Below are 224,148 nucleotides of genomic sequence, written 5' to 3'. Positions count from 1 at the left end.
GTCGATCACCCATTGGCGAATGCGGGCACCGGCCTCGGCGAGGGCCGTGACGTCATCGACGTCCAGGCGCGCCAGCGCGGTGTTGATACGCTCGTTGAGCCCCTCGTGCGCGAGAAATTCACGATAGGCAAACGCCGTGGTCGCGAACCCGCCCGGCACCGTGACACCGGCGTCCGCCAGGTTGGAAATCATTTCGCCAAGCGAGGCGTTCTTGCCGCCCACCCGCTCGACGTCGCCCATGCCAAGCTGATCGAACCAAACGATATACTCTTCCAAGAGAACCCCCTAGAGTCGGGACGGTCGCGATGACGACGTCGTCACAGCCAATACCGCGCGAGACAGATCGGGGCGCGGCGGATGAACGTACCCTACCAACGAGGCCACACATTCGCCATTGGTCTAATAGCGAACGCATTGGAGTATTTTTACAACAGCCAGGTGTTTTAGGCGATTCTTGTAGTCACCGCATCCGCCGCGCGACGAACGCCCATTTGCGCCGACGGGCAAGCCCCCGGACAATGGAGGCCTCCTTTTCACCACGTTCGGACGCCTTCCATGTCACGCACCGCGTTCTTCATCTCCGACGGCACCGGCATCACCGCCGAGACGCTCGGCCGCAGCCTGCTCGCCCAGTTCGAGGGCGTCGACCTCACCCTGGTGGTCAAGCCGTATATCGATACGCTGGAAAAGGCCCATGACCTGGCGGCCATCATCGCGCAGACCGCCGACCGTGACGGTGAACGCCCCATCGTCATCGATACCATCGTCGACCAGTCGATCCGCGACATCATCGCCGCCGCGCCGGGTTTCAAGGTGGATATCTTCTCGACGTTCCTGGCGCCGCTCGAGGAGGAACTGGCCACGCATTCGACCTACACGGTGGGACGCACGCATGCCATCGGACGCGACGATGTCTACATGCACCGTATCGACGCCGTGCATTTCGCCCTGGACAACGATGACGGCGCACGCACGCATCAATACGACCAGGCCGATGTCATTCTGGTTGGCGTATCGCGTTGCGGCAAAACGCCCACGTCGCTCTATCTGGCGCTGCAATTCGGCATTCGTGCCGCCAACTACCCGCTGACCGAGGACGATCTGGACGAGGACGGCGTCTTGAACATGCCCAAGGCGCTGGCACCCTATCGCCACAAACTGTTCGCGTTGACCATCGACCCGCGACGCCTGGCAGCGATTCGCAGCGAACGCCGCCCCAACAGCCGCTATTGCTCGATGGATCAATGCATGCAGGAACTGCAGCAGGCCGAGGCGCTGTTCCGCCGCTATCACATCCCCTATATCGACACCACACGCTTCTCCATCGAGGAGATATCCACCCGCATGATCGCCGAGACGCATTTGACGCGACGTTTCAGTCCGCGTTGAACGGGCTCAAAGATCCGCCAGTGGATGCGTGTCGGCGTCCCAGAGCGGCATGAAGAAACCGTCGATGTAGCTGGGCGGTACGCTGGCGACATCCGGATACGCCCAACGGGGCGCTTTGTCCTTGTCGATCAGCAGCGCCCGGATGCCCTCGGCCAGCTCCGTGTGTCGGCAGCACTGCACCGACAGTGCCAGCTCGTCGCGGAACGTCTCGGCCAATCCGCCATGTCGGTGCCGACACAGCATGCGCCACACCAGATGCGCCGTGGCAGGACACCCCGCCGCAAGGCGCTCGCGATTGGCGGCGAGCCAGGCATCCTCGCGGGTGTCGTCGAGGATGCGCTGTACCACCGTGGCGATATCCGCGCCGTCGCTCAATGCCTGCAGGTGATCGAGCCGCGGCATGACTTGCGCCTCGGGGGCTCGCGCGCGCGCTTCGAACGCTTCCAGTACCTGTCTGACGGCGTGATGGGGCGAGCGATGATCGGCCCGGGTCAAGGCATCCAGCACGTCCTCGCGCGCCGCATGTGGTATGAAGCGGTCCGCCAGCCCCAGGTCGAGGGCATCCCGCGCATTGAGGTGCGCGCCGGTCACGCCGACGTAAAGCCCCACGCCACCGGGCATGCGCGACAGGAACCAGCTGGCGCCGACATCCGGATAGAGCCCGATGGAGATTTCCGGCATCGCCAGGCGGCTGGTGTCCGTCACCACGCGGTGGCCGGCTCCCTGCAACAGTCCCAGACCACCTCCCATCACGACGCCGTCGCCCCAGGCGATGAGCGGCTTGGGATAATGATGCAGAAAGTGGTCGAGACGATATTCGGCACTGAAATACGCCGTGGCCACGTCGGCGCCACCTTCGTGGGCACCACGCATGGCATGGTAGAGCGCCACGACGTCGCCTCCCGCGCAGAACGCCTTGCCCCCGGCGCCCTGGAGCCACACGGCATGGACCGAAGGCGCCTGGGCCCAGGCCTCGAGCCTGGCGTGGAGGGCATGGATCATGGTCAGGGACAGGGCATTGAGACTGTCCGGTGCGTTCAGCGTCGCCACACCGATGCAACCGCCATCGCGTGTAGGCTTTTCCTCGAATGTCACCATCGGTTCCGTCATTCGACCCCCTGCCACGTCATGTCATGACCGTGAAGCGAGGCGCGATCGTGCCTTAGATCACATGCCCCGCGGCGCGAAGATGCCCGGCGCGTTGCGCCAGTAGCCTTTGTAGTCCATACCGAAACCGAACACGTAGCGGTCGACGACTTCCAGGCTGCAGTAGTCCGCCTGCAACCCCGGCACGGCCTTTCGATCGTGACGTTTGTCGACCAGCACCGCCGTCGAGATACTCGCCGCCCCGGCCTGTCGGCAGTAGTCGAGAATCGCCGCCAGCGTGGCGCCCTCGTCGAGAATATCATCGACGATCACCACATGCCGTCCGGCCATGGGAATTTCCGGCGAGACGCGCCAGAACAGCTCTCCGCCGCGCACGCCGCCACGGTAGCGCGTCGCATGCAGGTAATCGACCTCGAGCGGGAAGCCCAGCCGCGTCAGGAGATGTCCCGTGGTGATCAATCCCCCATTCATGACGCAGTAGAATACCGGCAGCTTATCGCCCAGATCCCGAGTGATGTCATCCGCCATGCGATCAAGGGCACGCTCGACCTCCTGCTGCGAGATGAGGCAGTCGGCATGCGCCATGACATCGCGCATGGAAGCCAGGGACGTCTGGCAAACGGAAGTAGATTGGTTAGGCATCGGATTCCTGATCTTGATCCTGAGAAGCGTCTTTCGCCTCGCCCTGTCGCGCATCGCGCGAACGCTGACGAGACGAGGTATAGGGTACCTCGCGGGAGGACGCCGCCCGCGAGTGCGTGGTGCCGGATGCATCGTCGGTCTCGGCGGTCTCGCCGTCATCCTCGCTGGCGACCGTCACCGGCCCCGCGACATGCAGCTCCGAGGCCGGCAGCGCCAGGCATGCATCGTGTTCGCGCACGATGTCGTAGATGCGCAGCAATACGTCCTGCTTCATCGACTGGAATTCGGACCAGTCGGTGGTTCTGGCGAAGGCATAGACCATGATTTCCAGCGCATGCTCGCCGTAGGTCTGGAAATACACCAGGAGCTGCTCGTCGGTATCGACATCGTCATGCGACTCGAGCATCGAGCGAATCGACTTGACGATCTCCGCCACGCGTTCGATGTCCGTATAGCGCAACCGGATGGTCTCGAACAGACGGCGATTGAACATGCGCGAGGGATTCTCGAGCACCAGATTGCTGAAGGCGGAATTGGGTATGTACAGCGGACGTGACGCGAAGGTGCGGATGCGTGTCAGCCGCCAGCCGATGTCTTCCACCACCCCTTCTATCTCGCGCTCCGGCGACTTGACCCAATCCCCGACACGAAACGGCTTGTCCAGGTGGATGACCAGCCCGCCGAAGAAATTGGACAGCATGTCCCGCGCTGCGAAGCCGATCATCAAGCCGCCGAAGCCACCGAACGCGACCACCCCCGAGAGCGACACGCCCAGGCTGGAAAGCATCAGCAGGCCGGCGAGCACCACCACCACGGCGCCCAGGATCTTGGACACCGCCGAGGCCGTGTCTGCATCCATCGGCTTGGCGCGATGTCCCGCCGGCGGGAATATCAGACGCTTTTCGAGCAGTTTCACGGCGCGCAGTCCGGCCCATGCCAGCAGGAACAGCGAGACGACCGCCCGCGCCTGGCTCAGGTGTCCCGCGATCCAGTCGATCTCCCAGTGCAGACGGATGATCGTCAGGCATAGCAGCCCGCCCATCAGCCAGATCCAGATGCGCAGCGGACGGCGCAGCGACTGGATCAGGATGTCGTCCCAGCGATTGCTGGTTTTTTCCAGCAGCGGTCCCAGACGCCAGAAGACCACCCAGCTCACCAGATCGATGAGCAGCGTCATGACGATGACCAGGCCGATCGCCGCCACCCACAGGGGCACGCCGAGCGTGGCCTGAAACCAATCCATCACGGGAGTGAAAAATTCGAACACGAGGATCCTTCCTTCTAGTGCGAGTCCAGTACCGGGTAGCCCCTCAACGTTGGGACGACATCAACTCGCCGGTGTTTCCGAGAGCGCTTCCAGGCGTGCGTGGGCACGGCGCCAGCGTGCCAGCGCTGGCAGCGTCTCAAGTTCCGGACGGGCGCGGCCGTAGCGCAGCTTGCCCAGGCGCTTCGAGGTCCGGCCGGCCGCGGCGTCCACGATCTCGAGCGCCGCCGCGCGGTCGTTGCACACCAGCACCATGTCGCACCCCGCCGACCAAGCAGCCTCGGCACGCACCGCGGGGGTGCCCGCCACATGCGCCCCCGCCATGCTCAGATCATCGGAAAACACCACGCCCTTGAAGGCCATTTCCTCGCGCAGCATGCCCAGCCAGGAGGGTGAGAAGCCCGCGGGACGTGTATCGAACGCGGTATAGACGACATGCGCCGGCATCATGGCATCCAGCTTGCCGGAAAGCGCCTTGAACGGCACCAGGTCATGCTCGCGCAGAACCGACAGCGGCCGACTGTCCTCGGGCAGCGCATGGTGCGAGTCGAGGGTGACGCCGCCGTGGCCGGGGAAGTGCTTGCCCACGGCCACCATGCCGGCCTCGTGCAGCCCGTCGATGAAGGCATCGCCGAGAGCCGCCACGACTGCCGGATCGGCGGAAAAGCTGCGATCCCCGATCGCCGGCGAACGCTGATCGTCCACGTCGAGCACCGGCGCGAAAGTGACATCGAAGCCGCAGGCAGCCATCTCCATGCCCAGCAGCCACCCCGCCTCGTGTACCCGCAAGCGCACCTCATCGGGCGCATCGGCATAACCGGCGGCCAGCGCGGCCATGCTCGGCAGGCGCGTCACTCCCTCGCGCAAGCGTTGCACTCGACCACCTTCCTGGTCGATCGCCAGCAGCATGTCGGGGCGCAGTTCGCGAATCTCGCGCGTCAGGCGGCGTACCTGCTCGGCATCACGCGTATTGCGTGCAAACAGGATCACGCCACCCACCTCGGGGCGTTCCAGCAGACGACGTTCCTCATCGCCGAGCTGCGTTCCTTCGATGTCCAGCATGACCGTGCCGAGGGGTTGGGTCATCGTCGCGCTCCTGGAAAATGGAGGAAGGATTCTAGGCGGTGAGCGACATGGCGTCGAGCCGCTCAGTCATGCAACCATACCGGCGTACCGGGCGGTGCCGCGGCAAACACCGACAGCAGTGCCGCATCGCGCAGCCGAATGCAGCCATGCGAGGCCGGTACCCCCATCGGCTGATCATCGGGCGTACCGTGCAGGTAAATATAGCGGCGCTGGCTGTCGACATCGCCTCCGCGGTTGACGCCACGCTCGAGACCACATAGCCACAGGATACGTGTCAGAATCCAGTCCCGCTCCGGATACTGGCGCGCCAGGTCGGGGGAAAACACCTCACCGGTGGGACGACGTCCGCGAAACACGCTGCCGCGGGGCAAGCCATCGCCTATCGCCGCACGCACGTAATGCCATCCCACCGGCGTCTGACCGCTGCCATCCTGCTGGCCGATGCCGCGAGCCCCCGAGGAAATGGCGAATGTCTCGCGGCGCTCATCGGCCTCCCAGACCGTCAGCGACTGAGCGCCCAGATCGATCTCCAGCCAGGTCCCCTGCCGGGGCGGCAAGTCGGCCAAGCGAGGCGTGATGGTCATCCCGCCACCTTGAGAGCATCGTCGGGCAGCGGCGCCTGCATGCCGGCCACCACCACCGGACGCAACCGCCGGATCAAGTCGCGCACGCTGACGTGCTCGTGATAATCCTTGTCGGCGATGTCACGCAAGGCATCGAGTCCCGACAACGTGAAGATCACCGTGCCCAGCATGAAATGCAGCCGCCAGAAACGCTCGGCTTCGGGCAGCTCCGGCGTCGCGCGCCGCACGAGACCGCTGAAGCGCGAGAACACATCGCCGTAATGGGTCTGGATGTAGCGGCGCAGATGGCCTTGCGCCTGGGTATACGCCAATCCCAGCAAGCGCATGAACACCTTGAGACTGTTGCGCTCGGCAGGCACTTCGAGCACGGTGCGGGCCAGGGTTTCCAGCAGCACGTCGAGGGGAATCGGGGCATTCGCGTATTCCGCTTCGAGAGCGTCCAGCGCCTGATGAAAACGCTCGGAGAAAGGGTCCAGGTAGCGCGCGAAGACCGCCTGGATGAGCGCCTTCTTGGAGCCGAAGTGATAATTGACCGCCGCCAGATTGACCTTGGCCTTGCTGGTGATCGTGCGTAGCGACGTCTCGGCGAAGCCCCGCTCGGCGAACAGCACCTCGGCGGTGTCGAGAATACGCGTCACTGTGTCGGTTTGAGCCATCGGGGTGCTCCGCGCAGAATAAACGAATGTTTAAAACGAATTCGATTCTAAGCCCTGTCGGCGGTGACCACAAATTCCCGCGCTTACAGCGCAGCGCATTGCGTCTGGACGGTTGCACCACGCCAAAGACTGGATACAATCACATACTGTATACTTGAACACGTCAGTGCCCGCCGGAGGCCCCATGTCTCGCTCGCTAACCTCGCGCCAACAACACGTCTTCGATTTCATCGTCAAGACCATGAACGAGCTCGGCTATCCGCCGACCCGCGCCGAGATCGCCCGCGCACTGGGCTTTCGTTCGCCCAACGCCGCCGAGGAGCATCTCCGAGCGCTCGATCGCAAGGGCGTGATCCGCATGATCCCCGGCACCTCGCGCGGCATCCGGCTGACCGGCGAGGAGGACGCCGCACCGACGAGCACCGACGGCCTGCCCGTGGTCGGCGAAGTGGCTGCGGGCAGTCCGATTCTCGCGGCGGCGCACATCGATCGCCACTGCCCGCTCGCACCGGATTATTTCACGCCGCGTGCCGATTACCTGCTGCGGGTGCGCGGGCTGTCGATGAAGGATGCCGGCATTCTCGACGGCGATTTGCTGGCCGTGCATCGCACGCAGCAGATTCGCGACGGGCAGATCGTCGTGGCCCGCCTCGACGACGAGGTGACCGTCAAGCGCTTCAAGCGCCAGGGACATCACGTCTGGCTAGTGGCCGAGAACGCCGACTTTGCCCCCATCGAAGTCGACCTGCGTCACCAGGACCTGGAAATCGAAGGACTGGGCGTGGGGGTGATTCGCGGCGGCGGCGGCAACGGCCTGCACTGAGGCCCCACTGGCCCACGCCATGCGCAAGATCCTCCACGCCGACTGCGACTGCTTCTACGCCGCCGTGGAAATGCGCGACGACCCGGCGCTGCGCGACGTCCCGCTGGCGATCGGCGGCAGCCCCGAGCAACGCGGTGTCGTCGCCACCTGCAATTATCCGGCGCGGGCCTTCGGCATCCATTCGGCGATGCCCATGGCCCGAGCCATGCGCCTGTGCCCTCACCTCACCCGCCTGGCGCCCGATTTTCCCAAGTACCGGGAGGTGTCGGCGCGCATTCAAGCGCTGTTTCACGAACTGACCCCGCTGGTGGAACCGCTGTCGCTGGACGAGGCCTATCTCGATGTCAGCGAGGTGACGCAATGCCAGGGAAGCGCGACCTGGATGGCTCGCTGGTTGAAGCAGGAAGCGCTGACACGCACGGGTATCGTGATTTCGGTGGGCGCGGCGCCCAGCAAGTTTCTCGCCAAGCTGGCGAGCGACTGGGACAAGCCCGACGGCCTCTACGTGATCGCGCCGGAGGAAGTCGAACCCTTCCTGCTCGAACTGCCGGTCAAGCGCCTGCATGGGGTGGGACCGGCGACGGCGGCCAAGCTCGAAGGCCTGGGCATCGTGACCTGCCGCGACTTGCGTGACTGGCCCCTCGACACCCTGCTCGAGCGCTTCGGAAAGTTCGGACGACGCCTCTTCGAACTGGCCCGCGGGATCGACGAGCGCCCGGTGCAGATCGAGCGCGAGAGGAAATCGGTCAGCGTGGAAACCACCTACCACCGTGACCTGCCGAACCTCGCCGCCTGCCACGACGCCCTGTCGCCGCTGATCGAGCGGTTGCGAGAGCGGCTGGCCCGACATGGCACGCCGGCCATTCACAAATTGTTCGTCAAGGTACGCTTCGACGATTTCAGCAGCACGACGCTGGAGGCATCGGGCCGCGAAGCGCAGACGACGCGCTTTCAGGCGTTGCTGGAGGGCGCCTGGGCGCGGGGCGAGAGACCGGTGCGGCTGCTCGGTGTCGGCGTGCGGCTGGCTCCCGAGGCCCAGCGTCGCCAGATGACGCTCTTCGACTGAGCGGCGTGCCTAGCCCGTCAACCAGCCGGTTTCGATGCACAGCGTCCATAGCCCGATGGCGATGAACAACAGGCTTGCGACACCATGAATCGTCTTGAGGGGAAGATCGCGGCAGAAACGGTGACCGACCCACAGCACCGGGGCATTGGCGGCTACCATGCCCAGCGTCGTCCCGAGCGTGACCGCCAGTACGTCATCGAACCGCGCTCCCAGCAAGACCGTGGCGACCTGTGTCTTGTCGCCGATTTCGGCGACGAAGAACAGCACAAACGCCGTCATGAACACGCCGTAGCGCACATTGTCGGCATCGAGAGCTTCGTCGTCATCGGGCTTGAGCAGCCAGATGCCGATGGCCAGGAAGGCGAAGCCCACCGTGATCGTCAGCGTCTGCGGATCGAGCATGTCCGCCAGTGCCGTGCCCAACCAGGCGGAAACCCCATGGTTGATCAGCGTGGCGACGAGAATTCCCCAGAGAATCGACCATGGCGCAAGAAAACGCGCCACCAGCAGCAAGGCGAGCAGCTGCGTCTTGTCGCCGATCTCGGCGAGCCCCACGGCGGCGACACTGGTCAGCAGAGCATCCAACGACGTCTCCTCACGGCGCCGGCGAGTCACGATCAGAACACCTCGCTGCCGGCACCGGAAGCGGGTGTTCTGAGTCTCGTCAGGCCCGGAGGCTGTTTGCGCCATGGCCGAGATGGCCAAAGGTGTTGACGCAAACCTTTCATTGCATGCGCGAAGAGGCGCGAAACGCCCCGTCGGCGGGAAAGAGACTACTCCCTCAAAACGGGGCGCATCATACCGGCTGCCACGCGCCATGCCAAGCCGCCGGCACACCGCATACACCGCATACACCGCTCAGGCGAAGACGACCGTCTTGTTGCCGTGGATCAACACTCGATCCTGCAGGTGCCAGCGCAGGCCACGCGCCAGCACCGCCTTCTCGACGTCGCGCCCCAGACGCACCAGGTCATCGGCGGTATGGCAGTGCGTCACGCGCTGGATGTCCTGCTCGATGATCGGACCGGCATCGAGTTCCTCGGTGACATAGTGACAGGTGGCGCCGATCAGCTTGACGCCGCGCTCGTAGGCCTGGTGATACGGCTTGGCACCAGCGAAGGAAGGCAGAAAGCTATGGTGGATATTGATCACACGCCCCGCGTAACGCTGGCACAGGTTGGGCGGCAGGATCTGCATGTAGCGCGCCAGCACCACGGCATCCGCGCGAGCTTCTTCGACCAGTGCTTCGACACGCGCGAACGCTGCCGCCTTGTCGTGCGGCTCGACCGGGACATGATAGAAAGGAATGCCGTGCCACTCGACCAAGGGGCGCAGCGATTCATGATTGGAAATCACGCAGGGAATGTCGCAATCGAGTTCACCGGCATTCCAGCGATACAACAGGTCGACCAGGCAATGCGAGGCACGCGATGCCATCAGCACGACCCGCTTGCGCCGCGCGGTATCGCTCAATGCCCACTCCATCGAGAACTCGTCGGCAATGGCGGCGAAATCATCGCGCAGCGCCTCGATATCCAGCGCCAGCGATTCGGCCTTGATTTCGTAACGCATGAAAAACCGTCCGGTAACCAGATCCGAATGCTGATTGGCCTCGGTGATCCAGCCGCCATGGCCGGCGATGTAACTGGACACGCGAGAGACGATGCCCACGCGGTCGGGGCACGAGACGATAAGACGATACGAATGGGACATGCGAGCTACCATCAATCCTGAAATAAGGTGGCGATACGCGCTAGGACATATCGCCGAAGGGCGCCTATTGTAGCGGATTCATCACCGACAAGAAGCCTCGATTGTGGGCACGCCGACGCATCACGTATAGTAACGGGTCATGCCCACGATTAAGGATGACGATGTCCCAGCCACGCATCCAGGTTCGCGCCCGTCGAAAGCCTCCCCTGCATATGCTGCCGCTCGGTGGTTGCGGTGAAATCGGCATGAATTTCACGCTTTACGGCCACCAGGATCATTGGATCGTCGTCGATTGCGGCATGATGATTCGCCAGGATCTCCCGCAGGCACCGCTTCAGGTTCCCAACGTGGACATGCTGGCGTCGCAGAACATCGTTCCCCGGGCCATCGTCGTGACGCACGGGCATGAAGATCATATCGGCGCGATCGCCTGGCTCTGGCCCCGCTGGCAATGCCCCGTGCATGCCACGCCCCTCGCCGCCGGCTTGCTGCGCCTGCGTTTTGCCGAGCAGCAATTGCCCACCAGCGCCATCCAGGTCATCACGCCCGGTGACGCCATGGAAAGCGGACCGTTCGACATTCGCTTCCTGCCGCTGCCGCACTCGATTCCCGAAAGCTGCGCGCTGCTGCTGACGACGCCCCAGCACCGGATATTGCACACCGGCGACTGGAAGCTCGACCCCGAACCTCTGATCGGCAAGCCGGCATCCCCTCAACGCTTCCAGGCGCTTGCCCCGGTCGATCTGGTGGTCGGCGACTCCACCAATGCCCCCGTTCCCGGTCACTCGCGCAGCGAGGGTGAGGTCGCGCGCGCCCTGGAGACCACGATAGGCGCATGCCCGGGACGCGTGATCGTCAGCTGCTTTGCCAGCAACCTGGCGCGAATCCTGGCGCTGGGGCGCGCCGCGCATGCCTGCGGACGGCGCGTGAGCCTGATGGGACGCTCGATGGAACGCATGGTGGGCGTCGCACGCGGGCTCGGCTACCTGGAGGACTTTCCGCCGCTGGTGCCGGTACGCGATCTCGGCTACCTGCCGCCCGAGGAAGTGCTGGTCATCGCCACCGGCAGTCAGGGAGAACCCCGTGCCGCGCTTTCGCGGCTCGCGCAGGGGCGGCATGCCGATTTCGAATTGCACCCCGGCGACAGCGTGATCTTTTCGGCCAAGGCAATCCCGGGCAACGAACTGCTCATCGAACGCCTGCAGGCCGGCCTGAAGCGTGCCAAGGTCACGATTTTCGACGAACGCAGCCACCCCGAACTGCATGCCTCGGGACACCCCGCACAAGCGGAATTGCGCCGTTTTTACGAATGGGTCAAGCCTCGACGCCTGCTGCCCGTGCATGGCGAGCAGCAACATCAACAGGCCCATCGTGCGCTGGCGGAATCGCTGGGCATCGAGGTGCCCTGGATTCCCCGCAACGGCGATATGCTACGTCTCGACGCCGAGGGCCTCCACTGCGAGTCACGTCACTCGCTGGCGCCGCACATCGTCACGCAGAACCGCATTCACCCCCTGGAAGGACTGCGTGCCCCCGAGGCCTCGAGCATGCATCGACGCAGCGGGATTCTGAGCCTGACCCTGCCGGTCGTTCGCCAATCCACTGGATGGGTACGGATCGGACGACTGCTCTGGGATACCAGCCACGACCTGCCTCTGGACGACGTGGCCCTCGCCGACTGGGTCGACGAGCAGCTCGCAGGCCACGACGCGGATACCATCGTCACCTTGCGCCAGCGATTGCATGGCCCCTTGATGCACTGGCTGGGCGACCATCTGCGCCATCTTCCCGACGTGCACCTGCACATCATGGCCGCGGAAGGCGATACCGTTTACGAGACCTGACGCCTCATGAAAAAACGGACCCGAAGGTCCGTTTGCTCATGCAAGACGCCGGTTACTGCTGGCGCTCTTTATCCTTCTTCGGCGGACGACCGCGACGCTTGCGAGGCTGTTCGGACATCAGATCATCCAGAGAAAGTCCCGCATCGTTCATCGCTTCACGGATTTCCGCAAGCTTGCGTTCTTTCGCCGCCTCTTCGGCCTGACGTTTCTGATCTTCCTGCTGCTTCTGTTCGATCACTTCACCGATGACTTCCGACAGCTTGTGGAGCTGTTCCATGCTGAGCTGTCGCGCAGCGGCGCGAGCCACGTTTTTATTTCGCGCAATGCGCTCCAGGGTTTCAGTGGACATTCGCCTCCTCCATTTAAAATAACCAACCTGAAGCATAACGCTTCGGGTTTTTGAAAAGTATATGACGCGAACTTGGTTTAGCAAGAAAATAATGCAGTCGACGCAAGCCGAGTCTTATACTTTTATCGTCAGGAGGCGTAATACGCTACCGCGAATAATCGCATCACGCAAAACATTACCCACCCGTCATATTCATGAACCGCACAATATCGACATCGCCATCGGTACGGAAATGGTGGCGTTCCGGTTTGAGCGGCATCGCCTCGACGATACGCTGCTTGAGACGCGCCATATCGCCGGGATAACGACGCATGACCTCACGCAGATCGACCGAATGCTCATTGCCGAGACACAACAACAAGCGCCCTTCGACGGTGACGCGAACCCGGTTGCAGGTATCGCAGAAATTGTGACTATGCGGCGAGATGAAGCCAACACGCGAGTCGCTGTCCGGCATCCGGAAGTATCGGGATGGACCCAGAGTATTCTCGGTGGTCGGCATCAGAGGATAACGCTGCTCGACGGTGGATTTCACATCGTCGCTGGAATAAAAGGTTTCGCCACGCGAGTGGTCGGATACATCGCCAAGCGGCATCTCTTCGATGAAGCTGATATCCACGCCTTCTCGACGCGCGAAATCGACCAGATCCAGCACCTCATCGTCGTTACGGCCCTTGAGCATGACCGCATTGAGCTTGATCCGCTCGAACCCCGCATCGCGTGCCGCGCGGATACCTGCGACGACATGCTCCAGGTTGCCCGTGCGCGTCAGCTGACGGAAGCGCTCGGGATCGAGCGAGTCGATGCTGATGTTGAGGCGCTGGAGCCCCCCTTCGCGCAATGCCTTGGCGTGCTTCACCAGGCCCGCGCCATTGGTGGTCATGGCGAAGTCCTTGAGTCCCGGCAACGCACCGATACGCCCCACCAGATCATCGATGCCGCGCCGTACCAGAGGCTCGCCGCCGGTGAGGCGAATCTTTTCCACCCCCAGCTCGACGAATGCACGCGCGACCTGCTCGATTTCCTCGAGCGTCAATACCTGGGCACGCGGTAGAAACGTCATGTCCTCGCTCATGCAGTACACACAGCGAAAATCGCAACGGTCCGTCACCGAAATGCGCACATAGCGAATACGGCGCTGGAAGTTGTCGATCAGCTCGGTCATGTAGCCTCCCAACGGGCTGCGTCCTGCGCATCGCTATCACGTGCCGACACCCAGTACGTCCCGCTTGCGGTATGTTCTTTCTTCCAGAATGGCGCACGTGTCTTGAGGTAGTCCATGAGAAAATCACAGGCCTCGAACGCCGCGCGTCGATGCGCGCTGGCCACCATGGCCAGCACGATCGGGTCGCCAGGCGACAAGCGCCCGATGCGATGCACGATGCGTATGCCGTCAAGGGGCCAGCGCGCCGTTGCCTGTCGAGCGATATCGTGCAGGGCAGCTTCGGTCATGCCGGGGTAATGTTCCAGTGACAAGGCTTCGACATCCGGGCGTTCGTTGAAGTCCCGTACCAGGCCGGTAAAGGTCACCACGGCGCCGATATCGTGCCGCCCTGCCAGCAAGCGCTGCTGCTCTTCGCCGACGTCGAACACCGCCGACTGTACGCGTACCTCGATCATACCGTTCTCCTCAACCACCGGTGACCGGCGGAAAGAACGCCACCTCGTCCCCTTCGGAAAGCAGCGATGTATCATGCGCCATGGCCTGATTGACGGCGCAGAGAATGCGCGCTTCCGACAACGCCGCGAAGCGTGAGTCCTGCGCCTGAAGCGCAGCCTTGAGGCTGGCGACATCGCGCTTATCCAGCGTCTCGACAGGCACCTCGATATCAGCGACATCCAGCCGCTCGCGCAATTCGGCGAGAAACTTCACGCGGATCGAAGCCGGTTCGCTCGCGGCCGACGGCAAGGTCACGGGGGCTTCCGGCGGCAATGGTGCCACGTCGCTGTCGCGATGCCATTCGCCGGACTTTCCACCGATCTTGTGTTCCAGCCTGACCGCTTCGATGGTCATGTCCTTGTCCACCGCCTTGCACATGTCGTAAAGCGTCAGGCACGCCACCGACACTGCCGTCAATGCTTCCATTTCCACGCCGGTACGACCGGCCAGACGACAACGCGATTCGACATGGACGCACGAGGCCGCTTCATCGAGGCGAAAGTCGACACTGACCTTGGACAGCATCAGCACATGGCACAAGGGAATCAGCTCATGCGTACGCTTGGCGGCCTGGATGCCCGCAATACGCGCGGTGGCCAGCACATCCCCTTTCGGCAGGCCACCCTCGGCCAGCATGGCAAGCGTTTCCGGGCGCATGACGATACGCCCCGATGCCACGGCTTCACGCTGGGTTTCGGCCTTGTCGCCGACATCCACCATATGGGCTTCGCCCCGAGCATTGAGATGGGTCAGACTCATGTCAAATCACCAAACGGTTGAATCGTTACCGGGGCGCCGACATCCACGGTGGCGCACTCGGCGGAAATTTCGATCAGACAGTTGGCGGCCACCATCGAGCTGAGAATGCCCGACCCCTGGCGGCCGGTGGTGTTCACCCATAACCGTCCCGCCTCGTCACTGGCATAGATGCCGCGATGGAAATCGACACGACCCTCGCGGCTTTTCAGAGATTCGCCCGCCAACGCCGTGAGCCGAGCAGGCTGCCAGGCGTGCTCGCCCTGCATGCGTCGCAACATGGGCTGCACGAATTGCAGGAATGTCACCATCACCGCCACGGGGTTGCCGGGCAAGCCGAAAAACGGCACCGGCGCTCCCGCCTCGCGCCGGATCCGGCCGAACGCCAGCGGCCGCCCCGGGCGCATGGCGATGCGCCACAATCCCAGCTCACCGATGGCCTCCAGTGCCGGCTTGACCCAATCGGCCTGCCCGACCGACACGCCACCGCTGGTCATCACCATGTCCGCATCCCGGGCCGCCGTGGCGAGCGCCCACCGCATGGTCTCGAGATCGTCGCGGAGAATGCCGAGGTCGATGACCTCGCACCCCAGCCGCTCCAGCAACCCGCGCAGCGAGAAGCGATTGGTATCGTAGATGCCCGCGGCCGGCAATGCCTCTCCCGGCGCGGTCACCTCGTCGCCGGTGGAAAACACCGCCACACGCAACGGCCGGAACAACGAGACATCGGCCAGGCCCAGCGAGGCCAGCAGCCCCAGATGCTGCGGTCGCAGCCGCGTGCCTGCCGCCAGCGCCAGCTGACCGCGGGCGAGATCCTCTCCGGCCCGGCGCACGTTCTGCGCCCGCCGCACCCGCTCGGGATGCTCGATACGCACCCGTGACGCGGCGCTCGTCGCGAGCTGCTCGTTCATGATGACGGTATCCGCCCCGTCGGGAAGCGGCGCACCGGTGGTGATACGCACCGCCTGTCCGGCTGCCAGCCGAGCCTCGAAGCGGGTGCCGGCCAGCACCTCGCCCACCACCGTCACCTCGGTCGGTGGCGCCTCGGGCCATGCCAGCGCAATGCCGTCCATGGCCGCGTTGGTGTTCTGCGGGACATCGATCGGTGACACGACATCCGCCGCCAGTACACCGCCCAGCGCCGACGACAGCGGTACGCGGTGGCATGCCACGGCGGGCGGCGTCATCGCCGCCAGTGCGCCGAGCGTCTCGTCGACGTCGAGCATGCGCTCACCCAGTTCGAAACAGGACAGGGTCATGTCGCCTCCCGGGGGCCTCGGCGCATCGCCGGCCAGCGCTCCCGCCATGCCTGCAGCCACGCGACGAGCGCCGCGTGATCGTCCAGGGGCAGGCGTTCGACACCCGTCGGCAGCGCCACGTCGTCCGGGGTCGCCACCGCACGAACCCAGACATCATCCGGCGCCATGAGCGGCTTCCCCAATGCGCGCCGATGCAGCTCCAGCTTGGGCAGTGGCCATGCCTTGAAGCCTTCCACCAGAATCAGGTCCGGCGACAAGGGCAAGACATGGGAAACCAGCGTGGCCAGGTCCGCCTCTTCCTGCTCGGGCGTTTCCATCATCAAGGCAAAACGCTTGCCCGAGGCGACGAGCATCGGTGCCGCCCCGGCCTGGCGCAGTCGATGACTGTCCTTGCCGGGCTGGTCGACGTCGAAGGCATGGTGGGCATGCTTGATCACCGCGACGTGCATGCCGGCGGCGGACAGCCTGGGCAACAACGCTTCCAGCAGGGTCGTCTTTCCCGTACCGCTCCAGGCGGCAATTCCCAATAGCGGCGTCTCCAGCGTCTCGAGCGATAGCGTCATCGCGTCTCGTCATCCTCGTGTCGGTGCATTGCGGCAGGCGTGGCAACCGCGGTTCGGTGGGCGTCTCCGCCAGCGTCGGCAACAGAACATGGGCAGCAGAAAGCACAGGCAACAAACGTGCCGACACGAGGTCGGCGATACGCGCCTGACGCGCGACATGACATGAAAAATTCCGCCATCTTGCATGCCTCGGGTCAAAATGACCCACCCGAACGCCATTGCCGCTCCATATCGTCACGGTCTCCCGGCGAATTGAGATTGGCAAATGCCTGAGGTTGATCGGAAAAATCGACGTGACACCATGGATGACGCGCGTACCAGCGGTCTATCTTGCGCTCGCCCGCCTGCAGGGCATCCGCGAGGTCATCGCGCAGCGAGGTGTCGATCAGGGCCACCACCGGGTGCGCTCGCTGACCGTCGTGCGCGACCGCGATGCGCCGCGATCCCAGATGCGCGTACAGACGCGTCACCAGATCGACAGGCAGTACCGGCGAATCGCAGGGCACCACCAATGTCCAGGGCGTCTCCACGGCACAGAGCGCGCTCCAGATCCCCATCAGCGGCCCATGATACCCCGCCTCGCGGTCGGTCACGAGCGGGTATCCCAGGGTGCGGTAACGCGCCAGGCTGCGGTTGGCGTTGATCGCGATACGCTCGACCTGGGGAGCCAGGCGCGCCAGGACATGCTCGATCAGCGGTCGCCCGGCGACCGGTTCCCATCCCTTGTCGCGTCCGCCCATGCGCCGCCCTTCACCGCCCGCCAGGATCACGGCCGTCACTTCATCGTCGCGCATGTCATTACTCCTGCTGGATTCGATCTCCCACCATCATACTCGGCTTTACCCCGGACACCGAATCAGCGCACCCGACATGCCTTCGCCTCTGCTCGCTCAAGCCGGCAACGGCGCCTCACGGGTCGCCACGCCCAGACGCTGATGGGCAATATACCAGTGTTCGTCGCAGCGCTCGGTCAACTCGCTGGGCTGATGCGCACTGAGGACGACGGCGCAACCGGACGCATGCAGCGCGCCGACGAGAGCCGCAACATCGCGAACGGCCTGGCGATCGAGACTGGCGGTGGGCTCGTCGAGAAGCAGCACGCGCGGCGACAGCAACCAGGCGCGAGCCAGGGCCAGACGCATGCGCTCACCGCCGGACAAGGAGCGTGCCCGCTGCCTGGCATGCTCGGCCAGGCCACAGCGCTCGAGCATCTCGTCGATCCGCCGGTGCATCGCCTCGCCACGCCAGCCGTTCCAACGGGCGATGTAATGCAGATTGCCGGCCACCGTGGTATCGAAGAGATAGGGCTGCTGATGAAGGTAGAGCAGGCGCCCGGGACAGGGCGGAGGCTGTGCGGGCGCATCGTCGAGCGACCAGCGCACCGTTCCCTGACGCGGCACCTCCAGCCCCGCCAGCAAGCGCATCAAGGTCGTCTTGCCACTGCCGTTGTCTCCCTGCAGATGCACGAGCGATTCTCCGCGCCACCTCAAGTGGGGGATTTCCCACAACGCCGGCTGTCGCCCGAACCCATGGGCGAGATGGCATACCTCGAGCATCGACTCTCCTTTCGTCTTCTTCGACGCCTTGCGTTCGGCGGCATCCTGCATGCACCGCCCCGTCTGCGCGGACAGCTCAGACACTCACGGTCTGCTGCCCTCGCCCTCGCATGACGCCCAGCAGCACATTGAGCAACAACGCCAGCAACAGAAGCACCAGCCCCAGGGCCAGCCCCTGGGCAAACTCGCCCTTGAGCGTTTCCAGTGCGATGGCGGTCGTGATGGTTCGGGTGAAGTGCTCGATGTTGCCGCCGATCATCACGGCGCTGCCCACCTCGGCGATGATCCGCCCGAAGGCCGCCAGCAAGGCGGCAATGACGCCGAAGCGTGCCTCCCGAATCAGCATCCACAAGGCCTGGAACCAGCTCGCCCCCAAAAGGCGGGCCGTCTCCCAGGCACGCTGATCGAGACTCTGGAACGTGCTGTGCAGCATGGCCGTCAGGATCGGCATGGCCAGCAGGATCTGACCGACGATCATGGCTCTTTGCGTGAACAGCAGCCGCAGCTCTCCCAGCGGCCCACTGCGTGACAACAGCATGAACAGGACCAATCCCACCACCACGGTGGGAACGGCCATCAAGGTGTTGACCACCGAGATCGCCAGCCAGCGCCCCGGAAACGAGACGCGTGCCAGCAGCAGCGCCAGCAGCAGCGAGGGAGGCAACGACACCAGGATCGCCGTCAGCGATACCCGGAACGAGACGCCGATGATTTCCCACAGCGCGGGGTCGAACGAGACCAGGAGCCGCAACGCCTCTCCGGCCGTTACCATGAGTTCATCCATCGACGCCTCCGGGTGGCCTGGTTATTCCTGGTCAGCGACGCTTTCCGGATCGACGTCCTCTCCGGCGCTGGCATGGAACAGCACCTTGCCGTTGAGTCGGAAATCATCGATCAGTGACTGACCTTCATCGGACACCAACCATTCGGCAAGCGCCCGCGCGCCCTGGGTATTGAGACCATCATAGCGTTCGGGATTGACCAGGATGACCTGGTAGGGATTGAACAGCTGCGTATCGCCCTCGACCATGATCTCGAGGTCGAGCTTGTCCTGCATCGCCAGCCAGGTGCCACGATCGGTCAGCGTGTAGCCCTGCAGTTCGCTGGCCATCTTCAGCACTTCCCCCATGCCTTGTCCGGCGGCACGGAAGCCATCGAAGTCGGGCGTCACGCCGGCTTGCTCCCACAGGATCTTCTCTTTCTTGTCGGTGCCAGAGTCGTCACCGCGCGAGACGAAAAGCGCCTCGTCCTCGGCAAGCGTGGCAAATGCCTGAGTGGCATCATCGCCCCCGGCGATCCCGGCAGGGTCATCGGAAGGCCCCACGATCACGAAGTCGTTGTACATCACTCCGTGCGGTTCGACGCCATAGCCGGCATCGACGAAGGCTTTTTCCGCAGCGGGAGCGTGCGTCAACACCAGGTCGACGTCCCCATCGCGCCCCAGGCGCAGCGCCTTGCCGGTGCCCACCGGAATGACCTGGATCTGGTAGGGATGATCGGCTTCGAACTTGGGCAGCAGATAGTCGAGCAGGCCGGAATTGTAGGTACTGGTCGTGGTTGCCAGCCGCACGGTGTCGGCTGCCTGGGCCACTGACACCAGCAGACAGGAGAGCGCCAGGGCAGCGATCAGCGAGAGTCGACGTTTCAGCATGGGAACTCCTCGGTCATGTGCTTTCAGGAACTGCCCGAGTCTTCTTGCAAGTGGCATGCCTGACGTGACCCATCGCGATAAAACGGCGACAATTGCCGGATTGCATCGCGCCTTTTACCATGAAAATAATCTTGCCGCGCGCCAAGTGTAACAAATTGACCCAATGACGAGACATACTGTCCCGTCGCGCAGGGAAACGTCACCCATGACCGCATCCACCGAATTGCCTACCGCCTCCGTGTTGATCGTCGATGACGAGCCCGGCATGCGCAGCTATCTGAGCAAGGCGCTGGCATCACGATTCGCGCTGATCGAAACCGCCGATTCGCTCACTGCGGCGGAAGCCCTGCGTCAGCGGCTGCACTTCGATCTGCTGCTGGTCGACATCCGGCTCCCCGACCGCTCCGGCATCGAGTGGCACGAGGCACTCGGCCCCGAGCGGCGCAGCGACATCATTTTCATGACGGCCTACGCCGATCTCGACATTGCGGTGAAGGCATTACGCGCCGGCGCCAGCGACTTCATCATCAAGCCGTTCCGGCTGGAACAGCTGCAAAGCGCCGTCGATCGCTGCCTGGCCCAGCGCCGACTGGCACGCGAGAACTTCGTTCTCAAGCGCGAGGCGCAACGTCTGCACAGTCCCGACGAGAGCATGATCGGCGACAGTCAGGCCATGGCACGGGTCAGGACGATCATCGAGCGCGTGGCGCCTACTCCCTCGGCGGTCTTGATCTATGGCGAGTCGGGCACCGGCAAGGAGCTCGTGGCCCGCGATCTGCATCGCCTGTCGGGACGTTTCGGCGCCTTCGTACCGCTAAACTGCGGCGCCATCGCCGGCGACTTGCTGGAATCGGAGCTGTTCGGACACACCAGGGGCGCGTTCACCGGCGCGGTGAAGACCCGTGAAGGGCTGTTCACCTATGCCGACGGTGGCACTCTCTTCCTCGACGAAATCGCCGAAATGCCGCTGGCCATGCAGGCCAAGCTGTTGCGAGTGCTCGAAAGCAAGCGCATCCGTCCGGTGGGCAGCGAGCAGGAACAGCCGGTGGATGTTCGCATCGTCGCGGCCACGCATCGCAACCTGCAGCATGAAGTCAACGAGGGCCGCTTTCGCGAGGACCTGTATTTTCGCCTCAACGTGCTGACACTACCGTTGCCGGCGTTGCGCGAACGTCCCGAAGACATACCCGCTCTGGCACATCATTTCTCGCGACAGTTGTCCCGCGACCTGGGACTCGACGCCCTGCCGTGGCAGCATGCCGACCTCGAGCGCCTGACGCATTATTCCTGGCCGGGCAACATCCGCGAGCTCAAGAACTTCATCGAACGCTGCATCCTGCTCGGCCAATTGCCGAGCGACATGTTCGACGATGCCGTCGTTGCCGAAACCGACCTCAACGCCGACGGCTACCCCACGGACTGGACTCTGGACGCCGTCGAACGGGCGCATATCCTCAACGTGCTGGACGCGCACGCCAACAACAAGTCCAGTGCCGCTCGCGCGCTCGGCGTGTCGCGCAAGACGCTCGATCGCAAGCTCACCGCCTGGCAAGACCTCGACGCATGAACAGCCTGCGCCGCTGGTTGCGCGCCTCGATCCGTCGCCGCCTGCTATGGCTGGCCTTCGCGCCGCTGGTCCTGCTAGCATTGGCGCTCGCCGGGCTCACCGCCTACTGGACCTCCACGTACAACGACCGCCAGCTGTACATGAAGGTCCGTGCCGACCTGGCCGTCGCCTCACGCGTGCTAGACAGCTTGAGTCAGCAACAGCAGGCACGCCTGGAAGAACTCGCGCGCAGTCATGCCCTGGCCTCGTCACTGCAAGGGGATGGCACGCAATCGCTCGATGCCCTGCTCGATGAAACCCAGCGTGCGATGCAACTGGACTGGCTCCGCGTGGTTTCCCCCGACATGCTCGATGGCGACCCGCAGTTGCAACGCCGCCTGCAACCGCCCGATGACGGCAGCGGCATTTCCGGTCTGGACGTGCTCAGTGCCTCACGGCTCGAGGCACTGGCACCGGGTCTGGCCGAGCGCGCACGCCTGCCGCTGCGCGAGACCCCGCAGGCAGCCCCGAGCGAACGACGGCATGAAACGCGCGGCATGGTGCTGCGCACGCTGACGCCCTTGCGTGACGCCCAGGGCCATCTGCGCCTGCTGCTGGACGGTGGCCGCCTGCTCAATGGCGACGCCGGGCCGGTCGACGAGATTCGCGACCTGGTCTACGGACCCGGCACGCTGCCCGAGGGCACCACGGGCAGCGTGACCCTGTTTCTCGACGATGTGCGCATCGCTACCAACGTGCGCCTGGCCAACGGCGAGCGCGCCCTGGGCACTCGCGTCTCGCAGCCCGTCAGCGAGCAGGTGCTGGCGCGCGGCGAACGCTTCATCGACAACGCCTTCGTGGTCAGCGGGTGGTACGTGGCGGCCTATGCGCCCCTTGCCTCGCTGACCGGTCAACGCATCGGCATGATCTACGCCGGCTTCCCCCTGACGCCGTACCAGCGTCTGTACCGCGAAACGCTGCTCCAGATCGGCGGCGTCCTGGCCGTGATCATGCTGATCTCCGGCTTGATGGTGATTCGCGGCGTGGATACCCTCGCCAGCCCCGTGCGCCGGATGCACCGCGTGATTCACGGCATCCGTGAAGGCCGTCAGTTGCGTATCGGGCATCTCGACAGCCAGGACGAACTGGCCGAGCTGGCGCAGGAATTCGATGCCATGCTCGACCGGCTGGACGAACACCAGCATGCCCTGGAACGCGCCGCCCAGACACTCGAGCGTCGCGTTCAGAGCCGCACGCACTCGCTGACCGAAAAAACCCGCGCGCTCGAGGAGCACGTGGCCTTGCTCAAGCAGGCACGGGCCAGCCTCATGACCCAGGAAAAGCTCGCGGCCCTGGGCGAATTGACCGCCGGCATCGCGCACGAGATCAACAATCCCGCGGCGGTGATACTCGGGCACGTGGAACTCATTGCCGATACGCTGGGGCCCGACGTGGCCCCGGTACGCGACGAGGTGGACACCATCATCGCGCAGGTCGAACGCATCCGCGCGCTGATCGACAATCTGCTGCAATACTCGCGCGCCGGCGGCGGTCAGGAACCGGCGTTCCGCGCCGAGGACATCAATGCCATCGCCGCGGACACCGAAGTCCTCGTCCGCCACGCGCTCGACAAGCATGGTCACCGGCTGGTGAGCGCCCTGCATGCCACGCGGCCGGTCGAATGTCATCGTGGTCAGTTGCAGCAAGTGTTGATCAACCTGCTGCTCAACGCCGCCCAGGCCAGCACCGCGCCGGTGACCATTCACCTCGTCACGCGCGACAGCGTGCGCGAGGTGCCGGGACGCGGCGACCTCGACGGCGTGGAAATCCGCGTCGCCGATCCGGGACCGGGCATGTCCGAGGCAGTCCGCCAGCGCATCTTCGACCCGTTCTTCACCACCCGCGAGGCCGGCTCCGGCCTGGGCCTGGCGATCAGTGCCGGCATCGTGCGTCGCAGCGGGGGGGACATAGGTGTCGCCTCGAGGCCTGGCCGCGGCACGATCTTCCATGTCTGGCTGCCATGCCGGGCAGCACCCAGCGGCGCAGAGGAGGCCACGACCCGCAAGTTGCTCGACTCTCTCAGCGATGCCACCGCGCCATCGTCACGCGGCAGTTAAGCTTCGCGCGCCGCCCCGCTATCATGGCCCGCAACGTCTCACAGCATGCCAAGGAACCTTCATGAGTGGATTCGACGTCGGTGCACGTCTCAAGCAGTTGCGCAAGTTGCGTGACCTTTCGCAACGCGAGTTGGCCAAACGCGCCGGCGTGACCAACAGCACCATCTCTCTCATCGAACAGAACAACGTCAGCCCCTCGGTCAGTTCGCTGAAGAAGATTCTCGATGCCATGCCGGTCTCGATCAGCGAGTTTTTTGCCGGCGAAGAGACCAGCCCGCAAGAAAAATTCTTCTATCGTGCCGAGGAGCTCACCGAGATCGGCGACGGCAATCTTTCCTGGCGCCTGGTGGCGGCGCGTCATCCCAGTCGAGGCATGTCGATCATCCACGAACATTACCCGCCCGGCGCCGATACCGGCGAGGAAATGCTCGAGCACGAAGGGGAAGAAGGCGGCGTCGTCATCGCTGGCAGCATCGAGCTCACCGTGAACGGCGATACGCAATGCCTGCATGCGGGCGATGCCTACTATTTCGACTCCCGCCTGCCCCACCGCTTCCGCAACCCCGGCGATGGCGACTGCGTCATCGTCAGTGCCAACACGCCGCCGGGATTCTCGGAGGGCGGCGCCAGCACGCACCATCGCCGTTGACCGTGCCTGACGGCCGCGTTCGCCTTACTCGTGGGTGGCGGCGGGCGGCAGTACCCAGTTGAGGACGATGCCGACCAGGGCGGCCAGGCTCACGCCCTGCAGGGCGTATTCGCCACTGCCGAGCTGCATGCCACCGATACCGAACACCAGGATCAACGACACCACGACCAGGTTGCGCGGCGCCGTCAATGACTGCCCGCCGCGTACCAGGGAATTCATCCCCACCACGGCGATGGAGCCGAACAGCAACGTCATGATGCCTCCCATCACCGGCGTGGGAATGGTCTGCAGCAACATGCCCAGCTTGGAGACGAAGGCCAGCACGATGGCCGTGCAAGCCGCGACGATCATGATCACGGGATTGAAGTTGCGGGTCAGCGTCACCGCCCCGGTCACTTCCGAGTACGTGGTGTTGGGCGGCCCCCCGAACAATGCCGCCACCGCAGTGGCCAGACCGTCGCCCAGCAAGGTCCGCTGCAGACCGGGCTTCTCCAGATAATTGCGACGCGTCACCGAACCGATCGCGACCATGTCGCCGATGTGCTCGATCACCGGCGCGATGGCCACCGGAATCATGAACAGGATCGCCGCGAGATTGAAGGTCGGGGCCACGAAATCCGGCAACGCCAGCCAGGCGGCGTCGTGCACCGGCGAGAGATCGATCACGCCCATCGCCAGACCCAGTGCATAGCCGACCACGATCCCGCCCATGATCGGAATCAGACGGATCAGGCCGCGCCCGAATACCGCCAGCACCAGGGTGACCAGCAGACTGACCATCGACAGCGTGATGGCCTGGCCATAGCCCATGTCGCTGTTCTGTCCGGTGGCCATGTCCACCGCGACCGGCGCCAGGGCCAGACCGATCACCATGATCACCGGCCCCACCACGACCGAGGGCAACAGGCGATGCAGCCAGGCCGTCCCCTTCAAGCGCACGATCTGCGAGATTGCCACGTACACCAGCCCGGCCACGAACAGGCCACCCAATGTGGCAGGAATGCCGTAGCTGGCCACCGACCCTTGAATGGGCGCGATGAAGGCGAACGACGATGCCAGGAACACCGGAATGCTGCGCTGGGTGACGAACTGAAAGAGCAGCGTGCCGATGCCCGCCGTGAACAAGGCCACGCTGGGATCCAATCCCGTCAGCAAGGGCACCAGCACCAGCGCACCGAAGGCCACGAACAGCATCTGCGCCCCCGTGATCAAGGTGCGTAGCGGGGTGTCGGTCGGCATTGTTGCCGTATCGTCGGTGGTCATCGGGAGACTCCTGGCATTGGGGGGAGAAGCGCACGCGCGGCATTCTAGCAACCCTGGTCGTTGAATCGCAGCCTGGTCAGCCAGGTGTGACGCAACCAGCGGCGAACCACCGTTTTCCATGCCGTCGTGGCCGTCCCACGAACGACTGGACGCGTGGCACGCATACCGAAGAGCTGACCGGGCCCTGCCATTACGGCGCCATCCGGATGAATACGCTCCCCTTCCAAGCAAAGGGCCCCGCTCGATACACATCGAGCGGGGCCTCAGCCTCGTTCAGACAACCGTCGGCACGAACTTGAGCAACCCCGGCAATAGCCGGGGCGACGGCGGGCGGATCAGTTGATCCGCCCCGTCATCATTCGCGAGAACCGGCGGCCATCCACGCCTCCATCATTTCGTCATAGGGAACCGTCTTGCCCTGCGGCATCTCGTCGTCGAGCTTCGGTTTCGGCGAACCCGGCTGATCGAGCCAGTACTGCGGATCACGCTCCTCGTTCAGGTTGGGCGCATAGGTATCGAAGACCTTGGCCCGCGCCAGGCGCGCCATGATGTTGTCGAGATCCCTCGCCAGGTTGTCGAGCGCCTCCTTGGGCGAGATATCGCCACTGACCGCCGGCGACAGGTTCTGCCACCACAGCGGCGCCATGCGCGGGTAGTCCGGCACGTTGGTGGAGGACGGCGTCCAGTTGGATTCGTTCGGGCTACGATAGAATTCCACCAGACCGCCCAGCTTGGGAGCCATCTCGGTCATCTGTTCGGAGAAGATGTCCGATTCGCGGATCGGCGTCAGTCCCGCCATCAGCTTTTCCAGCGACACTGTCTTGGAGACGGTGAACTGGGCGAACAGCCAGGCAGCCGTGCGACGATCCTCGGGCGTCGAGTCGAAGAAGGTCCAGGCCCCCACGTCTTGATAACCGACCTTCATGCCCTCTTCCCAGTAAGGTCCCGTCGGGGACGGCGCCATGCGCCACTTGGGGTTGCCCTCTTCATCGGTGACCGGCAGTCCAGGGTCGGTCATGTCGGCCGTGAAAGCGGTGTACCAGAAGATCTGCTGCGCGACATTGCCCTGGGCCGGCACGGGGCCAGCTTCGCCAAAGGTCATGCCGCTGGCTTCGGGTGGGGCATACTTGTCGAGCCAATCGACCATCTTGGTGACGGCGAACACCGAGGCCGGCGAATTGGTGGCCCCGCCACGCGACACGCTGGCCCCGACCGGCTGGCTCTGCTCGTTGACGCGAATCCCCCAGTCGTCCACCGGGTTGCCGAACGGCACGCCGGGGCTGCCCATGCCCGCCATGGAGAGCCAGGAGTCGTGGAAACGCCAGCCCAGCGAGGGATCGCGACGACCGTAGTCCATGTGGCCATAGACCTTCTCGCCATCGATCTCGCCAACATGCTCGGTGAAGAACTCGGCGATGTCTTCGTAGGCGGTCCAGTTGGTCGGCACGCCCAGGTCGTAGCCATAGAGCTCACGGAACTGCTTCTGCAGATCCTCGCGCTGGAACCAGTCGTAGCGGAACCAGTAGAGGTTGGCGAACTGCTGGGTCGGCAATTGATAGACGCTGCCATCCGGGCCGGTGCCATACTGCAGGCCGATGAAGTCATCGAGATCCAGGGTCGGCAACGTATAGTCGGCCCACTCGTTTTTCATGGCGTCGGAAAGGTTGATGGTGGTGCCGTAGCGAATGTGCGTACCGATGGAGTCGGTATCGTTGACGTAGCCGTCATAGATATTGCGACCCGACTGCATCTGGGTCTGCATGTTGTTGACGACGTCCCCCTCGCCGATGATGTTGTGCGTCACCTCGATACCCGTCAGCTCGGTGAACGCTTCGGCCAGCACGTCACGCTCGTAGATATGCGTGGTCAAGCCTTCCGCCACCGTGTTGATCTCCATGCCTCTAAAAGGCTCGGCCGCCTTGGCGAACCACATCAATTCCTCGATTTGCTCTTCGCGCGTCAGCGTCGACTCCTGGAAGTGCTCATCGACCAGCCGCTCGGCGATGGCGCGAGTATCTTGATCATCGGCGTGCAGTCCCCCGCTTGCCAGCATCACGCCAGCAGCGAGTAGAGAGAGTCGCATTGTTTTATATTTCATATTGACCTCGTGGTTTTGTTGTCGTCCCGTCCTGGACATTTCACTCCATGCATTACCTTTATCCCCAGCGCATCAGTATCAACAACCACAGCACCGACACGCCAAGAGCCAGCCAAATACTGAACGGTGTAAACCCGATCACTATCAAGTGAATATAGGCAGCCGACAGCAGCGCGATGAAAAGGCGGTCACCACGCGTCGTCGAGATTGGCAAGAAGCCCTTGCGCTCGATGGTCGGCGAAACGACTTCCCATGCCGTCATACCGGCGAGCAGGGCCGCGATCACGGCAAAGAAGATTGTGGTGGGCGTGGTCCAGACCATCCAGTCCATGTCACCGTCCTCCTCAGGTACGGCCCAGGGCAAAGCCCTTGGCAATGTGATTGCGTACGAAGTAGACCACTATGATGCCGGGCAGAATGGTCAAGGCACCGGCGGCAGCCAATGTCCCCCAATCGATCCCCGAGGCTCCCTTGGTCTGGGTCATCACCGACGCGATGGGCTGGGCGCCTGTGGAAGTAAGCGTGCTCGCCAGAAGCAGTTCCACCCAGGAGAACATGAACAGGAAAAACAAGGTGACCCCGATTCCCGAACTGATCATGGGGATGAATATCTTTATGAAAAAACGTGGAAAGCTGTAGCCATCGATAAAGGCTGTCTCGTCAATCTCCTTGGGCACCCCGCTCATGAATCCCTCCAGAATCCATACGGCCAGCGGGATGTTAAACAAGCAATGTGCCAACGCGACCGCCACGTGCGTATCGAACAACCCGACGGTGTAGTAAAGCTGGAAGTACGGCAGTAAGAACACGGCCGGCGGCGCCATCAGGTTGGTCAACAGCCAGAAGAACAAATGCTTGTCGCCTATGAACTGATAGCGACTGAAGGCATAAGCAGCCGGCAACGCCACCGCGATGCTGATCACCATGTTCATCAACACATAGATAATCGAGTTCACGTACCCCATGTACCAACTGGATTCGGTCAGAATCTTGGCATAGTGCTCGACAGTGAAGTTCTCGGGCCACAAGGTCAGTCCACCGAGAATCTCGGCGTTGGACTGAAAGGACATGTTCAGCAGCCAATAGATCGGCAGCAGCACGAATACGAGATAGGCTGTCATCAGCCCCCGGCGACGCCACTGCCGAGAAGCCGGACGGGCCCTGCGACGCCGTCGATTGTCGGCTTCCGCCGCGCGCTGGCGCACGGCATCAGGCGTTGTGGGTGATGTGTGGCTCATGTCATGCCCCCTTGTTGTCATCTTTTTGCATGTTCATGATCGCGGTGTAGAACACCCAGGTGACCAGCAGAATGATCAGGAAATAGATCAGCGAGAAGGCGGCGGAGGGACCGAGATCCTGCTGACCGATGGCCATGGTGGTCAGCGACTGGCTAAGGAAGGTGGTTGAGCTGCCAGGGCCGCCACCAGTGAGCACGAAGGGCTCGGCATAGATCATGAAGGAATGCATGAAGCGCAACAGCACGCCGATCACCAGGACATTGGTCAGCTTGGGCAGTTGAATGTAGCGAAAGACGGACCATTTCGATGCACGGTCGATGCGCGCTGCTTGATAGTAGGCGTCGGGGATCGAGCGCAACCCGCTGTAACAGAGCAATGCGATCAGCGGCGTCCAGTGCCAGACATCCATCAGGATGATCGTTGCCCAGGCATCCACTGGGCTCGCCGTGATGTTATAGCCATACCCAAGCTCTCGCAGGCTCCATCCCATCAAGCCGATATCGCCTCGGGTGAACAGCTGCCAGATGCTTCCCACCACATTCCAGGGAATCAAGAGCGGCATGGTGACCAGAATGAGAACCACCGACGCCTGCCATCCCCGCTTGGGCATGAGCAGGGCAATGCCGATCCCCAGTGGTACCTCGATAGCCAGGATGGTCAGCGAAAACGCAAACTGGCGAAGCAGTGCCCCCTGCAGCATGGGATCGTTGAGCATTTTCACGAACCACTCGGTGCCCGTGAAAAAACGCGTGTGGGCGTCGAAAACGTCTTGCACCGAATAATTCACCACCGTCATCAGCGGGATGATCGCCGAGAAGGCCACCAGCAGGAGCATCGGCAGGATCAACCACCAGGCGCGGTTGTTGTAGACTTTATTCATGAGGAAGCTCCACCCGGTAGTCATCGACATATAACCCGATCTTCTCGCTCGGGAAGCGTAGCCAGGCTTTATCGACCGGCGTTATCTGATCCTCCTCGACACGCGCCTTCAGCGAGATCCCACCGAGTGAGGCATACACGATCGAATAGGTCCCCAGATCCTGGGCATGCTCCACCTTCACTTCCATGCCGTCCTCGACCGGTTCCTGGTGCACCTCGATGAACTCCGGGCGAATTCCCAGCTTGACGTTGTCAGAGGTGGCACGCGCGATGCCGTCGTGAACTCTATTGTCGACTAAAAGCTGCGCCTCCCCGGAAAATACCTTGCCATCACGTACCGTGACGTCTAGAAAATTCATTCCCGGGCTACCGATGAAGTAGCCGACAAAGGTGTGGTTTGGCGTCTCGAACAACTCTCGGGGGGTGCCGAACTGCACGACCTGCCCTTCGTACATCACGGCTATCATGTCAGCGAACGTCGACGCCTCTAGCTGGTCGTGAGTCACATAGACCATCGTGATGCGGAAGCGATGGTGAATTTCCTTGAGCTTGCGCCGCAACTTCCACTTGAGCTGGGGGTCGATGACCGTCAGCGGCTCATCAAACAGGATCGCCGACACATCATCGCGTACCAGGCCTCGCCCCATGGAAACTTTCTGCTTCTCATCGGCACTCAAATTCTTGGCCTTGCGCTTGAGCTGGGACGTCAACTCCAGTACATCGGCCACTTCCATGACGCGTTCATGAACACGAGCTTCCGGCGTTTTCATGTTACGCAGTGGAAATGCCAGGTTGTCGTATACCGTCATGGTGTCGTAAATGACAGGAAACTGAAAAACCTGGGCAATATTGCGTTCTTCTGGCGGCAACGAGTTGACAACCTTGCCATCGAAGAGCACCTCGCCGTTCGATGGCTCAAGTAGCCCCGAAATGATATTGAGCATGGTCGACTTGCCACACCCCGAAGGGCCAAGCAGCGCATAGGCACCGCCCTGATGCCAGACATGATTCATCTCGCGTATGGCATAATCCTGTGGTTCTGCGGGATTCTTCGAGTAACTATGCGCCAGGGACTTGAGCGTGATCTCGGCCATGTCAGACTCCTCCCAGGTGCGCCGGGATATGTGCCACTCCGCCATCGCGGTCGAAGACATACAATTTATGTACCGAGAAATAGAGCGTGACTGGCGCATCAACGTCAAACTCGTGCACGCCTTCGAGGTGTACCGTCATGTAAAAATGCTCGTTATGCACATGCAGAAAAGTCTCCGAACCACTGATTTCAGCCAGATCGACTGTCATGGCAACTTCGATGTCGTTCGGGGTCCGGGGAGCCAGGGAAATATGCGAGGCACGAATGCCAAACCGATATTCCCCCTGTTTTAAATGTCGCAGGTCGTCTCCGATGGAAAAGTGGAGGCTGTCCCCGAAGCTGATTTTCGTACTCGAGATAAAACCCTTGACGACATTGATGGGGGGTTCCGAGAACATCTCGGCGGCTTTGATGTCACGCGGACGATGATAGACCTCGTCGGTGCGTCCATATTGCAGAAGCCTGCCTTCATGCAGCACTGCCGTATTGCCGCCCAGAGCAAGGGCTTCGGCAGGCTCGGTAGTGGCATAGACGGCTATGCATTTGCGTTCACTGAATACGGCGCGCAGTTCCTCGCGAAATTCCTCACGAAGCTTGTAGTCCAGATTGACCAGCGGCTCGTCGAACAGCACCACATCGGCATCCTTGACCAGAGCGCGCCCCATGGCCGTGCGCTGCTGCTGACCACCGGAAAGCTCCAGAGGCAAACGATCGAGAAAGGGCTCCATGTGCAGCATTTCGGCGATGCTTCGCACTCGCCGATCCAGCTCGGCACGCCCGACCCTGGCAAGACGCAGGGGGGAGGCAATGTTCTCGTACACCGTCAGGCCTGGGTAGTTGATGAACTGCTGATAGACCATGGAGACATTACGATGACGCACGGAGCGCCCCGTGACGTCCTCTCCATTCATCAGAACCCGCCCCCGGGTCGGCATGTCCAGCCCCGCCATCAAGCGCATCAGCGTGGTTTTACCTGCCAGCGTCCGGCCCAGCAGGACATTGAAGGATCCCGGCTCGAGCGTCAGGTTCATGTCGGCAATATATGTCTCGCCGCCGACAACCCGATCGATGTTTTCTAGGGTCAATGACATACGGATCTCGGCTGTTATTCGTTATGAGACCACGCGGCGTAGGCGTGTGAAATCACGTTAGTCGAGATTCGAATTCAGACACAAATGTTATTTATCGAAAATGACGCCCGGCGCCATCGACGACACGTCCCGATACCAGCAATCTCTTGTTTTTACTAAAAAAAGGATCTGAGTAGAACTTTTGTCTACTTCATGGAGAAAAACGGCATTCGGCGCTTTCCGAGGGAGGAGAAATCATCTTTTCGCTTTCGAACATCAAAGGACTGCATCGACAGCCCTGCTTCCTGGGGGGAACGTGAAGATGAGGGGAAGGAATCCACGCCCGCCTCGGCGCTGCCGATTCGGGCGTGTCGACACATGTCAGCGCGTGCCGAAGATCTTGTCGCCAGCATCCCCGAGCCCAGGGACGATATAACCGTTCTCGTCGAGGCGTTCATCGATGGACGCGGTATAGATTTCGACGTCCGGGTAAGCCTCCTGCACCCGAGCAATCCCCTCCGGCGCGGCCACCAGCACGATGACTTTCACCAGCGGGCATCCCCGTGCCTTGAGCATGTCCAGAGTCGCCACCATCGAGCCTCCGGTGGCCAGCATGGGGTCGATGACGATCGCCAGACGCTCGTCGAGGTCGCCGACGAACTTTTCGAAATACGGCACCGGCTCCAGCGTCTCTTCGTTGCGATACAACCCGACGACACTGACACGCGCACTGGGAATCAGATCGGTCACGCCGTCGAGCATGCCCAGACCGGCGCGCAGGATGGGCACTACCGTCACCTTCTTGCCCTTGAGCAACTCGACCTCGAGCATCTCGCCGCTCCACCCCGGAATCTCGGTCTTCTGGGTCTCGAGATCCTGTGTCGCTTCGTAGGTCAGCAGCTTGGCGACTTCGCTGGCAAGTTCACGAAAGCTCTTGGTGCTGATGCCGGCTTCGCGCATCAGGCCCAGCTTGTGCTTGACCAGGGGGTGTTGAATGGCATGAATGCTCATGTCGGGGGGTATCCTTTCGGCGATGACGAGCCGGACCTCACTCGCCCCGGCTGGGGAATGGCAGCGGCAGAGACGTGGGACGATCCGGATTTGCGCGTATTCTAGCGCGCCAGGGAGCGCGGGTTAAGGGCAGCACGGGTCCTGCTTGCGTCATCCCTCGGGCTGCATCGGCAATTGCCAGTCGATGCCTTGCCGGCCGCGAGCGCTCAAGAAGGCATTGGCCTGGGAAAAATGCCGCTGACCGAAGAAACCGCGATGCGCCGACAGCGGCGAGGGATGCGGTGCATGCAGCACCAGATGTTTCTGACGGTCGACGAACGCGGCTTTCTTCTGGGCATAGCTGCCCCACAGCAGAAAGACCACGCCTTCGCATTGTTCGTTGACCACCTGGATCGCACGGTCAGTGAAGGTCTCCCACCCCTGGCCGCGATGAGCGCCGGCATTGCCCTGTTCCACGGTGAGTACGCTGTTGAGCAGCAACACGCCCTGTCGCGCCCAGGTTTCGAGAAAACCGTGCGGCACCGGCGTCACATCCACGTCCTGGGCCAACTCCTTGTAGATGTTCTGCAGCGAGGGCGGCGCAGGAATGCCCGGGCGTACCGAAAAGCACAACCCGTGCGCCTGGTGAGGCCCGTGGTACGGATCCTGGCCCAGAATCACCACGCGCACCTGATCCAGCGGGGTCAATTCGAAGGCGCGGAACCAGTGTGCGGAATGCGGGTAGATGACCTTGCGCGCGGCTTTTTCACGCGCCAGGAAATCACGTAACGCCTGCATGTAAGGCGCATCGAACTCGGGGCCAAGATGATGCTGCCAACTGTCCGGCAAGACCTGTGACATCGCGGAACTTCCTTGCCTCTGACGGTGGATGATCACGAATCGCGCGAACGCACCTGATCGACCAGCGGCTCGACATAGGCGACGCCCATGTCCCACGGGAACTGGATCCAGCAGTCCTGCGCCACTTCGGTCAGATACTGATCGACCAGAGGACGTCCCTCGGGTTTGGCATAAACGGTCACGAAATGCGCCTCGGGCAGCATCTCGCGCACCGCGCGTGCGGTGTTGCCGGTATCCACGAGATCATCGACCAGCAACCAGCCCGCGCCGTCGTGATCGATCCCCTTCATGACCTGCAGACCACCTTGATCCTGGTGCTCATAGCTCTTGATGCACACGGTATCGACCAGGCGCACGTTGAGCTCGCGGGCGATGAGGGCGGCGGGGATCAATCCGCCGCGGGTGATCGCGACGATGCCCTGAAAGTCGCGTTCGACGAGCTGGTGACACAAGGCACGCACATCGCGATGCAGCTGGTCCCAGGAAACGGTGAATTGCTGATGGTAACGGTCGATACTCATGGGTAGGCCACACGGAAGCGTAAGGAAACCGGCGGGACGCGATGCGCCCCGCGTGCGTCATTCGTTTTCGGTAAAGGTGCACACCGCGAATACACCGTGGCCGGCATCGCGAATCTTCTGCGCGCCACCCAGTTCGGGCAGGTCGATGATGGTCGCGGTCTCGACGACCTGGCCGCCGCTGCGCTGGATCAGCGAGGCCGCGGCCAGCATGGTACCGCCGGTGGCGATCAAATCGTCCATCACCAGGATCCGGTCGCCTTCGCGGAAGGCATCGGAATGCAGCTCGACGGTGGAAGCGCCGTATTCCAGCGTATAGGTTTCACTGATGGTCTTGAACGGCAGCTTGCCTTTCTTGCGCACCGGCACGAAGCTGCAGCCCAGCTCATAGGCGACCGGCGCGCCGATGATGAAACCGCGCGCATCGATCGCGGCGATCGCATCCAGGTTCAGTTCCTGATAGCGGTGCACGAAACTGTCGATGAGCTTGCGGAAAGCGGCGCTGTTCTGCAGCACCGGCGTGATGTCACGGAAATTGACGCCCGGCTGGGGCCAATCGGGAACGGTACGAATGACCGATTTGATGTAATCGCCATAAATGCTCATCTGAGGCTCCATCAGCAATGCTCGCGACTCGCGCCGCGACGGGCAGCGGACAAAGCCGCAAATGGTACCCAATGCCAGGCCAGGAATCGAGAGCGCATGACCGCGCGTTCGTTCATTCGCTGCGACGCGATGCCAGCACCCGCTCCACCGTCTCGACGATCGCCTGGGTCTGCGGGTCGATCTCGACGTTCACCCGCTCGCCCAGCACGCGCTCGCCCAGAGTCGTGCGCGACAGGGTCTCGGGAATCAAGTCGACGCAGAAGCGTGCGCCATCGACGGCACCGATGGTCAAACTGATGCCATCGACGCCAATATAGCCTTTCTCGAACAGAAAGCGCGCGTGCACCTCCGGCACCGCGAACCACAGACGGCGGTTGTTGGGCGCCTCGTCCAGTTCATCCAGTACCGCCTGGCAGAGGATGTGCCCCGACATGGCATGGCCGCCGACTTCATCGCCGACGCGGGCCGCGCGTTCGAGATTGACGCGATCACCCACTTCCAGGGCGCCCAGATTGGTCAGCCGCAGGGTTTCGCGCATCAGGTCGAACGCCACCCGGTTGCCGTCGATATGGGTCACGGACAGGCAGCAGCCGTTGTGCGCCACCGAGGCACCGGTCTGCAACCCCTGAACCATTTCCTCCGGAAACGCCACCACGTGGCGGCGGAACTGCGTCGCCTCCTCCACGGCCACCAACGTTCCCACTCCCTGCACGATACCGGTAAACATCTCGACTCCTATCCCAATACGCCACCTGCCGGTGGCCACGACGACCGTCACTATATCATGGGCCGACCACCCCACACCGAGCAGAGAAATATGCTCTACATCGGCCTCCAGGCAGGTCATCTCGCCAGGCAATTGCCATGGCATGAAAACCTGGCCCAGGCACGTTGACAACGAGAGCCGCCCCGCCTAATATTCGCCGATTCTTGAGCGCCGATTTGTACCCAGATTGCGGGCGCTCCCGGGTCCGTCCCGGGAAAATACCGCTAAAAGGGTGTGTCCAGCGTTGATGGCCACCCGCCTGGGTGGCCTTTTTTTATGGGCCCGCCGACAAATCCCGCCACACCGGCAACCCGACGCCCTATAATGACGGGTTTGCCACACGCGACGTCACGCCGGGCTCGCCCTGCCCCACAAGGGCTCGCTGGCTTGCCGACGGCCAAGACGTCCAACGCATCGACCCGAACGAAGACGATGATCAAACTCGAAGGTGTCTCCAAAACCTATGGCGCCGGCCCCACGGCGGTCCACGCCCTCAAAAACATCGACCTTGACGTCCCGCAGGGCGCCATTCACGGCGTCATCGGCCTTTCGGGGGCCGGCAAGTCGACGCTGATACGTTGCGTCAATCTGCTCGAGCGTCCCACGTCGGGCCGCGTCATCGTCGACGGCCAGGACCTGACCCGACAGGATGCCGAGGCATTGCGTCAATCGCGTCATCAACTGGGCATGATCTTCCAGCACTTCAATCTGCTGGCCTCGCGCACCGTTTTCGATAACGTGGCCCTGCCTCTGGAGCTGATGGGCGTATCGAAGAGCGACATTCGCGAGCGCGTCGAGCCACTGCTCGACCTGACCGGGCTGACCGACAAGGCGCGACAGTATCCGGCCCAGCTCTCCGGCGGCCAGAAACAGCGCGTGGCCATCGCGCGGGCTCTCGCCAGCCGCCCCAAGGTATTGCTGTGCGACGAGGCGACCTCCGCGCTCGACCCCCAGACCACGGCTTCGATTCTCGAGTTGCTGCAGGACATCAACCGCAAGCTGGGCCTGACCATTCTGCTGATCACCCACGAAATGGAAGTGGTCAAGAGCATCTGCCATCGCGTCGGTCTGATCTCGGACGGCGAGCTGGTGGAAGAAGCCGATGTCGGCGATTTCTTCACTGCGCCCGCCACGCGACTGGGACGCGACTTTCTCAATGCCTTCCTCGAGCTCGAGCCGCCCCAGGCCCTGGTCGAGCGCCTCGAGGAGACAGCCGGCCCTCACACCCACCCTGTCGTGCGACTGGCATTCTCCGGCGCCACGGTCGCGACACCGCTCATTTCGCGCCTGGCCCGCGACAGCGGCGTCGACGTCAGCATCCTGCAGGCCAAGGTGGAGTCGATCCAGGGACGCACGCTCGGCCTGATGATCGCCGAGCTCATCGGCTCGCCCGACACGACGTCGCGGGCACTCACACAACTCGAAGCACACGATATCAACGTGGAGGTACTCGGCCATGTCCAGCGCGATGCTTGAACTGATCCTCGAGGCAACGCTCGATACGCTTTATATGGTCGCGCTGTCGGGGGCGGTGTCAGCATTGATCGGCATCCCGCTGGGGGTGCTGCTGTACGTCACTCGCCCCGGCCAGATCCTGGCGCAGCCATTCGCCCAGCGCGTGCTCGCCATCGTGACCAACATCGGCCGCTCGATTCCCTTCATCATTCTGATGGTGGCGATCATTCCCTTCACGCGCCTGATCGTGGGCAGCTCCATCGGCACCAATGCCGCCGTGGTCCCGCTCATCATCGCCGCCATTCCCTTCGTGGCGCGCCTGGTGGAAGGCGCGTTGAACGAGATTCCTCCCGGGCTGATCGAGGCCGCGCAGGCGATGGGGGCGACGCCCTACCAGATCATCACCAAGGTCCTGCTGCCGGAAGCCAAGGGCGGCATTCTCAACGGCCTGACGATCACCGTCGTCACACTGGTCAGCTACTCGGCCATGGCCGGCGCCGTCGGCGGCGGCGGGCTGGGCGACCTGGGCATACGCTACGGCTACAACCGCTTCGACCCCCTGATCATGCTCATCACCGTGGCGATCCTGGTGATCATGGTGCAAGGCTTCCAGAGCCTCGGCGATCACCTGGTACGCAAGGCCGACCACAAATGAACACGTGGTCAGTCAGAAAACGCAAAGCTATAATAGGCGCGTCTTTTATACTCAAAAAAGCATAAATGCTTTCGGGAGCCGGCCCTCCCCGCCGGCGAGACCACCTCGTTCAAGGAGAAACATACGATGAACACCCCTCTGGCTCACGTTCTACGCCCCGCGCGTCTGCTCGGCGCCGCGGCACTGCTGGGTGCCGGCCTGATCGCCGGCTGCGGCGGTGACGATGCCGAGACGCAGTCGATCAAGGTAGGCACCGTGGCCGGCCCGGAAACGGACGTCATGCAAGTCGCCAAGCAGATCGCCAAGGACGAATACGGCCTCGACGTCGAGATCGTCGAGTTCACCGACTACGTCTCGCCCAACGCCGCACTGGCCGATGGCAGCCTGGACGCCAACGCGTTTCAGCATGAGCCCTATCTGAACAGCATGGTCGAGGATCGCGGCTACGACTTCGCCATCGCCGGCAAGACCTTCGTCTACCCGATCGGCGCCTACTCCGAGCGCTACGACGACATCGCCGACCTCCCGGATGGTGCGAGCATCGCGCTGCCCAACGACCCGTCCAACGAGGGGCGTTCGCTGATCCTGATGCACAACGAGGGCCTCATCGAGCTCAACGACCCCGAGAATCTCGAAGCCACGCCGATCGACATCAGCAACAACCCGCATGACTATGAGTTCCGCGAGATCGAAGCCGCGCAATTGCCGCGCGTGCTGCCCGATGTCGACCTGGCATTCATCAACAACACCTTCGCGCAGCCGGCGGGCCTCAGCCTCGATGACGCGCTGATCAAGGAAGGTCCCGAATCGCCTTACGTCAACCTGATCGTGACGCGCGAAGGCAAGCAGGATGACGAGGCGATCCAGAACCTGGTCAAGGCCTACCAGTCGCAAGCAGTCATCGACAAGGCCGACGAACTGTTCAAGGGCGCCGCGGTTCCCGGCTGGAAGTAACCTCCGCTCTGTCCTCGCAACTCACAGGCCGGCCTCGCGAGGCCGGCCTGTTTCGTTACCCCTCGCAAACCTCGCTCCGGAGACACCATGAGTGACTACGCCCTGCTCGCCCGCCAGCTCGAAACGCTGCTGGACACTCGCGACTGGCTGACCAACACGGCGCAAACCTGTGCCTTCTTGATGCACGAAATTCCCGACCTCAACTGGGCCGGCTTTTACCTGCAACGCCAGCCCGGCACCCTGATCCTCGGCCCCTTCCAGGGCTTGCCGGCCTGCAACCCCATCCCGTTCGACAAGGGCGTGTGTGGCGCCGCCGCGACGTCCCGCCGCACGCAGCGCGTCGCGGACGTCCACGCGTTTCCGGGACATATCGCCTGCGATGCCGCTTCGCGTTCGGAACTGGTGGTTCCCATCGAGTGCGGCGCCGAGCTCTGGGGCGTGCTGGATCTGGATAGCCCGCAGCCGGCGCGCTTCAGCGACGCGGACCAGGCCGGCATCGAGCGCCTGGTCGACGTGTTCGTTGCCGCCAGTGATCTGCCGACCCCGGGGGCATAACGCAAAAACCCCCGATGCCAGGCATCGGGGGTTTTCGCTAAAGCTGGTAGGACCGAGCGGATTTGAACCGCTGACCTCCACGATGTCAACGTGGCGCTCTAACCAACTGAGCTACGGTCCTGCAAATCGGATTGTCGGGCAGTCGAAAGCAAGCGTGGAGCAATCTTTCATCTTGCAACGCTTGGTAGGACCGAGCGGATTTGAACCGCTGACCTCCACGATGTCAACGTGGCGCTCTAACCAACTGAGCTACGGTCCTATCTTTCGCACGATGTCCGTCTTTCATTCGACTTTCATCGTCCTTGCCTCGCAACTCGTTCATTTTCATCGAGTCGCGCTTGCCGCTGGCGACGCTCGCCTTGGCAACGGATGCGCATTCTACGCAGATCACCGGAAAATGCAAGCGTCGAAGACAAAAAATCGCCGACGCTCAAACGCTTGACCGTTGTCCGCCATCGATCGTCACCACGGCCATGCCGGCCGCCACGATCAGGCCGGCGCCGCGATGTCGTTTCATGCTCGGCCACGTGTCTCGGCGGAGCACTTGACCCGCTCGATGGCGTCCAGCCAGCCACGATAGAGACGCTCGCGCTCGGCCTCCTCCATGCTGGGCTCGAAGGTGCGCTCGCAGCGCCATAGCCCGGCGATCTCATCGAGATCGGCATACCATCCCAGTTGCAGCCCGGCGAGATAGGCGGCGCCCAGCGCCGTCGTCTCGAGCACCGTCGGCCGATCGACCGGCACGCCCAGCATGTCGGCGAGAAACTGCATCACCCAGTTGTTGCTGACCATGCCACCGTCGACGCGCAACCGACCGGCGCTGGCGTCGATATCGTCATCCATGCAGGCCTGCAGGTCCCGCGTCTGATAGCACACGGCCTGAAGCCCTGCCGCGACGATCTCGGCGATCCCCGTGTCACGCGTCAACCCGAAGATCGCACCGCGTGCCCCCGGGTCCCAATGCGGCGCCCCCAGCCCGGTGAAGGCGGGTACCAGGTAGACGCCGTGCCCTGCCCGCGTCTGACGTGCCAAGGCTTCGGTCTCCGAGGCATCAGCGAACAACTTGAGTCCGTCACGCAACCACTGCACGGTAGCACCGGCCACGAAGATACTGCCCTCCATGGCATAGGTCGTCTTGCCGTTCAGCCGATATGCCACGGTCGTCAGCAGGCGATTATGCGACACCTCCGCCTTCTCGCCGGTATTGATGATCATGAAGCACCCCGTGCCATAGGTGCTCTTGGCCATGCCCGGTGCAAAGCAGGTCTGCCCCACCAGTGCCGCCTGCTGGTCGCCGGCGATCCCGGCGATGGGCAAGGGACCGCCCAGCCAGTGCGGCTCGGCGCGCCCGAAGTCGGCGCTCGAGTCCTTGACCTCCGGCAGCAACGAGGCCGGAATCTCGAACAGCGACAACAATGCCTCGTCCCATTGCTGGGTATGAATGTTGAACAGACAGGTACGCGAGGCATTGGTGGCATCGGTGGCATGCTCGCGGCCACCCGTCAGTCGCCACAGCAGGAAGGTATCGACGGTACCGAACGCCAGCTCGCCACGTTCGGCCCGTTCGCGTGCGCCGGGCACGTTCTCCAGCAACCAGCGCAGCTTCGTCGCCGAAAAGTAGGGGTCGATCAACAGCCCCGTGCGGGATTGGATGAAAGCCTCATGGCCGGCGTCGATCAGCGACTGGCAGTAGGCGCCGGTGCGTCGATCCTGCCAGACGATCGCACGATGCAGGGGCTCCCCGGTACGCCGATCCCACAGCAAGGTGGTTTCGCGCTGGTTGGTCATGCCGATGCCGGCGATTTCCTCGATCGACGCCCCGGTACTCTCCATCACCTGCCGGCAGGTGCGCAGTACCGACTGCCAGATATCCTCGGCGTCGTGCTCGACCCAGCCGCTGGCGGGAAAATGCTGGGCGAATTCTTCCTGCGCCACGCCCGCGACCCGCCCCTGGCGGTCGAAGAGAATCGCCCGTGAACTGGTGGTGCCTTGATCGATCGAAAGCAGATAGGAGTGCATGTCCATTCCTGTTCATCGAAGTTCGTTTTTGTCGGAAAAACCTATGCCTATTTTCGCTTTACAACAATCTATAATGGCTTTTTCCCTACTAGACCATGGTTTAACATGACTCATCCGACCCCATTGCAGCACCATTGCGACGCTCTCGACTCATGCTTCGACGCGCTTCGCACATCCGCTGCTTTCTGCCCTTTGTGACGGGAGTCCGCATGACACAACAAGACCGCCATGATGCCATCGTCACCCTCGTCAAACGCCAGGGATACGCGTCCATCGAGCAATTGACACGGCATTTTTCCGTCACCCCGCAGACGATTCGCCGCGACCTCAATCAACTGGCGGACGAAGGCGCCATCAAGCGCGTGCACGGCGGCGCAGGGCTGGAATCGAGCACCGTCAACACCGCCTACCATACACGCAAGACCCTCAACGCCGATGCCAAGCAACGCATTGCCGAATGTGTCGCTGCCCAGATTCCCGACCGCGCCTCGTTGTTCATCAACATCGGCACCAGCAACGAGATGGTCGCCGAAGCCCTGCGCGGCCACCAGGGGCTGGAGGTCATCACCAACAACCTCAACGTCGCGGCCATCCTGCAGCACAAGGAAGACTTCAACGTCATCATTGCCGGGGGACAGGTGCGCTCGCGAGATGGCGGCATCATCGGCGAGGCCACGATCGACTTCATCAACCAGTTCAAGGTCGATTACGGCATCATCGGCATCAGCGGCATCGACGACGATGGCTCACTGCTCGAGTTCGACTATCAGGAGGTGCGTGTCGCTCAAGCCATCATCCGCAACTCGCGCCAGGTGTTCCTGACCGCCGATCACTCCAAGTTCCACCGCAACGCCGTGGTCCGCCAGGGCAACATTGCGCAAATCGATGCGCTATTCACGGACCGCCACCCCCCGGAAGGCATCCAGCGCCTGCTGCGCGAGCATGACGTAACCCTCCACCTGGCCGATACCCCTTCCTGATACTCCCTGCCTGATACGGCTTTCCGAACATGGCGCTCTTCGTGGCGTCATGTTCGCATTGCCCCTTGATGTTCGTTTTCGACTACGCTATTTTCACAATCGAATACTGCAGTCGTCATCGACGATCACCGACCTGCGACATCAACCTTGCGGAGCCTGCCATGAACGCCTGCCCCCGACAGGACATACTCGATCTCTTCGTCATCGGCGGTGGCATCAATGGCACCGGTATCGCCAACGATGCTGCCGGTCGCGGCCTGCGTGTCGCCCTGAGCGAGCAGCGTGACCTGGCCAGCGCCACCTCGTCGGCGAGCAGCAAGCTGATCCACGGCGGACTTCGCTATCTCGAACACCGCGAGTTTCGCCTGGTCAGGGAGGCGCTGCACGAACGCGAAGTCCTGTTGCGCAAGGCGCCGCACATCGTCTGGCCGCTGCGTTTCATCCTGCCGCATCAGCCGCACCTGCGGCCGGCATGGATGATTCGTGCGGGCCTGTTTCTCTACGATCACCTCAGCCAGCGCGACAACCTGCCCGCATCACGCAGTCTTCGTTTCGGCGCCGACAGCCCGTTGCAACCGAGCATCAAGCGCGGTTTCGAATATTCGGACTGCTGGGTCGACGACGCACGACTGGTGATCCTCAATGCCATGCAGGCACGCGAAAAAGGCGCCGACATTCAAGTCGGCAGCCGCTGTATCGGCGCAAAGGCAGAAGATGGCATCTGGCATATCACGCTGGAAGACGTCACCACCGGCAAACGCCAGACACGCCACGCCAGGGCTCTGGTCAACGCCGCCGGCCCCTGGGTGGAGAATGTGGTGCGCGAAGGCGTGCAACGCGATTCACGTTACGGCGTGCGCATGATTCAGGGCAGCCATATCGTGGTTCCGCGCCTCAATGGCGACGAGCGCGCCTACATCCTCCAGAACCGTGACCGGCGCATCGTCTTCGTTCTGCCCTATCAGCAAGACTACAGTTTGATCGGCACCACCGACGTGCGCTATCAGGGCGACCCCGCCCAGGTCAGCGCCAGTCGACAGGAGATCGACTATCTCCTCGAGGTGGTCAACCAGCACTTCACGCATCCCCTTACCCACCAGGATGTCATCGCCACCTTTTCCGGTGTGCGTCCATTGTGCGATGACGAGTCCGCCGACCCGTCGGCGATGACGCGTGATTACACGCTCGATCTCGACGCACGCGACGCCCCACTGCTTTCCGTCTTCGGCGGCAAGATCACGACCTATCGCAAACTGGCCGAAGCCGCGCTGGAGCAACTGTCACCGTACTTCCAGGATATCGGCGAGGCCTGGACCGCCGGCGCCGTCCTGCCGGGGGGCGACATCGATTCGCGTGAAGCCTTTGCCATGCGACTCGTGCGTGATTACCCATTCCTTGGCGAAGCACGCGCACGACGATTCGCTTCGAGCTATGGCTCGCTCTGCCTGCGCTTTCTGCACGGCATGACCCACGAAGCTCAATTGGGCGATACCTTCGGCGCCGGGCTGACGCAGGCCGAGGTCGATTATCTGGTCCGCGACGAATGGGCCCGCTCGACAGACGACATCCTCTGGCGGCGCACCAAACTCGGTCTACGCCTCGACGCTGCGCAGCAGGAGCGGCTGACCACTTATCTCGAGCGTCACCGCCGGGAACACGCCGCCTGAGGCGCGACGCAGCAAGAATCTTGGCCCAACGGCCGCCTGGCCTGATACGCTCAAGACTCACGCTACCAGGGACGGTAACGCACCGCTCGCTGTCGGGAGCCGGTGCCGTCGAGAACGAGGCCATGACCATTACAACGATCATCGAGACGACGCTGGCACTGCTGGCACTACTGCTCTTCGCGGCGACGGCGATTCCGTGGCTGAACCTGCGCTACTGGTGGGTACGCGGTTTCGACTTTCCCCGCATGCAACTGGCGATTCTCGCCGCCGTGACGCTCCTCGCCCTGCTGACCACCCTGCCATGGGGCGTCTGGGGATGGGTCGGTGCAGTCGCCGCGCTCATCGTCATAGGAGTACAAGGCGGCAGCATTTATCACTGGACACCGCTCGCCAGGTGTCATGTGGTCGATGCCGACGGCGAAGATGCCTCGCGGCAATTCTCGCTGCTGGTCGCCAATGTTCTCACCAGCAACCGCCAGTCGGCATCCCTCATGCGCCAGATCCGCGAGGCCGACCCGGATATCGTGCTGACTCTGGAATCGGATGCCTGGTGGCAGGAGCGCCTCGACGAGACGCTCGACGAGAGTCATCCGTATGCCACCCGGATTCCGCTCGACAATCTTTACGGCATGCACCTGTATTCTCGCCTGCCGGTACACAACCCTCAGATCGAGTGGCTGATCCAGGATGACATCCCCTCGATCCACGGCTGGTTCGAACTTCCCAGCGGCGACCGTGTGCGGTTTCACGCCGTCCACCCAAGGCCGCCTGCGCCCGGCGAAAGCGATGAATCCTTGTGGCGGGATGCCGAACTCTTGCTGGTCGGTCAGACGATTCGCGACTCGGGGCTCCCCACTCTGGTGGCCGGCGATCTCAACGATGTGGCATGGTCGAAGACGACCCGTCTGTTCTGCCGCATCAGCGGGATGCTCGATCCACGCCGGGGTCGCGGTCTCTACAGCACCTTTCATGCCGAGTATCGATGGCTGCGCTGGCCCTTGGATCATGTCTTCGTCAGCGAACATTTCACCCTGGTGGCCCTGCAGCGCCTCTCGGCCTTCGGCTCCGATCATTTCCCGATCCTCGCCACCTTTCGCTACCACCCGGCACGCGCCGACGAAAACGACAGTCCCGAGGCCGATCGCGAAGAACGCCAGGATGCCGAGGAAACCATCGAGGAAGCCCACGAACGACGCGGCGAAGCGCCCGTCAAGCACGACGACTGACGTCCACACGACATGGGCGCCCCGGGGGCGCCCATGTCGATGCCGATGCTTCTCGCCACGCGCCTGCCGACGACAGGCACCAGGGCGGCTGTCTCCTGCCTTATCCGGGGATCCCGCCATGCGTCAGTTGCGCGGGGTCGAGCAGGCGTTCGAGTTCCTCGCGCGACAGGTCGGTTTCCTCCTCGGCCACGTCGATGATCGGCCGCCCTGCCTGATAGGCTTTCTTGGCAACCTGCGCCGCCGCGTTGTAGCCGATCACCGAGTTGAGTGCCGTGACCAGGATGGGGTTGCGCGACAGCGGTGCCTCGATGTTGTCGCGACGCACGTTGAACGTGGCAATGGCACGATCGGCGAGCAGCGTGCTGGCCCGTGACATCAAGCGCACCGAGGTCAACAGGTTGCTGGCGATCAACGGCAGCATGACGTTGAGCTGAAAGTTGCCACTCTGGCCTGCGACCGTGACCGCGCTATCCAGCCCGATCACCTGGGCCGCCGTCTGCGCGGCCGCCTCGGGAATCACGGGATTGACCTTGCCCGGCATGATCGAGCTGCCCGGCTGCAACGCTTCGAGCTCGATCTCGCCCAGCCCGGCCAAGGGACCGGAGTTCATCCAGCGCAGGTCGTTGCTGATCTTCATCACCGCGCAGGCGTAGGTCCGCAATTGCCCGGAGAGTTCGACGGCGGCATCCTGCGAGCCCAGGCTGGCGAAGAAGCTGTCGTTGGGGCTCAGACGCAGTCCCGCCTGCTCGCTGAGCGCCTTGGCGACGCGCTCGGCGAATTCGGGGTGGGCATTGATCCCCGTGCCCACGGCCGTGCCCCCGAGCGCCAGACGCGCCAGACGCGACTGCGTGCCTTCCAGCCGCTCGATGGCCTGGGCAATCTGATTGGACCACCCGCCCAGTTCCTGGCTCATGCGGACGGGCATGGCATCCATCAGGTGGGTGCGCCCGGTCTTGACGACATCGTCGACGTCGCGCGCCTTGGCATCGATGGCCGACTGCAGATGGCGCAATGCAGGCAGCAGGTCGTGCTCGACCGCCAGCGCCGCCGACAAGTGCAGCGCCGTGGGAATCACGTCGTTGCTCGACTGCCCCATGTTGACGTGATCGTTGGGTCCCACCTCGGTGCCCGCCCGAGCCGCCAGGTGCGCAATCACCTCGTTGACGTTCATGTTGGTCGAGGTGCCCGACCCGGTCTGGAACACATCGATCGGAAACTGGTCGGCATGCTCGCCATCGACGAGACGCTGGGCAGCGGCGGCGATCGCCTCGGCACGCTCGTCATCGAGCAGGCCGAGATCGCGATTGACCTGCGCTGCCGCCAGCTTGATCCGCGCCACGGCCTGGATGAACTCAGCCGGCATCGCCTGGCCGCTGATGGGAAAATTGTTGATGGCACGTTGCGTCTGTGCGCCATACAGCGCGTCGGCGGGAACCTCGAGCTCCCCCATGCTATCGCGTTCGATGCGCGTCTCGCTCATGACAGCCTCCTCTCGGTTGAGGTCACCAGTGTGCGGGCCGCATCATGGCGATGCCAATCGATGTCGGCGATCATGACGATAGACACGCCGAGGCACGCACGCCCGGTGACTGTCGATATAGGATTGTGCTGCCCAGGGCGCCTTTCAAGGCGCCGACCACCACGCATCGGGAGGAATGAACATGTGGTACCGCACCACGCTGACCCTGCGTCCCCGTCGGCAAGGCTTTCACCTCGTCACCGACGAGATCCTCGAGCAACTGCCGGTGCTCGCCGACGTGCGTCTCGGCCTGCTCCACCTGCAGTTGCTGCATACCTCCGCCTCGCTGACCCTCAACGAAAACGCCGATCCCGACGTGCGTCACGACATGGCACTCTACGCCGAACGGCTCGCTCCCCAGGGCATCGACGGCATGCAGCACACGCTGGAAGGGCCGGACGACATGCCGGCACATGTGCTGGCCAGTCTCTTCGGCACGCAAGTCACGCTCGCCGTCGACAATGGCCGATTGGCCACGGGCACCTGGCAGGGCATCTGGCTGGGCGAGCACCGTCGGCAGGGTGGCGCACGCCGGCTCCTTGCCACGCTCAACGGCGACGACGCATGAACCGTCGCGCTACCAGCCCAGCGCCTGCTTGACGAAGGGAATGGTCAACTTGCGCTGGGCGGAGAGAGAGGCACGATCGAGCCGCGCCAGGGCATCGAACAACGCCGGCAACTGGCGCGGCCCACGATGCAGGATGTAGCGCGCCACTTCGTCGGGCAGCTGCATGCCACGCACTCGCGCGCGCAGCTGCAGGGCCTCGAACCGCCCCGCATCGTCCAGCGGGGCGACGTGAAAGGTCACGCCCCAGGTCAGGCGCGAGGCGAGATCGGGCAGTACGGTGGAGAGCTGGCGTGGCGCGGCATCGGCAGCGATCACCAGACGCTTGTCGGCATCGCGCATGCGATTGAAGAAGTGAAAAAGCCCTTCTTCCCAGCGCTTGCGGCCCAGCACCGCACTCAGATCGTCGATCGCCACCAGGTCGAGGCGCTCGAGATCTTCCAGCATGTGGGGCGGGAAATGACCGAGGTCGTGCAGAGGCAGGTACAGCGCGCGGTCGCCGCGATCGCCGGCTTCGTGACACGCCGCCTGCAGCAGATGGCTGCGTCCGCTGCCCGGCGCGCCCCACAAGAAGAGAAACGGCTCGCCGTCCACGTCGAGCTGACCGCGCAAGCGTTCGAGCAATGGCGCATTGCCACGCGAGTGAAAATTGGCAAACGTTGCGTCGTCACTCAGCCCCACTCCCAGTGGCAGCTGCGCGGGCCCGGTCATGACGTTTCCTCATCGCCTCCGTTCGAGGCGCCAGCGTGGCGGGAATTATCGTATAAGCGACTGTTTTTATAGCGCTCATGAAGGTAGCGCAATACTACCATGACGATGGCGGCGACCGGCAATGCCAACAGGATGCCGGTGAATCCGAACAGCTGCCCGCCCGCCAGGACCGCGAAGATGACCGCAATCGGATGCAGACCGATCTTGTCTCCCAGCAGGACCGGCTGAAGCAATGTGCTTTCGACGACCTGACCGACGCCGAACACGAGGGCGACGCCCAGCAGCGGCAGCCATTCACCGAACTGGAAGAATGCCACCAGCGCGGCGATGCTGATCCCCACGATCACGCCGAGATACGGCACGATGCTGGCCAGCCCCGCCACCAATCCGATCAACAACCCGAAACGCAGGCCGAGCAGGCTCAAGCCCACGGCGTAGATCACCGCCAGACTGAGCATCACCAGCAGCTGTCCGCGCAGGAAGGCCGACAGCACCTCGTCGCACTCACGCCCCAGGCGCGTGATCGTCGGCTCGACATGACGCGGCATCAGATCACGCAGACGCGCCTTGAGCCGATCCCAGTCGAGCAGGAAATAAAAGGTCGTGACGGGAATCAACGCCAGGTTGCCCAGCCAGACCGCCACTGCCATGCCCGACTTGGATGCCTGTGCCAGAACGGCCGCCGCCACGGTACCGGTTTCCCGCCAGTTGTCCATCAAGGTGCTGCGCAGCTGATCGAAGTCGGCGCTGAGATCGACGCCGGTCAGCGACTGGACTTCCGGCAGCACCGTGGTCTGCACCCAATTGAAGATGGCCGGGAACGATTCGGCCAACTGCGCCAACTGGCGCCCCAGCAAAGGAATCAAGACCAGGCACGCCAGGACGATACTCAACGCCAGGACCAGAAACACCACGCTCACCGACAGACGCCGGGAAAGACCGCGCGCCTCCAGCCAGTCGGTCACCGGATCGCCCAGGTAGGCCAGTATCATGCCCACGAAAAACGGCATCAAAATCGGCTCCAGCAGGACGAGCAGCCAAACCAGCCCCGCCGCGCCCAGCAGTCCCCACCATTGTATGCGTGTCATTACGATGCCATCTCCGATTTCATTGATACCGATTCTACACGCCCCGGTGGGCGATGCGCCTCCCGTGGGGCAATGCTACAATGCGGGCTTCCCTTATTCCGCTCTGGCCTCGGGCGCCAGGCGGCGCCATCGGCTTCGCTCGGTCGCCTCCGCGACCGGCTCACTGTTGACAGGAATGCCCATGACTCGCAGTTCGGACACGCCCTCCTCTTCCCGCGCATCGCTCAGCTACAAGGATGCTGGCGTGGACATCGACGCCGGCAACGCGCTCGTCGAACGCATCAAGGGCGTCGCCAAGCGTACCTCCCGCCCCGAAGTGATGGGCGGTCTGGGAGGCTTCGGCGCGCTGTGCCAATTGCCCACCGGTTATCGCGAGCCGGTGCTGGTCTCCGGCACCGACGGCGTCGGCACCAAGCTTCGTCTGGCCATGGACCTCGCACGCCATGACACCATCGGCATCGATCTGGTGGCCATGTGCGTCAACGACCTGGTCGTCGCCGGCGCCGAACCCTTGTTCTTCCTCGACTACTATGCCACCGGCAAGCTGGATGTCGATATCGCCGCCGACGTCGTCACCGGCATCGGCGAAGGTTGCGCCCAGGCCGGATGCGCGCTGATCGGCGGCGAGACCGCGGAAATGCCCGGCATGTACGCGGGCAGCGATTACGATCTGGCCGGCTTCTGCGTCGGCGTGGTCGAGAAGTCCGAGATTCTCGATGGCAGCCGCGTCGCCGAGGGCGACGTGCTGTTGGGCCTGGCGTCTTCCGGCCCGCATTCCAACGGCTACTCGCTGATCCGCAAGATCATCGAGCGGGGCCAGGCCGACCTCGAGCAGGAGATCGACGGCGTTCCCCTGCGCGACGCCCTGCTCGCGCCGACCCGCATTTACGTGAAGTCGCTGCTGTCGCTGATCAAGGACAGCGACGTGACCGTCCACGCGCTCTCCCACATCACCGGCGGGGGCCTGCTCGAGAACGTGCCCCGCGTGCTGCCCGATACGCTCGCGGCACGCATCGATGCGGCCAGCTGGACGCGTCCCGCGGTCTTCGACTGGCTGCAGCGCGAAGGCAACGTCGACGAACACGAAATGCATCGCGTGCTCAATTGCGGTATCGGCATGGTCGTCGTCGTCCCCGCCGCTCAGGCCGAGCGCGCCCAGGCCGCGCTCGAAGCGGCCGGCGAAACGGTGCATCGTCTCGGCGAGATCGTCCCGCGCCAGGATGAGGAAGAACAAGTGCGATTGGAGAACGTCCGCTGATGAACGACATGCCTCACGCCGATAACGCCGAAGCCGACACCAACGGCTTCACCCCCGAACCGGTGGACAAGCGTCGCGTCGTGGTGCTGATTTCAGGCAACGGCAGCAACCTTCAGGCCCTGATCGATGCGCAACGACACGACGAGCTGGGCGGCGAGATCGTTGCCGTGATCTCCAATCGCGGCGACGCCTACGGCCTGGTGCGCGCCAAGGAAGCCGGCATCGACGCCGTGGTGTTGCCCCATCAGGAATACGACGACCGCGAGGCCTATGACCGAGCGCTGATCAAGGTCATCGATCGCCATGCGCCCGACTTGATCGTCCTGGCCGGCTTCATGCGCATTCTCACCCCGATGTTCGTCCACCGCTATGCCGGTCGCGTGCTCAACATCCACCCCTCGCTGCTGCCCGCGTATCAGGGGCTGCACACGCATCAGCGAGCGCTTGACGATGGCGTCGCCGAACATGGCGCCAGCGTGCATTTCGTCACCGAGGAACTCGACGGCGGCCCGGTCGTGATGCAGGCCGTGGTCAAGGTCGGGGAGAACCAGTCCCTGGAGACGTTGGTCGAGAAGGTCCAGGCCCGCGAGCACCTGATCTATCCCATCGCCGCGCGCTGGTTCCTCGAAGGCCGCCTGCGGCTCGGCGCCGAGGGCGCCCTGTTCGACAACATGCCGCTGCCGCCCACCGGACTGCGGATGTCGCACGAGGATGCCGCGGAAGAGCTCGACGAGGATATCGACGCGTAAACGCTTGCGGAGATCACTGCAAAACGCCCCACGGCCGCTGGCCGTGGGGCGTTTTGCTTCCCGCGTCAGAGGCCTGGACAGCCCCGACGGATACGCTTCCGATCAAGTACGTGGCAGGGTCACGCCACGCTGGCCCATGTATTTGCCGCCGCGATCCTTGTAGGAAACGTCGCAGACTTCATCGGATTCCAGGAACAGCATCTGTGCCACGCCTTCGTTGGCATAGATGCGTGCGGGCAGGTTGGTGGTGTTGGAGAATTCCAGGGTCACATGCCCTTCCCACTCCGGCTCCAGCGGAGTGACGTTGACGATGATGCCGCAACGCGCATAGGTGGACTTGCCCAGGCAGATCGTCAGGACGCTGCGCGGAATACGGAAATACTCCACGGTGCGCGCCAGGGCGAACGAGTTGGGCGGAATCACGCAGACATCGCCCTTGACGTCGACGAAGCTCTTCTCGTCGAAGCCCTTGGGGTCGACCACCGCCGAGTGAATGTTGGTGAACACCTTGAATTCATCGGCACAGCGCACGTCGTAGCCATAGCTGGACGTCCCGTAGGAGATCACCCGCCGCTCGTTCACGTAGCGGACCTGATCCTCTTCGAACGGCTCGATCATGCCCTCACGCTCGGCCATGCGCCGAATCCATTTATCGGATTTGATGCTCATTGAAATTTCCTGCTCGGTGCGTGCGCTGACGCGGTGGAGTCGGCGCGTAACCGCCAACACGAAGGGCCGTTATGATAACGGCCCTGTCGCATCACGCCAACGCGGCGCTCATCACATCATTCGCCGAAGCTGATCGTCGGCGACTCATCGGCCTGGGCGTCGATGCCTTCGGCGACGGCACGCGCCACCTGGCGAAACGTCTGCGCCACGCTGCCCTCGGGGTCGGCGATGACGCTGGGCTTCCCGCCGTCGACCTGTTCGCGGATCGTGCCATCCAGGGGGAGCTGGCCCAGCAGTTTCGTCTGATAGCGCTCGGCGATTCGTTCGCCGCCGCCACTGCCGAAGATCGGCTCCTGGTGGCCGCACTGCGAGCAGACGTGCAGGCTCATGTTCTCGACCACGCCCAGCACCGGCACATTGACCTTGCGAAACATCTCGATGCCCTTCTTGGCATCCAGCAGCGCGATGTCCTGCGGCGTGGTCACGATCACCGCCCCGCTGACCGGCACCTTCTGCGCCAGCGTCAATTGCACATCCCCCGTGCCGGGCGGCATGTCGATGAAGAGGTAGTCGAGGTCCTTCCAGTCGGTCTGATTGAGCAGTTGCTGGAAAGCGCCGGCCACCATCGGGCCACGCCAGACCATGGGCTCGTCGATATCCACCATGAACGCCATGGACATGGCCTGCAGACCGTGCGCCTCGAGCGGCGCGAAGGCATTTTCACCCGCCGGCTGCGGACGCACCCCCGGGGCGATGCCCAGCATCTGGGCCTGGCTGGGGCCGTAGATATCGGCATCGAGCAACCCCACCCGGTACCCCTCGGCCGCCATCGCCAGGGCCAGGTTGACGGTCACGGTGGACTTGCCGACGCCCCCCTTGCCCGATGCCACGGCGACGATATGCTTCACGCCCTCGATCACAGCAACTCTCCTTTCAACGGTATGCCTTGTCTGCCTGGCGCCGGAACGCGACGCCATCTGCCGCCCAGTATAACGTCCGGCGAGGGCACTTACCCAAGCGTTTCAGTCAACTTTTTGAGCGACGCATCAACCGTCGGGCATCACCTCGAGCTTGGTGCGAATGAAATCGCCGTGACTGACGTAAAGCAGATCCGCAAGGCGCCGGATGCGGTGCTCCTCCAGGGCATCGAGCTCGCCGTCGGCGAAGGCCAGTTGCCACATTTGCGCGACCAGGGCCACGCGATCCTCGTAGTCGTAATGCTCGCGAATCAACCTGACGAACTCGTAATGGTCGACGGCCTGCTCGACCTCCGCCTCGGCCAGCGCCATCAACTCCTCGACTTCCTCGGCGCTGACGCGCAAGCGCGCGGTCAGAAGCTCGCGCAATAGCGCCTTCTCGCGTGGATCATGTTCGAAGTCGGCACGCATGATTTCACACAACAGCGCCGCCACCGCCAGCTCCAGCGTGACCTGACGTCGGGACGACTGCGGCGCGTCCAGCATGCGTTGAAAGAATTGCTGAATACCTTCGAGACTCAAGGCTCGCTCCTGTGACTTGGGGATGACATGACATGTGACAGGCCAGACGCACGAGGGTTGCACCCTTGAATCGAGGCAGAGACCGCGGGGCGAATGCAGCGGCCCTCAGCCGGTCGTCGCGGAGTGCGCCTTGAGGCTCATGAACTGCTCGACGAAGGCATCCATGACCGGCGGGTCGTACTCGCGCAATCCGCTGACCACCAGCTTCTTGGAGCCATGGCCGATGACGGTGTCGCCATCGGTCATCTGGAATTGCAGCAAGGCATCGCCACGCTTGCCGGTGACATCCAGCGTCGCCCCCGTGAAGGCAACGCCCGCCTCGGCGACATCCAGGCGCGACAACGAGAAGCCCATGCTGTCGTATATCACCAGGGGGCGCTGGGGGTTGAACATCACGCCCTGCTCTTCCATCAGCGGCTTGAGATAATGCGGGAAGTTGCGCCCCGAAAAGGCCACATAGCGACGCGTGAAGGCTTCGATGACACCTGCGTCACGGGTAATGTCGCCTCCGCGCTCGACCTCCAGGTACACCTTGCCGTGGTGATCGGTCACGCTGACCGTATCGCCGTGCTGTGCGAAGCACAACGGCACGCTGTCGCCGACCATGCCCTTGAAATGGAAGGTCATTCGCTGCGCCAGACCGAAGCGCGCCATCACCAGCGCGAACAGCAAATCGCCCGGCACGCAGAACCGGCGCGCGTCCGGGTCGTGAATGGGATTGTAATCGCCAGCGATACACTTGGCGAAGCGGCTCGCCTGCTCGGCGGTGATGCATAGCCGGTCATCGGTCACGGTGTAAAAATCGTCGAGAAACATGCGCTTATCCCTGCCCATAAAGAAGCGCCCACCACGGCGCGGATCACGAACGTGTCGATGGTATCAAATTCATGTGCGCTCGGGCGTGGCGACAGCACACATTTCTCAACATAGCGCCACCGGTCGGTAACATCGAGCATGATCGTCACGGCCCCCCTGCGCCTCCGGGGACAACTGGCGAGCCCTCCGGCACCTTGCTACCATGGCGCGCCCATCGTCAGTCGACATGAATCACATGCGGTATCGCGTCAAGCTGTTCCCCGAGATCACCATCAAGTCACGGCCCGTGCGCAAGGAGATGGTCCGCTGCCTGCGCACCAACCTGCGCAACAGCCTTGCGCCCCTGGTGCCCGATGTACGCATCGCCGACTGCTGGGATGCGCTGGAGGTACGCATTCGCCGCCCCATCGACGAGACGACCCGCGAACGGGTGGAAGGCGTCTTGTCCCGCACCTCCGGCATTCACGAGACGCTGGTGATCGAGGCCTATACGTTCACCTCTTTCGGTGACACCGCCGCACACCTGGCGGCGTTATGGCAGGAGGCACTGGCAGGCCAGCGCTTTCGGGTCAGCGTCAAGCGCCGAGGACAACATGACTTCACCTCGGCGGAGCTCGAGCGTTACCTGGGAGGCGCCCTTCTTGCCGCCGCTCCGCAGGCCAAGGTGGATCTCACGCAGCCCGACGTGGATGTCACTCTCGAACTGCAGGACCAGCATCTGCGCCTGGTCACACGGCGCCTTCCCGGCCTGGGCGGCTATCCGCTGGGTACCCAGGGTCAGGCGCTGGCGCTCATCTCGGGCGGCTACGATTCCCCGGTAGCCGCCTGGCGCATGATTCGCCGTGGCCTCAAGACCCACTACCTGTTCTTCAATCTCGGCGGGGCCGCGCATGAACGCACCGTACGCGAGGTCGTCCATCGCGTGTGGCAAGGCTATAGCGCCTCTCATCGCGTGCATTTCATCAGCGTGCCGTTCGAGGAGGTGCTCGACGAGATCCAGCGACGCGTGCCTGCCGGCCTGGCGGGGGTCGTGCTCAAGCGGATGATGCTGCGCGCCGCCAATCGCGTTGCGGCGCGGGCACGCATTCCCGCCCTGATCACCGGGGACGCCCTGGCCCAGGTCTCCAGCCAGAGCGTCACCAACCTGGGGCTGATCGATCGCGTCAGCGAGCGCCCCGTGCTGCGTCCGCTCATCGCCGATGACAAGCAGCGCATCATCGAGGATGCTCAGCGCATCGGCACGGCCGAGCATGCCGAACGCCTGCCGGAATATTGCGGCACGATTTCACGGCGCCCCAACACGCGCCCCAAGCTCGCCCAGATCGAGGCCGCCGAGGCCGATTTCGACATGGGCGTCCTCGATGCCGCCCTGGAGGCCGCGAGTCGCACCCGGGTGGATCGCCTCCTCGATGCACCGCCGTCACGGCCGCTGGATGTTCCCGTGATCGCCTCCGCCGACGCGCTGCGCGCAGCCGAGGACGTCACGGTGATCGACATTCGCCACCCCGACGAACGCGATGCCGCACCGCTGAAGCTGCCGCATGGCGAGCCGCTGGCGATTCCGTTTTACGAACTCGCCGCACGCGCCGCGCAGCTTTCAGGCCGGCAACGCTACGCGCTCTATTGCGCCCAGGGCGTGATGAGCAAGATGCAGGCGCTTCGGCTCGCCGACCAGGGCCTCGACAACTTCCTCGTCTATCGGGACGACGCTCACGCCGAGCGCTGAACCCGCGTCGCCGTCAACGCAAGGTCGCCATGCATTCACCCGCTCTCGCCATTCGCCGCACACCGCTGGTCGCCGTTTATGGCACGCTCAAGCGTGGTCTGCACAATCATCACTGGCTGCAGGACGCCGAGTACCTCGGCCGCGACACCCTGACCCATATCACCCTCTACGACCTGGGCCATTGCCCCGGTGCCAAGCAAGAGCCGTCGCGCGGCATCGAGGTGGAGGTCTATCGGGTCAATGCCAGCGGCCTGGCAGCGCTCGACCGGCTGGAAGATTACCGCGTGCGCGCCCCGTCCCGGGGCACCTATGACCGCAGCGTGCATGCCACGACGTTCGGCCCCGCCTGGCTATATCTCTACAACCCCGGCGTCGCCGGCCGCCCGGCCATACGTCAAGGCGGCTGGCCGGCGAACTGAGCACGCGCCACCCGGGCGTCGCGTGGCGCCACGGATGCAGCCAAGCGCCAAGCGGGCTACAATCGCCTTTTCGTCGATGTCGTTCGAGACACCTTTTCTTGTTCCCGATTTCAGTCACTAGAGCCGCCATGCCGACTACCGCCAACGCCAAGCGCAAGATCCTGGTCACCAGTGCCCTGCCTTATGCCAACGGCTCGATCCATCTGGGCCACCTGCTCGAGTACATCCAGACCGATATCTGGGTGCGCTTCCAGAAGAGCCGCGGCCACGAGTGTCATTACGTGTGTGCGGATGACGCCCATGGCACCGCGATCATGCTGCGCGCGGAGCAAGAAGGCATCACTCCGGAACAACTGATCAGCAAGGTCAGCGCCGAACACCAGGCCGACTTCGCCCGCTTCGGGGTGGCATTCGACAATTACTATTCCACCCACTCGGAAGAGAACCGTCAGCACAGCGAGCGCATCTACACGGCGCTGCGTGACGCCGGCCATATCTCGACGCGTGACATCGAGCAGATGTACGACCCGGTGAAGGGCCTGTTCCTCGCCGACCGTTTCATCAAGGGCACCTGCCCCAAATGCGGGGCGGGCGATCAGTACGGCGACAATTGCGAGGCGTGCGGAGCCACCTATACGCCGGCCGAGCTGATCGATCCGGTCTCGGCGATCAGCGGTGCCACGCCCGAGGTGCGCAGCTCGACGCACTTCTTCTTCAAGCTGCCCGACTTCGCCGACTTCATGAAGGGCTGGATCGACGGCGGCCACGTCCAGCCGCAGATCCGCAACAAGTTGCTCGAATGGTTCGAATCGGGCTTCAACGAGTGGGACATCTCGCGCGATGCCCCCTATTTCGGCTTCGAGATCCCCGACGCGCCGGGCAAGTATTTCTATGTCTGGCTGGACGCGCCGATCGGTTACCTGGCCAGCTTCCAGAACCTCTGCGAGCGTGAGGGCATTGACTTCGACAGCTACTGGCGCCGCGACTCGGACGCGGAGGTCTATCACTTCATCGGCAAGGACATCGTCTACTTCCACGCCCTGTTCTGGCCGGCCATGCTCGAGGGCGCTGGGCTGCGCACGCCGACCGGCGTCAACTGCCACGGCTTCGTCACCGTCAACGGCGCCAAGATGTCCAAGTCCCGCGGGACCTTCATCAAGGCGCAGACCTATGCCGAATACCTCAACCCCGAGTACCTGCGCTACTACTTCGCCGCCAAGCTCACCGCTGGCGTCGACGATCTGGACCTCAACCTCGAGGACTTCGCCTCGCGCGTGAACGCGGATCTGGTCGGCAAGGTCGTCAACATCGCCAGTCGCTGTGCCGGCTTCGTCAAGAAGCTGGGTGCCGGCCGACTCGCCGCGCACTGTGCCGAGCCCGAGCTGGTAGCCCGCTTCGTGGAGGCCGGCGAGGCCATCGCCGCCGATTACGAGGCGCGCGAATTCGCCCGCGCCATGCGCAAGGTCATGGACCTGGCCGACGAAGCCAATGCCTACATCGCCGACAAGGCGCCCTGGGTGCTGGCCAAGGAAGAAGGCCGCGAGCAGGAGGTGCTCGACATCTGCTCGGTGGGCATCAACCTGTTCCGCATCCTGATGGTCTACCTGCAGCCCGTGGTGCCGGCGATGGCCGAGCAGGCACGCGACTTCCTGCAGATCGAGTCGCTCGACTGGGAAAGCCGCCGCACCTTGCTCGAGGACCACGCGATCGCCAAGTTCAAGCCGCTGATGACACGTGTCGATACCGACAAGATCGCGTCGATGACCGAGGCGTCCAAGGAAGTCCTCGCCGAAGAGCAGAAGCTCAAGGAACAGGCCAAGGGCCCCCTCGCCGACGATCCGATCGCCGACGAGATCGGCTTCGACGATTTTGCCAAGCTCGACCTGCGCATCGTGCGCATCGCCAAGGCCGAATACGTCGAGGGCGCCAAGAAGCTCCTCAAGCTGACGCTCGACCTGGGCGGCGAAACGCGGACGGTCTTCTCGGGCATTCGCGCCGTCTATGCGCCCGAGGCGCTGGAAGGCCGCCTGACCGTCATGGTCGCCAATCTGGCACCGCGCAAGATGCGTTTCGGCGTTTCGGAAGGCATGGTGCTGGCCGCCGGCGACAAGGAGGGCGGCATCTATCTGCTGTCACCTGACAACGGGGCGGAGCCCGGCCAGCGGGTGTCCTGAGGAGGCATGGTGTCCGCTAACGCCGCGCTCATCGAGACGCTGGATGCCGCACTGCCGCAGACCCAATGCGGCAAGTGCGGGCATCCCGGCTGTCGTCCCTATGCCGAAGGCATCGCCGCCGGCGAGGCGATCAACAAGTGCCCGCCCGGCGGCGAGGCGACCGTGATACGTCTGGCCGAGCTGACCGGCCAGACGCCACAGCCCCTCGCGCAGCCCGCGGAGTCGCCCAAGGTCGCCTTCATTCGCGAAGCGGAATGCATCGGCTGCACCAAGTGCATCCAGGCATGTCCGGTGGATGCCATCCTCGGCGCGGCCAAGCAGATGCACACCGTCATCGCCGGGGAATGCACCGGCTGCGAGCTGTGCGTCGCGCCCTGCCCGGTCGACTGCATCGACATCCTGCCGCACCCCGAATGGGTCGCGGCAGAAACTCGCGCCCAGCAGGACGCCTACCTGACCAGGCGTGCCGAACTGGGCCGGCAACGCCACGAGGCGCGTCAGCGACGTCTCCAGCGCCAGGCCGAGGAGAAACGCCGCAAGCGCGAACGTCGCCAGGCGGCCCTGGCGGCAAAGACCACACGCGAGACCGCCCCTGCCAAGCCGACGCCGCAGGAGGCCACCGCCGGCGTGGATGCCACGTCTCTCAAGGCGACGCGCGCCACGCTGGTCGCCGGCCTCAAGCGTGTGGAGCGCCAGCGCCAGCGCGATCCACTGGACGCGGAGACACGCCGGGCGCTCGATGAACGCGCCGAGACGCTGACATCGCGCCTGACGGACATCGACCGGCAGCTCGGCAACGCCCAGACAAGGCACGCCGACACCTCCGTTACGCATCATCGGCGCATGGCCGTCAAAGCCGCCGAGCAGTCATTGCGCAAGGCCCGCCAGCAGGTCGCCCACGCCGAGCGACACGGCGATGCCGCCAGCCGCGAGGCCGCCCACGGCCAGGTCGAAGAGGCCCAGCGCATGCTCGATGCCGCCCGTGACGCCCTCGATTCCTCTTCATCGCCTTGATTCGCTCATGAACGCTCAAAAACGCCACGAGATCTTTTCGCGCCTGCGCGATCACAACCCCACGCCGACGACGGAGCTGCATTGGCAAACGCCATTCGAGCTGTTGACGGCGGTACTGCTTTCCGCCCAGGCCACGGACGTGGGAGTCAACAAGGCCACCGCGCGCCTGTTCCCGGTGGCCAATACGCCGCAGGGCATCCTCGACCTGGGCCTGGAAGGTCTCAAGGACAAGATCAAGACCATCGGCCTGTACAACAGCAAGGCCGATAACTTGATGAAAACCTGCCACCTGCTGCTCGAACGGCACGGTGGCGAGGTGCCGGATACCCGCGAGGCACTGGAAGCGCTACCCGGTGTCGGCCGCAAGACCGCCAACGTGATCCTCAATACCGCCTTCGGGCAGCCGACCATGGCGGTGGATACGCATATCTTCCGGGTCGCCAACCGCACGCGCATCGCGCCAGGCAAGAACGTGCTCGAGGTCGAGCAGAAACTGATGCGCCACGTCCCCAGGGAATTCCTGCACGATGCGCATCACTGGCTCATCCTTCACGGGCGCTACACCTGCGTGGCTCGCAAGCCGCGTTGCGGAAGCTGCGTGATCGAGGATCTCTGCGAGTACAAGGACAAGACCGAACTGGCCTGATCCTTTTACGCACCGCGCAACACGTCGCGATACGCCGCACGCCACGCCGGCCATTGCCAGGCACGCGCATCGGGCAAGGCGGGGCGCGTCGCCGGCTGAGTCAGCCACTCGGCCAGGCGGGCCTCGAGCGCGGCCTGGTCGCCGGCGTACCGACATTCAGGCGGGTAATATTCGGGAAAGCACAGGCGCTCCGGCACCAGCGGCACGCAGCCATGGGTCACCGCCTCCATGACCGCCAGCCCCTGGAATTCATGATCGGTCGTGGACACCACGATATCGGCACCGTCGAGGACCTCACGGTAGGCATCGCCGGGCTGCTCGCCCCAGCTGACCACGCGATCTCCCAGCCAGGCCCGCGCCGCCTCGAAGATCGGCGGTTGATCGCGGAACTGCTGCCCCACCACCGCTACCTCGAACTCGATGCCGCGGTTCGCCAGTGCCTGCAGCGCGGCGAAAAACATCTCGGGGTTCTTGTCGTATTCCCAGCGGTGATTCCACAGCAGACGCCGCCCGCGCCCCGCCGGGCGTGGTGTCTGCTCGGGCAAGGGCACGGGAAGAATCACGGCCTTCTCGGCCAGGCGCGACAACAGTGCCGACAGCGGTAGCCGTTCGGGCATGCGCGACAGGAAAGTGCGCGCGCCGACGAGGAAGCTGTCGCGGTTGTGGGCACTGTTGAACACCACGACATCCGCCGCCAGAGCCGCATAGAGGTTGACCATCAGGGGTTCCGCCTGCACCCGCTGCCCCTTGGGCAACGGGTAAGCGAACTGATTTTCATGGAAATACACGACCTTGCGCGCCCGCCCCAACGAGGGAAACAGCCCCACCAGGGTCGCCAGATCGACCATCGACGTGGCCACGACCAGATCATGCTCGTCGGCAAGGCATTCACTCGCCTGCCCGAGCCACGTCAGCGGATTGCCGCGAATCCGCCAGGAAAAGTGCCGAGGCGGCAATGCCAGGCATCGCCAGTCGAATTCGGCGAACTGCTGCTGCAGCCCCTCCGCCCAGTGGCGATGACTCATGGCGGCATAAGCGGAAAGCAATAGGGCCTTCACGGCAGACTCCTGCTGAAAAGGCCTCATGGTAGCCAACCGCGGCGATGGGCGGGAAGTGGCGTCGACGATTACGGTGACGGGGCCTCGGCAGGCCGTGTATCGCCCTCTCCCGGCTCGCTGCTCGCCTCCCGGGGCGGCAGCGCGGCATCCTCGCTGGACATCGCCCCGCTGCCTTGCGCGCCGCGCCGATAGATCACCTTGCGTGAGCCGCCATCGCAGCTGCCCACCACCTCGCCCCCGGCCAGCGGATCCCCTTCGCGGACCCCATCCTCGTCGACACGCGCGCTGGCGATGAGATCGAGCTGGAACTCGTCGACACCATTGGCACGAATCTTGGCTTCGATCTCATCCTGCAGGACATCGCAGTCCATGACGCCGGGCTCCCCGAGAGCGCCGTCGTCATCTCGGTGCGACGTCGTCTGGGCGACAGCGATGGCGGGAAGCGCGAGCACCATCAAGACCGCCCCATACATCCAACGATGACTTGTCATGATCGTTCACCTCCTCTCAGCGTGTCGCACTCAGGTTCAGCTCGCCGGTCTGCTCCACGGCGCGCTGATAATCGGCCCGGGCACGTATGCGAGTCAGCCACTCGCCGATGGCCGGAAAGCCCGCGAGCCCCCGCCGCGACTCGACCGCCAGCACGGGGAAGCTCATTTGAATGTCCGCCGCCGTGAACGTCGATCCCGCAAACCAGGCATGCTCGCCGAGCGTCGTTTCCCAGAAAGCCAGATGGCGCTCGATTTCGGGGTCGAGGAACTTGGCTTGCACGCCCTGCCCCAGCTTGCCCGCCAAGGGACGCAGCAACGCCGGAACCGGTGGCTTGCCCAGGCGGGAAAACACCAGATGCATCACCAAGGGTGGCATGGCGGACCCTTCGGCGTAATGCAGCCAATAGCGGTAATCGCGATGCTCGGGCGTGCCCGGAGCGGGTGCGAGTCGACCGTCGTCATAGCGTTCGATCAGATAATCGATGATCGCGCCGGACTCGGCCACGGTCAGCCCCTCATCGACGATCAACGGCGCCTTGCCGAGAGGATGAAGCCGCTTGAGGCTTTCCGGGGCCAGCAGCGTCTGGGGGTCGCGATGGTGCGTCACCAGTTCATAGGGTTGCTGCAGTGCTTCCAGCAGCCAGACGATGCGCAACGAGCGGGAATTGTCGAGATGATGCACGGTAATCATGCGCAGCTCCATCGGAAAATACAGGGCCTTAGGCCATCGCCCCGGGGGCGAGTTCCAGGCACGAGCGGGTCGGTGGTGGCGGATACCAACGACAACGCCGCCACCTCAAGGGTAGCGGCGCTATCGCAAGATGCCGCTTTTATTGCCACGACGGCCTGACACGCTCGACGTCTCAGCGCTCATCGAACATGGCGTCACCCGTATCATCGATGAAACGCTGGGCCTTGCGCAGCGTGAGCTGGATGCAATCCTCGCGGCTGGAGACGACATCCGAGCGCTCGAAGCGATGCTCGCGCGTTTCGCCTCCCTCGACGGGCTTGCGAATCCAGCCGCTGACACGGTACTGACCGCCGACATCCTGCGGGTCCGGGGTGATCAGGAAACCTTCATAGTCGGTGGCGGGAATCTCCTCGTCGTTGACGTTGCCGCTGCGAAACAGCCCGTCGATCAACTTCTTGAGCATGACATTCTCCCTGCGCGTGGAGGCCGGCGCGACACGCGCGCGCCGGCCCGAAGACGATCAGTCGGCCTGACGCCCCTTGCCGGCGGCGATCCGCAGGCGAAGCGCGTTGAGCTTGATGAAGCCCTCGGCATCCTTCTGGTCGTAGGCGCCGGCATCGTCCTCGAACGTGGCGATCGAGGCATCGAACAACGACTGCTCCGATTTGCGCCCCACGACCGTGGCGCTGCCCTTGTAGAGCTTCATCCGCACCACGCCGTTGACGTTGTCCTGCGTGGCATCGATGGCAGCCTGCAGCATCTTGCGCTCCGGGCTCCACCAGTAGCCGTTGTAGATGACCTCGGCGTACTTGGGCATCAGCTCATCCTTGAGGTGCGCCGCCTCGCGGTCGAGCGTGAGTGACTCGATGGCGCGATGCGCGCGTAGCATGATGGTGCCCCCCGGCGTCTCGTAGCAGCCGCGCGACTTCATGCCCACGTAACGGTTCTCGACGATATCGAGACGCCCGATGCCGTTGTCGCCGCCCATCTGGTTGAGCTTGGACAACACTTCGTGCGGCTTCAGGGGTTCGCCGTCGATGGCCACGATATCGCCCTTGTCGAAGGTCAGCTCGACATAGGTCGGCTGCTCCGGCGCGGCTTCCGGCGAGACACTCCAACGCCACATGTCTTCTTCCGCTTCCGCCCACGGATCCTCGAGGATGCCGCCCTCGTAAGAAATGTGCAGCAGGTTGGCGTCCATGGAGTACGGCGATTTCTTCTTGCTGGTGGAGAAATCGACCGGGATGTCGTGCTCTTCGCAATAGTTCATCAACTTCTCGCGCGAGTTGAGGTCCCACTCGCGCCACGGGGCGATGACCTTGACGCCGGGCTTGAGTGCATAGGCCCCGAGCTCGAAGCGCACCTGGTCGTTGCCCTTGCCGGTCGCACCGTGCGAAATGGCGTCGGCACCGGTCTCGTTGGCGATTTCCACCAGGCGCTTGGCGATCAGCGGACGGGCGATGGAGGTCCCCAGCAGGTACTCTCCCTCGTAAATCGTGTTGGCGCGGAACATCGGGTAGACATAGTCGCGCACGAATTCCTCGCGCAAGTCCTCGATGTAGATTTCCTTGACGCCCAGCGCTTGTGCCTTGGCGCGCGCCGGTTCGACTTCTTCGCCCTGACCGATGTCGGCGGTAAAGGTCACCACCTCGCAATCGTAGGTTTCCTGCAACCACTTGACGATGACGGACGTATCAAGGCCGCCGGAATAGGCGAGGACGACCTTTTTCACATCGGACATGCGGGACTCCTGAACAGATGGATGTTGATCGAGTGGGTCGGCTGCGCGAACACAGCATAACGCGTGATCCGATTATAGCGCCGAGCGCCGTTCAGTAACACCGAGCGGCGGGACGTCGGGGGGCGAAAATGCTACACTCGCTGCCACTTTGTCGCCCCCACCCGGGCGTGGCGACGCTTATCGAGACCGCATTGGGATGGGAGCAAAAGCATGAGCGACGGCCAGGCACGCGATTTGATGGCTCAACGTTTTCGAGGCTTTCTCCCGGTGGTGGTCGATCTGGAAACCGGTGGCTTCAACGCCCAACGCGATGCCTTGCTCGAAATCGCCGCCGTGACCTTGACCATGGATGCCCAGGGCAACCTCATGCCCGATGACACGCACGCCTTTCATGTGCGCCCTTTCGAGGGTGCCAACATCGAACAGGCAGCACTGGACTTCACCGGCATCGACCTCGACAGTCCGCTGCGCCAGCAGGTCGCGCTGAGCGAACACGACGCGCTCGGCGAGATCTTCAAGCCGGTCCGCAAGGCCATCAAGGCCAATCAGTGCACGCGCGCCATACTCGTCGGCCACAACGCCGCTTTCGATCAGGGCTTTCTGAATGCCGCCGTCGAGCGCAACGGCATCAAGCGCAACCCGTTTCATCCTTTTTCCTGCTTCGACACCGCGACGCTCGGCGGGCTGGTGTATGGCCAGACCGTCCTGGCACGCGCCTGCCGAGCGGCGGGAATCGAGTTCGACAATGCCTCCGCCCACTCCGCGCGCTACGATACCGAACGCACCGCCGAGCTGTTCTGCGCCATGGTCAACCGCTACAAGAACCTGGGCGGCTGGGATCTGGCCTTGAAGGAACAGGGCATGGACGAGGACTGACGCTCAGGTCCGACAAACGAAAGCCCCGCCGGTGTGAGCCGACGGGGCTTTTGCTATACCGCCCCCTCCCTTCGGAGCGGGCCGCGGATCAAGGATCCACCTGCTTGCGCCTCATTCCTTTTCGGTTTCGGCGCTGGCCGCGGCATCCTTGATGAGCTTTTCCAGCTCGCCGCTTTCGTACATTTCCACGATGATGTCGCAGCCACCGACCAGCTCGCCGTTGACCCACAGCTGCGGGAACGTCGGCCAGTTGGCGTACTTGGGCAGTTCGGCGCGAATGTCCGGATTGTCGAGGATGTTCACGAACGCGAAGCGCTCGCCACATGCCATCACCGCCTGGACAGCCTGCGCGGAAAATCCGCACTGCGGCAGTTGGGGCGTGCCTTTCATGTAAAGCAGAATCGTGTTTTCGCCGATTTGCTGCTGAATGTTTTCGAGAGTCGTGCTCATCTCAGTTTCCTCACGCGGGGCGACTTGCCCATTGGCCGGCGCCTCCGCAAGACGTCGGGTGAATGTAGGCCCATTCTACTGATGGCGAACGCCGAAAACAGCCCTCGTGACGACGACATTGCGCCATCTCGGCAGGCTGGCTAGGATGGTCGACTTTCCGTACGGCCCGCATGTCGCCCTGCACGAGGCCGGGTGCGCGAGGACGAGCCCCGATCGGGGCCCGTCGCGCCCCGTTTCTTTTCGTTGGCGAGTGCCGTCGATTTCATCTGCAAGGAGCGTCGCCATGGCCACACGCCATTTCTTGACCTTACTCGATCTGACACCCGAGGAGCTCAGCCACCTCATTCAGCGTGCGATCACCATCAAGAACCGCCTCAAGGCACAAGGGCCGACCTACACGCCCTTCACCAACCGCACGCTGGCGATGTTTTTCGAGAAGTCCTCGACGCGTACCCGGGTCTCCTTCGAGACCGCCATGGCGCACTTCGGCGGCCATGCGCTGTTCCTTTCTCCACGGGACACGCAACTGGGACGCGGCGAACCGATCGGCGACACCGCCCGCGTGCTCGCCGAGATGGTGGACATCGTCATGATTCGCACCTTCTCGCATGCCGGGCTCGAGGAATATGCCGCCGCCAGCGTGGTTCCCGTGATCAATGCCCTGACGGACGATTACCATCCATGCCAGCTGCTGGCCGATGTCATGACCTGGACCGAATGCCGTGGCTCGGTCAAGGGCAAGACGGCGGTGTGGATCGGCGACGGCAACAACATGTGCCATTCCTGGATCAACGCGGCACGGCAGTTCGATTTTCGGCTGCGGGTGTGCTGCCCGCCCGGCTACGAGCCGGATGCCGACATCGTGGCCGCGGCCGGCGAACGCGTGGAAATCCTTCACGACCCACGGCAAGCGGTGCAGGGCGCGGATCTCGTCACCACCGACGTCTGGGCCTCGATGGGTCAGGAAGAGGAGCAGGCCCGGCGCGAGCGGGATTTCGCCGGCTTTCAGGTCACCGAGAAGCTGCTCGATCATGCCGCCGATAACGTGCTGTTCCTGCATTGCCTGCCCGCCCACCGTGGCGAGGAAATCAGCACCACGTTACTCGACGACCCGCGCGCCGTGGTATGGCAGGAAGCCGGCAACCGCCTGCACGCCCAGAAAGCCCTGATCGAATTCCTGCTGCTGGGCAAAGTCGAATAACGCCAAGACCGAGACCGGCCAGAACGATGCCGCGCCATCTTTCTGGCAACGATCTGGCCGGTTCATGCCCTCCACAAGCGCCGTCTTCGGCCTGTAGTCGGCTCGCTTGTAATTCGACTACGCCGACGAAAACGCCCCTGCTCTCTCGACTTGCCCGCCACATGAGTTTGCGCGCCGACATCGACCGCATTTCCGGTTGATTTTTTACTACCCGGACGTCGCCAATGTCTACGTTGACGTTGTCCGGCCAAACGCCGACTTTTCACTCTATGAGCCGCGCGCTCACAGGCTTCGTGCCTTGCCGTCACAGCACGGCGAACATGCTTCATATCGAGTCGAGACCACGGCAGGAGAGCATCATGTTTCTCATCGAGCAGAACGACAACGAACGCACCATCGAATGTCCGGCGTGCAGCCTCAGCGAGACCATCAGCGATGACGAACGTCTTCAGGCATTCGAGGAGCGTCATGCCCAGGACGGCATGCAATACCGCTGTCTGGAATGCGGCGCCAGCGGCCCCGCCAGCCCGTAATCTCCGGACCATCACGCACGACCGGCCCGAAGCGGTCGCCGACGCCCACTCCACCCACACGAAAAAGCCGCCGACGCATTGCGTCGGCGGCCTGGTATTCGAGCGGAATATGGTGGAGCCTAGCGGGTTCGAACCGCTGACCTCAACACTGCCAGTGTTGCGCTCTCCCAACTGAGCTAAGGCCCCGAATCATCGATGCATGTCGCATGCATCTTTCACTGCCAAGGACGCGATTCCGCCACAGCGCCCCTGGAACGCTGCGTATACTACGAACCTCCTTGCCTCGTGTCAAGACGCGTTTTTCTTCCTTCCTGGCACGCCATATCCACCGCCGCAGAAAGCGCGGAAATGCAAAATCGATGGCAGCATAACGGGAACATTGCTGTTACGTTGATTTTAGGACGTCTTGATATGAAGACGACGACGCTCGCACATAGCGAAACGCATCGCGACCTCCCATAATAACGTCACAATGGCCTTCGCCAGGGCCATCGAGGTCACCATTCCGCTAACCGGCGATTGATTGCAGGAGTTCCCTTGATCAAGGTTCTTGTCGCTGACGATCACCATTTGGTACGTACTAGCATCGCCCGCATGCTCGACTCCGAGGACGGCTTGAAGGTCATCGCCGAGGCCGTCGATGGCGAGGAGGCCGTCAACATGGCGCGTGAATTGCGCCCCGATATCGTGTTGATGGACATCCGCATGCCCGGCATCGGCGGGCTCGAAGCCACGCGCAAGATCATGCGCGGCATGTCGGATATCAAGGTCGTGATCGTGACCGCCTTTCTGGAGGAGGCCTTTGCGCAACGCCTGATGGACGCCGGTGCCGCGGGCTTCATCAGCAAGGGCACGGAGCTCGATGAAATGGTGCGTGCCATCCGCGCCATTTTCGACGGGCAGCGCTACATCAGCCCCGACATCGCGCAGAAAGTCGTGCTTTCCAAGATGGGGACACAGGACAATCCCTTCGATCAACTCTCGCATCGCGAACTGCAGGTCGCGATGATGATCGTCAATTGTCAGAAGGTCAGCGATATATCCGATCGCCTGTTCCTGAGCCCCAAGACGGTCAACACCTACCGCTACCGCATTTTCGAGAAGCTCAACGTCCAGTCCGACGTCGAACTCACCCACCTCGGACTGCGCTATGGATTGATCGACGGCTACGAGGCGTCGTGATACCAGGCATATCGGCATCGCAGGGCGCGCCGGGCCCCGTCCTCCTTTGATACACTGGCGGGCATGATCCATGCAACGATTCCCCCGCGCCCATGAGCTTCGATGCCAAGCACTTCCTCAAGACGGTTTCCGAGTCACCCGGCGTGTATCGCATGCTGGATGCCGAAGGCAACGTGCTGTACGTCGGCAAGGCCAAACGGCTGAAGGCCCGCCTCGCCAGCTACTTCCGTGGCGCGCTGAACGCCAAGACCCAGGCCCTGGTCAGCCGGATCGAGGACATCCAGGTCACCATCACGCGGACCGAGACAGAGGCCCTGCTGCTCGAGCAGACGCTCATCAAGGAGCAGCGTCCGCCGTACAACATCCTCCTGCGTGACGATAAATCGTACCCGTTCATCTTCGTCTCGGACCGGCACCCCTACCCCGCCCTCGAATTCAAGCGCGCGCGGCAGAAACGTGGCGACGGCCGTTACCTGGGGCCGTTTCCGAGCACCACGGCGGTGCGTGAAAGCCTGTCGTTGATGCAGAAGATCTTTCGCATCCGCAACTGCGAGGACAGTGTCTTCGCGCACCGCACCCGGCCCTGCCTGCAATATCAAATTCAGCGCTGCAGCGCTCCCTGTGTCGACTACATCGGTCGCGAGGAATACCAGCGCGATATCGACCACGCCATCATGTGCCTGGAAGGGCGCAGCGAGCAGGTCACCGCGCAACTGACCCGCGACATGGAAACCGCCAGTCAGGCGCTGGATTTCGAGGAAGCCGCACGCCTGCGCGACCAGATCCAGCAACTGCGCCGCCTGCAGGAACGCCAAATCGTCGATACCGGGGACGGCGATGCCGACATCTTCGCTCTGGCCGAGCGCCCCGGCGGCCTCTGCATCAGCGCACTGGCCGTGCGTGGCGGCCGCATGCTCGGCGCTCGCCACCATATGCCCCAGAACGGCCTGGATCTCACGGCGGAGGCGCTTCTCGGCGAGTTCATCAGCCATTACTACCTGGGGCATGAGCGCGAGATTCCCGCGGAAGTCATCACGGCCCTGCCCCTGGCGGACAGCGACGTCATTCAAGCCGCCCTCTCCGAGCGTGCCGGCAAGCGGATTCGCCTGGCCCATCAGGTTCGCGGCCACCGTGCCCAGTGGCTACGCCTGGCGGAAACCAATGCCGAGCAACACCTCACCACGCAACTGGCCAATCGTTCGCAGTTGGCCAAGCGTTTCGCCTCCCTGCGTGACGCCATGCAGCTGCAGGAGACACCGACACGCCTGGAATGCTTCGACATCAGCCATAGCCATGGCGAGGCGACGGTCGCCTCCTGCGTGGTGTTCGACCAGGACGGGCCGGTCAAATCCGATTACCGACGTTTCAACATCGAGGGCGTGGCAGCGGGGGACGACTACGCTGCCATGCGACAGGCCCTGACTCGACGCTACAAACGCCTGACTCAGGACGACAGCAAGCTTCCCGACATCCTGATCGTCGATGGCGGCAAGGGACAGCTCAACATGGCACGCGAGGTGCTCGAGGACGTCGGCATCACCGGAACGCATCTGCTCGGCGTGGCCAAGGGCACGACACGCAAGCCCGGACTCGAGACGCTGTTTCTGGAAACCGTCGACAACAGTCTGGCACTGGACAGCGCATCGCCGGGGCTGCACCTCATTCAGCATATTCGCGACGAAGCCCACCGCTTCGCGATCACCGGTCATCGTCAGCAACGCGACAAGCAACGCCGTACTTCGACCCTGCAGGACATTCCCGGGATCGGGCCCAAGCGTCGCCGGGAGTTGCTGCGCTTCTTCGGTGGGCTGCAGGGCGTGCGCCAGGCCAGTCGCGACGAGCTGGCGCGTGTGCCCGGCATCAGCGCCCAAATGGCCACGACCATCCATCAAGCCTTGCATGGATGAGCCATGAGCGGAAAGATAGAATAATGCGGTTACCTCATTCACCAGCCAGGACTTACGTCGCTCGATGAACATTCCCAACCTATTGACGCTTGCCCGAATCGCGTGCATTCCGTTGCTGGTGATCGCCTTCTATCTCCCTTATGCCTGGAGTTTGCTGCTGTGCGCCGGCCTGTTCGGGCTCGCCGCCGTTACCGATTGGCTCGACGGCTATCTGGCACGTCGCTGGAACCAGAGCACTCCCTTCGGCGCCTTCCTCGACCCCGTGGCGGACAAGCTGATGGTCGCGGTGGCACTGGCATTGCTGATCGAACGCTTCGATACCGCCTGGCTGACGCTGCCGGGGCTGGTGATCATCGGCCGCGAGATCGTCATCTCTGCCTTGCGCGAGTGGATGGCGGAACTCGGCAAACGCGGCAGCGTCGCCGTTTCCTGGATCGGCAAGCTCAAGACCACGCTGCAAATGGTCTCTCTGCTGCTGTTGCTGGGCTTTGCACCGGGCACCATGATCGCCAACGTGGGTGTGGTGCTGCTTTACGTCGCCGCCGCGCTGACCCTGTGGTCGATGTACCAGTACATGCGTGCCGCCTGGCCGGAGCTCACGCGCTCCATGTGAGCATCCAGGATGAGGCGCATAAACGTTTGACATTCACAGACTTATCCTTATAATGCGTCCTCGAGTTCGGCGGGAATAGCTCAGTGGTAGAGCATCGCCTTGCCAAGGCGAGGGTCGCGAGTTCGAATCTCGTTTCCCGCTCCAGAACTTGGTGGTATTGGAACGGCCAATGAGGGTCGCGAGCTGGAACGCCAGCCCGGACGAATCTCGTTTCCCGCTCCAACTTTTGGAAGCCCTGCATGTCTTGTGTCAGGCTTTCAAGCCAAGTGGTTGGCCTGTTCTATCAGGCGCTCAGAGGCTGGATGGCAGAGTGGTTATGCAGCGGACTGCAACTCCGTGTACGCCGGTTCGATTCCGACTCCAGCCTCCATCATTTCCCCGCGGTGTTCTCTTCCACATCCGTTAGCCCGGATGGCGAAATTGGTAGACGCAAGAGACTTAAAATCTCTCGGTGGTAACACCGTGCCGGTTCAAGTCCGGCTCCGGGCACCAGCATCATGACGTATTTGGCGCCCTTTCCACCAAGCCCTTGCCACGATCGCCCGCCTTCTTTGTCGACATCCTTCCGATCGTTATCGGTGTCGTTTCCACCTCAATGCGTGGACATGGATGCCATCCGTTCGGGTGCCTCATCGGCAGTATCCCAGATCGAGTGACGCGAACGCCCATCCGCCAGTGCGGCCAATGCCTCCAGGTCATCGATGCGAATTTCTCGCCCCTTTGCCGTCAACAAGCCCAGGTGTTGAAAACGTCCCAGCAGTCGACTCACGGTCTCGACGGCCAGTCCGAGATAATTGCCGATATCGCTTCGCGACATGGAGAGACGGAAGCAGAAAGGTGAGTAACCTTGCTGGCGAAAACGGCCCGACAATGCGAGAAGGAAACTCGCCAGTCTCACGTCGGACGTCCGATTGAGAAACAGCCGTACCATCATCCTTTCTTGATGCATGGCTCGACTCATGACACGCAAGAAACATCCACCGACGCCACGCTCGGTACGATCGCCATGGGCGAGCTCTTCTATCGACTCCGGACCTATTTCGCAAACGGAGGTGGTCTCCAGGGCAATCGTGGCACCGGGATGAAAGCCACTGCTCAGGGCGTCGAGTCCCACGACTTCGCCGGGCAGATAGAACTGGGTGACATGTTCTTCGCGCGTGGTATCGCGATATACCTGCTTCAAGCTTCCACAACGCACGATATAAAGACTTCTGAACGCCTCGCCTTGCTCGAAGAGTGTATGGCGCTTTCTCAGCGGCGAGACTTGTCGGCTGATGGCGCTGAAAGTTTCCAATTCCCCCATGGAGAGAGGCGCTGGCAAGCATACGTTGCTCAAGCGATAAGTCTGCTCCGGCATATCGCGCGGCGTGGCAAACCGAGAGGCTTTGTATTGTGATGTCATGGTTGACTCCCCGCGTCTGAATCGAGTTTCAAGTATGCGGGAGAGCCTCTTTGAGAACAGTTTGATATTCGTGTTTGTGTGACTGATTTTTCTCATGCGGTATACGAATTGTCACGGCGCATGACACTCATCAAAGTCATGTGAGGCAATTCGCACTATGCTGTCTCCATTCGGTCATATCCTTGTCGTGTCGACGCTGCACAGGGAAGTCGACGCGCATGCGATCACACAAGAATGCCTTTGTCCGGCTCGCCGAGGAGACCCGAGATGCAACACGCCCGCGCTCAGGACGTCATGGTTGGCACCCCCGTCGCTCTTTCGTGTTCTCTACTCATGCATGAGGCGGCGACGGCGCGTGACTATCGGCGCCTGGCGCTTCGCCTGTTGACGCATCACCGCGGAATGAGCCGGCTGATGGAGGTGCTCGCTGACGAATGCCAGCAACGCTGCGAGACCTTGCAGCGACACGACGCCCTCGCCCGGCTCCCGCTTCCACGCACGCTACCGGTGTCGGATCGGGCGACGCCACAGTTTTTCGTCACCGAGAACGTCATGGCCTATCGACTGCTGTGGGCATGTCAGCAACGCGCACGCCATGCCCTGCAGCACTGTCGCGGCGCACTGAACGTCATGCTTGCCGATACCCGACCCCTGCTGGTTTCCCTGGTGGAGCAGAAAGAGGCCGAGTACCGGATCCTTCAGGAGAGTCACTTCTGACAGGAAGGCATTCGTGTAGCGCCTTCAAGCAGCACGCTGCTGCCCCTCGACCTACATGGAAGCCAAGCGCTCGCTGTCGTAGACACCCGACATGCGTACCAGCGCGATCGCTTCGTCGCGAGACGCGACACGCTCGACTCGCACCAGTTCGTCATCGAGTCGCACCGGCTGACCGGCCTGCTCCGCCAGCATCGACTCGAGCGTTCGCGCATCCAGTTCGTCATCGAAATGCAGCGTATTCACCGCGGCGGTATCCCGACTCGGTAGATAGATCGTGCCATTGGAGAAGTCGATGGCGTACGCGATGACACCGGGGATGATGTAAAACAGCAGGCCCACCCCGTCGGCGATCGCCACCGCCGGGTCGATCCGGCCGCTCGGCTGCCCCTTGCGCTCGGGATAGAAGATGCTCCCGCAGCCCGCCAACGTCGTGGTGGTGGCCACGATGGTCAACCCGGCGATCCAGCGGCGGGCCCTGGGAGACGTCCAGCGGTTCATGGCGTTCATCATCCTCTCCTCTTATCCTATGCATTATGCGTCACTGTCGGAAAAGGCGACGTCGCCACGACAGCGGGCGTGGAGACGTACGCTGTGCGCGAAAGCATATCGCAAAGCGCGACGACGTGTGAGCGGCAATCGCCCGCACAGCAGAACCCCTTCGATCAGGAGATGTCATGGCAGCGGTCACGCTGAAGGTCTGTCAAGGTCGCGACATCGCGCCGTATCTCGACGCTCTCGCCGCACTGCGCATTCAGGTGTTTCGTGACTACCCCTATCTTTACGATGGCGATGCGGAGTACGAAGCCCGCTATCTGGCCCGTTACGCCGACAATCCCGCCAGCCTTTTCGTGCTGGCCTTCGCGGACGATACCTTGATCGGCGCCGCCACGGGCCAGCCGCTGGCCGACGAATGCGAGGAGTTTCGTGCCCCTTTCGAACGCCAGGGACCCGCGCCAGCGCGCGTGTTCTATTACGGGGAGTCGGTATTGCGTCCGGAATATCGAGGTCGGGGCATCGGCAAGGCCTTCATGCACGAACGCGAGTCACATGCCCAGGCCCGAGGCTTCGACGTGGCGGCGTTCTGTGCGGTGGAGCGCGACCCGGCGCATCCGCGACGCCCGGTGGATCACCGCCCCCTGGCCCCCTTCTGGGAACGCCATGGCTATCAGCGCCGCCCCGACCTGTATACCCACTTTGCCTGGAAGGACGTGGATAGCGAACAGGCCACCGACAAGCGCATGGTATTCTGGCTCAAGGCATTGGCCTGATGTCCGCCACCCGAGCGATCGCCCCCATGAGCGGCGTCGAGTCATCGCTTTTGCCGCGTTAACGCCTTGACCGTACAATAGCCTCATCTGCTGCGCCGCTTTCGAGCGACGCGATGTTAGGCCTCGAATCCAAGGAACCGCTTGTCCATGCGCGCCAGTCAATTGCTGATCTCCACCCTCAAGGAAACCCCTGCCGACGCCGATATCGTCAGCCATCAGCTGATGCTGCGCGCGGGCATGATCCGCCGCCTGAGCTCGGGGCTCTATACCTGGCTCCCCCTGGGACTTCGCACCCTTCGCAAGGTCGAGAACATCGTGCGCGAGGAAATGAATCGCGCCGGCGCCCAGGAAGTGCTGATGCCGTCGATTCAGCCGGCGGAACTGTGGCAGGAGTCCGGACGCTGGGATCAGTACGGCAACCTGTTGTTGCGCATTCGCGACCGCCACGAGCGCGATTTCTGCTATGGTCCGACGCACGAGGAAGTGATCACCGACCTGGTGCGCAACGAAATACGCTCGTACAAGCAGTTGCCCTCCAACTTCTACCAGATCCAGACCAAGTTCCGCGACGAGACGCGCCCGCGTTTCGGTGTCATGCGCGCCCGCGAGTTCATCATGAAGGATGCCTACTCCTTCGATATCGACCAGGCCGGCCTGCAACGCTCCTACGATGCCATGTACGACGCCTACATGCGCATCTTCACGCGCCTGGGGCTGGATTTCCGCGCCGTCGAGGCAGACAACGGCGACATCGGCGGCAGCGGCTCCCACGAATTCCAGGTGCTGGCCGACTCCGGCGAGGACGCGGTCATCTTCTCCACCGGCTCCGACTACGCCGCCAACATCGAGAAGGCCGAGGCACTGCCCGCGCCCTTGGGCGAGACACCTGAACGCCCCGCTCCTCAGGAAGAACTGCGACTGGTCGACACGCCGAATGCGCGCACCATCGCCACCCTGGTCGAGCAGCACGGCCTGCCCATCGAGAAGACCATCAAGACGCTGATGGTGCACGGCACCGAGGGTGGACTGGTCGCCCTGCTGGTGCGCGGCGATCACGAGCTCAACGAGGTCAAGGCCGAGAACCTCCCCGAGGTCGCCGCTCCCCTGACCATGGCCAGCGAGGAGGAAATTCGCGCGGCGGTGGGCGCCGGCCCCGGCTCACTCGGCCCGGTGAACCTCGATATGCCGCTGATCATCGACCGCAGCGTGGCGCTGATGAGCGACTTCGGCGCCGGCGCGAACATCGACGGCCAGCACTACTTCGGCATCAACTGGGAGCGCGACGTCGCCCTGCCCAAGGTGGCCGACCTGCGCAACGTGGTCGAGGGCGATCCCTCGCCGGACGGCAAGGGCACGCTCTCCATCGCCCGCGGCATCGAGGTCGGCCACGTCTTCCAGCTGGGCACCAAGTATTCCACGGCGATGAATGCGACCGTGCTCGACGACAACGGCCAGGCCGTGCCCCTGCTGATGGGCTGTTACGGCATCGGCGTGACCCGCGTGGTCGCCGCCGCCATCGAGCAGAATCACGACGCCGGCGGGATCATCTGGCCGGATGCCATCGCCCCGTTCGAGATCGCTCTGGTGCCCATGAACGCCCACAAGTCGGAACGGGTACGCGAATACGCCGACACCTTGTATCAGCAGCTCAGCGATGCCGGCTTCGATGTCCTGATCGACGATCGCGACCTGCGACCGGGCGTCAAGTTCGCCGATCAGGAACTCATCGGCATTCCGCACCGCGTCGTGATCGGCGATCGCGGCCTCGATAACGATGAGCTGGAATACAAGGGACGGCGCGACAGCGACGTCACCATGGTTCCCACGGAAGGTCTGCTGAGCTTTCTGCGTGAACGCATCGCGAAGTGAAGCCTCCGCGCGTTGACGACCGTCGGGGTGCACAACCGCACCCCGACCGTGCTTCCCTCCCCCCCTGATTCACTGACAAGATGGATCTGCGGCGGGCGATGCATCGCCAGGCCACCGACGAGTGCGGCCCCTTTCGACACAACGCAGGATGGCGCATGACGGTTTCCCTCTTCCCCGACCACGACCGGTGTCACGCATGATTTCCGACATCGTCCGTCGGTTGCACCATTTGCGTGGCGAGCATCGACGCAATATCGCGCTCTTCTGCGCCCTGGTGGCGGGCAGCGGGCTGGCCGTGCTCATGTCGCTGTTTTTCGATGGCAGCATGACGGGGCTGCTCATCGTGATCGGCGGCGTGATCCTGCTGGCGACATTGCTCCTGCGGCGCATGGCCCGCCAGACGCGGGACAGCATTCGCCAGTGGCAAGCCTTGCTGAACGCCCAGCAGCGCCAGGCGGATCAGCAGGAAGCCTGGCGCCGCATGCGCGAGCTTCTGCAACGCGATCTGGACGAGGATGCCTTCCTGCGGGCCTTGCTCGATACCACCGCCGAAGTGCTCGGCGTCGAGCGTGCCGGCCTGTGGTTCCTCGACGAAGACCGCGCCCTGACCTGTCGCATGTCCCTCATCGACTCACTCAATGGCTTGCGACTGCCCCCCAACGGGCTGGATGGCTATCTTGCATCGCTGACGTGCAACCCTTGTCTGGTCACCTCCGACGCTCAGCACGACGAACGGCTAGCCGGCCTGCGCGACTACCTTCGGGACAATCGCATTCAGGCCATGCTGGACGTCGGCATTTTCGTCGGCGGCGAGCTGCGCGGCGCGATTTGCTGCGAATCGACGCATCCGCGTGAATGGCAGGGCGATGAAATCACCAGCCTGATGGGCTTCGCGGGATTGTTGTCGCAATTTTCCGAATCCCTGCGCCGGCGCGAGGTCGAACACGACCTGTATCGTCAGTTGCACCATGACGAAGTCTCCGACCTGGCGACGTTGAAGGGGTTGCTCGAGCGTCTTCACGCCCTGATCCGGAGCCATGATCCCTTCCATCTCCTAGTGATACGCCTCGGCGGACTCAGTCATATCAACGAGACCCTGGGGCAGCAGGCCGGGGACGAAGCGATTCGTCAGGTGGCGGCCAAGCTCAAGGAGCGCCTGACCGAGCTGCAAGGCGAGATCCTCATCGGCCGCCTTCCGGCCAACCGGCTGTTGATCGCGATTCCCGGCCAGACCGACGACTCGTTGCGCCGTTACTGCCTGCAGCGGCTGCTGACCCTCGGGGATGGCACCTGGCGCGTCTTCGGCACTCCCTGCCAGTTGCGCTTCAACATCGGCGTGACGCGCTACCCCTACGACGCCAACGACATCGAATCCCTGCTGCAACGTGCCGAACTCGCCGTACAGCATGCCCGCGAAACCCTGCCCCACCACCTGGCCTTCTACACCAGCCAGCTGAGTGACTGGGAGCATCGCCTGAGCCGTCTGGAACGCGAGCTGCGTACGGCGCTCGACGCGCAGCAACTGCGACTTTACCTGCAGGGACAATTCGATACCTCGGGCCGGCTGGCCGGCGCCGAGGTGCTGCTGCGCTGGCAGCACCCGCGCGAAGGCCTGCTGGCGCCCGGCAGCTTCATCGCCGAAGCCGAGCACAGCGGGCTGATCCGCCCCATGGGGCAATGGGTCCTCGAACAAGCTTGCGCCCTGCTCGGCGGCGTGCTGCGCGACAGCGACCTGACCCTCTCGGTCAACGTCTCGGTGCAGCAGCTGCATGACGATGCGTTCATCACGACCCTGACGCACCTGCTCGACCGGCATGGGTTCGCGCCTCACCGGCTGATCCTGGAGGTCGTCGAGTCCCTGCTGGTGACGCCGGGCGTCGCCAGCCGGCTCAACGCACTGCGGGCACTGGGCATTCGTCTTGCCCTGGACGACTTCGGCACCGGCTACTCGTCGCTGCGCTATCTGCAGGATTTCCAGGTCGACGAGATCAAGATCGACAAGATCTTCGTCGACGCCATCAAGGAACGCCAGGACGCGCCCCTGGTACGCTCGATCATCGCGCTTGGCAAGGCTCTGGAGCTGCGCGTGGTGGCCGAAGGCATCGAGAGCGCATTTCAACAGGACTATCTGGTCACCAACGGCGTCGATTTCCTGCAGGGGTATTACCTGGCGCGTCCCGAACCGGTAGACGCCTTCCTGCGTCGCCTGGACGCGCCATCGAGGCGATGACGCACGCCGCCCCAAGCATCACGCCTTGCGATCCTCCACCTCCGCCGCCGTCACGTCGGCAGCTAGCGGATGCCCCTTGGCCAGTTCCGCCCGGGTCGCCGGACGCACCTCGAGAATCTCGACCTGATAGTCGAGTGACTGACCCGCCAGGGGATGGTTGGTGTCCACCTTGACCTGGGTGTCTCCTACCTCCAGCAACGTCACCGTGCGCGGGCCATCCGGCCCCTGGGCCTGAAAACGCATGCCGGGCGACAACTGCTCGACGCCAGGAAACGCCGTGCGCGACACGCGCTGTACGCGCTCGGGCAAATGCGGCCCGTAGGCGTTCTCGGGAGCGAGATGAATGGCGCATGCATCACCGGCAACCCGCCCCGCCAGCGCCGCCTCCAGGCCGGGCAGGATATTGTCATGGCCGTGCAGATACTCGAGGGGTTCCTCGCGGCGTCGCGAATCATCGAGAAGCTGGCCTTGTGGGTCGCGCAACGTATAGTGCAGACGAACGACGTGTTGCGGCGAGATACGCATGCTGACTCCTGAACTGGATGGCGATGTGAGGATGAGGTGACGGGCGCGATCGCGGATCGCGCTTCAGGTCGAACGGCGCAGATGCCCCACCGGCAACTCGAGACGTTGCTGATGGTGCAGCATATTGAGCAGCACGATGGCCCGTTCATCGCCCTGCTGGGTATCGAATACGGCCTGCAGTGCCTGGAAGGGACCTTCGGTGATCTCGACGATCTCGCCCGGCCGGAAGTAGGCATTTCCCGACGTCCGGCTCGCCTCGTCGAGATGGGCACGCGCGGCCAGCGTCTCGATCAGCGCATCCGGCACCGGCAGCGGCTCATCGCCGAATCCCACCAGCTTCAGCACACCACGCGTGGAGCGGATGGGGCGCCAGTTGCTCGCCACCCGGTCGAGATGGATGAAAAGGTAATGCGGAAACAGGGGCTCGGCGATCCATACCAGCTTGTTGCGGCGTTTCTTCTGCACCTCGAGCACCGGATGGAAGACGCGATAGCCTTGATTGGTCAAGTGCTCGCCGGCGCGAAAGGATTCGCCTCCCTTGCACTGCACCACATACCAGCGTGGGCGCGCCGCCGTATCGTCGGAGGCAACGGGGTCGAGCTGATCGGTCATGTCCTCTGGCCTTCATCGTCGGGGTATGCCACGGTACGCAACCAACGGTTCCGGCCTTCGCCTGGAACGCAGGCCACCGCAGTGCAAACTGCCGCATTCTAGCATTGTGTCGGGTTCATGTCCGAGCCGCGCCCGGCGGCTCGCTCACGGGAGGAACGGATGACTCACCCTGTCGAGCGCCGCCGCTGGCGCGACGCCTTGGCGACCTATCTGCAGGCGCCGGTCATCACCATGCTGTTTCTCGGCTTCGCCGCCGGCCTGCCCTTTTTGCTGGTGTTCTCGACCCTCACCGCCTGGTTGCGCGACGCCGGCGTGGAAGTCGCCGCCATCGGCTTCTTCTCGTGGATCGGGATCCTGTATTCGATCAAGATCGTCTGGGCGCCGGTGGTGGACCGTCTCGCCCTGCCCGTGCTGTGTCGCTGGCTGGGACAACGCCGTGGCTGGATGCTGGGCGCGCAGATGACGATCGCCGCCGGCTTGCTGGGCCTCGCCGGCCTCTCGCCCCTCGGTCATCTCGGCTGGATCGCCGGCCTGGCTCTGGTCGTGGCGTTCGGCGCGGCGACGCAGGATATCGTCATTGACGCCTATCGCATCGAATCCGCCGAGGAAAGCGTCCAGGCCGCCATGGCCTCGATGTACATCATCGGCTATCGGGGCGGACTGCTCGCCGCCGGCGCAGGGGCGCTATATATCGCCGACGCGTTTTCCTGGCATGCGGCCTATGCCAGCATGGCGGCACTCGTCGGCGTAGGCATGCTCACCACGCTGATCAGGCCGGAGCCGCCGCGCTCGCCGCTGGGAGCGCAGCTCGCCAGCGAACCGCGCGTGCGCAGCTTTCTCCACCGTCACCGGCACGCTCCCCGGCACCGCCGTCGCCTCGGAGCCTGGGTGATGGGCGCCATCGTCTGTCCGTTCACCGACTTCTTCACCCGCCACGGGCGCACGGCACTGTGGCTGCTGCTGCTCATCGGCCTGTATCGCATCAGCGATCTGGCCATGGCCGCGATGGCCAACCCGCTGTATATCGATCTCGGGTTCAGCCTGTCGGAAATCGCCAACGTGACCAAGGTGTTCGGCATCGCCATGAGCATCCTGGGCGGCGTGGCCGGCGGTTTGCTGGTGGTGCGTTACGGGTTGGGACGCATGCTGGTGATCGGTGCGCTGGCCACGGCGTTGACCAACCTGCTGTTCGTGGCATTGGCGAACCTGGGGCACAACCTTCCCATGCTGATCGTCACCATCATGAGCGACAACCTCGCCAATGGCCTGGCCAGCACGATCTTCATCGCCTTCCTGTCGAGCCTGACCTCGCGCGCCTACACGGCCACCCAGTACGCCCTGTTCTCGTCGCTGATGACGCTGCCGGGCAAGTTCCTGGGCGGGTTTTCGGGACTCGTGGTGGATAGCGCCGGTTACGCAGGCTTCTTCACCCTGAGCGCCGCGATGGGCATTCCCGCCGTGCTGCTGGCGCTGTGGATCGCCCGTCGCCGCTGGCCGACGGCGCGGGCATGAGAGCGACCGGCGCTCAGCGCTGCTCCGCCAGCCATGCCAAGGCGCCCGGCGTCGCCAGCCACTGGTCGCGCATCAGCTGCCGGTACTGCCAGGCTTCCGCGCGCGTGCCCGGCGCCGGCGCATCGACGGCCAGTGCCACCGGGCGCGGGCGCTCATCGCACAGCATCGGCACGAGATAGGGGTTGGCGCGCTGCGCGGCGGCCAGCGCACGGGCCGCCTCGTCGCGCCGTGCGAGGCGATACAGCGCCAGTACGCGCGCCATCGCCACGCCGATCACCTCCTCGTCGTCGACCGGCCCGCTCAACTCGGCCGCTTCGTCGTCACGCCCTTCACGCAGCAGTTGGTCGAGGACCAGTTCGCGCAGCCCCAGGTCGTCTTCTTCGTCGAGCTTCAGGACACGCTCGGCGAGATGCCGCGAACGCATCCGCGCGCCGCGCTCCATCCCCACGATCAGCGACAGGGCGCAACGCAGCAGGATGGCATTGTCGGCATCGTCCCAGGCGAAGGTCCCTCCCAGCGCCTCGACCTGCGCCAACCACGCCTCGAAGCGTGTCGCCAGCGGCGCGAAGAAGCTGTCCGCCATCCACGGCAGGCTTCCGAAGCGGCTGGTCAAGGCCAGGCTCAACGACTGCAGCACCGCCGGGGCACCCAGCCATTCCGGGTGCGCGCACAGCGCAGGTAGCCATTCGGCGGCGTTTTCCCACGGGTCGGCGGCGAAACTCAGTGCGGCATCTTCATCGATGGCCGCCTGAAAATGCTCGAACCAGGCCGCAAAGGCCGTATCCTCGCGTGCCGTGGCGTGATACTCCACGCGTCCTTCGGGCGTCAGCGTCAACGTCAGCCGTGGTGGCGCCTCGAGCGTGTCCAGCAGGGCCGACAACGACGCCAGCGGCTCGGCCAGCGCCTCCTCGGAGTGAATCATCTGCTCGGCCAGGGTCGCCTCGGGGTTGGCGGCGAGATCGGCCAGGAACTGCAGCTGCTCGGCCTCCAGGTCGGCGCGCTTGGACAACCGGCGCCACCAGAAATGCGCCCGCGCCCGCGCCTCCTCGGGATGACCTTCGTGCAACAGCAGCATGGCCTCGATATAGGCCAGTGTCGGGGAGTCCGGCAGCGTCTGCTGGGCACGCACGAACGCCTCGCGTGCGCTGGCGAGATCGTCGCTGTCGAGGTGCATCAGGCACAGGCGCTCGAGTGCCACGCCGCGCAGGAACGTGGGCCCGCGTTCCAGCACTTCATCGAGCAACGCCGCACGCTTGCGATGAAACCCCCGCGCCTGATAGAGATCGACCAGGATCTCGAAGGCCGGCTCGGCCTGTTCCGGCAGGCGCGACCAGTCGCGCTCGGTGGCGAACAGGCTCTCGAGTATCTGCTGAGCCCGACCGCGCTGACCGCTTTCCGCCGCGATCAAGCCGGCTTCGAGAAGCGCCTGATCCGGTGCCTTGCCGCTCGCCAGCGCCGCCTTGAGCGTCTCGCCGGTCCATTCCTTGAGCGACAGCATCCACATCAAGTGCGGCGGTATCGCGCCGGGCAGATCCACCGCACCGCAGCATTGCTTGGCCTTGCGCCCGGAATCGCACCAGCACGGCTCGTTGCGCCCCGGCCAGGCCAAGGGTTCGGGATCGAAATCGAGCCGTACCAGGGGCGTCTGGTTCCACAACAAGGGCGCCAGTGCCTGGGCCACACCCAGCTCACCGCCGACACGCATGGCACCCTCGTCGCGTGCCCACGTCATCAGCGCCGGATAGTGTTCATTGTCGCGTATCGCCTTCAACGCGCCGCTGGCATACCCCAGCAACTGTTCTACCCATGCGGCCAGCATCGCGACCCTCCTGAAAAAATCGCCTTATTCTAGCATGTCCGACGAGCCGCCCTCATCCGTCGCACCGCTTCGTGCACCATCGTCGCTTTTCGGGTATTGTCGCCGCTTGTCCGAGGCCCGCCATATCAAGGGATGTCATCGTGCTCCTGCCGTTGCCGTTTCAGCGTAAATCATCGACCACTCAAGAAACCTCGCAGGTACGCCTCGAGCGCGAGGGGCGCAACGAGATCCGCCGCATCACCGCGGCGGTCGACAAGGTGCCATGGTCGGTCAGCCTGATGCAGATCCTGTGGACCGCCGGTCCGGTGACCCTGCTCGGCGCCTGGGGCGGTTATCTCCTCGGCTATGGCAAGGCACCGACCATGGAGAACTACGTGTTCTTCATTTCCTACACGGTGATCACCGGCGCCGCGGGGATCCTGGCCAACCTCGGCTATCACCTCACACGCGGGCGCAAGGCCGAAAAGACCTCGGGCCAGATCGAACAGGTCATCAAGGCCCTCCCCGAGCTGCTGCTGGTGACGCGGGACCTGATCGTCGACAACCTCGAGGGCGACGCAAGGCGGCGCGAAGCCGCCGCCATGTTGCTGCGCAAGCACGATCTCTCGCCGGAAGGCGTGGAACTGGCCGCCATCGAGCTCCTCGACGACCGTGAAAGTGCCCGCCTCATCGGCCAGATCGACGTCTATCGCCGAGTCGGTCTGCATGCCCGGATCCGCGACCTGGTCGCTCAGTACCGGGACACCCTGGAGCCCCAGTTCAATGCCCTCTACGAAGCCGCGCCGATCGCCACGCACCTGCTGCGGGAACGCTTCGAGGGACGCGCCCCCGATCTGCATCAGGGCGTGCCGCGGGATGAGAACTTCATCGAGCGCGTCATGGCCGCCATCGAGCAGGACAACGACCTGCTGATGACGCTGCAGGACGTCGAGGAGATGCTGATCCTGGCATTCGAGCTGATCAGCGGCCGCGAGATTCCCGTGCTCTCCTTCGAATACCGCGGACGCTGGCGGCTCGCCCAGGCGTTCGACAACCTGGAAGAGGCCCGGGCACGCCAGCGCATCGCGCAGGCGACGGGACTGTCGCGTCTCAAGGCACTCAACGTGTACCTCGCCGAGCAGTCCGGCACCCTGGTCGAGGACGCCGCCTCGGGGCTCCGCGCCGAGTTGCTGCTGGAACGCTCGGTGAAAGCCATGGATGCGCTTGCCGAGCAAATCGTGCACCTGGCCCAGGCCGTGGAAGCCGGCCAGGAAGAACGCAAGCGCGCGCTGCGCACCAAGTCGGACATTCTCGCCAACGCCATTCAGCTCTACAAAAGCGTGTCCAGCGCTTACGAGCAGGTCGGCCGCAGCCACGCTCAGCTGCTCAAGTCGGTGGACCGCTGGGAGCGCATCACCGCGAGTCTCTCCGACGACACCACCCGACTGCGCCTGGGACCGGGGCGCCGCGGTCTGCGCATCCGCGAGCGCACCATCGCCCTGGATGACGAGTCCAAGGCGCGCGTATGCAAGCATCTGGCCCGCTATTTGACCCAGGCGGGGATCACCTCGCGTCATCGCGACACCCGGCTCAGCGTCGGCGTGGATGCCGCCAAGCGCCTGGCGATCGAGATTTTCATTGCCCTGGAACCGCACGTCGGGCTGTCGCAACCAGCCACCCAGCGGGCCATCAACAGTTCCAACGCCGCCGACTTCGGCCAGATCGAACCCAACCTGTCGGCGGCCGCCAAGGCCGCGCTGGGAGCCTCCATGGTCCGCGAGGTCGACACCGAGCTGTCGCGCGCGGCGGAATCGCTCGCCCTGGCCCTGGTGCGTCACTACCGTGTCGAACTGGAGCCCGCGGCCATCGAGTTTCTCAAGCGTCAGTACGGCGCTCGCGACAGCACCCTGAAGATGCTGTCCAACATCAACCTCTCGGGGCGTGGCGACTCGCGCAACGTCAGCTTTCTCAGCCATCGCCCGCCTGCCGTGGGCAGCCCGCACCGCGACTGGTATCGCGCCCTCGTCCGCGCGCGCCGACTCTTCGGACGCCGTTGAGACCTCGCGCCCCGTTTCGCCACGTTCCGGGGGACGTGGCAAACTGATCGCCCGATAGCCGGAAATCGTCTCCATGCGCTTGATCATCGCCGAAAAACCCAGCCTGGCACGCGCCATCGCCGATGCCCTGCCAACGGCGCCGCAGCGCCATGAGGGCTACCTGGTGTGCGGGGAGACCTGCATCAGCTGGTGCGTGGGACATCTTCTCGAGCAGGCACCGCCCGACGCCTACGACGCCCGCTATCAGCAATGGCGTCTGGATCATCTGCCGATCGTGCCCCGGCAATGGAAGCTGATCCCGCGTTCCAAGGCGCGCGCGCAGCTGGCGGTGATTCGCAAGCTGCTCAAGCGTGCCGACACCGTCGTGCACGCCGGCGACCCCGACCGCGAGGGGCAACTGCTGGTGCAACAGGTGATCGCGCATCTGGGCTGGCGCGGCTCGATCTCGCGCCTGCTGGTCAGCGACCTCAACCGCCCCGCCGTGCGCCAGGCCCTGCAGCGCATCGAGGACAATGCGCGTTATCAATCGCTGTTCGAGGCCGCCGAGGCCCGTTCGAGGGCTGACTGGGTATATGGCATCAACCTGTCTCGCGCCTGGACCCTCACCGGTCGCCAGGCCGGCTATCAGGGCGTCCTGTCGGTCGGCCGCGTGCAAACCCCGGTGCTGGGGCTCATCGTGCGCCGCGATCTGGACATCGAAGCCTTCACGCCACGCCCTTTCTACCCCCTGTGGGCGGACCTGAAGGTCGAGCACGGAACCCTGCGTGCCTGGTGGCAACCGCAAGCCCCCCACCCACTCGACGAGCAGGGCCGGCTGCTCGAGCGCGCCCCGGCCGAGGCCCTGGCAGCCCGTCTGCCCGGCGCCGAGGGCCACCTGAGCGAGTTGCAGAGCAAGCGGCAGACGCAATCGGCACCGTTGCCGTATTCGCTTTCCGCCCTGCAGGTCGATGCCGCGCGCCGCTACAAGTTGCCGGCCAAGCGCGTGCTGGATATCTGCCAGACGCTCTATGAGCGCCACCAGTTGATCACCTATCCGCGTTCGGATTGCCGCTACCTGCCCGAGGGGCATTTCGCCGCGGCGAAGACGACGCTGGACACGGCCTGCGCCAAGGACGCCACCCTGCGCGGGTGGTATCAAGGGGCGGATTTTTCGCGCCGTTCGCGGGCCTGGAACGACAAGCAGGTCGGCGCCCACCACGCCCTGGCGCCCACCGGGCGGACGTTCGACGCCTCACGCCTGACGGGCGACGAGGCCAATGTCTTTCGTCTGATTGCGCGCAACGTGCTGGCGCAGTTCTATTCACCGCTGGTGACCCGCGACGTCAAGGCAGCGTTCTCGATCCACGGCGAGTGCTTTCGTGCTCAGGGGCGCGAGATTCTCGAGCCTGGCTGGAAGCCGCTCTTCACGACGCGCGACGAGGCCCCGCCCTTGCCCGCGCTGCACGAAGGCGAGGCGGCACGGGTCGTCGACTGCGCGGTGGAGGATCGTCAGACACGGCCGCCGGATCCGTTCACCGATGCCAGCCTGATCAAGGCCATGATGAACATCGCCCGCTACGTCGACGACGCCACGGTCAAGCGTACCTTGCGGGATACCGACGGGCTGGGGACCGAGGCCACGCGCGCGGGAATCATGGAAACCCTCGTCACGCGCGGTTATATCGTGCGTCAACAAGGCGCGTTACGTGCCACTCGCACCGGACGCGCGCTCATCCAGGCCTTGCCGGATACCGCCACCCGTCCCGAGCGAACGGCACTCTGGGAACAACGTCTTGCCGACATCGCCGAGGGCCGCGGCGATGCGGATGCCTTCCTCGACGCGCTGGTGGGTGATGTCCGCCAACTGCTCGACCAGGCGGATGCCGCACGCATGCGCCAGGCGCTGGCCACCACCGGCGGTGCCGAGCCGAGCTCGCCCTCGCGGGGCAAGAAGCGCGGCACCCGGCGCGGCAGCGGCGACGCCTCGTCCAGCCCCCGACGCCGCGCCGGGAAGTCCACGGCCAGGCGTCGCACCTCCTCCAAGAAAGGCCAGACATGATGCCCGCCTCGTCTCCTTGGTGGCTGCTCGGTGCCGGCGCCATGGGGCGCCTGTTCGCCGCCCGCCTGAGCGTCGCGCGTCCGGTGTGCCTGATCGGCCGCCGCGACGCCCCGAACGTGCTGCATTATCGCGACCCAAGCGGCGTCGATCACGCCTTGGACGTGCCCTGCTGCACACTGACGTCACTGGCGGTATCGGATCCGACACCACCGGGCCTGGTCGTGCTCGCCACCAAGAGCCACGACACCCAGAGCGCCCTGGACGCGTTGAGCGCGCGTGTCGACGCCCGGACGCCATTGCTGCTGTTGCAGAACGGCTTCCGCGTCCAGCCGATCGTCACGCGTCAGTGGCTGGGTCCCGTGCTCTGTGCCAGCACCACCGAGGGGGCCTATGTCGAATCCACACCCGACGGCGGAACGCGCGTCGTCCATGCCGGAACGGGCGTCACCTGGATCGGCGACCTCGACCACACCTGGCCCGACCTGGCGCATGGCGTCGTCGAGGCACTCACGGCAGCGGGGATGAGGGCGCAGGTCGATGACGACATCGCGCAGCGCCTGTGGCACAAGCTGGCCGTCAATGCCGCCATCAATCCTCTCGTGGCACGCCACCGAATTCGCAACGGCCAGTTGCGCGATCGGCCGTTTCGACGCATGGTCGACGCACTCATCGACGAAATCGGGCCGCTGATCGAAGGTCAGGGTGTCGAGCCTCCCGCGGCCGGCTGGTCGGCACTGATCTGGCAAGTCATCGAGGCCACGGCCGACAATCGCGCCTCGATGCTGCAAGATGTGCTTGCCGGCCGCCCCACCGAACGTGAAGCGATACTCGGCCCGCTGCGGGACGCGGCCCGGCGCCAGCAGCGTTCGACCCCGTCCCTGGATGCGCTGTATCGCGACACGCCTTCGTGATGGCGACGCAACTGGCACGGGGCAGGCCCAAGGTAACCATCATCCTCAAGGAGACGTCATGCGCCACCGCCTCTTCATCACGTTACTGCTGGCATTCCTGCTGCCGGGGCTCGGCCACCTGTTCCTGCGCCGCTGGGGCTGGGCGGCACTGTGGCTGGCGGGCTTCGGCGCACTGCTGACCTTGATGACGATTCCCATCCGCTGGTTGAGTTTCATCTGGCTGCTGCTGTTGCTGCTGCTCTGGGCCGCCAGCATGGTCCATGCGGCGAAACTGGCGCGCGGCAAGGGGCGTGGCGCTCGCCCTTCCCCCACGCCACGCTGACGCGTCGCGACGGGACAACACCTCGGGCGCTTGGTTACACTGGGCGCCCGACACGGCCATCCCGACCGCCTGGTGACGACGACGCATGTTCCCGACCTTTCCGCCACCCCTATCGAACGCTTACTTCGCCACGCCAATCGACACCCCCACGGAGGCACGCTCACGGTGATGTCGCTTTCACGCCTCCGCGATCCGTATTTCATCTATCGCTATCGCCATCGTCTGCACGTGTTGCGCACATCGCTGGCGCTGGCCATCACCTATGTCATCATCCTGACCCTCGAGATTCCCCACGGCAGCTGGGCGCTGGTCAGCACGATGATGGTGATGGGCAACCTGCCGCATATCGGCGGCGTCATCGACAAGGGGGGACAGCGCCTGCTGGGCACGGTACTCGGCGCGATCTGGGGCGTGTTGCTGGTGCTGATCCCGGCACCGGCACCCTGGGTGATTCCCGCCTGGACGCTGATCGGCATCGCCGTGGCCACGCACACCACCTTTGCCACGCGCTATGGCTACAGTGCGCTGATGTTCGGCGTGACGCTCCTGATGGTCGTCGGCGATGGGCATCAGGATCTGGGCATCGCGCTGTGGCGCGCCTTCGACGTCCTGATCGGCACGCTCGTCGGCATTCTCGCCACGCTCTTCATCCTGCCGCAGAAAGCCACCGACTTGCTGCGCTTTTTGCTGGCGGACAACCTCGACAAGCTGGCGCGCCTTTATCATGCCCATACGAGCGCCGCCCAGCAGGAAGACGTCGATACGCGCCAGTTGCTCAAGACCACCTCCACGCAACTGGTCAAGCAACGTGGCCTGGTGGACGCCATCCACAGCGAGCGCCGCCTGCACCGCGACGACCTGGAACGCATCCTGTCGCTGGAAAGACGCATGCTGTCGACCATCGAGCTGTTGCTGGAGACGCACTGGGCGACCCGAGCCGGCCACGACATCATCGCCGGCCTGGAAGGCTTGCGTGACGAGCAGCACCGCCTGGCCCGCGCCTTGGGCAGCCTGGCCTTTCAAGTGCGCACCGGGCAGAGCATCGACCTCACGGTGGTCGCCTTCGACCTGCAGCGTCACGCGCAAGCGACCTTGAGCGTGCATGCCGACGACGGTCGCGCACTCTTCAGCCCGAGCGGCTATCTATGGCTCAACCGCGAGCTGGCACGCCTCACCCAGGCGCTGATCGACACGCTGCAGACCATCAACCGCTTGCCCAGTGCCCGCTTGCGTCGACGCGCCTCGCGCCAGGCCTTGATCCGCGACCGCCTGGCCATGCCGCTGGATCCGTCCCAGGGGCGGCGCGACGGCGACAAGGACAAGCCCAACTGAGCGACACCTCCACGCACTGCCATGCCCCACGGCCACGCCTTCTCCCAGCAGGTTACCAAGCGCTCGCGATCGACGTGCGCTTCGTCTGCCACGGTGACGCGTCAGCGCCGAGCCTGCGGCATCGAGGCCAGAAGCCGTACACGCAGCAGGCGGCGCGACGTCGCCGATGCGCTGTCCGGCCACAGCCACAGCGTGCGATGCCCGATACGCAGGCCGGTCAGCCAGGCGCCCACGCGTACCGGCGCTGGATGCACCACCTGCCACGACTCGCCGGGACGACGCCATTGCCAGGTGGCGTGCCGTCCTTCGACGCTTTCGCGCAGTTCCCAGCGGCGCTGGCCGCGCCACCAGCGTCCCATCAACAGGCCCCCGCTGACCATGATCGAGCCGGCCAGCCAGGCGCTGCCCAGGGAAACGGCCAGCCCGCTCACCGAGGCCCAGACTCCCAGATGCGCCGTCAGCGCCAGCCTAGAGGGTGCGATACTGAGCGTTGGAAGTGGTTTCGGCATAGTCGACGATCATCTGCACGATACGCCGCAATTCCGGGTCGGAAGGCCAGTCGCGACGCATCAGCCATATGAAGAGGTCCTGGTCCTCCTGGTCGATCAAGGCCTGATAGTGTGCCTTGTCCGCATCGTCGAGCTGGGGGTAGCGATGCTCGAGAAAGGGGATCAACAGCAGGTCCAGCTCCCACATGCCGCGCCGCGAGTGCCAGTAAAGTCGTTTGGTGGTGGCGTCGTCTTGCATGAAAGCTCCCAGTGCGAAGTCGTGAACAGGTCACGAGTATACCCGAGGGCCTGACGTGACACATCGTTTCCCCTCTTTGCCGAAAACCGGCTAAGCTAGACTTGAATTGTGCTAGTGCGTTGTTTTATCAAGGTTTGAGCAGTATGCTGAAATCACAACAATATCGCGCTCGCCCTGCTGCTTGCCGCAGCGGAGCGATGGTATCGCTTGGAGGCATCCGATGACCAAGTCCGAGTTGATTGAGCAAATCGCCATACGCCAACCCGAGTTGTCGGCCAAAGAGGTCGAAGCCGCGGTCAAGATCATTCTCGAAGACATCACGCAATCGCTGTCCAGCGGCGGACGTGTCGAGATTCGCGGGTTCGGCAGCTTCTCCCTACACTTTCGGGAGCCGCGTACCGGGCGTAATCCCAAGACCGGCGACCCCGTCGATCTGCAAGGCAAGTACGTACCGCATTTCAAGCCCGGCAAGGAGTTGCGCGAACAGGTCAATGCCAGTCGCGCGCTCGGCTATTGACGGACACGCCGGGGAGGCGAGAAATGGGACACGACACGGCGTGCTATCATCGCCACCCATCAGGTCCGGAATCGACAACGATCGCTGAATGTCACGGTGAAGCCGCCTTATCGAACGCGATCCGATACCGGGCGCCATCCCTCATGCAAAAGGAACCTGCCCATGCGTTGGTTTAAAGGTGTCGTGCTGGCCATTCTCCTTCTGGTCGTCCTGTTGCTCGGCATCCTGTTCGCCGTCAATAACCAGCAGGCCATGCCCCTCGACCTGATCTGGGTCGAATTGCCGCCTGCGTCGCTATCCCTGTGGTTACTGCTCTCGCTGGCCTGCGGGGTGATCCTGGGCATGCTGGCGATGACCGGCATCTATCTGCGTCTGCGGACCCTGTTGACCCGCGCGCAACGCCATAACCAACAGCAGCGCAAGGAACTGGATCGGCTTCGCACCCAGGAGTTCAAGGAAGCGCCCTGAATGCTTGATCCACTGCTGCTTGGCCTGCTGGTCGCGGCGATCGCCATCGGTTGGTGGCTGGGACGGCGCGAGCGCCGGCGCGCTCGCGAACAACCCGCTCCCGGCGTGTCCCTGCCCCGGGACTACTTCATCGGCCTCAACCACTTGCTCAATGAGCAGCCGGATCGTGCCATCGAGACGTTCGTGCAAGCGCTCGAGGTCAACAGCGACACCATCGAGACCCATATCGCGCTGGGCAATCTTTTCCGCTCTCGCGGCGAAGCCGATCGTGCCGTCAAGATTCATCAGAACCTCCTGGCCCGCCCTACCCTGACCCCCCATCAGGGCGGCCTGGTGCAGCTGGAACTCTCGCGCGACTTCCTCCACCTCGGCTTGCTCGACCGCGCCGAGCGTCTGCTGCAGAGCCTGGTCAAGGACGTCCCCGATGAAGGCCTTCGCGATGCCGCCAAGCGCTTGCTGGTCGACCTCCTGCAGCGCGAGAAGGAATGGCAGCAGGCGCTGGATGTCGCCACGCCGCAGCTCGTCCGCCAGGACGCGGACATCCAGCGCGCCGCAGCGCACTGGCTATGCGAACTCGCCCAGCGCGACCGGCACAATGCCAGCCCCGGCATGGCACGCAAACGCCTGCGCCAGGCCCTGTCGATCGACGAAAGCTGCGTACGGGCCACTTGGCTGCTGGCCGAGCTGGAACGGGATACCGGCCACTACAAGGCCGTGATCCGCCATCTCAAGCGCATCCCCGAGCAGGACCCGGGCTTTCTGCCGGTCATCCTCGAGCCCTTGCACGAGGCCTATCGACGCCTGGAAGACGAGTCGGGCTGGCGCGCGTTTCTCGAGACCAAGCTGCAGGAAACGCACTTCACCAGCGTCGTGATCATGCTCGCGGCGTCCCGACTCAATACCGAAGGCCAGGACGCGGCCATCGAACTGATCAGCGAACAGCTCCAAGCGCACCCCAGCCTGCGCGGCGTCGATTACCTCATGGACCTGTACCTGATCGGCGAAAATCACGGCGACCGCGAACGCCTGCTGCTGCTCAAGCAACATACTCAGAAACTGCTGGCAGCACGCCCCCGTCATCGCTGTCATCGCTGTGGCTTCGGCAGCGCACAACTGCATTGGCAATGCCCGCGCTGCCAGAGCTGGGGCACCACCAAGCCGATCACGGGACTGGAAGGCGAGTAGCCGCGTCCTTACGACGACTCCGCAAGCTCGCGTTCGATGGTCGCCAGCGCCGCCATCGGATCCGGCGCCTGCGTGACCGGGCGTCCCACCACCAGATGCGTACTGCCGGCCGCCATCGCCTCGCCCGGGGTCAGAGTACGGCGCTGGTCGTCGGCACTCGACGCACGCGGCCGGATGCCGGGCGTGACCTTCAGGAAGTCGTCGCCGCACGTAGCACGCAACGCCGCCGCTTCCTGCGCGGAACACACCACGCCCGCCATGCCGCTCTGCTGCGCCAACCTCGCCAAACGCTCGACCTGTGACAGCGGTTCGGCCTCGACGCCCACTTCGATCAGGTCGTCACGTTCCATGCTGGTCAACACCGTGACCGCGATCAGATGGGTACCGAGCCGACGACGTTCCAGTCGCTCCCGGGCCGCCTCCATCATTCGGCGCCCGCCGCCGGCATGCACGTTGACCATCCATACGCCGTGATCGGCAGCGGCCTCGACGGCGCCGGCCACCGTATTGGGAATATCGTGAAACTTGAGATCCAGAAAGACCTCGAACCCCAGCCCGTGCAAGGCCTCCAGAACCCGGGGCCCGGTGCGGGTGAACAGCTCCTTGCCGACCTTCACGCGACACCGCGACGGGTCCAGGCGCTCGGCCATGGCGAGTGCCTGGTCGAGGCGTGGGTAATCGAGTGCGATGATCAGCGGCGTATCGAGGTCCGACGACATGGGGTCTCCTGCATAAACGGCGAGATAAAGCCGGGATTATACCGTCGTGGTCGTCGCGCCACCTAGGCCCGCATGTTTTGCGCGGCCAATAAATCATTGCTAAATAAGATTGTTTTAATTTTAAGCGTTTCACCTACACGTTTTGTACGTAAAGGCTTACACGCCGAGTGCGCGGATCTGGATAGGGTAAAGCGGCATGTATTAGAAATGATGCAAGGGAGGTTCCAATGAAGTATCTGCTCAGCTGTACCCTGCTGGCGCTCTCACTGAGTGCCGCTCCGCTGGCCCTGGCGCAGGAGAACGCGCCGCAGGCCATCGACATCAATCATGCCACCGCCGAGACCCTGGCCGAATTGCCGGGTATCGGCGAAGTCAAGGCACAGGCCATCGTCGAGGATCGTGAAGCCAACGGGCCGTTTGCGTCTCTCGAGGACCTGACCCGCGTCAGCGGTATCGGCGAGGGAACCGTGCACGACCTGGAGAACCGCGTGACCTTCTGATCGCACCGACGGTCCGGCATGCCCGCGCGCCGATGCGCGGGCCATGTCGCACTCCCTGCCCCGGCTCGCCGGACACCGGGCCCTAGACCCTCAGGCCACCATCGCACTCCAGCACCCGGCCCGTGAAATAGTCATTCTCCACGATGTAACGCACGCTGTGCGCGATATCCGCTGGCTGGCCCAGATGCCCCAGTGGGATGCCACGGCTGATTTTCTCGAGCACGTCATCGCGCATCGAGGCGGTCATCTCGGTGCGGATGAATCCCGGCGCCACCGCCGCCACGCGTATTCCCTGGCGCGCCAGCTCTTTGGCCCAGGTCACCGTCAGCGCGACGACCCCTGCCTTCGAGGCACTGTAGTTGCTCTGCCCCATGTTGCCCGCCCGGGAAATGCTCGACACATTGATGATCACGCCACCACGCGCGGCCTCGGTCATCTGGGTCGCCGCCTCGCGACCGCACAGGAAAACCCCCGTCAGATTGACATCGAGCACTTGCTGCCATTGCTCGAGGCTCATGCGTGACTCGACATGTCCGTCCCGGCTCTTCACCAGCAGGCCATCGCGCGTGATGCCGGCGTTGTTGATCAGGACATCGAGCGGTCCGAGCAGCGCATGCTGCTGAGCAAATGCCCGGGCCACGGCCTCTTCATCGGCGACATCGACCGCGAAGGCATGTACCTCGACATCCGCCTGGCTCAGCGTCGTCACCGCCTCCTGCATGATCTCTTCATCGCGATCGAACAACGCGATACGCGCCCCCTGGGTCCCGAGTTCGGCCGCCATCGCCAGCCCCAGCCCCTGTGCGCCTCCCGTTATGCCCACTACCGCACCATCAAGCCGCATGGCCTCTCCTCCTCATGAACCGGTGGCTTCCACCCACGCCACCCGTTTTGTGCGTTGCAGCATAAAGAGTCTAGCATGCACCTCACGCCCTCTCCATCTCGTCGCCATGCCTCCCTTGCAATTCACACTCGTGCCACCATTTATTGCCTAGTCGATCTTACGGAGCCGTCATGCCACTGTTACTTTTCATTACGCTTTTCGGTCTGCTCGATTTCGTGATCCTGTTCGCCATCGGTGGACAGATCGGCCTGCTGCCTACGCTGGCGCTGGTCCTTCTGTCCGGCGCACTGGGACTTCATCTGATCCGCCGCGAAGGCGTCCAGACGCTGCAGCGTGCCCAGGCACGCTTTGCGCAGGGGGAAATCCCCTCGGACGAACTGATTACCGGTGCCGCGCTGATTTTCGGCGGGGCGCTGCTCGTCGCCCCGGGCTTTCTGTCCGATGGACTGGGGCTCTTGTGCCTCATTCCCAGCAGCCGCCGCCTGCTCGGCAAGGGGCTCAAGCAGGGTGGCTGGCGGGCCCGCATGTTCTCGATGGGCGGTCACGCCCAGCGCCCCGGCCCGCATGCGGACGACGCCTGGCACGAGCATGCGCGTCCCCGGGAAGACGCCCATGACAGCGGAACGCAGCGCGATCGCCCGATCGAGGGCGATTACATAGGGAAGGACGATTCCCGGCATTGAAAAATTTCATCAAGGCCCCTTGAAAGTGGTGACGTCGACCCAATCAAGGGCCTTAACAGACGATTCGGCCGTAACGCATTGATGCGTCGGCTTTATAAACAGAAGGCCTAGCCTTCACCCCGTGCGCCTGGCGTCACGGGATTACCACATGACCCATGTAACCATCAGGAGAACGTGAGCAATGAAAATCCGTCCTTTGCACGATCGCGTCGTCGTCCGTCGCGTGGAAGAAGAGCAGAAGACCGCTGGCGGCATCGTGCTCCCGGGTAATGCTCAAGAGAAGCCCACTCGCGGCGAAGTCCTCGCCGTGGGTAACGGCCGCATTCTCGAGAGCGGCGAAGTGCGCCCGCTGGACGTCAAGGTGGGTGACACCGTGATCTTCAAGGATGGCTTCGGTGTCGAGAAGCAGAAAATCGATGGCGAAGAAGTCCTGATCATGAGCGAAAGCGACATTCTCGCCGTCGCCGAGTGATCTTCACGCTCGCCGAGCACATTTTCGTTTCACGTTTGCGCGATGCATCGCGCCTACTACCTACTAATGGGAAGAGTTAGACATGGCAGCTAAACAAATCAAATTCTCCGATGATGCCCGCAAGCGCATGGCGCGTGGTGTTAACGTTCTGGCTGATGCGGTCAAGGTAACTCTCGGTCCGAAGGGACGTAACGTCGTACTGGAAAAGTCCTTCGGCTCTCCCACCGTGACCAAGGACGGCGTATCCGTCGCCAAGGAAATCGAACTCAAGGACAAGTTCGAGAACATGGGCGCGCAGATGGTCAAGGAAGTCGCTTCCAAGACCTCTGACGTGGCCGGCGACGGCACCACCACGGCAACCGTCCTCGCGCAGTCCATCGTCACCGAGGGCATGAAGGGCGTCACCGCCGGCATGAACCCGATGGATCTCAAGCGTGGCATCGACCAGGCCGTCGACGCCGCCGTCAAGGAAATCCAGTCGCTTTCCGTGCCCTGCACCGATGCCAAGGCCATCGCCCAGGTCGGTACCATTTCCGCCAATGGCGACAAGCGTATCGGCGAAATCATTGCCGATGCCATGCAGAAGGTCGGCAAGGAAGGGGTCATCACCGTCGATGAAGGTCGCGGCTTCGAAGACGAGCTGGAAGTCGTCGAAGGCATGCAGTTCGATCGCGGTTACCTGTCGCCCTACTTCGTGACCAACCAGGACACCATGATGGTGGAACTGGAAGATCCGTACCTGCTGATGGTCGACAAGAAGATCTCCAACATCCGCGAACTGCTGCCGGTGCTGGAAGCCGTCGCCAAGTCCGGCAAGCCGTTGGGCATCATCGCCGAGGACATCGAAGGCGAAGCGCTGGCCACCCTGGTGGTCAACACCATGCGCGGCATCGTCAAGGTCGCGGCGACCAAGGCGCCCGGCTTCGGTGATCGTCGCAAGGCCATGCTGCAGGACATCGCCATCCTCACCGGTGGTACCGTGATTTCCGAGGAAGTCGGCTTGACCCTCGAGCAGGCCAACCTGGACCACCTGGGTAGCGCCAAGCGCGTCACCATGTCCAAGGAAAACACCACCATCATCGACGGTGCCGGTGTCGAAGCCGATATCGAAGCGCGCGTCAGCCAGATTCGCGCCCAGATCGAAGACACCAGCTCCGATTACGATCGCGAGAAGCTGCAGGAGCGTGTCGCCAAGCTGGCCGGCGGTGTCGCGGTCATCCGTGTGGGCGCAGCCACCGAGTTCGAGATGAAAGAGAAGAAGGCTCGCGTCGAAGACGCGCTGCACTCGACTCGTGCTGCCGTCGAGGAAGGCGTGGTGCCGGGGGGCGGTACCGCTCTGGTCCGCATTTTGAACAAGCTCGTCGACCTCAAGGGCGACAACGAAGATCAGACCCACGGGATTGCCATCGCCCTGCGCGCCATGGAAGCCCCGCTGCGTCAGATCGTGACCAACGCGGGTCAGGAAGCGTCCGTCATCGTCAACCAGGTCAAGGCCGGCGAAGGTAACTACGGTTACAACGCACAAACCGGCGAGTATGGCGACCTGTTCGACATGGGCGTTCTCGACCCGGCCAAGGTCACGCGCAGCGCGCTGCAGTCCGCTGGTTCCGTGGCGGGTCTGATGATCACCACCGAAGCCATGATCGCCGACGACCCGGACGAGAAAGAAGCCGGTGGCGGCGCACCGGACATGGGCGGCATGGGCGGCATGGGCGGCATGATGTAACGCTGCCAGCCGATTCCCGGGCCCTGTCCCGTGGCACGAACCCCTGCCGGGCGACCGGCAGGGGTTTTTCGTTGCCGGCCGGTCACCGGTGCCGTAGCCCGTAGCCCGTAGCCCGTAGCCCGTAGCCCGTAGCCCAAGTACACTATCGCCCTGCCCTAGACTGCCTCGCGACTTCCTATGCTCTCCAATATTCGCATCGTACTCGTCCAGACCTTTCACCCCGGCAATATCGGCCAGGCGGCACGCGCCATGAAAACCATGGGCCTCAGCGACCTGGTGCTGGTCAATCCGCGCAGCTTTCCGGACGCGGAAGCGACTCGGCTGGCCGCAGGCGCCACCGATGTCATCGACAACGCACGCGTCGTCGAACACATCGCGCAAGCCGTGGGTGACTGCGTGCAGGTGGTAGGTGCCAGCGCGCGGCTGCGCAGCCTTCCCCTGCCGCATTTCGACGACCCCGAGCCCATGGCGTCCGAGCTGATCGAGCATGCACAAGACGCCCCGGTAGCCCTGGTATTCGGTCGCGAACGCTTCGGGCTGACGAATGATGAGATTCGCCATTGCACGCACCAGGTCAGCATCCCTGCCAACCCTGAATATGGCGTGCTCAACCTCGCCCAGGCGGTGCAGATCCTGGCCTACGAGGTGCGCCGAGCCTGGCGTCATCACCAGGCCAGCCCCGCAACCCCGCAAACGCCGCCCTCGCTACCGACCCGCGACCAGATGGCCCATTTCGAGGCGCATTTGCACGAGGCCCTGGTGACATCGGGTTTCCTGACGCAACCTCACGCGCGTACCGAGGATCACCTGCGCGCACTCTTCGCGCGTGCACAGCCATCCCGCAAGGAGCTGTCCATTCTGCGAGGCGTGTTATCGACGCTGGAAAAAGCGGGCAGTAATCCGCGTTCCTCCTCGTAGGCCCCGGCGTTGCCCCGGGCCGGACACACTCCGGCCTGGCATTGCCCCGACACATGTCTCTCGCCCCGGCCGCAGCCGGATGGTCCCCCTGCGCCCTCTCTAGCCGCCCAGCAGCATTTGCGCGCCATGGCCGGAGACGAATGCCAGCCCGGCGGCGGCGGATCCCATGCACAATGTCCGCAGCCCCGAGCGCCAGGCCGGCAGGCCATAGACCGCACTTTTCAGCATGCCGATACCCAGGAAGACAGCGGCGGCCACGCCCAGGCTTGTCAGAAACTGCGTGACGACGCTCAGCCCCGGCAACGCGTACGGCAACAAGGGCAACGCCCCCACTCCCAGAAAGGCCGCGAAGGTGACGAGTCCGGCGCGGAGGGGGCTCAGGCCCTCGCGTGACAAGCCATATTCCTCTCGCAGCATGGTGCTCACCCAGACCTCGGGGTCGCGGCACAACACCTCCACGACCTGCTCGAGCAGTTCGCCCTCGAACCCCTTGGCGCGAAACAGCTGGCGAATCTCCTCGCGCTCGCCTTCGGGCACCAGGGCAATATGTCGATGTTCGGTGCGCTCCGCGCTGGCGATCTGGGCCAGTTGCGCCTGACCTGCCTCGTAATTGCTGACCGCCATGCTCAAGCCATCGGCCAGCAAGTTGGCGAAACCCAGCACGAGCGCCACCTGTGGCGAGAATCCGGCACCGAATGCCCCCGAGACCACCGCGAAAGTGGTCACACAGCCATCGATGCCCCCAAGCACGGCATCGGGCAATGTCGAGGCTTTCGGCGTTATGCCCAGTCGTGCCTGGACGGCATCGGGCAGGTGATCGGCAAGAAGGCGCTGACGACTCGGGATTGGCATGACGAAGCGCTCGTGGAAGGCGAAGATGTGACTCTCGAGAAGGGCCGAGTCACCCCGGATCGACGCTGGATGCCGACGCTTCGCTTGCATCCTCGACACCGGCTCTCGATCGAGATCAGCGTAGCACCTATGTGCCAATTTCGTCGGTCCCGGGGGCCGGATAGCACGAGCTGGAGCGCGTCACTCGGAAATGATGCACAAAAAAACCGTGCCTCTAGCGAGGCACGGTTTTCGTTTGGCTTAGCGAGCCAAGGCCGTCGCATGCGGGACGCGACGGCGATGTGCGGGCTTATTCGCCGCCCATCTGCTGCTTGATCAGATCACCGATGGTGGTCGGACCGGACTGCGGCTCAGCTTCCTGGTCGCGCAGTTTGCCCATGGCACGACGGGTATCCGTCTGATCCTTCGCCTTGACCGAGAGGTTGATCGCACGGTTCTTGCGATCGACGCCGACGATCTTGGCTTCGACGCTGTCGCCTTCGCTGAGCACGTTACGTGCATCTTCGACGCGATCGGCGCTGATTTCGGAGGCCTTGAGCACGGCGACGACATCGGTGGCCAGCTCGACGTGAGCTTCCTTGGCGTCGACTTCGACGACACGGCCAGTGACGACACTGCCCTTGTCATTCACGGCCAGGTACTCGGAAACCGGATCGGTTTCGAGCTGCTTGATGCCCAGCGAGATGCGCTCACGCTCCGGATCGATCGACAGGATGACCGCTTCGGCTTCATCACCCTTCTTGAACTTGCGCACGGCTTCTTCGCCGGGCTCGCTCCAGGAGATGTCGGACAGGTGAACCAGGCCGTCGATGCCGCCTTCGAGACCGATGAAGATACCGAAATCGGTGATCGACTTGATGGTCCCGGCAACACGGTCGCCCTTGTTGTAACGCGCGCTGAAGTCTTCCCACGGGTTGGTGGTGCACTGCTTGATGCCCAAGGAGATACGACGACGCTCTTCGTCGATATCCAGCACCATGACTTCGACGTCGTCGCCGACCTGAACGACTTTCGACGGATGGATGTTCTTGTTGGTCCAGTCCATTTCGGAGACGTGGACCAGGCCTTCGACACCCTCTTCCAGCTCGGCGAAGCAGCCGTAGTCGGTGAGGTTGGTGACGCGGGCGTTGACGCGCGTGTTTTCCGGGTAACGATCCTTGATGTTGACCCAGGGATCTTCGCCCAGCTGCTTCAAGCCGAGAGACACGCGATTGCGCTCGCGGTCGAACTTGAGCACCTTGACGTTGACTTCGTCGCCGACGGCCACGATTTCGCTCGGATGCTTGATGCGCTTCCAGGCCATGTCGGTGATGTGCAGCAGGCCGTCAACGCCACCCAGATCGACAAACGCACCGTAGTCGGTGAGGTTCTTGACGATACCGTTGATCTGCTGACCTTCCTGCAGGGTCGCCAGCAGCGCTTCGCGCTCGGCGCTGTTCTCGGCTTCGAGAACGGCACGACGAGACACCACGACGTTGTTGCGCTTCGGGTCGAGCTTGATGACCTTGAAGTCCAGCTCTTTGTGTTCCAGGTGAGCGGTATCGCGCACCGGACGGACATCGACGAGAGAACCGGGCAGGAAGGCACGGATGGAAGAAACGTCGACCGTGAAGCCGCCCTTGACCTTGCCGTTGATCACGCCCTTGACGATTTCGTCCTTCTCGAAGGCCGCTTCCAGCTCTTTCCAGGCCTCGGCACGCTTGGCCTTCTCGCGAGACAGGCGTGTCTCGCCGAAACCGTCCTCGACGGCTTCCAGGGCAACTTTGACTTCATCGCCCACGGCGATGGTCAACTCGCCGTTGTCATCACGGAACTGCGCCGCGGGGATTTGCCCCTCGGACTTCAGACCCGCGTTGACGGTAATCCAGTCACCTTCGATGTCGACCACGGTTGCCATGACGATGGCACCGGGCTCCATGTTGATGTCCTGGAGAGACTGTTCGAACAGTTCAGCAAAGCTTTCGCTCATGTCGTTCCTACGTGATCAACGTTAATAGCGGCCAGGCCGCTCGTTCTCCGCACCACCAGCGAGTGCGGGCCTTTCCTACATATCCCTGGGGACGTTGGCGCTGGTTCGACCTGCGAAGGCTCTCGATTATCGCCCGCGCACGTCATGACGTCTGGCCAGGGTCTCCGGATGGGTGCCCGTTTCACCCCAGCTACTCAGTTCGGGAGGTCGAGCCCACGTTCACTGAGTAGCCTTTCGATACGCTCCACCACGTCCGGTATCGCAAGACTCGTGCTGTCCAGCAAGACAGCATCGTCGGCCGGCTTGAGTGGCGCCACCGCGCGTTGCATGTCGCGCGCATCACGAGCCTTTATTTCCTCTAGAAGACTCGCTAGATTAGCATCCACACCGGCATTCAGCAACTGCTCGTGGCGACGCCGCGCGCGTTCCTCGGCCGAGGCGGTCAAGTAGATCTTCAACTCGGCCTGCGGGAACACCACCGTGCCCATGTCGCGCCCGTCGGCCACCAGGCCTGGCGCGGCGCGAAAGTCGCGCTGACGCGTCAGCAAGGCATCGCGCACGCGCGGCAGCGACGCCACCTGCGAGGCCGCGTCACCGACCGCCTCGGTGCGGATGTCCCCCGTCACGTCTTCGCCTTCCAGCATGATGCGGGCGTCTCCGTCCTGGGCCACGAACGCGACATCCAGGGTTTCGGCGCAGCTCGCCAGTGCCATGTCGTCGTCGAGCGCCAGGCCATGCTTGAGCGCCGCCAGTGCCGTCAGGCGGTACAGTGCCCCGGAGTCGAGCAGGTGCCAGCCCAGGCGCTCGGCGATCAGGCGACTCACGGTTCCCTTGCCCGCACCGCCCGGGCCGTCGACGGTCAGGACGGGCATTGCCGAATCCGGCGAACTCATGACACCTCCTGCTCGTCCAGCACCAGCCCCACGCGACGCGCGAGATCCACGAAGCCGGGGAACGAGGTGGCCACGTTGGCGCAGTCATCGATGACGATCTCGTCGCTGGCCCTCAGCGCCGCCACGGCAAAGGCCATCGCGATACGGTGATCGCCTAGGCTATCGACCCGTCCGCCGCGATAGTGTGCTGCCGGCGTCTCGTCCGCGCTGGCCCGCCCGACGATATCGATACCGTCCGGATACACGGTATTGTCCACGCCCAGCGTGGTCAGGCCGTCGGCCATCGCCTGGATGCGATCGGATTCCTTGACGCGCAACTCTTCCGCGCCGCGCAGCCGGGTCACGCCCTCGGCATTGGCCGCGGCGACGAACAGCGCAGGGAACTCATCGATGGCCAGCGGCACCTGATCGGTCGGAATGTCGATGCCCTTGAGCGGCGCATAGCGAATGCGGATGTCGGCCACCGGCTCGCCCCCCACCTCGCGCGGCTCCTGAAGGGTGAGATCGGCCCCCATGGCCTGGAGTATGTTGATCACGCCGATACGCGTCGGATTGATGCCGACATGCTCCAGCAGCAGGTCCGACCCCGGGGTGATGGCCGCCGCCACCAGGAAAAACGTGGCCGATGAAATATCCGACGGCACATCGATGGGCGATGCCGCCAGGCGACCGCCTCCCTGCAGCCAGGCTTCATCGCCGTCGCGCTGCACCGGGTAACCGAAGCCGTTGAGCATGCGCTCGGTATGATCGCGCGTCGGCGCCGGCTCGCGCACTCGCGTTTCCCCCTCGGCATAGAGTCCCGCCAGCAGCAGGCAGGACTTCACCTGGGCGCTGGCCATGGGCATGTCGTAGCGGATGCCGGAAAGCGCCTGCCCGCCGCGGATCGTCAGCGGCGGCCGGCCGCCCTCCGCGGTTTCGATCACCGCCCCCATCTCGCGCAGCGGATCGGCGATGCGCCCCATGGGACGCTTGTTCAGCGAGACATCGCCGGTCAGCTCGGTATCGAAGGCCTGCCCTGCCAGCAGCCCGGCGAACAGGCGCATGGCCGTCCCCGAGTTGCCCACGTAGAGTGGCCCGACGGGCGCCGTCAAGCCGTGCAGCCCGACTCCATGAATCGTCACGCGGCCGTGATGCGGCCCTTCGATGGCCACGCCCATTTCACGAAACGCCTGCAGGGTCGCCAGGCTGTCCTCGCCTTCGAGAAAGCCGTGCACCTCGGTCACGCCGTCGGCCAGCGCGCCGAGCATGATCGAGCGGTGAGAGATCGACTTGTCGCCGGGGACGCGGATCTGACCGCGGACGGCACCACCGGGACTCACACGGTAGCGGATATTGCGTTGTTCCATCGCCTGATAACTCGTCTGGTTCAAAAGCGTATCGAAGTATTGCCGTGCATGGCTGGCACGGTCGAATACCGCCAACATGGCATCGCCATCGCCCTCGGTCACGGCGCGCCGTAGCCGCGCCACCCCGGCTTCGAATTCGTCCAGCGCACCGAGCACCGCATCGCGGTTGGCGCTGAAGATGTCCCGCCACATGACGGGATCGCTGCCCGCGATCCGGGTGAAATCGCGAAACCCGCCCGCCGCGTAACGAAAGATATCCAGGCGCTCGTCCTGACGGGCCAGAGTATCCACCAGCGAGAACGCCAGCAGATGCGGAAGATGGCTGGTCCGGGCCAGCACCTGATCGTGCCGCTCCGGCGTCATTTCCAGCAACTGTGCACCGCATGCCGCCCACAGGGCACGCACGCGGGCCAAGGCGTCGGGGTCGGTATCCTCGCGGGGCGTCAGTATCACCTTGTGCTGTCGATACAGTGACGCATCCGCGGCCGCGACGCCGTTTTTCTCGGAGCCCGCGATCGGATGGCCGAGCACGAAACGCGGCGGCAGATGCCCGAAGACCCGCACCACTGCCGCCTCGATGGCACTTTTGGTGCTGCCCACGTCGGTGACCACCTGCGCGTCGAGCCGAGGCGCCAGCGTTCGCAACACGTCTTCCATTGCCAGCACCGGCACCGCCAGCACGATCAGCGAACTCTCGGCGACCCAGGGGGCAAGCTGCGTGCCGCCGTCATCGATCAGCCCCATATCGATCCCGCGTGCCACCTCGTCGGCATCACGGTCGCAGGCCACGATGCGTCCCCGATACCCCGATGCCTTGAGGGCCGCGGCCAGGGACCCGCCGATCAGCCCCAGGCCGACGATGAGGATGCCCCGCTCGGCGGGGGCACATGGCATTGCCGACATTTACAGCACACCCACCGGATAAGATCCCAGCACCTTGAGCTCGGCGGCACGCAGGGTGATTTCCTCGAGCACCGCCGCCACCTGCGGGTCGTCGCGGTGGCCCTTGAAGTCGATGAAGAATACGTAGTTCCAGACCCCCGTGCGCGATGGCCGGGTCTCGACGCGGGTCAGGTCGATCTTGTGGCGATGGAACGGCTCGAGCAGATCGTGCAGCGCCCCGGGCTGGTTGCGCATGGCGACGACGATGGATGTCTTGTCGTCGCCCGAGATCGGCGTGTCCTGGTGGCCGATGATCAGAAAGCGCGTCGAGTTGTCGGGTCGATCCTCGATCTTCTCGGCGACCTTGTCCAGCGCGTAGCGCTTGGCGGCCATGTCGCCGGCGATCGCGGCGCTGTGCCATTCGCTCTTGATCAGGCGCGCCGCTTCGGCGTTGGAGGACACCGGCACTCGCTCGGCATTGGGGTAATGCGCATCCAGCCACTTGCGGCACTGCGCCAGCGACTGGGGATGCGAATAGATCCGCGAGATCTTGTCGCGACGCGTGGTATCGGAGACCAGCAGATGGTGGTGAATGCGCAGCACCACCTCGCCGCAAATCCGCAGGCTGGCGTCCATGAAGGTATCCAGCGTGCTGTTGACGATCCCCTCGGTGGAGTTTTCCACCGGCACCACCCCGAAATGCGCGGCGCCGGCTTCCACCTCGCGGAAGACCTCGTCGATGGCGGCCATCGGCAGGCTCACCGCGCTATCGCCGAAGTGCTTGAGCGCCGCCTGCTGGGTGAAGGTACCTTCGGGCCCCAGATACGCGACCTTGACCGGCCGCTCCAGCGCCAGGCACGCCGACATGATCTCGCGAAACAGGCGGGCCATTTCCTCGTCGTCGAGCGGCCCTTTGTTGAGCGCCATGATGCGCCGCAGGACCTGGGCCTCGCGCTCGGGTCGATAGAAGGTCGCCTGAGGATCGGAATCGGTCTTCACCTGCGCCACCTGCTGCGCGCAATGGGCACGCTCGCTGATCAGCTCGAGGATCTGGCTATCCAGCGCATCGATCCGCTCGCGCAATGCCGGCAGGTCGGCCGAAGTGACGGGGACGTTGTTATCGGACATGTCGTGATCAGCCATGACGTCGTTCGAACTCCTGCATGAAATCGACCAGCGCATCCACCGCCGCCTCGGGCACGGCGTTGTACAGGCTGGCGCGCATGCCCCCCACGCTGCGATGGCCCTTGAGGTTCAACAGCCCCGCCGCCTCGGCGTCACGCAGGAACGTGGCATTGAGCGCGTCGTCCGCCAGCACGAAGGGCACGTTCATGCGCGAACGATTGGCCGTGGCGATCGGATTCGAGTAGAAGCCGCTGGCATCGATGGCCGCATACAGCTTGGCGGCCTTGCGATCGTTGATGCGGTCCATGGCCTCGAGACCGCCGACGTCATGTCGCAGCCAGTCGAACACCAGCCCCGCCAGATACCAGGCATAGGTCGGCGGCGTGTTGAACATCGAGCCATGCTCGGCCATCACGCGGTAGTTGAACATGGTCGGGGTCGAGGGCAAGGCGCGATCGAGCAGATCGTCGCGCACAATGACCAGGGTCAGTCCCGCCGGCCCGATGTTCTTCTGCGCTCCCGCGTAGATGATCCCGAACCGCGACACGTCCAGCGGACCCGAGAGGATCGACGACGACATGTCGCACACCAGCGGCACCTCGCCGACCTCGGGAATGTAGTCGTACGCCAGGCCACCGATGGTCTCGTTGTCGGTGTAATGCAGATACGCCGCATCGTCCGAGACGGCAATGTCCGACGGACGTGGCACGGCCGTCAGGCCGTTGGCCTCGCTCGAGGCCGCCACGTGGGCACCCGCGAGATGACGCGCCTCGTTGATCGCCTTCTTGCCCCAGATGCCGGTATACAGGTAGTTCGGCGTGCCTCCGGCGCCCAGCAGGTTGTAGGGCACCATCGCGAACTGACTGGAGGCACCGCCCTGCATGAACAGCACCCGGTAGTTGTCGGGCACGCCAAGCAGCTCGCGCAGGTCACGCTCGGCCTGGGCGGCGATGTCGGCGAAGGCCTCGCTGCGATGACTCATCTCCATGACCGACAAGCCTTGGCCATGATAGTCGAGCAGCTCGTCGCGGGCGCGTTCGAGCACGGGGGCAGGCAGTGCCGCGGGTCCGGCACAGAAGTTGAATCTACGTGTCATCAGCGTCATTCCAAACGTAAAGCGGCCCCTCCCCCGGAGCGGCCGCATTGAGCCTCAATCGTCTTGCGGCGCCTCGTCGCTCGGTGCACCGTCATCCGGCGTTGGCGTCGCCTCTGCGGTTGCCGCCCCTTCTTCTGAATCGAGGGCTTCGGCGTCGAGGGCATCGTCCTCCACGGCATCGGGTTCATCGACGCGTACCGTGGCGACCAGGTGCTCGCCTTCCCCGGTACGGATCAGGGTGACCCCTTGGGTGTTGCGCGAGGAAACCGAGACCTCGCCGACCCGAGTACGCACCAGCGTGCCCTTGTCGGTGATCAGCATCATCTCGTCGCTGTCGCGCACCTGGATCGCCGCCACCAGGGCACCATTGCGCTGCGAGGTCTGCATGGCGATCACCCCTTGGCCGCCGCGTCCGCGCAGCGGGAACTCGTCGAGGCGCGTGCGCTTGCCGTAACCGTTCTCGGACGCGGTGAGGATGTAGACCTGATCCTCGCCGACCGTCTCGACCGGGCGCTCTTCCGCGTCATCGTCGGTCTCCGCGTCGATGGTCAACGACTGCGGAATGATCAAGCTAATGACCTCGGCGCCGCCTTGCAGGCGCATGCCGCGAACGCCGCGCGCGGTGCGTCCCATGGCGCGCACGTTGCCTTCCTCGAAACGAATCGCCTTGCCATTGGAGGACAACAGCATGGCGTGGTCGTTGCCGGACGTGATCGCCGCACCGACCAGGCGGTCGTCCTCCTCGAGATCGATGGCGATGAGCCCCACGCTGCGCGGCCGCGAGAACTGCTCCAGCGAGGTCCGCTTGACGGTCCCCTTGGCGGTGGCGAAGAAGATGTAACTGTCCTCGCGGTACTCGCGCACCGGCAGGATGGCGTTGATGGCCTCGCCCTCGTCCAGCGGCAGCAGGTTGATCAACGGCTTGCCGCGCGAACCGCGACTGGCGTTGGGCATCTCGTAGACCTTGAGCCAGTAGACCTTGCCACGATTGGAGAACAGCAGCACGGTGTCGTGGGTCGAGGCCACCAGCAGGTGCTCGATGATGTCCTCGTCCTTCATGGTGGTCGCCGACTTGCCGCGGCCGCCGCGCCGCTGCGCCTGGTAGTCGGACAGCGGCTGCGTCTTGGCATAGCCGCTGCGCGAAATGGTGACCACCATGTCTTCTTCGTTGATCAGGTCCTCGATGGTCAGGTCCAGATGGCTGGCCTGAATCTCGGTCTTGCGTTCATCGCCGTACTGATCGCGAATGGCCTGGAGCTCCTCGCGGATGACGTCCAGCAGTCGCTCCGGGGAGGCCAGAATTTCATTGAGTTCGGCGATGCGCTTGAGAATCGAGAGATACTCATCGAGCAGCTTCTCGGTCTCGAGCCCGGTCAACCGGTGCAGGCGCAGTTCCAGGATGGCCTGGGCCTGGGCCGGCGACAGGCGATATTCGTTCTGGCCTTCGGCGAGGCCGTATCCTTCTTCGAGATCCTCGGGCTTGCACGAGGTGGCACCGGCACGCTCGAGCATGTCGGTGACCTGCCCCGGCCGCCAGGCGCGCGCCACGAGCTTTTCCTTGGCTTCCGCCGCCGAGGGCGAGGCCTTGATCAGCTCGATCACCTCATCGATGTTGGAGATCGCCACCGCCAGCCCCTCGAGAATATGGCCGCGATCGCGCGCCTTCTTGAGCTCGAACAGGGTGCGCCGCGTCACCACCTCGCGGCGGTGACGGACGAAAGCCTCGAGAATCTCCTTGAGGTTGAGAATCTTCGGCTGACCGTTATCCAGCGCCACCATGTTGATGCCGAACACGGTCTGCAACTGGGTGTGCGCGAACAGGTTGTTGACGACGACATCGCCGGACTCGCCGCGCTTGACCTCGATCACCACGCGCAGGCCTTCCTTGTCGGACTCGTCGCGCAGCTCGGCAATGCCTTCGATGCGCTTGTCCTTGACCAGCTCGGCGATCTTCTCGATCAAGCGTGCCTTGTTCACCTGATACGGCAGCTCGGTGACGATGATGTGATCGCGACCGGTCTTTTCGTCATGCTCGATGGTGTGGCGAGCCCGCACGTAGATGCGCCCGCGCCCGGTGCGATATGCCTCGAGAATCCCGGCGCGCCCGTTGATGATTCCCCCGGTGGGGAAATCGGGGCCGGGAATGTAGGCCATCAGATCGTCGATGCTGAGCGTGTAGTCGTCGATCAGCGCCAGACAGCCATCGATGATCTCGCGCATGTTGTGCGGCGGGATATTGGTCGCCATGCCCACGGCGATACCCGAGGCCCCGTTGACCAGCAGGTTGGGGACCTTGGTCGGCAACACCTCGGGAATGCGTTCGGTACCGTCGTAGTTGTCGACCCAGTCGACGGTATCCTTTTCCAGGTCGGCCAGCAGCTCATGAGCGAGCCGCGACATGCGCACCTCGGTGTAACGCATGGCCGCCGCGCTGTCACCGTCGATGGAACCGAAGTTGCCCTGGCCGTCGACCAGGACATAGCGCATGGAAAACTCCTGCGCCATGCGCACGATGGTGTCGTAGACGGCGCTATCACCATGCGGGTGATACTTACCGATCACGTCACCCACGACACGGGCCGATTTCTTGTAGGCTTTGTTCCAGTCGTTACCGAGTTCGTGCATGGCGAACAGCACGCGCCGGTGCACAGGCTTGAGGCCATCGCGTACATCCGGCAGCGCACGGCCGATGATCACGCTCATGGCGTAATCGAGATACGACTGCTTGAGTTCGTCCTCGATATTGACTGGCAGAATTTCTCTGGCGATCTCACCCATGGGTCGTTCAATCCTTTGCACCGCGCCATACCATCGGTCATGGCACTGAATGAAACGAACAGTGTTGCCGCATCGGGCACGAGGCCCCTGCAAGCCACTCTTCAGCGCTCGACGCCAATGGCCGTCACAGCAATCATTGAGCTTCGATGGCGGACCCCACCTCACGGGGGGCCCGAATCGAGCCATCATACCATTTCACATGCCATTGCGGCAGGCTTGGACCACGCATTCATGCCCTGGCGCTGCAACGTCGCCCCGCTTTTTCAGTGAACGCCGTCATGCCGTTTTCGACGCTCGACGCCTGATCGGCGAACGCATCCCGTCCGGGGAGGTGGCACGGGCCGCGGCGTTTCGCCATAATGAGCCCCTTTGTGATGGAACAGGCCCATGTGGTTCAAGCACTTGCATCTCTATCGTCTGCACGACACGACGCCGGTCGCGCTCGATGCACTCGAAACGGCACTGGAGGCATTCGCCTTTCGCCCGGTGTCGCCCAGCGAGGGCAAACGCCTCGGCTGGCAGTGCCCTGCAGGACGTCACGGGCAGCAACGCGTGCATGAGATCCAAGGCCATCGCCTCCTCTCCGCCCTGCGTCAGGAGCGCCTGCTGCCCGCATCGGTGATTCGCGAGGAAGTCGAGGAGCGTGCCGCCGAGCGCGAGGCTGCCGAAGGCCGCCCCTTGCCGCGTCGCGACCGCCAGGCGATCAAGGAGCAGGTCGTCGAGGAGCTCCTGCCCCGCGCCTTCACCCGCAGTCAGCGCATCGACCTGTGGTGGGACACCGCCCGCGGGCTCATCGCCATCAACTGCGCCAGCCGCACGCGTGCCGAGGAGGCCCTCGACCTGCTGCGGCAGTCGCTGGGGTCGCTCCAGGTGACGCCGCTCACGGTGCGCCAGTTGCCATCGCGCACCATGACCACCTGGCTGGAAGACATGACGTCACGCCCCGAAGGACTGCGCCTGGGCGATCAGGTCGAACTCAAGGATGCCGGTGACGACGGTGTCTGGCGTGCACGTGGCATCGACCTCGACGGCGACGAAGTGCAAAGCGTGCTGGCCGGCGGCCGCCAGGCCAGCCGTCTGGCGCTGGACATCGAAGACCAGCTGTCGCTGGTCTTGCATGATGATCTGACGCTCAAGTCGTTACGCTTCGCCGACGCCGTGCTCGACGAAGCGTCGCAAAACGAGGACGATGACGACCCCATACTGCGCCTGGAAACGGACTTCGCCCTCATGGCCCACGTACTTTCTGGATTCATCGAACAACTCATCGACTGGCTGGGCGGTGAAGCCGACCCGGCAGCGCCGACATCATGACGCACGCATCGACTCCGCATTCCGCCCCGCACGACTTCGACGCCATCCGTCCCTATCACGACGACGAGGTCGCCAGCGTTCTCGATCGCCTCGCCCATTGCGACGAGCTGCTCGACGCGATCACGCATTTCCGCCTGCCTCGCCTGGCGCGCCACGCACCCCCCGTGGCACGCTTCTTGGCACGCCTGGGTCTGCAGCGCGAAATGCGCAACATCGAGAGTGTCGCGGCCTTCCAGCAGCGCATCGCACGCTACATGGCCCGCATGATCGCCACCACCACGGATGGCTTCGAGATCGAGGGGCTCGAGCACCTCGATGCCGACAAGGCCTACCTCTTCATCGGCAATCATCGCGACATCGCGCTCGATCCGGCCTTCGTCAACTACGCGCTGTACCAGAAAGGACGCAACACGGTACGCATCGCCATCGGCGACAACCTGCTGCAAAAGCCGTTCGTCAACGATCTCATGCGCCTCAACAAGAGCTTCATCGTTCCCCGCTCCGCCAAGGGCAAGCGCGCGATGCTGCAGGCGTATCAGACCCTGTCGCGCTATATCCGGCACTCGATCACCGTCGACAATCACTCGATCTGGATCGCCGAGCGCGAAGGACGCGCCAAGGACGGGATCGACCGCGCCGACACCGCCATCGTCAAGATGCTGGGCATGGCACAGCGCATGGACGATGGCGAGGCCGACATCGGCGCCGCGGTGGCCGAACTGCGCCTGGTGCCGGTCTCCATCAGCTACGAATACGATCCCTGCGACCTGCAGAAGGCACGCGAGCTCCACGCTCGACATACGGAAGGGAGTTACGAGAAGGTCGAGTTCGAGGACATTCAGTCCATCGTCGCCGGCATCACGGGACACAAGGGACGCATCCGCCTGACGTTCGGCACGCCCTTGAGCCGCGACTTCGACACGCCCGAAGCCGTGACCCAGGAAATCGACCGCCAGGTACTGGCGAACTACCACATGTTCCCCAGCCATCAGCTGGCGCTGGAAGCCAGCGGCCTGGCACCGGAACTGGTCGACCTCAGCGAGGTCACCGATGCCGACCGCCAGCGTTTCGAAACGCGGCTGGCATCGGTGCCCGAGCATCTGAGGTACTGGTGGTTACGCCAATACGCCAACCCCATCCTCAATCGCGCCGGTCATGTCGAGGAAGACGCCTGAGGCGTCACTTCCGCCAGAAGGTGGGCGTCAACAGCACCAGCACGGTCAGGATCTCCAGACGTCCCATCAGCATGCCCAGACTGAGCAGCCACTTGGCCGCATCGGGCAACGGCGCGAAGTTCCCCGCCGGCCCGATGATCGGCCCCAGCCCTGGGCCGACGTTGGCCACGGCAGTGGCCGCCCCCGACAGCGCCGTGACCAGATCCAGCCCCAGCAGCGCCAACCCCAGCGCCAGTCCCGCGATGGTCAAAAAGAAGAAGAACGAAAATGCAATGACGCCGCGCACGACCTCGTCACTCAACGGATTGCCGTTATAGCGCTGCGCGAACACGCCCTGGGCATGCACCAGGTGGCGCAGCTGCGTGAACAGCATGATGGCGCCGATCTGAAAGCGAAAGATCTTCATGCCGCCGCTGGTCGAGCCGCTGCAGCCACCGACGAAGGTCAGGTAAAAGAACGCGGCGACGATCAGCGGTCCCCACTGGGTATAGTCGTCGGAAGCGTAGCCCGTGGTGGTGACCACCGAGATCACGTTGAACGCGACCTGGGTCAGCGCCTCGAAAAACGCCACGCCCCCGACGACGCGATACAGCGTCAACCCCAGTATCACCACGAGCAGCAGACCCAGCAGGCCACGGACCTGCTGGTCCTGCCACAGCACCTGAGGCGTATCGCGTAACGCACGGATGAACAATACGAACGGCAAGGCACCGCACAGCATGAAGAACGAGGCCAGCCACAGGATCAGCGGACGATCCTGGTACACCCCGAACGAGGCATCGGAGTTGGCGAACCCGCCGGTGGCCATGGAACTCATGGCGTGCACCACGGCATCCAGTGGCGTCATGCCCGCCAGCCAGTAAGTCAGCATCGCCAGCAGCGTGCCCCCTAGGTAGATCGCACCGCTGGCCTTGGCAATGCCCCCGGCACGCGGCAGCACCTTGTCCGACCAGTCCGACGACTCGGTCTGGAACAGGCGCATGCCGCCTACCTTGAGAAACGGCAGGATGGCGATCGCCATCACGATGATGCCGATGCCACCCAGCCACTGCATGAGGCCACGCCATAGCTTCAAGCCATCGGAGAGGTCATCGATGCCCACCAGCACCGTCGAACCGGTGGTGGTGATCGCCGAGATGGACTCGAAGACGGCATCGGTGAAGGAAAGCTGGGGCGCCCCCAGTATCAGTGGCAGGCTGGCACAGGCACTCACCAGCACCCAGCTTAGGGTGGTCAGAATGAACATCTGACGGGGCCGCAGCAGGATCTCCACGCCCCGCGTGATCAGCAACATGGTCAATGCCGCCCCGGCGACGACGGCGATCGACAGCAGGAACGCCATGCGATCGGGATCGCCTTCCAGGGTCAGCACGATCAACGGCACCACCATGAGCACGGCCAGCACCAGCAGCAGAACCGCCAGGATCCTGACCACCGGCGCACTGACCGCCAGACTTCGCATGATACGCGGATGAATCACCGCCATCCCGTTACTCCTCGGCCTCTCGTCGCGTGTTACACGCTCCATGCCTCGCGCCCGCGCGAGACGACAAACGGAGCGACACTATAAGGGGCGGCGGGCACTTTCTCCACCCACGCACATCATCCTTCCCGCACGCTTTTCAGCCGACGGCACGGCCGGTGCCGTCTTCCGCCACGATGTGCTATCGTCCGCGACATCGTCCCGCGACCGACTCGCGATACCGTGAACGCACGGCACGCGAGCCCGCATGAGCCATACGGAGAGAGCCCCATGAGTTCCGCGTCCGAAATGCAGAAAGTCCGGATCATCAACGAGCTACGCGAATTCATCAAGAAGCTGTTGCAAGATCCGGCGATTCTCGAGCAGTCTCTCGCCATCGCCCGCGAGCACTACACCGAGGAAGGCGACAGCCGCCAGATGTGGGCCACCATCGCCAACGAAATCTCGGACAACACCAGCGTGCACATCCCCGAGGACCCCGGCGAGCACTCGGAAGCCGACCGGCTGTTTCTGGAAGTGCTGAAGGAAGTCGTCGACGAAGGGAAGGCGTTGTACTGAAGCGGGAAGGCTCGGCTCGAGAGAGAAGAAGGAAGGAAGAAGAACGAAGAGCCTCAGAGACAATCCGAAAGCGAGACACTAAAAGGCCGGCGAATGCCGGCCCATAACTATGTCGTTCACTTACAGCTATCAGGAACTACGTCTTCATCAATATTTGACGCTGCACACTGCCAACCACCGTCGTCTAAACGTGTCAAAGTAAGGGTTGCATCAGTCGCTGTATCGTCAGCAATGTTACCTGCATCATCAAACGTAAACTTGATATTGGGCGTGTCCGAATTAAAGTCGGCTACAGCAATGGATCCATTCTGAACTGCATTATCCGAAAGCCCAAGATCGGAAGCAGACGACGGCGTATCACCTTCTTGCACTGCCAATTCCGCCGGCGTCTGCAGCGATTTGAGAGTCGCGAGCGCAGAGCTGACTTCCGAGCGCGCCACATAGTTCTGATACTGCGGTATGGCGATGGCGGCGAGAATGCCGATGATCGCGACGACGATCATCAGTTCGATCAGCGTGAAACCACGTTGTTGACGTTCCATGAAACTCTCCTGTAACCCCTTGTTGAATACCCTGCTGTTCGCCTTTTTCGACGAGCCCGGCGCGGAGGGATGATAACGCGTCGCGCGCACACCCGCGAGACGCCGGCAAGATGCCGAGGCGCACCGAGACGGCCGTCCAGACCGTTACGTTAAATTACACTTCTCATGCTGGCAAGGTGGCGCTACCTAAAGGTTCGCCACGCCACGCCGATCTCATCTATAAGCGCTAATTGACGAGATATCTCATACCAAGGGTCACCAAGCGCCCATGCATGGGGTAGGATGCGACGAGTAGCGGGCGGCGACGCCGCCCCGTTTGGTCACTGCCCTGGGTGTCGCAACGCCTATGCCATTGTCTTCATCATCCACCTCCGATACGGAGGCATCACCGCTGAAAGGGCTCGCCGCGCGCCTGGTGCAGGAGGGCCTGCTCGAGGAACAGCAGGCGCGCAGCGCCCTCGAGGCCGTACGCGAAAGCCACCAGTCGATGCTCGAGTACGTCATCGAGCGCCAGTGGGTCCCCGCCCGCGCGGCGACCCAGGTCGCGGCCTGGGAGTACGGTCTGCCGTTCGTCGATCTCGAGGCCGTCGACCTCGGCCGGCTCCCCACCGGCGAGGGCCTGCCCGATGCGATGATACGTCGTCTGGGCATACTGCCCCTGGCGCGCAGCGAGCGACATATCAGCGTCGCGGTTCCCTACCCCGCGACCCTGGCGAAACTGGACGAACTGCAGTTCAGTACCGGCCTTACCGCCGAGGGGGTCCTGGTCGCCGCCGATCAGTTGCAACCCGCCATCGACAGCCACCTTGCCCAGCGCGAGACGCACGGCATGCTCGAGGCACTTGGCGATGCCAGCGAAGCGCTCGAGACGCTGGATCTCGACGACGTCGAGCCTCTCGAGGATGGGCTCGGTACCGATGAAGACGATGCGCCAGTGGTGCGCTTCGTGCACAAGATGATGATCGATGCGGCCCGTCGCGGCGCCTCGGACATTCACTTCGAGCCGTACGAGTCGACCTTTCGCATTCGTTTTCGCATCGATGGCATCCTGGTCGAGGTCGCACGTCCACCGTTCAACCTGCGTGCGCGTCTGTCGGCACGCCTCAAGGTCATGTCGCGCCTGGACATCTCCGAACGCCGCCTGCCTCAGGACGGCGCGATCAAGCTGCGACTGTCGTCATCTCGCACCATCGATTTCCGCGTCAGCACCTTGCCCACGGTCCACGGCGAGAAGATCGTGCTGCGTCTGCTGGATGCCGGCGCCACGCGGCTGGGGATCGACGCACTGGGGTTCAGCGAGGCGCAGCGCGCGATGTTCGAGCACGCCCTGGCACAGCCCCAGGGCATGATTCTCGCCACCGGCCCCACCGGCAGCGGCAAGACCGTGACCTTGTACACCGGGCTCAATATCCTCAACACTGACGCACGCAACATTTCCACCGCCGAGGATCCCGTCGAACTCAAGCTCGACGGCATCAACCAGGTCAGCGTTCAGCCGAAGATCGGGCTGGATTTCGCCAATGCCTTGCGCGCCTTCCTGCGCCAGGACCCCGACGTGGTCATGGTCGGCGAGGTGCGCGACCTGGAGACCGCCGAAATCGCCGTCAAGGCCGCGCAAACCGGACACCTGGTGCTCTCGACGCTGCATACGAATTCGGCGGCGGAAACGCTGACGCGCCTGCGCAACATGGGGGTGGCGGCCTACAACATCGCCAGTTCGGTGAGCCTGATCGTCGCCCAGCGGCTCGTGCGACAACTCTGCCCGCACTGCAAGACGCCCGTCGAGCTGCCCCGGGAGCTCTTCATCGAGGCCGGCTTCACGTCCACCGACATCGAATCGACGACCTGCTATCGTGCCGCGGGCTGTGCCCAGTGTACCCACGGGTACAAGGGACGTGTGGGAATCTACGAGGTACTGCCCGTCAGCGAGGCCATGAGCAAGTTGATCATGGCCGACGGCAATTCTCTGGAACTGGGGGAACTGGCCCGTCAAGAAGGCCACCCCGATTTAAGACGCAGCGGACTGAGCAAGGTGCTCGCCGGCATCACCAGCCTCGAGGAAATCAACCGCGTCGTGCTGGAATAAAAGCTCAGGGCAAGTGACAAGAGGGGAACGACATGGCGGTAGCGACACGTAGCAAGGCGCCACGGCGCGTCGTCCTGCATCGCTGGCGATGGAAGGGCAAGAATTCCCGTGGCGAAACCATCCAGGGCGAGCTGGTGGCGGCGGATGAAATGACGGTGCGCCAGGAGCTCGGCCGCCAGAACATTCTGGTCAAGCGCATCCAGCGCGTGCGCAGCCCCTTCGGCATCGGCCGCATACGCCCCCAGGACATCACCCTGTTCGCACGGCAGATGGCGACGATGATCCGTGCCGGCATCCCGCTGCTGCAAGCCTTCAGCGTGGTGTCGGAGAGTCTCAAGCGCCCCGCCATGCACCACCTCATCGAGACCTTGATGAACGAGGTCTCGGCGGGGGCCAGCTTCTCCGAGGCGCTGGCCCAGCATCCGCAGCATTTCGATCGCATGTTCGTCAACATGGTCGAGGCCGGCGAGCAGTCGGGATCGCTGGATCGCATGCTGGAGCGGGTGGCGAGCTACAAGGAAAAGATCGACTCCCTGCGCGCGCGCGTGCGCAAGGCCCTCTATTACCCCGCCGCCGTGGTCCTGGTGGGCATGGGGGTCACTGCCTTGCTGCTGGTCAAGGTCGTGCCTCAGTTCGAGAGCCTGTTTCGCGGCTTCGGCGCTGACTTGCCCGCCTTCACGCAGTTGACCATTGCGCTGTCGCAGTGGGTCCAGGCGTACTGGCCACATCTGCTCGGCGCCTTCATCGCCGCCTTGCTGCTGGTCCGCCTCGGCATCCGTCGCTCGCCGGGCTTCGCCTACCGTGCCGATGCGCTCATGCTGCGCCTGCCGGTCATCGGCGACATTCTGGACAAATCGTCGGTGGCGCGCTTTTCGCGTACCCTGGCGACGACCTTCAGCGCCGGGGTGCCACTGGTCGAATCGCTCAACACCGCAGCCGGCTCCACCGGCAATCGGGTCTACCAACGCGCCATCGGCGAGGTCCGCGAGCATGTCGCCAGCGGCCAGCAGCTCAACTTCGCCATGCGTGCCACCGGGCGCTTCCCCAACCTGGCGGTGCAGATGATCGGCGTGGGCGAAGAATCCGGTGCGCTGGACGCCATGCTCAACAAGGTGGCGGATTTCTACGAGGAAGACGTCGATACCAAGGTCGACGCGCTGACATCGCTGCTCGAACCCTTCATCATCGTGGTGCTGGGCGTACTGGTCGGCGGCCTCGTCGTCTCGATGTATCTGCCGATCTTCGAAATGGGCTCGGCCATTTGAGCCGGCCGCACGCGTCGCGCTCGCCCGCGCCGGCGTGACACCGGCCCGTTCGCGCCCACTTCTGCCTGTCCATCCTCGAAGGCAGGCATTTTCAGACATAGCGTAGGAGTTGCAAGTTGTTGGCCGATATCCCCCTGCCCTGGCTGGCCGTGATGGCTTTCGTCGTGGGCACGCTGCTGGGCAGCTTTCTCAATGTCGTCATCGTGCGCCTGCCGGTCATGCTGATGCAGCAATGGCGTCAGGAGGCGCGCGAATCGCTGGCCCTCGAGACGGAGGACGTGCCGGCCTACAACCTGTGCACGCCACGCTCGCAATGTCCGCGTTGCCGAGCGCCGATCGCCTGGCACGACAACCTGCCCCTGATCGGCTGGCTCAAGCGACGCGGTCGCTGTGCGCATTGCCAGGGGCGGATCAGCGCACAATATCCTCTGGTCGAGCTGGCCGCTGGGCTGTTGCTGTTCAGCGTGGTGATGGTGCATGGCGCGACCTGGTCCGCCCTCGCCTGGGGCGGGCTGTGCCTGACGCTGCTGGTGGTCGCCGTCATCGACCTGCGCACGCAGCTGCTGCCCGATATCATCACGCTCCCCCTGCTCTGGGCGGGGCTTATCTACCAGCTCGTCTTTCAGCCCTATTGGCTGGGCAACGCCGTCATCGGCGCGCTCGCCGGCTATCTGCTGCTCTGGGGGTTCTACTGGCTCTTCAAGTGGATCACCGGCAAGGAGGGCATGGGGTACGGCGACTTCAAGCTGCTGGCGGCGCTGGGGGCCTGGTTCGGCTGGACGATGCTGCCGATTCTGCTGATCCTTTCCGCCGGCCTGGGAGCCGTCATCGGTGGGCTATTGCAACTCACGCACCCCCGGCTACGCGGCATGCCGCTGCCCTTCGGCCCCTTCCTCGCCCTCGCCGGCTGGGTGGCGGTCCTCTTCGGCGCACCGCTGCGCGCCTTGACCGGTCTATGAGGCACTCGACATGACCACACCCGTACGCATCATCGGGGTGACCGGCGGCATCGCCTCGGGCAAGTCCACCGTCGCCGCCATGTTCGCCGAACACGGTATTCCCTGGGTCGACGCGGATCACGTCGCCCGCGATGTCGTCGCCCCCGGCGAGCCGGCGCTCGCGGAGATCGTCGCGCGCTATGGCCCCTCGCTTGTCGATGACCGGGGCCACTTGCAGCGCCGCGTCCTGCGTGACATCGTCTTCGCCGATGATGAGGAGCGACGCTGGCTGGAAAGCGTCACCCACCCGCGCATTCGTCAACGGCTATGCGACACGCTCGACACGATGCGCCACGGCGATGCCCCTTACGGCCTGCTGGTGTCGCCGTTGCTGTTCGAGACGGACCAGGCCTCGCTGGTCGACCGCTGCCTGGTCATCGATGTGCCGGAAAAGGTGCAGGTTGCGCGCGTGCGAGCCCGGGATACCGTGAGCGAATCGCAGGCGCATGCTATCCTCGCCGCCCAGATGCCACGCCAGGCGCGATTGGCACGGGCCGACGACGTGATCGAAAATGATGGTGACCTGGCATCGCTCAAGGCGCAGGTCGCCCGGCTCGATGCCCGTTACCGGCAACCTTTGGATGCCCCGGACCAGGAGGATTCGCCCTAGCATGACGGATACACCCCAAGACCGCCCCCTCGAGGTCGCCTGCCCACAGTGCCGTACCAAGGTCGCTTGGACGACCGACAACCCCTATCGGCCCTTCTGCTCGAAGCGTTGCCGCCTGCTCGATCTCGGCGCCTGGGCCGATGAGTCTCATCGCATCGCGGGCGAGCCCGCCATGGACGAGGCCGATCTCGATCGCCTGATCGATGGCCTGGAGCGCGGCGAGTCGTCATGAGCGCCGGATCGTGGCCGGGGATTCTTGACCGCCCTTGCTTGACCGCCAATGCAAACGGCCCGCATGCAGCGGGCCGTTTGTCGATGGGAAGGTGCGTCAGGCAGGCGTCACCGCCTCATTTCCAGAGATCGCGGATCGAGGCGATCCCCTGCGCGCCCACCGCACGCGCCTGATCGATATCACCACGCGTCACGCCCCCCAGCGCGAAGACCGGCATGGCGGCCGTCTCGACCAGTTGCTGGAAATCGTGCCAGCCCACGGGCGCGGCATCGGGGTGGCTCGGCGTGATCCGCAATGGCGAGAAGGTCACGAAATCACAGCCGATCGTCGCGGCCTGGGCGAGCTGCTCGGGGTTGTGGGTCGAGGCGGCCAGCCACTTGCCGGTCGCGATGGGGCGATGCTCGAGCGCCATCAAGGTGCGGCTGGGCAGGTGGACACCATCGGCATCGACATGCTCGAGCAGCGCAGGGTCACCGTTGAGGATCAAGCGCGCCTGGTAGCGACGACAGAGGGCCAGCGCCTGCTCGGCACGCTTCAGGTAGGCATCTTCATCCAGCGACTTGGCCCGCAGCTGCACCAGGCGAACCCCATCGTCGCGGAGAGCCCGCTCGAGCTTGCCGAGGAAGACCGCATCGTCGTCTTCCTCGTCGCTGATCAGGTAATCGTGAGGCAGGCACACCGCACGCAGGATCGCATGGTTCGCCTCCGGGAAGGGGTAATTGTTCAACTCTTCCTGGGGCACCCAGCGCACCGCCTGGCCCTCACGGCCGAAGGGTTCGCCCTCGAAGGCATGCACCTGCCAGACATCGAGCAGGATACGCTTGTCTTCGTATTCATGGTGGACGCGAATGAGCGGCTGGGCCCGCTGTATCTCGATACCGAGCTCTTCGCGCAATTCCCGCCGGAGGGCTTCGAAGCCGGTTTCATAGGGCGCCAGCTTGCCACCGGGAAATTCCCACAAGCCCCCCTGATCGACGATCGAGGGGCGGCGTGCGAGCAGCACATGCCCATCCTCACGAATGATGGCAGCCGCCGCGACGTGTACCCTTCTCTTCACCATGTTGGTCATTTCACCTTGACTGACTGTTCATGATCAGTGGCCCGCGCGCCCCTGATCGCTGCTGCCATCCGCACTCAGCTACGGTAATCGGCATTGATGGAGACGTAATCGTGTGACAGGTCCGAGGTCCAGACCGTGGCACTGGCATCGCCGCGCCCCAGATGGATGCGAATGGCGATCTCGGCCTCGGCCATGACGGCGCTGCCTGCCTCCTCGGTGTACGACGCGGCGCGCCCGCCATTCTCGACCAGGCGAACGTCGCCGAGATCGATGACGATACGCGACACGTCCAGCGCTTCCACCGGCGCACGTCCGACCGCCGCCAGGATACGCCCCCAATTGGCGTCACTGGCATACAGTGCCGTCTTCACCAGCGGCGAATGCGCCACCGTGAACGCCACATCCAGTGCTTCCCGACGCGATGACGCGCCCTCGACCTCGAGGGTGACGAACTTGGTCGCGCCCTCGGCGTCGCGGATGATGGCCTGCGCCAATTCTACCAGTACCTCGGTCAACGCCGCAGCAAAACGCGCCTCGCGCGCGTCACTGTCGATGCTTGCGCCGCGGCCGGTGGCCGCCAGCGTGCAGGCGTCGTTGGTCGAGGTATCAGAGTCGACGGTGATGCAATTGAAAGAGGCATCCACGGCCGCCCGCAGCAGCGGCTGCAGTCGCGCTTCGTCAATGGCGGCATCGGTGAAGACGAACCCCAGCATGGTGGCCATGTTGGGCTGGATCATGCCCGAGCCCTTGGCGATGCCATTGATGGTGACCACATGACCGTCGATATCGATCTGACGCGTCGCCCCCTTGGGCCGGGTATCGGTGGTCAGAATGCCCTCGGCGGCAGCGTGCCAGCCATCGGCGTTCAACGCCGACAAGGCATCCGGCAAGGCATCGCACAGCCGCGTCACCGGAAGCGGTTCACCGATGACACCGGTGGAAAACGGCAGCACCGACTGAGCCGAGACGCCCGCCAGCGAGGCCAGCGCCTCGCAGCTGGCCTCGGCATCGCGCATTCCCTGCTCCCCCGTTCCCGCATTGGCATTGCCGGTATTGACCAGCAAATAGCGCGGTGCCTGCACTTCCAGATGGCGCCGCGCCACATGCACGGGCGCCGCGCAGAACGCATTGCGCGTGAACGTGGCCGCCAGCGTCGTCGTCTCGGGCAGCTCGACCACGACCAGGTCACGACGCCCGGGCGTCTTGAACCCGGCCATCGCCGTTCCCAGCCGAATGCCCTCGATGACCGGCATGGCCGGAAAACTCGCTTCCCCCACCGCCATGTTTTCCTCCTCAATCGACGTTGGTCACGCTCAGTATCAATTCAACTTGCCGTGACAATGCTTGTACTTCTTGCCCGATCCGCAGGGACAAAGGTCGTTGCGACCCACCTTGGGCCCGTCGCGGCGCACCGGCTGTGCGTCGTCGACGGATTCGCCGCTGGCTTCCTCGCTCTCGGCCACGGCCTCGGCCGAGGCCACGGCATCTTCGTGCACCGGCTGGCTGACCGCCCGCTCACGCTCCAGCGTCGCGCGGCGCTCGCGTTCGAGTTCGTCGACTTCTTCCTGGCGCCGCACCTGGACGTGACTCAGGATGCGGATGACATCGTGCTTGATATTGCCCAGCAGGGCCTGGAACAGCTCGAAGGCTTCGCGCTTGTATTCCTGCTTGGGATTCTTCTGGGCGTAACCGCGCAGGTGGATGCCGCGACGCAGATGATCCATGTGCTGCAGATGCTCTTTCCAGCGCGTGTCCAGGACCTGCAGCATGACTTGCTTCTCGAAGCGCCGCATCAGTTCCGGACCGACCGCTTCGGCCTTGCTGGTGAACAGCCCGCGATGCTGGTCATGCAGGCGCTCGCGCAGCAGTTCCTCGTGGAAGTGCTCGTCTTCTTCGGCCCACTGCACGAGCGGCACATCGAGATTGAACTCTTGCTTGAGATAATCCTGCAGCCCCGGCAGGTCCCACTGCTCGGCCAGGCTCTGGGGCGGCACATAGCTGCTGATGGCCTCCGACAGGACCTGCTCGCGAATCTCGGCGATGTTCGATGACAGATCGTCGGCGGCGAGCACTTCGTCGCGCTGTTGATAGACGACACGACGCTGGTCGTTGGACACGTCGTCGTATTCCAGCAGCTGCTTGCGGATATCGAAGTTGCGCCCCTCGACCTTCTTCTGCGCTCGTTCGACGGCATTGGAGACCATCTTGTGCTCGATCGCCTCGCCATGCTCGAGCCCCAGGGCCTGCATCAAGCGTTGCACGCGGTCGGAGCCGAACAAGCGCATGAGGTTGTCTTCCAGTGACAGGAAGAAACGCGTCGACCCCGGGTCCCCCTGGCGGCCGGCACGTCCCCGCAACTGGTTGTCGATACGCCGGGACTCGTGACGCTCGGAGCCGATGACATGCAGCCCGCCCGCGGCGAGCACGGCATCGTGGCGCTCCTGCCAGGCGGCCTTGAGGGCTTCGATCTGTTCGTCGCTGGGATCGTCGAGCGCTGCGGCCTCGGCCTCCCAGTTCCCCCCCAGCACGATGTCGGTACCGCGGCCGGCCATGTTGGTGGCGATGGTCACGGCCCCGGGGCGCCCCGCCTGGGAGATGATCTCGGCCTCGCTCTGGTGCTGCTTGGCGTTGAGCACGTTGTGAGGAATCTGGTGCTGCTGCATCAGCTTGGCGAGGTATTCGGACGTTTCGATCGACGCCGTCCCGACCAGCACCGGGCGGCCGGCTTCGCGCTGGGTCTTGACGTCTTCGATGATCGCTTCGAATTTCTCCTCACCGCTCATGTAGACCAGGTCATTGTGGTCCACACGCACCAGCGGCCGGTTGGTGGGAATGACCATGACATCCAGGCCATAGATCTGGCGGAACTCGAATGCCTCGGTATCCGCGGTGCCCGTCATGCCCGACAGCTTGTCATAGAGGCGGAAGTAGTTCTGGAAGGTGGTCGACGCCAGGGTCTGGCTTTCCTTCTGGATGGTGACCCCTTCCTTGGCCTCGACGGCCTGGTGAAGCCCCTCCGACCAGCGGCGTCCGTGCATGGTGCGGCCGGTATGCTCGTCGACGATGACCACCTCGCCGTTGGCGACGATGTAATCGACATCGCGATGGTAGAGATGGCGCGCGCGCAGGGCCGAATGAACGTGTTGCAGAAGCCCCAGGTTCTGGGCCGAGTACAGCGAGTCGTCCTGCCCGAGCATCTCGGCGTCGCGCAGCAGGCCTTCCAGCTTCTGGTGCCCGGTTTCGGTGAGTTCGACCTGCTTCTGCTTTTCGTCGAGGATGAAATCCCCGCTGGTGGGGTCTTCCTCGTCGCTGCACTCCTCGAGCTGTACGGAGAGCTGATTGATGCGCCGATACATGTCGACGTTTTCCTCGACCGGACCCGAGATGATCAGCGGGGTACGCGCTTCGTCGATCAGGATCGAGTCGACCTCATCGATGATCGCGTAATGCAGTGAGCGCTGGACCTTGTCGTCCAGCGAGAACGCCATGTTGTCGCGCAGGTAGTCGAAGCCGAATTCGTTGTTGGTGCCGTAGGTGATATCGCAGGCGTAGGCCTCGCGCTTCTGCGTCGAGGATTGGCCGGAGAAGATGGTACCCACGCTGAGACCGAGAAACTCGTACAGGGGGCGCATCCACTCGGCATCGCGGCTCGCCAGGTAATCGTTGACGGTCACCACGTGCACGCCCTTGCCGGTCAACGCATTGAGATAGACCGCCAAGGTCCCCACCAGCGTCTTGCCTTCGCCGGTCTTCATCTCGGCGATTCGCCCCTCGTGCAGGGTCATCCCGCCGACCATCTGCACATCGAAGTGGCGCATCCCCATCACCCGCTTGCTCGCCTCGCGTACCACGGCGAAGGCTTCCGGCAGGAGCTTGTCGAGGGACTCGCCCGCTTCCAGGCGTTGACGAAACTCGGCGGTCTTGGCGGTCAAGGAGGCGTCATCGAGCGCCTCGAATGTCGGTTCCAGTGCGTTGATGGCCTCGCAGGCCTTGCGCATGCGTTTGACTTCGCGCTCGTTCTTCGAGCCGACCAGCTTGCGTACGATAGTATTGAGCATGTGAGATCCTGAATTCCAAAAGTGCCTGAACGAAATCGTCGGGTCACCGCCCGGGGGGCGATGTCGGCATCAGGCGGCAAGCCGCCGTGAGCCATGAACGCAGGCAGTACTGGGAGGACCTCGGCGTGACAGGGTATCCACCCCGACGCTCATCAGGTGGCAGACACGCCGTGGCAATCGCACGCGGCGTGGCGTGAAGGGGCGACGACGCCCGGTCAGCAGGCGGCGACGGTGTGCCACGCGTCGCGACTGCGCCCGGATGACCTCGGGCGCCATCAGGCAAATCTGCGTCAGGCGCTCGGCGATGCGCAGCGCCTCGGGATGCATCAGCCCGGCGGGTAACAGACATCCGACCAGCAGTCCGGCGAGCCACCACTGGGCGCGGTGGCGCGCGCGCACCCGGCGCGGCGACGCGGGACTGTCGTGTGTAGCGCTGGTCATGCTATCGACGAGCTCCGGCTCATGGTAGATTGCGCAGACATTCTGCTTTCCTTCGCGCGGGCAAGCCCATGAGTATAAAGGCTAAGCGTTTCCGAGCCCAGTCCATCCACCATCTCATCGACGGCTCAGGCGAGCTGGGCTCGGTGGTGCGCATGGCCAAGCTGCTGGAGCGGGCACAGCAGCACCTGCGGAGCAGCCTGCCCAGCGAGGTCGCCGAGCACCTTTACGTCGGCGGCTACCGCGAAGGCGCCTTGACCCTGATTACCGATGGTGCGGTGTGGTTGACGTGGCTGCGCTACGAACGCCAGCGCTTGCTGACGCTGTTGCGCCAGTTGCCCGAGTTCGAGGCGGTGCTCACGCTCGAATTCAAGGTACGCCCGGTACACCCTCTCAAGGCGCCGGTCACCCAGGCACGCACGCTGTCCTCCGAGGCCGCCCACCATCTCAAGGCCTGCGCCGAAGACACCGACGACCCACGACTCAAGAAAGCCCTCGCACGACTGGCCGCCCACGCGCCCGATGCGTCACGCTCCTCCTGACGCTCGAGGCCACGCATAAAAAACACGCATAAAAAACGCCGGCCCGGGGCCGGCGTCAATCAAGCTTGTCCATTCGCCTGCATGTCAGGCCAACGCTGGTGCCGCATAGGAAATCGGCGCCGTCTGGGTGTCATCCTCGAAGGTGACGATTTCCCAGGCATCCTGCTGAGCCATCAGCGCACGGCACAGCTTGTTGTTCAAGCCATGACCGGATTTGACGCCACGGAATTCGCCGATGAGGCTGTGCCCCAGCTGATACAGGTCGCCGATCGCATCGAGCACCTTGTGCTTGACGAACTCGTCCTCGTAACGCAGGCCGCCCTCGTTGACGATGCGGTAATCGTCGACGACGATGGCGTTGTCCAGGCTGCCGCCCAGCGCGAGGTTCTGCGCGCGCAGGTGTTCCAGGTCACGCATGAAACCGAAGGTTCGCGCTCGCGAGACTTCCTTGACGAAGGACGTCGTGGAAAAATCGACGCTCGCCGTCTGCTTCTGATGTGCGAAGACCGGGTGGTCGAAATCGATGGCAAACGCCACCTTGAACCCGTTGTGCGGCAAGAAACGTGCTTCCTTGCCGTCTTCCTCGACCACGATCTCGCGCTTGATGCGGATGAACTTCTTGGGCGCGCCCTGCTCGGCGATGCCCGCCGACTGAATCAGGAATACGAAGGGACCGGCACTGCCGTCCATGATCGGGACTTCCGCTGCGCTGAGTTCGACGAAGACGTTGTCGATTCCCAAGCCCGCGAACGCCGACATCAAGTGTTCGACCGTCGCGACCTTGACGCCGTCACGCGATAGCGCGGTACACAGCGTGGTATCGGTCACGTATTCGGCGTTGGCGGCAATCTGCACCACCGGGTCCAGATCGGTACGCACGAATACGATACCGGTGTTGACCGGTGCGGGACGCAGCGTCAGGTAGACCTTTTCGCCTGAGTGCAAACCGACACCCGTGGCGCGGATGGTATTCTTTAATGTACGTTGTCTAATCATGGGCGTAAGCCAAGCTTGGAAATCGTTATGAAACGCCGTTCACTATAACACCGAACAGACGTTTCAACAAAAAAATGTCGCCTGGCCACGCCTATGTGCCCAGCGGTTCTACGCGATCAATCGGCCTGGCGACGCAGAAACGCCGGAATGTCCAGGTAGTCGTCGAGTTCCTGGGACTTGCGACGCGACTCCTGGCGTGATTTCGCCGAGTCTTCCTGCTCCTTGGCCGCCTGCTGACGCATCACCGTGGGTTGCTGCAACTTGCGGTAGTCCGGCGACTCGGCGCTGCGCGCGGCCGCGACCGTTTCGCGCTGCGGTGTCGACACCGCGGCTTTTTCCTTGAGACCTTCGAGACCCGCGGCCACCACGGTGACCCGCAACTCGTCGGACATTTCCATGTCGATGGACGTCCCCACCACGATGGTGGCGTCCTGCGACGCGAATTCCTGCACGGTCGCCCCGACGTCGTTGAATTCGCCGATGGAAAGATCCGGCCCCGCCGTGATGTTGACCAGGATGCCGCGCGCGCCATGCAGGTCGATATCTTCCAGCAAGGGGCTGCGAATCGCTTTTTCGGCGGCTTCGCGAGCACGGTTCTCGCCCGTGGCTCCGCCAGTTCCCATCATCGCCATGCCCATCTCCGACATGACGGTACGCACGTCGGCGAAGTCGACGTTGATGATGCCGGGGCTGGTGATCAGCTCGGCAATGCCCTGCACCGCACCCAGCAGCACGTCGTTGGCCGCACTGAAGGCCGACAGCAGGCTCGCGTTCTTGCCAAGCACCGCCAGCAGCTTTTCATTGGGAATGGTAATCAACGAGTCGACGTACTCGGACAACGACGCCATCCCTTCCTCGGCGGCCCGCATGCGCTTCGGCCCCTCGAAGGGGAACGGGCGCGTGACGACCGCAACGGTCAGGATGCCCAGCTCCTTGGCCACCTGCGCGACGACGGGCGCACCGCCGGTACCGGTGCCGCCGCCCATGCCGGCAGTAATGAAGACCATGTCGGCGCCTTGCAGCAACTCGGCGACCCGCTCACGATCCTCCATGGCTGCCTGCCGCCCGACTTCGGGATTGGCACCTGCCCCCAGCCCCTTGGTAATTTCACTACCGAGTTGCAGAACGGTCTTGGCGGCAACACGCTTGAGCGCTTGCGCATCGGTGTTGGCACAGATGAACTCGACGCCTTCGATGTTGCTTTCGACCATGTGGTTGACGGCATTGCCACCACCACCACCGACGCCAATCACCTTGATAACCGCGCTGCTAGAAGGTGCGTTATCTACCAGTTCGAACATAAGCCCCGTCTCCTGTGACCGCTACCAGTGCGGCCCTCTCAGAAATTTCCTTTGAACCAGCCTTTGATCCTTTCCAACCCCGAGCGCTCCTGCCTGTGTCCACGTCGGGTATGAGCCTCTTCCCTACGGGGCTGAGCCGACACGACGGCATTACGTTTGGCATCATTCATACCGTAGAGTAGCAAACCCACTCCCGTCGAATAAATCGGGTTGCGGACGACATCGGCGAGACCACGAACATTGTGGGGATAAGCAATGCGCACGGGCATGTGAAAGATTTCCTCGGCCAGCTCGACGACACCCTCCATGCGCGACGTACCGCCGGTAAGCACGACACCGGCCGCTACGAGATCCTCGTAGCCGCTACGCCGCAGTTCTTCGCGTACCAATGTGAACAATTCTTCGTAACGGGGTTCGACCACTTCGGCCAGGGCCTGCCGGGACAAGTCCCGCGCCGGCCGGTCCCCCACGCTAGGAACCTTGATCATTTCGTCGCTGCTCGCGAGCTGGGTCAGCGCACAAGCGTATTTGACCTTGATGTCTTCTGCATACTGCGTCGGCGTACGCAGCGCCATGGCAATATCGTTGGTGACCTGATCGCCCGCAATGGGAATCACCGCCGTATGGCGTATGGCCCCTTCCGTGAACACGGCGATATCGGTCGTGCCGCCACCGATATCCACCATGCAGACACCCAGCTCGCGTTCGTCTTCCGTCAGCACCGCATAGCTCGACGCCAGCTGTTCCAGGATGATGTCATCGACCTCCAGCCCGCAGCGACGCACGCATTTCTCGATGTTCTGAACGGCATTGAGCGCCGCCGTCACCAGATGCACGCGCGCCTCGAGACGCACGCCGGACATGCCCAGGGGCTCGCGAATCCCTTCCTGATTGTCGATGGCGAATTCCTGGGGCAACACGTGCAGAATGCGCTGGCCTTCCGAGATGGCACGTGCGCGCGCCGAATCGATGACGCGATCGATGTCGGAGGGCGTGACCTCGCGCTCCTTGATCGCCACGACGCCATCGGAATTCATCGAGCTGATGTGGCTGCCCGCCACGCCAACATAGACCGAATGAATATCGCAACCGGCCATTAATTCGGCCTCTTCGACGGCACGCTGAATCGACTGCACGGTCGACTCGATGTTGATGACGACACCTTTTTTCATGCCGCGCGAAGGATGCGAGCCGATGCCGGCTATCTCGATGCTTCCATCATCGGAAGGTTGACCGACGATGGCCACCACCTTGGACGTTCCGATATCCAGCCCGACCACCATATTGGAAGCATTGGATTGTCCTGCCATAGGTCGGGTTCACTCCTCGAACTGAGCTGGGTTAAAAGCCATTGAGACACTAAAAACGCGTTGGGCCAATTATAGGAACAAGAGACTTGAAGTCACCACCCAACAAGCGAAACCGGCCTCAGAATACGGTTATTTTTGCAAAAAGGGAAACCCCCGACGCCCGGATTTCGTGGCCTGACGACGAAAAAGGCACCTGCAGCGTTACTCTGTCGCCTGCGTTTCGGTCTCGCCATGCCAGGCCACCGCGACCCCATTGGGATAACGCAAATCAATGTAGCGAATTTGCGACGCTTGCGCACCCAACTGGCGTTGCCAAGCGGCGGTAAAACGAGCCAGCCGAGGCTCCAGATCGGCGCGCCCCAGGATGACCCAGACACCATCATTGACCTGGAAACGCCAGGCACCGCGATTTTCGAGTCGCAACTGGGTCACCTGGAGGTCCAGGGTACCCAGCCGACGCACCAATGAATCGAGATACGCCAGCACTTCCGGCCCACTGCCCTTCGGACCGGCAAGGTCCGGCAAGGGTTCGTCGAACGCCTCGACCGGCCCCGGCGAAAAAGGCTTGCCGTGCGTATTGAGGAGCTTGTCGTCGTTCCAGTGCGCGACAGGCTCCTGCTCGAACAGCTCGAACCGCAACGCATCGGGCCACTCGCGGGAGACCTTCACCTCGGACAACCATTCGATGTCGCGCGCCTCGCGGCGCACCGCGTCCAGGTCGATGGACAACCATGTCTTGCCCTTGACCAGGGGCGCCAGGTTGCGCTGCAGATACGACGCCGACACATAGTCCAGATCACCGCCGACCGAGACCCGCTCGATGGGCCGGTCGAGCCAGATCCACAGCGTCCGCCCACCGGCGCCCAGCAGTACGACGAAGAGGATCAAGCCTAGCAAGGCACCCCGCAAACCGGCCTCCTTCATGGTATTGGTCAACTGCCGGTAATGGTGTCGAGAATTCGCAACACCAGTGCATCGAAATCGAGCCCCGCGTGCGCCGCCGCCTGGGGGACCAGGCTATGGTCGGTCATGCCGGGAACGGTATTGACCTCGAGCAACCAGAAGCGTCCCTGGGCGTCGCGCATCACATCGACGCGTCCCCAGCCACGCCCCCCGATCGCCTCGAAGGCGCGGCGGCAGACATCACCCAGCATGCGCTCTTCTTCTTGCTCCAACCCGCAGGGCAACAGATAGCGCGTCGTATCGGAATGATACTTGGCCTCGTAGTCGTAAAAACCGCTCGGCACTTCGACGCGAATCGCCGGCAGCACCTCGTCGCCGAGCAGCGACAGCGTATATTCCTCGCCCTGCACGAAACGTTCCGCCATGATCGCGCTATCGAAGCGCGACGCCTCGGCATGCGCAGCGATCAGTGCATCACGCGTCTCGACGATGCTGATGCCGATCGTCGAGCCTTCGTGCACCGGTTTGACGATCAAGGGCAACCCCAGGGCCTCGATCACGGCATCCCAGTCGGGCTCGCTCTCGAGCATCACGCTTTCGGGCGTGGGCAGACCATGGGCGCGCCAAAGCTGCTTGGTGCGTTCCTTGTCCATGCCCAGCGCGGAGGCCAGCACGCCGCTGCCCGTATAGGGAATCCCCAGCAGTTCCAGCGCGCCTTGCAAGGAACCGTCCTCGCCGTCGCGGCCATGCATGGCGATGAAGACGCGATCGGGGGCCAGCGCTTCGAGACCGCTCAGACCTCCCCCGGCGAAATCGAACCCGTGCGCATCGACCCCGCTGCGCACGAGCGATGCCAGCACCGCTCCGCCGCTCAGCAGCGAGACCTCGCGCTCGGCGGAGCGGCCACCGTAGACCACCACGACACGCCCGTGCCGACGACGTGAAGCGTCTCCATTCGTTACGGTGTCACTCATAGTTCCATTCCATTCAAATCTAACTGACCGGCCGCCAGCCGCAGCGAGATACCGCCGATGTCGCCCGCCCCCTGAGTGATCAGGATATCGTCGGGGCGCAGCACGCGCGACAGCAAGGCCGGCAGTTCCTGCTTGCTCTCGACGAAGATGGGGTCGACCTGCCCGCGCTGGCGAATCGAACCTGCCAGAGTGCGTCCTTCGGCGCCCGGAATGGGCGACTCGCCGGCACTGTAGACATCCAGCAGCAACAGGGTATCGACCCCCGACAGCACGCGCACGAAGTCTTCGTAGAGATCGCGGGTGCGCGAATAGCGGTGCGGCTGATACAGCATGACCAGGCGTCGCTCGGGCCAGCCGGCACGCACCGCGTCGATGACCATTTCCACCTCGCGCGGATGATGGCCGTAATCGTCGACCAGCATGACGTCGCCTTCGCCTCCCGGCGCCGGATAATAGCCATGGACCTGGAAGCGACGCCCCACACCGGCGAAGTGCAGAAGCCCTTGCTGGATCGCCGCGTCATCGACCCCGGCGTCGCTGGCCACGGCGATCGCGGCCAGCGCGTTGAGCGCGTTATGCCGCCCCGGCATGCCCAGGCGGATCTCCAGCGGCGCCATGCCCGGGGGACGCTCGGCGGTGAATTGCACCTCCCCGCCGCGCTGAACGAAGTCGCGCAGGCGATAATCGGCATCCTCCGCGAAGCCGTAGGTCACGAACTGGCGCTGAACCCGGGGCAGCAGGCCACGCACGTTATCGTCGTCGAGACACAGCACCGCCAGCCCGTAGAACGGCAGGTTGTGCAGAAATTCCAGGAAGGTGTCCTTCAGGCGCGTGAAATCGCCGGCATAGGTCGCCATGTGGTCGGCATCGATGTTCGTCACGATCGACACCATCGGCTGCAGATGCAGAAACGAGGCGTCGGACTCGTCGGCCTCGGCAACCAGATAATCGCCTTCGCCCAGACGCGCATTGGTGCCCGCACTGGTCAACTTGCCGCCGATCACGAAGGTCGGATCGAGTCCGCCCTCGGCCAGCAGGGTCGACGTCAGGCTGGTGGTGGTCGTCTTGCCATGTGTACCGGCCACGGCGATCCCGTGACGAAAGCGCATCAACTCGGCGAGCATCTCCGCGCGACGCACCACCGGAATGCGATGCTCTCGTGCCCAGCGGATTTCCGGGTTTTCGAGATCCACCGCCGTGGACACCACCAGCACATCGGCGCCATGCGCATGTTCGTCGACGTGCCCGATGTAGACGCGAATGTCGCAGTCGCGCAGGTGGCGTGTCACGGCCGACTCGCGCAAGTCGCTGCCGCTGACGATATAGCCCTGGTTGGCGAGCACCTCGGCAATGCCGCACATGCCTGCGCCGCCGATCCCCACGAAATGAATGTGCCGAATGCGACGCATGCCCAGCCCCGTGCGGTTCTGGCGAACAGGCGAGTGAACGCTACTGGCTGTCACGATTTGCCTCCATGCACCCCGCCACCAGGCGCTCGACGGCATCCAGGCGCGCTTGCGCGCGTGCTGACGTCGCCATGGTAGCCAGGGTCTCGGGTTCGAGAAGAGTTGCCAACGTCTCGGCGAGACTTTCCGCCGTGAGTTGCGTTTGTGGCATCAAGCGTGCCGCGCCGGCATCGACCAGCTGGCGCGCGTTGAGTGTCTGGTGGTCGTCGACGGCATGCGGAAACGGGACCAGGATGGACGGCTTGGCCGCCGCCGCCAGCTCGGCGATGGTCAAGGCACCGGCGCGGCAGACGATCAGGTCGGCCCAGTCATAGGCGGCCGCCATGTCATCGATGAACGCGCTCACCTCGGCCTCCACCCCCGCCTCGGCATATGCCGATTGCGTCGCGGTTTCCTTGTCGCGACCGGCCTGATGGCGAACATCGGGGCGTTGCGCCGCCGGCAATCGAGCCAGCGCCTGAGGCACCTGGGTGTTCAATGCCTGGGCTCCCAGCGACCCTCCCAGCACGAGCAGGCGCAAGAGACGTTGCCGCAAGGCATCGCTTCCACGCGGCGTCTCGCCCAGAGCCGCGATGTCGTCGCGCACGGGATTGCCCACCACCTCGGCCCGGTGCGCGCCGAACGCGCCCGGAAAGGCAGCGTAAACGCCATCGGCCAGTCTCGACAGGTAGCGATTGGTCATGCCGGCCACGGCATTCTGCTCATGAATGATCAGGCGCCGGCGCATCAACCAGGCCGCTAGCCCCCCGGGACCACTGGCAAAGCCGCCCAGCCCGACGACCAGTTGCGGATCGAATTTCGCGATGACCTGGCGCGCTTGCCAGATCGCCTTGGCCAGTCGCCATGGCGCCAGCAACCATCCCGCCATGCCGTTGCCACGCAGGCCGGCCACCTGAATGCGATGCAGCACGATGTCCGCCGCCGGGACCAGACGGTTTTCGATGCCGCGCGGACTGCCTAGCCATTCGACGCTCACCCCGCGGGCCCGCAAGGCGCGTGCCAGTGACAGCGCGGGCACGACATGCCCCCCGGTCCCGCCGGCCATGATCAAGACACGCGACACTTCCCGATATGACACTAGCGCTCTCCTTGCTCAGATTGCTTGGCCTGACGCGCCACCCGGGAAGCGCGCATCTTGGCGCGCAGCTCGGCATCGACCCGCAACAGCATGGCCACCATCACGCAGCTGACCACGAGGCTCGAGCCCCCGTAGCTCAGCAGCGGAAGCGTCAGGCCCTTGGTGGGCAGCATGCCGGTGCTGACGGCGATATTGATGAAGGCCTGGGCCCCGAAGACCAGGGAAATGCCGTAGCACAGGTAGGCGGAAAACGCCCAGCCGCGCAGTTCGGCCTTGCGCCCGATGCGTATGCCTCGAAAGATGAGCAGCGCAAAGAGACAGACCACGCTGACGGCGCCGATCAGTCCCAGCTCCTCGGCCAGTACCGCGAACACGAAATCGGTATGCGCCTCGGGCAGGTAAAACAGTTTCTGGACACTGTTGCCCAGGCCGAGCCCCAGCCAGTGGCCGCGACCGAAGGCGATCAGCGCCTGGGTCAGCTGATAGCCACTGGCATATTGATCGGCCCAGGGGTTGGCGAAGCTGGTGATGCGCTCGAGACGATACGGCTCGGCCACGGCCAAAAAGCCGGCGGCGGCCACCACCAGGATGGTCACCAGGCCGAAGCGCCACAACGGCGCGCCCGACATCAGCAGCATGCCCATCATGCAGCCGCCGATCACCACTATCGCACCGTAATCCGGCTCGAAGATCAGCAAGACGACATAGACACCCAGCACCACGAACGGACGCAGGAACGCGCCCCAGTCGCGACGCACCTCGGGCAGGTAGCGTTGCAGGTAATCGGCAAAATAAACGATCAAGCACAGCTTGGCGACTTCGGAAGCCTGCACGTTGGCGATGCCCAGCGGAATCCAGCGCTTGCTGCCGTTGACCTCACGCCCGATGAACAGCACCGCGATGAGCAGCACGACGCCCACCAGCAACAAGCCCGGCCCCCAGGCACGCCAGCGCTCCAGCGGGATACGCAGCGCAAACAACCCGACGAGCACCGAAAACACCACGAACACGCCATGGCGAATGCTGAAATAGTAGGGATTGCCCGTCAGGCTGGTCGCGATTTCCGACGACGCCGAGGTCACCATCACCCAGCCGATGATCAACAACGACGCCGTCGCCAGCAACAGCCAGCCATCGGTGGGCTGATCCTGCGTGGAAAGACGCTTTTCCCAACGCGCTAGCATGATGCCTCCCCCTCGGTCGCCAGCCACTGGCGAAACGCCTCGCCTCGCGCCATGTAGTTGGGGAATTGATCGAGGCTCGCGCAAGCGGGCGACAACAAGACGGTATCGCCCGCTCGGGCGATCGTCCGGGCACGCTGCATGGCGGCCGCGAGATCGGCGACGCGTGTCACCGGCAGTCTCGCGCTCAGGGCCTGCTCGAGGCGCTCGGCATCCCGCCCGAAGACGATCGCCTCGCGTGCATGGTGGGCCAGCGGCTCGGCCAAGGGCGAGAAATCCGCCCCCTTGCCGTCACCGCCTGCCAGCAGAATCAAGCGTCCCTCGAGATCCGGCCCGATCCCCGCGATCGCGGCCAGCGTCGCCCCCACGTTGGTCCCCTTGGAATCGTTGATCCACCGTACGCCTTCACGTTCGACGATGAATTCACCGCGATGCGGCAGTCCCGGAAAGCGCTCCAGCACTCGGCACATCGCCTCTCGCGACAGTCCCAGATGCGCGCCCATCGCCAGGGCCGCCAAGGCATTGGCATGGTTGTGACGCCCCGGCATGCGCACCTGGCCGACCGGCATGATCGCGGCGCGTCCCTGGGCGAGCCAGCGTTCACCGCCGTGATCGACGATGCCCCACTCCCCCGACTCGGGCATGTCCGTGGTGAAGCGCGTCACGGCGCATGACGGGGCATCCGGCCAGGTGGCCGGATCCTCGGCATTGACCACCGCATGGCGCGCGCCGCGGAAGATGCGCTGCTTCGCCGCACGGTAGCCCTGCATGTCGCCATGACGATCCAGATGATCTTCGGAGAGATTGAGAAAGGCTGCCGTGTCGGCGCCCAGCCAGGGCGTGGTTTCCAGTTGAAAACTGGACAGCTCGAGCACGAAAAGCTCGGCATCCGGCGACTCGTCCAGCAAGTCCAGCGCGGGAGTGCCCAGATTGCCGCCGACGGCCGTCTTCCATCCGGATTCGCGGGCCATCTCGCCGAGCAGCGTGGTGACCGTCGACTTGGCATTGGAGCCCGTGATCGCGGCGATCGGCGATCGGCATTCGCGCACGAAAAGCGCCATCTCGCCGACCACTTCAGGCCCCGAGCCAGGATGATCGACGTAATCGATCAGCCCCGGCGTCCGAGGATCGACACCGGGGCTGAGCACGATCTCTCGGGCCTCTTGCATGTCGAGGGCCTCGAGCGGGCCGCAGACGACGTCCACCCCGGGATGCGCGGCCCGGAATGCCTCCAGGCCGGCTGGCGACTCACGCGTATCGGCGACCATGAAGGGCTCGCCCCGACGCGACAGATGCCGCGCGATGGCCTGTCCGGAGACGCCCAGACCGATGACCAGCGTATGTGCAGCGGGCACCCTGGGCATGTCAGCGAATCTTCAACGTGGCGAGACCCAACAGGACCAGTACCACCGTGATGATCCAGAAACGTACGATCACCCGAGGCTCCGGCCACCCCTTGAGCTCGAAGTGATGATGCAGGGGCGCCATGCGGAAGATACGTCGCCCCGTCAGCTTGTAGGAACCCACCTGCAGCATGACCGAGACGGTTTCCATCACGAACACCCCGCCCATGATGAAGAGCACGATCTCCTGACGCACGATGACGGCCACCACCCCGAGCGCGGCGCCCAGGGCCAACGCCCCGACATCGCCCATGAAGACCTGCGCCGGGTAGGTGTTGAACCACAGGAAGCCGAGTCCCGCGCCGGCGATGGTACCGCAGAACACGGCAAGCTCGCCGGCCCCGGGCACCAGGGGGATGTGCAGGTACTGCGCGAAGACGGTGTTACCGCTCGCATAGGCGAAGATCGCCAGCCCCATGGCGACGAGCACGGTCGGCATGATCGCCAGGCCGTCGAGCCCGTCGGTCAGGTTGACCGCATTGGAGCTGCCCACGATGACGAAATAGGTCAAGACGATGTAGAACAGCCCCAGCGGTACCACGACGTCCTTGAACAGGGGCACGATCAGGCTGACCTCGACGGGGCTGGCCGCCGTGAGATACAAGGTGACCGCCGCGCCCAGCCCGATGGCCGACTGCCAGAAATACTTCCAGCGTGCCGGCAGGCCGCGTGGGTTCTTCTCCACCACCTTGCGGTAATCGTCGACCCAGCCGATCGCACCGAAGCCCAGCGTCACCGCCAGGACGAGCCAGACGTAATGGTTGGTCAAGTCACCCCACAACAGGGTACTCACGGCGATGGCGATGAGGATCATCGCACCGCCCATGGTCGGCGTGCCGGCCTTGGAGAGGTGCGACTGCGGGCCGTCGTCGCGCACTGCCTGACCGATCTGGCGTTCGACCAGACGGCGTATCACCTGCGGCCCCAGCCACAGGCAAAGCATCAGCGCGGTCAGCGTCCCCAGGATCACGCGCAGTGTCAGGTAGTTGAAAACGTTGAAGGCGCTCTGAAAGTGCGCCAATAAGTCAGCCAGGAAAAGCAGCATGAGTCGCGTTCACCTTGGTGCATCCGTGCGCAGGTCGGCAATCAAGCGTTCCATGCCGGCACTGCGCGATCCCTTGACCAGGACACTGGCCCCGGGGGGAAGATGGTCGTGGGCATAGCGCACCAGCGCCGCCCAATCATCGAAATGACACCCGCGATCACCGAATGCCGCCACGGCCGGGCGAGCATCGGCGCCGAAGGTGCCGAGAAAGTCGATCTTCAGTTCCCGCGCGACGCGTCCAAGGTCCGCGTGCAGCCGTTCGCTCTCGGCGCCCAGCTCGCCCAGGGCGCCGAGAAAACACCAGCGTGGCGCCGGCATCTCCGCGAGCACGGCCAACGCGGCTCGCACCGCGCCGGGATTGGCATTGTAGGTATCGTCCAGCAGGCGCGTACCGCGAATGCCCGGCACGTTCATCATGCGCCCCGGCATCGTCCGGCAGGCCTCCAGGCCGGCGACGATGTCCTCGGCCGGCACGCGCAGCGCCCAGGCAGCGGCGGCACTGGCCAGCGCGTTGCGTACGTTGTAGCGGCCCAGCAATGCCAGGCGAACACGCCCCAGCGACACGCCGTCGACGAATAGCGTGAAAGCATAACGCCCGTCGTCGTCGCAGGCCAGCGCCTCGGCGCGCACTCGGGCAGCCGGATCGAGGCCAAAGTCGAGCACCTCGGCGTCGCCGGCCAATTCACGCCACATGGGGTAGAAACGATCATCGCGGTTGAGCACCGCCGTCCCCGATGCCGAGAGCCCGAGGAGGATTTCCGCCTTGGCCTGGGCGATGCGACCGATCCCGCCGAACTCGCCGACATGCGCGCCAGTGACGTTGGTGATCACGGCCACGTCGGGAATCGCCAGCGATGTGGTCCAGGCGATCTCGCCCAGGTGATTGGCGCCCAGTTCGATGACCGCGCGACGATGCGCCGACGACAGGGCGAGCAGTGTCTGCGGGGCACCAATATCGTTGTTGAGGTTGCCACGCGTGGCCAGCGTGGGATGGACACGCGACAGGATCGCGGCCAGCATCTCCTTGACCGTCGTCTTGCCGCTGTTGCCGGTCACTGCAACCAGCTCTCCCGACCAGGCACGCCGTGCGGCACGCGCCAGTATTCCCAGCGCCAGACGCGTATCCGCGACTTCGATCTGGGCCAGCGGAGATGCCACGCGACGCGATACCACCGCTGCCACTGCCCCGCTGGCCCGCGCCTGCTCGAGAAACTCGTGCCCGTCGAAACGCTCACCGACCAGGGCGACGAACACGTCGCCCGGCGAAACATGCCGTGTATCGGTCGTTACACCGGTCACGGGGGCGTCGACATCGGGCGGTGGCGCCCCCAGCCAGGTCGCGATGGTCTGCACGCTCGTGGTGTTCATGCCTGTCGCGCCCCACGCCGGTCGAGCGCCTCGCGGGCGATATCGATATCGCTGAACGGATGACGTTCCCCGGCGATTTCCTGGTAGGTCTCGTGCCCCTTGCCGGCAATCAGAACGATGTCGTGCTCGCCGGCGGCGTCCAGCGTCCACTCGATGGCCTCTCGTCGGCCGCCCATGCACTCCGCCCGCGCTCGGCCGTCGGTCGAGAGCCCCGCGGCGATCTCGTCGCGAATCGCTGCAGCGGGCTCGCCACGCGGATTGTCGTCGCTGATCACCAGGCGGTCGGCCAGCGCCTCCGCAGCCTGCGCCATCAAGGGGCGCTTGCCGCGGTCCCGGTCACCGCCGCAACCGAACACGCACCAAAGCTTGGCACCGTCGCTGCTGGGCAGGTGTGCACACAAGGCCTCCAGTGCATTGCGCAGGGCGTCCGGCGTATGTGCATAGTCCACGACGACTGTGGGAGCGTTCTCCGCCACCAAGCGCTGCATGCGCCCCGGCACCGGCGCGAGACGGGCGGCGGCCGAGAACAAGGCATTCAGCTCGGCGCCCATGCCGTAAAGCGTCGCCATCGCCAGCAGAACATTGTCGAGATTGAAACGCCCCAGCAATGACAGGTCGAGCTCGATCTCGCCTTCCGGCGTCGCAATCAGGGCACGCTGGCCCTGGGCATGGGGGAACCAGTCGATGACGCGCAGGGTCGTGGCCTCCTGCGTGCCGGTGGCGAGCACCCGTACGCCCTTTGCCAGCCCCGCCAGCATGAGTGGCGACAGCCGGTCGTCCCCGTTGACCACCGCCAGGGCAAGCTCGCGATGCTGGAACAGACGCGCCTTGGCCGCCGCGTAGGCCGCCATGCTGCCATGATAATCGAGGTGGTCCCGGCTGAGATTGGTATATACCGCCGCGTGGAAACGGCACCCCGCCACCCGCCCCTGCTCGAGCGCATGCGACGATACCTCCATGGCCACGCGACCGACGCCCTCGGCGCTCAGCTCGCCCAGCGCCGACTGCAGCGCCAGCGGCCCCGGGGTGGTCAACCGGGCCGGCCGAAGATGCTGGGGACGCCCGACACCCAGCGTGCCGATCACCGCCGCCGGCGTGCCGAGCGCCTCGGACAGCGCAGCGAGATAGTGGGTCACGGAACTCTTGCCGTTGGTTCCGGTGACGCCGATCAGTTCGAGCGACGCAGGCACCGCGAACACGTGACGCCCCAGCTCACCGAGCTGACCGCGCAACCCCGGCACGGCCAGAACGCGCGCCTCCTGCTCCGGCACGGACGTGGGCAATGCCTCCGCCTCGCAAAGCACGGCCTCCACGCCGGCTTCCAGCGCCTGGGCCACGAAGTCCCGTCCGTCGGCATGCACGCCCGGCACCGCCACGAAAAGCACGCCGGGCCCCGCCTCGCGGCTGTCCAGCGTCACCGCACAACGCTCCCGCTGCGGGCGCCATTCGTCGAGTCGCGCTGACGTGGCCTGCGCGGGCCATAGCCAGGCCAGGACGTCCACCAGACGCTGAGTATCGGTTTCCATCACTCGGAAGTCTCCTGTTTATCCGGCGGCACGTCGAGAAGCCGCAGCGCCTTGCCCACCACGCGGCCAAAGACCGGCGCCGCCACCAAGCCTCCGTAATACTCGTCTCCCTTGGGATTGTCGATCATCACGACCGTGACGATGCGCGGATCGGAGACCGGCGCAATGCCGGCGAACAAACTGCGATAGGCTTTCTGCTGGTAGCCCCCGGCCGTGACCTTGCGCACCGTACCGGTCTTGCCCGCGATCCGATAGCCATCCACCATCGCGCGTGCGCCCCCCGCATTGGGCTGGACGATCTGCTCCAGCATGCCCAGCAGCTCGTGCGCGATGTTCGGCGACATGACTTGATCGCCGAGCGGCGCGGACGGACGCTTCAGCAGCGATGCGTGCAGGCGCCGGCCGTCGTTGGCGATCGCCGTGTATGCACTGGCGAGCTGCAAGGGCGTCAACGAAATGCCGTAGCCATAGGCCATGGCCGCCCGAGCGCTTTGCGACAGACCGTATAGCGATGGCAGGCTACCGCTGCCCTCGCCGGGGAATCCGGTTTCCGGGGCTTGCCCCAGTCCCAGTGCCCGGTACTGGTTCCAGATGGTGTCCTTTTCCAGCTTCAGCGCGATGTGCGACATCCCGATATTCGAGGAGTGAAGCAGGATTCCCCCCGGGGTGAGCTTTCCGTAGTTGCGAAAGTCGCTGATGGTGTATCCGTCGATCACCATCCAGCCCGGCGAGGTATCGATGACCGTATCGGGATCGATCTCGTCCGTGGCCAGCGCAGCCGACATCGCCAGCGGCTTCATCACCGACCCCGGCTCGATGGCGTCGGTGATCGCCTGGTTGCGCAGGCCTTTGACATCGATGGATGTGCGATTGTTGGGGTTGTAGGAAGGCAGGTTGGCCATGGCCAGCACCTCGCCGTTGCGCGCATCCATCATCACCAGCGAGCCGCCGTCGGCATCATGCTCATCGACCGATTTCTTCAGCTCGCGATAGGCCATGTACTGCAGGCGCAGATCGATCGACAGCGTCAGGTCCCCACCGGGCTTGGCGTCCTGAAGCAGGTGCAGATCGCGCACGAGTCGTCCCTTGCGGTCCTTGAGCACACGACGCTTTCCGGGCTGCCCGGAGAGGTAGTCGTTGTAGGCCAGCTCGAGCCCCTCCTGCCCCTGATCGTCGATGTCGGTCACGCCCACCAGTTGGGCAGCCACCTCTCCCGACGGGTAGTAACGCTTGTACTCGTCCTTGGCATAGACGCCCGGCATGTCGAGCGCGAGTGCCGGCTGCGCTGCCTCCGGCGTCAAGCGCCGGCGCAGATACATGAACTCATGGTTGGCATACCGCTCGAGACGCGACTCGAGGGCATCGGGATTCATGTTCAAGGAACGCGCCAAGGTGGCGAGGCGAATCGGATCGTCGGGAAGCTCCTGGGGATTCGCCCACAGCGTGACCACGGGCGTCGAGATGGCCAAGGGATCGCCGTTACGGTCGGTGATCATGCCCCGGTGGGCATTGATGGGCTCCACACGCAAGGTGCGCGAATCCCCCTGATTCTGCAGGAAATCGCGGTCGATCACGTTGAGGTAAGTAATACGCCCCACCAGCGCGCCCAGGGCCAGGATGATGAGTGCCAGCAGGAACAGGTAACGTCCGCGCCCCGCAGGTCCCGTGTTGGGGGCACGACGCGACGAGGTGGTGGAGCGTTCGCGGCTCATCGGCGAATCACCTCGACGTCATTGACATCGGGAACGCGCATTTCCAGGCGTTCGGTCGCCACCTCCTCGACACGCGCCGGCGCCGACCAGGTGCTTTCTTCCAGCAGCAGACGCCCCCATGCGGTTTGCAAGCGATCCCGTTCACTTTCCAGTTGCTGGAAGCGGGCGTACTGAACGCGCGTCAGGTGAGTGCTCGCCACGGAGGCCAGGGCCGTGATCAACAATACGGCGACCAGCCCCGCCAGCACGATATGACTCCAGCGCAGCCGTTTGGCGAACGGCCATCGAAAGCGGGGTGCGGTATGTCGTCCTTGAGCCGCCATAGTGGGCCTCAGCCGAGTTTCTGTGCCACGCGCATCACGGCACTGCGTGCGCGTGGATTGAGCGCTATCTCGTCTTCATCCGGGCGACGCGCCTTGCCTACCATGGCCAGGCGCCGATTCAACTGGGTGTCACGGATCGGCAGGTCACGTGGCAGATGCGTGTCGCCACGCACCTTGTCGCGAATGAAACGCTTGACCAGACGGTCCTCCAGGGAATGGAAGCTGATCACGACGAGACGTCCGCCCGGCGCCAGGGACTCCAGCGCGGCGGCGAGCGCCGCCTCGAGCTGATCGAGCTCGCCGTTGACATGGATTCGAATGGCCTGAAAGACGCGTGTCGCGGGGTGCTTGCCCTTTTCCCATGCCGGGTGCGCAGCCTTGACGAGCTCGGCGAGGTCCGCCGTGTGAGTGATGGGCCGCTCGCCACGCCGTGCGACGATCGCCTTGGCGATACGCCGCGCGAAGCGCTCTTCTCCGTAGCGCTTGAAGACATCGCTCATGTCACGCTCGGAGACGCGCGCCAGCCAGTCGGCCGCACTCTCCCCCTGAGTCGGGTCCATGCGCATGTCGAGCGGGCCATCGCGCAGGAAACTGAACCCCCGCGAGGCATCGTCAAGCTGTGGCGACGACACGCCGACATCCAGCAGCACGCCGCTCAACCGCCCGTGCAACGCAGCGTCGCGGGCAATGTCGTCCAGCTCGGCGAACCGGCCGTGTCGAAGCGTAAAGCGGGAATCGTCCCAGGTGGCGCCCTCGGCCAGGGCGGCGGGGTCGCGGTCGATGGCCAGCAACCGCCCCTGAGGAGAAAGGCGTTGCAGAATGGCGCGGGAATGCCCACCGCGACCGAAGGTGCCATCCAGATAGCAGCCATCGGGGTCGGTCATCAGCGCCTCCACCGCACCATCGAGCAGAACGCTCGCATGTCGGTAGTCGGCGGCCCGATCCTCGACCACGGTCGGCGCATCGGAAAGCGGGGCCTTCTCGGGATTGTCACGGTGCTGCATGAATCACTCGGGCGTTGGGGCCTGCCGCCGCTGTATCGGGCCGCCCGAAGGCAGTCGTCGCGGCATGACGCGCACAGACCCGGAGATCTGAAAATCGAATGGGAGCCAGCCTGTAAGCCGGGTTCTGTCGAGGACAGCCATTCCTCTAGGGGCCGCGTCACCGTGACCCTCAAGCAACCTACCCGAACCCAGCGCGGGCCACGCCTTTGGGTTCCTATTTGGTCTTGCTCCGGGTGGGGTTTACCTTGCCACGCACTGTTACCAGGCGCGCGGTGCGCTCTTACCGCACCCTTTCACCCTTACCGGCGGGCTGACGCCCGCTTAGGCGGTCTACTCTCTGCTGCACTTTCCGTCGGCTCGCGCCGCCCAGGCATTACCTGGCACCCTGCCCTATGGAGCCCGGACTTTCCTCCCCCGTGCATGGCACGGCGGCGACTGTCCGGCCGGCTCCCAAGCGCGCAAGAATAACAGCCCCTCGAGAGGGCCTCAAGCGCCCATGCACGCCGAGCGCGACGGCATTCAAGCGTCACGGTCCTTGAGGGCTTGCGCGCATTGGTACCACTGCTTCTTGCGGCCTCCCAGGCGGGCAGTGACGACCGCCGCCGCCGACTTGACGCCCATCCCCTCGGCCAGCATCGCCGCGAGCCATGCCTCGCCTTCGGCCAGGAGCCCGGCCTCGTCGCCCCGCGCCTCGGCCCCCGCCACCATGATCACGAATTCGCCACGCGCCTGGTCCGGATCCGCCTCCATGCGGGCCAGCAGCGTGGCGGCATCCGCATCCAGAAACGTTTCGAACGTCTTGGTCAGCTCACGCGCCAGGACGATACGACGCATGCCGAACAGCGCGGCGAGGTCATGCAGGGTCGCCTGGATGCGATGAGGCGACTCGTAGTAGACCACGGTTTCCTGGCGCTCGAGGTTGGCCGTCAGGCGCTGGCGACGAGGCCCGCCCTTCGCCGGCAAGAATCCCTCGAAGAGAAAGCGATCCGTGGGCAACCCCGCCGCCGACAGCGCCGCGACCAAGGCGCAGGGCCCGGGCACCGGAATCACCCGATGGCCGCTGGCCCGCAGTTCGCGCACGACCACGAACCCCGGATCGGAGACCAGCGGGGTCCCGGCATCGCTGATCAAGGCCACGCGCTGCCCCGCATCCAGCGCTTGACGCAGCGTTTCCACGCGCGCCTGCTCGTTATGCTCGTGCAGCGAGACCAGCGGCTTGTCGATCCCCAACGGGCGCAGCAGACGCGCACTATGCCGGGTATCCTCCGCGGCGATCCAGTCCACCTCCCCCAGCACGCGGGCCGCCCGGGGACTCAGGTCCTCGAGATTCCCAATCGGCGTGGCGACCACGTACAATGCCCCTTCACATCCTTCGCTCATTCGTTAATATCCCGGTTGCGACGCCTCATTGGAAAGCATGCGTCGTGTCATGTCGCGAGCGCCCGCCAGACGCCGCCTGCGTCAGACAACGTCCGGAAAAGGGAACCGTCCGAGCTGTACCGCCAATAAAGGAATGACACCATGCTCATATCATTGCGCAGCCTGTTGGGGCTCGCCCTGATCGCCTCAGTCCTTGCCGGCTGCGCCGGAGGACCGGGCACCAGCGAGACGCAACGCCCCTCGCAAGGGCCCGGTGCCAGTGAGCTGCTTCGCCAGGCGCAGCAACAGTCCGGCACGCAGGCGGCCCAGAGCCGGCTGCAAGCGGCCGCCATCCTATCACGCCAGGGCAACGACGAGCAGGCGCTCGACGTGGCACGCGACATCGACACCTCTCAGCTGAACCGTGGCGCCCTCATCGACTGGGCACTGCTGGTCTCGGAGCTCGCCCTGCGCAAGGAAGACGGTCGCGGCGCGCTGGCCGCCACGCGCATTCTCGACGACGTCGACGATATTCCCCGCGACGCGCAGCAGACCCTGCGCCACCGCAAGGGGCTGGCCCTGACACTCGTGGGCGATTCGCGCGCCGCCGCGGAAACACTGATCGCTCTCCAGCGCGATGACGCTCCCTTCGATCTCAACGACGACATCTGGAAGCCGCTGTCGCGCCTCAGCGAGCGCGTGCTGGATGACATGGACACGTCTGCCGATCCGCTCACCGAAGGCTGGGTCGACCTCGCGCGACTCTACCGTCAAAGCGGCGGCAACGTGTCCAGACTGAGCGAGTCGCTGCAGGACTGGCGTGCCCGTTACGCCGACCATCCCGCCGCGCGCCGTCTGCCCAGCAACTTGTCGGCACTGCGTGAACTGCGCGGCCGCGAAGTCAAGCGCATCGCGATATTCCTGCCCCAGTCAGGCCCATTGGCCAATGTCGCCAAGGCGCTCAAGACCGGCATTCAGGCACGCCACATGGCGGCCCTGAACCAGGGCGAACAGACGCCACAGCTGACCTATTACGACAGCAGCGAGAACGACCTGGAGTCACTCTATGCCCAGGCGACCATGGACGGCGCACAGGTCGTGCTCGGACCACTCGACAAGGACCTGGTCTCGCAGCTCGAGCAGCGCGACGAGGTCGCCCTGCCGACGCTGGCGCTCAACTACGGGGAGCACCCGCGCAACCGTGCCGACAAGCTGTTCCAGTACGGGCTCTCCGCCGAGGATGAAGCCCGTCAGATCGCCGAGCGCGCCTACATGGACGGACATCGCGATGCCGCCGCGCTGGTGCCCGACAACGAATGGGGCGCTCGTGTCCTCAGAGCGTTCCGTGAGGACTGGGAAGCGCAGCAAGGCGAGCTCGACGCCGTCGTGCACTACGCACCCAAGGGCTCCGTCAGCGACGCCACCAAGCGCTTGCTCGACTCCGGGGGCGACGACATCGACATGCTGTTCCTGCTGGCACTCCCCAGCTATGCACGTCAGGTGCCCCCCATGCTGAAGTACTACTATGCAGGCGATCTCTCCGTCTATGCCACGTCCCAGGTCTACGGCGGCCGCCCGCAACCTCGTGCCGACCATGACCTCAACGGCGTCATGTTCGTGGACATTCCCTGGCTGATTCCGGATGCCTCCGTGGGCGGCGAGGAAGCCTTGCCCTTCTATGCCGCCTATCGCGAACTCGACGCCCGGGACGACCCCAGCCTGTTGAAACTCAACGCCATGGGTGTCGATGCCTATGAACTGGCACGTCGACTGCCGCTGATGCAGGCATTGCATTCGCTGGAAGTGTTCGGCGCCACGGGGACCCTGCAGGCCCGAGACGACGGTCGCATCCAGCGCACCCTGCCGTGGGCGCAGTTCCAGTCGGGCATACCGGCCCCCCTGCTGAACACCGGCTCCGGTCTCGAGATCGGCAATGTCCAACTCGAACAATGACTCACGCCGGCGCGGCCTCGAAATGGAGCGCCGTGCCGCGGACTGGCTGGCGTCACACGGGCTGCGCCTGGTGGACGCCAATCAGCATGCACGTCGCGGCGAAATCGACCTGATCATGCGTGACGGGGACACCCTCGTCTTCATCGAGGTCCGGCATCGTCGCGATGCTCGACATGGACACCCCTTCGAGACGGTCACCGCCGCCAAGCAGCGCCGCCTGATCGGCGCGGCACGTTTTTATCTCCATCGCAACGGGCTATCATGTGCGTGTCGTTTCGACGTCGTCGGCGTCACCGGCACGCCACCCCATCTGTCGTTCGAGTGGATTCGTTCGGCATTCGACGCCTTTTGACCCAAGCAAGGCCTACTCATGGATTTCCAATCACGCATACTCGGCCACTTCAACGCCAGCATCGATGCCAAGACCTATGCCAGCGAGGTTCTGCCTCCCTTCATCGAAGTCGCGAGCCAGATGATGGTTCAGTGCCTGGTCAGCGAAGGCAAGATTCTCGCCTGTGGCAACGGCGGCAGTGCCGGTGACAGTCAGCACTTCTCATCCGAGTTGCTCAACCGGTTCGAGCGCGAGCGTCCGAGCCTGCCGGCCCTGGCCCTGACCACCGACACCTCGACTCTCACTTCGATCGCCAACGACTACAGCTACAACGAGATATTCTCCAAGCAGATACGCGCCCTGGGCCAACCCGGCGATATCCTGCTGGCCATCTCCACGAGCGGCAACTCCGCGAACGTGGTGCAGGCCATCCAGGCCGCACACGATCGCGACATGCACATCGTGGCGCTCACCGGGCGCGACGGTGGCGACATGGCCTCGCTGCTCGGCCAGGACGACTGCGAAATTCGCGTTCCCTCGACTTCCACGGCACGCATCCAGGAAGTGCATCTGCTCGCGATACACTGCCTGTGCGACTTGATCGACCAACAACTCTTCGGCAGCACAGAGTAAGGATACCGTCATGACACGACCGCTCATTCTGACCCTTTTCGTCAGCCTCGCACTCGCCCTGGCCGGCTGCGCCTCGCCCGCCTCCGACGGACAAGGCGGCGAGAATTACGGCAAGCGCACCGCCGGCATGCAGGTCGAAGACGAGAACATCCAGAGCAAGATCTCCGACAACCTCGTGCGTACCGACGCGCGCTTCCGCGATGCGCATCTCAACATCGACAGTTACAACGGCATGGTGCTCTTGACCGGTCAGGTCGCCAGCGACGAACTCAAGCAAAAGGCAGGCAATGTCGCGGAACAGGTCAGGCAGGTTCGTCGCGTGCACAATGAACTGGAGGTCGCCGCCAATACGCCGATCGGTCAGCGCATGACGGACACCTGGCTCACCGGACGCATCAAGGCGAACCTGGCCACCGACGAACGCATCGACGGCAGCCGGATCCGGGTGATTACCGAGAACAGCACGGTCTACCTGATGGGGATGGTCAATCACCGGGAGGCGGATATCGTGGTCGATATCGCCTCCCAGATTGGAGGGGTTCAGCGCATCGTCAAGGTGTTCGAATACCTCGACTGATCGCCCCCTCCGATCGCGTACCAGGGGGAGTTACTTCACCACACGCAATGACGGGCGCCCCTTGGTACGCGGGGCCTCGTCATCCTGATCACCGCTATCGGCGTCTTCTTCCGACGGTGCTTCCACGCTTTCCAGCGTGGGGCGCGAGCCCTCCTGCTCTTGCGCCTCTTCCCCGGTCGACTCGTTTTCCGCTTCCGGCATGACCGGCTCGTGGCCAAAGACCATGCCCACGCCGTTTTCACGCGCGTAAAGCGCGATCAAGGCTTCCATCGGCACGATGACCTGCATCGGCTGGCCGGAAAAACGCGCTCCGAACGTGACTGCCGCGTTTTCGATATACAGATCGCGAACCGCCGAAGGCGCGATGTTGAGCACGATCTGACCGTTCTGCACATATTGACGGGGCACGCTCACACCGTCTTGCTCGGCATCGACGACGATGTACGGCGTCTGCTCGTTGTCCAGCAACCACTCGTAGAGAGCGCGTGCCAAGTAAGGACGACTGGAAAGCATAAGGCGACTTCCTCTTTCGGTTCGCGCTTGCAGCGACATCCACGACGCAAGTCAGCGCCGCGACGCAACATCAGGTGCGCATTTCCTTCTCCGCCTCCAGCAGAGAAGCCTTGAAGGCATCACGACTGAAGAGGCGTTCCATGTAATTCATCAGCGGCTTGACCTGCTTTTCCGGCAGCTCCACGCCCAACGCCGGCAGGCGCCAGAGAATCGGCGCGATGCAGCAATCGACCAACGAAAACTCTTCACTCATGAAAAAGGGCATGTCTTCGAAGATCGGCGAGATGCCGGCGATGCTCTCGCGCAGCTCCTTGCGCGCCTTCTCGGCATCCTTCTTGCTGCCCTGCTGAATGGTTTCGACCAGCGGACACCACTCGCGTTCGATACGATGCATCCACAGGCGGCTTTGCGCACGCGCCACGGGATACACCGGCAACAGCGGCGGATGCGGGAAGCGCTCGTCGAGGTACTCCATCATCACCTTGGATTCATAGAGCACCAGGTCGCGATCCAGCAGGGTCGGCGTGCTGTTGTAGGGGTTGAGGTCGGCAAGCTCGTCGGGATGGTTGTCATCGTTGATTTCGATGACATCGACGGCCACTCCTTTTTCCGCCAGCACGATACGCACGCGATGGCTGTAATGATCATCGCTGCCAGAATAGAAGGTCATCGACGACCGCTTGGCCACTACACCCATGAAACATTCCTCGCTTCAGTTCGAACCCAAATGATAACACGATAATAGGGCACACGAATGCCACCCCTCTTGCTCGTCGAGCGTGCCGCGATGGTAGATAAGGCGGCATTCCCGGACAAGCGCCCCCATCGGGAACGCGACGCAAAAAGGCCCGGGCGAGCGGCCCGGGCCTTTGCGTACCACGCACCCGCGGGTGCGAAGCGTCGCGTCTTAACGCTTGGAGAACTGCGGACGACGACGCGCCTTGCGCAGACCGACCTTCTTGCGCTCGACCTGACGCGCGTCACGCGTCACGTAGCCCGCGTCACGCAGCGGACGACGGAAGTCTTCGTTGTAGTCGATCAAAGCACGCGTGATGCCGTGACGAATCGCACCCGCCTGCGCGGAGCCGCCGCCACCGGTCACGGTGACGTACACGTCGAACTGGCCAGTGGTCTCAGTCAGCTCGAGCGGCTGGCGCACGACCATCTCGCCGGTGACACGACCGAAATAGTCGTTCAGCTCGCGGCTGTTGACGGAGATTTTGCCAGTGCCCGGCTTCAGGAACACCCGAGCTGTGGAAGTCTTGCGGCGCCCGGTACCGTAATACTGCTGTGTCATGGCGAAGAATCCCTTAGAGGTTCAGTTCAAGCGGCTGCTGCGCGGCGTGCGGGTGCTCTGCACCGGCATACACCTTGAGCTTGGAATACATGGCGCGGCCCAGCGGACCTTTCGGCAGCATACCCTTGACCGCGCTTTCGATGACGCGCTCGGGCGCGTGATCGATCAACTTCTCGAAGGACATGGAGCGCAGACCGCCCGGATAGCCGGTATGACGGTAGTAATTCTTGGCTTGCGCCTTGTTGCCGGTGACACGAACCTTCTCGGCGTTGACGACGACGATGTAGTCGCCGGTGTCGACGTGAGGCGTGTATTCCGGCTTGTGCTTGCCGCGCAAGCGGCGAGCGATTTCGGTGGCCAGACGGCCGAGCGTCTTGTCAGTCGCATCGACGACATACCAGTCGCGTGTGACGGACTGCGGCTTAGCACTGAACGTCTTCATGGGTGAATCACCAATTGCTTGTGTGGGCGTCACGCCGAATGGCGATCGGCCAATCCCTATTTTTCTTGGTTGTACCATCTCGCGAGACGGCACAACGTTAGAGCGAGCGCGCATTATACATGCTGTTCGCCCGCCCGTTAAGCCTGATTTCGCGTTTCTCGGACATCACGGCTTGTGCGGCAACGCCAGATACTCCTTGGACTGCATCTCCTGGAGACGCGACAGCGTGCGCTCGAACTCGAACTCCAGCTGGCCGTGCGTATACAGCGACTCGATGGCCACCGCAGCAGAAAGCAACAGCTTGACCCCGCGGTCGTAGAACTCATCGACCAGATTGATGAAGCGACGCGCCTGGTCTTCCGAGTGAGCGCTCATCTGCGGCACGTTGGAGAGCAAGACGGTATGGAACTCGCGCGACAGCTCGATGTAGTCGTTCTGGCTTCGCGGCCCGTCGCACAAGGTACGGAACTCGAACCAGACCACATCCTCGTGCAAGCGGCGCGCGGGCAGGACGCGATGGTTGACGTGGATGTCGGCATCGGGCTCCCCCCCGGCACCGGCGATGGCGCGAAAGCTTTTCTCCAGCGCGTGCTCGGCTTCGTCGCCCAGCGGATGATAGAAGATCTTGACCTGCTCCAAGGCACGCAGGCGGTAATCGACCCCCGAATCGACGTTGACGACCTCGCAATGCCGCTTGAGCAGGTCGATGGCCGGGATGAACCGCGCCCGCTGAAGGCCGTCCTTGTAGAGATCGTCGGGCACGATGTTCGATGTGGTGACCAGCACAACTCCCTGTGCGAACAGGGCCTCCAGCAGGTTGGCCAGGATCATCGCATCGGTGATGTCCTTGACGAAGAACTCGTCGAGACAGATGACGCGTGCCTCCGAGGCGAATTTGGCCGCGATCAACGTCAGCGGGTTCTTCTCGCCCTTGTAGTGCGTCAGCTCGTTGTGCACGCGCTGCATGAAGCGATGGAAGTGCGTGCGCATCTTGTCGGCGAACGGCAGCGTTTCGTAGAAGGTGTCGACCAGATACGTCTTGCCGCGTCCCACGCCGCCCCAGAAGTACAGCCCCAGCACTGCCGGCGGCTCTTCGAACGGGGAAGGCGCCGACGGCTTGCCGAATAGCTTGGCGACCTTGGACTTGAGACCGCCGCTCGACGACGCGGGCGCACTCGGAGACTGACGTGGCGCCTGCATCAACTCATCGTAGAGCCGCTGCAGGTGCTTGACCGCTTCTTCCTGACCGGGGTCGTATTGAAAGTCGTCGCGCTGCAGATCCTGACGGTATTTCTCCAGGGGCGTCGACGCGCCCCGGGACGGTGGCATGGTGGCACTCATGGGGTCGAAAAACACCTCGACTGAATAATGAAAGCCATCATTATACGCGCCATGCGCACTCTTGCATGACGTCGCGCGACACCTCGTCGCGCTTTTTGGGTTTGACCCGTCGCGCCAAGACACCGATATAATGGCCCCAGGCTCGGTATGCCCTCGTACTGCACACCGCATGCCCGTGACATTCAAGGAGAGCATTGTGAACGAGAGCAACATCGACTGGATCCTGGCCATCGCTTGCTTTCTGGCGGGCATCGGCGTCGGCGCCCTCGGCTACCATTTGCTGAACGCCAACGTGGCGCGCAATCAGAAAGTCCGCCAACGCCTGGCTGAAGCAGAACTGGAGCTCAGCCAAGTCAAGGATGCGCTGAACGATCACTTCACCAAGGCCGCCGACCTGGTGACCAGCATTCAGCGTCAGAGCCATGAGCTCGAACAACAACTGGCACAAGGGGCCGACCGCCTCGTCGACGATCTGCAGCTGAAGCGGCGCCTGCATCAAGGCCAGGATGACGCCGTCACCGACGACGACACCGACTCTCCCCAGGTGCCACGCGACTACGCAGAAGGCGCTCAAGGCACCCTGGCCGAAAACTACGGGCTGGAGTCACACAAGCGGCGCGAGATCGAAGAACCGGCACCGCCCCGCTACTGAGCGACACACCGATGCATCGCCGAAACGGCCGCTATCATGCGGCCGTTGGCGTCTTCGGCCGGCGGGGTGACATCAGGCAGGGTTGTCGATATCCACGAAGCGGTGCTCGAGCGCAAAGCGCGAGGCCAGCCAGTCGCCCAGCGCCCGAACGCCGTCGCGCTCGGTCGCATGGTGCCCGGCCGCGAAATAGCTCACGCCCATCTCGCGGGCCAGATGCGTGGTACGCTCGGAAATCTCTCCCGAGATGAAGGCGTCCACGCCGGCCTGCGCCGCTCGGGGCAGCATGTCCTGGGCGCCACCGGTACACCACGCCACCCTCTTGAGCGGTCGCGAATGGCCGTTGATCACCAGGGGCGACCTCCCCAGACGCGATTCGATCAACCGGGCGAATGCGGTGTGGTCCATCGTCGGCAGCGTGCCATGCCACAGCAGCCCCTCCCCCGGCTCGCCATCGAGGCACCCCTGCGGCGTGATGTCGAGCCGTCTGGCCAGTTGCACGTTGTTGCCCAGGGTCGCATGGGCATCCAGGGGCAGGTGGTAGGCCAACAGGTTGATATCGTGAGCCAGCAATGTCGCCAATCGGCGGCGCTTCATCCCGGTCACCTCCACCGGCTCGTTCTTCCAGAAATAGCCGTGATGGACGAGCAGCAGGTCGGCGTTCCAGGCCACCGCTTCGTCCAGCAGGGCCTGGCAGGCGGTCACGCCACTCATGACGCGGGTGACGTCCTCGCGCCCCTCCACCTGAAGCCCATTGAGGGTGTAGTCCTTGAACGCGCCGGGACGCAGTTCGGTTTCGATCGCGGCGATCATGTCGTGTCGAGCACTCATGCGCGGCTCCAGACAGTTGGCGGATGCAATGTTACACTCGGCGCCATTGTAACGGCTGCCCCAAGGGGCGGCGACTGCCCGTTCGCCGACAAGGAACCCGTCATGCGCCGCTCACTGATGTCGCTCGTCTGGCCCACCATCAGTGGCATCCTGCTTGCCATCGTGCTGCTCAACGCCTTCCCCCAGCTGCTTGGCGGACGCAACGCCGACGACACCGTGACACCCGTCCCCGATACCAGCGCCGTGCGCGCCATTGCCGAACGCACCGATACCGCCGCCCGTGCCCCGGAAGTCGTCGAGGCCGCACCGCTCGACCGGGCGCAAGGACCGGCCAGCTATGCCACCGCGGTGGACAAGGCCGCCCCGGCCGTCGTCAACATCTACTCGTCACGCATGGTCGATCCCAGCGAGCACCCCCTGATGTCCGACCCGTTCTTCGAGCAATTCTTCGGCAAGGACATGCCGCAACGTCAGCGCATGCTGTCCAGTCTGGGTTCCGGCGTCATCGTGAGCCCCGAGGGCTACGTCCTCACGAACAACCACGTCATTCGCAACGCCGACCAGATACAGGTCGCCCTGCGCGACGGCCGCGAGACCCTCGCCGAGGTCGTCGGCACCGATCCCGAAAGCGACCTCGCGGTGCTCAAGATTCCCGTCGACAACCTGCCGGTCATCGAGCTCAGCGACTCGGAGCAGGTCGCCGTGGGGGACGTCAGCCTGGCCATCGGCAACCCCTTCGGTGTGGGACAGACCGTGACCATGGGCATCATCAGCGCGACCGGACGCAACCATCTGGGGCTCAACGCCTACGAGGACTTCATTCAAACCGATGCCGCCATCAACCCGGGCAACTCCGGTGGCGCCCTGGTCAATGCCGAAGGCGCTCTAGTGGGCATCAACACTGCGATCTTCTCCCGCTCGGGAGGCTCGCAAGGCATCGGCTTCGCGATTCCCGCCAACCTCGCCCATCAGGTACTCGATCAGATCGTCGCGCATGGACGTGTCATTCGCGGCTGGCTGGGCATCGACGTCCAGGCGATGACCCCCGACCTCGCCACCTCTTTCGGCCTGAAGACCCTCAAGGGCGTGGTCATCGCCAATGTCGTGCCCGGCGGCCCTGGCGAAAAGGCAGGCCTGCAGCCCGGAGACGTGCTGATGTCCGTCAACGGCAAGATCATCGTCGACGCTCGCGAGGCGATGGCCGATATCGCGGAGATCTCGCCCGGCACCTCGCTCCCCGTCACCATCGTGCGCGATGGCGAAAAGCGTGAGGTGACGCTGACGGTCGGCGAGCGCCCCCAGGCAGCGCAGCGTCAACCAACCGCTCCCTCTTCTGAATGACGCGTCGGCACCCCTGAGACGACACGGCCCCGCCGGCAATATATGCCGACGGGGCCGTGAGGGGGCGGATGCGCAAGCCGGGATGTCGGCCCGGCCCGACGCCCGAGGAGACGACTAGCGCTCGTCGAGACGACTCTCCGCCGAGCGCGCATGTGCCGTCAACGACTCTCCACGCGCCAGCACCGACGCCGTGCGCCCCAGCGTCGCTGCCCCCTGCGCGGAGCAATGGATCAGTGACGAACGCTTCTGGAAGTCATAGACCCCCAGTGGCGAGGAAAACCGCGCGGTACCCGAGGTCGGCAGGACATGATTGGGGCCGGCGCAGTAGTCGCCCAGCGCTTCCGAGGTATAACGCCCCATGAAAATGGCACCGGCATGGCGCACGCCTTCCGCCATCGACTCGGGGTCGGCCACGGAAAGCTCCAGGTGCTCCGGCGCGATACGATTGATCACCGCCAGCGCTTCCTCGCGATCGCGGCACTGAATCAACGCACCGCGTGCCGCCAGGGACTCGCGAATGATCGCCTCGCGCTCCATGGTGGGCAACAGGCGCTCGATGGCGGACGCCACGGCATCGAGATGCGCGGCCTCCCAGCCGACCAGGATCGCCTGGGCGTCTTCGTCGTGTTCGGCCTGGGAAAACAGGTCCATGGCCAACCATTCGGGATCGGTGAGACCATCGGTCACGACCAGGATTTCGGAGGGGCCGGCAATCATGTCGATACCGACCTGGCCGAATACCGCCCGCTTGGCCGTCGCCACGTAGATGTTGCCGGGCCCGACGATCTTGTCCACGCGCGGGATGCTCTCGGTACCATAGGCCAGCGCCGCCACGGCCTGCGCCCCGCCCACGGTGAAGACATGGTCGACCCCGGCCAGGTGCGCGGCCGCCAGCACCAGATCATTGAGCACGCCGTCCGGCGTCGGCACGACCATGACGACTTCGCGCACGCCGGCGACATGCGCCGGAATCGCATTCATCAACACCGAGGACGGATAGGCTGCCTTGCCCCCCGGCACGTAGATCCCGGCGCGATCCAGCGGCGTGACCTTCTGCCCCAGCACGCTGCCATCGGCCTCGGTATACTGCCATGACTCGGGCTTCTGGCGCTGATGGTATTCGCGGATGCGCTCGGCGGCATGCGCGAGCGCCTCACGCTGATCGGCCGGCAACCCTTCATAGGCGTGACGCAGGCGCTCGGCCCCCAGCGTCAACTCGCTCATCTCGGCGGCCTGCAGACGGTCGAAGCGGTTGGTGTATTCGATCACGGCAGCATCGCCACGGGTGCGCACGGCGTCGAGAATCTCTTCCACCCGCTGGGCAACCTCCTTGTCGGAGACGCCTTCCCAGGCCAACAGCGCGTTCAGGCGCGTGTCGAAATCGTCTTGCGTCGTGGTCAGGCGTGCCACGTTCACGGCATTGTCACTCATCGGATACCCTCACTCTCAAGCCTGCGTCTCGCGGCGCGACGCCACCGCCTGGCCCAAGCGTTCGATCAACGGCTTGAGGCGGTCATGCTTCATGGTCATCGACGCCTTGTTCACCACGAGGCGCGAACTGACCTCGTCGATCAGTTCTCGCGGCTCCATGCCATTGGCGCGCAAGGTGTTGCCGGTGTCGACGATATCCACGATCTCGTCGGCCAGGTTCATCAACGGTGCCAGCTCCATGGCGCCGTACAGCTTGATCACCTCGGCCTGAATGCCCTGCTGGGCATAATAGCGACGCGCCACGTTGACGAACTTGGTGGCGACGCGGCGCCGTGCATGGGTGGGCTCGGCGCCGACGATTCCCGCCGTCATCAGCTTGCAACGCGAGATCTCCAGGTCCAGGGGCTCATAGAGTCCCTCCGCACCATGCTCGAGCAGCGTGTCCTTGCCGGCCACGCCCACATCGGCGGCGCCCATCTGCACATACGTCGGCACGTCCACGGCGCGAATCACCACCAGCTTGACGTCGGGCAGGTTGGTATCGAACAGCAACTTTCGGCTCTTGCCGAAATCTTCCGCCGGTTCGATGCCCGCATCGGCCAACAGCGGTAACGTTTCTTGCAGTATACGCCCCTTGGACAGGGCCAGGATCAGTTGCTTGGACATGATGTTGGCACGTCTATTGAACGTTGGCGTTCCGCACGTGGCGGAACGCGAGAATGGGCGCGGCGCTCAACCGGGAACGCGACGAATCTTGGCACCGAGCAACTGGAATTTTTCCTCGATGCATTCGTACCCGCGATCGATATGGTAGATACGGTCCACCTGCGTCTCGCCGTCGGCCACCAGAGCGGCCACGACCAGGCTCGCCGAGGCGCGCAGATCGGTCGCCATCACCGGGGCCCCGGACAGGCGGTCGACACCGGTGATCACGGCGGTATTGCCTTCCAGCGAGATGCGCGCGCCCATGCGATTGAGCTCCTGCACATGCATGAAGCGATTTTCGAAGATCGTCTCGACGACGGTGCCCGCCCCTTCGGCGACACAGTTGAGCGCCACGAACTGCGCCTGCATGTCGGTGGGAAACGCCGGGTAAGGCGCCGTGCGCGCGTTGACAGCACGCGGGCGCCGCCCACGCATGTCGAGCTCGAGCCAGTCGTCGCCGACTTCGACCCTGGCGCCCGCCTCGTCGAGCTTGGCCAGCACGGCTTCCAGCGTATCGGCACGCGTGTTGCGCACCCTGACGCGACCGCCACTGGCCGCGGCCGCGACCAGGAACGTACCGGTCTCGATGCGATCGGGCATGACATCGTAATGCCCGCCATGCAGACGCGGGACACCCTCGATCACGATGGTATCCGTGCCGTGTCCCCGAATTCTGGCGCCCATGGTGATCAGGCATTCGGCGAGATCCACCACTTCCGGCTCGCGGGCCGCGTTCTCCAGCACCGTGGTGCCCTCGGCCAGCGTCGCGGCCATCAGCAGGTTCTCGGTGCCGGTCACGGTCACGGTGTCGAAGAAGATCGTCGCCCCTTTCAGGCGGCCGGCGCAACGCGCCTGGACATAACCGCCGTCGACATGGATCTCCGCCCCCATGGCCTCGAGTCCGCGCAGGTGCAGGTCGACAGGACGCGAGCCGATGGCACAGCCGCCCGGCAACGACACATCGGCGGTGCCGAAATGCGCCAGCAACGGGCCGAGCACGAGGATCGAGGCGCGCATCTTCTTGACCAGCTCGTATGGCGCGTGACAGTGCGTCACCTGAGAGCCGTCGAGCTGGATGCTCATCTTGTCGCCCATCACCGGCTCGACCCCCATGCGGCCGAGCAGTTCGAGCGTGGTGGTAATGTCCTGCAGATGCGGCAGGTTGCCGATGGTCACGGGTTCGTCGGCCAGCAGGGTCGCCGCCAGAATGGGCAAGGCGGAATTCTTGGCACCGCTTGCCCAGACTTCGCCGTCGAGTGGCCCGTTGCCGGTAATGATCAGTTTGTCCATGAAAGTCCGCGCTTAGACGCCCACGTTTTCCGGGGCCGTTTCCCACTGGTCGGGAGTATAGGTCTTGATGCTGATGGCATGCAGAGCGCCGCTGGCAATTTCGTCGGAGAGTGCCGAGTAGATCAGTTGCTGCCGCTTGACGGGACTCAGACCGGCAAAAGCCTCGCTGATGGCGACAACCTGGAAATTGCAGCCTTCCCCCTGGATGTGAAACTGGCAATCGTCGATGCGAGATTCGAGTAGGGCCTTGACGTCGCTGGGTTGCATAGGGCGCTGGCTCCTGTTTCAGGACGCTCGCACGTGACACGTGCGAGCACAATTGAGACGTGATTTTGATCCGGCATGATAAAGAAAACGGGCGCCGTTGGCGACGCCCGCTTGCCATGCAATGGCGGAAACGACGATGCCGGACGGTGTCAGGCGCTAACGCTCGTCTCGGCCGTGGGCAACAACGGGTCGAGACCGGCCATCGCGGTCAGGCGCGCCAGCGGCTGCGAAAGCGTCACCTGCACGATGTGTACCTCGCAGGCCTGGGCGGTGCGCAACCATTCGAGCAGGACACTGAGCACGGCACTGCTGGCACGCTGCACGCCGGTCAGGTCGAACTCGACCTCGGTGGCATGCGGCAGGCCTTGCAGCCACTCCGTGCCCTTCGCCGCCAGCGATGCGGCGCTGTCGAAATCCGCCTCGCCGTCGACCTTCAGAATGCGCTCCTGGCACACCTCGAGGCGCGCACCTTCACGTTCGAGCAGAACGCTCATTGATCGCTGCCGCCCTGCTCCAGTTCGTCGGTGGCCACTTCCGGCGCCCAACCATCGATGACCGCATCGATATCGCGATTGTTGTCGCGCATGGCCTGGTCGAACTGGTTACGGAACGTCAGCCCCAGGTTGATGCCGTTGACGATGACATTGATCACGCGCCACTCGCCATCGCGCTGATGCAGCGTGTAGACCACGGGATAGACCTCGCCGTTGGTGGAGACCACTTCCATGTCGACACTGGCCTGATCCTCGTAGCGTCCGGCATCGTCGTCGTCGAGCACGCGAATCTCGCGATAGTCGAACGTCACCAGCCCTCGGGCGTAGGTCTCGATCAAGGTGTCACGGAACGTCTCGACGAAGCGCGAGCGCTGCTCGGGCGTCGCGTTGCGGAAATAGCGCCCCATCACGCTGGCGCCGATATAGCGAAAATCGGCCACGTCGTCGAGGCTCTCGTCGACCAGGGACTCGAGCTCGTCCTCGTGCTCGGCGTAGTAATCCTTGCGGCCTTCCAGCTTCTGCATCAGCGCCGCCACGTTGTCTTCGATCAACTGCTGCGGCGCCTGCTGGGCCTGGGCCGTCAGCGTGACGCACCACAAACCGATCAGCAGCAGCGCACCAAGGCGACTCGCCCGCAGGCATTGGATTTGCTTCGCTATCATGAAAACCTCCTTGGCTCTTGGCTCATTCGCTCGTCATGTTCGACACGAACTGCTGGATCAGCTGTTCCAGCACCAGCGCTTGCTGCGTATCGCGGATAGTGTCGCCATCTTCGAGCATCTCAGGGTCTCCCCCCACGCTCAGGCCGACGTATTGCTCGCCCAGCAAACCCGAGGTGAGGATCGAGGCCGTGCTGTCACGCGAGATCTTGCCCTCGAGCGAGTCGTCGAGCTCCATGGTCACTCGGGCATCGAGCCATTCGGTATCGAGCGAGACATCGCTGACGCGCCCCACGGTCACGCCCGCCATGGCAACCCGCGATCCCGATTTGAGACCGCCGATGTTGGCGAAGTTCGCCTGCAGCGTGAACGTGTCCTGCGGCACGCCGAACCCGACGCCGCTGACTCGCAAGCCGAGAAACACCATGCCCAGAATACCGGCCAGGACGAACAGTCCCACGCCGAGTTCCATCATCTTGCTGCGCTTCATCCAAGTTCTCCAAACATCAGCGCGGTCAGCACGAAATCCAGTCCGAGCACCGCCAGGGACGAATAGACCACCGTGCGGGTCGTGGCCCGCGAGATGCCTTCCGACGTGGGGACCAAGTCATAGCCCTGAAATACCGCGATCCAGGTGACCACGAGACCAAACACCACACTCTTGAGCATGCCGTTGAGAATGTCGTCGACGAACGCGACGCTACTTTGCATGTTGCTCCAGTACGAGCCGTCGAACACGCCCAGCCATTGCACGCCGACCAGATAGCCGCCCCAGATGCCGACCACGCTGAACCCCACGGTCAGCAACGGCATCGAGACGAACCCCGCCCAGAGGCGTGGCGCCACGATTCGACGCAAGGGGTCGACCCCGATCATCTCCATGCTGGTCAGCTGCTCGGTGGCCTTCATCAGGCCGATCTCGGCGGTCAGCGCCGAGCCCGCACGTCCCGCGAACAGCAGCGCCGCCACTACCGGCGCCAGTTCACGCAGCAACGACAGCGCCACCATCTGACCCAGGGCGTCTTCCGCGCCGAAATCGACCAGGATGGTGAAGCCCTGCAGCCCCAGCACCATGCCGATGAACAGGCCCGACACCAGCACGATGGCCAGCGACATGACGCCGATGAAATGCATTTGCCGCAGCCAGAGATGCCATCCCTCGCGCGAGGGTACTCCCCATGCCGCCTGCACCAGGAAGATCACCGCGCGCCCCAGCGCACTCACCGTCTCCAGCGTGCCCCGACCGAGCGCTACGATATGGTGAATCATGGGCGCCCTCCCCCGGTGGCCAGGATATCGCGATGAAAGTCGGGAGCCGGATAATGAAACGGCACCGGCCCGTCGGGCTCGCCATGCACGAACTGCTTCACCCGGGCGTCCCGATTGACGTCCAGGGTCTGCGGCGTGCCGTGGGCCATCACCTGACCGTCGGCGATGATATACACGTAATCGGCGATGGAAAGCGTTTCCTTGATGTCGTGGGACACGATCACCGCCGTCAGACCCAGCGCCTGGTTGACCGTCTTGATCAACTGCACCAGCACGCCCATCGAAATCGGATCCTGCCCCACGAACGGCTCGTCATACAGGACCAGCTCGGGGTCGAGCGCCACCGCACGGGCGAGCGCCACACGCCTGGCCATGCCGCCGGAGAGTTCCGCCGGCGACAGATTGCGCGCGCCACGCAAGCCGACTGCCTGCAGTTTCATGAGCACGATGTCGCGCACCATGGCCTCGGGCAGGTCGGTATGCACACGCAGCGGAAACGCCACGTTCTCGAACACGTTCAAGTCGGAAAACAGCGCGCCGCTCTGGAACAGCATGCCCATCCGCCGGCGCAAGCGAAACAGCGCCCGCCGCGACAAGCGGTGCACATCCTGCCCATCGATACATACGCGCCCCGCATCGGGCACCAGCTGACCACCGATCAACTTGAGCAGCGTGGTCTTGCCGGTGCCGCTGGGCCCCATGACCGCAGTGATCTTGCCCTTGGGTATACGCAGGTCGACGCCGCGAAAGATCTCATTCTCGCCTCGCGAGAAATGCAATCCCTCGACATCGACCAGTGTCGTGTCAGTCACGTCACGCTCATCCACGTCTCGATAATTATCGAACATCGTATCCTAACTCCGGCGATCACCGCCAGCCTCGCCTTGCAACGCCGACGATGAGTGCGTTTAATAAGCGCCCGATCTCACCCGCCATTTCCTGCAGGCACGCGCCGCTTGAGCCAAAGGCCGCGAAGGGCAACAATCATCACCATGAACACCGTCACCGATCATGATTACCGCGCCAGCGCCCGCCGTACGCTGACCCTCGAATCGCATGCCGTGGCCGCCTTGATCGAACGCCTCGACGAAGCGTTCGATCACGCCTGCCAGCTATTTCTCGCCTGCGAGGGACGCATCATCGTCACCGGCATGGGCAAGTCCGGGCATATCGCCCGCAAGATTGCCGCGACCCTGGCCAGCACGGGCACGCCGGCGTTTTACGTTCACCCCGGCGAGGCCAGCCATGGCGACATGGGCATGATCACCGCGCGCGACGTGGTCCTGGCGCTGTCCAATTCCGGCGAGACCGCCGAGGTCACGGCGCTGCTGCCGCTTCTCAAGCGCATGGGCACCCCTCTGGTCAGCATGACCGGGCGCCCGGGCTCGAGCCTGGCGCGGCATGCCGAAGCTCACCTGGACACCGCGGTGGATCGCGAGGCGTGCCCGCTCGACCTGGCCCCGACCGCGTCGACCACTGCCGCCCTGGCCATGGGCGATGCCCTGGCGGTGGCCTTGCTCGAGGCGCGCGGCTTCACCGCCGAGGATTTTGCCCTGTCGCATCCCGGCGGTAGCCTGGGCCGGCGATTGCTGCTCAAGGTCGAAGACCTCATGCATCAGGGCGATCGCCTGCCCCGGGTGGCGCTGGGCAGCCCACTGCGCGATGCCTTGCTGGAGATCACGCGTCAGGGCCTGGGGTTCACCTGCGTGCTCGACGAGGACGGCCGCCTCGCCGGGGTCTACACCGACGGCGACCTGCGTCGCACCCTCGACCATCATGACGATCTGCGCCAGCTGCGCGTGGACGACGTCATGACCCACGGCGGCAAGACGATTCGTCCTCAATTGCTGGCTGCCGAGGCGGTCAAGATCATGGAAGACAATCGCATCACAGCCCTGGCCGTGGTCGACGACCAGGGCCATCCGGTCGGCGTCCTGCACATGCACGACCTGCTGGCCAGCGGCGTCATCTGAGGAGAGTCCATGACACGATCCAGCGAATGGCAAGACAAGGCGCGCCGCATCCGCTTGCTGGCCCTGGATGTGGACGGCGTGCTCACCGACGGCACGCTCCACTTTCACAGCGACGGCCAGGAAACCAAGAGCTTCAACATCCTTGACGGCCTGGGCATCAAGATGCTGCAGCGAAGCGGCGTCCAGGTGGCCTTGATCACGGGGCGCGAGTCGCCCATGGTCACGCGCCGTGCCGAGGCGCTCGGCATTGCCCACGTCCATCAGGGACGCGAGGACAAGCTGATCGCGCTGCACGCCCTGTGCGAGGCACTCGGCCTGCCCCTGGCCGACGTCGCCTACTGCGGCGACGACCTCCCGGACCTGGCCGCCATCCGTGCCGCCGGTCTGGGACTGAGCGTCCTCAATGCCCCCGCATACGTGCGCGAGCATGCCGACTGGGTGCCCAGCCGCCCGGGTGGCCAGGGCGCCGTGCGCGAGATCTGCGACGCACTGCTGGCCAGCCAGGGGAACTGGGATGCCAGCCTGGCGCCGTATCTCGACGACCTGGAGTGACGCCATGCCGACGTTCTTCTCTTCTCGCAAATGGACGCGCTTCGCGCTGCTGCTGATTCTGGTCGTGCTAGGCATCGGTCTGGCCATCGTCGAGCAGCGCAACGCCACCACGCCCGGCCCCGTGCCCAGCGACGATGCCGGGGAGCCGGATTATTACCTCGAAGGCGTGACCATGACGCGCTTCGATGCACAAGGCATCCCGCACCAGACGCTCACGTCGCCGCGCCTGGTCCACACGCCCAAGGACGATATCATTCGTGCCGCGTCGCCCGTGGCCAAAATACGCGACGCAGACGGCCGCCAATGGGACATCACCGGCGACAAGGGACGGCTGGGAGCGCAACGCGATCTGCTGACCCTGACCGGCAATGCCCAGCTCGTGCAGCCCGAACAAGGCTGGCGGCTCAACACCGATGTCCTGCATTACCAGGCCAGCGAGGCCCATGCCTGGAGTGACAGCGACGCCGTGTTGCGGCAGCATGAACAACGCGTGCGCGGCAATCGCTTCGACGCCTGGCTCGATACCGACCGTGCGCGCCTGACCGGCGACGTGCAAGGCCACCACCCACAGATTGCCGAGGACGACACATGATGACACGAACCTTGACGGTCGCGCTGGCATGCGCGGCACTGGGCCTGGCCAGTCACGCGGCCCTGGCGCTGGAAAGCGATGCCAGCCAGCCCATCGAGATCGCCGCCGACCAGCTCGATCTCGACGATAACGCCGGCACCGCAGTCTACACCGGCGACGTCGACATGCAGCAGGGCAGCATGCGCCTGACCGCGGCACGCGTGGAGATCGAGCGCAACGCGCAGGGCGAGGTCTCCACCGTCACCGCCCACGGCAGCGGTAGCGAGCGCGCCTATCTCGAGCAGAAGCCTTCACCGGACGAGCCGGTGGCCAAGGGCTGGGGCGACACCGTGATCTATCATGCCGGCGAACGCCGCGTCGAACTCATCGATCGCGCTCAGCTTCACCAGGGCGGAGACACCTTCAACGGTGCCTATGTCGAGTATTTCCTCGACCGCCGCCAGGTCCAGGCGCGCTCCGACGACGACGGTGAAGGCGATCAGCGCGTGCGCATGACGCTGACCCCGCGCAACGACCAATGACACCCTCGACCTTTCGTTCACCAACGCCCTGGATGCGATGCCCATGAAGACCCTGAGTGCCGCCAACCTGGCCAAGAGTTACAAGGGCCGCCGCGTGGTCCACGACATCAGCCTGACCATTCGCCAGGGCAGCATCGTCGGCCTTCTCGGCCCCAATGGCGCCGGCAAGACCACCTCGTTCTACATGATCGTCGGCCTGGTGGGCGCCGACGCGGGAAGCGTTCACATCGATGAACGCAATCTTTCCCGCGCGGCCATGCACGAGCGTGCCCGCGCCGGTATCGGTTACCTGCCGCAGGAAGCCTCGATCTTCCGCAAGCTCTCGGTAGCCGACAACATCATGGCCATCCTCGAAACACGGCGCGATCTCGACAAGGCCGCCCGCAAGGATCGGCTCGAGCGATTGCTCGAGGAGTTTCACGTCACCCATATCCGCGACAACCCCGGCATGAGCCTCTCCGGTGGCGAGCGCCGCCGCGTGGAGATCGCCCGCGCGCTGGCCACCGAGCCCGCCTTCATCCTGCTCGACGAACCCTTCGCCGGCGTCGACCCGATTTCGGTGGGCGAAATCAAGGGCATCATCCGCCAGCTCCGCGACCGCGACATCGGCGTCTTGATCACCGACCACAACGTGCGGGAAACCCTGGACATCTGCGACAACGCCTACATCGTCGGCGATGGGCAAATCATTGCCGAAGGGCATGCCGACGCCATCCTCGCCAACCAGAAAGTGCGCGACGTCTATCTCGGCCACGAGTTCCGCCTGTGAACGCAAGCCACTGGTATCACGCTTGGCTCATATAAATGGCATGGTTGTTGCTTCCATTCTTGCAACTCACGTCGCTGCGGGATAACGTACGGGCACCGTTTCAGGAAGCGACGACCGACTCTCCATGTCCATGAAACCTACGCTTCAGCTTCGCGTCGGCACCCAGCTGACGATGACGCCTCAGTTGCAGCAAGCGATCCAGCTCTTGCAGCTCTCGACGCTGGATTTGCGTCAGGAGATCCAGCAGGCGCTGGACGCCAACCCCATGCTGGAACTCGAGGAACACTTCGACGAGCGCGAAGTCAGCGAGACGCAGGACGACGACTGGAGCAGCGAGATTCCGGAAGACCTGCCGCTGGACAGCGACTGGAGCGATACCTACCAGGACGCCGGGCTCGGCTCATTGAACGGCAGCGGGGGCAGCGAGGAAGGCCCCGACATCGAACGCAACACGGCGCACACCAGCCTTCACGATCATCTGGGCTGGCAACTGGCCATGACCGACATGACGCCACGCGAACATGCGATCGCCGAGAGTCTGATCGATGCCGTGGGCGCCGATGGCTACCTTACCGTGTCGCTCGAGGAGCTTCTCGATGGGCTGCGCGGTCAGGGGTTGGCCGGCCTCAAGATCGGTGACGTCGAGCAGGTCATGATGCGCGTGCAGCAATTCGACCCCACGGGCGTCGCCGCTCGCGATCTGCGCGAATGTCTCCTGCTGCAGCTGGGCGCCCTGCCCGAGGACATGCCGCTGCTTCCCCAGGCCAAGCGCCTGGTGCGTCAATTCCTCGACGCGCTCGCCGGCAACGACCGCAAGCTGCTCAAACGGCGCCTGCGTCTCGAAGAGGCGGAACTCGACCATATCATCGCCCTCATCCGCACGCTCGACCCGCGCCCCGGTCTGGCCTTCGAGGACAGCGACAACGATTACGTCATCCCCGACCTCATCGCCCGCCGCGTTCGTCAGGAATGGCGCATCGAGCTCAATCCCGACGCCTTGCCGCGCGTCCGCATCCAGCCGGATTACGCCGCTCTGATCAAGCGGGCCGACAAGAGTGACGACAACACCTTCCTCAAGCAGCACCTGCAGGAAGCCAAGTGGCTGCTCAAGAGCCTGTCCAGCCGTAACGACACCCTGTTGCGCGTGGGCCGCGAAATCATGGCCCGTCAGCTCGACTTCCTCGAGCATGGCGAAGAAGCGATGAAACCGTTGATCCTCGCCGATATCGCCGGCGCGGTGGACATGCACGAATCGACCATTTCACGTGTCACGACGCAGAAATTCATTCATACCCCACGTGGCGTGTTCGAGCTGAAATACTTCTTCTCCAGCCATGTGGGCGGCGGCCACGGCGAAGGCGACGCCCATTCCAGCACCGCGATACGCGCCCGGCTGAAGAAGCTGATCGGCGAAGAGCCGCCACGCAAGCCGTTGTCCGACAGCAAGCTCGTCGACCTGCTGGCACAGGACGGCATTCAGGTCGCACGCCGCACGGTGGCCAAGTATCGTGAAGCGATGGGCATCCCCTCCTCCAGCGAACGCAAGCGCCTGGCCTGAGCGCCCAACGTTTGCACCCGTCGACGCCGCTGCGTAGACTCGCCGCGGTCGTCGACACCCAGGCATCGCCCGGGGCTATGCATTGCCCTAAAAAGGGTTACAATCAAAGTGCCAACCGATGGAATAGGAGCGTGCCATGCAAGTCAATATCACCGGTCATCACATCGAATTGACCGATGCCCTGCGCGACTACGTCAATGAAAAGCTCGCACGTCTGGAACGGCATTACGACAACATCACCACCGTTCAAGTCACGTTATCCATCGAAAAGGAACGTCACTTGGCCGCATGCACGCTTCATGCCGCAGGCGCCGACCTGCACGCCGATGTGCAGAGCGACGACATGTACGCTGCCATCGACGCCCTCACCGACAAGCTCGACCGCCAGCTCGTCAAACACAAAGAAAAGATGCAGGCACGCGCCCAGGGCGCCGGTGCCCGTTGAATCCGCCATGACACTGGAAAGCATCCTGCCCCCCGAGCGCGCCCTCTTCGGCGTTGCCGGGGGGAGCAAGAAGCGTGTGCTGGAATTCTTCAGCACCTTCATCGCCCAGAATACGCCTAGCCTCGACAGCCAGGAGGTCTTCGGCCGTCTCATCGGTCGTGAACGCCTGGGAAGCACCGGCATCGGCAATGGCGTTGCCATTCCGCATGCGCGCAACCCGCATTGCAAGGCGCCCATCGCCGGTTTTCTGCGTCTTCAGGACCCCATCGACTTCGATGCGATAGACGGCGAGCCCGTCGACCTGATATTCGTGCTGCTGGTCCCGGAAGAAGCCGATGACGCCCACCTGTCGCTGCTCGCCCAGGTCGCAGCCATCATGAACGACAGCGCCATCCGTAGCAGGCTGCGACAAGCGCAGACCCAACGGCAACTCTACGATACCCTGATCGAGGCCATACGCCAGCAAGACACCCGCGCCAGCTGACGCTGGCGCAAACCAAGGGGCGCGCCCATGCAACTCGTGATCATCAGCGGCCGTTCCGGCTCCGGCAAATCCATTGCCTTGCAGGCACTCGAGGATCTCGGGTACTACGCGATCGACAACCTGCCCGCCAGCCTCATGGCGCCCCTGATCGATGAGCTGCGCGAGGGACCGCCCTCGCGCACTCATATCGCCGTCAGCATCGATGCCCGCAACCTTCCCGACGCCCTGCGCCGCTTTCCGGTCCTGCTCGAGGAAATACGCGGGCGTGGCATTCAATGCCAGGTCGTCTATCTGACCGCCGACTCGCGCATCCTGCTCGAACGCTATTCGGCGACGCGCCGCCGCCACCCGCTGACGCGGGCCAGCGAAATGACCCTCGCCGAAGCCATCGAGCAGGAGCAGACCTACCTCGCGCCGATCCGCGACATCGGGGACCTGGTGATCGACACCTCGAGCCTGTCGGTGCATGAGTTGCGTGGGCGCATCGCCGAACAGGTGGCTCGCCACAGCGGCCGCCATCTGACCTTGACCTTCGAGTCGTTCGGCTACAAGCGCGGCGTGCCGCTGGATGCCGACATGGTGTTCGACGCCCGATGCCTGCCCAACCCGTACTGGGATCCCCAGCTACGCGGGTTCGACGGGCGCGACGCGCAGATCGTCACCTTTCTCGAGGCCTACCCCGATGTCCGCGCCATGGCCGATGACATTCGCCACTGGCTGGAGCGCTGGCTGCCCGCCTATCTGGCCAGCAATCGCAGCTACCTGACCGTCGCGGTCGGCTGCACCGGCGGCCAGCACCGCTCGGTCTATCTGGTCGAGGATCTGGCACACCATTTCGCCCAGCAGATGAGCGGCGTGCGTTTGCGCCATCGCGAACTGGGGGTTCAAGCGGCATTGCCGGAGGATGGCAATGCCGTGTCGTAGACTGCAACTCACCAACAAGCGCGGCCTGCATGCCCGCGCGGCCACCAAGCTGGTGCAGTGCTGCCAGCCCTTCGCCGCCCGCGTCAGCGTTTTTCACGGCGAACGCGAAGCGGACGCTGCCAACATCATGTCGTTGCTCATGCTCGCCGCTCCCTGCGGAACCGAGCTCGACGTCCAGGCCGATGGCGAGGACGCCGATGAGGTGCTCGATGCACTGACCGACCTGTTCGAGTCGCGATTCGAGGAAGACGCCTGATTAACGAACAGTGTTCGCGCCTGCCCGAAGCGATGGTAGAATAGCGCCACGACCTAGAATCGACCTTGGCCCAGCATCGACAAAGGATGCCGATTCCTCATGAGCCCCAATCACAAGCATTTACAACCGCGCCTGGACCGCCTCAGCGATGCCCTCGAAAGCGGGGCGCTGGATCAGGCTCGGCGCATGCTCAACCGTGGCCTGGCACCGGTCGATGTCGCGCACCTGCTCGAATCGACGCCACCGCGCGAGCGGAATGTCCTTTGGGAGCTGGTCGATGCCGATTTGCAGGGCGACGTACTGCAATACCTGGGCGATGACATCCAAAGCGAGTTCCTGGGCCGCATGGACGCCGAACAGCTCGTCTCGGCGACCGAGGGGCTCGATGTCGACGACCTCGCCGACCTGCTGCAGCGCCTGCCCAACACGGTGATCCACGAAGTCCTGCAAGCCATGGAGGCGCAGGAACGCCAACGCATCGAGACCGTCCTCTCCTACCCGGAGGATACCGCGGGCGGCTTGATGAACACCGACACCATCACCATTCGCCCGGATATCACCCTGGACGTGGTGCTGCGTTACCTGCGCCGTCACGAGAAGCTGCCCGACTCCACGGACACCCTGCTGGTCGTGACCCGACGCGACGAGTTGATCGGCACGTTGCCGCTCAACCTCCTGCTGGTTTCCGACCCGTCGATTCTCGTGCGCGAGGTCATGAATACCGACTTTCCCACGATACAGGCCACCGCCGCGGACACCGAAGTCGCGAGCCTGTTCGAGAAATTCGACCTGATCTCGGCACCTGTGGTCAGCACCGACGGCGCCTTGCTGGGACGCATCACCATCGACGACGTGGTCGACGTGATTCGCGAGGATGCCGAGCACCAGGTCATGAGCATGGCCGGTCTCGACGAGGACGAAGACACCTTCGCGCCGGCCTGGCGCACCGGACGTCGACGCGCGGTATGGCTGGGCATCAACCTGGTGGCCGCCACCATCGTGTCGTTCGCCATCGGCATCTTCGAATCGACCATTCAGCAGATCACCGCCCTGGCGGTATTGATGCCCATCGTTTCCAGCATGGGCGGGATTGCCGGCTCGCAGACGCTGACGGTACTGATCCGCGGCATCGCCCTGGGGCATGTCGGCGGCGCCAACGTGCGCTGGCTGCTGGTGCGGGAAATGCTGTCGGGCATGATGAACGGCGTGCTCTGGGCAGTGATCGTCGCGCTGGTCGCCATCGTGCGTTTCGATGACTACAAGCTCGGCGGCATCATCGCCCTGGCGATGGTCATCAACCTCACCATCGCCGCCCTGGCCGGCACCTTGATCCCCGTGCTGCTAAAGCGCCTGAAGATCGATCCGGCCCTGTCGGGCGGCGTATTGCTGACGACGATCACCGACGTGGTCGGCTTCGTCGCGTTTCTGGGCCTGGCCGCGGCGTTCTACTGAGGGACGCCGGCCTTACTCGCCAGCGACCATCATGTCACCGATCAGCCAGCTGCCGGTATGCACGCTGCCACGCGTGTCGGTATCGCTGCCCACGCCTTCCAGGTTGGCGAACATGTCGCGCAGATTCCCCGCGATGGTGAATTCTTCGACGGGATGCTGAATCTTGCCGTTCTCGACCCAGAAACCTGCCGCACCGCGTGAATAGTCACCGGTCACGCCATTGACGCCTTGCCCCATCAGCTCGGTGACCAGCACACCGCGCTCCATGCGTGCCAAGAGCGCCTCGCGCGACATCAGGGGTGCCTCGATACGCAGGTTGCGGGCACCGCCGGCATTGCCGGTCGTGCTCATGCCCAGCCGCCGTGCGCTGTACGCCGACAGCATGTAGCTCGCCAGGCGCCCCCGGTCGATGAAAACGTTGTCGCGCGTGGCCACGCCATCGTTGTCGAAGGCCGTGCTGGCCATGGCACCATATTCTCGTGGCTTTTCCCGCAAGGTGAACCACTCGGGAAAGACGCTTTCGCCAAGCCGGTCGCAGAGGAAGGAAGCCTCGCGGTACAACGCCCCTCCGGCAATGGCGTTCAAAAAGTTGCCCACCAGGCCGCTGGCCAGCTCCGGCGCGAACAGCACCGGCATACGTCCGGTGGCCGGCGAGCTCGCCCCCAGGCGAGCCAGCGTCTTGTCGGCGGCGTTGCGTCCCACCGTCTCCGGCGCCAGCATGGCCGCAGGGTCGCGCACCGAGGTGTAATCATAGTCGCGCTGCATTTCCGCACCGTGGCCGGCGATCAGCATGCACGACAAGGAATGCCTGCTGCCGCGCTGGCTGCCCAGAAAGCCGTGACTGTTGCCATAGACGCGAACGCCCTCGCCGCTGGAAAGGCTGGCCCCATCGGAGTTGGTGATGCCCTCGACATTGCGCCCGGCGGCTTCGCAGGCCAGCGCCAGCTCGATGGCGTCATCGGTGCTCAGCGGCCAGGGATGGTGCACCCCGAGATCCGGCAGATCGGTGGCCATCAGCGCCGCATCGGCCAAGCCGGACGCGGGGTCCTCGCCGGTATACCCGGCGATCGCCACGGCCTTCTCGACCGCCGCGCGCAGCGATTCGTCACTGTCATCGGACGTCGACACGCTACCCTTGCGCTGCCCGACATAGACAGTGACCGCAATGCCCTGATCGCGTGACAGTTCGACGCTCTCCACATCGCCCAGGCGCACGCTGACACCGATGCCCTGGTCGACACTGGCCCCCACTTCACACGCATCGGCACCCAACTGCTTGGCCCATTCCAGGGCCTGTGCCACGCGCGCCTCCAAGCGTGCTTGCTGCTCTACGGCATCGAAGGCCTGGCTCATGGTCTGCTCCTGTACTCATATGGCCCGAGACACTGCTCAAAGGCTCGATAGGATTGTCGAGGAAGCCTGATATACTGCACGGTCATCCCCGAAGCATGATGGTAATGCAATGTCGACCGACCTCCCCGATCAACACGACGACGACGCCGCCGAGCGCCCCAGCAAGACCCAGCGCAAGAACGAAATGAAGGCCCTGCAAGCGCTGGGCGAGCGCATCATCGCGATGAGCGAGGCCGAACGTGCGCGCTTGCCACTTTCCGAGGACATGCGCTTCGCCGTCGAGGAAACCTCGCGCATCCGCTCCCACGAAGGCCGCCGACGTCACATGCAATACGTCGGCAAGGTCATGCGCCGCGAGGACCTGCCTGCCATCCAGGCGGCCTTCGACGCCATGGAGCAGGAAGCCGTGCGCCGCGACCAGGCCTTTCATCGGCTCGAGCGCTGGCGTGACCGGCTGATCGACGACACCAGCGCCGAGTCGCTCGAGGCCTTCATCGCCGAATATCCCGATGTCGATCGACAGACGCTGCGTCAACTGATCCGCAACGCCCAGAGCGAACGCCAGCGTGAAAAACCGCCGACGAACGCCCGCAAACTGTTCCGTCTGATCCGCGAGACGGCGGGCATGCCACGCTAGGCCGCATGCCAGGCGCCATCAGGACTGCGTGCCGCCCACGGTCAGTTCATCGATCTTGAGTGTCGGTTGGCCCACGCCAACCGGCACACCCTGCCCTTCCTTGCCGCAGACCCCGATGCCGGTATCCAGCTCGAGGTCGTGGCCGATCATCGAAACCCGCTGCATGACCTCGGGGCCGTTGCCGATCAGCGTGGCGCCCTTGACCGGCGTGGTGACCTTGCCGTCCTCGATCAGATAGGCTTCGGAGGCGGAAAACACGAAACGCCCCGAGGTGATGTCCACCTGGCCACCTCCGAAGCTCACCGCGTAGATGCCCCGCTTGACGCTCTTGACGATGTCATCGGGGTCGTCCTGGCCGGCCAGCATGCAGGTATTGGTCATGCGCGGCATGGTGGCATGGGCATAGGATTCGCGACGCGCATTGCCGGTGGGCGCCATGCCCATCAAGCGCGCGTTGAGCTTGTCCTGCATGTATCCCTTCAGAATGCCGTCCTCGATCAGGGTGTTGCACTGCGTGGGTGTCCCCTCGTCATCGATGCTCAACGAACCACGCCGGTCGGCCAAGGTGCCGTCGTCGACCACCGTGACGCCGGGGGAGGCCACACGCTCGCCGATGCGCCCGGCGAACGCCGAACTGCCCTTGCGATTGAAGTCGCCCTCGAGACCGTGGCCCACCGCTTCGTGGAGCAGGATTCCCGGCCAGCCATTGCCCAGCACGACCGGCATCTGCCCGGCGGGGGCGTCGACCGCCTCCAGATTGACCAGCGCCTGGCGCACGGCTTCCTTGGCAAAGCGTTCGGCGACGTTGTCGTCGCGCAGGCGTGCCATCGAGTAGCGCCCTCCGCCGCCGGCGCTGCCTCGCTCGCGACGGCCGTCGCGAACGGCGATGACGCTGACATTGAAGCGCACCAGCGGCCGAATGTCGGCGGCCAGAGTGCCGTCGCTGGCGCGTACCAGCACCACTTCGTACTCGCCCGACAGCGACGCGCTGACCTGGGAGACGCACGGATCGGCGGCGCGTGCCACCCGGTCCGCCGTCTTCAGCATGGCGATCTTGTCGGCGGCCGACAGTCCGGCCAGCGGATCGACATCGGCATAGCGCCGCGTCGGCATCGCAGCATGCACCGCCTGCGGCGACACTCGCTGCCCGCTACGCGCAATCCCGGCGGCGATACGGCCGGTATCGGCCAGCGCATCGGCACTGATCTGGTTCGAGTAGGCGAAGCCGGTCTTCTCTCCGGCCAGGGTACGTACCCCGACACCGCCGTCGATGTTGTAACCGGCGTCCTTGACTTCGCCATCCTCGAGTATCCAGCTTTCCTGCCAGGTACGTTGGAAATAGAGGTCGGCGTAATCGACGCCCGGGCCCATGGCGTGGCCCAGGCCGGTATCCAGCGCCGACAGGTCGAGACCGCCCGGCGCGAGGAGCAATGAGGTCGCCTGATTCAAGGCGCTATCGTTGAGTGCGTTCATCGGGCGCTTTCCAGTGTCAGTTGCGGCGACGACCAGGGGCCGTGCACGCGGTAATGAATCTGCGTTGCCTTGTCGAGCCAGCCACCGAACAGCTTGTGGGCGAGGTAGAGGCCCACGCCCACTTGCGGTGCGCCGGCGAGTACGGCTGCCAGCGGCAGGTTCTGGCTCACCGGCACGGTGATGCCCAGTCGCTGATCGAGTGTACGCTGCACGAGGTCGGCTTCGCCTTGCAAGGTGAAATGGGTGGCCGAGCCGTCGATTTCAACCGGGCCACGTGTGACAAGCTTACCATCGAACAAGGTCGCCTCGCCGGTCACGCTGTTGAAGGCCGTGCCCTCGCGGGTGATATCGGAGAAATCCAGCGTCAGGCGGCGAAAGATATTGTCCAGGTTGAGCAATCCCACCAGCTTGGCAGGTCCGGGGTCGATCTGACGGAAGCGACCATTGGTCAAGGCCAGCGAGATACTGCCCTGAGAACGCTCCACGGCAAACTGCCAGGGGGCGCCGGGCCACGCCAGACGTGCCCCGATGTCGACGCTTTCGCTATTGACCACTTCGGGCTGGCCCAGACGCACCAACGCATCACCCAGGTTGGCGCCCTCCAGCGACAGGCGCGCGCGGGTCAGGCTGTCGTCACGCCCCGCCGCTTCCCAGGTGAGTTCGCCACTGGCCGTCACCCCGTTGACGACCAGCGATACCGGCTTGAGCGTCAGACGCTGTGCCGAGGCACGCCACTCGCCATCCAGCGGACCGAATGCCTGGCCTTGGCGGCGCAGTTCCCCGATATGCAGGCGTCCGTCCGGCCAACCAGCCATGCCGCCGGGAAATGCCGCCGGTTCCGGGGGCGTGGCGATCTCCTCGCTGAGGGTGACCGGACCGTCTTCGCCCTCTTCGGGAGACGGCCACAACGTGTCGAGATCGAGGCGCATCAGGTCGATGTCCACCGGTCGCTCGGCCTCCGGCCGCCACTGCGCCGTCCCGGCGGCGATGGGTCCGGAGAGAGCCAGTTGCCACCCTTCGCCCAGGGGAGTCGCGGCGGCCTGCAACGCGCCGCGACAGTCGCCATCGACGACGACGCAAGGCGTCGAGATGCTGACACGCTGCAAGGTGCTCGACGCCCCCCCTGCGCCGCCCGCCTCGCGGGGTTGGGCAGCCGACTTGGCGGCGACATCGGCCTCGAGATCCCGCTCGCGCAGCAGCGAGATCCACTGCTGCGGATCGAGCCGCGCGGGTTGCCAGTTCACGAACCAGCCCGCCTGACGAGGCCATTGCGGAGCCTGTGGCCAGTCCTCGAGCCATACCTGCCCCTGCAGCGCATCGCCCTGCGTCCGCCAGCGCGCACGTCCCCACGGGGGCAGCCGCACTTGACCACTGCCCGACGCGACATCCGAGGTCACCAGGAGAGAGCGCGTCTCACCGGCGGTCTTGCCGAAGGGCGCCGGCAGATGCAACGCCAGCCCGGCGAGATCACTGGTCACGCGCACACTGGCATTGTCCTCCTCGTCGAAGGTCACGCGTGCCCGATAGGGCATGCTGCCCTCGGCAAGCGCGGGCTGCGGCGCCAGCCCCGCCCATGCCAGCAGCCCCGCGGCACTGGCGCGGCCATCGAACGTGAAGCCCTCGCCCCCCATGTCCAGCTCGCCGTCCACGCGCCCGCCCAGGGCACGTGCCGAGACGTTACCGGTCAAGAGATCCTGATCGTTGCGGTGACGATAGCGCAGGTCGCCCGTGAGGTCTTCGAGCGGCAAGTGCAGCATGTCGAGATACAGCCGTGACGCTTCGATGCGCCCCTGAATATCCGCCTGCATGGTCTCGGGAATGGCCAGCGGAATGGTCAAGTCGAGATCGGCCTGAACACGGCCCTCGCTCTGCCAGCCGGCAAACGTCTCGCTGAGTTCTTCCAGTGGCGCGGCGGCCAGGTAATCCAGCAGTGCCTGACTGCTCCCCGACACGTCTCCCCGAACGCCCAGCGTGTTGCCGACCATCAGGACACGGGCGTCGCGGGTTTCCAGCCCCATGCTGGTCGCGTGATCGACCTGCGCCACCAGGGACTGGTTGTCGATGTCCAGATGGCCGGCGACATTGTCGAGGGCGGGCCATTGCGGATCGTAGGGCAAATGCCCCTGCTCGATGTCCAGCTGCAATTGCAGGCGGTCGTCGGGATTGACGAACATCTGCCCTTCCGGCGCTTCGCGCTCGGTGAGCGTCTGCGACAGCGAGAGTCGGCCCTGGGTCACCCGGCCGCTCACGCGCGACAGCCAGTCGAGCAGTTCCTCGTCCATGGGTTCGGTGGGCAGCCACTCGAGCAGCGGCGTCTCGATGGCATCGGCATCGGCGAACTCGAGATCGAGATCGAGATGTCCGGGCGCGTCATCGGCACGCGGCACATGCACGGCAAAGGTGCCGCTGACCGGGGCGTCGCGCCACACGGCGCGCAGATCGTGGCCGGTGATATCGAAGGCATCGCCGTCGCGTCGCCAGTCGACGCGCCCGCTGGCACCGCCGATCGTCAGTGGCTGCGTATAGACATCGGGAAAGACGAGTTGCATCCCCGAGGGGCCGCGAAAGCGCACACGCCCCGTCTCGCCATCGGCGGTGATCCAGGCCGCGAAGGGGCCGCCACCAGGGATGCCGTCCCAGGCCGAGACCTGCGCCCCGGTCAGCGCCGCGCGCGAATACCACTGCCCTTCGCGCCGGCCCAGCTCCAGGCCGGTGACCCGCCCCTGCGGAGCCATGCGATCCAGCATCCGTGCATGCTCGTCGGACAATGGCAACAGCGCCACCCAGGGCGCCAGCGACTCGATCGTGAAGCCGCTGCTGCGCAACCACCAGCCATCGGTATCCAGGCGTGCCTGCAGGCGCTCGGGGAGTGGCGACATGTCGTTATCGTCGCGCGTCGCGGACAATCCATTAGCCCAGAGGTCCCACCCTCCGTCATCATCGCGCAAGGCCTGGGCACGCAGGCCGATATCGGTGAAGCTCAACGGCGGCCCGTCGCGCTGCGTGGCCTCGAGCCTGGGCAACGACAGACGCAGGCGCGCATCCTCCAGGCGCGCGTCGTGCCAGCGTGCCCAAAGCCGTGCATCCCCTTCCAGAGCGCTCAGCGTGTAGCGTTCGTTGGCGGTCAATACCCGGCCCAGCGCCAGCAATCCGTCGGCGTTGACATCCACCTGCAGCGCGGCATTGAAGGCTCCCAGACCTCGCTGACCAGGCAGCACGTCGAGCACGGCAGTGAGCGCCGCCGAGGGCTCGCCGGCGACATGCATGCGTCCCTCGAGATGGGCCCGCGAGTCGCCCCCCGCCATCAGCAGCCGTGGCGCGACGAGCGTGACGCTGTCGTTCTGGCCATGCAGTACCACCCGGGCATCGTCGATCGTCACCCGCTGGCGCAGCAAGGCCCCGACCCAGCGATCGAGATCGGCGAGCCGAAAGCGCGACGATTGCACCTGCTCGGGCACCTCGGCGGACGGCCATCCCCAACCGCCGTCCTCGCGCTGATAGAGATGCACAGTGGCCCGCTCGACGTCGGCCCGGGCAAATACCGGATATCCGGCCCGCAGGGACGCCAGGGTATCGAGGCGCGCCTGGGCACTGTCGAGGCTCAGCAGCGGCGCCCCCTGTCGCGTCGCGGCGCGCAGGGTCACGCCCGACAGATTCAGCGCAGGATCCCAGCCATGCCATTCGGCCCCCAGCCGTTGCACCTCGGCATTGGCGCTGAAGCGGCTGGCCAGCAGGGATTCGAGCTCACCGCGAAACGCATCGGCTTGCGTGGTGACACCTCGTGCCGCCAGCAGTATCAGCGCGATACCCCCCAGCACGATGGCCATGATCGTGAGCGCCCAGCGCCAACATCCTCGCAACGCTGTCATGGGCTCACATCAGCACGATGTCGTACTGCTCCTGGGAATAATGGGCCTCGACCTGGAAACGAATCGTCTTGCCGATGAAGGACTCGAGATCCGCCACCGCCGTGGACTCCTCGTCGAGCAAGCGGTCGACGACCGCTTGAGACGCCAGCACCATGTAGGTTTCTGGGCTGTAGGCGCGCTCCTCGCGCAGGATTTCCCTGAAGATTTCGTAGCACACGGTTTCCGGCGTCTTGAGCGTTCCACGGCCTTGGCAGGTCAGGCAGGGCTCGCATAGGGTCTGCTCCAGGCTTTCACGGGTGCGCTTGCGCGTCACCTGCACCAGGCCGAGTTCGGTCACGCCGGTCAGCTTGTTCTTGGCGTGGTCCCGCTCCAGGGCCTTTTCGAGCACGCGCAATACCTGGCGCTGGTGCTCGGGGTCTTCCATGTCGATGAAATCGATGATGATGATGCCGCCGAGATTGCGCAGGCGCAGTTGCCGCGCGATCGCGGTGGCAGCCTCGAGGTTGGTCTTGAAGATGGTTTCCTCGAGATTGCGATGTCCCACGTAACCGCCGGTATTGACGTCGATGGTGGTCATCGCCTCGGTCTGATCGATCACCAGATACCCGCCCGACTTGAGCTGCACCTTGCGGCCCAGGGCCTTCTGGATTTCGTCTTCGACGCTGTAGAGATCGAACAGCGGACGCTCGCCGGGATAGTACTCGATGCACGATTCGACATCGGGCATGAACTCCTTGGCGAACTCCTTCAGCTTGACATAATTTTCGCGCGAGTCGATACGCACGCGCTCGACTTCATCGCGCATCACGTCGCGCAGCGTACGAATGAACAACGGCAGGTCGTCGTAGAGCAAGGCAGGCGGCACCGCACTGTGCTGGCGCTCCTCGACCTTGCGCCACAGGCGCAGCAGGAAGTGCATGTCGGCGGTCAGTTCCTCCTGGCCGACTCCCTCCGCCGCGGTGCGAATGATCACGCCCCCCGGAGCGCCCTCGCGCATGTCCGCGTGGGCGGCCTCGATCAGCGTCTTGAGCCGCTCGCGCTCGTTCTCGTCTTCGATGCGCTGGGAAACGCCGGTGTGGGGCGAGTCGGGCATGTAGACCAGGTAGCGCGAGGGGACCGATAGATGCGTGGTCAGGCGTGCGCCCTTGGAACCGATCGGGTCCTTGGTGACCTGCACCACCAGAGGCTGCCCTTCCTGCAGCAAGTGCGTGATGGTGACATGCTCGTCGACGCTCGCATTGGGCGAGACGACCTCGTTGACATGGATGAAGGCCGCGCGCTCCAGACCGATATCCACGAACGCGGCCTGCATGCCCGGCAGCACGCGCACCACCTTGCCCTTGTAGATGTTGCCCACGATGCCGCGCCGCCGACTGCGTTCGATGAAGGCTTCCTGCAGGACGCCGTTCTCGACCACGGCAACGCGCGTCTCCATCGGCGTCAAATTGATCAGTACCTCGCCGCTCATGCGTTGCCCCTAAACCCGGTTATCTGACGGCATTATGGCACAGCCGGGCGCTCGCCCCACAGCGAGACACCTTGGCGTGTCAGCAACTTGGCGGTCTCGAACAGCGGCAGACCGACCACGGCCGAATGGCTGCCCTCGATGCGCTCGACGAAGATCGCCGCGAGCCCCTGAATGGCGTAGGCGCCCGCCTTGTCCACCGGCTCACCGCTGCGCCAGTACGCCTCGATCTCGTCCGGCTGGAGCTCGCGCAGCGTGACCCGCGTGACCACATGGGTCGACAGCATGCCTTGCGGCCCGGTCACGGCGATGCCCGTCACGACCTCATGGGTGGTCCCCGACAACGCCGAGAGCATGGCGATGGCATCCTCTCGATCACGCGGCTTGCCGAGAATGCGCCGGCCCACTACCACGGCGGTATCCGACCCCAGCGTCGGCAACGTGGAGCCCTCGGCCCCTGCCTGTGCCTTGCAGCGCGCCAGACGCTCCACGTAAGCGGCAGGCGCTTCGTCCTCGAGCGGCGTTTCATCGATATCGGCCGGCGCCACCTCGACGGCGACCCCGATGGAGGCCAGCAATTCACGACGCCGCGGCGAGGCCGACGCCAGACGCAGAGACGGTGTATCGGACGATGTCATGAAAACTCCCTACAAAAGCCCCAGCACGAACGGACGAACGGCAGCGACGCATGACGCGAGTGCCCGGGCTTACGTGATCCCCAGGCGCCGGCGCAATACCTGCATCATGGTGAACAGCCACGGCCACAGTGCACCGCCGATGAGCGCGGGCAGCAGGAACGCCAGATGAATCGATACCGGCCCGAAGATGGTGCGCAGCCACTGCTCCACGAGCTGGATCAACCCCAGCAGCACGAACAGCATCACCGCCTGCTGCCAGATCGAATAGGCGCGCAGGCGCTGATAGAGCAGCAGGCAGAGATAGGTCAGCAAGGAAAGCGTCAGCGCGTTCTGCCCCAGCGGAGTTCCCTCGATCAGATCCAGCAGGAGGCCACATACGAAACCATGGAAGACGCCCACGCGCTGCGGCGCGGTCACGCACCAATAGGCCAGCGCCAGCCCCAGCCAGTTGGGACGCCACATCAGCCAGGCATCCGGCAGCGGCATGACCTGCAGGCAAAGGCTGATCACCAGCGTCAGCCAAATGGCGATCAGTCCCGGCAATCGCATCATGGTGTTGCCTCCTGGGCCCCGGCCCCGCCCGAGACGCCTTCCATCAGACGCAGCGCGGCCTCGAGATCGACCTCACTGTTCACGGCCGCCGACGAGGGCGGTGGAAACAGCAGCAGGAAATGACGCGAGCGCTCGGGCTGCGCTAGCGGCCGTGCCTCGACATCGGCGAACGAGTGCTGGCCATCCCGCTGCACACGCGTGACCTCGGCGACCGGATAGCCCTCGGGAAAGCGTCCGCCCAGACCGGACGTGGTAAGCAGGTCGCCCTCTCGAATGTCCGCCGTCGCCGGCACATTGAGCACGCTCAGCGTATCGAGCTTGCCCGTGCCCTGCACGATGAAGCGGCGCCCGGTACGATTGATCTGTATCGGGACGGCATGATTGGCATCGGCGATCATCAAGACCCGGCTGGTATAGGCGGACACGGCGACGACCTGGCCGATCAGCCCGGAAGCGTCCATGACCGGCTGTCCGACGTAGACGCCGTCACGACGTCCGCGCCCGATCACCATCTGCTGGGTGAAGGGGTCGGAATCCAGTGACAAGAGCTCGGCGGTGATATAGGGAACGTCTTCGCGAGGCGCGGCATTGAGCAGTTCACGCAGACGGACGTTCTCCGCGGTGAGATTCGCCATGCGCTGCACACGATGCGACAGCGTCAGCAACTGCTGGCGCAGGCGCTGGTTCTCTTCCACCAGGGCGCGCTGGTCGGAAAACACCAGCGCAGCCCAGGCGAGCCCCTCGCTGGGCAGGCTGACCGCCCACTGCACCGGCGCGACCACCGTGGTCAATTGAGCCCGCACGTCCTCCATGAAGGACAAGCGGTGCTCCGCGAACATCAAGGTGAAGGCAAGCACCGCACACAGCAACATCCGATAACTGGGCACGGGGCCGTGCGAAAACAGAGGTTTGATAGGCCTTCCCTCCGCGGAAAGCGTGCGCGACGACACGACGCGGACACGCCCCGCCGCCCGTCGCCCCGCTTGGCGGCATCTGGGTGGCGGATCGGCACGCGCCCGTCGGGCACCTTAACGCGTCAATCGCTGGACAGCAGCTCGAAGGTCCGCTGGTCGATCATTTCCAGCGCCTTGCCGCCACCGCGCGCCACGCACGTCAACGAGTCTTCGGCGACGATCACCGGCAGACCGGTTTCCTCGGCGATCAACTTGTCGATATCGCGCAACAGGGCACCGCCACCGGTCAGCACCAGGCCGCGCTCGGCAATGTCCGACGCCAGCTCGGGAGGCGATTGTTCCAGCGCGCTCTTCACCGCCGCGACGATGGAGGATAGCGGATCCTGCAGGGCATCGAGGATTTCGTGCGAATTGAGCGTGAAGCTGCGCGGGATGCCTTCCGCCAGGTTGCGGCCGCGCACGTCGATTTCGCGCAGCTCGCCGCCGGGATAGGCGCAGCCGATCTCTTCCTTGATGCGCTCGGCCGTCGCTTCGCCGATGAGGCTGCCGTAATGACGGCGCACGTACGCGGTAATGGCTTCATCGAAACGGTCGCCACCGACGCGGATCGACTCGGAATACACCACGCCGTTGAGCGAGATGATCGCGATCTCGGTGGTGCCGCCGCCGACGTCGACGACCATCGACCCCGTGGCTTCCTCGACCGGCAGCCCGGCGCCGATGGCAGCGGCCATGGGCTCCTCGATGAGGAAGACCTCACGCGCCCCGGCACCTTCCGCCGACTCCTTGATCGCGCGGCGCTCGACCTGGGTCGACATGCACGGCACGCAAATCAGCACGCGCGGGCTCGGCGTCAGGAAGGTACTTTGATGCACCTTGCGAATGAAGTGCTGCAGCATCTGCTCGGTGACGGTGAAGTCGGCGATGACGCCGTCCTTCATGGGACGAATCGCCGTGATGTTGCCAGGGGTACGGCCCAGCATTCGCTTGGCGTCGATACCCACGGACGCGACACTGCGCATATTGCCGGACTGGCGGATCGCCACGACCGACGGCTCGTCGAGCACGATACCGCGACCGCGCACGTAAATCAGTGTGTTGGCCGTTCCCAGATCGATCGAGAGATCGCTCGAGAAAAGCCCCCGTAAACGTTTAAACATGGAAGTCTTTCACCTAGTCCAGACCGGAACCCTGTGCGGACGCAAACGGTATCATCGCGGGGGTGGCGCGGCAAGCAAAGGCCTGTCAGCGCGCGCCAGATATGGTAAATTCCCGGGTTATTCCCGGCGTCAGCCCTTTCATTGACGCGGCGACCGAACGCCGCCGCGCGGTATTCATAAAAAGGCAATCCCTATGGCGATCGAACATGCAGACGTGCTCCGTGCCGCCCATCTGGCCCGTGTTGGCCTCGGCGAGGACGAAGCGACCGGCTATGTCGACGACTTGAGCCGCATCCTGGAAATGGTAGATCAACTCCAGGCCGTCGACACCCAGGGCATCGCGCCCTTGGCACACCCTTTGGATGCCACGCAGCGCCTGCGGCCCGACGAAGTGACCGAACACAACCAGCGTGAGCGCTTCCAGGCCTGCGCCCCCGTCACCGAGGGCGGTCTCTACCTCGTCCCGCGCGTCGTCGAATGAGCCGTCTGTCAGGACCCGACACAGGAGTCACCTTCTTCCATGCATGACAAGACCCTTACGGAGCTTGCCGCCGGCCTGCGCGCGGGCGAGTTCTCGAGCCGTGAGCTCTGCCAGTCGGCGCTCGATCGCATCCAGCGCCTCGACGGCGACCTCAACAGCTTCATCAGCGTGACCGCCGAACAGGCCCTGGCCGACGCCGACGCCGCCGACCAGGCACGCGCATCGGGCGATGCCGCCGCCCTTGCCGGCCTGCCCCTGGCGCTCAAGGACATCTTCTGCACCCAGGGCGTACGCACCAGTTGCGGCTCGAAGATGCTCGACCGCTTCGTCGCGCCCTATGACGCCACGGTCGTCGAGAAGATCCGCCAGGCGGGTGGTGTCAGCCTCGGCAAGACCAACATGGACGAGTTCGCCATGGGCTCGTCGAACGAAAACAGCTTCTATGGCCCGGTCAAGAACCCCTGGGACTTGAGCGCCGTGCCCGGCGGCTCCTCTGGCGGTAGCGCCGCCGCCGTGGCGGCGGGCCTGGTACCGGCAGCGCTCGGCACCGATACCGGCGGTTCGATTCGTCAGCCGGCCGCCTTTTGCGGCATCACCGGCCTGAAACCCACCTACGGGCGCGTGTCGCGCTACGGCATGGTGGCCTACGCATCGAGCCTCGACCAGGGCGGCCCCATGGCACGCACCGCCGCCGACTGTGCCCTGCTGCTCGAAACCATCGCCGGCCACGACGTTCGCGATTCCACCAGCGTGGCACGCGTGGTGCCCGACTACTCCGCCGAGCTCGACACCTCGCTGGCCGGCCTCAAGATCGGGCTGCCCAAGGAATATTTCGGCGACGGACTCGACCCCGAGGTCGAAACCGCCGTGCGTGAAGCGATCAAGGTCTACGAGTCGCTCGGTGCCAAGGTCTGCGAAGTCAGCCTGCCGCACACGCACCTGGCGATTCCTGCCTACTACGTCATCGCACCGGCGGAGGCATCGTCCAACCTGTCGCGTTATGACGGCGTGCGCTTCGGCCACCGCTGCGAGGATCCGACCGACCTTGAGGACCTCTACAAGCGCACGCGGGCCGAAGGCTTCGGCGAAGAGGTCAAGCGGCGCATCCTGATCGGCACGCACACGCTTTCCGAAGGGTTCTTCGACGCTTACTACCTCAAGGCACAGCAAGTGCGCCGCCTGATCCGCCAGGACTTTCTCGACGCCTTCGACGAAGTCGACGTGCTCATGGGGCCGACCGCCCCCACGCCGGCCTTCGACCTCGGCGCGCAGAAAGATCCGGTCTCGATGTACCTGCAGGATATCTACACCATCGCCGTCAACCTGGCCGGCATTCCGGGCATCAGCGTTCCGGCCGGCTTTGCCGGTAACCGCCCCGTAGGCCTCCAGGTGCTGGCTCCGCACTTCGCCGAGGCCCAGCTGCTCAGCGTGGCGCATCAATTCCAGCAGGCCACCGACTGGCACCTCAAGCGTCCGGCATTCGGCAAGGAGATGGCATGATGCAGTGGGAAACCGTGATCGGGCTCGAGGTCCACGTTCAGCTCGCCACCCAGTCCAAGATCTTCTCCGGAGCGTCCACCGCCTTCGGCGCCGAGCCCAACACCCAGGCGTGCGCCGTCGACCTCGGCATGCCCGGCGTGCTGCCGGTGCTCAATGAAAACGCCGTGGCGATGGCGGTGAAATTCGGTCTCGCCGTCGACGCCGAGATCCCCGAGACCTCGCTGTTCGAGCGCAAGAACTACTTCTACCCGGATTTGCCCAAGGGATATCAGACGAGCCAGATGGCGCAGCCCATCGTCGGCCCCGGCAAGGTCGAGATCACCCTCGACGACGGTTCGACGCGCAGCGTCCGCATTCATCACGCTCATCTCGAGGAAGATGCCGGCAAGTCGCTGCACGAGGACTATCACGGCATGACCGGTATCGATCTCAATCGTGCCGGCACGCCGCTGCTGGAGATCGTCTCCGAGCCCGACATGCGCTCGGCCAAGGAAGCGGTCGCCTACATCAAGGCGCTGCACGCCATCGTCACCTATCTCGGTATCTCGGACGGCAACATGGCCGAAGGCTCGATGCGCTGCGACGTCAACGTCTCGGTACGTCCCAAGGGGCAGGCCGCTTTCGGCACCCGCGCCGAGATCAAGAACGTCAACTCGTTTCGCTTCGTCGAGAAAGCCATCGCCTTCGAAGTCGAGCGCCAGATCGAACTCATCGAAGATGGCGGGCAGGTCGTGCAGGAAACTCGACTGTTCGACCCGGAACGCGACGAGACGCGCGGCATGCGCACCAAGGAAGAAGCCAACGACTACCGTTACTTCCCCTGCCCCGACCTGCTTCCGGTGACGCTCGACGGTGCCTATGTCGATCACCAGCGCGCACTCATGCCCGAACTGCCCAGCGAAAAGCGCCACCGCTTCGAAAACCAGCTGGGCTTGTCCGCCTATGACGCCGGCGTGCTGGCCTCGAGCCGTGCCATGGCCGAGTACTTCGAAGCCGTCAAGGATGTCTGCGGCGACGCCAAGCAGGCCGCCAACTGGGTGCAAGGCGAACTCTCGGCCAACCTCAACCGCGAAAACCTGGAGATCGGCGACAGTCCGGTCACGGCCGAGCAACTCGGCGGCCTCATCCAGCGCGTCATGGACGACACCATCAGCGGCAAGGCTGCAAAGCAGGTCTTCCAGGCGCTGTGGGACGGCGAGGCGGACAGTGCCGATGCCATCATCGAGGCCCGCGGACTCAAGCAGGTCACCGACACCGGCGCCATCGAAGGCATGATCGACCAGGTCATCGCCGACAGCCCGGTTCAGGTCGCCCAGTACCGTGAAGCCGACGAGGCCAAGCGCGGCAAGATGATCGGCTACTTCGTCGGCCAGGTCATGAAAGCCTCGCGCGGCACCGCCAACCCGCAACAGGTCAACAGCCTCCTCAAGCAAAAGCTGGATCAGGCTTGAGCATCTCTACCGGCGCTAGACACCTGGCGCCGGGCGTTCCGCCCTCCCGTTATCGGCTGTGTCGGTCACCTCAACCACCACGACAGCAATAACAGCAACAACAGCACGCCAGCCACGGCTTTCCACAGCGTGGCCGGCGTCTGCCAGGACTGGCGTGCCACGCCGTCCTCGTTCCGCCTGGGCGTGCGCAGATGATAGGCAAACTCGCCCAGCCGCCGAAACCGCAAGGCACGTTGGGGGTCGAGGGCACGCTTCAAGGCGTCATCGAGTTCGCTGGCGATGGCCGGATTGTATCGGCGTGCACTGGTGTAGCTCATCCGCTCGAGGTCGGTATGGCTGCGCAATTCGTTGGGCGCCAGTGCGTAAGGTTGATGGCCGGTCAGCAGCCAGTAGATGGTCGAGGCCAGGCCATACTGATCGCTACGCCGCCCGACATCGGTGTCCAGCGCGTATTCGGGCGCGCTGTGCTCGGTCAGCCCCACCTGTCGTGCCAGTTCGCGAGCCCCCTGCTGGCTGTCGCTCTCGCGCAAGTGACACGCCCCGAAATCGGTGAGCACCAACTGTCCGTGCGGATCGACCAGCACGTTGTCGGGATGCAGGTTCTGATGCAGCACGTCGCGCCGGTGAAGGGCCTGAACGGCCTTGACCAGCTGGCGCGCCAGGTCCAGGCGAGCGCCGAGGCTTGCCTGAGGATGGCGCAAAGCCCAGGCCGTCAGTGACTCGCCCTTGATGTAATCGATCAGATAATACTGATAGCGACGCGGGCGCGAGGGATCCACCACCTTGGCCACGAACGGTGAATTGACCCGCTGCACGACCCACTGCTGCAGCGCGAAATGCTCTTGATAGGCATTGCGCAGCGACAGCTCGGGGCTAGGTGCCTTCATCACCATCTCGCGTTCATTGCGGGTATCCCGCACGCGATAGACTCGCGACTTGGCGGTGCGCGACAGCACCTCGAGCACCTCCAGTCCATCGAGACGCTCGCCCGGCGTCAGTTCCGGCGGCACCGGCAAATCACCGTACAGCGGCACGGGATGCTCCGGTTCGACTTCCTCGGGCAAACGATCGATGCGCACCAGCTGGAAACAGAACTGATCGCCACCGTAGCCACGCTCCTGGGCACGCGCGTGCGCTGCCTCGGCCAGACGTTCGCAGGCTGCGTCGAGATCGCTGACATCGGCGCGGATCAGCTGCACGAAATCCGAGGGCAGCAAGGTGCCGCGCACCGCCTGGGTGGTGAACAGGAACAAATCGCCCTGCTTGAGCGAGTGCGTCACATAATCGATATCCAGGCTGCCATCCATGCCCAGCGCGCGCGACGGATAGCGATACCCGCCCAGATCGGTGACATGATCGCGGGAGAGCTGCTCGAACTCGGCACCCCGCAGACGAAACACCAGGGTGTCGCCCATGTGGAAAAGGTGCATCTCCCGATGGCGGAACACCGTCGCTGACAGCGAGCAGATATAGCTGCCGCCCTCGATATAGGCACTCTGGCTGTAGCACCAGCCATTCAATGCGCGCAGCACGCGATGGGCCGACGTCTTGACATCCCAGTGCTCGGGTGTCGAATAGTAATCGGCGAGAAAGCCGCGCACGCTCAAATCCCCCGCCTGTTTGGCGATGGCATTGCGCCAGGTGGAGTCGCTGATCAGCGCGCAGGCGCCCTTGGCGGCAAGCTGTGAGCCACCGGGTATCTGTACCGACATCGAACTGCGATGGTGGCGCCGATCCGGCGCCACGAATGCCTGGCCGAAGCTGATAGAAAGGCTGCTTTCCGTCAACGATCGTCTCCTTGTCGATGATGAGACGGGCAATCCCCGCGACCGATGGGCGTGACAACGCAAGACGACGGCAGCGGGATGTCGTCTGCGCCTCTCGTCGATTGGTAAACGCCGGACGCTACTCGTATAATTCCGGGGATTTTCCCCCGCTGGTGTTCAACCTGCAAACCGCAAGGACTCGACGATGAGTTTCAAAAACATTCCCGCTGGCAAGGATCTTCCCAACGACGTCTATGTGGCGATCGAGATCCCCGCCAACCACGCGCCGATCAAGTACGAGATCGACAAGGACATGGATGCGCTGGTCGTCGACCGCTTCATGGCCACGCCGATGTTCTATCCGGCCAATTACGGTTTCATCAACAACACCCTGGCCGACGATGGCGACCCGCTCGACGCCCTGGTGGTGACACCTTATCCGGTACAGGCCGGCAGCGTGATTCGCGCCCGTCCGGTCGGCGTGCTCAACATGTCCGACGAAGCCGGCGAGGACGCCAAGCTGGTCTGCGTGCCGCACTCCAAGCTGAGCGCACTTTACGACGACGTTCAGGAAGTCACCGACCTCCCCGAGCTGCTGCGCCAGCAAATTGCGCATTTCTTCGAGAACTACAAGGATCTCGAGAAAGGCAAGTGGGTGAAGATCGACTCCTGGGATGGCGCCGACGCCGCGCGCAAGGCCATCGAAAAAGCCGCAGCCGCCTACACCAAGGCGTAAACGCCGCGTCTCGCTTCCAGGCACCACGCCCCGTGTCGCATGCGACACGGGGCGTACTTTTATGCGCCATACGGCCTGTCCAACACGCCGTCAGGGACAAGCTGTCGCCCCAGGCCTACGATTCCCCTGCGTCTGATTCCCCAGCACCTGGTTCGCCGGAGCCGGCCTCGCCAGCGCCCGATCCCACGGCATCGAGGGCGGTGCGTATCTCGCCGATCAACTGCGACGCGCGTGACGTATAGCTGGCCATCGTCAACGAGTGGTTGGCGAACATGCCAAATCCGCTGCCGTTGAGCACGACCGGACTCCACAGACGGGCTTGCGAGGCATCAAGCTCGGCGATCAACTGATCGAACGCACTGCCCATCTGCGCCTTTTCGATGGCAGGCGCGAAATCGCGCTCGGCCGCTTCGAGCAAGTGCATCAACGCCCAGGCGTTGCCCCGCGCCTCGAAGAACACATTGTCGATACGCAGCCAGGGCGTCTCCTGCCCGCCTTCGTCGTTTTCATCGCCCTGCAGGTCGGCACCGCGACGCTCGGCGTGTCCCACGCTCGCCGCCAGGCGCTGCGTCTGCCGGTCGAGACGCGTCTGCACCCGCTCGAGCCAGGCCGCCAAGGCCGGCGCCTCCTGCGAGAACCCGGCTTGCTGATCCCCCAGACGGGCCAGGTAGTCGCGCAACGTGTCACGCGCGTCCTGATAGCGCCCCTCGGCGGACGGGAAGCGCCAGGCCCCACTGCGCGTGTCGAGCGCCTCGACGGCGTCCTGCAGTGCATCGTCGTCGCTGGCAATGGTGTCGTTCAAGGCCGCGCCGATGGCTCGCACCTGGCCCAGCACACCCTGTTCCCAACTGGGCATGTTGTCGAGCCACAATCCCGGCGGCGCGATGTCATTGCGCAGATATCCTCCGGGCTTGTCGAGCAAGGTCCCCAGCAGGGTCAAGGTGGTGGCGGTCATCGTCTCGCCCGGCCGGGGCGCTGCCGACGCCGCCTCGGCGCCCGACTGCTCGGCACCGCCACGCTGTACCGAGACCGCGGCGTCGACGTCGAAGGCGTCGGGACGCTGACTCCACCAGATGCCCAAGGCCAGGCACACCACCAGATAGATCAGTAGCAAGGCAACCAGCGGTTTCCAGATCCAGCCGTACTGGGGCGATTCCAGAACATTGCGTTGTTGACGCTCACGCTTGCGAAATAGAGCCATGGGACGTCCTTGTGGTGAAGTGGAAAGCGATGACTTTTCATCTTATCACGCAGTGACGTTTTTGCTTGCGACTGCTGACGACAACACAAACTGGACAGCTACCACGTTTTTGGGCAAACTTCGCCCACACTGACGATATATGGCGTCAGCGACGGCATCTTGCGTGATCGTGCCGGGATCTAGATAAATCCTGAACAGGTTAACAGCGTCAGCCAGGGACTCCGACATGGCGAAGCTTCTCGTACTCAACGGCCCCAACCTCAACCTGCTCGGTACGCGCGAGCCCGGGGTTTATGGCACCACCACCCTCGAGGACATTCGTCTGCGTCTGACGCAGCGCGCCGCGGAGGCCGGTCACCGGCTCGACTGGCTGCAGTCCAATGCCGAGCACGAGCTGGTCGAGCGGGTGCACGCGGCGCGCACCGACGGGACCGATTTCATCCTGCTCAATCCGGCCGCCTTCACGCATACCAGTGTCGCCCTGCGTGATGCCCTCACCGGCGTCGCGCTGCCCTTCATCGAGCTGCATCTTTCCAACGTCCATGCCCGCGAGCCGTTTCGTGCGCATTCGTATTTTTCCGATGTTGCTCGTGGCGTCATCGCCGGCTTCGGCGCCGACAGTTATGAACTCGCCCTGGAAGCCGCCCTGCGTCAGCTCGATTGATCGGGCGGCAGCTTTCAGCGGCACGTAACGCCACCTCACACTCACTTTGAACGAGACAGGCTTATGGATATTCGCAAGGTCAAGAAACTCATCGAACTCCTGGAAGAGTCCAACATCAGCGAGATCGAAATCCAGGAAGGCGAAGAGTCCGTGCGCATCAGCCGCCACACCGGCGGGTTCGGCGCACAACCTGCAGCCGCCCCTGCACCGGCTCCCGCCGCCGCGGCACCCGCACCGGCCGCTCCCAGCGCCCCTGCAGCGCCCGAGGCCGATGCGGCACCGGCACAGCCCAGCGGCCATCCGGTGACCTCGCCCATGGTGGGGACGTTCTACCGCTCGCCGGCACCGGGAGCCAAGCCGTTCGTTGAAATCGGCCAGAGCGTCAAGAAAGGCGAAACCGTGTGCATCGTCGAAGCCATGAAGATGATGAACCAGATCGAGGCCGATCAGGATGGCGTGATCGAAGCCATCATGGTCGAAGATGGCGAACCGGTCGAATTCGACCAGCCGATGGTCATCATCTCTTGAAGCCGTTTGCGATCGCCCAGAGTGAACGATCGCCAACCGCTTCCGAGCTTACATAGAGACGGACGACACTATGTTGGACAAGGTACTCATCGCCAATCGTGGCGAGATCGCTTTGCGCGTACTGCGCGCTTGCAAGGAACTCGGCATCAAGACCGTGGCGGTGCATTCCAAGGCCGACCGCGAGCTCATGCACGTGCGCCTGGCCGATGAAGCCGTGTGCATCGGCCCCGCGTCCTCGGCGCAGTCCTACCTGAACATTCCGGCGTTGATCAGCGCCGCCGAGGTCACCGATTCAAGCGCCATTCATCCGGGCTACGGCTTCCTCTCCGAGAACGCCAATTTCGCCGAACAGGTGGAGCGCTCCGGCTTCGTCTTCGTGGGGCCGCGCGCCGAAACCATCCGTATGATGGGCGACAAGGTCAGCGCCATTTCGGCGATGAAGAAGGCCGGCGTACCCACGGTGCCCGGCTCCGACGGCCCGCTCCCCGAAGACAACGACGACGCCATTCTGGCCACCGCCAAGCGCATCGGTTATCCGGTCATCATCAAGGCGGCCGCCGGCGGCGGCGGACGTGGCATGCGCGTGGTGCACAGCGAAGGCAGCCTGCTCTCCTCGGTCAGCGTGACACGCAACGAAGCCAATGCGGCGTTCGGCGACGGCACGCTGTACATGGAGAAATTCCTCGAGAACCCGCGTCACGTCGAAGTCCAGGTACTGGCCGACGGGCAGGGCAATGCCATCCACCTCTACGATCGCGACTGCTCCCTGCAGCGCCGTCACCAGAAGGTGCTGGAAGAAGCCCCCGCGCCGCATCTCGACCCGAAAGCCCGTGCCGATGTTCTCCAGGCCTGCGTGGATGCCTGCAACGAGATCAACTATCGCGGAGCCGGCACGTTCGAGTTCCTGTACGAGAACGGCGAGTTCTTCTTCATCGAGATGAACACGCGCGTGCAGGTCGAGCACCCCGTGTCCGAGATGGTCACCGGCGTCGACATCGTCAAGGAGCAGCTGCGCATTGCTTCCGGACTGCCGCTGTCGATCACCCAGGATGACGTTCAGCTCAACGGGCACGCCTTCGAATGCCGGATCAACGCCGAGGACTCGCGCACCTTCATGCCCTCCCCCGGCAAGATCGATCTGTATCACGCTCCCGGCGGCCTGGGCGTGCGCATGGATTCGCACATCTACACCGGCTACAGCGTACCGCCCCACTACGATTCGCTGCTCGGCAAGCTGATCACCTGGGGCGCCAGCCGCGAGACGGCGTTGACGCGCATGCGCAATGCCCTCGACGAGCTCCTGGTCGAAGGCATCAAGACCAACATCGACCTGCAGAAGGACCTCGTCCGCGACAGCGCGTTCATGCAAGGCGGTGTCAACATCCACTACCTCGAGAAGAAACTCGGCCTGACCTAGTCGGGTCGAGCGACTCGTCACGGGGCGGCCTAGGCCGTCCCGTTTGCGTTGATGCCCAAGGAGGCCCCATGCCCTGGCTGCAACTCAAGGCGCATATCGCTCCGCAACATGCCGAGACCCTGGAAGACTTGCTGCTGGCCGAAGGCGCGCAGGCCATCACCCTCCAGGACGCTCACGACGACCCCGTCTTCGAGCCCGAGAGCGGCACCACGCCGCTATGGAACGAAACCGTGCTGACCGGTCTCTACGACGACCTGGAGGACATCGAGCCGATGCTCGAGCGCGTCCGCCAGCAATGGGCTGCCGAAATGGCCGATGAGCCCTGCCCCGAGATCGACTACGAGCTGGTCGCCGATCGCGACTGGGAGCGGGAGTGGATGGACGATTTCGCGCCTCTCAAGATGGGCGAACGGCTGTGGGTGGTGCCCAGTTGGCACGAGGCTCCCGAGCCTGCTGCCGTCAACCTGCTGCTCGACCCGGGCCTGGCCTTCGGTACCGGCACCCATCCGACCACGGCCTTGTGCCTGGCATGGCTCGACGGGCTCGATCTCGACGCCAGTCGGGTGCTCGACTTCGGCTGCGGTTCCGGCATCCTGGCCATCGCCGCGCTCAAGCTCGGCGCGCGGCACGCCACCGGCACGGACATCGACCCGCAGGCGCTGCAAGCCAGCCGCGACAACGCCCAGCGCAACGACGTCGCCGACGAACACTTGTCGCTTTGCTATCCGGAGCGGCTCGCCGACGAACGTCATGACGTCGTGGTCGCCAACATTCTCGCCGGCCCCCTGGTGGAACTCGCTCCCACGCTCTGTGCACACCTGGCCCCCGGAGGACGCCTGGCCTTGTCGGGCATTCTCGCCGGTCAGGCCGAGGAAGTCATGGACGCGTATCGCGAGCAGGGCATGCTGCTCGATGCCCCCGTCGAGCGCGAAGGCTGGGTGCGCATCACCGGCAAGGCGCCGGCATGAGCGCGCCTGGCGCGAGGGATGGCAGCCGGCCCCCCTTCAAGAACGTCGCCGCGGCGGCTATCATAGTCGCCTTTCAGCCATCTAGACACGTCCCGTGATGCCGACCCACGTCTCATCTCAGGCGATGCCGTTGCCGCGAATCGGCGCCTACGCATTGTCCAGCCGAGCGATTCTCGCGCCCATGGCCGGCGTGACGGATCGCCCGTTTCGTCAGTTGTGCCGGGAGCTGGGCGCGGGGCTGGTGGTATCCGAAATGGTGACGTCCGACACGCGCCTGTGGCATACCCGCAAATCGCGCCAGCGCCTTGACCACACCGGCGAGCCCGGCCCGCGTGCCGTGCAGATCGCAGGCGGCGATGCCGCGATGCTGGCCGAGGCCGCGCGTCTCAACGTTGCCCAGGGCGCCGAGATCGTCGACATCAACATGGGCTGCCCGGCCAAGAAGGTATGCAACAAGGCCGCCGGCTCGGCATTGTTGCGCGACGAACGCCTGGTCGCGGAAATCCTCGAGGCGGTCGTCGCCGCCGTGGATGTCCCGGTGACCCTGAAGATTCGAACCGGCTGGTGTCCGCAAACCCGCAATGGCGTACGGGTCGCCAAGCTTGCCGAGTCGGCGGGCATCCAGGCCCTTGCCGTGCATGGGCGCACGCGTGAGCAGCGCTATCGTGGCGAGGCCGAATACGACACCATCGCCGCCATCAAGCAGGCGGTCTCGCTGCCGGTCTTCGCCAACGGCGACATCGACGGCGCCGAGAAAGCCGCCCGCGTCCTCGACTACACTAAGGCGGATGCAGTGATGATCGGACGCGGCGCCCAGGGCAACCCCTGGATCTTCCGCGAGATCGATCACTACCTGCGTACCGGCGACTGCCTGCCGCGCCCGACGCCCGACGATATCGCCACCCTGATGCACCGTCATCTCGAGGCATTGCATGCCTTCTACGGTGAGCACATGGGCGTGCGCATCGCGCGCAAGCATGTCGGCTGGTATCTGGCGACGCAACCGCAAGCCGCGGCATTACGCGCACGCTTCAACGTACTGGAACAGCCCTCGGCCCAACACCGTTTCGTGGATGCCTTGGCCCACGACACGCTGGAACTGGCCTCAACTGGAAGCAATGCAGCATGACCAGCAGGCAAGCATTTCCCATCGATCAGAATACGCTCGATGCCGGCGCCACCACCTCTCCAGCGCATCAGCAAACCCTGCGTGAGTCGGTCGAGCTCGCCATGCAGCGCTACTTCGGCCACCTGGATGGCGAAACGGTGACCGATCTCTACGCCATGGTGCTGACCGAGGTCGAGGTCCCCTTGCTCGAGGCAGTGATGCGCTACGCCGATGGCAATCAGACCCGCGCGGCCGACATGCTGGGTCTCAATCGCGGCACCCTGCGCAAGAAACTCAAGCAATACGAACTGATTTGATTCCGTCCCGGGGCGTCGCGTCAGCGACGCCCCGTTGCGTTTCGTCCGGCGCCCATCGCGCGCCCTCACCTTGCAAGAGTGGAGCCCCATGGCCGAACACACTACCCCGTCGTCCGCCCGCCCCGTGCGCCGCGCATTGATCAGCGTGTCCGACAAGACCGGCATCGTGGAGTTCGCCCGCGAGCTGGCCGCGCGTGGCGTCGCGCTGCTGTCCACCGGCGGCACGTTCCGCCTGCTCAGCGAGCACGGCATCCCGGTGACGGAAGTCTCCCAACACACCGGTTTCCCGGAAATCATGGACGGCCGCGTCAAGACCCTGCACCCCAAGATTCACGGCGGCATTCTCGGTCGTCGCGGGCAGGACGACGAGGTGATGGCCGCGCATGACATCGATGCCATCGACATGGTCGTGGTCAACCTCTACCCCTTCGCCGACACCGTGGCCCGCGAGGATTGCACGCTGGAAGAGGCCATCGAGAACATCGACATCGGCGGCCCGACCATGGTGCGCGCCTGTGCCAAGAATCACGCCCACACCACGATCGTGGTCAATGCCAGAGACTACTCGCGCGTACTGGATGACATGAGCGCCCAGGGCGGCGCCGTCGGCCAGGCGCTGCGCTTCGACCTGGCGGTCAAGGCCTTCGAGCACACCGCCGGTTACGACGGCGCCATCGCCAACTATCTCGGTACCCTGGCGGAAGGCGGTGAAGCCAACTTCCCGCGCACCTACAACGTGCAGTTCCACAAGAAGCAGGCCATGCGCTACGGCGAAAACCCGCACCAGCAGGCTGCGTTCTATGCCGAAGCCGATGCCGCGGAAGCCAGCGTGACCACTGCCCGGCAACGCCAGGGCAAGGCGCTTTCCTTCAACAACGTCGCCGATACCGATGCTGCCTTCGAGTGCGTCAAGGCCTTCCGCGAGACGGCCTGCGTCATCGTCAAGCACGCCAACCCCTGTGGCGTCGCCGTCGCCGAGACCCCGCTCGCGGCCTACGAGCGCGCTTTCGCCACCGATCCCACCAGTGCGTTCGGTGGCATCATCGCCTTCAATCGTGCGCTCGATGCCGCCACGGCTCGCGCCATCGTCGATCGGCAGTTCGTCGAGGTCATCATCGCTCCGGGCATCAGCGACGAGGCTGCCGACATCGTCGCCGAGAAGAAGAATGTCCGCCTGCTCGATGTCAGCGACCATTGGCCCGGACAGCGTCGCCCCTCGCACGACTTCAAGCGCGTCACCGGCGGCTTGCTGGTGCAGGACCGTGACCTGGGCATGGTCGAACGGGAGGAACTGCGCACTGTCACCGAGCGCGCGCCCAGCGAACAGGAAATGAACGACCTCAGCTTCGCCTGGAAAGTCGCCAAGTACGTCAAGTCCAATGCCATCGTCTACGCCAAGCAAGGGCAGACCATCGGGGTCGGCGCCGGTCAGATGAGCCGCGTCTATTCCGCCAAGATCGCGGGCATCAAGGCCGCCGACGAGCACCTGGAAGTGCCCGGCTCGGTGATGGCCTCGGATGCCTTCTTCCCGTTCCGCGACGGCATCGATGCCGCGGCCCAGGCCGGCATCACCGCCGTGATCCAGCCCGGCGGCTCCATGCGCGATCAGGAAGTGATCGATGCCGCCAACGAAGCCGGCATCGCCATGGTCTTCACCGGCATGCGTCACTTCCGGCACTGAGACCGGACTGCACGCCAACGTGAAAACGGCCCGCCCCGAATGACATTCGGGGCGGGCCGTTGGCGTTACGAGGGGGGATGTACCTCGCCGCCCCATGCAGCGGCGACTGGCGCGGCGTCAGTGACTCTGGCGCATGCGCATGCAGCTCTGCGGCCCCGGGCAATGCGTCCGGGGCGCTTCACGCTGCAAGCGGCCATGCAGATGGTAGGCGAACAGCGTGACCAGGGGCTCGACCAGAGCGAGCAGCCCCGCCAGCACGGGGTCGGCGGTCAGTATCCAGGTGATGGCGAACACCAGCGGGAAATGAATCACTCCCACGCTCAATGCCTTGTTCATCATCGGCGACCTCCAAGCGCTTCCTGCATGATAGCCATTCTCATGCAGGCCGAGTAATGGAATTTCGTTACCCCGTGTATCGTTTCACGCTATGAACGGGCGATGCGCGTGCCCGCTACCCCCGCTCAGCACGCCGTCGTCTCGCTCAGCCGAGCTCCAGGCACAGGTACTTGGTTTCCATGTATTCGTCGATACCGTACTTGGAGCCTTCACGGCCCAGTCCCGACGCCTTCACCCCTCCGAAGGGCGCGCTGGCATTGGAAATCAGACCGGTATTGATGCCGACCATGCCATACTCCAGCGCCTCCGCGACACGCCAGACACGGCTCAGATCGTTGGCATAGAAATACGAGGCCAGACCGAACTGGGTGTCATTGGCCATGCGCACGGCGTCTTCCTCGTCCTCGAACGGGATCACCGCGGCCAGTGGCCCGAAGGTTTCCTCATGGGCCACTTTCATCTCAGCGTTGGCATGGCTTACCAGCGTCGGCGTGAAGAAGCGTCCTCCCAGGGGGTGTGCATGGCCGCCCAGCAACAGTTCGGCGCCCTTGTCGACGGCATCCTGGATGTGCTCCGACACCTTGGCGACGGCGTTTTCGTCGATCAGAGGCCCGATATTCACGCCCTCCTCGGTGCCCGGCCCGACGTGCAGCTCGCTGTTCATGGCCGCCGCGAGCTTCTCGCTGAAGGCATTGACCACGCTTGACTGCACGAGGAAGCGGTTGGTGCACACGCAAGTCTGGCCGGCATTGCGGAACTTGCTGGCCATGGCGCCTTCGACGGCCGCGTCCAGATCGGCGTCCTCGAAGACCAGAAACGGGGCATTGCCGCCGAGTTCCAGCGAAATCTTCTGAATATGCTGGGCCGCATCGCTCATCAACTGGCTACCCACCTCGGTGGAGCCGGTGAAAGTGATCTTGCGTACCACGGGGGACTCGGTCATCGCCTTGGCGATCTCGCTGGCACGCCCCGGCACCACGTTGAAGACACCGCGGGGAACGCCGGCCTGCTCGGCCAGCGCAGCCAGGGCCGTGGCCGAGAACGGCGTCTGGCTGGCCGGCTTGATGACGATGGGGCAGCCTGCCGCCAACGCCGCGGCCGCCTTGCGCGTGATCATCGAGGAGGGAAAGTTCCACGGCGTGATCGCCCCCACGACGCCCACCGGCTGCTTGAGCACGACGATCCGCTGATTGGCCTTGGCAGCCGGAATGGTATCGCCATACACGCGCCGCGCTTCTTCGGCGAACCAGCGCATGAAGCTCGCCGCATAGGCGATCTCGCCGGCCGCTTCCTTGAGCGGCTTGCCTTGTTCGGCGGTCATGATCGCCGCCAGTTCGTCCTGATGCTCGAGCATCAGCTCGTACCACTTCATCAGGATATCGGCCCGCTCCTGCGCCGTCAGGGCGCGCCAGGCGGGCCAGGCCGATTCGGCGGCCTCGATGGCACGCTCGGTCTCGGCACGTCCCAGCTTCGGCATGCGCCCCACGATCTCGCCGGTGGCCGGGTTGTCGACGTCGATCTGTTCGCCGCTATCCGCTGCGACCCAGTTGCCATCGATATAGGCAAAGGGACGAAACAGCGAGTTCTCCTGAAAGGACTCCATGGCGTTCTCCTTCCTGAAAATGAAGGCGACGATGCGCGCCGCCGTGAATTCATCTTATGCCGAGTCTCGCGATGCCACCAAGCGCAACGCCACTCCCCTGCATCCTCACAACGACAGCAGGCCTGTACTCAAAACGCTGAGCACCGCGATCGCGATGGCCGCGCCGCATAGCGCCTGACCCTTGTAGCGGGCCGGCGCCCTGCGTACCTGACGAATGCCCGCCCAGGCCATGAGCACCGCCAGGGCATCGACGAGCGGCATCCAGACGGCAAACAGAGGGGCCACGGCGACGAGCACCAGGGCGGCCACCGCCCAGGGAGAAAGAAGGGAGGATTTGACGCGCCCCTGGTCATCACGGGTGTGGCGCGCCACGCGTTGCGGCACTGGCGCGTCGAACACCTGCTCGGCCCGCTCGCCGCGGGCGTCGAAACGCAGGCGCGTCCCTTCCCGAGGCAAGCCTCGGCCACGCCAATCGGCCAGGGTGAACCAGTAACGGTGGCCGTCGTCGTCACCGACGATCACGCCCCGTTGGGCGTCGTCATCGAAGCTTTCCAGCTTACCTTGCACGTGGCGATTCCTCGTGGCCGGCCATCACATGACGATCGAGTCGACGGGGCATCGCTCAATCCAGACGTGAATCCGAAAGCGTGACCGAGACGGAATCGGAGAAGCGCAGCGCGTAGGGCTTGTCGATTTCCACTTCCGCCGTGAGCACCTGTTCGTACCCCATGATGATATCCAGCACCTCTCGTGTCATCCGCTCCAGCAGCAGAAATCGATTGTCCTCGACGTAGCCGATGAGATGCTTGGTGATCGTGCGATAGTTGAGCGCCTGCTCGATATGATCGAACTTGACCGCCCGCTCGGCCCGGTAGCGGATGGTGGCGTTGATCACCACATCCTGACGATTCTGGATTTCCTCGTCCTTGATGCCGATATAGGTGCGCAGTCGCAGGTTCTTGATGCGAATCGTCGCCAGATCGTGATCCAGGTGCTGATCGTTCAAGGCATGTAGGGCCATGCGGCATTTCTCCTCGTCGTCGGAATCGCGCCTCGCGCGAAAGGCGCCAGCCAGCGCATCGCTCAGCCGTGAACCAGCGTCAAGAACTCCTGACGCGTGGTCAGATTGTTGCGGAAAGCCCCCAGCATCACGGAGGTCTTCATGCTCGAATTCTGCTTCTCGACGCCGCGCATCATCATGCACATGTGTTGCGCCTCGATGATCACGCCCACGCCGCGTGCCTGGGTGACCTGCTGCACGGCCTCGGCGATCTGACGCGTCAGATTTTCCTGGATCTGCATGCGTCGTGCGTACATGTCGACGATGCGCGCGAACTTGGAAAGGCCCAGCACCCGGCCCTCGGGCAAGTACGCGATGTGGCACTTGCCGATGAACGGCAGCAGATGGTGCTCGCACATCGAATACAGTTCGATGTCCTTGATCAGGACCATCTCGTCGGTCTGCGATTCGAATACCGCGCCGTTGACCAGGGATTCCAGGGTCTGGCCGTAGCCCTGGGTGAGAAACTGCATGGCCTTCGCGGCACGCTTGGGCGTGTCGCGCAGCCCTTCCCGGTCGGGGTCCTCGCCGAGGCCGGCGATGATGTGGCGGTAGTTGTCTGCAAGTTCTTCTGTCATTTAACTGCCTTCGTCATGACGCCCGACCGGGCATGGTTACGTGATGGATACATGATTCATGAGTTTGCCACAGAGGCGAAGCGCGACGCACGCACGATTCTACCAGGCGCCGTGACACACGGCCGCGTCACGCCAGCCAGCGGGGATTTTCCAGCGCCAGGCGCTGCTGCTCGAGGATGCGGATATGCTGATCCCAGTAATCCTCGCTGGCCACCCAGGGGAAGGCACGTGGAAAGGCAGGGTCCTCCCAGCGATCGACCAGCCAGGCGCTATGCCGCATCAAGCGAAGCGTGCGCAACGGCTCGATCCAGCGCAGTTGGCGGCGATCGAACTCGACGTGCTGTTCGTAGCCTTCGATCACTTCGGATAACTGCATCTGCCATTCATCGGCATCCGGTGACGTCAGCAGCATCCACAAATCCTGAACCGCCGGCGCCATGCCGCAGTCATCGAAATCCACCAGCGCAAACTGCTCGTCGCGCCCAAGGATATTGCCGAGGTGGCAGTCGCCGTGAACACGCTGCAGCGCCTCGCTCGGCCAGCACTGCTCGGCGAGCAGCGTTTGCAGGCGCTCGGCGATACGCGCATACGCCTGGCGTTGACGACGGCTCAACCAGTCACTGGCCAGCACGCGCTCGCAGCTCGCCTGGCTGATCGCCATGGGCTCCTGGACGGGGCGCGACTGAAATGTCCGGCGGCGCGCCACGGCATGGACCTGACCGATCAGATCGCCCAGCGCAAAGAGGTGCGCGGGATTTTCAAGCTCCGGCGCCTGCCCCGCCACGTGGGGAAACAGCACGAAGGCAAACCCGTGCGCATGGTGCAGCGTTTCGCCCTGCGCATCCCGCCAGGGCGGCGCACCTGGCACGCCGGCGGCATCCAGCTCATCGAGGAAGGCATGCTCCTCGCGAATCTGTGCCTCGCTCCAGCGCGCGGGACGATAGAACTTGGCCACCCAGCGGCGGCGGTCGTCATCGCTGAGCAGAAAGACGCGATTTTCATAACTATTGAGCGCGAACGGCTCACCGGGCAGCCAAAAACCCAGCGACTCGACGGCGTCGACGACGCGCGCGGGCGTCAAACTTTCGAATGGATGCTTCGAGGCGGTCATGGGGCGTCCTGTTCCGGGTGCCCAGGCATGGTATCAGACTCCACGCGGCGTACGCGCCATCGCCCACGCCTCGACCTGCTGAGCTCCCGACGCGCGGCAGGACTCGGCCAGCGCCGACAGCGTACTTCCGGTGGTCATCACGTCATCGACCAGCGCCACTCGCTCGGGCAGGCCCGGCGCGACGCGGAACGCGCCGCGCACATTGCCACGGCGCGCCTGCCGCGTCAGACCACGCTGGGTGGGCGTATCGCGCTCGCGCCAGGCATGCAGGAGAGGCACGCCCAGGCGACGCGACAGTTCGCGACTCAGCCAGGCGCCATGATCGAACCCGCGTTCGCGGCGACGCTGCGGGTGGGTGGGCACCGCGATCAAGGCATCGGGCAACGGCATGACCGGCATGGCCGCGATGAACAGGCTCGCCAGCAAGGTGCCGGCGCGGGGCTGGGCCGCGAACTTGAAACGCTGGAGCAGCATCTGCGCGACATCCTCGTAGCGCAACGGTGCCCACGTGACATCGAAGGCCGGTGCGGCACGCAGGCAATGTCCGCACAGCGCAACAGAGCGCGCCAAGGGCTCGGCACAGCGCCGACAGGCCGCCCGATTCCAGGGCAATGCGGCGAAACAGGCATCGCACCAGGCCTGTCCCGCCGGGGTCTCGCCCATGCAGAACGCACACTGGCCCGGCAGCGCGATGCTCGCCGCCCGATCGATCCAGCGCCAGACATGCGCCGACAGTCGTGCCACCTTCTCCGCCGTCATCCTCCGACACTCCCGCCCCATTGCCGATCATGGCCTCGCGGCCACCGCCCGGACGACATATTAGCAAAATAAAATGAAGCGACATTCCTGGAAGGATCGGGGCGAGCAAGACAAGACGCCAGCAAGCGGACGACAGTGCGATATCATCCGATCGATCACTATTTCAGTGTCATTTGTGCGAGGACGAGTTCGCGAATCAGTCAACCGAATGGAGGATGCGTCACCATCTGGTCACACGGGAAATCAAGTGGCTCAACTGGAAGGGGTCATCGAAGGCCGAAAAGCCTTGTGAATCAAGCTGGTGCGGATGGGGAGACTCGAACTCCCACGCCTCTCGGCACTAGAACCTAAATCTAGCGTGTCTACCAATTCCACCACATCCGCATGTGCCTGGCAGGTCGAGCGACATTCTACGTATACCGGCATGGAAGTCAATCGCGGCCCGCGGCACGGCGCCTGCGGCGGTGTAGAGGTCCCGGCCCCACCGGCTGTTAAAGAGAGAGCCCCCGAGGACGATCGGGGGCTCTCAATCAGCAAATACCCTTGACGCTGAACGGTGTCAGTATCTCCTTGGCGCGCTGAGCATCCATCCTGGACGACAGCATTCTGTCAAATTTCGAATGCAATAAACTTAACTTGGATCAACAAAGACCCGGCAAACAAGCCGGGTAATACACCGTCACGCCGAGGTGAATCCCCTCATTGACAGGCGTAGGCATCTTGCAGGGCATCCGTGACGACATCGCTCGCCGCGTCGTTCCAACTGCCCGGCGTGTTGTCCAGATAATGCGCAACGTCGTTCAGCACATCCCGCCCCTTGATATCCCCCGGCGCACAGATGCTTTCCTCGGCCTCGAGACGGTCGAAGATCCCTAGCACATAGCCGGTGTAGGTAAAAAACTTGCTGGTATCGTACGTTTTTCCATCCCGAAACTGCTGATAATGCTGTTGAAAATCGAGCAAGTCGGCACCGTTGTAAAAATATCCCCAGGCGTTGCCGCCCCCGCCGAGGCCGAGCCCCACGATCAGAGCCACGCCCCATGCCTGGCGGATGCCGCGTCTTTTCTCCCCCACCATCGACTCCTTGCACCTTTCATCATTCGGACAAAAAAACGCCGGCTGCCATATAGCCGGCGAGGTGCCATGCACGCATGGCGATCGATCTACGCCGGCCTTTCCAGACCGGTTGGAGACGGATGCATGCCCCGCCTCTGGAGACACATGAGACCTGCGTCTTCCTTGGTGATTCGGATCACATGAGCCTGCGAGGCGGCATCCGCCTCCTTCCCTGGCTGCCGGCCACCAACCAGCGCATTCACGCATGTCCCTTGGCAGCGTCCCAGTGACCGGTGATCGCTTGAATCGCCCCCATCTTAGACGTGTAACCGACATTGGCAAAGCTTTGTACAACACGCAGCATCAACGATGCTCTCACTCGCTCACCGAGGTGCGGTGCACAGCACCACGATCACCGGCTGCCCGCCAGCCTGGCGCGGCGATCGCGAAAAAGCGCTCGGTCACAGCACTGGAAGCCGGGCGCGTCAGACAGGAGACCAGCACGAATATCGGCAGGTTGACCAGCAGCCCCCAGAATCCGGCATGCACGCCCAGCGGGTTCCGCCATGCGAGAGTGAACGCCAGCGTCAGCGAAAAGCCGGCCACGATGCCGGCCAACACGCCCCACTTCGAGGCGCGGGTCCAGAAGAACATGCCGATGAAGGCCGGCAGGACCTGGGTGGCGAACCCGAGCCCCACCAGCAGGATCATCACCAGGTTATCCGGTTCGGCGATCGCCACCGGCGCCACGATGAACGCCATGATGGGCACCAGCAGGTAGCGCGCCAGGGCCCCGGTGCGGGCATCGGAAAGCCTCAGCGCGGGCTGGGCGATGTCCTTGGCGTAGGACAGCGCCACCGAGTGCAGGAACGGTTCGCAGGACGACATCGATGCGGCAAGCGTACCCGCCCCCAGCAAGCCCACCAGCCAGACAGGCATCTGTTGCATGGCCAGCTCCAGCGCCACGGTATCGGCACGCGCCAGCTCGGGCAGGCTGTAGATCCCGATGAACCCCACCACCACCATCGGCAGGATGACCACGTAATAGCTCGGCAACCAGGTGGCGCTACGGCGGATGGTGCGTGCCGACGACGCGCTCATCCATTGCGTCCACACCGGCGGCATGAACGACAGCATCGACACGATGATCGACGTGGTCCAGAACGCGAAGCTCATGTCGCCCTGCGCTCCAGGCAGCGTCAGGAACCGAGGGTCCCGGTCACGCAGGGTAGCGAACACATCGCCGAACCATGGCCCGCCGCCGAATCGCTGCGACGCCCACAGACCAACGGCCCAGGCCACCGCCAGCATCAGCACGCCTTGAAAGGCATTGGTGACGCCGATGGCCCGCTGTCCACTGGCGTACAGATAAACGGCGATGCCGAGCAGCACCACCAGCACGCCCGTCCAGACCGGTACGCGCCCACCGCTCATCACGTGCAGGATGTAAGCCGAGCCGATGGTCTGCAGCACCGCGTACGCCAGCGAGGCGATGGACATGACCGCCGCCGCCAGGCCGCCCAGCAAGGGGCTCTCGTAGCGGTCGGCGATGGCCGCGCCTTGGGTGACGTGTCCGAAACGACGCCCGAAGGCCCAGACCTTGGGCCCGAAATACCAGGCCACCAGCGCCAGGTAGGACAGATAGATCACCACATAGAAGACTGCGACGCCCTTGGTGTAGGCCCACCCGGGCGCCCCCATGAAGGTGTAGGCGCTGACGCTGCCTGCCGCGATCAGCAGGTACAGCATGACCGGGCCCAGGCTGCGCCCGGCCACGCCCCACTCCTCGAGGGAATTCATCGAGTGCCCTGCCCGCGCGCGCAGACCAAGCAGGATCGCCACTCCCAGGTAGCCCAGGGTGATCCAGAAAGGAACGCTACTCGTCATCGGGCACGTCCTCCACCCACCGATTGCCGATGGCCATGACGGCACAGCAGGCGAACACGATGAAATAGGCCCACACCGCGATCCACGGCAGGCCGAGGAACAAGCTCGCCCGATTGATCCACCCGATCACCGGCCAGATGCCCAGAACGACGAGCGCGACGAAGGCAATCGTCAACGCCCAGCCACGGCCCGTGACAGGGCGGACAACATAGTGCTTCACGTATATCTCCGCAGGAATGATACCAACGCGATCCAGGCCGATGACCTAAAATGACCGCGCGAGAAAGGCGCACATGGTAGCGTACTCATGCGCGCGAGGGGATCCTTCCGACATGTCTTGCGGCCAGGTGCATCGGTATACATCGGCCACACCGACGAGATAACGTAGCGCGTCGTTTCTCACCTTCTCACCCTGGCGACAAGGATGTCCTCATGAAATTTTCCCTGGCCGGCTTGCGTAACGCACTCAGTGGCACGGCCAGTGCCGGTTACATCGCCAAGGGTATGATCTACTTCACGGTGGGATGGCTGTCGCTGCTCACCACGATCGGGCTCGGTGGCCAGCAGGCCGGCACCGGCGAAGTCATTCGCGCCATCGCGCTATGGCCGTTCGGCACCCTGCTGATCGGCCTGCTCGGTATCGGCCTGCTCGCCTATGTGCTGTGGCGGCTCGCCCAGGCCTGGTGGGACCTCGAGCACAAGGGCAACGACTGGAAAGGCATCCTGCAGCGTCTCGGCTTCGCCATCAGCGGGTTGTTGTACATCGCCCTGGCCTGGCAATGCGCCACGCTGATCATCCTCTCCCTGGCCAGTGGCGGAGGCAGCAGCACCTCGCAGCGCACCGCCGAGCTGCTCGACTATCCCGGCGGACTGTTCGTCCTGCTGGGAATCGGCATCGTCTTCATCGGCGTGGGAGTGCATCAGTTCTATCGTGCCTGGAAGCGCCATTACCGGCGCAACTGGCACATCGAGGACATGCCCAAGGGCCCGATGCCGCTGCTCGAAGGCATCGCCCGCCTGGGGCTGGCGGCACGAGGGCTGGTCTTCGTGATCATCGGGACCTTTCTGAGCGTGGCCGCCATCGAGGTCGATCCCGACAACGCCGAGGGGCTGGGAGGCGTGCTCCACACACTCGCCGAGCAACCCTACGGCCGCTGGCTGCTCGGCGGTGTCTCGCTGGGCCTCGTGGCCTATGGACTCTATTGCTTCATCAATGCCGGTTATCGGCGCACGCGAACGCCGCGCCTGTAACCGGCGTCGACTCAGCCCATCATCAAGGCGCCGCCGGCAGCCGCGATGGCGGCGCCGATGCCACGCAGCCAACGGTTGTCGCGGCGGGCCAGCCACTCGCCCAGCACACGTCCGCCCAGGGTGATGGCCACGCTGGTCGCCACGAAGCCCGTCGCATACAACAACGCGGATGCCCCCGGCGCCAGTTCGCTGCCATGAGCATGGCCATGCAGCAGGATGAAGGCGAACACCAGCATGCCGCCCAGGGCACTTGGCAAACGTACCAGCGAGGCCAGCAGCACCCCGGCCAGCAACACGCTCGAGGCGATGCCGAACTCGACGCCCATGAGCGGTATGCCCATCCAGGCCAGACTGGCGCCCGCCAGCATGCCCAGCGCAATCAACAGCGGCATGGCACGACGCAGCGCGCCCGCCTGGCGGAAGCTCCACAGCCCGATGGCCGCCATCGCCAGCAAGTGATCGAGCCCGGTCAGCGGGTGCATCAGCCCGGCCACGAAACTGCCCGCATGCGAATGCGGCATGTGGCCGGGATGCGCCACTGCCGCACCGGTATACAACAATGCCAGCGGCAGCATGACCCAGGCGCACCGACGTACGTGAAGACCAGACATGAACATGGAACCTCTCCCTTTTGATGAGTGACAAGCGTCGATATCAGGCACCGGCCGGGGCCTCGCCGACCATGGCGGCAGGCGCCCCGGCACGCTGCGACGCCGGCCGGCGCTCCGGCAGCATGCCCCGCTCGAGGATGAAGGCGACGATCTCCTCGACCCCCACCCCGTCGTGCAGGTTGGTGAACACGAACGGTCGCTCGCCGCGCATCTTGCGTGCGTCACGGTCCATGACCTCCAGCGAGGCATGTACCTGCTCGGCGATATCGATCTTGTTGATGATCAGCAGATCGGACTTGGTGATCCCCGGCCCGCCCTTGCGCGGAATCTTGTCGCCGGCGGAAACGTCGATCACGTAGAGCGTCAGATCGGAAAGTTCGGGGCTGAACGTCGCCGACAGGTTGTCGCCGCCGGACTCGACCATCACCAGCTCGAGCGCGGGGTGGCGAGACTGAAGCTCGTCGATGGCGGCCAGGTTCATCGAGGCATCCTCGCGGATCGCGGTGTGCGGACAGCCCCCGGTCTCCACCCCCAGGATGCGGTCGGCGGCCAGGGCTTCGTGCTTGAGCAGGAAGTCGGCATCCTCGCGGGTATAGATGTCATTGGTGACCACGGCGATATCGTAATGATCGCGCAGGGCCAGACAGAGTTGCTTGAGCAGCGCCGTCTTGCCGGACCCCACCGGGCCGCCGACGCCGACACGCAGACAATGTGTCATAGAAATTCTCCCTTTAACTTCTGAACAAGCGTGAGTACTGCGTTTCGTGCAAGGCGCTGGCCAGCGCCAATCCCGGCAACGCCGGTCCCAGATCATCGTCTTCCAGCGCCAGGGCTTCGCTGACTGACGCGACAAGGGCCGGGCGCAGGCGCTCGACGAGACGCTGGGCACTCGTCTGCCCCAGGGGCAAGGCCTTGCAGGCCACCGTCAACTGGTTCTCCAGCCACGCCCAGGCGAAGCCCAGCATGGCATCTTCCCGGCTCACCCCGCGTACCCGAGCGGCCAGCGCGAAGACCACCACGTAGCCCGGCGTTTCGGGCATGGCCGGCGTCACGGGCACCTGATCGAGACTTCTCAGCAAGCGCACCAGCGTGCCGCCCAGGCGCTGCTCTTCCTCGAGCAGCTCGCGGGTCTCACGATTGGCCTGCAGCCAGTCATTCCAGTGCGCCAGGGCATCGGCGTCGCCCTCCGCCCAGGCGCGATGGACGCGCGCCAGCACCGGCAATTCGCAGCGGGTCAGCCCGTCGTCGAGCACGCCGGCGAGCCACTCGCCGAGGCTTGCCTCATCATCGACCCAGCCCAGCTCCAGCGCGCTCTCGAGCCCCTGCGACCAGGCAAAGGCACCGATCGGCAACGCCGGACTGACCAGCTGCATGAGCCCGGCCAGGGCCAGCGGATCGTGCTGCGACACCGGCTCAGTGGACATGTGCCGACGCCTGATGGTGGTGATGGTCGTGACCATGGCCGTGGCCTTCCGCCTGGCCATAGGCGCCCGGCTCGGGATCGAACGGTGCCGCGTGGTGCTCGAGCGTCGCGCCCAGCCGCTCGGCCAGTTCCTCGAGCACGTGATCCGGCGGAAAGCGCACCCAGCCGCGTTGCGCGTCGCCCGCGATGGCCAGTTGCACGTGACGGTTGCCCAGGTGATAGCACAGCCGCGCCAGCGCCAGTGCGCCTTCGATCCGTGCCGTCACCACCGGCTCGTCGGCCGCCTGGACGCGCACCACCTCGCCACTCTCGGCACGCAGCCCGTCGCCGTCGCGCAGCACCGGGCCACGATCGAGGAACAGGCCCAGCTCACGGCCGGCATCGCTGACCGCCTTGAGCCGCCCGCGCATGCGCGCCTCGAATGGCAACGTGAGCGTCTCGCCGGCCTGCTCCGCCGCAATCGGCCCCAGGCGTTCGATCAGTTTCAACATCGTTCAATCTCCCTCTCGGTCACGCGCCCCTGGCGCGTGACTCAAAACAAGTGGTACCGCTGGGCGAGCGGTAGCTCGGTGGCAGGCTCGCAGGTGAGGATGTCGCCATCACAACGCACCTCGTAGGTCTGCGGATCCACCTCGAGATGGGGGCAAACCTCGTTGAGCTTCATGTCGGCCTTGCGCACGCCGCGCACGTCCTTGCAGGCCACCAGATCGCTCTGCAGACCCAGGCGCTCGCGGATGCCGGCATCCAGCGCGGCCTGGCTGACGAAGGTCAGGCGCGTGCGGCTGGCCGCCCGCCCCAGGGCGCCGAACATGGTCCGGTAGTGCACCGGCTGGGGCGTGGGGATCGAGGCATTGGGGTCGCCCATCGGCGCGGCGGCGATCATGCCGCCCTTGAGCATCATGGCCGGCTTGACGCCGAAGAAGGCCGGGTCCCACAACACCAGGTCCGCCAGCTTGCCGACCTCCACCGAGCCCACCGCGTGGGCGATGCCATGGGTGATCGCCGGATTGATGGTGTACTTGGCGACATACCGCTTGGCGCGATGATTGTCCGCACCGCGCGCAGCGTCCTCCGGCAGCAGGCCCCGCTGCACCTTCATCTTGTGGGCGGTCTGCCAGGTCCGGCAGATCACCTCGCCGACCCGCCCCATGGCCTGGGAGTCCGAGGCGATCATCGAAATCACGCCCATGTCGTGAAGGATGTCCTCGGCGGCGATGGTCTCGCGGCGGATTCGCGAATCGGCGAAGGCGACGTCCTCGGGGATGTTGGGATCGAGGTGATGGCACACCATCAGCATGTCGAGGTGTTCGTCGATGGTATTGACGGTGTAGGGGCGCGTGGGATTGGTCGATGACGGCAGCACGTACGACTTGGCGCAGGCGGTGATGATGTCCGGGGCATGCCCGCCCCCGGCGCCTTCGGTGTGGTAGGTGTGAATGCAGCGTTCCTTGAAGGCCGCCAGGGTGTCCTCGACGAAGCCCGACTCGTTGAGCGTGTCGGTGTGGATGGCGATCTGCACGTCGTACGTCTCGGCCACGCTCAGGCAGTTGTCGATGGACGCCGGCGTGGTGCCCCAGTCCTCGTGCAGCTTGAGGCCCATGGCGCCGGCCTCCAGCTGCGCCTCCAGCGCCTCGGGCAGGCTGGCGTTGCCCTTGCCCAGCAGACCGATGTTCATGGGCATGTCGTCGATGGCCTGCAGCATCTTGCCGAGATGCCACTCGCCCGGGGTGCAGGTGGTGGCATTGGTACCGGTGGCCGGGCCGGTGCCACCGCCGAGCATGGTGGTGATGCCGCTCATCAACGCCTCTTCCACCTGCTGGGGGCAGATGAAGTGAATATGGGCGTCGATGCCCCCGGCGGTGAGAATCTTGCCTTCGCCGGCGATCACTTCGGTGCCGGGGCCGATGACGATGTCGACGTCCGGTTGCGTATCCGGATTGCCGGCCTTGCCGATGCTCGCGATATGGCCCTGCTTGAGTCCCACGTCGGCCTTGACGATGCCCCACCAGTCGAGAATCAGGGCATTGGTGATGACGGTATCCATCACCGCCTCGTCGACGCGCTGGCTCTGCCCCATGCCATCGCGGATCACCTTGCCGCCGCCGAACTTGACCTCGTCGCCGTAGTGGGTGAAATCCTGCTCGACCTCGATCCACAGCTCGGTATCGCCGAGCCGCACGCGATCGCCCACCGTCGGGCCGTACATGTCCGCATAGGCCTGACGGTCGATGGTAGTCGGCTTCATGACGTCGCTCCTTTCTCGTCCAAGGCGCCCATGACCGCCTGGCGGAAGCCGTAGACATGCCGTCGGCCGACGAAGGGAATCAGGGTCACCTCGCGGCGCTGGCCGGGCTCGAAGCGAATCGCCGTGCCCGCCGCCACATCGAGGCGATAACCGCGCGTCTTGTCGCGGTCGAAGATCAAGGCCGGGTTGGCCTCGGCAAAGTGGTAGTGCGACCCGATCTGGATGGGCCGGTCGCCGGTATTGGCGACCTCGACGGTGATCCGCTCGCGCCCTGCGCAGAGCTCGATCTCGCCGTCCTGCAACTGGTATTCACCGGGAATCATGGCGCCTCCTTACGAGGTTGCTGAAATGCGCGAGCGCAGCCATTGCGGACTCCGTCACACAATCGGGCTATGAACTGTGACCAGCTTGGTGCCGTCCGGGAACGTCGCCTCGACCTGCACCTCATCGACCATCTCGGCCACGCCTTCCATGACGTCGTCGCGGGTCAGGATCTCGCGCCCGGCGCTCATCAGTTCGGCGACGCTCTTGCCGTCGCGGGCGCCTTCCAGGATCTCGAAGCTGATCAAGGCCACCGCCTCGGGGTAGTTGAGCTTGAGGCCACGGTCACGGCGTCGTTCGGCAAGTTGCGCGGCGGAAAACAGCAGCAGCTTGTCCTTGTCTCTCGGGGTCAATTCCATATCGGCAACTCTCTCTTGATGAATTCGGGCGTCGGGCCGTCGTCAGGTCATCCAGATCCGCGGCACGCTGGCCTGCCGTGACGACAGCCAGGGCCGCAGCACCTCCCAGGCCTGCTGACAAATCTCCCAGGCGGCATTGCGCTCATCGCCCAGGTAGCGCAGCAGGAGCACGTCGCGGCGCTGGGTGACGGCCCAGTGCCGCGATGCCGGCAAGCATTCCCTCAGGGCCTCCACCGCGGCCTGCGGCGCCGTCAGCCCCACTGCCCAGAGCGTCGCCTGCACCGTACTGCCGCCCTGTCCCCAATAACCGTGGAACCGTGGATGCATGGGATCGAGCGGCTGACGTTCACGCCATAGCGGGCGTCCGTCGCGCGTCAACGCGAAGCGCTGCTCGACCCGTCCGCTGACGAACGGCAACTGGCTGGCGGGACGCCCCAGCGCCAGGACTTCCCAGCCCACGCAGCAGCCATCGCCCTGCACATCCAGCGTCGTGCTCTGCATGCCACGCGCGCCGTCGAAACACAGGGTTTCCTGCGGCAGCCATTCGAGCAGCGCGCCGGGCCGCACGCTCAGATGCGTGTGCTGCCCCCAGCACACGCCATGGCTATCGGCGCGATACAGCTTGGTCGCCGCCGGCGTGGTCAGCAGGGCATGGGCGCCGCTCTCGGCCTCGATGTCGATGCGCAGCTCGTCACCGCTGACCAGTCCGCCCGGCGGGTGCAACAGATACACATGGCAAGGCTCCGCGTAGCGAGCGTCGGGAACATGGCCCGTTTCGGGATAGAACGGCCGTTGCACGCGCAGAGGGCCGTGGTGGCGCGCACGCGTCATCCGCGTGCGCCCATCGCGATCGCGAAAGCCCAGCGACAGGGAAGCCGCCCAGTGGCGCCGGGTATCGAAGCGGTGCCCCGAACCGCCGGACGGCTGGCTCGCCCCTTCACCGGGCAGCGCCGCCTGGCCAGGAAACGACAAGTCCGTCATACCGTCAGGTGCCGTTTGATCAGGTCATCGTCGAGTTCGCCGATCTCGCCGCCGGCGACCGTCTGCCCCCGGTCCATGATCGTGAAGCGATCGGCGTACTTGCGTGCGAACGGGAGCTTCTGCTCGACCAGCAACACGGTGAGCCCGTCCTCCTGATTGAGCCGGCGTATCACCTCCCCGATCTGCGCGACGATGTTGGGCTGGATGCCCTCGCCGGGTTCGTCGAGGATCAGCAGGCGCGGCTCGATCACCAGCGCCCGGCCGATGGCCAGTTGCTGCTGCTGGCCGCCGGACAGGTCGCCGCCACGCCGGTGACGCATTTCCCGAAGCACCGGAAAGAGTTCGTAGATACGCTCGGGAATGCCCCGCTCCGCTGCGCCTTGCATGCGCTTGCGCCGTGCCGGCAGGCCGATGCGCAGGTTCTCTTCCACGCTCAGCGTGGCGAAGATCTGCCGCCCCTGGGGGACGTAGCCGATGCCCAGATCGGCGCGGCTCTCGGGGCGCCGCTTGAGCAGGTTCTCGTCGGTGAAACGCACCTGACCGTCGCGCACCGCCACTTCGCCCATGATGGCCTTGAGCAGCGTGGTCTTGCCCACGCCATTGCGGCCCATGACGCAGGTGCAGCGCCCCGCCGGTACCTCCAGCGAGAGATCGCGCAGAATATGGCTTTCGCCGTAATACTGGTTGAGCTTGTCGACGCTGAGCATCAGGTTCCCTCCCGCACGTCGGACGATTCGTCACCGCCCAGATAGACGTCGATCACTCGCGGGTCGTTGGCGACCTCGTCCATGCTGCCCTCGGCGAGCACGCTGCCCTGGTGCAGCACGGTGACGGTACGGGCGATGGAGCGCACGAACCCCATGTCGTGCTCGACCACCACCACCGACTGCTGGCCGGCCAGGCGCGTCATCAACTCCGCCGTGCGGTGCATTTCCGGCTCGGTCATGCCCGCCACGGGCTCGTCGACCAGCAGCAGGCGCGGGCGCTGCATCAGCAACATGCCGATCTCCAGCCATTGTTTCTGGCCATGCGAAAGCACACCGGCCAGCCGGTCGCGTTCGCCGCTCAGGCCGATGATCTCCATGACCTCGTCGATACGCTCGCGCCCCTCGTGGTCGAGCCGGGCCAGCAAGGTCTTCCACACGCGCCGGTCGCCGGCCATCGCCAGCTCGAGGTTGGCGTTCACCGACAGCGCCTCGAACACGGTGGGTTTCTGGAACTTGCGCCCGATCCCCAGGTTGGCGATCTGCGGTTCGTCCATCTGCAGCAGGTTGTGGCGGCTGCCGAACCAGGCCTGTCCGCGATCGGGACGCGTCTTGCCGGTGATGATATCCATCATGGTGGTCTTGCCGGCGCCGTTGGGGCCGATGATGCAGCGCAGCTCGCCGTCGTCGATGGTCAGATTGAGGTTGTCGATGGCCTTGAAGCCGTCGAAGCTCACGCTGACATCCTCGAGATAGAGAATCGGCCCGTGACGCACGTCGACGGGGGAGTCCGCCGGTGCCATGAAGTCGAAGACGCGATCGGGGCGCGCGAACTCGCGCAGGCGTTGCATGCGCTGCGAATCCATCATGCTCATGCGGTCACCTCCCGGCGCCGACGCAGGTGCGCCATCAGGCCCGCCACGCCCTGCGGCAGGAACATGGTGACCACCACGAACAAGCCCCCGAGCAGAAACAGCCAGGCATCCGGCATCACTCCGGTCAGCACCGTCTTGAGATAATTGACGACCAGCGCGCCGAGCAGCGCGCCGTAAAGCGTGGCGCGGCCGCCCAATGCGACCCAGACCACCACCTCGATGGAAAACAGCGGCGCGAAGGTGCTCGGGTTGATGATGCCGACCTGCGGCACGTAGAGCGCCCCGGCGACGCCCGCGATCATCGCCGACAGCACGAACACCGCCAGCTTGACGTGTTCGACGCGATAGCCGATGAAGCGCACCCGTGCCTCGGCATCCCGGGTGGCCATGCACACCCGCCCGAGCCGTGACCGCGTGACTGCCTTGCAGCCCCAGAACGCCAGCAGCACGGCCACGCCCGAGGCCACGAACAGCGCCACGGTCATGCCTTCGCCGGCGAGCGCGAAGCCCAGCAACTCATCGAATCGCGTCAGCCCGGTACTGCCCCCCATGGCCATTTCGTTGCGGTTGAAGGCCAGCATCAGCGCAAAGGTCAGCGCCTGGGTGATGATCGAGAAGTACACGCCGGTGACCCGCGAGCGAAACGCCAACCAGCCGAAGACCAGTGCCAGCAGCCCTGGCGCCAGGATCACGGCGAGCGCCGCCACGGGAAAGTGAGCCATGACAGCCTGCCAGGGCGCCAGCGGTGCCTGCTGGGCGGTCAGGTAGAGCCCCATGGCGTAGCCGCCCAGGGCGAAGAAGGCCCCGTGACCCAGGCTCAGGATGCCCAGGTAACCCCAGATCAAATCCACCGCCAGCGCCAGCAGCATGTAGGTCAGGTACTTGCCCAGCAGCGAGACGACGGAGCCGTTCAGGTGCCAGGCATGATCCGGCGGCAAGGCATGGAGCACGACCACCGCCAGCATGCCGACGATCAGGACGACGCTGGTGATCCAGGTCGAGCGTTCATCGAGCAGGGAATTGCGTTTGAACATCGTGGCGACACTCATGAGGTCCGCCCCTTGGGCGCGAAGAGGCCCTGCGGACGTTTCTGAATGAACAGGATGACGCCGATCAGCACGATCACCTTGGCCAGCACGGCCCCGACCCAGGGCTGCAGGACCTGATTGATCACGCCCAGCGACATGCCGGCGACCAGGGTGCCCCACAGGTTGCCGACGCCGCCGAAGACCACCACCAGGAAGGAGTCGACGATATAGCTCTGCCCCAGGTTGGGCCCCACGTTGGTGATCTGGGACAGGGCGACGCCCGCCAGCCCGGCGACCCCGGCACCCAGGCCGAAGGTGAGCATGTCCACCCGCGCGGCGCGCACGCCCATCGAGCGTGCCATGGCACGATTCTGGGTCACCGCACGCACCTCCAGCCCCAGCCGGGTGTAGCGCATCAGCGCCCATAGCGCGGCGAACACCACCAGGCAGAAGAGCAGCACGCCCAGGCGGTTGAGGGTCAGCGACAAGGCCTCGTTGATCTGCCATGCGCCCTGCAGCCAGTCCGGCGAGGCCACCCGGCGATTGAGCGGCGAGAACACCGTGCGCACCAGTTGCTGCAGGATCAGGCTGATGCCGAAGGTCGCCAGCAGCGTCTCGAGCGGACGCCCCTTGAGAAAGCGGATCACGCTGCGCTCGATGAGAATGCCGAACGCCGCCGCGACCAGGAAACCGCCGGGGATCGCCAGCAACAAGGCCAGCCCCGGCTGCCCGGGCAGCAACTGCTGGATCATCCAGGTGGTGTAGGCCCCCAGCATGATCAACTCGCCGTGCGCCATGTTGATCACCCCCATCACGCCGAAGGTGATCGCCAGGCCGATCGCCGCCAGCACCAGCACGGACCCTGCGCTCAAGCCGAAGAAAAGCGTCTGTCCGCGCTCGTACCAGGCACGCTTGCTCTCGATGCCGGCCAGCGTCTCGCCGGCCTCGGCGGCGATCGGGGCGTCGCTGGCGGCGATGGTAGCGAGCGAATTGCGCACGCGGGTGTCGAGATTGCCGCGCAGGGTTTCCAGGGCCGAGGCATCGCCCTGCTCCACGCGATACAGCGCCAGTGCGGTTTCGATCTCGGCGCGCACCGCGGGACTCTCCTCGTCGTCGAGTTGCGCGGCGACCGCGTCGACGCTCTGCGCATCGACCTCGCCGATCAAGCGCTTCGCGGCCTCGAGGCGGGTCGCCTCGTCGCCTTCGTCGAGCGACAGCGAGGCGATCAGGCCCTGCAACTGGGTGCGCAGCGCGTTGTTGATGCGAAATGCATCGACGCTGCGCCGGGAGCCGGTGCCGGCCTCCTCGAAGGTGATGGCATCGATGATCGGCCATTCGCGGCCGCTGTCATCGGTGATAATGTAAAAACGCTCGCCACGGCGCTCGCGTCCCAGACGGCCGTCGAGCAAGGCCTCGAGCCAGCGTGTTTTCTGGGCGGCGTCGCTGGCGGCGATGGCCTGGGCGGCCTCGGCCTTGGCATCGAAGTCGTCGGTGTCCAGCGCCTGCAGCAAGGCCTGGGCACGCTGCGGCGTCACCTCGGCCTGCACCGGCGAGACGATGGCGAGCCACACCAGCAGTGCGGCCACGACCATCAGACAATGCCGGAAACCGGAGCCGGCCTGCGGTCCAGTCATGCCTTCTGGCCGAACATTCGTCGCGTGAGTTGGCGTCATCGAAAGGTTCCTTCTCGCGCCGCGACGATCGCGGCGCACGATTCGGGAGCGCCCCAGCCTGCGGAGCGTCATGACGTGAAGGAAACGGCGAGCGCCGGACGCTCGCCGTGGGCGTGCTTACTCGGCGCCGGCGCCGTCCTCGCAGGTCATGGTGTCGACGTTGAGCTTTCCGCAGCGCAGTGGCGCACGCCAGTCGCTGATCAGGTTCTGCGATTCGGGGAGATAGTCGGACCAGGCGTCGCCGGCGACATTGCCCGAGGTTTCCCAGACCACGCTGAACTGACCGTCGTCCTGGATCTCGCCGATCATCACCGGCTTGGTGATGTGATGGTTGGGCATCATCGCCGAGGAGCCGCCGGAGAGGTTGGGCACCGTGACGCCGATGATCGAATCCTTCACCGCGTCGACATCGGTGGTGCCGGCCTCGCGCACCGCCTCCAGCCACATGTTGAAGCCGATGTAGTGCGCTTCCATGGGATCGTTGGTCACGGCCATGTCGTCACCGGTGTATTCGACCCAGTTGTCGATGAAGTCGTAATTGGCGTCGCTGTCGACGCTCATGAAGTAGTTCCACGCCGCCATGTGTCCCACCAGCGGCCCGGTATCGATGCCGGACAGTTCCTGCTCGCCCACCGAGAAGGCGACCACCGGGATGTCGGAGGCACTGATGCCCTGATTGGAAAGCTCGGTGTAGAACGGCACGTTGGCATCGCCGTTGATGGTCGAGACCACGGCGGTCTTCTTGCCCTGGCTGCCGAAGTCCTTGACCTCGGAGACGATCGACTGCCAATTGCTGAAGCCGAACGGCGTGTAATTGACCATGATGTCGTCGTCGGCGACGCCGTGGTCCTTGAGATACGCCTCGAGAATCTTGTTGGTGGTGCGTGGGTAGACGTAGTCGGTACCCAGCAGCGCCCAGCGCTCCACGCCCTGGCTCATCAGGTAGTCGACCGCGGGAATCGCCTGCTGGTTGGGTGCCGCGCCGGTATAGAAGATGTTCTCGGACGATTCCTCGCCCTCATACTGCACCGGATAGAACAGCAGGCCGTTCTCTTCCTCGACCACCGGCAGAACCGCCTTGCGCGACGCCGACGTCCAGTTGCCGAAGATCACGTCGACCCGGTCGTCCCCGGTGAGCATGTCGCGCGCCTGCTCGGCGTACAGCGACCAATCCGAGGCCGGATCCATCACCACGGGTTCGAGCTGCTTGCCCAGCAACCCGCCGTTTTCGTTCTGCTGCTCGATGAGCATCAACAGCTCATCCTTCAGCGTCGACTCACTGATGGCCATGGTCCCGGAAAGAGAGTGCAGGATCCCGACCTTGATGGTGTCTTCCTGGGCCGCGGCCGGAAGCGCGATGCCCATCGAGAGTAAGAGTGCGGCGGTGGAGGTGATCTTGTTCACGAACGACTCCTTGCGGGTCTGATTGTTGTTGCAGCGCCAATGCACGCTGTTGTCGTGATATCCAGCGACGACGCCCGATGACGTCTACACGACACCTCGCAAGTCATGTGCCAACTTCGTGCACCGCCCTTTAAATCGCATGAGGAACAATGACTTATAGCGTATACAAAAAGCACAAGAGGGCATCGCCCGCACCTAAATGGCGCACGCCGGATCCGCGGGCGCACCAAAGAGGAGGAGGAATGGCGTCATGAGCACCAGAAAAGTGCACGCACGCAAGACAAGGAGAGAAACGACAAGGTCGGCACCCGCCTCTCGGGCGGGCGCAAGCGGAAGGAGGAAGGCGAGCGCCTGCTAAGCGCTCGAGGCGTTGTCCAGCGGCGTGGGATGCTTGCCGTCGCGCCACCCCTGGGTGGACGAGGACGCCGGCTCGAACCAGTCCAGCCGACCGTGCAGCGACACCACATCACCGACCACGATCAGCGTCGGCGGGCGCACGTCTCCCGTGTCGATGGCAGCCAGCAGCCCCTCGGGAAGCGCCGCCAGGGTGCCCACATGCACCCGCTGGCGCGCGGTGGTGCCCTGTTCGATCAAGGCCAGGGGCGTGTCGCCGGACATGCCATGCGCCTGCAGCTCATGGCGGATGGTGGCCAGCGAGCCCAGCCCCATGTAGAACACCAGCGTCTGCCCGGGACGCGCCAGCGTCGGCCATTCGAGATCGCAGCCACCGTTCTTGAGATGACCGGTGACGAACCGCACCGACTGGGCATGATCGCGATGGGTCAAGGGAATGCCCGCATAGGCGGCGCAGCCGCTGGCCGCGGTGATGCCCGGCACCACTTCGAAGGCGATGCCCGCCTGAGCCAGGGTTTCCAGCTCTTCGCCACCACGCCCGAAAATGAACGGATCGCCGCCCTTGAGCCGCACCACGCGATGCCCGGCACGCGCCCAGTCGACCAGTGCCTGGTTGATGCCTTCCTGGGGCACGCTGTGCGACGACCGCGCCTTGCCGACGTACAGTCGCCGGGCCTCGGGGTTGGCCAACGCCATGATCTCCTCGCTGACCAGACGATCGTGCAGCACCATGTCGGCTTCCTGCAGCAGGCGCAGCGCCTTGAGCGTCAGCAGCTCCGGATCGCCGGGCCCCGCGCCGACCAGCGCCACATGGCCGTGGAGACGTCGGGGGCGCGACGAGCGCGATGTCACATCATGCGAAGAAACAGGCATCGTTATTCCCGGTTCGACTTAAAAAACGAGGTCTTATAGCCAAAACGATAAGGTTCCTCGGCATCTCGGGGAAGGAACGTCTGGTTGGAAGGTTATAACCAAGTAGAGATCCATGCCATTGCCCGTGGCGAGCAATGGCATGGCGGACGTGGCGTCAGGCGTTGATCCGCTCGACGCCATCCATGTAGCCGCGCAGGACCTCGGGAATCACGATGCTGCCATCGGCTTGCTGACAATTCTCGAGCACCGCCAGCAGGCAGCGTCCCACCGCCAGGCCGGAGCCGTTGAGCGTATGCACCAGCTGCGGCTTCTTCTGCTCGGGATGCCGCATGCGCGCCTGCATCCGCCGTGCCTGGAAGTCCTCGCAGTTGGAAATCGAGGAAATCTCGCGGTACGTCTCCTGGCTCGGCAGCCAGACTTCGAGATCGTAGGTCTTGGCGGCGCCGAAGCCCATGTCGCCGGCACACAGCGTGACGACGCGATAAGGCAGCTCGAGCGCCTGCAGGATCGCCTCGGCGTGGCCGCGCATGGATTCCAGGGCGTCATAGCTGGTTGCCGGGTCGACGATCTGCACCATCTCGACCTTGTCGAACTGATGCTGGCGAATCATGCCGCGAGTGTCTCGCCCGTAGGCGCCCGCCTCGCTGCGGAAACACGGCGTGTGAGCGGTCAGCTTCAGGGGCAGCTCGGCAGGCGTGAAGATCTGCTCCCGTGCGATGTTGGTCAACGGCACCTCGGCGGTGGGAATCAAGTAGAAGTCATGATCCCCTTCCAGCTTGAACAGGTCCTCGCCGAACTTGGGCAACTGCCCCGTGCCGGTGAGCGAGGCGTCGTTGACGATATAGGGAACGTAGCATTCCTCGTAGCCGTGCTCGCGCGTCTGCTTGTCGAGCATGAACTGCGCCAGCGCGCGGTGCAGCCGCGCGATGGGGCCGCGCATCACGGCGAACCGCGACCCGGTCAGCTTGGCCGCCATCTCGAAATCGAGATAGCCGAACTTGGCGCCCAGATCGACATGGTCGCGCACCTCGAAGTCGAAGGTGCCCGGTGTTCCCCAGCGATGCAGCTCCACGTTATCGGCCTCGTCGAGGCCCTGGGGCACGCTGTCATGGGGCAGGTTGGGCAGCGCCGCGACGCTCTCGTCCCATTCGGCCTGCACCTCGGCGAGACGCGCCTTGGCGGCGTCGAGACGCTCGCCCAGATCGCTGACTTCATCGAGCAGCGGCTGAATGTCCTCGCCCGATGCCTTGGCCTGGCCGATCGCCTTGGAGCGCGTATTGCGCTCGTTCTGCAGGCGTTCGGTCTCGGTCTGCAGCTCACGGCGGCGCGATTCCAGCGCCTCGAGACGCGCCGTGTCCAGGGTAAAGCCGCGACGGGCCAGTCGTTCGGCGACCAGAGGCAGGTCGCTGCGCAACAATTTGGGATCGAGCATGGATCTTATCCGTCGGAAAAAAGGATGAAGCAACGTGAATGGAGTTCCATTGTAGGGAAAAGCCGCGACGTTAACCACGCTCGCCCGCCCCATTCGGGATGCGCCACGCGGCGCGCTGCAGTAAAGTGGTGCCAGATACCGGCGTCCCGACGACGCCCTAGCACAGGCGACCATAGAAACCGCCGCCCGACGCTGACCGATGGCTTGAAATTCCATGATCGCACCTCTGGACACCCCGGAACGCACCACCACGCCCTATCTGCGCTTTATCGAGGCGCTCGACGCCGCCGGCTTTCGCGGCGACATCGCCCCGGACTACGCCAACCGCACGGTGCTGGCCACCGACAACTCCATCTACCAGCGCCTGCCCCAGGCCGTGCTCTATCCCCGCGACGCCGAGGACCTCGCCCACCTGGCCCGCCTCGCCGCGCGCGAAGAATTCCAGGCCATCGTGCTCACCCCGCGCGGCGGGGGCACCGGTACCAACGGGCAGTCGCTGACCGACGGCCTGGTGGTCGATGTCTCCCGGTACATGAACCGCATCCTAGAGATCGACGCCGAGAACCGCCGTGTGCGCGTCCAGGCCGGCGTGGTCAAGGATCAGCTCAACGCCGCCCTCAAGCCGTACGGCCTGTTCTTCGCGCCGGATCTGTCGACCTCCAACCGCGCGACCATCGGCGGCATGATCTCCACCGACGCCAGCGGCCAGGGCAGCTGCGAGTACGGCAAGACCCGCGATCACGTGCTGGCGCTGGACATGCTGCTGCTCGGCGGCGAGCGTCTGCACTGCCAGCCCCTCGACGCCGACGCTCTCGACCAGGCCTGCGCACGCGATGACCGCATCGGCGACGCACACCGCACCGCACGCGAGATCGCCGACACCCAGGGCGCCTTGATCGAGGCCACGTTCCCGCCCCTCAACCGCTGCCTGACGGGCTACGATCTGGCCCACCTGCGCCGCGCGGATGGTACCTTCGATCTCAACAGCGTACTTTGCGGTTCGGAAGGAACGCTGGGCTTTCTCGCCGAGGCCACGCTCAACGTCCTGCCCATCCCCAAGCATTCGACCCTGGTCAACATTCGCTATCGCGGCTTCATGGATGCCCTGCGCGACGCCAAGGCATTGATGAGCGGCGACAGCCGCCCGACCTCCATCGAGACGGTCGACGACAAGGTGCTCACCCTGGCCATGGAGGATTTCGTCTGGGACAGCGTCGCCGAGTATTTCCCCGCCGGGGAGGCGGACATACACGGCATCAACCTGGTCGAATTCAACGACGACGATCCCGAGCGTCTGGCGGCGCGCGTCGAGGCCTTCTGCACGCATCTCGGTACCGACACGCAGGTCGAGCGTCTCGGCCATACCCTGGCCGAGGGCCGCGAGGCGATCACCCGCGTCTATGCCATGCGCAAGCGCGCGGTGGGCCTGCTCGGCAACGCCAAGGGCGAAAAGCGCCCGATTCCCTTCGTCGAGGATACCGCCGTACCGCCCGAACATCTGGCCGACTACATCGCCGAGTTCCGCGCCCTGCTCGATGCCCATGGACTGGCGTACGGCATGTTCGGCCACGTCGATGCAGGCGTACTGCACGTGCGACCGGCCATCGACATGAAGGACCCCGAGCAGGCCACGCTGATCCGCACCCTGTCCGACGAGGTCGCCGCGCTGACCCAGCGCTACCACGGGCTGCTGTGGGGCGAGCATGGCAAGGGCGTGCGCTCGGAATACGCGCCGCAGTTCTTCGGCGAGCTCTACCCCAGCCTGCAGCGCCTCAAGGCGGCGTTCGACCCGCACAATCAGCTCAACCCCGGCAAGATCGCCACACCGCTCCTTACCCGGCCCGAACACGCCGGTCATGCTATCCGGCCGGAGGACAGGGCTCCCGATGCGGTCGATGACCAGGCGTCGAAAGCGGAAACCGGCGAAGGTCCTTTGCCGGGGAAGGCAACCGTCGCGCCCACGGAAGGGGCCACAGCGCCTTCGCAAGGGGCCGCTTCCGATGACGCCGTTGCCGCCGAGGCGGAGCCGGTCAAATGGGTCGATCCGGGGCTTTTGACCATCGACGGCGTCACCACCCGCGGCCAGCTGGATCGCCAGATCGACGAGCGCGTCTGGCAGCATCACGCCAGCGCGGTCTACTGCAACGGCAACGGGGCCTGCTACAACTACGACCCCAATGACGCCATGTGCCCGTCATGGAAGGCGACCCGAGAGCGCATTCACTCGCCCAAGGGCCGTGCCAGCCTGATGCGTGAATGGCTGCGCCTGCAGAACGAGGCCGGCATCGATGTCGTCGAGGCATCGCATCGGCAGAAGGCCGCCGGGGCCTGGGATTTCGTCAAGACGTTCCCACGCCGTGCGCGCAATACCCTGGCCAAGCGCCGCGGCCGGGAAGATGTCTCTCACGACGTCTATGACGCCATGGCGGGGTGCCTGGCGTGCAAGTCCTGCGCCGGGCAGTGTCCGATCAAGGTCAACGTCCCCGAGTTTCGCTCGCAGTTCCTGGCGCTCTATCACGGACGCTACCTGCGCCCGCCGCGCGACTACCTGATCGGCGCACTGGAATTCTTCGTGCCCTACCTCAAGCCGGTGGCGCCGCTGTACAACGCGCTGCTCGACACGCGCCTGGCGGATCGCCTGCTTGCCGGCCCTCTGGGCATGGTCGACACGCCGCGCCTGTCCCGGGCGAGCCTCGCCAGGCAGCTCGAGGCCTGGGGCATCGCCGAAGCCACGCCCACCACGCTGGGCTTTCTCAGCGAACGCCAGAAGGCCCGCAGCGTGGTCATCGTCCAGGATGCGTTCACCAGCCATTTCGAAGCCAAGCTGGTGATGGACATCGTCGAACTGCTCTCGCGCCTCGACATTCGCGTGTTCGTGGCGCCCTTCCACGCCAATGGCAAGCCGTTGCACGTACAGGGCTTTCTGGGCGCCTTCGAGAAGACCGCCGCGCGCCAGGCACGACGCCTGCGCACCCTGGCGGACTTCGGCGTGCCCTTGGTGGGCATCGACCCGGCGATGACGCTGGCCTACCGCCAGGAGTACGTCAAGGCACTGGGGCCGGAGGCCGTTCCCGAGGTCCTGCTGCTGCAGGAATGGCTGGTGTCGCTGGGCCGGGCGCTGGTGCCCAGCGATGTCTCGCCGGTCACGGATCCGGGCTACAAGCTGCTGACCCACTGCACCGAGAAGACCAATGCACCAGGCGCGACCAAGGCCTGGCAGCAGGTCTTCGCGGCCTTCGGCCTGACGCTGGAGAGCATCGCCACCGGTTGCTGCGGCATGTCCGGCACCTACGGCCACGAAGCGCGCAACCGCGAGACCTCGGAGACGATCTACGATCTCTCGTGGCGACAGCCCGTCGAGGACGACGCCAATGCCGGCCGCCTGCTGGCCACGGGCTATTCGTGCCGCAGCCAGGCCCAGCGTCTGTCGGAGGCGTCGCTGCCCCATCCGCTGCAAGGCTTGCTGGTCGCCCTCAAGCGCGCGGGATAGGCACGCGGCGCGTGATGTGCATGCGAACGGTCGCCACCCGGCAACGGGTGGCCACTCAAGAAAAGGAGCCGACGATGTCGCGTCCCCTCATTCTCATCGGTCTGGCCATCGTGGTCATCGGGCTGCTGTGGCCCTGGCTTTCCAAATTGCCGCTCGGTCACCTGCCCGGTGATATCGTCATCAAGCGCGAGGGATTCGCCTTCTATTTTCCGATCACCACCATGATTCTGGTCAGCGTGGTCATATCGGCACTTCTGTGGTTGTTCAATCGCTGAATCGCGCGCCACATCCGGCGTGCGGGAGACATCGGCCCGGGGCATCGAACAGCGATGCCAATCCATCCGTCATTGAGCGTTCACGGCGCATTGCAACTGGCGTGAGGCGACGCTAGGCTTCGCGCTTCCGTTTTCCCAAGGAGCGCGACCATGGAGCACGCTGCCTTCGACCTGACATTGATCGGCCTGCTTGCGCTGATCTGCCAATGGCTGGCCTGGCGTCTCAAACTGCCGGCGATCCTGCCGCTCTTGATCGCGGGTATCGTCATGGGGCCGGTGACCGGCTTGCTCCAGCCCGACGCCTTGCTCGGCGACCTGCTGTTTCCGCTCGTCTCGCTGGCGGTGGCGGTGATCCTGTTCGAGGGCAGCCTGACGCTCGACTTCGGCGACCTGCGCGGCCACGGCCACATCGTGCGCCGGCTGGTCACCTGGGGCGCGCTGGTCACGGGGATCATCGCCATCGTGGCGGCGCGCTACACCCTGGGGCTGTCGTGGGAAATGGCCAGCGTGCTCGGCGCGGTCCTGGTGGTCACCGGGCCCACCGTGGTCCTGCCCCTGCTGCAGACGCTGCGTGCCCGCGAGCACCTCTCGCAGATCCTGCGCTGGGAAGGCATCCTCATCGATCCGGTGGGAGCCATC

The 224,148-nt window shown here is 64.3% G+C and carries 222 protein-coding genes, 7 tRNA genes, 1 other RNA gene and 1 riboswitch (2 of these 231 only partly in view); of the genes, 91 read left to right on the top strand and 139 right to left on the bottom strand.

All coding sequences use genetic code 11. The features are described 5' to 3' along the window. Positions 1-276, bottom strand: partial view of a phosphoenolpyruvate synthase gene (gene ppsA / locus ABGX75_RS11195; RefSeq protein ID WP_011507359.1) — the start only. It extends 2,115 nt beyond the left edge of the window; the window shows 276 of its 2,391 coding nt (coding positions 1-276); its start codon is at positions 274-276; the stop codon falls past the left edge of the window. 279 nt (positions 277-555) lie between these two features. Between ppsA and ABGX75_RS11190 the strand changes: the two genes are divergently transcribed. Beyond that, complete coding sequence (locus ABGX75_RS11190) at positions 556-1,389, top strand: pyruvate, water dikinase regulatory protein (protein WP_011507360.1); 834 nt, start codon at positions 556-558, stop codon at positions 1,387-1,389. A gap of 6 nt (positions 1,390-1,395) precedes the next feature. Here ABGX75_RS11190 and ABGX75_RS11185 read toward each other — a convergent pair whose 3' ends face one another. The 6 genes from ABGX75_RS11185 to ABGX75_RS11160 all read right to left on the bottom strand — a co-directional run bounded on the left by ABGX75_RS11185 (position 1,396) and on the right by ABGX75_RS11160 (position 6,728). Next, positions 1,396-2,499, bottom strand: coding sequence for an enoyl-CoA hydratase/isomerase family protein (locus ABGX75_RS11185; RefSeq protein WP_347411356.1), 1,104 nt, complete (start codon positions 2,497-2,499; stop codon positions 1,396-1,398). 57 nt (positions 2,500-2,556) lie between these two features. After that, positions 2,557-3,138 (bottom strand): hypoxanthine-guanine phosphoribosyltransferase, encoded by a 582-nt coding sequence (locus ABGX75_RS11180; protein ID WP_110061174.1) that lies wholly within the window; start codon positions 3,136-3,138, stop codon positions 2,557-2,559. Then, a complete protein-coding gene (locus ABGX75_RS11175) occupies positions 3,131-4,405 on the bottom strand; it encodes a mechanosensitive ion channel family protein (RefSeq protein WP_347411355.1) in 1,275 nt (424 codons plus the stop codon). Before ABGX75_RS11175 ends, ABGX75_RS11180 begins: the two co-directional genes overlap by 8 nt. 60 nt (positions 4,406-4,465) lie before the next feature. Continuing rightward, entirely contained in the window at positions 4,466-5,488 is a 1,023-nt protein-coding gene (gene nagZ, locus ABGX75_RS11170) for a beta-N-acetylhexosaminidase (protein WP_347411354.1), read from the bottom strand. A 62-nt stretch (positions 5,489-5,550) separates the two neighbouring features. Beyond that, on the bottom strand, positions 5,551-6,072 hold the full coding sequence (locus tag ABGX75_RS11165) for a L,D-transpeptidase (RefSeq protein ID WP_347411353.1): 522 nt from the start codon (positions 6,070-6,072) through the stop codon (positions 5,551-5,553). Beyond that, positions 6,069-6,728, bottom strand: a complete 660-nt coding sequence (locus ABGX75_RS11160; RefSeq protein WP_011507366.1) for a TetR/AcrR family transcriptional regulator — start codon at positions 6,726-6,728, stop codon at positions 6,069-6,071. Before ABGX75_RS11160 ends, ABGX75_RS11165 begins: the two co-directional genes overlap by 4 nt. Positions 6,729-6,912: 184 nt before the next feature. Here ABGX75_RS11160 and lexA point away from each other — a divergent pair, with 184 nt between their 5' ends. Both lexA and dinB read left to right on the top strand, forming a co-directional pair. After that, a complete protein-coding gene (gene lexA / locus ABGX75_RS11155) occupies positions 6,913-7,551 on the top strand; it encodes a transcriptional repressor LexA (RefSeq protein WP_110061178.1) in 639 nt (212 codons plus the stop codon). Positions 7,552-7,570: 19 nt separating this feature from the next. Next, positions 7,571-8,617, top strand: coding sequence for a DNA polymerase IV (gene dinB, locus ABGX75_RS11150; protein ID WP_011507368.1), 1,047 nt, complete (start codon positions 7,571-7,573; stop codon positions 8,615-8,617). A 9-nt stretch (positions 8,618-8,626) separates the two neighbouring features. On the opposite strand, the gene ABGX75_RS11145 is transcribed toward dinB, so the two are convergent. Beyond that, the gene (locus ABGX75_RS11145) at positions 8,627-9,202 is read right to left on the bottom strand and encodes a TMEM165/GDT1 family protein (protein ID WP_035412259.1); all 576 of its coding nucleotides are present in this window, start codon (positions 9,200-9,202) and stop codon (positions 8,627-8,629) included. An 11-nt stretch (positions 9,203-9,213) separates the two neighbouring features. Next, a riboswitch (yybP-ykoY riboswitch) is annotated at positions 9,214-9,398 on the bottom strand. Between the two features lie 77 nt (positions 9,399-9,475). Further along, positions 9,476-10,330, bottom strand: a complete 855-nt coding sequence (purU, locus tag ABGX75_RS11140) for a formyltetrahydrofolate deformylase (protein WP_043558385.1) — start codon at positions 10,328-10,330, stop codon at positions 9,476-9,478. A gap of 161 nt (positions 10,331-10,491) precedes the next feature. On the opposite strand from purU, the gene ABGX75_RS11135 reads away from it, so the two are divergent. Continuing rightward, on the top strand, positions 10,492-12,174 hold the full coding sequence (locus tag ABGX75_RS11135) for a ribonuclease J (RefSeq protein ID WP_347411352.1): 1,683 nt from the start codon (positions 10,492-10,494) through the stop codon (positions 12,172-12,174). Positions 12,175-12,226: 52 nt separating this feature from the next. Here the strand turns inward: ABGX75_RS11135 and ABGX75_RS11130 are convergent, their stop codons facing one another. The 10 genes from ABGX75_RS11130 to ABGX75_RS11085 form a co-directional block, all read right to left on the bottom strand. Then, a complete protein-coding gene (locus ABGX75_RS11130; protein WP_035412255.1) occupies positions 12,227-12,523 on the bottom strand; it encodes an H-NS histone family protein in 297 nt (98 codons plus the stop codon). Positions 12,524-12,698: 175 nt separating this feature from the next. Then, on the bottom strand, positions 12,699-13,688 hold the full coding sequence (moaA, locus tag ABGX75_RS11125) for a GTP 3',8-cyclase MoaA (RefSeq protein ID WP_011507373.1): 990 nt from the start codon (positions 13,686-13,688) through the stop codon (positions 12,699-12,701). Then, complete coding sequence (moaE, locus tag ABGX75_RS11120) at positions 13,685-14,143, bottom strand: molybdopterin synthase catalytic subunit MoaE (protein WP_128690857.1); 459 nt, start codon at positions 14,141-14,143, stop codon at positions 13,685-13,687. The genes moaA and moaE overlap by 4 nt, the downstream gene beginning before the upstream one ends. Positions 14,144-14,153: 10 nt before the next feature. Beyond that, entirely contained in the window at positions 14,154-14,942 is a 789-nt protein-coding gene (gene moaC / locus ABGX75_RS11115) for a cyclic pyranopterin monophosphate synthase MoaC (RefSeq protein ID WP_110061182.1), read from the bottom strand. Then, positions 14,939-16,198 (bottom strand): bifunctional molybdopterin-guanine dinucleotide biosynthesis adaptor protein MobB/molybdopterin molybdotransferase MoeA, encoded by a 1,260-nt coding sequence (locus tag ABGX75_RS11110; protein ID WP_347411351.1) that lies wholly within the window; start codon positions 16,196-16,198, stop codon positions 14,939-14,941. The genes moaC and ABGX75_RS11110 overlap by 4 nt, the downstream gene beginning before the upstream one ends. After that, positions 16,195-16,761, bottom strand: coding sequence for a molybdopterin-guanine dinucleotide biosynthesis protein B (gene mobB / locus ABGX75_RS11105; protein ID WP_347411350.1), 567 nt, complete (start codon positions 16,759-16,761; stop codon positions 16,195-16,197). Before mobB ends, ABGX75_RS11110 begins: the two co-directional genes overlap by 4 nt. 194 nt (positions 16,762-16,955) lie before the next feature. Further along, complete coding sequence (mobA, locus tag ABGX75_RS11100; RefSeq protein ID WP_035412242.1) at positions 16,956-17,555, bottom strand: molybdenum cofactor guanylyltransferase MobA; 600 nt, start codon at positions 17,553-17,555, stop codon at positions 16,956-16,958. Between the two features lie 96 nt (positions 17,556-17,651). Further along, complete coding sequence (locus tag ABGX75_RS11095) at positions 17,652-18,401, bottom strand: energy-coupling factor ABC transporter ATP-binding protein (protein ID WP_347411349.1); 750 nt, start codon at positions 18,399-18,401, stop codon at positions 17,652-17,654. Further along, on the bottom strand, positions 18,394-19,101 hold the full coding sequence (locus ABGX75_RS11090; RefSeq protein ID WP_110061187.1) for an ABC transporter permease: 708 nt from the start codon (positions 19,099-19,101) through the stop codon (positions 18,394-18,396). Before ABGX75_RS11090 ends, ABGX75_RS11095 begins: the two co-directional genes overlap by 8 nt. A gap of 21 nt (positions 19,102-19,122) precedes the next feature. Then, entirely contained in the window at positions 19,123-19,968 is an 846-nt protein-coding gene (locus ABGX75_RS11085) for a substrate-binding domain-containing protein (RefSeq protein ID WP_110061188.1), read from the bottom strand. Between the two features lie 205 nt (positions 19,969-20,173). Here ABGX75_RS11085 and ABGX75_RS11080 point away from each other — a divergent pair, with 205 nt between their 5' ends. From ABGX75_RS11080 to ABGX75_RS11070, 3 genes are all read left to right on the top strand, one after another. After that, positions 20,174-21,535, top strand: coding sequence for a sigma-54 dependent transcriptional regulator (locus ABGX75_RS11080; RefSeq protein ID WP_347411348.1), 1,362 nt, complete (start codon positions 20,174-20,176; stop codon positions 21,533-21,535). Continuing rightward, entirely contained in the window at positions 21,532-23,631 is a 2,100-nt protein-coding gene (locus ABGX75_RS11075) for a cache domain-containing protein (protein WP_347411347.1), read from the top strand. Before ABGX75_RS11080 ends, ABGX75_RS11075 begins: the two co-directional genes overlap by 4 nt. Before the next feature lie 61 nt (positions 23,632-23,692). Next, positions 23,693-24,280 carry a cupin domain-containing protein gene (locus ABGX75_RS11070; protein ID WP_011507384.1) on the top strand — a complete coding sequence of 196 codons (588 nt, stop codon included), beginning with the start codon at positions 23,693-23,695 and terminating at the stop codon, positions 24,278-24,280. A gap of 24 nt (positions 24,281-24,304) precedes the next feature. On the opposite strand, the gene ABGX75_RS11065 is transcribed toward ABGX75_RS11070, so the two are convergent. The 12 genes from ABGX75_RS11065 to ABGX75_RS11010 all read right to left on the bottom strand — a co-directional run bounded on the left by ABGX75_RS11065 (position 24,305) and on the right by ABGX75_RS11010 (position 35,623). Continuing rightward, positions 24,305-25,543, bottom strand: a complete 1,239-nt coding sequence (locus ABGX75_RS11065) for a uracil-xanthine permease family protein (RefSeq protein ID WP_011507385.1) — start codon at positions 25,541-25,543, stop codon at positions 24,305-24,307. Positions 25,544-25,898: 355 nt separating this feature from the next. Then, positions 25,899-27,641 (bottom strand): ABC transporter substrate-binding protein, encoded by a 1,743-nt coding sequence (locus ABGX75_RS11060; protein WP_347411346.1) that lies wholly within the window; start codon positions 27,639-27,641, stop codon positions 25,899-25,901. A gap of 58 nt (positions 27,642-27,699) precedes the next feature. Further along, positions 27,700-27,972 (bottom strand): DUF2160 domain-containing protein, encoded by a 273-nt coding sequence (locus ABGX75_RS11055; RefSeq protein WP_011507387.1) that lies wholly within the window; start codon positions 27,970-27,972, stop codon positions 27,700-27,702. A gap of 13 nt (positions 27,973-27,985) precedes the next feature. Further along, positions 27,986-28,879, bottom strand: coding sequence for a carbohydrate ABC transporter permease (locus ABGX75_RS11050; protein ID WP_035412225.1), 894 nt, complete (start codon positions 28,877-28,879; stop codon positions 27,986-27,988). Between the two features lies 1 nt (position 28,880). Then, entirely contained in the window at positions 28,881-29,759 is an 879-nt protein-coding gene (locus tag ABGX75_RS11045) for a sugar ABC transporter permease (protein WP_035412222.1), read from the bottom strand. Next, positions 29,752-30,852 carry an ABC transporter ATP-binding protein gene (locus ABGX75_RS11040; protein ID WP_035412219.1) on the bottom strand — a complete coding sequence of 367 codons (1,101 nt, stop codon included), beginning with the start codon at positions 30,850-30,852 and terminating at the stop codon, positions 29,752-29,754. Before ABGX75_RS11040 ends, ABGX75_RS11045 begins: the two co-directional genes overlap by 8 nt. Before the next feature lies 1 nt (position 30,853). After that, positions 30,854-31,942 carry an ABC transporter ATP-binding protein gene (locus ABGX75_RS11035; protein WP_347411345.1) on the bottom strand — a complete coding sequence of 363 codons (1,089 nt, stop codon included), beginning with the start codon at positions 31,940-31,942 and terminating at the stop codon, positions 30,854-30,856. A 360-nt stretch (positions 31,943-32,302) separates the two neighbouring features. Continuing rightward, positions 32,303-32,932: a uracil phosphoribosyltransferase gene (gene upp, locus ABGX75_RS11030; RefSeq protein ID WP_035412214.1), complete on the bottom strand. Its 630-nt coding sequence runs from the start codon at positions 32,930-32,932 to the stop codon at positions 32,303-32,305. A 150-nt stretch (positions 32,933-33,082) separates the two neighbouring features. After that, positions 33,083-33,772, bottom strand: a complete 690-nt coding sequence (ung, locus tag ABGX75_RS11025; protein ID WP_035412211.1) for a uracil-DNA glycosylase — start codon at positions 33,770-33,772, stop codon at positions 33,083-33,085. Between the two features lie 32 nt (positions 33,773-33,804). Beyond that, complete coding sequence (gene gpt / locus ABGX75_RS11020) at positions 33,805-34,293, bottom strand: xanthine phosphoribosyltransferase (RefSeq protein WP_011507394.1); 489 nt, start codon at positions 34,291-34,293, stop codon at positions 33,805-33,807. A gap of 57 nt (positions 34,294-34,350) precedes the next feature. Continuing rightward, on the bottom strand, positions 34,351-34,896 hold the full coding sequence (locus ABGX75_RS11015; RefSeq protein WP_011507395.1) for an adenine phosphoribosyltransferase: 546 nt from the start codon (positions 34,894-34,896) through the stop codon (positions 34,351-34,353). A gap of 112 nt (positions 34,897-35,008) precedes the next feature. After that, positions 35,009-35,623, bottom strand: a complete 615-nt coding sequence (locus ABGX75_RS11010; RefSeq protein ID WP_035412207.1) for a riboflavin synthase — start codon at positions 35,621-35,623, stop codon at positions 35,009-35,011. Between the two features lie 471 nt (positions 35,624-36,094). Between ABGX75_RS11010 and ABGX75_RS11005 the strand changes: the two genes are divergently transcribed. The 4 genes from ABGX75_RS11005 to ABGX75_RS10990 all read left to right on the top strand — a co-directional run bounded on the left by ABGX75_RS11005 (position 36,095) and on the right by ABGX75_RS10990 (position 39,281). Beyond that, positions 36,095-37,138, top strand: a complete 1,044-nt coding sequence (locus tag ABGX75_RS11005; RefSeq protein ID WP_011507397.1) for a methionine ABC transporter ATP-binding protein — start codon at positions 36,095-36,097, stop codon at positions 37,136-37,138. Beyond that, complete coding sequence (locus ABGX75_RS11000; RefSeq protein ID WP_035412204.1) at positions 37,119-37,772, top strand: methionine ABC transporter permease; 654 nt, start codon at positions 37,119-37,121, stop codon at positions 37,770-37,772. Before ABGX75_RS11005 ends, ABGX75_RS11000 begins: the two co-directional genes overlap by 20 nt. Positions 37,773-37,898: 126 nt before the next feature. Next, positions 37,899-38,726: a MetQ/NlpA family ABC transporter substrate-binding protein gene (locus ABGX75_RS10995; RefSeq protein ID WP_011507399.1), complete on the top strand. Its 828-nt coding sequence runs from the start codon at positions 37,899-37,901 to the stop codon at positions 38,724-38,726. Between the two features lie 87 nt (positions 38,727-38,813). Further along, a complete protein-coding gene (locus ABGX75_RS10990; RefSeq protein ID WP_035412197.1) occupies positions 38,814-39,281 on the top strand; it encodes a GAF domain-containing protein in 468 nt (155 codons plus the stop codon). A 44-nt stretch (positions 39,282-39,325) separates the two neighbouring features. Here the strand turns inward: ABGX75_RS10990 and ABGX75_RS10985 are convergent. The 3 genes from ABGX75_RS10985 to glpK form a co-directional block, all read right to left on the bottom strand. Next, positions 39,326-39,402, bottom strand: a tRNA-Val gene (locus tag ABGX75_RS10985). A gap of 61 nt (positions 39,403-39,463) precedes the next feature. Beyond that, a tRNA-Val gene (locus ABGX75_RS10980) sits at positions 39,464-39,540 on the bottom strand. 254 nt (positions 39,541-39,794) lie between these two features. Continuing rightward, positions 39,795-41,300, bottom strand: a complete 1,506-nt coding sequence (gene glpK, locus ABGX75_RS10975) for a glycerol kinase GlpK (protein WP_347411344.1) — start codon at positions 41,298-41,300, stop codon at positions 39,795-39,797. Positions 41,301-41,509: 209 nt separating this feature from the next. Here glpK and ABGX75_RS10970 point away from each other — a divergent pair, with 209 nt between their 5' ends. The 3 genes from ABGX75_RS10970 to ABGX75_RS10960 all read left to right on the top strand — a co-directional run bounded on the left by ABGX75_RS10970 (position 41,510) and on the right by ABGX75_RS10960 (position 45,173). Continuing rightward, complete coding sequence (locus ABGX75_RS10970) at positions 41,510-42,280, top strand: DeoR/GlpR family transcriptional regulator (RefSeq protein WP_011507402.1); 771 nt, start codon at positions 41,510-41,512, stop codon at positions 42,278-42,280. Between the two features lie 161 nt (positions 42,281-42,441). After that, the gene (gene glpD, locus ABGX75_RS10965; RefSeq protein ID WP_287124655.1) at positions 42,442-43,947 is read left to right on the top strand and encodes a glycerol-3-phosphate dehydrogenase; all 1,506 of its coding nucleotides are present in this window, start codon (positions 42,442-42,444) and stop codon (positions 43,945-43,947) included. Between the two features lie 122 nt (positions 43,948-44,069). Continuing rightward, positions 44,070-45,173, top strand: a complete 1,104-nt coding sequence (locus ABGX75_RS10960; protein WP_347411343.1) for an endonuclease/exonuclease/phosphatase family protein — start codon at positions 44,070-44,072, stop codon at positions 45,171-45,173. A gap of 100 nt (positions 45,174-45,273) precedes the next feature. Here the strand turns inward: ABGX75_RS10960 and ABGX75_RS10955 are convergent, their stop codons facing one another. After that, positions 45,274-46,653: a class II fumarate hydratase gene (locus ABGX75_RS10955; protein WP_347411342.1), complete on the bottom strand. Its 1,380-nt coding sequence runs from the start codon at positions 46,651-46,653 to the stop codon at positions 45,274-45,276. A gap of 181 nt (positions 46,654-46,834) precedes the next feature. Here ABGX75_RS10955 and ABGX75_RS10950 point away from each other — a divergent pair, with 181 nt between their 5' ends. Then, positions 46,835-47,260, top strand: coding sequence for a secondary thiamine-phosphate synthase enzyme YjbQ (locus ABGX75_RS10950; RefSeq protein ID WP_347411341.1), 426 nt, complete (start codon positions 46,835-46,837; stop codon positions 47,258-47,260). Between the two features lie 9 nt (positions 47,261-47,269). On the opposite strand, the gene hda is transcribed toward ABGX75_RS10950, so the two are convergent. Then, positions 47,270-47,968, bottom strand: a complete 699-nt coding sequence (hda, locus tag ABGX75_RS10945) for a DnaA regulatory inactivator Hda (RefSeq protein ID WP_035412185.1) — start codon at positions 47,966-47,968, stop codon at positions 47,270-47,272. After that, positions 47,965-49,056, bottom strand: coding sequence for an AI-2E family transporter (locus tag ABGX75_RS10940; RefSeq protein ID WP_110061201.1), 1,092 nt, complete (start codon positions 49,054-49,056; stop codon positions 47,965-47,967). Before ABGX75_RS10940 ends, hda begins: the two co-directional genes overlap by 4 nt. Before the next feature lie 181 nt (positions 49,057-49,237). Between ABGX75_RS10940 and purM the strand changes: the two genes are divergently transcribed. Both purM and purN read left to right on the top strand, forming a co-directional pair. Beyond that, positions 49,238-50,314 (top strand): phosphoribosylformylglycinamidine cyclo-ligase, encoded by a 1,077-nt coding sequence (gene purM, locus ABGX75_RS10935; protein WP_035412178.1) that lies wholly within the window; start codon positions 49,238-49,240, stop codon positions 50,312-50,314. 8 nt (positions 50,315-50,322) lie between these two features. Further along, a complete protein-coding gene (gene purN / locus ABGX75_RS10930; protein WP_035412387.1) occupies positions 50,323-51,063 on the top strand; it encodes a phosphoribosylglycinamide formyltransferase in 741 nt (246 codons plus the stop codon). 102 nt (positions 51,064-51,165) lie between these two features. Here purN and dcd read toward each other — a convergent pair whose 3' ends face one another. The 5 genes from dcd to ABGX75_RS10905 form a co-directional block, all read right to left on the bottom strand. After that, positions 51,166-51,732 (bottom strand): dCTP deaminase, encoded by a 567-nt coding sequence (gene dcd / locus ABGX75_RS10925; RefSeq protein WP_011507411.1) that lies wholly within the window; start codon positions 51,730-51,732, stop codon positions 51,166-51,168. A gap of 116 nt (positions 51,733-51,848) precedes the next feature. Then, the gene (gene apbC / locus ABGX75_RS10920; RefSeq protein ID WP_181949999.1) at positions 51,849-52,649 is read right to left on the bottom strand and encodes an iron-sulfur cluster carrier protein ApbC; all 801 of its coding nucleotides are present in this window, start codon (positions 52,647-52,649) and stop codon (positions 51,849-51,851) included. Positions 52,650-52,778: 129 nt separating this feature from the next. Then, entirely contained in the window at positions 52,779-53,195 is a 417-nt protein-coding gene (locus ABGX75_RS10915) for a TerB family tellurite resistance protein (protein WP_347411435.1), read from the bottom strand. A gap of 141 nt (positions 53,196-53,336) precedes the next feature. Then, positions 53,337-54,047, bottom strand: a complete 711-nt coding sequence (locus ABGX75_RS10910) for a DUF3581 family protein (RefSeq protein WP_347411340.1) — start codon at positions 54,045-54,047, stop codon at positions 53,337-53,339. Next, entirely contained in the window at positions 54,020-54,196 is a 177-nt protein-coding gene (locus tag ABGX75_RS10905) for a hypothetical protein (protein WP_156961514.1), read from the bottom strand. The genes ABGX75_RS10910 and ABGX75_RS10905 overlap by 28 nt, the downstream gene beginning before the upstream one ends. 77 nt (positions 54,197-54,273) lie before the next feature. Between ABGX75_RS10905 and thiI the strand changes: the two genes are divergently transcribed. The 5 genes from thiI (at position 54,274) to nth (ending at position 60,026) form a co-directional block, all read left to right on the top strand. Beyond that, positions 54,274-55,773 carry a tRNA uracil 4-sulfurtransferase ThiI gene (gene thiI, locus ABGX75_RS10900; RefSeq protein WP_347411339.1) on the top strand — a complete coding sequence of 500 codons (1,500 nt, stop codon included), beginning with the start codon at positions 54,274-54,276 and terminating at the stop codon, positions 55,771-55,773. A gap of 29 nt (positions 55,774-55,802) precedes the next feature. Next, positions 55,803-56,192: a gamma-glutamylcyclotransferase family protein gene (locus ABGX75_RS10895; RefSeq protein ID WP_179153176.1), complete on the top strand. Its 390-nt coding sequence runs from the start codon at positions 55,803-55,805 to the stop codon at positions 56,190-56,192. Between the two features lie 128 nt (positions 56,193-56,320). Beyond that, entirely contained in the window at positions 56,321-58,366 is a 2,046-nt protein-coding gene (gene metG, locus ABGX75_RS10890) for a methionine--tRNA ligase (protein ID WP_347411338.1), read from the top strand. A 6-nt stretch (positions 58,367-58,372) separates the two neighbouring features. Further along, complete coding sequence (gene rsxB, locus ABGX75_RS10885; RefSeq protein WP_347411337.1) at positions 58,373-59,380, top strand: electron transport complex subunit RsxB; 1,008 nt, start codon at positions 58,373-58,375, stop codon at positions 59,378-59,380. A 7-nt stretch (positions 59,381-59,387) separates the two neighbouring features. Further along, positions 59,388-60,026: an endonuclease III gene (gene nth / locus ABGX75_RS10880; RefSeq protein ID WP_035412162.1), complete on the top strand. Its 639-nt coding sequence runs from the start codon at positions 59,388-59,390 to the stop codon at positions 60,024-60,026. A gap of 5 nt (positions 60,027-60,031) precedes the next feature. Here the strand turns inward: nth and ABGX75_RS10875 are convergent, their stop codons facing one another. The 5 genes from ABGX75_RS10875 to ABGX75_RS10855 form a co-directional block, all read right to left on the bottom strand. Continuing rightward, positions 60,032-61,084 (bottom strand): DUF3524 domain-containing protein, encoded by a 1,053-nt coding sequence (locus ABGX75_RS10875; protein ID WP_347411336.1) that lies wholly within the window; start codon positions 61,082-61,084, stop codon positions 60,032-60,034. 68 nt (positions 61,085-61,152) lie between these two features. Then, a complete protein-coding gene (locus ABGX75_RS10870) occupies positions 61,153-61,575 on the bottom strand; it encodes a DUF1161 domain-containing protein (RefSeq protein WP_347411335.1) in 423 nt (140 codons plus the stop codon). Positions 61,576-61,591: 16 nt separating this feature from the next. Beyond that, complete coding sequence (locus ABGX75_RS10865) at positions 61,592-62,266, bottom strand: glutathione S-transferase (protein ID WP_035412159.1); 675 nt, start codon at positions 62,264-62,266, stop codon at positions 61,592-61,594. A gap of 172 nt (positions 62,267-62,438) precedes the next feature. Further along, positions 62,439-62,729 (bottom strand): HlyU family transcriptional regulator, encoded by a 291-nt coding sequence (locus ABGX75_RS10860; protein WP_035412155.1) that lies wholly within the window; start codon positions 62,727-62,729, stop codon positions 62,439-62,441. Between the two features lie 57 nt (positions 62,730-62,786). After that, entirely contained in the window at positions 62,787-64,007 is a 1,221-nt protein-coding gene (locus ABGX75_RS10855; protein ID WP_035412152.1) for an argininosuccinate synthase, read from the bottom strand. Between the two features lie 210 nt (positions 64,008-64,217). Here ABGX75_RS10855 and rnt point away from each other — a divergent pair, with 210 nt between their 5' ends. After that, positions 64,218-64,883, top strand: a complete 666-nt coding sequence (gene rnt, locus ABGX75_RS10850; protein ID WP_011507425.1) for a ribonuclease T — start codon at positions 64,218-64,220, stop codon at positions 64,881-64,883. A gap of 111 nt (positions 64,884-64,994) precedes the next feature. On the opposite strand, the gene grxD is transcribed toward rnt, so the two are convergent. Continuing rightward, the gene (gene grxD, locus ABGX75_RS10845; RefSeq protein WP_011507426.1) at positions 64,995-65,333 is read right to left on the bottom strand and encodes a Grx4 family monothiol glutaredoxin; all 339 of its coding nucleotides are present in this window, start codon (positions 65,331-65,333) and stop codon (positions 64,995-64,997) included. 283 nt (positions 65,334-65,616) lie between these two features. Between grxD and argF the strand changes: the two genes are divergently transcribed. Next, positions 65,617-66,534 carry an ornithine carbamoyltransferase gene (argF, locus tag ABGX75_RS10840; protein ID WP_347411334.1) on the top strand — a complete coding sequence of 306 codons (918 nt, stop codon included), beginning with the start codon at positions 65,617-65,619 and terminating at the stop codon, positions 66,532-66,534. Between the two features lie 359 nt (positions 66,535-66,893). Continuing rightward, the gene (locus ABGX75_RS10835) at positions 66,894-67,067 is read left to right on the top strand and encodes a hypothetical protein (RefSeq protein WP_011507428.1); all 174 of its coding nucleotides are present in this window, start codon (positions 66,894-66,896) and stop codon (positions 67,065-67,067) included. A gap of 110 nt (positions 67,068-67,177) precedes the next feature. Here the strand turns inward: ABGX75_RS10835 and ABGX75_RS10830 are convergent. Beyond that, a tRNA-Ala gene (locus tag ABGX75_RS10830) sits at positions 67,178-67,253 on the bottom strand. Positions 67,254-67,604: 351 nt separating this feature from the next. On the opposite strand from ABGX75_RS10830, the gene uvrY reads away from it, so the two are divergent. The 6 genes from uvrY (at position 67,605) to ABGX75_RS10800 (ending at position 71,261) form a co-directional block, all read left to right on the top strand. Continuing rightward, complete coding sequence (gene uvrY, locus ABGX75_RS10825) at positions 67,605-68,249, top strand: UvrY/SirA/GacA family response regulator transcription factor (protein WP_011507429.1); 645 nt, start codon at positions 67,605-67,607, stop codon at positions 68,247-68,249. A gap of 92 nt (positions 68,250-68,341) precedes the next feature. Then, a complete protein-coding gene (gene uvrC, locus ABGX75_RS10820; protein WP_035412147.1) occupies positions 68,342-70,156 on the top strand; it encodes an excinuclease ABC subunit UvrC in 1,815 nt (604 codons plus the stop codon). A gap of 64 nt (positions 70,157-70,220) precedes the next feature. Next, positions 70,221-70,769: a CDP-diacylglycerol--glycerol-3-phosphate 3-phosphatidyltransferase gene (pgsA, locus tag ABGX75_RS10815; protein WP_011507431.1), complete on the top strand. Its 549-nt coding sequence runs from the start codon at positions 70,221-70,223 to the stop codon at positions 70,767-70,769. 69 nt (positions 70,770-70,838) lie between these two features. Further along, a tRNA-Gly gene (locus ABGX75_RS10810) sits at positions 70,839-70,913 on the top strand. Between the two features lie 152 nt (positions 70,914-71,065). Further along, positions 71,066-71,139, top strand: a tRNA-Cys gene (locus tag ABGX75_RS10805). 35 nt (positions 71,140-71,174) lie between these two features. Continuing rightward, positions 71,175-71,261, top strand: a tRNA-Leu gene (locus tag ABGX75_RS10800). Between the two features lie 100 nt (positions 71,262-71,361). On the opposite strand, the gene ABGX75_RS10795 is transcribed toward ABGX75_RS10800, so the two are convergent. After that, entirely contained in the window at positions 71,362-72,171 is an 810-nt protein-coding gene (locus ABGX75_RS10795; protein ID WP_179153179.1) for a helix-turn-helix domain-containing protein, read from the bottom strand. Between the two features lie 267 nt (positions 72,172-72,438). On the opposite strand from ABGX75_RS10795, the gene ABGX75_RS10790 reads away from it, so the two are divergent. Further along, positions 72,439-72,888: a hypothetical protein gene (locus ABGX75_RS10790; RefSeq protein ID WP_287124648.1), complete on the top strand. Its 450-nt coding sequence runs from the start codon at positions 72,439-72,441 to the stop codon at positions 72,886-72,888. Between the two features lie 51 nt (positions 72,889-72,939). Here the strand turns inward: ABGX75_RS10790 and ABGX75_RS10785 are convergent, their stop codons facing one another. Continuing rightward, a complete protein-coding gene (locus ABGX75_RS10785) occupies positions 72,940-73,395 on the bottom strand; it encodes a hypothetical protein (protein ID WP_011507434.1) in 456 nt (151 codons plus the stop codon). 167 nt (positions 73,396-73,562) lie between these two features. Here ABGX75_RS10785 and ABGX75_RS10780 point away from each other — a divergent pair, with 167 nt between their 5' ends. The 3 genes from ABGX75_RS10780 to ABGX75_RS10770 all read left to right on the top strand — a co-directional run bounded on the left by ABGX75_RS10780 (position 73,563) and on the right by ABGX75_RS10770 (position 78,255). Next, positions 73,563-74,156: a GNAT family N-acetyltransferase gene (locus ABGX75_RS10780; RefSeq protein ID WP_287124647.1), complete on the top strand. Its 594-nt coding sequence runs from the start codon at positions 73,563-73,565 to the stop codon at positions 74,154-74,156. A gap of 147 nt (positions 74,157-74,303) precedes the next feature. After that, on the top strand, positions 74,304-76,025 hold the full coding sequence (locus tag ABGX75_RS10775; RefSeq protein WP_179153182.1) for a proline--tRNA ligase: 1,722 nt from the start codon (positions 74,304-74,306) through the stop codon (positions 76,023-76,025). Between the two features lie 196 nt (positions 76,026-76,221). After that, a complete protein-coding gene (locus tag ABGX75_RS10770) occupies positions 76,222-78,255 on the top strand; it encodes a sensor domain-containing phosphodiesterase (protein WP_287124646.1) in 2,034 nt (677 codons plus the stop codon). Between the two features lie 18 nt (positions 78,256-78,273). On the opposite strand, the gene ABGX75_RS10765 is transcribed toward ABGX75_RS10770, so the two are convergent. Both ABGX75_RS10765 and rfaH read right to left on the bottom strand, forming a co-directional pair. Then, positions 78,274-78,780: a peptidylprolyl isomerase gene (locus ABGX75_RS10765; RefSeq protein WP_011507438.1), complete on the bottom strand. Its 507-nt coding sequence runs from the start codon at positions 78,778-78,780 to the stop codon at positions 78,274-78,276. 63 nt (positions 78,781-78,843) lie between these two features. After that, positions 78,844-79,392, bottom strand: a complete 549-nt coding sequence (gene rfaH, locus ABGX75_RS10760) for a transcription/translation regulatory transformer protein RfaH (RefSeq protein WP_011507439.1) — start codon at positions 79,390-79,392, stop codon at positions 78,844-78,846. 159 nt (positions 79,393-79,551) lie between these two features. Here rfaH and ABGX75_RS10755 point away from each other — a divergent pair, with 159 nt between their 5' ends. Next, a complete protein-coding gene (locus tag ABGX75_RS10755) occupies positions 79,552-80,904 on the top strand; it encodes an MFS transporter (protein WP_011507440.1) in 1,353 nt (450 codons plus the stop codon). Between the two features lie 13 nt (positions 80,905-80,917). Here ABGX75_RS10755 and ABGX75_RS10750 read toward each other — a convergent pair whose 3' ends face one another. Continuing rightward, complete coding sequence (locus ABGX75_RS10750) at positions 80,918-82,723, bottom strand: SEC-C domain-containing protein (RefSeq protein ID WP_287124645.1); 1,806 nt, start codon at positions 82,721-82,723, stop codon at positions 80,918-80,920. A gap of 140 nt (positions 82,724-82,863) precedes the next feature. Between ABGX75_RS10750 and ABGX75_RS10745 the strand changes: the two genes are divergently transcribed. The 5 genes from ABGX75_RS10745 (at position 82,864) to ABGX75_RS10725 (ending at position 89,362) form a co-directional block, all read left to right on the top strand. Beyond that, on the top strand, positions 82,864-84,759 hold the full coding sequence (locus ABGX75_RS10745; RefSeq protein WP_035412125.1) for a hypothetical protein: 1,896 nt from the start codon (positions 82,864-82,866) through the stop codon (positions 84,757-84,759). Positions 84,760-84,832: 73 nt separating this feature from the next. Then, complete coding sequence (locus ABGX75_RS10740) at positions 84,833-86,797, top strand: DNA topoisomerase III (protein WP_287124644.1); 1,965 nt, start codon at positions 84,833-84,835, stop codon at positions 86,795-86,797. After that, on the top strand, positions 86,794-87,708 hold the full coding sequence (locus tag ABGX75_RS10735; RefSeq protein WP_287124643.1) for a 2-dehydropantoate 2-reductase: 915 nt from the start codon (positions 86,794-86,796) through the stop codon (positions 87,706-87,708). Before ABGX75_RS10740 ends, ABGX75_RS10735 begins: the two co-directional genes overlap by 4 nt. A gap of 58 nt (positions 87,709-87,766) precedes the next feature. After that, positions 87,767-88,030 (top strand): hypothetical protein, encoded by a 264-nt coding sequence (locus ABGX75_RS10730; RefSeq protein WP_011507445.1) that lies wholly within the window; start codon positions 87,767-87,769, stop codon positions 88,028-88,030. A gap of 168 nt (positions 88,031-88,198) precedes the next feature. After that, the gene (locus ABGX75_RS10725; RefSeq protein WP_043558416.1) at positions 88,199-89,362 is read left to right on the top strand and encodes an FUSC family protein; all 1,164 of its coding nucleotides are present in this window, start codon (positions 88,199-88,201) and stop codon (positions 89,360-89,362) included. Positions 89,363-89,463: 101 nt separating this feature from the next. Here ABGX75_RS10725 and ABGX75_RS10720 read toward each other — a convergent pair whose 3' ends face one another. Further along, on the bottom strand, positions 89,464-89,871 hold the full coding sequence (locus ABGX75_RS10720) for a hypothetical protein (RefSeq protein ID WP_301969002.1): 408 nt from the start codon (positions 89,869-89,871) through the stop codon (positions 89,464-89,466). After that, on the bottom strand, positions 89,831-90,109 hold the full coding sequence (locus ABGX75_RS10715; protein ID WP_287124641.1) for a succinate dehydrogenase assembly factor 2: 279 nt from the start codon (positions 90,107-90,109) through the stop codon (positions 89,831-89,833). Before ABGX75_RS10715 ends, ABGX75_RS10720 begins: the two co-directional genes overlap by 41 nt. Positions 90,110-90,329: 220 nt before the next feature. Here ABGX75_RS10715 and ABGX75_RS10710 point away from each other — a divergent pair, with 220 nt between their 5' ends. The 3 genes from ABGX75_RS10710 to lapB all read left to right on the top strand — a co-directional run bounded on the left by ABGX75_RS10710 (position 90,330) and on the right by lapB (position 92,279). After that, positions 90,330-90,626 carry an integration host factor subunit beta gene (locus ABGX75_RS10710; protein WP_011507449.1) on the top strand — a complete coding sequence of 99 codons (297 nt, stop codon included), beginning with the start codon at positions 90,330-90,332 and terminating at the stop codon, positions 90,624-90,626. A gap of 162 nt (positions 90,627-90,788) precedes the next feature. Next, complete coding sequence (locus ABGX75_RS10705) at positions 90,789-91,094, top strand: lipopolysaccharide assembly protein LapA domain-containing protein (protein WP_011507450.1); 306 nt, start codon at positions 90,789-90,791, stop codon at positions 91,092-91,094. After that, a complete protein-coding gene (gene lapB / locus ABGX75_RS10700) occupies positions 91,095-92,279 on the top strand; it encodes a lipopolysaccharide assembly protein LapB (RefSeq protein ID WP_011507451.1) in 1,185 nt (394 codons plus the stop codon). Positions 92,280-92,287: 8 nt separating this feature from the next. On the opposite strand, the gene pyrF is transcribed toward lapB, so the two are convergent. Continuing rightward, positions 92,288-92,998, bottom strand: coding sequence for an orotidine-5'-phosphate decarboxylase (pyrF, locus tag ABGX75_RS10695; protein WP_035412118.1), 711 nt, complete (start codon positions 92,996-92,998; stop codon positions 92,288-92,290). A gap of 227 nt (positions 92,999-93,225) precedes the next feature. Between pyrF and ABGX75_RS10690 the strand changes: the two genes are divergently transcribed. Further along, complete coding sequence (locus tag ABGX75_RS10690; protein ID WP_011507453.1) at positions 93,226-93,498, top strand: ComEA family DNA-binding protein; 273 nt, start codon at positions 93,226-93,228, stop codon at positions 93,496-93,498. An 82-nt stretch (positions 93,499-93,580) separates the two neighbouring features. Here the strand turns inward: ABGX75_RS10690 and ABGX75_RS10685 are convergent, their stop codons facing one another. Further along, positions 93,581-94,342 carry an SDR family oxidoreductase gene (locus tag ABGX75_RS10685; protein WP_011507454.1) on the bottom strand — a complete coding sequence of 254 codons (762 nt, stop codon included), beginning with the start codon at positions 94,340-94,342 and terminating at the stop codon, positions 93,581-93,583. Positions 94,343-94,512: 170 nt separating this feature from the next. On the opposite strand from ABGX75_RS10685, the gene ABGX75_RS10680 reads away from it, so the two are divergent. From ABGX75_RS10680 to ABGX75_RS10665, 4 genes are all read left to right on the top strand, one after another. After that, entirely contained in the window at positions 94,513-95,025 is a 513-nt protein-coding gene (locus ABGX75_RS10680; protein ID WP_035412115.1) for an FxsA family protein, read from the top strand. 181 nt (positions 95,026-95,206) lie between these two features. Continuing rightward, on the top strand, positions 95,207-95,497 hold the full coding sequence (locus tag ABGX75_RS10675) for a co-chaperone GroES (protein WP_011507456.1): 291 nt from the start codon (positions 95,207-95,209) through the stop codon (positions 95,495-95,497). Positions 95,498-95,579: 82 nt separating this feature from the next. Next, a complete protein-coding gene (gene groL / locus ABGX75_RS10670) occupies positions 95,580-97,223 on the top strand; it encodes a chaperonin GroEL (protein WP_110061224.1) in 1,644 nt (547 codons plus the stop codon). A gap of 177 nt (positions 97,224-97,400) precedes the next feature. Next, the gene (locus ABGX75_RS10665) at positions 97,401-98,141 is read left to right on the top strand and encodes a TrmJ/YjtD family RNA methyltransferase (protein WP_110061225.1); all 741 of its coding nucleotides are present in this window, start codon (positions 97,401-97,403) and stop codon (positions 98,139-98,141) included. A 99-nt stretch (positions 98,142-98,240) separates the two neighbouring features. Here the strand turns inward: ABGX75_RS10665 and ABGX75_RS10660 are convergent, their stop codons facing one another. The 7 genes from ABGX75_RS10660 to gyrA all read right to left on the bottom strand — a co-directional run bounded on the left by ABGX75_RS10660 (position 98,241) and on the right by gyrA (position 109,082). Continuing rightward, positions 98,241-98,993 carry a VIT1/CCC1 transporter family protein gene (locus ABGX75_RS10660; RefSeq protein WP_043559455.1) on the bottom strand — a complete coding sequence of 251 codons (753 nt, stop codon included), beginning with the start codon at positions 98,991-98,993 and terminating at the stop codon, positions 98,241-98,243. A gap of 289 nt (positions 98,994-99,282) precedes the next feature. Then, entirely contained in the window at positions 99,283-100,962 is a 1,680-nt protein-coding gene (gene rpsA / locus ABGX75_RS10655) for a 30S ribosomal protein S1 (protein ID WP_011507460.1), read from the bottom strand. A 194-nt stretch (positions 100,963-101,156) separates the two neighbouring features. Further along, positions 101,157-101,855, bottom strand: a complete 699-nt coding sequence (gene cmk, locus ABGX75_RS10650; protein WP_011507461.1) for a (d)CMP kinase — start codon at positions 101,853-101,855, stop codon at positions 101,157-101,159. After that, complete coding sequence (locus ABGX75_RS10645; protein WP_224113236.1) at positions 101,852-104,104, bottom strand: bifunctional prephenate dehydrogenase/3-phosphoshikimate 1-carboxyvinyltransferase; 2,253 nt, start codon at positions 104,102-104,104, stop codon at positions 101,852-101,854. The genes cmk and ABGX75_RS10645 overlap by 4 nt, the downstream gene beginning before the upstream one ends. After that, entirely contained in the window at positions 104,105-105,211 is a 1,107-nt protein-coding gene (gene pheA / locus ABGX75_RS10640) for a prephenate dehydratase (RefSeq protein WP_043559462.1), read from the bottom strand. Between the two features lie 7 nt (positions 105,212-105,218). After that, positions 105,219-106,304 carry a 3-phosphoserine/phosphohydroxythreonine transaminase gene (gene serC / locus ABGX75_RS10635; RefSeq protein ID WP_035412352.1) on the bottom strand — a complete coding sequence of 362 codons (1,086 nt, stop codon included), beginning with the start codon at positions 106,302-106,304 and terminating at the stop codon, positions 105,219-105,221. Between the two features lie 54 nt (positions 106,305-106,358). Further along, a complete protein-coding gene (gene gyrA / locus ABGX75_RS10630) occupies positions 106,359-109,082 on the bottom strand; it encodes a DNA gyrase subunit A (protein ID WP_011507465.1) in 2,724 nt (907 codons plus the stop codon). Positions 109,083-109,469: 387 nt separating this feature from the next. Between gyrA and ABGX75_RS10625 the strand changes: the two genes are divergently transcribed. Further along, the gene (locus ABGX75_RS10625; protein WP_011507466.1) at positions 109,470-110,396 is read left to right on the top strand and encodes a recombination-associated protein RdgC; all 927 of its coding nucleotides are present in this window, start codon (positions 109,470-109,472) and stop codon (positions 110,394-110,396) included. Then, positions 110,393-111,571, top strand: coding sequence for a 1-acyl-sn-glycerol-3-phosphate acyltransferase (locus ABGX75_RS10620; protein WP_035412106.1), 1,179 nt, complete (start codon positions 110,393-110,395; stop codon positions 111,569-111,571). The genes ABGX75_RS10625 and ABGX75_RS10620 overlap by 4 nt, the downstream gene beginning before the upstream one ends. A 4-nt stretch (positions 111,572-111,575) precedes the next feature. On the opposite strand, the gene ABGX75_RS10615 is transcribed toward ABGX75_RS10620, so the two are convergent. After that, positions 111,576-113,057 (bottom strand): TrkH family potassium uptake protein, encoded by a 1,482-nt coding sequence (locus ABGX75_RS10615; RefSeq protein ID WP_179153194.1) that lies wholly within the window; start codon positions 113,055-113,057, stop codon positions 111,576-111,578. A gap of 267 nt (positions 113,058-113,324) precedes the next feature. Here ABGX75_RS10615 and ABGX75_RS10610 point away from each other — a divergent pair, with 267 nt between their 5' ends. Then, positions 113,325-113,612 carry a hypothetical protein gene (locus tag ABGX75_RS10610; protein ID WP_179153195.1) on the top strand — a complete coding sequence of 96 codons (288 nt, stop codon included), beginning with the start codon at positions 113,325-113,327 and terminating at the stop codon, positions 113,610-113,612. A 116-nt stretch (positions 113,613-113,728) separates the two neighbouring features. Here ABGX75_RS10610 and ABGX75_RS10605 read toward each other — a convergent pair whose 3' ends face one another. Further along, positions 113,729-114,154, bottom strand: a complete 426-nt coding sequence (locus tag ABGX75_RS10605; RefSeq protein WP_347411333.1) for a pilin — start codon at positions 114,152-114,154, stop codon at positions 113,729-113,731. A gap of 346 nt (positions 114,155-114,500) precedes the next feature. On the opposite strand from ABGX75_RS10605, the gene pilB reads away from it, so the two are divergent. The 5 genes from pilB to yacG all read left to right on the top strand — a co-directional run bounded on the left by pilB (position 114,501) and on the right by yacG (position 119,345). Beyond that, positions 114,501-116,240, top strand: coding sequence for a type IV-A pilus assembly ATPase PilB (gene pilB, locus ABGX75_RS10600; RefSeq protein ID WP_301968994.1), 1,740 nt, complete (start codon positions 114,501-114,503; stop codon positions 116,238-116,240). A gap of 32 nt (positions 116,241-116,272) precedes the next feature. Beyond that, positions 116,273-117,505: a type II secretion system F family protein gene (locus ABGX75_RS10595; RefSeq protein WP_011507472.1), complete on the top strand. Its 1,233-nt coding sequence runs from the start codon at positions 116,273-116,275 to the stop codon at positions 117,503-117,505. Between the two features lie 116 nt (positions 117,506-117,621). Next, entirely contained in the window at positions 117,622-118,464 is an 843-nt protein-coding gene (locus ABGX75_RS10590) for an A24 family peptidase (protein ID WP_084075644.1), read from the top strand. A gap of 10 nt (positions 118,465-118,474) precedes the next feature. After that, complete coding sequence (gene coaE / locus ABGX75_RS10585) at positions 118,475-119,113, top strand: dephospho-CoA kinase (protein ID WP_110061233.1); 639 nt, start codon at positions 118,475-118,477, stop codon at positions 119,111-119,113. A gap of 1 nt (position 119,114) precedes the next feature. Beyond that, positions 119,115-119,345 (top strand): DNA gyrase inhibitor YacG, encoded by a 231-nt coding sequence (gene yacG, locus ABGX75_RS10580; protein ID WP_035412086.1) that lies wholly within the window; start codon positions 119,115-119,117, stop codon positions 119,343-119,345. 115 nt (positions 119,346-119,460) lie between these two features. On the opposite strand, the gene ABGX75_RS10575 is transcribed toward yacG, so the two are convergent. The 4 genes from ABGX75_RS10575 to ABGX75_RS10560 all read right to left on the bottom strand — a co-directional run bounded on the left by ABGX75_RS10575 (position 119,461) and on the right by ABGX75_RS10560 (position 124,904). After that, a complete protein-coding gene (locus ABGX75_RS10575) occupies positions 119,461-120,405 on the bottom strand; it encodes a Nudix family hydrolase (protein ID WP_011507476.1) in 945 nt (314 codons plus the stop codon). A gap of 74 nt (positions 120,406-120,479) precedes the next feature. Beyond that, positions 120,480-121,688: a bifunctional glutamate N-acetyltransferase/amino-acid acetyltransferase ArgJ gene (argJ, locus tag ABGX75_RS10570; protein ID WP_347411332.1), complete on the bottom strand. Its 1,209-nt coding sequence runs from the start codon at positions 121,686-121,688 to the stop codon at positions 120,480-120,482. Between the two features lie 36 nt (positions 121,689-121,724). Continuing rightward, the gene (gene secA / locus ABGX75_RS10565) at positions 121,725-124,463 is read right to left on the bottom strand and encodes a preprotein translocase subunit SecA (RefSeq protein WP_347411331.1); all 2,739 of its coding nucleotides are present in this window, start codon (positions 124,461-124,463) and stop codon (positions 121,725-121,727) included. Positions 124,464-124,532: 69 nt separating this feature from the next. Continuing rightward, complete coding sequence (locus tag ABGX75_RS10560) at positions 124,533-124,904, bottom strand: hypothetical protein (RefSeq protein ID WP_011507479.1); 372 nt, start codon at positions 124,902-124,904, stop codon at positions 124,533-124,535. Between the two features lie 68 nt (positions 124,905-124,972). On the opposite strand from ABGX75_RS10560, the gene ABGX75_RS10555 reads away from it, so the two are divergent. After that, positions 124,973-125,443: a DciA family protein gene (locus ABGX75_RS10555; protein WP_011507480.1), complete on the top strand. Its 471-nt coding sequence runs from the start codon at positions 124,973-124,975 to the stop codon at positions 125,441-125,443. Between the two features lie 84 nt (positions 125,444-125,527). Here the strand turns inward: ABGX75_RS10555 and lpxC are convergent, their stop codons facing one another. The 17 genes from lpxC to rsmI all read right to left on the bottom strand — a co-directional run bounded on the left by lpxC (position 125,528) and on the right by rsmI (position 144,413). Then, positions 125,528-126,439: a UDP-3-O-acyl-N-acetylglucosamine deacetylase gene (gene lpxC, locus ABGX75_RS10550; RefSeq protein WP_011507481.1), complete on the bottom strand. Its 912-nt coding sequence runs from the start codon at positions 126,437-126,439 to the stop codon at positions 125,528-125,530. Positions 126,440-126,555: 116 nt separating this feature from the next. Next, positions 126,556-127,740 carry a cell division protein FtsZ gene (gene ftsZ / locus ABGX75_RS10545; RefSeq protein ID WP_011507482.1) on the bottom strand — a complete coding sequence of 395 codons (1,185 nt, stop codon included), beginning with the start codon at positions 127,738-127,740 and terminating at the stop codon, positions 126,556-126,558. Positions 127,741-127,778: 38 nt separating this feature from the next. Continuing rightward, positions 127,779-129,050, bottom strand: coding sequence for a cell division protein FtsA (ftsA, locus tag ABGX75_RS10540; protein ID WP_011507483.1), 1,272 nt, complete (start codon positions 129,048-129,050; stop codon positions 127,779-127,781). Between the two features lie 201 nt (positions 129,051-129,251). Then, positions 129,252-129,974, bottom strand: a complete 723-nt coding sequence (locus ABGX75_RS10535; protein ID WP_011507484.1) for a cell division protein FtsQ/DivIB — start codon at positions 129,972-129,974, stop codon at positions 129,252-129,254. Between the two features lie 8 nt (positions 129,975-129,982). After that, entirely contained in the window at positions 129,983-130,927 is a 945-nt protein-coding gene (locus tag ABGX75_RS10530) for a D-alanine--D-alanine ligase (RefSeq protein ID WP_347411330.1), read from the bottom strand. Then, entirely contained in the window at positions 130,924-132,336 is a 1,413-nt protein-coding gene (gene murC, locus ABGX75_RS10525) for a UDP-N-acetylmuramate--L-alanine ligase (protein WP_347411434.1), read from the bottom strand. The genes ABGX75_RS10530 and murC overlap by 4 nt, the downstream gene beginning before the upstream one ends. 40 nt (positions 132,337-132,376) lie before the next feature. Beyond that, a complete protein-coding gene (gene murG, locus ABGX75_RS10520) occupies positions 132,377-133,471 on the bottom strand; it encodes an undecaprenyldiphospho-muramoylpentapeptide beta-N-acetylglucosaminyltransferase (protein WP_347411329.1) in 1,095 nt (364 codons plus the stop codon). Continuing rightward, entirely contained in the window at positions 133,471-134,655 is a 1,185-nt protein-coding gene (gene ftsW / locus ABGX75_RS10515; protein WP_011507488.1) for a putative lipid II flippase FtsW, read from the bottom strand. The genes murG and ftsW overlap by 1 nt, the downstream gene beginning before the upstream one ends. After that, positions 134,649-136,016 (bottom strand): UDP-N-acetylmuramoyl-L-alanine--D-glutamate ligase, encoded by a 1,368-nt coding sequence (gene murD / locus ABGX75_RS10510; protein ID WP_347411328.1) that lies wholly within the window; start codon positions 136,014-136,016, stop codon positions 134,649-134,651. The genes ftsW and murD overlap by 7 nt, the downstream gene beginning before the upstream one ends. A 1-nt stretch (position 136,017) precedes the next feature. Continuing rightward, the gene (mraY, locus tag ABGX75_RS10505) at positions 136,018-137,100 is read right to left on the bottom strand and encodes a phospho-N-acetylmuramoyl-pentapeptide-transferase (RefSeq protein WP_011507490.1); all 1,083 of its coding nucleotides are present in this window, start codon (positions 137,098-137,100) and stop codon (positions 136,018-136,020) included. A 9-nt stretch (positions 137,101-137,109) separates the two neighbouring features. Then, a complete protein-coding gene (murF, locus tag ABGX75_RS10500; RefSeq protein ID WP_035412065.1) occupies positions 137,110-138,468 on the bottom strand; it encodes a UDP-N-acetylmuramoyl-tripeptide--D-alanyl-D-alanine ligase in 1,359 nt (452 codons plus the stop codon). Then, on the bottom strand, positions 138,465-139,994 hold the full coding sequence (locus tag ABGX75_RS10495) for a UDP-N-acetylmuramoyl-L-alanyl-D-glutamate--2,6-diaminopimelate ligase (RefSeq protein ID WP_347411327.1): 1,530 nt from the start codon (positions 139,992-139,994) through the stop codon (positions 138,465-138,467). The genes murF and ABGX75_RS10495 overlap by 4 nt, the downstream gene beginning before the upstream one ends. Next, positions 139,994-141,706, bottom strand: a complete 1,713-nt coding sequence (locus ABGX75_RS10490) for a penicillin-binding protein 2 (RefSeq protein ID WP_011507493.1) — start codon at positions 141,704-141,706, stop codon at positions 139,994-139,996. The genes ABGX75_RS10495 and ABGX75_RS10490 overlap by 1 nt, the downstream gene beginning before the upstream one ends. After that, complete coding sequence (ftsL, locus tag ABGX75_RS10485; protein ID WP_011507494.1) at positions 141,703-142,029, bottom strand: cell division protein FtsL; 327 nt, start codon at positions 142,027-142,029, stop codon at positions 141,703-141,705. The genes ABGX75_RS10490 and ftsL overlap by 4 nt, the downstream gene beginning before the upstream one ends. Positions 142,030-142,037: 8 nt before the next feature. After that, positions 142,038-143,033 (bottom strand): 16S rRNA (cytosine(1402)-N(4))-methyltransferase RsmH, encoded by a 996-nt coding sequence (gene rsmH, locus ABGX75_RS10480; RefSeq protein ID WP_052046630.1) that lies wholly within the window; start codon positions 143,031-143,033, stop codon positions 142,038-142,040. A 97-nt stretch (positions 143,034-143,130) separates the two neighbouring features. Then, an RNA gene (gene rnpB, locus ABGX75_RS10475) (RNase P RNA component class A) lies at positions 143,131-143,484 on the bottom strand. Positions 143,485-143,552: 68 nt separating this feature from the next. Beyond that, complete coding sequence (rsmI, locus tag ABGX75_RS10470; protein ID WP_347411326.1) at positions 143,553-144,413, bottom strand: 16S rRNA (cytidine(1402)-2'-O)-methyltransferase; 861 nt, start codon at positions 144,411-144,413, stop codon at positions 143,553-143,555. A 141-nt stretch (positions 144,414-144,554) separates the two neighbouring features. On the opposite strand from rsmI, the gene ABGX75_RS10465 reads away from it, so the two are divergent. From ABGX75_RS10465 to ABGX75_RS10450, 4 genes are read left to right on the top strand one after another with little or no spacing between them, the layout of a single operon-like run. Beyond that, positions 144,555-146,345 carry a penicillin-binding protein activator gene (locus ABGX75_RS10465; RefSeq protein WP_347411325.1) on the top strand — a complete coding sequence of 597 codons (1,791 nt, stop codon included), beginning with the start codon at positions 144,555-144,557 and terminating at the stop codon, positions 146,343-146,345. Continuing rightward, positions 146,326-146,697, top strand: a complete 372-nt coding sequence (locus tag ABGX75_RS10460; RefSeq protein ID WP_011507498.1) for a YraN family protein — start codon at positions 146,326-146,328, stop codon at positions 146,695-146,697. The genes ABGX75_RS10465 and ABGX75_RS10460 overlap by 20 nt, the downstream gene beginning before the upstream one ends. Before the next feature lie 18 nt (positions 146,698-146,715). Continuing rightward, complete coding sequence (locus ABGX75_RS10455) at positions 146,716-147,309, top strand: phosphoheptose isomerase (RefSeq protein WP_011507499.1); 594 nt, start codon at positions 146,716-146,718, stop codon at positions 147,307-147,309. Positions 147,310-147,319: 10 nt separating this feature from the next. Further along, positions 147,320-147,886: a BON domain-containing protein gene (locus ABGX75_RS10450; RefSeq protein WP_011507500.1), complete on the top strand. Its 567-nt coding sequence runs from the start codon at positions 147,320-147,322 to the stop codon at positions 147,884-147,886. A gap of 30 nt (positions 147,887-147,916) precedes the next feature. On the opposite strand, the gene ABGX75_RS10445 is transcribed toward ABGX75_RS10450, so the two are convergent. The 5 genes from ABGX75_RS10445 to zapE all read right to left on the bottom strand — a co-directional run bounded on the left by ABGX75_RS10445 (position 147,917) and on the right by zapE (position 151,467). Next, entirely contained in the window at positions 147,917-148,399 is a 483-nt protein-coding gene (locus tag ABGX75_RS10445) for a ClpXP protease specificity-enhancing factor (protein WP_035412053.1), read from the bottom strand. A gap of 70 nt (positions 148,400-148,469) precedes the next feature. After that, positions 148,470-149,096, bottom strand: coding sequence for a stringent starvation protein SspA (gene sspA / locus ABGX75_RS10440; protein ID WP_011507502.1), 627 nt, complete (start codon positions 149,094-149,096; stop codon positions 148,470-148,472). 210 nt (positions 149,097-149,306) lie between these two features. Next, complete coding sequence (gene rpsI, locus ABGX75_RS10435; RefSeq protein ID WP_011507503.1) at positions 149,307-149,696, bottom strand: 30S ribosomal protein S9; 390 nt, start codon at positions 149,694-149,696, stop codon at positions 149,307-149,309. A 13-nt stretch (positions 149,697-149,709) separates the two neighbouring features. Next, complete coding sequence (gene rplM, locus ABGX75_RS10430) at positions 149,710-150,138, bottom strand: 50S ribosomal protein L13 (RefSeq protein ID WP_011507504.1); 429 nt, start codon at positions 150,136-150,138, stop codon at positions 149,710-149,712. 165 nt (positions 150,139-150,303) lie between these two features. Further along, entirely contained in the window at positions 150,304-151,467 is a 1,164-nt protein-coding gene (zapE, locus tag ABGX75_RS10425; protein WP_240673365.1) for a cell division protein ZapE, read from the bottom strand. A 208-nt stretch (positions 151,468-151,675) separates the two neighbouring features. Between zapE and ABGX75_RS10420 the strand changes: the two genes are divergently transcribed. Further along, the gene (locus ABGX75_RS10420) at positions 151,676-152,131 is read left to right on the top strand and encodes a DUF1043 family protein (protein WP_347411324.1); all 456 of its coding nucleotides are present in this window, start codon (positions 151,676-151,678) and stop codon (positions 152,129-152,131) included. A gap of 72 nt (positions 152,132-152,203) precedes the next feature. On the opposite strand, the gene ABGX75_RS10415 is transcribed toward ABGX75_RS10420, so the two are convergent. After that, positions 152,204-152,959 (bottom strand): Nif3-like dinuclear metal center hexameric protein, encoded by a 756-nt coding sequence (locus ABGX75_RS10415; RefSeq protein WP_287124627.1) that lies wholly within the window; start codon positions 152,957-152,959, stop codon positions 152,204-152,206. A 102-nt stretch (positions 152,960-153,061) separates the two neighbouring features. Here ABGX75_RS10415 and ABGX75_RS10410 point away from each other — a divergent pair, with 102 nt between their 5' ends. Then, positions 153,062-154,300 carry a Do family serine endopeptidase gene (locus ABGX75_RS10410; RefSeq protein WP_011507508.1) on the top strand — a complete coding sequence of 413 codons (1,239 nt, stop codon included), beginning with the start codon at positions 153,062-153,064 and terminating at the stop codon, positions 154,298-154,300. A gap of 114 nt (positions 154,301-154,414) precedes the next feature. Here ABGX75_RS10410 and hisD read toward each other — a convergent pair whose 3' ends face one another. The 9 genes from hisD to ABGX75_RS10365 form a co-directional block, all read right to left on the bottom strand. Next, the gene (hisD, locus tag ABGX75_RS10405) at positions 154,415-155,731 is read right to left on the bottom strand and encodes a histidinol dehydrogenase (protein WP_011507509.1); all 1,317 of its coding nucleotides are present in this window, start codon (positions 155,729-155,731) and stop codon (positions 154,415-154,417) included. Between the two features lie 15 nt (positions 155,732-155,746). Then, on the bottom strand, positions 155,747-156,397 hold the full coding sequence (gene hisG / locus ABGX75_RS10400) for an ATP phosphoribosyltransferase (RefSeq protein ID WP_011507510.1): 651 nt from the start codon (positions 156,395-156,397) through the stop codon (positions 155,747-155,749). A 66-nt stretch (positions 156,398-156,463) separates the two neighbouring features. Beyond that, positions 156,464-157,726: a UDP-N-acetylglucosamine 1-carboxyvinyltransferase gene (gene murA / locus ABGX75_RS10395; RefSeq protein WP_347411323.1), complete on the bottom strand. Its 1,263-nt coding sequence runs from the start codon at positions 157,724-157,726 to the stop codon at positions 156,464-156,466. A 12-nt stretch (positions 157,727-157,738) separates the two neighbouring features. Next, complete coding sequence (locus ABGX75_RS10390; protein WP_011507512.1) at positions 157,739-157,993, bottom strand: BolA family protein; 255 nt, start codon at positions 157,991-157,993, stop codon at positions 157,739-157,741. Positions 157,994-158,142: 149 nt separating this feature from the next. Then, positions 158,143-158,487 carry an STAS domain-containing protein gene (locus ABGX75_RS10385; RefSeq protein WP_110061243.1) on the bottom strand — a complete coding sequence of 115 codons (345 nt, stop codon included), beginning with the start codon at positions 158,485-158,487 and terminating at the stop codon, positions 158,143-158,145. Further along, the gene (locus ABGX75_RS10380) at positions 158,484-159,149 is read right to left on the bottom strand and encodes an ABC transporter substrate-binding protein (RefSeq protein ID WP_035412040.1); all 666 of its coding nucleotides are present in this window, start codon (positions 159,147-159,149) and stop codon (positions 158,484-158,486) included. The genes ABGX75_RS10385 and ABGX75_RS10380 overlap by 4 nt, the downstream gene beginning before the upstream one ends. Positions 159,150-159,171: 22 nt before the next feature. Continuing rightward, positions 159,172-159,636 carry an outer membrane lipid asymmetry maintenance protein MlaD gene (mlaD, locus tag ABGX75_RS10375; protein WP_011507515.1) on the bottom strand — a complete coding sequence of 155 codons (465 nt, stop codon included), beginning with the start codon at positions 159,634-159,636 and terminating at the stop codon, positions 159,172-159,174. Then, on the bottom strand, positions 159,633-160,415 hold the full coding sequence (gene mlaE, locus ABGX75_RS10370; protein ID WP_011507516.1) for a lipid asymmetry maintenance ABC transporter permease subunit MlaE: 783 nt from the start codon (positions 160,413-160,415) through the stop codon (positions 159,633-159,635). The genes mlaD and mlaE overlap by 4 nt, the downstream gene beginning before the upstream one ends. Beyond that, positions 160,412-161,227, bottom strand: coding sequence for an ATP-binding cassette domain-containing protein (locus ABGX75_RS10365; RefSeq protein ID WP_035412331.1), 816 nt, complete (start codon positions 161,225-161,227; stop codon positions 160,412-160,414). The genes mlaE and ABGX75_RS10365 overlap by 4 nt, the downstream gene beginning before the upstream one ends. A 180-nt stretch (positions 161,228-161,407) precedes the next feature. Between ABGX75_RS10365 and ABGX75_RS10360 the strand changes: the two genes are divergently transcribed. From ABGX75_RS10360 to mgtE, 11 genes are all read left to right on the top strand, one after another. Further along, positions 161,408-162,388 (top strand): KpsF/GutQ family sugar-phosphate isomerase, encoded by a 981-nt coding sequence (locus ABGX75_RS10360; RefSeq protein ID WP_011507518.1) that lies wholly within the window; start codon positions 161,408-161,410, stop codon positions 162,386-162,388. Positions 162,389-162,397: 9 nt separating this feature from the next. Next, positions 162,398-162,940: an HAD hydrolase family protein gene (locus ABGX75_RS10355; protein WP_110061244.1), complete on the top strand. Its 543-nt coding sequence runs from the start codon at positions 162,398-162,400 to the stop codon at positions 162,938-162,940. Then, a complete protein-coding gene (gene lptC, locus ABGX75_RS10350) occupies positions 162,903-163,532 on the top strand; it encodes an LPS export ABC transporter periplasmic protein LptC (RefSeq protein ID WP_256985401.1) in 630 nt (209 codons plus the stop codon). The genes ABGX75_RS10355 and lptC overlap by 38 nt, the downstream gene beginning before the upstream one ends. Continuing rightward, complete coding sequence (gene lptA, locus ABGX75_RS10345; RefSeq protein WP_011507521.1) at positions 163,529-164,053, top strand: lipopolysaccharide transport periplasmic protein LptA; 525 nt, start codon at positions 163,529-163,531, stop codon at positions 164,051-164,053. Before lptC ends, lptA begins: the two co-directional genes overlap by 4 nt. Positions 164,054-164,096: 43 nt before the next feature. Continuing rightward, positions 164,097-164,822, top strand: coding sequence for an LPS export ABC transporter ATP-binding protein (gene lptB / locus ABGX75_RS10340; RefSeq protein ID WP_035412027.1), 726 nt, complete (start codon positions 164,097-164,099; stop codon positions 164,820-164,822). A gap of 124 nt (positions 164,823-164,946) precedes the next feature. Further along, positions 164,947-166,380 (top strand): RNA polymerase factor sigma-54, encoded by a 1,434-nt coding sequence (locus ABGX75_RS10335; RefSeq protein ID WP_011507523.1) that lies wholly within the window; start codon positions 164,947-164,949, stop codon positions 166,378-166,380. 136 nt (positions 166,381-166,516) lie between these two features. Then, complete coding sequence (raiA, locus tag ABGX75_RS10330) at positions 166,517-166,825, top strand: ribosome-associated translation inhibitor RaiA (RefSeq protein ID WP_011507524.1); 309 nt, start codon at positions 166,517-166,519, stop codon at positions 166,823-166,825. A gap of 7 nt (positions 166,826-166,832) precedes the next feature. After that, positions 166,833-167,309, top strand: a complete 477-nt coding sequence (gene ptsN / locus ABGX75_RS10325) for a PTS IIA-like nitrogen regulatory protein PtsN (RefSeq protein WP_043558423.1) — start codon at positions 166,833-166,835, stop codon at positions 167,307-167,309. Positions 167,310-167,336: 27 nt separating this feature from the next. Then, positions 167,337-168,233 (top strand): RNase adapter RapZ, encoded by an 897-nt coding sequence (gene rapZ, locus ABGX75_RS10320; RefSeq protein ID WP_011507526.1) that lies wholly within the window; start codon positions 167,337-167,339, stop codon positions 168,231-168,233. Continuing rightward, positions 168,220-168,489, top strand: a complete 270-nt coding sequence (locus ABGX75_RS10315; protein ID WP_011507527.1) for an HPr family phosphocarrier protein — start codon at positions 168,220-168,222, stop codon at positions 168,487-168,489. The genes rapZ and ABGX75_RS10315 overlap by 14 nt, the downstream gene beginning before the upstream one ends. A gap of 99 nt (positions 168,490-168,588) precedes the next feature. Then, positions 168,589-169,941 carry a magnesium transporter gene (gene mgtE, locus ABGX75_RS10310; protein WP_011507528.1) on the top strand — a complete coding sequence of 451 codons (1,353 nt, stop codon included), beginning with the start codon at positions 168,589-168,591 and terminating at the stop codon, positions 169,939-169,941. Between the two features lie 12 nt (positions 169,942-169,953). On the opposite strand, the gene pmbA is transcribed toward mgtE, so the two are convergent. Next, positions 169,954-171,294: a metalloprotease PmbA gene (pmbA, locus tag ABGX75_RS10305; protein ID WP_035412014.1), complete on the bottom strand. Its 1,341-nt coding sequence runs from the start codon at positions 171,292-171,294 to the stop codon at positions 169,954-169,956. A gap of 109 nt (positions 171,295-171,403) precedes the next feature. Here pmbA and yjgA point away from each other — a divergent pair, with 109 nt between their 5' ends. Beyond that, on the top strand, positions 171,404-171,931 hold the full coding sequence (yjgA, locus tag ABGX75_RS10300) for a ribosome biogenesis factor YjgA (RefSeq protein WP_011507530.1): 528 nt from the start codon (positions 171,404-171,406) through the stop codon (positions 171,929-171,931). 18 nt (positions 171,932-171,949) lie between these two features. Here yjgA and tldD read toward each other — a convergent pair whose 3' ends face one another. The 7 genes from tldD to ABGX75_RS10265 form a co-directional block, all read right to left on the bottom strand. Then, complete coding sequence (gene tldD, locus ABGX75_RS10295) at positions 171,950-173,404, bottom strand: metalloprotease TldD (protein ID WP_035412009.1); 1,455 nt, start codon at positions 173,402-173,404, stop codon at positions 171,950-171,952. Next, positions 173,401-177,273 (bottom strand): YhdP family protein, encoded by a 3,873-nt coding sequence (locus ABGX75_RS10290; RefSeq protein ID WP_224113210.1) that lies wholly within the window; start codon positions 177,271-177,273, stop codon positions 173,401-173,403. Before ABGX75_RS10290 ends, tldD begins: the two co-directional genes overlap by 4 nt. Positions 177,274-177,277: 4 nt before the next feature. After that, positions 177,278-178,741, bottom strand: coding sequence for a ribonuclease G (gene rng / locus ABGX75_RS10285; RefSeq protein WP_011507533.1), 1,464 nt, complete (start codon positions 178,739-178,741; stop codon positions 177,278-177,280). A 32-nt stretch (positions 178,742-178,773) separates the two neighbouring features. Then, the gene (locus ABGX75_RS10280; RefSeq protein WP_224113209.1) at positions 178,774-179,376 is read right to left on the bottom strand and encodes a Maf family protein; all 603 of its coding nucleotides are present in this window, start codon (positions 179,374-179,376) and stop codon (positions 178,774-178,776) included. Positions 179,377-179,445: 69 nt separating this feature from the next. After that, positions 179,446-179,928: a rod shape-determining protein MreD gene (gene mreD / locus ABGX75_RS10275; protein WP_043558435.1), complete on the bottom strand. Its 483-nt coding sequence runs from the start codon at positions 179,926-179,928 to the stop codon at positions 179,446-179,448. Further along, positions 179,925-180,878, bottom strand: coding sequence for a rod shape-determining protein MreC (mreC, locus tag ABGX75_RS10270; protein ID WP_224113208.1), 954 nt, complete (start codon positions 180,876-180,878; stop codon positions 179,925-179,927). Before mreC ends, mreD begins: the two co-directional genes overlap by 4 nt. An 86-nt stretch (positions 180,879-180,964) precedes the next feature. Further along, positions 180,965-182,002, bottom strand: a complete 1,038-nt coding sequence (locus ABGX75_RS10265) for a rod shape-determining protein (protein WP_011507537.1) — start codon at positions 182,000-182,002, stop codon at positions 180,965-180,967. 193 nt (positions 182,003-182,195) lie between these two features. Here ABGX75_RS10265 and gatC point away from each other — a divergent pair, with 193 nt between their 5' ends. From gatC to gatB, 3 genes are read left to right on the top strand one after another with little or no spacing between them, the layout of a single operon-like run. Then, a complete protein-coding gene (gene gatC, locus ABGX75_RS10260; RefSeq protein ID WP_011507538.1) occupies positions 182,196-182,483 on the top strand; it encodes an Asp-tRNA(Asn)/Glu-tRNA(Gln) amidotransferase subunit GatC in 288 nt (95 codons plus the stop codon). 39 nt (positions 182,484-182,522) lie between these two features. Continuing rightward, positions 182,523-183,983, top strand: a complete 1,461-nt coding sequence (gene gatA / locus ABGX75_RS10255; protein WP_224113207.1) for an Asp-tRNA(Asn)/Glu-tRNA(Gln) amidotransferase subunit GatA — start codon at positions 182,523-182,525, stop codon at positions 183,981-183,983. Further along, positions 183,983-185,434 (top strand): Asp-tRNA(Asn)/Glu-tRNA(Gln) amidotransferase subunit GatB, encoded by a 1,452-nt coding sequence (gene gatB, locus ABGX75_RS10250; protein ID WP_035412325.1) that lies wholly within the window; start codon positions 183,983-183,985, stop codon positions 185,432-185,434. The genes gatA and gatB overlap by 1 nt, the downstream gene beginning before the upstream one ends. Before the next feature lie 65 nt (positions 185,435-185,499). Here gatB and ABGX75_RS10245 read toward each other — a convergent pair whose 3' ends face one another. Next, positions 185,500-187,221, bottom strand: coding sequence for a bifunctional protein-serine/threonine kinase/phosphatase (locus ABGX75_RS10245; protein ID WP_043558477.1), 1,722 nt, complete (start codon positions 187,219-187,221; stop codon positions 185,500-185,502). Positions 187,222-187,405: 184 nt separating this feature from the next. On the opposite strand from ABGX75_RS10245, the gene ppa reads away from it, so the two are divergent. Further along, complete coding sequence (gene ppa / locus ABGX75_RS10240) at positions 187,406-187,936, top strand: inorganic diphosphatase (protein ID WP_011507577.1); 531 nt, start codon at positions 187,406-187,408, stop codon at positions 187,934-187,936. Positions 187,937-188,051: 115 nt separating this feature from the next. Here the strand turns inward: ppa and ABGX75_RS10235 are convergent, their stop codons facing one another. Then, positions 188,052-189,137, bottom strand: a complete 1,086-nt coding sequence (locus tag ABGX75_RS10235) for a DUF2333 family protein (RefSeq protein ID WP_347411322.1) — start codon at positions 189,135-189,137, stop codon at positions 188,052-188,054. A gap of 226 nt (positions 189,138-189,363) precedes the next feature. Between ABGX75_RS10235 and aroQ the strand changes: the two genes are divergently transcribed. From aroQ to purH, 7 genes are all read left to right on the top strand, one after another. Next, entirely contained in the window at positions 189,364-189,801 is a 438-nt protein-coding gene (gene aroQ / locus ABGX75_RS10230) for a type II 3-dehydroquinate dehydratase (RefSeq protein ID WP_011507579.1), read from the top strand. A gap of 63 nt (positions 189,802-189,864) precedes the next feature. Further along, complete coding sequence (gene accB / locus ABGX75_RS10225) at positions 189,865-190,329, top strand: acetyl-CoA carboxylase biotin carboxyl carrier protein (RefSeq protein WP_035411989.1); 465 nt, start codon at positions 189,865-189,867, stop codon at positions 190,327-190,329. Between the two features lie 70 nt (positions 190,330-190,399). Continuing rightward, complete coding sequence (accC, locus tag ABGX75_RS10220) at positions 190,400-191,746, top strand: acetyl-CoA carboxylase biotin carboxylase subunit (RefSeq protein WP_347411321.1); 1,347 nt, start codon at positions 190,400-190,402, stop codon at positions 191,744-191,746. A 68-nt stretch (positions 191,747-191,814) separates the two neighbouring features. After that, on the top strand, positions 191,815-192,714 hold the full coding sequence (prmA, locus tag ABGX75_RS10215; RefSeq protein WP_347411320.1) for a 50S ribosomal protein L11 methyltransferase: 900 nt from the start codon (positions 191,815-191,817) through the stop codon (positions 192,712-192,714). A gap of 124 nt (positions 192,715-192,838) precedes the next feature. Beyond that, entirely contained in the window at positions 192,839-193,843 is a 1,005-nt protein-coding gene (dusB, locus tag ABGX75_RS10210) for a tRNA dihydrouridine synthase DusB (protein ID WP_035411979.1), read from the top strand. After that, a complete protein-coding gene (gene fis / locus ABGX75_RS10205) occupies positions 193,840-194,139 on the top strand; it encodes a DNA-binding transcriptional regulator Fis (RefSeq protein WP_011507584.1) in 300 nt (99 codons plus the stop codon). The genes dusB and fis overlap by 4 nt, the downstream gene beginning before the upstream one ends. Positions 194,140-194,227: 88 nt before the next feature. Next, positions 194,228-195,820 carry a bifunctional phosphoribosylaminoimidazolecarboxamide formyltransferase/IMP cyclohydrolase gene (gene purH, locus ABGX75_RS10200; protein ID WP_347411319.1) on the top strand — a complete coding sequence of 531 codons (1,593 nt, stop codon included), beginning with the start codon at positions 194,228-194,230 and terminating at the stop codon, positions 195,818-195,820. A gap of 117 nt (positions 195,821-195,937) precedes the next feature. Here the strand turns inward: purH and ABGX75_RS10195 are convergent, their stop codons facing one another. The 11 genes from ABGX75_RS10195 to ABGX75_RS10145 form a co-directional block, all read right to left on the bottom strand. Further along, entirely contained in the window at positions 195,938-196,156 is a 219-nt protein-coding gene (locus ABGX75_RS10195; protein ID WP_347411452.1) for a DUF2061 domain-containing protein, read from the bottom strand. Positions 196,157-196,301: 145 nt separating this feature from the next. Beyond that, complete coding sequence (locus ABGX75_RS10190) at positions 196,302-197,759, bottom strand: NAD-dependent succinate-semialdehyde dehydrogenase (protein ID WP_011507587.1); 1,458 nt, start codon at positions 197,757-197,759, stop codon at positions 196,302-196,304. A gap of 105 nt (positions 197,760-197,864) precedes the next feature. After that, positions 197,865-198,326 (bottom strand): hypothetical protein, encoded by a 462-nt coding sequence (locus ABGX75_RS10185; RefSeq protein WP_035411970.1) that lies wholly within the window; start codon positions 198,324-198,326, stop codon positions 197,865-197,867. Positions 198,327-198,381: 55 nt separating this feature from the next. Continuing rightward, positions 198,382-198,780, bottom strand: coding sequence for a dihydroneopterin triphosphate 2'-epimerase (gene folX / locus ABGX75_RS10180; protein WP_011507589.1), 399 nt, complete (start codon positions 198,778-198,780; stop codon positions 198,382-198,384). Positions 198,781-198,842: 62 nt separating this feature from the next. Further along, positions 198,843-199,397 (bottom strand): GTP cyclohydrolase I FolE, encoded by a 555-nt coding sequence (folE, locus tag ABGX75_RS10175; protein ID WP_011507590.1) that lies wholly within the window; start codon positions 199,395-199,397, stop codon positions 198,843-198,845. Positions 199,398-199,524: 127 nt separating this feature from the next. Next, positions 199,525-200,508, bottom strand: coding sequence for a serine/threonine protein kinase (locus ABGX75_RS10170; RefSeq protein ID WP_224113203.1), 984 nt, complete (start codon positions 200,506-200,508; stop codon positions 199,525-199,527). Between the two features lie 33 nt (positions 200,509-200,541). Continuing rightward, on the bottom strand, positions 200,542-201,267 hold the full coding sequence (locus tag ABGX75_RS10165; protein WP_347411318.1) for a ComF family protein: 726 nt from the start codon (positions 201,265-201,267) through the stop codon (positions 200,542-200,544). A gap of 299 nt (positions 201,268-201,566) precedes the next feature. Next, a tRNA-Leu gene (locus ABGX75_RS10160) sits at positions 201,567-201,651 on the bottom strand. A 315-nt stretch (positions 201,652-201,966) separates the two neighbouring features. After that, entirely contained in the window at positions 201,967-202,341 is a 375-nt protein-coding gene (locus ABGX75_RS10155; RefSeq protein WP_347411317.1) for a Rap1a/Tai family immunity protein, read from the bottom strand. 357 nt (positions 202,342-202,698) lie between these two features. Next, positions 202,699-204,210 (bottom strand): sodium:solute symporter family protein, encoded by a 1,512-nt coding sequence (locus tag ABGX75_RS10150; RefSeq protein ID WP_347411316.1) that lies wholly within the window; start codon positions 204,208-204,210, stop codon positions 202,699-202,701. Further along, on the bottom strand, positions 204,200-204,430 hold the full coding sequence (locus ABGX75_RS10145) for a hypothetical protein (RefSeq protein ID WP_035411954.1): 231 nt from the start codon (positions 204,428-204,430) through the stop codon (positions 204,200-204,202). The genes ABGX75_RS10150 and ABGX75_RS10145 overlap by 11 nt, the downstream gene beginning before the upstream one ends. 212 nt (positions 204,431-204,642) lie before the next feature. Between ABGX75_RS10145 and ABGX75_RS10140 the strand changes: the two genes are divergently transcribed. After that, complete coding sequence (locus tag ABGX75_RS10140; RefSeq protein WP_035411951.1) at positions 204,643-205,461, top strand: DUF1206 domain-containing protein; 819 nt, start codon at positions 204,643-204,645, stop codon at positions 205,459-205,461. An 11-nt stretch (positions 205,462-205,472) separates the two neighbouring features. Here the strand turns inward: ABGX75_RS10140 and ABGX75_RS10135 are convergent, their stop codons facing one another. The 15 genes from ABGX75_RS10135 to serS form a co-directional block, all read right to left on the bottom strand. After that, the gene (locus ABGX75_RS10135; protein ID WP_011507597.1) at positions 205,473-206,078 is read right to left on the bottom strand and encodes a HupE/UreJ family protein; all 606 of its coding nucleotides are present in this window, start codon (positions 206,076-206,078) and stop codon (positions 205,473-205,475) included. Positions 206,079-206,115: 37 nt separating this feature from the next. Next, on the bottom strand, positions 206,116-206,790 hold the full coding sequence (gene ureG / locus ABGX75_RS10130) for an urease accessory protein UreG (RefSeq protein WP_224113199.1): 675 nt from the start codon (positions 206,788-206,790) through the stop codon (positions 206,116-206,118). 13 nt (positions 206,791-206,803) lie between these two features. Then, positions 206,804-207,496 (bottom strand): urease accessory protein UreF, encoded by a 693-nt coding sequence (locus ABGX75_RS10125; protein ID WP_224113198.1) that lies wholly within the window; start codon positions 207,494-207,496, stop codon positions 206,804-206,806. Beyond that, positions 207,486-207,986 (bottom strand): urease accessory protein UreE, encoded by a 501-nt coding sequence (ureE, locus tag ABGX75_RS10120; RefSeq protein WP_011507600.1) that lies wholly within the window; start codon positions 207,984-207,986, stop codon positions 207,486-207,488. Before ureE ends, ABGX75_RS10125 begins: the two co-directional genes overlap by 11 nt. 41 nt (positions 207,987-208,027) lie before the next feature. Then, complete coding sequence (ureC, locus tag ABGX75_RS10115) at positions 208,028-209,740, bottom strand: urease subunit alpha (protein WP_035411943.1); 1,713 nt, start codon at positions 209,738-209,740, stop codon at positions 208,028-208,030. After that, positions 209,737-210,063, bottom strand: a complete 327-nt coding sequence (locus ABGX75_RS10110) for an urease subunit beta (RefSeq protein ID WP_011507602.1) — start codon at positions 210,061-210,063, stop codon at positions 209,737-209,739. Before ABGX75_RS10110 ends, ureC begins: the two co-directional genes overlap by 4 nt. Positions 210,064-210,117: 54 nt before the next feature. Then, positions 210,118-210,420, bottom strand: a complete 303-nt coding sequence (locus ABGX75_RS10105; protein WP_097023022.1) for an urease subunit gamma — start codon at positions 210,418-210,420, stop codon at positions 210,118-210,120. 42 nt (positions 210,421-210,462) lie between these two features. Continuing rightward, positions 210,463-211,401, bottom strand: coding sequence for an urease accessory protein UreD (locus tag ABGX75_RS10100; RefSeq protein ID WP_347411315.1), 939 nt, complete (start codon positions 211,399-211,401; stop codon positions 210,463-210,465). Then, on the bottom strand, positions 211,398-212,108 hold the full coding sequence (gene urtE, locus ABGX75_RS10095) for an urea ABC transporter ATP-binding subunit UrtE (RefSeq protein ID WP_347411314.1): 711 nt from the start codon (positions 212,106-212,108) through the stop codon (positions 211,398-211,400). The genes ABGX75_RS10100 and urtE overlap by 4 nt, the downstream gene beginning before the upstream one ends. Then, positions 212,108-212,980: an urea ABC transporter ATP-binding protein UrtD gene (gene urtD / locus ABGX75_RS10090; RefSeq protein ID WP_258305927.1), complete on the bottom strand. Its 873-nt coding sequence runs from the start codon at positions 212,978-212,980 to the stop codon at positions 212,108-212,110. Before urtD ends, urtE begins: the two co-directional genes overlap by 1 nt. Then, positions 212,977-214,029, bottom strand: coding sequence for an urea ABC transporter permease subunit UrtC (urtC, locus tag ABGX75_RS10085; protein WP_110062646.1), 1,053 nt, complete (start codon positions 214,027-214,029; stop codon positions 212,977-212,979). Before urtC ends, urtD begins: the two co-directional genes overlap by 4 nt. Continuing rightward, complete coding sequence (gene urtB / locus ABGX75_RS10080; RefSeq protein WP_347411313.1) at positions 214,026-215,642, bottom strand: urea ABC transporter permease subunit UrtB; 1,617 nt, start codon at positions 215,640-215,642, stop codon at positions 214,026-214,028. Before urtB ends, urtC begins: the two co-directional genes overlap by 4 nt. A 156-nt stretch (positions 215,643-215,798) precedes the next feature. Beyond that, entirely contained in the window at positions 215,799-217,046 is a 1,248-nt protein-coding gene (gene urtA, locus ABGX75_RS10075; protein WP_301969340.1) for an urea ABC transporter substrate-binding protein, read from the bottom strand. 393 nt (positions 217,047-217,439) lie between these two features. Then, positions 217,440-218,312 carry a uroporphyrinogen-III C-methyltransferase gene (gene cobA / locus ABGX75_RS10070; protein ID WP_179153288.1) on the bottom strand — a complete coding sequence of 291 codons (873 nt, stop codon included), beginning with the start codon at positions 218,310-218,312 and terminating at the stop codon, positions 217,440-217,442. A gap of 154 nt (positions 218,313-218,466) precedes the next feature. Next, positions 218,467-219,744 (bottom strand): serine--tRNA ligase, encoded by a 1,278-nt coding sequence (serS, locus tag ABGX75_RS10065; protein ID WP_011507611.1) that lies wholly within the window; start codon positions 219,742-219,744, stop codon positions 218,467-218,469. A 214-nt stretch (positions 219,745-219,958) separates the two neighbouring features. On the opposite strand from serS, the gene ABGX75_RS10060 reads away from it, so the two are divergent. The 3 genes from ABGX75_RS10060 to ABGX75_RS10050 all read left to right on the top strand — a co-directional run. Beyond that, positions 219,959-223,234, top strand: a complete 3,276-nt coding sequence (locus tag ABGX75_RS10060; protein ID WP_011507612.1) for an FAD-binding and (Fe-S)-binding domain-containing protein — start codon at positions 219,959-219,961, stop codon at positions 223,232-223,234. Positions 223,235-223,308: 74 nt separating this feature from the next. Then, a complete protein-coding gene (locus ABGX75_RS10055; RefSeq protein WP_011507613.1) occupies positions 223,309-223,509 on the top strand; it encodes a DUF2905 family protein in 201 nt (66 codons plus the stop codon). A gap of 150 nt (positions 223,510-223,659) precedes the next feature. After that, positions 223,660-224,148, top strand: the start of a protein-coding gene (locus ABGX75_RS10050; RefSeq protein ID WP_347411312.1) for a sodium:proton antiporter. Its footprint extends 1,311 nt past the window's final position; 489 of the gene's 1,800 nt are visible here — the first part of the coding sequence; it begins with the start codon at positions 223,660-223,662; its stop codon lies off the right edge, out of view.

The organism is Chromohalobacter sp., from assembly GCF_039830575.1.
GTDB classification, from domain to species: Bacteria; Pseudomonadota; Gammaproteobacteria; order Pseudomonadales; family Halomonadaceae; genus Chromohalobacter; species Chromohalobacter israelensis.
The sequence above is the reverse complement of the archived record's forward strand: the minus strand, read 5'-3'. Positions and strand labels throughout refer to the sequence as shown.

Excerpts from the sequence above, each read along its gene's own strand:
- ABGX75_RS11190 (WP_011507360.1), top strand. The coding sequence starts at position 556 with ATGTCACGCACCGCGTTCTTCATCTCCGACGGCACCGGCATCACCGCC.
- ABGX75_RS11185 (WP_347411356.1), bottom strand. The coding sequence starts at position 2,499 with ATGACGGAACCGATGGTGACATTCGAGGAAAAGCCTACACGCGATGGC.
- ABGX75_RS11180 (WP_110061174.1), bottom strand. The coding sequence starts at position 3,138 with ATGCCTAACCAATCTACTTCCGTTTGCCAGACGTCCCTGGCTTCCATG.
- nagZ (WP_347411354.1), bottom strand. The coding sequence starts at position 5,488 with ATGACCCAACCCCTCGGCACGGTCATGCTGGACATCGAAGGAACGCAG.
- ABGX75_RS11165 (WP_347411353.1), bottom strand. The coding sequence starts at position 6,072 with ATGACCATCACGCCTCGCTTGGCCGACTTGCCGCCCCGGCAGGGGACC.
- ABGX75_RS11160 (WP_011507366.1), bottom strand. The coding sequence starts at position 6,728 with ATGGCTCAAACCGACACAGTGACGCGTATTCTCGACACCGCCGAGGTG.
- lexA (WP_110061178.1), top strand. The coding sequence starts at position 6,913 with ATGTCTCGCTCGCTAACCTCGCGCCAACAACACGTCTTCGATTTCATC.
- dinB (WP_011507368.1), top strand. The coding sequence starts at position 7,571 with ATGCGCAAGATCCTCCACGCCGACTGCGACTGCTTCTACGCCGCCGTG.
- purU (WP_043558385.1), bottom strand. The coding sequence starts at position 10,330 with ATGTCCCATTCGTATCGTCTTATCGTCTCGTGCCCCGACCGCGTGGGC.
- ABGX75_RS11135 (WP_347411352.1), top strand. The coding sequence starts at position 10,492 with ATGTCCCAGCCACGCATCCAGGTTCGCGCCCGTCGAAAGCCTCCCCTG.
- ABGX75_RS11130 (WP_035412255.1), bottom strand. The coding sequence starts at position 12,523 with ATGTCCACTGAAACCCTGGAGCGCATTGCGCGAAATAAAAACGTGGCT.
- moaA (WP_011507373.1), bottom strand. The coding sequence starts at position 13,688 with ATGACCGAGCTGATCGACAACTTCCAGCGCCGTATTCGCTATGTGCGC.
- moaE (WP_128690857.1), bottom strand. The coding sequence starts at position 14,143 with ATGATCGAGGTACGCGTACAGTCGGCGGTGTTCGACGTCGGCGAAGAG.
- moaC (WP_110061182.1), bottom strand. The coding sequence starts at position 14,942 with ATGAGTCTGACCCATCTCAATGCTCGGGGCGAAGCCCATATGGTGGAT.
- ABGX75_RS11110 (WP_347411351.1), bottom strand. The coding sequence starts at position 16,198 with ATGACCCTGTCCTGTTTCGAACTGGGTGAGCGCATGCTCGACGTCGAC.
- mobB (WP_347411350.1), bottom strand. The coding sequence starts at position 16,761 with ATGACGCTATCGCTCGAGACGCTGGAGACGCCGCTATTGGGAATTGCC.
- mobA (WP_035412242.1), bottom strand. The coding sequence starts at position 17,555 with ATGCGCGACGATGAAGTGACGGCCGTGATCCTGGCGGGCGGTGAAGGG.
- ABGX75_RS11090 (WP_110061187.1), bottom strand. The coding sequence starts at position 19,101 with ATGGATGAACTCATGGTAACGGCCGGAGAGGCGTTGCGGCTCCTGGTC.
- ABGX75_RS11085 (WP_110061188.1), bottom strand. The coding sequence starts at position 19,968 with ATGCTGAAACGTCGACTCTCGCTGATCGCTGCCCTGGCGCTCTCCTGT.
- ABGX75_RS11080 (WP_347411348.1), top strand. The coding sequence starts at position 20,174 with ATGACCGCATCCACCGAATTGCCTACCGCCTCCGTGTTGATCGTCGAT.
- ABGX75_RS11075 (WP_347411347.1), top strand. The coding sequence starts at position 21,532 with ATGAACAGCCTGCGCCGCTGGTTGCGCGCCTCGATCCGTCGCCGCCTG.
- ABGX75_RS11070 (WP_011507384.1), top strand. The coding sequence starts at position 23,693 with ATGAGTGGATTCGACGTCGGTGCACGTCTCAAGCAGTTGCGCAAGTTG.
- ABGX75_RS11065 (WP_011507385.1), bottom strand. The coding sequence starts at position 25,543 with ATGACCACCGACGATACGGCAACAATGCCGACCGACACCCCGCTACGC.
- ABGX75_RS11060 (WP_347411346.1), bottom strand. The coding sequence starts at position 27,641 with ATGAAATATAAAACAATGCGACTCTCTCTACTCGCTGCTGGCGTGATG.
- ABGX75_RS11055 (WP_011507387.1), bottom strand. The coding sequence starts at position 27,972 with ATGGACTGGATGGTCTGGACCACGCCCACCACAATCTTCTTTGCCGTG.
- ABGX75_RS11050 (WP_035412225.1), bottom strand. The coding sequence starts at position 28,879 with ATGAGCCACACATCACCCACAACGCCTGATGCCGTGCGCCAGCGCGCG.
- ABGX75_RS11045 (WP_035412222.1), bottom strand. The coding sequence starts at position 29,759 with ATGAATAAAGTCTACAACAACCGCGCCTGGTGGTTGATCCTGCCGATG.
- ABGX75_RS11040 (WP_035412219.1), bottom strand. The coding sequence starts at position 30,852 with ATGGCCGAGATCACGCTCAAGTCCCTGGCGCATAGTTACTCGAAGAAT.
- ABGX75_RS11035 (WP_347411345.1), bottom strand. The coding sequence starts at position 31,942 with ATGTCATTGACCCTAGAAAACATCGATCGGGTTGTCGGCGGCGAGACA.
- upp (WP_035412214.1), bottom strand. The coding sequence starts at position 32,932 with ATGAGCATTCATGCCATTCAACACCCCCTGGTCAAGCACAAGCTGGGC.
- ung (WP_035412211.1), bottom strand. The coding sequence starts at position 33,772 with ATGTCACAGGTCTTGCCGGACAGTTGGCAGCATCATCTTGGCCCCGAG.
- gpt (WP_011507394.1), bottom strand. The coding sequence starts at position 34,293 with ATGAGTATCGACCGTTACCATCAGCAATTCACCGTTTCCTGGGACCAG.
- ABGX75_RS11015 (WP_011507395.1), bottom strand. The coding sequence starts at position 34,896 with ATGAGCATTTATGGCGATTACATCAAATCGGTCATTCGTACCGTTCCC.
- ABGX75_RS11010 (WP_035412207.1), bottom strand. The coding sequence starts at position 35,623 with ATGTTTACCGGTATCGTGCAGGGAGTGGGAACGTTGGTGGCCGTGGAG.
- ABGX75_RS11005 (WP_011507397.1), top strand. The coding sequence starts at position 36,095 with ATGATCAAACTCGAAGGTGTCTCCAAAACCTATGGCGCCGGCCCCACG.
- ABGX75_RS11000 (WP_035412204.1), top strand. The coding sequence starts at position 37,119 with ATGTCCAGCGCGATGCTTGAACTGATCCTCGAGGCAACGCTCGATACG.
- ABGX75_RS10995 (WP_011507399.1), top strand. The coding sequence starts at position 37,899 with ATGAACACCCCTCTGGCTCACGTTCTACGCCCCGCGCGTCTGCTCGGC.
- ABGX75_RS10990 (WP_035412197.1), top strand. The coding sequence starts at position 38,814 with ATGAGTGACTACGCCCTGCTCGCCCGCCAGCTCGAAACGCTGCTGGAC.
- glpK (WP_347411344.1), bottom strand. The coding sequence starts at position 41,300 with ATGCACTCCTATCTGCTTTCGATCGATCAAGGCACCACCAGTTCACGG.
- ABGX75_RS10970 (WP_011507402.1), top strand. The coding sequence starts at position 41,510 with ATGACACAACAAGACCGCCATGATGCCATCGTCACCCTCGTCAAACGC.
- glpD (WP_287124655.1), top strand. The coding sequence starts at position 42,442 with ATGAACGCCTGCCCCCGACAGGACATACTCGATCTCTTCGTCATCGGC.
- ABGX75_RS10960 (WP_347411343.1), top strand. The coding sequence starts at position 44,070 with ATGACCATTACAACGATCATCGAGACGACGCTGGCACTGCTGGCACTA.
- ABGX75_RS10955 (WP_347411342.1), bottom strand. The coding sequence starts at position 46,653 with ATGAGCGAGACGCGCATCGAACGCGATAGCATGGGGGAGCTCGAGGTT.
- ABGX75_RS10950 (WP_347411341.1), top strand. The coding sequence starts at position 46,835 with ATGTGGTACCGCACCACGCTGACCCTGCGTCCCCGTCGGCAAGGCTTT.
- hda (WP_035412185.1), bottom strand. The coding sequence starts at position 47,968 with ATGACCGGGCCCGCGCAGCTGCCACTGGGAGTGGGGCTGAGTGACGAC.
- ABGX75_RS10940 (WP_110061201.1), bottom strand. The coding sequence starts at position 49,056 with ATGACACGCATACAATGGTGGGGACTGCTGGGCGCGGCGGGGCTGGTT.
- purM (WP_035412178.1), top strand. The coding sequence starts at position 49,238 with ATGACTCGCAGTTCGGACACGCCCTCCTCTTCCCGCGCATCGCTCAGC.
- purN (WP_035412387.1), top strand. The coding sequence starts at position 50,323 with ATGCCTCACGCCGATAACGCCGAAGCCGACACCAACGGCTTCACCCCC.
- dcd (WP_011507411.1), bottom strand. The coding sequence starts at position 51,732 with ATGAGCATCAAATCCGATAAATGGATTCGGCGCATGGCCGAGCGTGAG.
- ABGX75_RS10915 (WP_347411435.1), bottom strand. The coding sequence starts at position 53,195 with ATGCTGGACGCGCCGCAGTCGTCCCGACGTCAGGTCACGCTGGAGCTG.
- ABGX75_RS10910 (WP_347411340.1), bottom strand. The coding sequence starts at position 54,047 with ATGTTTCTCGACGATTTTTACACCGTGACCGATGACCGGCTATGCATC.
- thiI (WP_347411339.1), top strand. The coding sequence starts at position 54,274 with ATGAATCACATGCGGTATCGCGTCAAGCTGTTCCCCGAGATCACCATC.
- ABGX75_RS10895 (WP_179153176.1), top strand. The coding sequence starts at position 55,803 with ATGCATTCACCCGCTCTCGCCATTCGCCGCACACCGCTGGTCGCCGTT.
- metG (WP_347411338.1), top strand. The coding sequence starts at position 56,321 with ATGCCGACTACCGCCAACGCCAAGCGCAAGATCCTGGTCACCAGTGCC.
- rsxB (WP_347411337.1), top strand. The coding sequence starts at position 58,373 with ATGGTGTCCGCTAACGCCGCGCTCATCGAGACGCTGGATGCCGCACTG.
- nth (WP_035412162.1), top strand. The coding sequence starts at position 59,388 with ATGAACGCTCAAAAACGCCACGAGATCTTTTCGCGCCTGCGCGATCAC.
- ABGX75_RS10870 (WP_347411335.1), bottom strand. The coding sequence starts at position 61,575 with ATGACAAGTCATCGTTGGATGTATGGGGCGGTCTTGATGGTGCTCGCG.
- ABGX75_RS10865 (WP_035412159.1), bottom strand. The coding sequence starts at position 62,266 with ATGATTACCGTGCATCATCTCGACAATTCCCGCTCGTTGCGCATCGTC.
- ABGX75_RS10860 (WP_035412155.1), bottom strand. The coding sequence starts at position 62,729 with ATGCTCAAGAAGTTGATCGACGGGCTGTTTCGCAGCGGCAACGTCAAC.
- ABGX75_RS10855 (WP_035412152.1), bottom strand. The coding sequence starts at position 64,007 with ATGTCCGATGTGAAAAAGGTCGTCCTCGCCTATTCCGGCGGCCTTGAT.
- rnt (WP_011507425.1), top strand. The coding sequence starts at position 64,218 with ATGAGCGACGGCCAGGCACGCGATTTGATGGCTCAACGTTTTCGAGGC.
- grxD (WP_011507426.1), bottom strand. The coding sequence starts at position 65,333 with ATGAGCACGACTCTCGAAAACATTCAGCAGCAAATCGGCGAAAACACG.
- argF (WP_347411334.1), top strand. The coding sequence starts at position 65,617 with ATGGCCACACGCCATTTCTTGACCTTACTCGATCTGACACCCGAGGAG.
- ABGX75_RS10835 (WP_011507428.1), top strand. The coding sequence starts at position 66,894 with ATGTTTCTCATCGAGCAGAACGACAACGAACGCACCATCGAATGTCCG.
- uvrC (WP_035412147.1), top strand. The coding sequence starts at position 68,342 with ATGAGCTTCGATGCCAAGCACTTCCTCAAGACGGTTTCCGAGTCACCC.
- pgsA (WP_011507431.1), top strand. The coding sequence starts at position 70,221 with ATGAACATTCCCAACCTATTGACGCTTGCCCGAATCGCGTGCATTCCG.
- ABGX75_RS10795 (WP_179153179.1), bottom strand. The coding sequence starts at position 72,171 with ATGACATCACAATACAAAGCCTCTCGGTTTGCCACGCCGCGCGATATG.
- ABGX75_RS10790 (WP_287124648.1), top strand. The coding sequence starts at position 72,439 with ATGCAACACGCCCGCGCTCAGGACGTCATGGTTGGCACCCCCGTCGCT.
- ABGX75_RS10785 (WP_011507434.1), bottom strand. The coding sequence starts at position 73,395 with ATGAACGCCATGAACCGCTGGACGTCTCCCAGGGCCCGCCGCTGGATC.
- ABGX75_RS10780 (WP_287124647.1), top strand. The coding sequence starts at position 73,563 with ATGGCAGCGGTCACGCTGAAGGTCTGTCAAGGTCGCGACATCGCGCCG.
- ABGX75_RS10775 (WP_179153182.1), top strand. The coding sequence starts at position 74,304 with ATGCGCGCCAGTCAATTGCTGATCTCCACCCTCAAGGAAACCCCTGCC.
- ABGX75_RS10770 (WP_287124646.1), top strand. The coding sequence starts at position 76,222 with ATGATTTCCGACATCGTCCGTCGGTTGCACCATTTGCGTGGCGAGCAT.
- ABGX75_RS10765 (WP_011507438.1), bottom strand. The coding sequence starts at position 78,780 with ATGCGTATCTCGCCGCAACACGTCGTTCGTCTGCACTATACGTTGCGC.
- rfaH (WP_011507439.1), bottom strand. The coding sequence starts at position 79,392 with ATGACCGATCAGCTCGACCCCGTTGCCTCCGACGATACGGCGGCGCGC.
- ABGX75_RS10755 (WP_011507440.1), top strand. The coding sequence starts at position 79,552 with ATGACTCACCCTGTCGAGCGCCGCCGCTGGCGCGACGCCTTGGCGACC.
- ABGX75_RS10750 (WP_287124645.1), bottom strand. The coding sequence starts at position 82,723 with ATGCTGGCCGCATGGGTAGAACAGTTGCTGGGGTATGCCAGCGGCGCG.
- ABGX75_RS10740 (WP_287124644.1), top strand. The coding sequence starts at position 84,833 with ATGCGCTTGATCATCGCCGAAAAACCCAGCCTGGCACGCGCCATCGCC.
- ABGX75_RS10735 (WP_287124643.1), top strand. The coding sequence starts at position 86,794 with ATGATGCCCGCCTCGTCTCCTTGGTGGCTGCTCGGTGCCGGCGCCATG.
- ABGX75_RS10730 (WP_011507445.1), top strand. The coding sequence starts at position 87,767 with ATGCGCCACCGCCTCTTCATCACGTTACTGCTGGCATTCCTGCTGCCG.
- ABGX75_RS10725 (WP_043558416.1), top strand. The coding sequence starts at position 88,199 with ATGTCGCTTTCACGCCTCCGCGATCCGTATTTCATCTATCGCTATCGC.
- ABGX75_RS10720 (WP_301969002.1), bottom strand. The coding sequence starts at position 89,871 with ATGCCGAAACCACTTCCAACGCTCAGTATCGCACCCTCTAGGCTGGCG.
- ABGX75_RS10715 (WP_287124641.1), bottom strand. The coding sequence starts at position 90,109 with ATGCAAGACGACGCCACCACCAAACGACTTTACTGGCACTCGCGGCGC.
- ABGX75_RS10710 (WP_011507449.1), top strand. The coding sequence starts at position 90,330 with ATGACCAAGTCCGAGTTGATTGAGCAAATCGCCATACGCCAACCCGAG.
- ABGX75_RS10705 (WP_011507450.1), top strand. The coding sequence starts at position 90,789 with ATGCGTTGGTTTAAAGGTGTCGTGCTGGCCATTCTCCTTCTGGTCGTC.
- lapB (WP_011507451.1), top strand. The coding sequence starts at position 91,095 with ATGCTTGATCCACTGCTGCTTGGCCTGCTGGTCGCGGCGATCGCCATC.
- pyrF (WP_035412118.1), bottom strand. The coding sequence starts at position 92,998 with ATGTCGTCGGACCTCGATACGCCGCTGATCATCGCACTCGATTACCCA.
- ABGX75_RS10690 (WP_011507453.1), top strand. The coding sequence starts at position 93,226 with ATGAAGTATCTGCTCAGCTGTACCCTGCTGGCGCTCTCACTGAGTGCC.
- ABGX75_RS10685 (WP_011507454.1), bottom strand. The coding sequence starts at position 94,342 with ATGCGGCTTGATGGTGCGGTAGTGGGCATAACGGGAGGCGCACAGGGG.
- ABGX75_RS10680 (WP_035412115.1), top strand. The coding sequence starts at position 94,513 with ATGCCACTGTTACTTTTCATTACGCTTTTCGGTCTGCTCGATTTCGTG.
- ABGX75_RS10675 (WP_011507456.1), top strand. The coding sequence starts at position 95,207 with ATGAAAATCCGTCCTTTGCACGATCGCGTCGTCGTCCGTCGCGTGGAA.
- groL (WP_110061224.1), top strand. The coding sequence starts at position 95,580 with ATGGCAGCTAAACAAATCAAATTCTCCGATGATGCCCGCAAGCGCATG.
- ABGX75_RS10665 (WP_110061225.1), top strand. The coding sequence starts at position 97,401 with ATGCTCTCCAATATTCGCATCGTACTCGTCCAGACCTTTCACCCCGGC.
- ABGX75_RS10660 (WP_043559455.1), bottom strand. The coding sequence starts at position 98,993 with ATGCCAATCCCGAGTCGTCAGCGCCTTCTTGCCGATCACCTGCCCGAT.
- rpsA (WP_011507460.1), bottom strand. The coding sequence starts at position 100,962 with ATGAGCGAAAGCTTTGCTGAACTGTTCGAACAGTCTCTCCAGGACATC.
- cmk (WP_011507461.1), bottom strand. The coding sequence starts at position 101,855 with ATGAGTTCGCCGGATTCGGCAATGCCCGTCCTGACCGTCGACGGCCCG.
- ABGX75_RS10645 (WP_224113236.1), bottom strand. The coding sequence starts at position 104,104 with ATGTCGGCAATGCCATGTGCCCCCGCCGAGCGGGGCATCCTCATCGTC.
- pheA (WP_043559462.1), bottom strand. The coding sequence starts at position 105,211 with ATGTCCGATAACAACGTCCCCGTCACTTCGGCCGACCTGCCGGCATTG.
- serC (WP_035412352.1), bottom strand. The coding sequence starts at position 106,304 with ATGACACGTAGATTCAACTTCTGTGCCGGACCCGCGGCACTGCCTGCC.
- gyrA (WP_011507465.1), bottom strand. The coding sequence starts at position 109,082 with ATGGGTGAGATCGCCAGAGAAATTCTGCCAGTCAATATCGAGGACGAA.
- ABGX75_RS10625 (WP_011507466.1), top strand. The coding sequence starts at position 109,470 with ATGTGGTTCAAGCACTTGCATCTCTATCGTCTGCACGACACGACGCCG.
- ABGX75_RS10620 (WP_035412106.1), top strand. The coding sequence starts at position 110,393 with ATGACGCACGCATCGACTCCGCATTCCGCCCCGCACGACTTCGACGCC.
- ABGX75_RS10615 (WP_179153194.1), bottom strand. The coding sequence starts at position 113,057 with ATGGCGGTGATTCATCCGCGTATCATGCGAAGTCTGGCGGTCAGTGCG.
- ABGX75_RS10610 (WP_179153195.1), top strand. The coding sequence starts at position 113,325 with ATGAGTTCCGCGTCCGAAATGCAGAAAGTCCGGATCATCAACGAGCTA.
- ABGX75_RS10605 (WP_347411333.1), bottom strand. The coding sequence starts at position 114,154 with ATGGAACGTCAACAACGTGGTTTCACGCTGATCGAACTGATGATCGTC.
- pilB (WP_301968994.1), top strand. The coding sequence starts at position 114,501 with ATGCCATTGTCTTCATCATCCACCTCCGATACGGAGGCATCACCGCTG.
- ABGX75_RS10595 (WP_011507472.1), top strand. The coding sequence starts at position 116,273 with ATGGCGGTAGCGACACGTAGCAAGGCGCCACGGCGCGTCGTCCTGCAT.
- coaE (WP_110061233.1), top strand. The coding sequence starts at position 118,475 with ATGACCACACCCGTACGCATCATCGGGGTGACCGGCGGCATCGCCTCG.
- yacG (WP_035412086.1), top strand. The coding sequence starts at position 119,115 with ATGACGGATACACCCCAAGACCGCCCCCTCGAGGTCGCCTGCCCACAG.
- ABGX75_RS10575 (WP_011507476.1), bottom strand. The coding sequence starts at position 120,405 with ATGGTGAAGAGAAGGGTACACGTCGCGGCGGCTGCCATCATTCGTGAG.
- argJ (WP_347411332.1), bottom strand. The coding sequence starts at position 121,688 with ATGGCGGTGGGGGAAGCGAGTTTTCCGGCCATGCCGGTCATCGAGGGC.
- secA (WP_347411331.1), bottom strand. The coding sequence starts at position 124,463 with ATGCTCAATACTATCGTACGCAAGCTGGTCGGCTCGAAGAACGAGCGC.
- ABGX75_RS10560 (WP_011507479.1), bottom strand. The coding sequence starts at position 124,904 with ATGACCAGCGCTACACACGACAGTCCCGCGTCGCCGCGCCGGGTGCGC.
- ABGX75_RS10555 (WP_011507480.1), top strand. The coding sequence starts at position 124,973 with ATGAGTATAAAGGCTAAGCGTTTCCGAGCCCAGTCCATCCACCATCTC.
- lpxC (WP_011507481.1), bottom strand. The coding sequence starts at position 126,439 with ATGATTAGACAACGTACATTAAAGAATACCATCCGCGCCACGGGTGTC.
- ftsZ (WP_011507482.1), bottom strand. The coding sequence starts at position 127,740 with ATGTTCGAACTGGTAGATAACGCACCTTCTAGCAGCGCGGTTATCAAG.
- ftsA (WP_011507483.1), bottom strand. The coding sequence starts at position 129,050 with ATGGCAGGACAATCCAATGCTTCCAATATGGTGGTCGGGCTGGATATC.
- ABGX75_RS10535 (WP_011507484.1), bottom strand. The coding sequence starts at position 129,974 with ATGAAGGAGGCCGGTTTGCGGGGTGCCTTGCTAGGCTTGATCCTCTTC.
- ABGX75_RS10530 (WP_347411330.1), bottom strand. The coding sequence starts at position 130,927 with ATGAGTGACACCGTAACGAATGGAGACGCTTCACGTCGTCGGCACGGG.
- murC (WP_347411434.1), bottom strand. The coding sequence starts at position 132,336 with ATGCGTCGCATTCGGCACATTCATTTCGTGGGGATCGGCGGCGCAGGC.
- ftsW (WP_011507488.1), bottom strand. The coding sequence starts at position 134,655 with ATGCTAGCGCGTTGGGAAAAGCGTCTTTCCACGCAGGATCAGCCCACC.
- murD (WP_347411328.1), bottom strand. The coding sequence starts at position 136,016 with ATGCCCAGGGTGCCCGCTGCACATACGCTGGTCATCGGTCTGGGCGTC.
- mraY (WP_011507490.1), bottom strand. The coding sequence starts at position 137,100 with ATGCTGCTTTTCCTGGCTGACTTATTGGCGCACTTTCAGAGCGCCTTC.
- murF (WP_035412065.1), bottom strand. The coding sequence starts at position 138,468 with ATGAACACCACGAGCGTGCAGACCATCGCGACCTGGCTGGGGGCGCCA.
- ABGX75_RS10495 (WP_347411327.1), bottom strand. The coding sequence starts at position 139,994 with ATGGAAACCGATACTCAGCGTCTGGTGGACGTCCTGGCCTGGCTATGG.
- ABGX75_RS10490 (WP_011507493.1), bottom strand. The coding sequence starts at position 141,706 with ATGAGCCGCGAACGCTCCACCACCTCGTCGCGTCGTGCCCCCAACACG.
- ftsL (WP_011507494.1), bottom strand. The coding sequence starts at position 142,029 with ATGGCGGCTCAAGGACGACATACCGCACCCCGCTTTCGATGGCCGTTC.
- rsmH (WP_052046630.1), bottom strand. The coding sequence starts at position 143,033 with ATGCAGCACCGTGACAATCCCGAGAAGGCCCCGCTTTCCGATGCGCCG.
- rsmI (WP_347411326.1), bottom strand. The coding sequence starts at position 144,413 with ATGAGCGAAGGATGTGAAGGGGCATTGTACGTGGTCGCCACGCCGATT.
- ABGX75_RS10465 (WP_347411325.1), top strand. The coding sequence starts at position 144,555 with ATGCTCATATCATTGCGCAGCCTGTTGGGGCTCGCCCTGATCGCCTCA.
- ABGX75_RS10460 (WP_011507498.1), top strand. The coding sequence starts at position 146,326 with ATGTCCAACTCGAACAATGACTCACGCCGGCGCGGCCTCGAAATGGAG.
- ABGX75_RS10455 (WP_011507499.1), top strand. The coding sequence starts at position 146,716 with ATGGATTTCCAATCACGCATACTCGGCCACTTCAACGCCAGCATCGAT.
- ABGX75_RS10450 (WP_011507500.1), top strand. The coding sequence starts at position 147,320 with ATGACACGACCGCTCATTCTGACCCTTTTCGTCAGCCTCGCACTCGCC.
- ABGX75_RS10445 (WP_035412053.1), bottom strand. The coding sequence starts at position 148,399 with ATGCTTTCCAGTCGTCCTTACTTGGCACGCGCTCTCTACGAGTGGTTG.
- sspA (WP_011507502.1), bottom strand. The coding sequence starts at position 149,096 with ATGGGTGTAGTGGCCAAGCGGTCGTCGATGACCTTCTATTCTGGCAGC.
- rpsI (WP_011507503.1), bottom strand. The coding sequence starts at position 149,696 with ATGACACAGCAGTATTACGGTACCGGGCGCCGCAAGACTTCCACAGCT.
- rplM (WP_011507504.1), bottom strand. The coding sequence starts at position 150,138 with ATGAAGACGTTCAGTGCTAAGCCGCAGTCCGTCACACGCGACTGGTAT.
- zapE (WP_240673365.1), bottom strand. The coding sequence starts at position 151,467 with ATGCCACCGTCCCGGGGCGCGTCGACGCCCCTGGAGAAATACCGTCAG.
- ABGX75_RS10415 (WP_287124627.1), bottom strand. The coding sequence starts at position 152,959 with ATGAGTGCTCGACACGACATGATCGCCGCGATCGAAACCGAACTGCGT.
- ABGX75_RS10410 (WP_011507508.1), top strand. The coding sequence starts at position 153,062 with ATGCGCCGCTCACTGATGTCGCTCGTCTGGCCCACCATCAGTGGCATC.
- hisD (WP_011507509.1), bottom strand. The coding sequence starts at position 155,731 with ATGAGTGACAATGCCGTGAACGTGGCACGCCTGACCACGACGCAAGAC.
- hisG (WP_011507510.1), bottom strand. The coding sequence starts at position 156,397 with ATGTCCAAGCAACTGATCCTGGCCCTGTCCAAGGGGCGTATACTGCAA.
- murA (WP_347411323.1), bottom strand. The coding sequence starts at position 157,726 with ATGGACAAACTGATCATTACCGGCAACGGGCCACTCGACGGCGAAGTC.
- ABGX75_RS10390 (WP_011507512.1), bottom strand. The coding sequence starts at position 157,993 with ATGCAACCCAGCGACGTCAAGGCCCTACTCGAATCTCGCATCGACGAT.
- ABGX75_RS10385 (WP_110061243.1), bottom strand. The coding sequence starts at position 158,487 with ATGAGCGTTCTGCTCGAACGTGAAGGTGCGCGCCTCGAGGTGTGCCAG.
- ABGX75_RS10380 (WP_035412040.1), bottom strand. The coding sequence starts at position 159,149 with ATGATAGCGAAGCAAATCCAATGCCTGCGGGCGAGTCGCCTTGGTGCG.
- mlaD (WP_011507515.1), bottom strand. The coding sequence starts at position 159,636 with ATGAAGCGCAGCAAGATGATGGAACTCGGCGTGGGACTGTTCGTCCTG.
- mlaE (WP_011507516.1), bottom strand. The coding sequence starts at position 160,415 with ATGATTCACCATATCGTAGCGCTCGGTCGGGGCACGCTGGAGACGGTG.
- ABGX75_RS10360 (WP_011507518.1), top strand. The coding sequence starts at position 161,408 with ATGAACACCGTCACCGATCATGATTACCGCGCCAGCGCCCGCCGTACG.
- ABGX75_RS10355 (WP_110061244.1), top strand. The coding sequence starts at position 162,398 with ATGACACGATCCAGCGAATGGCAAGACAAGGCGCGCCGCATCCGCTTG.
- lptC (WP_256985401.1), top strand. The coding sequence starts at position 162,903 with ATGCCAGCCTGGCGCCGTATCTCGACGACCTGGAGTGACGCCATGCCG.
- lptA (WP_011507521.1), top strand. The coding sequence starts at position 163,529 with ATGATGACACGAACCTTGACGGTCGCGCTGGCATGCGCGGCACTGGGC.
- lptB (WP_035412027.1), top strand. The coding sequence starts at position 164,097 with ATGAAGACCCTGAGTGCCGCCAACCTGGCCAAGAGTTACAAGGGCCGC.
- ABGX75_RS10335 (WP_011507523.1), top strand. The coding sequence starts at position 164,947 with ATGTCCATGAAACCTACGCTTCAGCTTCGCGTCGGCACCCAGCTGACG.
- raiA (WP_011507524.1), top strand. The coding sequence starts at position 166,517 with ATGCAAGTCAATATCACCGGTCATCACATCGAATTGACCGATGCCCTG.
- ptsN (WP_043558423.1), top strand. The coding sequence starts at position 166,833 with ATGACACTGGAAAGCATCCTGCCCCCCGAGCGCGCCCTCTTCGGCGTT.
- rapZ (WP_011507526.1), top strand. The coding sequence starts at position 167,337 with ATGCAACTCGTGATCATCAGCGGCCGTTCCGGCTCCGGCAAATCCATT.
- ABGX75_RS10315 (WP_011507527.1), top strand. The coding sequence starts at position 168,220 with ATGCCGTGTCGTAGACTGCAACTCACCAACAAGCGCGGCCTGCATGCC.
- mgtE (WP_011507528.1), top strand. The coding sequence starts at position 168,589 with ATGAGCCCCAATCACAAGCATTTACAACCGCGCCTGGACCGCCTCAGC.
- pmbA (WP_035412014.1), bottom strand. The coding sequence starts at position 171,294 with ATGAGCCAGGCCTTCGATGCCGTAGAGCAGCAAGCACGCTTGGAGGCG.
- yjgA (WP_011507530.1), top strand. The coding sequence starts at position 171,404 with ATGTCGACCGACCTCCCCGATCAACACGACGACGACGCCGCCGAGCGC.
- tldD (WP_035412009.1), bottom strand. The coding sequence starts at position 173,404 with ATGAACGCACTCAACGATAGCGCCTTGAATCAGGCGACCTCATTGCTC.
- ABGX75_RS10290 (WP_224113210.1), bottom strand. The coding sequence starts at position 177,273 with ATGACAGCGTTGCGAGGATGTTGGCGCTGGGCGCTCACGATCATGGCC.
- rng (WP_011507533.1), bottom strand. The coding sequence starts at position 178,741 with ATGAGCGGCGAGGTACTGATCAATTTGACGCCGATGGAGACGCGCGTT.
- ABGX75_RS10280 (WP_224113209.1), bottom strand. The coding sequence starts at position 179,376 with ATGACATCGTCCGATACACCGTCTCTGCGTCTGGCGTCGGCCTCGCCG.
- mreD (WP_043558435.1), bottom strand. The coding sequence starts at position 179,928 with ATGATGCGATTGCCGGGACTGATCGCCATTTGGCTGACGCTGGTGATC.
- ABGX75_RS10265 (WP_011507537.1), bottom strand. The coding sequence starts at position 182,002 with ATGTTTAAACGTTTACGGGGGCTTTTCTCGAGCGATCTCTCGATCGAT.
- gatC (WP_011507538.1), top strand. The coding sequence starts at position 182,196 with ATGGCGATCGAACATGCAGACGTGCTCCGTGCCGCCCATCTGGCCCGT.
- gatA (WP_224113207.1), top strand. The coding sequence starts at position 182,523 with ATGCATGACAAGACCCTTACGGAGCTTGCCGCCGGCCTGCGCGCGGGC.
- gatB (WP_035412325.1), top strand. The coding sequence starts at position 183,983 with ATGCAGTGGGAAACCGTGATCGGGCTCGAGGTCCACGTTCAGCTCGCC.
- ppa (WP_011507577.1), top strand. The coding sequence starts at position 187,406 with ATGAGTTTCAAAAACATTCCCGCTGGCAAGGATCTTCCCAACGACGTC.
- ABGX75_RS10235 (WP_347411322.1), bottom strand. The coding sequence starts at position 189,137 with ATGGCTCTATTTCGCAAGCGTGAGCGTCAACAACGCAATGTTCTGGAA.
- aroQ (WP_011507579.1), top strand. The coding sequence starts at position 189,364 with ATGGCGAAGCTTCTCGTACTCAACGGCCCCAACCTCAACCTGCTCGGT.
- accB (WP_035411989.1), top strand. The coding sequence starts at position 189,865 with ATGGATATTCGCAAGGTCAAGAAACTCATCGAACTCCTGGAAGAGTCC.
- accC (WP_347411321.1), top strand. The coding sequence starts at position 190,400 with ATGTTGGACAAGGTACTCATCGCCAATCGTGGCGAGATCGCTTTGCGC.
- prmA (WP_347411320.1), top strand. The coding sequence starts at position 191,815 with ATGCCCTGGCTGCAACTCAAGGCGCATATCGCTCCGCAACATGCCGAG.
- dusB (WP_035411979.1), top strand. The coding sequence starts at position 192,839 with ATGCCGTTGCCGCGAATCGGCGCCTACGCATTGTCCAGCCGAGCGATT.
- fis (WP_011507584.1), top strand. The coding sequence starts at position 193,840 with ATGACCAGCAGGCAAGCATTTCCCATCGATCAGAATACGCTCGATGCC.
- purH (WP_347411319.1), top strand. The coding sequence starts at position 194,228 with ATGGCCGAACACACTACCCCGTCGTCCGCCCGCCCCGTGCGCCGCGCA.
- ABGX75_RS10195 (WP_347411452.1), bottom strand. The coding sequence starts at position 196,156 with ATGAACAAGGCATTGAGCGTGGGAGTGATTCATTTCCCGCTGGTGTTC.
- ABGX75_RS10190 (WP_011507587.1), bottom strand. The coding sequence starts at position 197,759 with ATGGAGTCCTTTCAGGAGAACTCGCTGTTTCGTCCCTTTGCCTATATC.
- folX (WP_011507589.1), bottom strand. The coding sequence starts at position 198,780 with ATGGCCCTACATGCCTTGAACGATCAGCACCTGGATCACGATCTGGCG.
- folE (WP_011507590.1), bottom strand. The coding sequence starts at position 199,397 with ATGACAGAAGAACTTGCAGACAACTACCGCCACATCATCGCCGGCCTC.
- ABGX75_RS10170 (WP_224113203.1), bottom strand. The coding sequence starts at position 200,508 with ATGACCGCCTCGAAGCATCCATTCGAAAGTTTGACGCCCGCGCGCGTC.
- ABGX75_RS10165 (WP_347411318.1), bottom strand. The coding sequence starts at position 201,267 with ATGACGGCGGAGAAGGTGGCACGACTGTCGGCGCATGTCTGGCGCTGG.
- ABGX75_RS10150 (WP_347411316.1), bottom strand. The coding sequence starts at position 204,210 with ATGACGAGTAGCGTTCCTTTCTGGATCACCCTGGGCTACCTGGGAGTG.
- ABGX75_RS10140 (WP_035411951.1), top strand. The coding sequence starts at position 204,643 with ATGAAATTTTCCCTGGCCGGCTTGCGTAACGCACTCAGTGGCACGGCC.
- ABGX75_RS10135 (WP_011507597.1), bottom strand. The coding sequence starts at position 206,078 with ATGTTCATGTCTGGTCTTCACGTACGTCGGTGCGCCTGGGTCATGCTG.
- ureG (WP_224113199.1), bottom strand. The coding sequence starts at position 206,790 with ATGACACATTGTCTGCGTGTCGGCGTCGGCGGCCCGGTGGGGTCCGGC.
- ABGX75_RS10125 (WP_224113198.1), bottom strand. The coding sequence starts at position 207,496 with ATGTCCACTGAGCCGGTGTCGCAGCACGATCCGCTGGCCCTGGCCGGG.
- ureE (WP_011507600.1), bottom strand. The coding sequence starts at position 207,986 with ATGTTGAAACTGATCGAACGCCTGGGGCCGATTGCGGCGGAGCAGGCC.
- ureC (WP_035411943.1), bottom strand. The coding sequence starts at position 209,740 with ATGAAGCCGACTACCATCGACCGTCAGGCCTATGCGGACATGTACGGC.
- ABGX75_RS10110 (WP_011507602.1), bottom strand. The coding sequence starts at position 210,063 with ATGATTCCCGGTGAATACCAGTTGCAGGACGGCGAGATCGAGCTCTGC.
- ABGX75_RS10105 (WP_097023022.1), bottom strand. The coding sequence starts at position 210,420 with ATGGAATTGACCCCGAGAGACAAGGACAAGCTGCTGCTGTTTTCCGCC.
- ABGX75_RS10100 (WP_347411315.1), bottom strand. The coding sequence starts at position 211,401 with ATGACGGACTTGTCGTTTCCTGGCCAGGCGGCGCTGCCCGGTGAAGGG.
- urtE (WP_347411314.1), bottom strand. The coding sequence starts at position 212,108 with ATGCTCAGCGTCGACAAGCTCAACCAGTATTACGGCGAAAGCCATATT.
- urtD (WP_258305927.1), bottom strand. The coding sequence starts at position 212,980 with ATGAGCATGATGGATTCGCAGCGCATGCAACGCCTGCGCGAGTTCGCG.
- urtC (WP_110062646.1), bottom strand. The coding sequence starts at position 214,029 with ATGAGTGTCGCCACGATGTTCAAACGCAATTCCCTGCTCGATGAACGC.
- urtB (WP_347411313.1), bottom strand. The coding sequence starts at position 215,642 with ATGACTGGACCGCAGGCCGGCTCCGGTTTCCGGCATTGTCTGATGGTC.
- urtA (WP_301969340.1), bottom strand. The coding sequence starts at position 217,046 with ATGGGCATCGCGCTTCCGGCCGCGGCCCAGGAAGACACCATCAAGGTC.
- cobA (WP_179153288.1), bottom strand. The coding sequence starts at position 218,312 with ATGCCTGTTTCTTCGCATGATGTGACATCGCGCTCGTCGCGCCCCCGA.
- serS (WP_011507611.1), bottom strand. The coding sequence starts at position 219,744 with ATGCTCGATCCCAAATTGTTGCGCAGCGACCTGCCTCTGGTCGCCGAA.
- ABGX75_RS10060 (WP_011507612.1), top strand. The coding sequence starts at position 219,959 with ATGATCGCACCTCTGGACACCCCGGAACGCACCACCACGCCCTATCTG.
- ABGX75_RS10055 (WP_011507613.1), top strand. The coding sequence starts at position 223,309 with ATGTCGCGTCCCCTCATTCTCATCGGTCTGGCCATCGTGGTCATCGGG.